A 222989-nucleotide genomic window follows, 5' to 3' on the forward strand; every position below is an offset into this window, starting at 1 on the left:
AGGGCGTCTACGCCATGGTCAAGGACTTCAAGTCCCGTGGCGTGCCGATCGACTGCGTCGGCTTCCAGAGCCACTTCGGCGCCGGCGGACCCCCGACCAGCTTCCAGACCACCCTGTCCAACTTCGCCGCGCTCGGCGTCGACGTCCAGATCACCGAACTCGACATCGCCCAGGCGTCCCCCACCGCCTACACCAGCGCCGTCCAGGCCTGCCTCAACGTCGCCCGCTGCACCGGCCTCACGGTGTGGGGCATCCGCGACAGCGACTCCTGGCGCACCGGCGAGAACCCGCTGCTGTTCGACAACAGCGGCAACAAGAAGGCCGCCTACAACGCCGTCCTCACCACCCTCGGAGGCGCCGGCGGCGGCACGCCGGGCGGCGGCATCGACTCCGGCACCGTCTACACGCTCTCCGCGATGGGCGCCTCCGGACGCGTCCTGGACGAGCCCGCCGGGCAGAACGGCAACGGCACTCCGCTCCAGGTCTGGGACGCCAGCGGCGCTGCCAACCAGCAGTGGAAGGCCGCCAAGAACGGCGACGGCTCCTACACCCTGACCAACGTCGCCAGCGGCCGGGTCCTGGACGAGCCGGGCGGCCAGACCGCCAACGGCACGAAGCTCCTGGTCTGGGACGCCAACGGCGGTGCCAACCAGCACTGGAAGGCCGCCAGGAACAGCGACGGCTCGTACACCCTGACCAACGTCGCCAGCGGCAAGGCCCTGGAGACCCCCGGCAACCAGACCGCCAACGGCACCCCCGTCCAGATCTGGGACTCCTGGGGAGCCGCCAACCAGCACTGGACGCTCCGGCCGACCGGATCGACCACTCCGGCGCCGACCCCGACGACGCCCGCCCCGGGCGGCACGTGCGCGCTGCCCTCGACGTACCGCTGGTCGTCCACCGACGCGCTCGCGCAGCCGGCGAACGGCTGGGCGTCGGTGAAGGACTTCACCGACGTGGTCTACAACGGCAAGCACCTGGTGTACGGGTCGAACGTGTCCGGGTCGTCGTACGGGTCGATGATGTTCAGCCCGTTCACCAACTGGTCCGACATGGCCTCGGCCGGGCAGAGCGGCATGAGCCAGGCCGCGGTCGCACCCACCCTGTTCTACTTCGCGCCGAAGAAGATCTGGGTGCTGGCGTACCAGTGGGGCCAGTGGCCGTTCATCTACCGCACCTCCAGCGACCCCACCAACCCCAACGGCTGGTCGGCGCCGCAGCCGCTGTTCACCGGCAGCATCCCCAAGTCCAGCACCGGGCCGATCGACCAGACCCTGATCGCTGACGACCAGAACATGTACCTGTTCTTCGCCGGCGACAACGGCAGCATTTACCGCGCCAGCATGCCCATCGGCAACTTCCCCAGCAGCTTCGGCTCCAGCTACACCACCGTCATGACCGACACGACCGCGAACCTCTTCGAGGCTCCGCAGGTCTACAAGGTCAAGGACCAGAACCAGTACCTCATGATCGTCGAGGCGATGGGCGCCAACGGCCGCTACTTCCGCTCCTTCACCGCCACCAGCCTGAGCGGCACCTGGACCCCGCAGGCCGCCAGCGAGAACAACCCCTTCGCGGGCAAGGCCAACAGCGGCGCGACCTGGACCAACGACATCAGCCACGGCGACCTCGTCCGCAACAACCCCGACCAGACCATGACCATCGACCCCTGCAACCTGCAGTTCCTCTACCAGGGCAAGTCCCCCACCGCGGGCGGACCCTACGACCAACTTCCGTACCGGCCGGGCGTCCTGACGCTCCAGCACTGACCACTCGTCACCCCCCGGGAGCCCCGGCCGCACAGCGGCCGGGGCTCCGCTCCGTTGTCGACCGACCGTCACCTGTCGCGCGTTCCGGTAACTCGATCGTTACCCACGCCGGTCGACGCGGGGGCTTGGCGGGCCCCATCGCAGGCCGTATGTTGTCGCGGGCAACAAACAGGGGCCGGCTGCTTTCCGCTTCGTGCTCGTGCCCATCCCCCGCCTTCATCAGCCACCGCACGTCCGGCGCTGGTCGGACACGCCTCGAAAGGACCCTGCCCATGCGCAAGGGGCTCCTGTTCGCCACCGCTGCCGTGTCAGCGGCTCTGCTCTCCACGGTCACCGCCTGCGGTTCCTCGGGCTCCGGTGCCGACTCGGCGGGCGCCAAGAAGCCGAAGATCGGCGTGATCCTGCCGGACAGCAAGTCGTCCGTCCGCTGGGAGACCGCGGACCGGCCGTACCTCGCCGCGGCCTTCAAGGCCGCCGGCGTGGACTACGACATCCAGAACGCCGAGGGCGACAAGCAGGCGTTCCAGACGATCGCCGACCAGATGATCACCAGCGGCGTGAACGTGCTGATCATCGTCAACCTCGACAGCGGCACCGGCAAGGCCGTCCTCGACAAGGCCAAGAGCCAGGGCGTGGCCACCATCGACTACGACCGGCTCACCCTCGGCGGCTCCGCCCAGTACTACGTCAGCTTCGACAACACCCAGGTCGGCAAGCTGCAGGGGCAGGGCCTGACGAAGTGTCTGACCGACATGGGCGCCAAGAACCCCGTGGTCGCCGAGCTCAACGGCTCCCCGACCGACAACAACGCCACCCTGTTCGCCAACGGCTACAACAGCGTGCTGGACCCGCTGTACGCGTCCGGCGAGTACACCAAGGGCCCCAACCAGTCGGTGCCCGACTGGGACAACGCCCAGGCGCAGACCATCTTCGAGCAGATGTACACCAGCCAGCCGGCCATCGGCGGGGTGCTCGCGGCCAACGACGGTCTGGCCAACTCGGCGATCGCCGTGCTGCGCAAGAACCACCGCAACGGGCAGGTGCCGATCACCGGTCAGGACGCCACGGTGCAGGGCCTGCAGAGCATCCTGGCGGGCGACCAGTGCATGACCGTCTACAAGGCCGTGAAGAAGGAGGCCGACGCGGCGTCGGCGCTCGCGGTCTCCCTGGCCAACGGCAAGAAGGGCGAGACCAACGCCACCGTGCACGACCCGACGGGCAACCGTGACGTCCCGTCGGCGCTGCTGACCCCCGAGGCCGTCTTCAAGAACAACATCCAGGACGTCATCACCGACGGCTACGTCACCAAGGCGCAGCTGTGCACCGGCGACTACGACGCGCTGTGCACGAAGGCCGGCATCAAGTAGCCCGCGAGCACTCGGCCGTACCCGTGGGCCCCGGCCGCCGCCGGCCCGGGGCCCACCCCGCCCATTCCCAGGAGCCTCACCCATGACAGAAACTCCGACTCTCGAACTGCGCGGGATCGACAAGAGCTTCGGCCCCGTCCAGGTCCTGCACGACGTCGCACTCAGCGCCTACGCGGGAGAGGTCACGGCACTCGTCGGCGACAACGGCGCGGGCAAGTCGACGCTCGTCAAGTGCATCGGCGGGATCCACCCCATCGATGCGGGGGACTACCTCTTCGAAGGCCGGCCGGTCCAGGTGCACAGCCCGCGCGAGGCCGCCGCGCTCGGTGTGGAGATCGTTTACCAGGACCTCGCGCTGTGCGACAACCTCGACATCGTCCAGAACATGTTCCTGGGCCGGGAGAAGCGCCGCGGCCTGGTGCTGGACGACTCGACCATGGAGGAGATGGCCGCCGCGACGCTCCGCGGGCTCTCGGTGCGCACGGTCAAGTCCCTTCGCCAGAAGGTCTCCAGCCTCTCCGGCGGCCAGCGCCAGACCGTGGCCATCGCCAAGGCGGTGCTCTGGAACAGCAAGCTCGTGGTCCTCGACGAGCCCACCGCGGCGCTGGGCGTCGCCCAGACCGCGCAGGTCCTGGAACTCGTCCGCCGGCTGGCCGACAACGGCCTCGCCGTCGTGCTCATCTCGCACAACATGAACGACGTCTTCGCGGTCTCCGACCGGATCGCCGCGCTCTACCTCGGCCGGATGGCCGCGCAGGTCAAGGCCTCCGACGTGACCCACGCTCAGGTCGTCGAACTGATCACCTCGGGCCGCAGCGGCGACCTGGGCCCGCAGACCACCCCCAACGGAGCCGCCGCATGACCGCCGCCCTCGCCCCGCAGAAGCCCGAGCGGCCACACCGCCCCACCGGCTCCGAGGACGGCCGGCCCCCGGCCGCCGGCCTGGCGGACCTCGGCCGCGGCTACCTCGACCAGGTGCGCGCGGGCGAGCTCGGCGCCCTTCCCGCCGTCGCCGGCCTGATCGTCCTGTGCGTGTTCTTCTCCCTGCTGCGCCCGGTCTTCCTGTCCAACCTGAACTTCGCCAACCTGCTCACCCAGAGCGCGGGCAGCATAGCCATCGCCATGGGGCTGGTCTTCGTCCTGCTCCTCGGCGAGATCGACCTGTCGGCCGGGTACGCCAGCGGCGTATGCGCCGCGGTGCTGGCCATCCTGCTGACCGACCACGGCTGGCCCTGGTACGCCGCCGTGGCCGCCGCGATGCTGACCGGCGCGGCGATCGGCCTGCTCATCGGCACGCTCGTCGCCAAGGTCGGCATCCCCTCCTTCGTGGTGACGCTGGCCGCGTTCCTCGGTTTCCAGGGCGTCGTCCTGATGCTGCTGAAGGAGGGCACGAACGTCTCGGTCAAGGACCCGACCATCCTGGCCGTCGCGAACGACAACCTCAGCCCCGTCCTCGGCTGGCTCCTGCTGGCCGGCTGCGTCGCCGGGTACGCCGTGCTGCAGCTGCGCCGCAGCCGCGACCGGCGCGGTCGGGGCCTGGCCGGCACCCCGGTGACGCTCCTCGCCATCCGGACCGGCGCCGTCGTCGTGCTCGGCGGCGCGGCCGTGTACCTGCTCAACCAGGAACGCAGCCGCAACGTCATCATCGGCTCGCTCAAGGGCGTGCCCATCGTCGTGCCGGTGATCGGGGCCCTGCTGCTGCTCGGCACGTTCACCCTGCAGCGGACCGGCTTCGGTCTGCACGTCTACGCGGTGGGCGGCAGCGCCGAGGCCGCCCGGCGGGCCGGGATCAACGTCGCCTTCATCCGCACCGCCGCCTTCGTCATCTGCTCCTGCCTGGCCGCCGTCGGCGGCATCATCGCCGCCTCCCGGGGCAACTCGGTGGACCCCAACACCGGTGGCAGCAACGTCCTGTTGCTCGCGGTCGGCAGCGCCGTCATCGGCGGCACCAGCCTGTTCGGCGGCCGCGGCCGCGTCGTGGACGCCGTGCTGGGCGGCCTGGTCGTCGCGGTGATCCAGAACGGCATGGGACTCATGGGGTACACCTCGGGCGTCAAGTACGCTGTCACGGGATCGGTTCTGCTGGTGGCCGCAGGTGTGGACGCCATGTCCCGCCGCCGCTCAGCCCGACGATGAGGGTCGCCTCCCATGAAAGCCGGTCCTTCCCAGGAAGAGGTCCGCCAGCACAACCTGAGTGCGCTGCTGCGCCACGTCCACTTCGACGGGCCCACCTCGCGGGCCGTCCTGGCGACCCGGCTCGGCCTCAACCGCAGCACCATCCTGGGCCTGGTGGGCGATCTGACGGCCGCGGGCCTGGTCCGCGAGGAGTTGCCGCAGGAGACCGGCCGGGCCGGGCGGCCCTCACTGGTCGTCAAACCGGAGTCCGCCCGGGTGCACGTCCTGGCGGTGGACCTGGGCGTGGAGCGCCTGTCGGTGGCCCGCATCGGACTCGGCGGCGTGTTCCTGGACCGGCGCGACGGCCCGTGGCCCGACGGTCCCCCGCAGGACCCCGCCCGCGTGGCCGACGTCCTCGCGGGGTTCGCCCACGAGATGCTGGCCCGCGCGCCGGCCGACAGTTCGTGCGTCGGTGTCGCCGTGGCGGTGCGCGGCATCGTCCGCCACCCCGACGGGCTGGTCAGCCTGACCCCCAACATGGGCTGGAAGGGCATCGACTTCGCCGGTGCGTTCGCCGACCGGCTCCGCCTCGACGTTCCGGTCCTGGTCGCGAACGAGGCCAACCTCGGTGCGCTCGCCGAGCACCGGCGCGGCATCGGCCGCGGAAGCCAGAACCTCGTCTACCTCCACGGCGAGATCGGGATCGGCGCCGGAGTGATCAACGACGGTGAACTCCTGCGCGGGGAGCGCGGATACGCCGGCGAGATCGGCCACATGACCGTCAACCCGTACCGGGGACGGCCGTGCGGCTGCGGAGCCCACGGCTGCCTGGAGGCCGAGGCGGGTGAGCGCGCCCTGCTGGAGGCCGCCGGTCGGGACGGCCGCGTCACCGGGGCCGACGCCGTACGGTCGGTGGTCATCGCCGCCGACCACGGGGACGTCACCGCGCGGGCGGCGCTGCACCGCGTCGGGGACTGGCTCGGCATCGGCATCGCCAACCTCGTCAACCTGTTCGATCCGGACCTGGTCATCCTCGGTGGCACCCTGCGGGACGTCTTCCTCGGGTCCGCCGCACAGGTGCGCAGCCGGATCAACACCAACGCCCTCGCCGCGGTGCGCGAGCACCTGCGCCTGCGGGTCAGCGAACTCGGCGGCGACACCGTCCTGATCGGCGCCGCCGAACTGGCCTTCTCCGAGGTCCTCACCCGCCCCCTGGAAACCCTCGCCCGCCTCTCGGCCCACCACCAACCGCCCTCCCCGGCGACCACCGGCCCTGCCCCGCACTCCCCCTGACGGACGGCCACAAACCGTCGGCGCCGGTCACGTCCGGTGCAGACGAAGTCGGTTGACGGAGTCGGCAGAATGCCTGGCATGGGGACAGACATCAGCGGCTTCCTCGAATACCGGGCGCCGCAAGACCACCAGGAGCCGACCTGGCACACCGCACACGACCTCGGCTCCCTCTACCTGGGCCGTGACTACGACGCGTCCGGTTGCCTCTTCGGCGTCCGCAACTACGCGGACTTTCCCGCCCCGTCGCCGCACACCGGGGTCTGCCCGCCGACGCCTCGGCCACCGAGACCGCACGGTTCGCCCAACTGACCGAGAGATACAGCGAGGACGGCTTGCACGACAATGGGCGAGGTGCGGGAGTGGCCCGAAGGCAGTGAGTGGCTCGTCGGGGGCACGCTCTACCGATCGGTCACCATCCGCCGCAGGGACGCCGTCACCGCAACCGGCGAGTGGCAGCCCGTCTGGAAGGCCATGGAGGAACTCGCAGCCCGGCACGGGGACGCCAACGTGCGCCTCGTCGTGTGGTTCGACGACTGAGCGGGCCACCGCGACCGCCCATCGCCGCTGGGCAGGTGGCCGGCGGCGGTCAGGTCGTGGCGAGTGGCCGGCCTAGCGGTCGCGGGTGACCGACCAGGCCGGTAGGTGTTCGAAGAACGCCACCGCTTCCGGGCGCCACCGCCCGTGCCATGCCGCGGCCCGGGCACCCGCCTCGCGGGCGAAACCGGCGGCCGCGTCGCGCAGTTCACGCTCGACGCCCCGGGACCGGGTGATCCGGCGGAGCCGGTCGAGCGCGGCGTCGTCGCCGTCCCGGTCCCCCAGCAGCGCCTCCAGGAAATCCCGTTCGGACTCGTCGGCGACCGCCCGCAGTGCCCGGACGACGTAGCTGCGGCGGCCGGAGCGGATGTCCGACCCGAGGGGCTTGCCGAGCACGGCCGGATCGCCGAACAGGTCCAGCCAGTCGTCGTGGATCTGGTTCGCGATGCCGAGCGCCGTGGCGTAGCCGCGCAACTCGGCGTCGTACGGGGCCGGATCGGCTCCCGCGGCCAGCAGGCCGAGGCGCAGCGGGGCGAGCACCGAGTACCGCGTCGACTTGAACTCGGTGACCGCGTGCAGGAAGTCCAGGCCCACATCGGGCTCGAAGTCCCGTTCCAGATCGATGAATTGGCCGAGCACCGCGGCAGCGCCCGCATCGACCGCCACCGCCGCCATCGCCACCGCGCGGTCCGGCGGCAGACCGCCCGACAGCAGCACCCGCGTGGACAGGAACGCCGCCAGGTCGCCGGCCAGCACCGCGAGGGCGAGCGCGGTGTCGGGCCGCTCCGGGAACTCGCTCCGGTACGCGTAGTACGTCGACGGTCCGCCCCGGCGCAGCGGCGCGTCGTCGATGAGGTCGTCGTGGATCAGCCCGTGCGTGTGAAGCAACTCGAGGCAGACCGCCGCGTCGTCCAGTCCCGCGACCGGCTCCTCCGCGGCCAGCCCCGCCGCCTCGTGCAGCAGCGCCACCCGCAGCCGTTTGCCCCCGCGCAGCGACAACTCCCGCACCAGACCGAGCGCACGGGCCGGGAACGCGCCGTGCCCCGGCAACTCCACTCCCCCACTCGCCGGGTCGGTCACCGCGTCGAAGTACGCCGCGAAGCGCGCCTCGAACCCGCGCTGATGATCCGCCGCACGCCGCAGAGCCGCGGCCAGTACCGCCCCACTCGAATCCTCATCCACCCCGACAGGCTTCCACACCCCCACCACCTCGCGGGCACGGTGGCCCGCCCGCCCGAAACTTTCACCTACTCATCGCTGTACGTTGCGAGCATTCTCGGCCGAAACCAACGCGCGATTCACGGCAGCCCTGGGCGCACATTCTCGAGGCACGCTGACAAATGCGCCTTCCACCAGCTACTTCACATCCATCAGGCAAACCCGAGAGCCCGCGAATCTATCGCCTGGCACATCGAAACTGTTGACAGCTTGTCGAGCCCAGGCCAACACTGTCGCCGTCGCCGCCTCCGGACCACCCGCACCCGCACACGACGAGGAGCCGCACCCTCATGCGCATCACGAATCCGTCGCTCCGCACGCTCACCGCAGGACTGGCCGTCGCCGCGATGGCCGCGGCGGGCACGGCCACCGCCACCGTCGATGCCGTACCGGCACAGGCCGCCACCTGCAGCGGCTACGTCGGGCTCACCTTCGACGACGGGCCGTCCAACGACCACACCCCGGCGTTGCTCAACGCGCTCAAGCAGAACGGCCTGCGCGCCACGATGTTCAACGAGGGCCAGTTCGCCGCCGCCTACCCGGCGCAGGTCAAGGCCGAGGTCGCCGCCGGAATGTGGATCGGCAACCACAGCTACACCCACCCGCACCTGATCCAGGAGAGCCAGGCGCAGATCGACTCGGAGGTCGGCACCACCCAGTCGGCCATCGCCGCCGCAGGCGGCGGCACGCCGAAGCTGTTCCGCCCGCCGTACGGCGAGACCAACGCGACGCTGAAGGCGGTCGAGGCCAAGTACGGCCTGACCGAGGTCATTTGGGACGTCGACTCGCAGGACTGGAACGGCGCGAGCACCGCCGCGATCGTGCAGGCGGTCGGCCGGCTCGGCAACGGCCAGGTCATCCTGATGCACGAGTGGCCCGCGAACACGCTCGCGGCGATTCCGCAGATCGCCCAGAGCCTGGCCGCCCGCGGCCTGTGCGCCGGCATGATCTCTCCGCAGACCGGCCGCGCCGTGGCCCCCACCGACGGCGGCTCGACCGGCGGTGGGAGTTGCGCCGCCACCCTCTCGGCCGGCGCCTCCTGGAGCGACCGCTACAACCTCAACGTCACGGTGACCGGCTCCAGCACCTGGAAGGTCACCGTGAAGGTCCCAACCCCTGAGAAGGTCAGCACCACCTGGAACGTCAACGCCACCTACCCCGACACCCAGACCCTCGTCGCGACCCCCAACGGCGCGGGCAACAACTGGGGCATGACCATCATGAAGAACGGCAGCACCACCTGGCCCACCGCCACCTGCACCACCAGCTGACCGCAAACCGAGGCCCGACCGAGGGCGCGGACGTCCGAACGGGCGCCCGCGCCGAGGCCGCCACCCGGCGGCGCGTCAGCTTCCAACTCCCCATCGCCGCAGACCTGTCACAGCACCGTCACAACGACCGTTCCGACCTCACCGCCATGCCAACGTGGCCGCATGCGCACACGAGCCCTTGCCGCCTGCCTCGCCGCGGCCGCCCTCCTGACCCTCACCGCCTGCAACAACGACGGAAGCGCCGACAGCGCGCCGAGCACGAAGGCCGCACCCGCCTCCAGCACGCCCGCAGCGACCTCCAGCACGCCCGCCCCCATCGCGACGCCCAGCACCGGAGCCTCCACCACCGCCGCCTCAAGCGGCGCGCCGACCGCCGGCGTCCCGACGCCGAACGCCGCGCAGGCCGCCGGCCTGATGGCCGCCCTGCGGGCGGCCGACCCCAACATCGCCACCGACCAGACCAAGGCGATCACCCTGGCCCGCAGCGTCTGCCAGGAGATCAAGGCGGGCAAGGACGACGCGGCCCTCGCCACCTTCGCCGCCCAGCGGTTCAGCGCGGGCACCGTCACCCTCACCCCGGAACAGGGCGCCGTCATCGTCGCCAGCGTCAAGGCCGCCTTCTGCTCCTGAACCACCGTCAACCGAAGCCCCCGAGGCCCCACCTCGGGGGCTCACCCACATTTCCTCTCCCCGGACCGATGAGTTTGCGCGGTCACGGCCGTCAGACCTGAGAAAGCAACGACAGCCGACCGGGGAGACCTGAATGTCCACCACCGCCACCACCCCCACCACCACCACGAAGTCCGGCAAGGCCGCCGTCCGGACGGTCTGGACGCTGCGGATCGTGCTCGCACTCTTCTTCGCCCTGGCCAGCGCGCTGCCCAAGCTCCTCGCCCTCCCCGCCGCCACCACCGTCTTCGACGCCATCGGCGTGGGCCATTGGTTCATGTACCTCACGGGACTGGTGGAACTCGCCGGAGCCGTCGGCCTGTTGCTCCCCCGCCTGGCCGGGCCGGCGGCGACGGCGCTCATCGTCTTCCTGGTGTTCGCGTTCGTCACCCAGCTCACCGCGATGCACGGCGAGAACGCCGGCACCCCGTTCCTGTTCATGGTGCCGCTGGCCGTCATCGCCTGGCACCGGCGCGCCGAGACCGCCGAGCTGCTCCGTCTCCCCCGCTGACCAGGTGCTCGGCCCCGTCCACCGCGCCGGGAAGCACGCGGCGAACTCGTGCCGGCGCGCGGAATAGCCGGTCCTCGCCCCCGGTTGATCGAGCATCAAGCTAATCGATCAAGGGGGATCTCCATGACTGTCCACGGTTGGGTCGCCGAGGGGTTCGAGGGCGTCCGGGACGAGTTCGAGGCGGTCGTCGCGGCGGAGCCCGCCGAGCCGGGGGCGCAGCTCGCGGCGTATCTGGACGGCAGGCGGGTGGTCGACCTGTGGTCCGACGAGCGGTCCGGCGGCGATGCGCTGACCGGTGTGTTCTCGGTGACCAAGGGCGCCGCGCACCTGGTGGTGGCGCTGCTGGTGCAGCGGGGCGTGCTCGACCTCGACCGTGAAGTCGCGTCCTACTGGCCGGAGTTCGCTGCCGAGGGCAAGGGCTCGGTGACGCTCCGGCAGCTGCTGTCGCACCAGGCCGGTGCCATCGGCGTCGACGGCGGGTTCACCCTGGCGGAGCTGGCCGACGACCGCGTGGTGGCCGCGCGGCTCGCCCCGCACCGCCCGTACTGGGAGCCCGGCACCGCCTACGGGTACCACGGTCTGGTGATCGGGGCGCTGACCGGGGAGGTGGTGCGCCGCGTCACCGGACGCTCGCTGCAGCAGGAGTACGAGGAGCTGGTCCGCGCGCCGTACGGGCTCGACCTGTACCTGGGTCTGCCGGACGAGCTGGAGGAGCGCTTCTGGCCGGTGCAGCCGGCCGCGGCGGGCCCGGAGACCGGGGCGGACCCGGAGCCCCCGGTGCCGAAGGACAGCCTGCTGGCGGTGGCGTTCAACACGCACGCCGACGAGCCGACCGACCTGGTCGCGTACGCCAACCACCGCCCGCTGCGGGCGCTCGGCCCGGCCTCCGCCGGCGGCGTGGCCAACGCGCGCGCCGTGGCGGGCCTGTACGCGGCCGCGGCCACCGGCCTCGACGGCCGGGAACCGCTGCTGACCGCGGCGACCGTGGCCGAGTTCTCCCGGCTGCACACCCCCGGGGTCGACCTGCTCTTCGGCCAGTCGGACATGTTCGGGCTGGGCTTCGAGCGGATGCGGACCTCCTACCCGTTCCTCGGCGACACGGCCTTCGGCCACAGCGGCGCGGCGGGCTCCCAGGCCTTCGCCGACCCGGTGACCGGGGTGGCGTACGGCTACGTCCGGCGCCGCTTCTGGGCCGGCGGCGGAGCGGCCCCCGAGAACGCCCGCCTCGCCGCCGCGGTGATATCCGCCGCGACGGGCACCCGCTGAGACCTGGCGCACAGTCAGCTCGCCGGACCTGAGGGAGGGCTCGAACGTCGGCCGCTCAGGTCCGGCGGCCCTGCACGCCGAAGTTGAGTCCTCCCCACTGGGTGAGGCCGGAGAACACGTCCTTCTCCCAGGTGTGGGCGAGGAGTTGGAACGGCTGGATGTTGTCGGCCGCGAACGGGACGGTGATGTTCAGGACGTGCGGCAGGGCGCCGTCCGGGCCGCCGGCGACGGGGAGCGTCCGGCCGTCGAAGGCGGTGTAGGCGGCGGCGAAGGGCGCGGCCGAGGTGATCTCCAGGGTGCCGTTCCAGCCGTCGTGGTTCATCGCCCAGCGGCCGATCCAGTCGTCGGCGACGAAGCCCTGCGTCGGTGTGCCGGGAAGGGGCGAGCGGGACAGGCTGACCCCGAAGGGCATGCCGTTCCAGGTGGTCGAGCCCGCCGCGTCGGTCCGGTCCCAGGAGAACACGTACGCCTGGAACTCCTGGCCCTCCTGGGCCCCGGGCTGAACCTTAGCGGTGGTGTCGGCGATCCAGAAGTGCAGGCCCTGACCGCCTTGGGTGGTGGTCCCGTTGACGTCCCAGCGCCGGCCGTCCCGGTAGTAGTTGCCGAGCTTGGTCCCGGTGGCGGTCGGTGGCGTCGACTACACCGAACTCGGCGTCGAGGAAGCCAACCCGCGCACCCGCGCCCTCTACGAACGCCTGGGCTACCGCGCCTTCGGCCGCGAACGCGACTCCTGGGACTTGGAGGCCGAGGACGGCTCGCTGCAACGCCACGAGACGATGTGCACCCTGATGCGCAGCCACCTGGCCTGACACCGGAGTCGGCGGCGGGAGCAGGTTGAAAGGACGGCCGACAGGCAGCGCCCTGCAACACGCACGGAAGCACCGGACCGGACCGTTCCACTCCCGTGCGCCGGGCAGCCGGCAGTCGGAGCGCCGTTCTTCCGGGCATATCAGGGTGACAGTCCCTGCGACCCCGGGGAGCGATTCCATGACCGGGACCATTCCTTCGCACGAAAGCGCGCACGCGTCGAACGAACCCGTGGTGGTGTTCGACGCTCCGTTCTCCGACCGCTCGCAGTGGGCGGCCGGCACCACCTCCGCGTATCCGCCCAGCGGGCGCAACCCCGCGGACAACAAGCTCGACCACCTGGTGCCCGGTTTCGGGCCGGCGGGCGACACGTTCACCGCCGTCCGGGAGAGCGGCACCAGTTGGCGCTCCCCGCTGGTGACCACCGAGAACACCGCGGGCGGCTTCGAACTGCTCCCGGGCGACCGGCTGGAGGCCCGCTGCCTGCTGACGGCGAGTCAGGGGGCGTGGCCGGCGATCTGGACCTGGGGCCGCGACCGGGCCGGCGGCCGGCCGCAGCCCGGGCACGGCGAGGTGGACGTCCTGGAGTACCACGGCGATCATCTCCGCATGCTGGAGTTCAGCAACCACGCGGCCCCCGGCGCCGCGGCGTACCTCGACGACCTGATCACCCCCGGCCAGTGGTTCACCGTCGCCTGCCGGTTCGGCACCGACGCGGTCCGCTGGTCGGTCGACGGACGGGAGGTGTTCGCCGACCGGGTCGGCGTCGCCGCCACCTGGCGCGCCTGGATCATCGTCAACCTGTCCGTCTCGGCCGGCCGCCTGGGCCACCCCCGCCCCCGACCGGACGCCACCCGCCTCTCCTGGCGCTGCGCCGGCCTGCGCGTGCTCCGCCCGCCCGCGGCCTCGAAGCCCGGAGCGAGCTGACCCACCGTCAGGCTCCGCTCGGCACGGTCCCCCGTTCCCCGCCTACCGCCGGCGCGCTCCCGGCTTGTCCGACAGCCGCGCGACGGCGACACCGGCCTGGGACTCGCCGAACCCCCAGCCGGCGACCAGGGAGCAGTCGACCGCTTCCAGGACGTCGGTCCACGGCCAGTGGTCGGCGCCGTAGTAGCAGCCGCCCTCGCTGCGCGCGTCGGCCTCGGTGAGGCAGAGCACGCGCAGGTGGTCGCGGAGCGCGGGATGGGCGACCGCGCTCAGGCGCTCCTCCCAGGGCTCGGCGGCGGAGCGGGCGCGGCCCAGGTCCTCGGGCGCCACCAGGTGCTCGGGGCCGCGCTCGGTGAAGGTGGCGGCGCGCATCGCATCGGTGAGGGTGCCGTCGGTGGCGACGCGCAGCAGCGCCGTCAGCCAGTAGTTCAGCTGCTCGGACCCCGGACCGGTCAGGTCGACGCCGTGGCGTGCCAGGAGCGCCCCCAACTCCGCGCCGTGCACCAGCACTCCCCCGGCTTCGTCCTCGGCGGAGACGGTCCGCAGGTCGGCGACGAAGGCCTCGTCGAACGGCCGGGGTCCCTTGTGCCCGTCGTCGCCCCACGGCCCCGTTCGCGCCAGCAGGTCGGGCTCGAAGCGGAACACGGACTCGCTCAGGTCGAACCGCCAGGTCCAGGGCGAGAACGGGTACGCGCCGTCCGGGTCCGGCAGGTGCCGCGGCGTCCGGTCCGACAGGGCGTCAGGCGTGGCCCAGGAGTTCGGGAACAGGAACTCGTCGAGCGTGTCCGAGGCGTAGTACACCCCGTACCGCGCGGCGGGCACCGCGGCCGGGTCCGCGCCGAGCAGGATCGCGAAGGCGTCGGCCAACGCGACGTCCCACCCGCCGAGTTCGCTCGCCGGGTCCGTCTCGGGCATCACGATGAGCGCTCCTTCACGTCCTGTCGCCGAGGCTTTCGCGCACGCTATCGACCGGGCCTGACACAGCGCCAACCGGCGTCCCACCCGAACCGGTCGACTCCCCGGTCTTCATCCCCTCTCCCTACCGGTCCCCCACCGTCCGGGAGACTGCCGAACTCTGACCACCCCTCAGTCACCGTCCCCCCGTCACCGACCGTCGGGAGCGCAGGCCGATCCGGCGAGGGCCCGGTCGACCAGGGCCCGCAGCTCCTGGTCGTCGAGGACCCGCTCGTAGCTGCTCCGCGCGGACAGGCGGCGGTCGGACGCGCGGACAGCCGTGAGCGCGCCGCGGATCGCCGGACTGGTCTCACCCCTGCGGATCAGGGCATGGAGCGCCTCCCGGAACAGGCCGAAGCTGTCGTCCCCGTCGGCGATCGGCAGCACGAACTCCTCCAGGACCTCCAGGCTCGACTCGGCGGGACCGGCGATCGACCAGCGCGTGACGTCCGCCGCCACCCGGCCGTACCCGCCGATCGCCAGGGGTCGCCCCCGGTCCGCGGCGGGCACCGCGTCGAGCCCGACCTCGGCGAGGTCGCCGACCGGACCGTACCCGGGCTGCTCGGCCGCCGTGACCGCGCCGCCGGCGAAGTCGAAGACGTCGAAGAAGCCGAAGGACCTGAGCGTCGCCGCCCGGTCGGCGTCGAGGTACGCCCCGCTCGCGTCGATCGCGGCCCGGATGCCGGCGGTGTCCAGCTCCCCGCAGGCGTGCAGCGCGGGTCCGGCGGCGGCCGGTCCCATCGCGCGCAGCACGTCGATCACCCGGATCGTGGTCCAGGTGTCGGCCAGCAGCGGCAACAGGTCGGGCAGGGCGGGTGCCGCGTCCGCACCCCAGGCCCCCAGGACCGCGAGCAGCGTGTGCGTCGCCGACCCGCGCGGCCCACCCTGCCGGATCGCCTCGCGGATCTCCGGCAGCAGGACCGGCGCGTGCGCGCGCAGCGGGACCAGCACCTCCTTGACCTCGGGGCGTCGCGGATCGCCGGCCACGTAGCTGCGGCCCTGTTCCTCCTCCTGCGCGCGCAGCTGCCCGACCAGGCCGGGCAGTGCCCGCGGGTCACCGATCCGGGCGAGCGCCCAGCGGGCGTACGCGCCGACCGTCCCGTCGAGGACCGGGTCGCCCGCCTCGTCGTCGAGCAGCTCGGCGAGCCGGTCGGCGTACGGCGCCGCCACCCGGCCCAGCGCCGCGAGGAGGTTCGCCGCCCGCAGCCGGACGGCGGCGTCCGGATCGGCCAGCAGCCTGCCCGCCCAGGGCAGCAGGGCCGCTTCCGCCGAGCGTCGCTCGGTCAGCAGCCGCCACGCCACGTCGAGGGCCTCCCGGGCGAGGGGCGCGTCCCCGGTGCGGTGCGCCGTCTCGATCAGCCGGACGGCGAAGGCGAGTTCGGCGTCCTGGTCGTGCGTGAGCGACCACGAGGTCGACCGGACCAGGTCCTCGCGGGCCCAGGGCTCCTCGACGCCCGGCGTGTACCAGACCTCCTCGAACCCCGCCCGCAGCGTGCGGTCCCCCAACACCTCGACCAGCCGGTCCAGCTGACGGACCGGAACGTCCCGGTCGAACTCCGCCGAGGCGTGCACGGCCGCGACCCACAGCACCGGATCGTCCCCCGCCAGCACGTCCGCCAGCACCGCCCGCGCCTCGTCCACGACGCCGCCACTCCCCCCGGCCGCCACCGCTCCGGCCACCGTCCCCCCGGCCGCCGTGCCCCCAGCCGCCGTCCCCCCGGCCGCCGTCGCTCCCGCCACGGCCTCGCCGAGCGCGAGCAGCAGCGCGACCCGCACCGTCGGGTCGGTCTCCACCCGCCATCGCTCCAGCACCTGCCCCGGTACCTCGGCCAGCCGGATCGCCGCCCGCCGCACCGCCGGCTCGGGGTCCCGCAGCAGCGCCCGGGCTCCCGACCAGTCCGCGCCCGCCAGGGCCGGTGCCTGGAGGTCCGCGAGCAGGTCGACCAGCGGGACCCGTGCGCCCATCGCGGGGTCCGCGGCGAGCGCGATGACGAACGGCAGGGCGGCGGCGGCCGCGGACGGCGTCTCCGTCCCTTCCGCCGTGACCAGGGAGTACAGCGGGTAGCAGTCCTCCTCGGTGGCCTGCGCACCCGCCCGGGCGAGCTGGCGGAGCGTCTGCGGCACGGTCTCGACCGGGTCCGTCGGGTGCCCGGTCTCCAAGCCGTCCCACACCACGGCGTCCAGCGCTTCCAGCAGCGGTCCGGTCATCGCCGTGCCCTCCGCCACCACCCCGTCCTGCTCGTCCCCCGCTCCCTCGTCCAAGAAGCCTGCCGACCAGTCGTCCACAACTCCCCCGCTCCCCCGCCGTGTCTCCGAGACGCCTACTGAAGTCTGTGCCCTGACGACGCATCAGCCCCCGCCGCCGTTCCACTCTCCGTCCTGACCGCCGACTCCGACTCCTCCCGCGCGCCGCCGCTCTGACGGCCCGTCGTCACTTTCAGGTGCCGCGAGAAGTACCCGCCCGCACGCCGTCGACCTCGACCCACGCGCGCCCGGATCTGCGCGCCGGGTCCTCTCCCTGCTGCACGAACGTCCCGGCGAAGCGGACGGGCCCGCCGAGATACGCGGTTCGGTCGCCTCCGACCGCATGCCGACGCCGTTCCGTCCTCGTAACCGGCCCGCGGAGCTACGCGCGGGTCCGCTCGTCAGCGACCGGCCGGGGCCGGTCACCACACCTGGGAGCGTCGATGGCCGCCACCGCGAAGCCGTACTCGGCCGCGCGGTGCCGCGCCCTGGCGACCCGTCGGGAAAGCCGCTCGTGCCTGCCGGTGGGGATCATCGGGGCCGCTCCGGATCCAGGCATCCACGGGATGCAGGGGATCTCTCCGAGGGTTGACTCGCATCCGAGGACGCTGTCGTCGAGGCGCTGTTCGGCGGTGGATCGCAGGTGCTCGCCCGGCTTTCGGCAGGCTAGCAGACTGGCGTCGCGCGGCCGGTCAGGCACCGATGTCCCACACCGAGTCGCGCTCCAGGCAACACTGCTGATGCGTCGTCACCTTCGCATCGCCCGCCGGCCCGAGCCCGGAAGCCTGCGGGCCGCTCCGGTGCGAGGCGGTCCTGGCGGTGCGTGCTGCACGCATGGGTGTTCTCCCGAGGGTGACGGAGATGCGGACGACCCATGGACCGGGCCGCCGTCAAGGCGCGATACGCTACGTCTCGTCTTGACTTGATCATCCTGGTCCACTCCGACTGGGCCGTCAAGACGAGACGGATCGTCTCCTGAAGGAATCTGCAATGATGACCCCCGCCCCCAATCCCGATCTGCGGAACCAGCGCTCACACCGCGCGATCCTGGACGCCGCCCTCGAACTGTCCATCCGCGACGGCTACGCCAAGGTGACCGTGGAAGCCATCGCCGCGGCCGCCGGCGTCGGAAAGCAGACCATCTACCGCTGGTGGCCGAGCAAGGCGTCGGTCGTCCTGGAGGCCCTGAACGACTGCACCGGACCGGCCGGCCGGGTGCCCGACACGGGCGACGTCGCCGCCGACATCGCGACCGCGGCGCAGGCCGTCATGCGGATGCTCGAGACCGGCCTCGGGACGGTCTGGCGCGGCCTGATCGCCGACGCGCAGTGCGACGAGCGCCTGGCCGAGGACCTCCGCACCACCTTCTTCGAACCCCGCATCGCCCGCTGGCAGGAGCGCCTCGAGCGGGCCGTCGCGGCCGGCGAACTCCGCCCCGACGCGCCGACCCGCACCATGGTCGAACTCCTCTTCGGCCCGATCTACTACCGCCTCCTGCTCAACACCGACCGGCTCGACCCGGAGAACATCGACATCCGCGTCGACTTCCTCCTCAACGGCCTCAGGAAGTCCTGACCACCGCGTCCGGTGGGTCGGGCGGGCCACGCGCAGGGGCAACCGCGGTGCCGGCCGGGCGGGCCGACGGACCGACAGGTGTGCCCCGGGGCCTCTGACGAGGCCCCGGGGGAGGTGGTGCGGACGGGCGGTCAGGCCCAGGGCTGCGCGGTCAGCCAGGAGGTGTCCTCGGCCCACGCGTTGGCGTTGTCCCAGGTGTTGCCGCCGACGCCGTCGCCGGCCACGTAGCCGGTGTAGCTGTAGTGGCGAAGGAACCGGTTCGGGTAGTTGGCGGACTGGAACGAGAAGCCCTGGCCGCTGTGTCCGGCCTGGAGGCAGAACGTCGCGTCCTGGTTGAACAGGGCGGTGCCGTTGCTCGCGGCGGTGTGCAGCTGGAAGCCGTAGTGCCGCAGGTACTGGCCCGGGGCAGCGGCGGACTCGAACGACAGGCAGGAGCTGTCCGCCAGCCCGGCGTGCACGATCCAGGTCGCGTCGCTCCGGTCGGCGGCGGAACTGCCGGAGGTGATCGGGGAGATGGCCACCGTGGCGTCGGAGTTGTGGCGCAGGTAGTCGCCGGTGCAGCAGGCGGTGGTCGCCTTCAGGGAGACCCGCGCACCGGGGGTGAGGGCGCTCGAAGTGACCGCGCCCACCTGGTAGTTCGCGGCGGCGATGTTGGCCTGGACGGCGTTCTCGGTGGCGTCCGAGGGGTAGCCGGAGGTCATCACGCCCTCATAGAAGGTGCCGCTGGAGGACTTGCTGTTGTCGCCGCCGATGCCGAGGATGATCGCTCCTTCCTTGTGCATCGGGTTGTAGCCCGAGACGTTGGGGCGGGCGCCGCTGTAGTACGTCGACAGGGCGCCGGACTGGGCGTTGCCGGCCCGGATCGCCCACAGGTTCGGGGCGCCCTTGACGACGGCGGTCAGGAAGCGGTGGCTGACGCTCGGGTCGTTGGCGTTGTAGCCGGCGTTGACGCCGGAGAACAGGCCGTTCTCGAGGTCGGCCATCACCCAGGGGCCGCTGCCGGTGCCCGATCCCCAGATGGTGCTGTCGCCGAAGTAGATGGCCTCCATGTGGCCGTTACCGGTGTCGAGGCTGTTGGTCTCGGCGTTGCCGTAGTCGAAGCAGCAGCCGCCACCGAAGTGCGTGCCGTCCAGGACGGCGTACATGCCCTCGGGCTGGTCGCCGGTGGCGATCCCGTTGGTGTGGTTGTTGCGGTACCCGGTTCCCGCCGCCACGTAGACGCCGTACGCCCGGTGTCCGGCGACGGTGACCGGCGCGGCGGTGGCCGGGGCCAGGTTGTCGGGACCGCCCGCGGCGCCGCCGGCGGGGGCCTGGGTGAGGCTGTTGCCCCGCCCGGACTGGTCGTAGATGACGGTGATCACACAGGTGGTACCGGCGCAGAAGGCGTCCTGCGCGGCGGCGTTGGCGTAGCCGCCGACGCTCAGCACACCGATGTCCTTGGTCGCGCCGTCCGAGGCCCGGCGGACCTGGTACAGCGCGCCGCCGTACCCGCCGTACAGGGCGCGGGTGGTGGAGTGCGCCGCGACGCAGGGGGCGCCGCCGGAGGCGTAGAGGTCGCACGGCCCCTGCGTCGCGGCCTGCGAGGTCGAGGACGTTCCGGTGACCAGGGCGGCGGTCAGGACCGCGGTGGTCCCGGTGGCGAGGAGGGCGCGCCGGGCGCGGCGCAGCCACGTCTGAACAGCCAAGGGTGGGCTCCTTGCTGGGGGTTCGCTCGGGTGGGGATCGAGGGGTGCCGCGATCAGCCGAACTGTTAGCGCTAACAATCGTCCCTGACGTCGGCTCAGGACAGCTGGAGTGGAAGGGAGTTCGGCTGATGGACGGCCGGGCATCACTATGGGAGCCGCCGGAGACGCCGTCAAGGCTCCCGCCGGGATTCGATTTCGCCCGAACCGCCCGCTGCAGCACCCTTGCCTTGGCGCTTTGTTATCGCTAACAATCAGCTGATGGCGCGGTCCGCTGTACACCGTCAAAGCCGTGCTCCCCGCCACCAGCCCGGCTGGGTCGCCACGCGTTCGTCACCGAGGTGCTCCATGCGTCCGTCAACGTCGTCCGCCATCGTTGTCCGTCGTCGTCGCCCGCCAACGTCGTCCGCCATCGTCATGCGGCCGCTCGAACACGCTGCGGGCTTGAGTACGCTGCGGGGATACCGGCGCGTCATCGGGGCCGCACCGGATTCGGAGCCTGGAGGGCACGTGGGCGAGGTCGGCGACAGGCACGCGCCAACGATGGAGGACGTGGCCCGGGAGGCGGGTGTGTCGCACCAGACCGTCTCCCGCGTGCTCAGCGGTCACCCCAACGTGCGCGAGTCCACCCGGGAGCGGGTGCGCGAGGCGATCGCCCTGCTCGGGTACCGCCCGAACTCCGCGGCCCGGGCCCTGGTGACCCGGCGCTCCCGCACCCTGGGCGTCGTCGCGGCCAACACCACGCTGTACGGCCCGGCGAGCACGCTGGCCGGGCTGGAGCACGCGGCGCGGCGGTCGGGGTACCTGGTCGCCGCGGTCAGTCTGGACCAGCTCAGCGAGACGGCGCTGAAGCAGGCGCTGGACCACCTCGCGGCCTGGGGCGTGGAGGGGGTCGTGGTGATGACCCCGCACCAGGGCGCGGTGGCCGCGCTCGCCCGGATGACGCACCCCTTCCCCGTGGTGACGGTGGAGGGGGGCCACGACCTCGACCTGCCGGGGGTCGCGCTGGACCAGTACACGGGCGCGCGGATGGTGACGGAGCATCTGCTGTCGCTCGGGCACGCCTCGGTGTGGCACGTCGCCGGTCCCCGCCAGTGGATCGAGGCGGAGGGACGCTTCCAGGGCTGGCGGTCCGCATTGGAGGACGCGGGCGTCCACGCCCCTGAGCACCTGAACGGGGACTGGAGCGCCGCCTCGGGCTACCGCGCGGGCAAGCTCCTGGCCGCGGCCCACCGGGGCCTGGAACAGGGGTCCCGCCCGACCGCCGTGTTCGTCGCCAACGACCACATGGCCCTCGGCGTACTCCGCGCACTGGGCGAGGCCGACCTCCGGGTACCCGAGGACATCGCGGTCGCCGGCTTCGACGACCTCCCGGAGGCGGAGTACTTCAGTCCCCCACTGAGCACCGTCCGCCAGGACTTCACCGCCATCGGCCAGGCCGGCATCGACCTGCTCCTCCAACGCATCGAGGACCCGGCGGCGCCGACGCGACACGTCACGATCACCCCCGAACTGATCGTCCGTCACAGCACGGGCGGCCCCCGGGCCTCCTGAGCTGGTGCTGTGACCAGGAACGTTCACCGACTTGGCGGTTGAGGCAGGGCCCAGTCCGATTCCTTCGGACGCCAGCCGAATATGATCGCGCTCTGATCTTCTCGTGAGGGGTGCACGGGGCCTTGAAGAGACCTGGACGCCTGACGATCTTGGTGAGCGCCGCCATACTGCTGGGCTTGCTCGGCTGGGGGGCGAAGTCGGTGCTCGACTCGGCATTCGGACCACCGGACAACCATGTCGCGGCAACCGATTCGCGAGTCTGTTCCCAGACCAGCGGCAACAACATCTCCCTCGCCGATGCGACCGGCCACTTCAACCTCGTTGTTCCCCTCGCCGCCACGAACCTCGTCTTCACCGCTGATACAGGTGGTTTGCGGGGCGAGACGGACCTGTCGATGCGCTTCACCACTACGCCGGCAGACCTCGCCGCGTTCCTCGAGGCCAGCCATTTCAACCCACCGAGCGCCACCGCCGAGGTGTCCGTGGGCGACTGGGCCGTCCGCGGCCCCGTAGCGACCGTCCAGGCTGCTCAGGGCCCGTGCGGCTTGACCCCGCCGGTCAACCCCGCCATGGAATACAGCCAGGACGGTCCCGGCAGTGGCATGGAGAAGAACCCACGAGCCCTGGCGGTGGACAGCTCGAGCGATCCGGCGCACCCCGTCGTGTGGATCACCGCCATGGCCCTCTGACCATTCCCCCCAGTGCATCGTCCCGAGCCGTGCGATCAGGCAGGCGCTGTCCGGCCGCTCATGCACTCCTCGGGCGGGACCCGGCCCAACGCGACCGCCTCGAGGAGATCCTCGAGAACCTCATCGCCCGCATCGCCGAAGCCGAGCGTGAAGGCTGGCTCGGCGAGGTTGACGGGCTCTGTGTGGCCAGCGCGGAAAGCTCACACATGTCACCGCGTAGCCAGTACATTGGTCGCCCTCCCGATGCCGACGCTCCGAACGGAGCCGCGAGCATGGCCGGGATGGCGGCGTCTGCGCCAACGGGACGAAGCGTTGGCGCTTCGCTGCGCGCCGGCGGCCAGTCGGCTTGCGGCCTGGTCCCACGGCCGAGGCTCGGCCACGTCGTCCCTGTCGGCCAGTGGCCGCCGGGGTGCCGTTCCGTTGGGTGACCGGTGACGAGGTATACGGGCAGGATCCCGGTCCTGCGTGCCTGGCTGACCGAGCACGAGATCAGCTACGTGCTGACCATCGCCTGCAAGCACCGGCTGGGGCCGCCAGGACAGAACGCCCACACGCTCGCGGTGATCCTGCCGGAACACGCCTGGGACATCCGTTCCGCCGGCAGCGGTGCCCAGGGCCAGCGCGAGTGGCCGACATCGTCCCAGCGGCCGGAGCCCGCTGGGCAAGAGAGGAGGTCTTGCAGACTGCGAAGAACGAGGCAGGGCAGGACCACTACCAAGTCCGCCACGCCCCTGCCCACCGCCCCCGAAAGGAGGGAACCGACCGCGACCTGATCCGACTGAGGTTGAACGAGATCCGCCGTCTGCTCGGCAGGCACTGCCGCCGCCGCAGCCACCGGCCCCCGTCAGTGCGGCCGCAGTATCAGGCCGGCGGGATGGTGTTGGTGCGGAGGTCGATGATCACCGAATTGTTCTCGGTCCATGAGACGTTGCATTTGACGTCAGCGCTGGTGGCGCAGCTCGCGCTGCCGCGGTTGACGGCGCTCGTCTTCATGTCGATGTCGAGAATGTTGACGAAGTGTCCGCTCGCGTCGTCCAGTTCATACGTCACCACGGACTCGGCGGCGCCGAAGTCGAAGTTCAGGTTCCAGGTGTGGAACGCGCCCATGGCGAGCGTGGTGCCCACCGCGGTCGAGGGCGGAACCCAGAGCGGGTCGATGTTGTCCGGGTTGGTCCAGGTGGCAACCTTGGCCGTGTACTTGTACGTGTCATTGACGACGTAGAAGGTTTTGGTCGGTGTGTCCGACAGGCCGGGCCCGGTGATGAGGTCGATGAGAGGGATGTGGGCCAGGGGCTGAAGGATCTGGTCGGGCAGCCACGATGTGCCTTCCTGCGGCAGGCCGGCGCGCGCCTGGGCGGCGTAGCTCGGCTGCACCCCTGTTCCAAAGGTGGCCAGTGACAGGGTCAGGGCGGCCAGGGCGACTCTGCGGCCGAATGCGCTCCTGCGGAGAGCGGTCATTCACAACCTCCAGTGGACAACGAGAAGTGGGCCAGCTCGATCCTCACCGTGACACACGGTGGGCTCGGCGCCCCGCCGTCACGCCGGGATTAGGCCGAAGGGGACGGCCCGACGTACTTCCCGTGGTCGTTCCGTGTTTCGGGCACGGGTCACCTTGTGCTCGCGGTCCTTGACGATGCGTCAGGCACCTTCGAGGTTGTCCGTCAAGCCGCTGTCCTCGACGACGCGTAGCCGCCCGGCTCTACGAGTGGCTCGCGAACCAGTCACAGGAACTGCGGCTGCAGTCCTGAGCCGGCCGTGATGCGCAGAGGGGCTTCCGAGGGTGCTTCGGATCGGTCACCATGGAGGTCCGTCAGCGATCCGGGGGTGGGGATGGGCGCGGGTGGAGACGACGTTCGAGAACCGCAGCCGGAGGAGGTCGGACCCGCGCCGTGGCTGGCGGTGGCGTGCCTGGTCGGGCTGATTCTGGCCTACGTCCTGCTGACGAACTTCACCGAGGAACTACGGGCGGCCCTGTGGGGCACGCCCGGGACCGTGACCGTCACCGAATGCCACACGTACGACAACACCGTGGCCAACGCGGGAACGTCGACGTCCTGCGTGGGCACCTTCACCCCGGATGACGGCGGCTCGTCGTTCAACGTCCCCATCGCCGGCAACGTCGACTCGCAACCGGTCCGTGCGTGGCTGGTGGACGGCACGTCCGGCACGGCGTACGTGTCACCGGCGGTGTGGACAGGGGTGTTCCCGGTGGGGCTCTCCCTCCTCGTGGCCGGTCTCCCGGTGGTGGTGACAGTGGCGTACGTGCGCCACGTCCGCGCGCAGCGCCCCAGGGTCGGTCGTCAAGGATCAGATCCGGCGCAGGATTGAGGCGACGGTGCCGGCGATGGTGACGGCGACTTCACACCCGTTCTCCAGCGGCTCGACGAACCAGGTCTCGGGCAGCGGCGCCGACCGAGGCCTGCACCGCGTTGTAGGCGGCACCGAGACGTGACATCAGCTCGACCTCCTCCTCGGTGCGAAGGCACTGGCCCAACCAGGGCGAGGGATTGTTCGCATCGCAGAAGTCACCGACGAGCACGTGCACGGTGTAGCCGTGGTCCTCGAACTGATCCGGATCGAGCCAGACCTCTCGCTGCCATGTCGGGCTGGCCAGCGCCTCGGCCGGGCAGCTCCCTAGGAGTCGGGGCCGCTCCAGTCGAACGCGAAGTGCTTGCTGGACTTCCCGCTGCGGTTCCAGCTGAAGCCGAAGGCGTCGGCGTGGTCGGTGGTGGCGCGGCCCCAGGTGGCGATCTGGCCTGGTCCGACTTCGGCGCCGGGGGCGTTGTGGAGCTGTACGCGTCCGCCCTCGGGGGAGGTGGGGCCGGTGAGGGCTTCGACGCGGGCGGTGACCCGGCCGGGGATCTCGACGCTCCAGGTCCGGAGGTCGTCGTCGATCTCGACGGTGATGGGGGCGACGTCCATGCCGCGCACCTCGGTCGTGGCGAGTTCGCCGAACTGTTTCGGCCAGCCTCCCACCTGGCCGCTGAAGATCGTGCCGAGTGCGGCGCGCTGCTGCTCGTCGGCGCGCTCGTCGATGAAGAAGGCGGCCCGCCGCCCGCGGCCGGGACACCGGCGATGCCGGACGCCGCCGATCTCGGAGTAGTCGTCCCTCCGAGTAGTCGCCGCCCAGGTGCGCCGCCGCGACCGGGACCCGACCGGGTGTTGTCGTCGGCGGGTGTGTGCTGTCCTGGAGGGACCAGGCAGGAGAGCAGCATGCGTACCGTGACCGTGGAGAAGCAGCCGCTGCGGACCGGGGTGCTGATGCCCGCCCGGGAGTTGGCCGTGGCGTGGGGCCTGATCGTGGTGATCGCGGGGCTGGCCTGGGTGTTCACGGTCGGGCAGGCCCGGGACATGGGCATCGAGCCCGGCACGATGGGGATGGCGCTGCCGCTGTTCCTGGTGCTGTGGCTGGCGATGATGGCGGCGATGATGCTGCCGTCCGTCGCGCCGGTGGCGGTGACCTGGGCCCGCGCCATCGGCCGGCAGTCGAGCGGCGCGGAGCGGGCAGCGCGGACCACCGAGTTCCTGGGCGGCTACCTGTTGGCGTGGACGGCTTTCGGGCTGCTGGCGTACGGCGGCCTCGCGCTCACCGGTGACCTGGTGGACCGTGAACCGGACGCCGGGAAGTGGATCGGCGCTGCCGCCTTCGCCCTCGCCGGGCTGTACCAGCTGGGTCCGCTGAAGTACGTGTGCCTGCGGCACTGCCGCAGCCCGATCACCCAGCTGATGCGCTACGCGTCCTTCCGCCCGCCGGGGCGGGACCTACGCGTCGGGCTGCACCACGGCGGGTACTGCCTGGGCTGCTGCTGGGCGCTGATGCTGGCGCTGGTCCCGCTCGGAGTGATGAACGTGGCCGCGATGGCGGCCATCGCGGTGGTGATCTTCCTGGAGAAGCTGTGGCGCCGCGGGCCACAACTGGCCCGGGTCGCGGGGGTGGCGTTCCTGGTCCTGGCAGTACTGGCACCGTTCCAGAGCTGGCTGCTGCCGGGGCTCACCCCGAGCGACATGATGTAGCGCGCCGACCTGCACCCCGTCGGGTTCGACGACGCGGCCGCCGCTCCGCGCCGGGTCTCACGGGCGGCGGACGTAGGAGAGGGTGAAGGCGCCGTCGGTGGGGACGCCGGCCGGGTTGAGGCAGTCGACGTCGATGCGTACTACCGGCAGGGTCTGGTAGTCGCCGATCCAGCCGAGCATGCAGTAGCCGCTGCCGCCGTTCGCGCTGACTTGGACGTTGCCGCCGTACGTACCGCCGGTCGTCCAGGTCAGCCGGTAGTTGCCGGGGCCGAGGCGGGTGATGGTGGGTCGGGTGCCGTCCGCGCTGTAGGAGTGGGCGGTGTCGAGCGTCTGGTTGGACGGGTCCGCGGACGTGCTGGCGGCGTTCGCGGCCGGGACGGACGGGTCGCCGTGCAGTCCCTCCCCGTCGACGTACGACAGCAGCCACTGGGAGTCGGCCGGCTGCGCCACCGGGGACGAGCCGATGGCCCAGCAGGTGACGGGGACGACCAGCGCGCCGCCCTGCGTCGCGGTCTGATCCGGCTGGCAGTGCACGGGAGTGCCGGTGCCGTACGGGGTGATCTGCACGTGGCCGGTGTTCGGGGCGAACGCCGCGCCGGCGAGGAGCACCCGGTAGCGGCCGGTGCCGTCGTGCAGGACGCGGACCGTCCCGCCCGCCGAGTTGACGGTGCCGCTGTTGGCCACCGGGTTGAGAGCAGTGGCGCCACCCGGGGCGTCGTAGCGCACCGTCGCGTACGGCCGCCCGCCGCCGGTGGAGGCGGTGAAGAACACCGTGTGCCACCAGTCGATCGGCGCGCCGTTCTCGTCGAAGCAGCGGACCCGGACCAGTTCGTCGCGCCCGGACGGGCCGTACTCGGCGACCGTGCAGGTCCGGCCGCGGGTGTTGATCCGGTAGGCGGTGGCGTGGGCGATCCCGGTCGTGGAGGCCAGCCCGGGCAACCGGACCTGGTAGTCGCCGGTGGCGGTACGGGTGACGGTGGCCTCGGCCCCGGCCGCGTCGGTGGACCACTGCCAGCTGGGCGCCAACTCGGTGGGCACACCCAGTGGCGCCTCACTGGCCGAGGCGAGGTTGACGTACGCGTAGCCCCAGTGCGCCCGCCCGTCCGACGGCCCGCCCGTACCGCCGCCGCCCGTCGTACCGCCGCCGCTCGTGCCGCCGTTCCCGCCGGACGGCTGGGACGGAACGCCGCCGCCGGAGGAACCGCCACCGCCCGGCCCACCGCCGTCGGGGGGTCCGTCGCCGGGCGGCAGGCTGGTGGGCGGACCGCTCGGCACGGGGTCGCCGGTCGGTGAGCCGGTCGGCGGCGCACCCGACGGACTCGCGGTCGAGGACGGGTCGCTGCCTGCGGTGCCGCCGGGCGTGGGACTCAGCGTCCGGGTGGCCCGGGGCGGCGGAGCGGTGCCCGGATGCCCGTTGTGCGGGGCGTCCCCGCCGAGCGACGCCCCCAGCGCCACCACCAGCGCCGTCAGCGCGGCCGCCGCCCCTTTGACCATCGGCGCGAACTGCTCCGACGTCGGTCCCGGTGACACCGCCAACTGGCGGGCCACAGCCGGCGCCCCGCGGACCAGCCGCACCGGAGCACCCCACCACGACCCGCCGCCCGGCACGTGCCCGACCGTCGCTGATGGACCGTCAGATCCTGGGCTCTCAGCTGAAGTTGTCGATCCGTCAGGGACCGGACGAGAGCTGCGCGGAGCCGGGCGGTCGGTGTCCGGCCGGTCGTCGCGGCCGCGGGTGGTGCCGGGGTGTCGGTCGAACTCCTCGGAGAACCACCAGGCGCCCAGCAACAGCGCCGGTACCGCCACGAGTTCCGCCCGGGTACCCAGGTGCAGGGCGAAGGGCAGTGCCGGGCGATCAGGGTCGGCGGGCAGCTCGGGGAGCAGGCCGGCCGGTACGAGGTGGGCCAGCCGGCGCCGCAGGAAGGCTTCGTCCTCGGCCACCGCCGCCGCCTTGTCGTCCTGGCCCAAGGTGACGTGGTGGAAGCGGAGATGGCCGAGCAGGGTGAGCAGCAGCGGCCCGTTCGTCCGGAGGTCCTGCTCGCTCAGGCGTTGCTGCACGTCCACGGCTTCCCGCGTGTGCCGGATCGCCTGCGCGTCGCGGTCGGTTCCGGCGTGCCGGGCGGCCATCGCGATGATCGCGCCACAGTTGCCCAGGGCCCGCGCCAGGTCGGGCTCGTAGCGGAAGGGCTGCGCCGCGGCCGGGGCCCGTCCGATGCGCACCGCCTCCTCTGCCGCGGCCTCCGCCTCGGCCCACCGCTCCGGTTCCCCCCGGTCCGCGGTACGGCCGAGCAGCGCGGCGAGGTTGCCGAGCGCGAGTGCGAGGTCGGCGGAAATCTCGGTGACGGTCTCGGCGGCAATCTCGTTCCCGGCCCCGGCGAGGGTCTCGGACGCGGCCCTGGTGCGGACCTCGGTGCCGGCCTCGGCGGGTGATTCGCGGTCGGGCGTACCGGCCGCCGTGGCCCGGGCGAGCAGGCGCCGCCGGACGGCGACCGCCTCCTCGGTGGCGGCCAGCGCCTCGGGCCAGCGGCCGGCACGCTCGTACTCGTCGCCCAGGTTGGTCAGCGACACCGCCAACCCGCCCTCGTAGCGGGCCGGATCGGTGGCGACCAGCTCGCGCCTCATCGCCACCGCCTCCTCGGTGTGCGCCACCGCCTCGGGCCAGTTCCCCACCTGCGCGTACCGGTGGCCGAGGCTGCTGAGTGCAGCCGCCAGCGCGGGCGCCTCGGCCGCCGGGTCCAGGGCCGCGCGGGTGCGACGGGCGGCGAGCGCCTTCTCGGCCGCCTCCACGGCCTCCTCGTGGCGGCCGGCGTCCGAGAGGCGTCGGCTGAGTCGGGCGTACACCTCGGCGTGGATGGCGAGGTCGGTGGTAGCGGCGACCCGTCCCGGTGCCAGGTGGGCGGCGAGCGCGGCGGCTCCGGCGTCGAGGTCGGTGTGGCGGGTGTCGGGCAGCACGCGGTCGACGGCGTCGAGCAGGTCGCGGTCGAGCAGGCGGAGCACGTGGAGTTCGGTCAGGCCGATCAGGGCGGCGCTGCTGCCTCGGAGCAACAGCTGGGGTTCGGCAGTCAGCAACGGTGACAGCACGTCAGTCGCGAGGTGCGGCCAGCGGCCGGCCGATTCGACCAGCACGGTCAGCGCACTGCGGCTCCAGGGCGCCGGCTGGTCGTCGTCGGCCACGAGCAGCAACCGGACCGCGTGCGAGGCCCACGATCCCGCCAGTTCCGACAAGTGGGATCCCGCGGGTCCCACCAGGCCGCCGCTCCCGTCCTCCTCGACGAACCCGTCCTCGACGAACCCCTCCTCGACGAACCCGTCCTCCCCGTACCGCTCCGCGAACAGCCCGACCGCGGTGCCGACGGGCGCGACGGTGCGGCCGATCAGGTCCTCGCGCAGGTGGTCGGGGCTCAGCGGTTCCAGGACGAGGTTGCGGCGTGACGGGTAGCACAGCTCGTAGTGGTCGAGCAGGACGGTCGCGGCCGCCAGGGTGTCGGCGAGTCCGACCCGTTGCAGGGCCAGGACGGCGTCCGGTCGGGCGAGCGGGCCGGTCAGGGCGGCCGTGAAGGCGACTCGGGCCATCGTGCTCGCGGGCGTCGCCGTCGGGCCCAGGCGCTTGAACAGGGTTGCCCAGTAGTCGAATTCGCGGTCGAGCAGGTAGGCGGAGGCAGCCCTGGGGCCGGCGGGTGCGTCCGCTCCGCGCCGGGCGGCGTCGACGGCCACCAGCGCGGCCAGGTGCACGGTCAGCACCTGCGCGTAGTCGGGATCGCTGGTCAGGGTGGCGGGCGGGTCGATCCGCCCGGCCTGCTCGACCGGCAGGCCGAGCACGGTGGCGAAGCTCTCGCACGCCTGCCGGAACAGGGCGGCGCGGTCGGCGGGGTCGGCGGCCAGGGGCGGCAGCTCGAACCGCGCGGCGGACGCGTGCAGGTACCTTCCGACCCAGGAGGCGACCTCCGTCCACCACGGCCCCGCCGGACGGGACACCAGCAGCACCCGGAGCCGGGGCGAGCCGTGCAGCGCCCGGTCGGCCAGCAGTCGCTGGAGGTCCTTCGCGGGCAGCCGCTCCGCGTTGTCCACCACCAGCAGGACGCCGATCGGGCCGGCCGGTGGCAGGTCGGGCGCGGCGGTGGGCAGCACGTCCTCGACGGCCCGCCACACCGTCCAGCCGAGCTCGCTGCTCGCCTCGGCGAACTCGGCCGCCAACCGCGACTTTCCTCGCCCGCCCGGCCCGTGCAGCAGCAACACCCGGGTCCGGCCGTCCAGCCCGTCGCTGTGCGGCTTCGGCTCGCCGGTGAGCCACTTCTTCAGCCGGTCGAACTGCTTGCGCCGGCCGGTGAACGGGACGACGGCGTGCCGGGCCTCCAGCAGCGTGGACGGGTTGGCCAAGGGCCGCCTGGCGGTGAGGGCAGTGTGCTCCGGGTCCGGGGCCTGGCCGGGTGCCTCCCAGCGTTCCGCGCGCGGGTCGAACTCCTCGATCCGGTACGCGGCCGCGCTCTCCTGGACGATCGTGGTGACGTTGTTGTGGTGGCCCCCCACGACCGTCAGGTTCCGCTCGACCCGGTTCCCGGAGACGTTGACCCCGGTCCACTGCCCGCCCGGATCGGATGTGCTCATCTGCTGTCGCCGGGGCCGATCCGGTTGTGGTTGCCGGTCACGACCGTCAGCGATCCACCGACCTCGTTGTCGCGGACCGTGACGGTGGTGGTGGTCGGGGCGGCAGTGAAGTCCTTTAGCAGGTGGCGCAGTTGCGCCGCGGCCTGCTCGATCCGCTCCGCGGCCAGACTCTCCAGCTCGTCCTCGAAACGCACCTGCCACCGCGCCCGCTGGTCCGCGATCAGGCGCTCGTCGTCCGCGGCTCCGGGAGCGGTCAGGACGCGCGCGGTGTCGTCCAGCCGCGCCAAGGTGGTCCGCCGGCGCTCGGCGTCGTCGCCGCCGAACCATCCGCCGATCCGGCTCCGCAACCCCGTCCAGGCATCCGTCCCGGCCGCCTGCACCACCGCGGTGCCCCCTGCCGCGGCCAGCGCCGCCAACGCCTCGGGCAACATCGCCGTACCCCCTCAAGCCAGCGTGTCGTCTCGACGACGGTACCGCTGCCCCGCCCGCCTGCGCACCGACTTCGGATAGTCCATCTCCCGTGCGAGACAAGACAGTTATGAAATCAGCCGCCCTGTCGGCCGGGCCTCCTCATCTCGCCGGGTCGGACCGCTCCGTGCGGAGCATCGAGAAGATCACCTGGTCGTGCCAGCGGCCACCGCGCCACTGGGCGGAGCGCAGCACCCCCTCCTGCACGAACCCCGCCTTCTCCAGGGCGCGTTGCTCGGCGAGGTTGGCGCAGTCCGTCCAGGCCTGGAGCCGTTCGGCCCTGGTGTGGTCGAAGAGGTACTCGGCCAGCAGCCGCTGCGCCCGCGTGCCTATGCCGCGCCCCTGCGCGGCGGGCACCAGTCCGATCGCCAGCGTCCAGCACGCGGAGGTGTCGGGCCGCCCCCAGCTGCCGGGGAACCACTTCACCCGGCCCACCGTCCGGCCCGCGTCCGCGACGGACAGCACGCCGCCGTCCGGGCCGAGCAGCCCGTTCTCCGCGAATCCGCGACGCAGGCCGCTCGGTGCGCGGTAGCCGAACCACTGGTACGGGCCGACGCCTTCGGGTCGGCTGAACTCACGCTCGAACAGGTCGAGGTCGTCGGCGGTGACGGGGCGCAGGGTGATCTCGTCCGGCATGCGGCGGCTCCTGGTCTTCTCGGCCGGCCCCCGCATCTCGGCAGGGTTCGGCGGGCACGGCAACGGGTGTCCACCCGACCCTGCCATACCGGCCGGTAGGGCACGCAGGGCCGGGCCGGATTCGCCCGAACCGAGCCGACATTCCGTCAGGACCCCGACCACCGCACGTGGCTGACGCGGCGCAGCAGCCCCGGAACGCAGCACGGACGCGGTTCAGCTGTCCAAGCGGCGCTTGCTCAGCCAGGCGACCATCTCGGGGTCGTGGTGGTCGAAGAACAGGGTGCTGCCGGTGTCGAGGGCGGCGATGGCGGCCAGCTGGTCGTCGGTGAGGCGGAAGTCGAAGACGTCGATGTTCTGCGCCATCCGGTCGGGGTTGACGGACTTGGGGATGGTGACGATGTCGCGCTGGATCAGCCACCGGAGCACGACCTGGGCCACGGACTTGCCGTGCGCGTCGCCGATGCCGGCGAGCACGGGGTGGGTGAACAGGTCGTTCCGGCCTTCGGCGAAGCCGCCCCACGCCTGGTGCTGGACGCCGTGCGCGCGCATCAACGCGTGGTCGGCGTCGCGCTGGTGGAAGGGGTGGGTCTCGATCTGGTCGACCTGCGGGGTGATCTCGTTGTTGAGGATCAGGTCCAGCAGCCGGTCGGGGTGGAAGTTGGCGACGCCGATCGCCTGCGCCAGGCCCTCGCGGTTCGCGGCCTCCATGGCGCGCCACTGGCCGTACACGTCGCCGTAGGGCTGGTGCATCAGGTACAGGTCGACGTGGTCCAGGCCGAGCTTGGCGAGGGACGTCTCCAGGGCGCGGCGGGCGTTGTCCTGGGCGGGGGCGTCCTGGACCCACAGCTTGGTGGTGACGAACAGCTCCTCGCGCGGGATTCCGCTGTTCTTGACGGCGCGGCCGACGGCCTCCTCGTTGCCGTAGGCGGCGGCGGTGTCCAGCAGCCGGTACCCGGCGGCCAAGGCGTCGGTGACGGCCTGCTCGGTCCGGTCGGCGGGGATCTGGTAGACGCCGAAGCCGAGGACCGGCATCCGGAGGCCGTTGTTGAGGGTGACGTGCTGCATTGGTGGTGTTCCTTGCTTCTCAGGTGCGTTGCGGGTGCCGGGGCAGGCACCCCCCGGTCACCTGACCAGCCAACCGCGTTCCGGCCCCCGGTGGGGCGGTCAAGCAGACCCTGACGGGGTCCCCCACGCCCGCGCCCGTACGCGGCGACCGGTCGTAGGGTCGGGTTATGGACCGACGCAGCGAGATCCGCGACTTCCTCACCACCCGCCGGGCCCGCGTCACCCCTGAGCAGGCCGGCCTCGTCCTCTCCCCGCTCTCCGGAGCGCGCCGCGTCCCAGGCCTGCGCCGCGAGGAGGTCGCCCAGCTCGCCGGCGTCAGCGTCCCGTACTACACCCGCCTGGAACGCGGTGACGCCCGCGGCGCCACCGACGCCGTCCTGGACGCCATCGCCCGTACGCTCCGCCTCGACGACGCCGAACGAACCCATCTCTTCGACCTCGTCCGGGCCGCCAACGCCGCCAACGCCTCGGGCACCGCAACGCCGTCCCGGCCAGCCCGGCAGCCCGTCCGTCCCGGCCTGCGCCACCTCGTCGAGGCGATCAGCGGCGTCCCCGCCTACGTCCGCAACGCCCGCCTCGACCTCCTCGCGGGCAACACCCTCGCCCGCGCGCTGTTCGCCCCCGTCTTCGACAGCCCCGCCCGACCCGCGAACGCCGCCCGCTTCACCTTCCTCGACCCCGCCGCCCCCGCGTTCTACCCCGACTGGGACGCCGTCGCCGACCAGAACGTCGCCACCCTGCGCGCCGAAGCCGGCCGCAACCCCTACGACAAGGCACTGTCCGACCTGATCGGCGAACTCTCCACCCGCGGCGGCGACCCCTTCCGCGGGCGCTGGGCCCGGCACGACGTCCGCCATCACCGCGCCGGCGCGAAACGCATCCACCACCCCCTCGTCGGCGACCTCACCTTCACCTACGAGACCACTCGGCTCACCGCCGACGACGGCCTCTACCTCATCCTCTGCGCCGTCCCACCCGGCAGCCGCGACGCCGAAACCCTCGACCTCCTCGCCAGCTGGAACGCCTCCGCACCGACAGCCTCACCCTCCAGCACCTGACACGACCACCGGTGGGGCGGCGCCGGTCTGCTGACCGAGCATCACCCGGCCGCGATCCGGTGGACGACCCGAACGGTCGGAGTCAGCTCTCCCCCTGGCGTCGTGGGTGGCTGGTCTCGCTGTCCGGGTCCGGTGGTATCCATGGCCCCATGGATACCACCGGACCCGGCGACGTCGCCGCGCTGCGCGCGGCCTTCGGTGTCGACGACGGCGGCGAGTCGACGCTCGGATGGGACGCGGTGCACGCGTTCGATCGTGTTGGGAACCGACGGCTGCGGCATGTACTGGCACCTCATCGTCACCGACCCGCACCGCGGACACGTCTGGAACATCAGCCCTGGTTCGACGCTGCCGAGCACGACTGCTGATGCGTCAGGACGTTCAGCAACTCGCGGCTACCGCTTCCGCACCGCGTAGGTCAGGTGCGTCACCCGCGTCGTCGGGTCCGAACGGACCGGTTCCAGGGCGATGCTGGACGCGTCCACGCCGTCGAACAGGCGGGTGCCGCCGCCGAAGAGTACGGGTGACAGCGTGATCGAGAACTCGTCGACCAGACCGGCGTTCAGGTACTGCAGGATCGTCTCGCCGCCGCCGGCGATGCGGACGTCCCGGTCGCCGGCTGCGTCGCGGGCCTGGTCGAGGGCGCGCTCGATACCGTCGTTGACGAAATGGAACGTGGTGCCGCCGGGCCGCTCCCACGGGTCGCGTGGGGTGTGGGTGACGACGAAGACCGGGGTGTGGAACGGCGCTTCCTCCGGCCACGCGAGTTCGCCGAAGTCGAACATCCGCTTGCCCATGACGCTCGCTCCGGTGCGCTCGAACGTCTCCCGCGCGATGTCGTTGTCGCGGCCCTCCTCCCCGCCCTCGCCCAGCTTCACGTTCTCCCGGAAGAACCGCAGCGGGAAGATCCACTGCTGCAGCTCGGTCCACTGCGCCATCCAGCGCCGGACGTGCGGGTCGTCCTGCTTCTCGGGCGTGAAGAAGTCCTCCACGGGTACGGGTTCGGGCGCGATGAACCCGTCCAGCGACATCGACACGCTGAAGAACACCTTGCCGGCCATCAGTCCTCGTCTCCATTCCGCATGGTCTCGGTGACGTAGGCGGCCAGGTTGCCCAGGGTCTGCCGGCCACCCTCGATCGCGTGGTACTTCTCGACCGCCTCGGCGCGCAGTTCCTTCGTCGGGAACACCGTGCGCATCTCCAGCCGGGTCGCCGCGCCCTCCGGCGCGAAGGTCAGCACCGACTCGAAGGCGTTCGGGTCGTCGCGGAACTCGCCGTGCAGCAGCTCGATCCGCTCCGGCGGTGCGATCCGCATCCACCGGATCCACTCGGCGTAGTCGGTCCCGTCCGGCCCGTGCATGACGAAGTGCCACTCGCCGCCCTCGCGGAACTCGAAGGACCGCGTGGTGGTGGTGAACCCGTTCGGACCCCACCACCCCGACAGGTGCCGGACCTCGGTGAACGCCTCGAACACCAGCTCCCGCGGGGCGTCGATCACCCGGGACACCACGATCTCCCGATCCGCCGCCGCCACCATCGCCGACTCCGACCCAGACCCCGGCTCCGACCCCATCTCTGCCCCCGCGCGCGTTCCCTGCACTGCCCCTGCCATCGCTCAGTCCTCCCGCCGTGCCTGCTTGAGGTCCTGCACGTACGTGTCGAGCCGGTCGAAACTCTCGTTCCAGAACCGCTCGAACCCGCCGACCCACTCGTGGACCGGCCGCAGCCCGGCCGCGTCCAGGCCGTAGAGCCGCTGCTTGCCCGCCTCCCGGACCCGCACCAGCCCCACCTCGCGCAGCACCCGCAGGTGCTTGGAGGCTCGCGGCTGGCTCATCCCCAACTCCTCGGCCAGCTCGGTCACCGGCCACTCACCCGCCCGCAGCAGCGCCAGGATGTCCCGGCGCTGCGGCTCGGCTATCGCGTTGAACGCGTCCGAGGTCGTCGCTGCTCGTGCCATGCCAGCCATCATATGCCGATATCGGCATACATCAAGTGGACTCAGCCACGCGCGCCGACCGGCGTCGCCGCCAGGGCCGTCACGGAGCCCAGTACCGGGCCAGCGCGCCCTGCTGGTACGCGGTCGGCCTGACGTCGAGGTCACCGGAGAAGGGCCGGTCCAGGACGAGCACCAGCAGCAGGCTGAAGCCGATGAGCGCGGCGACGGAGGAGACGAAGACCAGCTGGATCCGCAGGCGGCGCATGCCGTAGAGCGCGGTGAACGGGATCAGGACGAACGCCCCGCCGAAGACCAGGATCTGCAGCAGCGGCGGGAGTTCCTGCTCGGCCATGGTCAGCCGGGCGCGCCGCTGGGCGGCGACGTCGTTGAGCCGGTCCGCGGCCTCCTGGTAGAAGACCTGCTCGCGCGCGGTCGCGGGCTCGTACGCCTGGAGCGCGTCGAAGGCGCCCTGCAGGCGGTCGGCGGTGGCCCCGTAGCTGGGCTGTCCGACGCGCATCCGGGGCCACTGGTCCTCCACCACCGCGTGGACGTAGGCGCTCAGCGCGGCGTCGACCCGGGCGCCGGCCGCGGGCGGGAAGGCGGCGGCGTCGCGGGAGATCAGCGACACGTCGGTGGCCTCGGTCGCGACGATGGTGTTCGTGGTGTCCAGCTGCGTCCAGAGCGTGACGATGACGAACGCGAGGATGATCCCGTAGATCGCGCCGAACATCCCCAGCGTCACGCCGACCATGTCGTTGTGCTCCCCGTGGGCCAGTTGCGGGTATCTGCGGCGCAGCAGCACGCTCCCGACGACGGCGAGGACGACGGTCCCGCCGACGGTGAGGACGGCCAGGGTGAAGGTGCCGAAGTGGTTGAGCAGCCAGAGTGACATGGGCGGGAAGCCTAGGGACCGGACGATCACCCGGAGCGCCCGCCGACCGGGCACGGGGCGCTGATCTGGGCTCACGTGCCCGCGCCATCACCCCATCGGGTGACGGTCCGTCAGGCCGGGTCACCCGGCATTCCGGGATGCCGCCGAACGGGGCGGGTGCCCGTGTGTCGGTCCCGGCATCGGCGCGGCCGGTGTCAGGGTGGGAAACCCGTTCCAGTGTGGAGGTGCCGAGTGCCTGGCGTCCCGCTGTTGTCCCTGCGCGGGATCACCAAGAGCTTCGGGACCGTGCAGGTCCTCGACTCGGTGGATCTGCGGGTGGAGCACGGCGAGGTGCTGGGCCTGGTCGGTGACAGCGGGTCGGGCAAGAGCACGCTGGTCAACGTCGTCTCGGGGGCGGGTCCGGCGGATGCGGGGACGGCGGAGTGGGACGGCCTGCCGGTCGAGCTGCGGCGGCCCGTCGACGCCCGGCGCCTCGGCATCGCCACGGTGTACCAGGACCTGGCGCTGGTCGACCGGTTGGACGTGGTCGCCAACCTGTACATCGGCCGTGAATTACGGCGGTTCGGGGTGCTGCGGGAGATCGAGATGGAGAAACGTTCCATCGCCCTGCTCGAGCAGCTGTCCATCCGCCTTCCCAGCGTCCGGATCCCCGTGCGGGCCCTGACCGCCGAGCAGCGCCAGTCCGTCGCCATCGCGCGGGCGCTGATCGGCCGGCCGCGGCTCGTGGTCCTGGACGAGCCGACCTCCTCGCTCCCCCTGGAGCAGACCGCGCTCGTGCTCGACCTGATCGGCCGGCTGCGGGAGCGCGGCCACGCCGTGGTCATGATCAGCCACAACCTGGACGACATCCAGGCCGTCGCCGATCGCATCGCGGTGCTCCGACTGGGCCGCAACAACGGCGTGTTCGAGACCAGGTACGCCAGCCAGGAGCAGATCACGGCGGCCATCAGCGGCGGCCAGCGGCTCGCGGCGACCCTCCAGCAGAGCCTGCTGCCCCGGGGTCTGCCGGACCAGGACGCCGTCGAGGCCGCGCACCGCTACCTCCCCGCGCACGGCGGCGTGGGCGGGGACTGGTTCGACGTGATCCCGCTCTCCAGCGCCCGGGTCGCGCTGGTGGTCGGCGACGTGGTCGGCCACGGCGTCCACGCCGCGGCCACCATGGGACGGCTGCGCACCGCCGTGCACAACCTCGCCATGCTCGACCTGCCGCCGGACGAGCTCCTCACCCACCTCGACGAGGTGGTCAGCCGGATCGACGAGGAGGAGACGAGGGGCGGCCGCGAGGGCGCCGTCATCGGTGCCACCTGTCTCTACGCCGTCTACGACCCCGTCTCGCGCCGCTGCCAACTCGCACGCGCCGGGCACCTGCCCGCCGTCCTGGTCCACCCCGACGGCACCGTCGACATCCCGGACACGCCCGCCGGCCCGCCGCTCGGACTGCGCGGCCTGCCGTTCACCACGGTCGGGCTCGACATCCCCGAGGGCAGTCAACTGGTCTTCTACACCGACGGGTTGGTGGAGTCGCGGACCAGCGACATCGATGTCGGCCTGGACCGGCTGTGCGCCGCGCTCGCCCACCACCCCGAACGCACTCCGGAACAGGCCTGCCAGGCGGTCCTGGACGCCATGGTCCCGCCCAACCCGGCCGACGACATCGCCCTGCTGATCGCGCGCACCCGGGCCCTGCCCGCCGACCGGATCGCCGCCTGGAGCGTCCCGCCCGACCCCGCGGCGGTCGCCGACGCCCGGGCCGCCGCCATGGCCCAGCTGCGCCGGTGGGGCCTGGAAGACCTGGAACTGGGCACCGAACTGATCCTCAGTGAGCTGGTCACCAACGCCATCCGGTACGGCGCCGCCCCGATCGAGGTGCGCCTGCTGTACGGGCGGACGCTGATCTGCCAGGTCTCCGACGCCAGCAGCACCTCGCCGCGGATCCGGCTGGCCTCCGCCACCGACGAGGGCGGCCGCGGCCTCTTCCTGGTCGGGCAGCTCGCCACGCGCTGGGGCACGCGGTACACGGAGACCGGGAAGGTCATCTGGGCCGAGCTGAAGCTCCCCTGACCTCCGCGCTCCCCAAGTGGGAGAGCGCTCTCCCTACAAGATCAGGATGAATGCCCCGCCGGACGAGCCAACCTCGCATCACTTCATAAACGCAAACTCCCCTGAATCTAGGACGATTTGACCGGCTTTGCCCTGTCCTGACGCAAGGTCATTCGCAGCCGTGTGCGCACAAGCCTTGACGCCGGATTCCGCCTCCCGGAAGACTCACGCAGAGAGCGCTCTCCACTGCGTTCCACCCCCACCCACCCCACCGCTCACAGCAGGAGGAGCCATGCGGCTCGCCGCTCCCCCTTCCGGTGTCCCCATCCGCCGGACGTCCGCCGTCCTCGCCGCCGCGGCTCTGGTCGCCGGCGCCGCCCTGACCCTCCCGAACACCGCGCACGCCGCGGACACGCTGCTCTCCCAGGGCAAGACGGTCACCGCGTCCTCGACCGAGAACGCCGGCACCCCGGCGGCCGACGCCGTCGACGGCAACCTCGGCACCCGCTGGTCCTCGGCCGCCTCGGACCAGCAGTGGCTGCAGGTCGACCTGGGCGCCGTGGCCACCATCAGCAAGGTGCAGCTCAACTGGGAGACCGCGTACGGCAAGGCGTACCAGATCCAGACGTCCAACGACGGCACCACCTGGACCACGATCTACTCCACCACCACCGGCGCCGGCGGCAACGAGTCGCTGACCGTCTCCGGCTCCGGCCGCTACGTCCGGATGAACGGCGTCACCCGCGGCACCGGATACGGCTACTCCCTCTGGGAGTTCCAGGTCTACGGCACCATGGGCGGCACGCCCACCACCTGCGCCACCACCAACGCCGCGCAGGGCAAGCCCGCCACCGCCTCCTCGACGGAGAACGCGGGCACCCCGGCCTCGTCCGCGGTCGACGGCAACAACGGCACCCGCTGGTCCTCGGCCGCCGCGGACCCGCAGTGGCTGCAGGTCGACCTCGGCTCGGTCCAGCAGGTGTGCCAGGTGGACCTGCGCTGGGAGGCCGCGTACGGCAAGGCGTACCAGATCCAGACGTCCAACGACGGCACCACCTGGACCACGGTCTACTCCACCACCACGGGCGCCGGCGGCAACGAGTCGCTGACCGTCTCCGGCTCCGGCCGCTACGTCCGGATGTACGGCACCCAGCGCGGCACCGGGTACGGCTACTCGCTGTGGGAGCTGGGCGTGCACACCGGCGGCGGCTCGACCGTCCCGCCGGTGCAGGGCGGCGGCGACCTCGGCCCGAACGTGCTGGTCTTCGACCCGTCCACGCCGAACATCCAGGCCACGGTCGACGACGTCTTCAAGAAGCAGGAGTCCGCGCAGTTCGGCGACGGCCGCTACGCGCTGCTGTTCAAGCCCGGCACGTACAGCAACATCAACGCCCAGATCGGCTTCTACACCTCGATCGCGGGCCTGGGCCTGAGCCCGGACGACACCACCTTCAACGGCGACGTGACCGTCGACGCGGGCTGGTTCAACGGCAACGCCACGCAGAACTTCTGGCGCTCGACCGAGAACCTGCACCTGAAGCCGGTCAACGGCACCGACCGCTGGGCCGTCGCGCAGGCCGCGCCGTTCCGCCGGATGCACGTCGAGGGCGGCCTCAACCTCGCCCCGTCCGGCTACGGTTGGGCGTCCGGCGGCTACATCGCCGACTCGAAGATCGACGGCCAGATCGGCAACTACTCGCAGCAGCAGTGGTACACCCGCGACAGCTCCATCGGCGGGTTCTCCAACGGCGTGTGGAACCAGGTCTTCTCCGGCGTGCAGGGCGCCCCCGCCCAGGGCTTCCCGAACCCGCCGTACACCACGCTCGACAGCACCCCGGTCTCCCGCGAGAAGCCGTTCCTGTACCTCGACGGCAACGACTACAAGGTGTTCGTGCCCGCCAAGCGCACCAACGCCACCGGCGCCTCCTGGGGCAACGGCGCGCCGCAGGGCTCCTCGCTGCCGCTGAACCAGTTCTACGTGGTCAAGCCCGGCGCGACCGCCGCCACCATCAACCAGGCGCTCGCCCAGGGCCTCAACCTGCTCTTCACCCCGGGCGTCTACCACGTCGACCAGACCATCAACGTCACCCGCCCCGACACCGTGGTGCTCGGCCTGGGCCTGGCCACCATCGTCCCGGACAACGGCGTCACCGCGATGAAGGTCGCCGACGTCGACGGCGTCAAGCTGGCCGGCTTCCTGATCGACGCCGGCGCGGTCAACTCGCCCAGCCTGCTGGAGATCGGCACCGCCGGCTCCTCGGCCGACCACTCCGCCGACCCGACCAGCATGCAGGACGTCTTCGTCCGGATCGGCGGCGCGGGCCCCGGCTCCGCCACCGCCGCGGTCGTCGTGAACAGCAACAACGCGATCATCGACCACACCTGGATCTGGCGCGCCGACCACGGCGCGGGCGTCGGCTGGAACGTCAACCCGTCCGACTACGGCCTGCTGGTCAAGGGCAACAACGTGCTGGCCACCGGCCTGTTCGTCGAGCACTTCAAGAAGTACGACGTCGAGTGGTCCGGCAACGGCGGCAAGACGATCTTCTTCCAGAACGAGAAGTCGTACGACGCCCCGAACCAGGCCGCCGTCCAGAACGGCAACACCAAGGGCTTCGCCGCCTACAAGGTCGACGACAACGTCACCACCCACGAGGGCTGGGGCCTCGGCTCGTACTGCTACTACAACGTCGACCCGACCATCGTGATGGACCACGGCTTCGAGGTCCCGAACACCCCGGGCGTCAAGCTCCACGACGCCCTGGTGGTCTCCCTCGGCGGCAACGGCCAGTTCCTGCACGTCGTCAACAACACCGGCGCCCCCACCTCCGGCACCGGCACCACCCCCTCGAACGTCATCTCCTACCCGTAACGCCCCTCGCAGGCCCGGCGGCCACCGCCCCCACCCGGGGCGGTGGCCGCCCCGCGTCATCCGTCACCGATCGCCGCCCGCAGGCGCCGGAGCCCGTCCCTGGTCCGGGTCTTGACGGTTCCCAGCGGAACCCCGAGGGCCGCCGCGATCTCGCGCTGGGAGTACCCGCCGTAGTAGGCGAGCACCAGCGATTCGCGCTGCACCGCGCTCAGCCCGGCCAGCGCCCGCCGCACCCGCGCCGCGTCGAGCGTCCGCAGCACGCACTCGGCCGCCGACTCCGCCACCGGGCGCTCCGCCCTGACGACCCGTCGCTCGCGCTCCGCCGCGGCCCGCACGGACCTGACCCGGTCGACGGCCCGCCGGTGCGCGATCGTGCCCACCCACCCGGTCACCGACCCGCGCCCGCACCGGTACGACGGCGCCGACCGCCACACCTCGAGCAGCACCTCCTGCGCCACTTCCTCGGCCTGCGCGGGATCCCGCACCACCCGCAACGCGATGCCGTGGACCAGCGGCGCGACCGCTTCGTAGAGCTCGGCGAAGGCACTCCGGTCCCCGCGCGCGACGCGCGCCATCACAGCGCGGAGCTCGTCGACAGCGCGGAGCTCGTCGACCGGCACCGGCGCCGGAGGCGACTGGAGTGTGGCTGCCATGCTCCACACCGTCCCGCCGGGCCACCCTCGTCCGCGACTTGCCTCGTTCCTGCATCGTTTCCACGAGGCCACCGCCCCCGCTCCGCCGAGAGCACCCAATCCGCATCCGCCGCGGCTCCGAACAGGGGGCGTCACGTTCGTCCGTCGCGGCCGGGTCCGTCCCCGCCGATCCCGGGAGGCCCCCTGATGCTGTCCGTGCCACCGTCGGTCCGGTTCGCCGGTCCGTGGACCGAGGGGGTGCCGCGGTGAGCGCCGTGGTGCACCTGTCGGGCCCGGGCCGGCCGGGGCCCGATCTGAAGGAACTGCTGGGGCGGGTCGCGCTGGGCGACCAGAACGCCTTCGGCAAGCTGTACGACGCGGTGGCGGGGCCGGTGCTCGGGCTGGTGCGGCGCGTGCTCCGTGATCCGGCGCAGTCGGAGGAGGTGGCGCAGGAGGTGCTGTTGGAGGTGTGGCGCAAGGCGGCGCACTACCGCCCGGAGCGGGGCGAGGTGATGGCGTGGGTGCTGACCATCGCCCATCGCCGCGCGGTCGACCGGGTGCGCGCCGCGCAGGCGGCCGCCGACCGGGAGCAGCGCATCGCCGCCGCCTCCCACGCGCCGGCCTACGACGAGGTCGCCGAGCAGGTGGAGGGGCGGCTGGAGCGCGAGCAGGTGCGGCGCTGTCTGACGGGGCTCACCGAGGTGCAGCGCGAGTCGCTGACGCTGGCGTACTTCCGGGGCTTCACCTACCCGGAGGTGGCGCAGCTGCTCGGGATCCCGCTGGGGACCGTGAAGACTCGGATGCGCGACGGGCTGATCCGGCTGCGCGACTGCCTGGGGGTGGGGGTATGAGCGCCGCCGACGTGCACACGCTGACCGGCGCGTACGCCGCACACGCCCTCGATCCCGCCGAGTGCGCGGAGTTCGAGCATCATCTGGAGCACTGCCCGGCCTGCGCCCAGGAGGTCGCCGAGTTCACGGCGACGCTGGCGCGGCTCGGGTCGGCGTCGGCCGTGCCGGTGCCGGCCGAGTTCAAGCAGCGGGTGATGTCCGCGCTGGACACGGTGCGTCAGGAGGCCCCCCGCACTGCGCAGTTGCCCGCCGGGACGCGCCGGGGCCGGCTGCGTCGGACGTGGCCGAGGTTCGCCCTGGCGGCCTGCCTGGCGCTGGCCGTGGGCGCGGGCGGCCTGGCGGTGCAGCAGCACCGGGAGGCGGACCGGGCGCGGGCCCGGGCGACGGCGATGCAGCGGCAGCAGGACCGGATCGCCGATCTGCTCACCGCCCCGGACGCCCGCACCACCTCGGGCGCGGTCGCCGGCGGAACCGGCGTGGCGACCGTCGTGTGGTCGCCGAGCGAGGGCGTCGCCGGGTTCCTGGCCTCCGGCATGCCGCCGCTGGCACCGGGCACCACCTACCAGCTGTGGTTCGACGACCGCGGAACCATGCGACCCGCGGGGCTGATGCCCACCGCGAGCGGGGCGCTGCTGCTGAGCGGCCCGTTGGACGGGGCGTCCGGCGTCGGGGTGACCGTGGAGCCGGCCGGCGGCTCGCCGCATCCGACGGGCGCCCCGGTCGTCCTGCTGTCCTTCGCCTGACGGCCCGCTGACGGCTCGTGAGTAGCGCACTGTCCTTCGCCTGACGCCCCGCTGACGGCTCGTGAGAAGCGCGTCATGAGCCGTCAGCGCGGTGGCGTCCGGCGGGGCGGCAGCGGCAGGAAGCCGCTGGTGCGCGCGGCGTACTCGGCCCAGCCGGGTCGCTGCTGTGCCGTCATCTGCTTCTCCAGCAGCGCCTTTCCGCTGCCGAACGCCAGCAGCCAGGTCATCAGCAGCGGGCAGGGCAGGAGCAGCAGCGCGGCCGGGTGGTGGGCGCCGATCAGGTACAGGCCCCACCAGACGCAGGCGTCGCCGAAGTAGTTGGGGTGTCGGGTGTAGCGCCACAGGCCGCGGTCCATGATCCGGCCGCGGTGGGCCGGGTCGGCCTTGAACCGGGCCAACTGGCGGTCGCCGACGCTCTCGAAGAACAGGCCGACGCACCACAGCGCCGTCCCGGTCAGGTCGAGCGGTCCGAGGCCGTCCGGGAGGTACGCGGCGAGTTGGACGGGCAGCGAGACGAACCAGACGATGGCGGCCTGCAGCAGGTAGACCTTCCGCAGGGCGTAGCGGGTGCGGGCGGGCCCTTCGGGGGCGCGGGCGAGCATCCGGGCGTAGCGGGGGTCCTCGCCGGCGCCGCGGGCGCGCCACCCGATGTGCGCGGACAGGCGCAGGCCCCAGACGGCGACCAGGACGGTGACGAGCAGTCGGCGTCCCGGGTCGCCGTCGCCTGCGGACAGCGCGTACCCGGTGCCGGCGACGGCGGTGAAGGCGATTCCCCAGGCGACGTCGACGCCGCGGTGCCGGCCGCTGCGGACGCCCGCCGCGAAGGCGGCGAGGAACACGGCCAGGGTGGCGCCGGCGGTGGCGGCGAGGTTGACGGCGAACGCCCCGGTGTCCACGGCCGCGCTCATCGCACGCTCCCCTCCCGGGTCAGGAGCAGCTGCTGGACGTCGAGGTAGCCGGTGCGGAAACCCGCCTCCGAGTAGGCGAGGTACAGCTCCCACATCCGCCGGAAGACCTCGTCGAAGCCGAGTGCGGCGACCTGCTCGTGCTGCGCGGTGAAGCGCTCGCGCCACAGTCGCAGGGTCTCGGCGTAGTGCGGGCCGTAGGCCTGGGTGGCGGCGAGCCGCAGGCGGGTGTGGCGGTGGGCGGTCTGCTCGATCGCCCGGACGGAGGGGATCTGGCCGCCGGGGAAGACGTACTTGAGGATCCAGGTGTAGGTGTGGCTGCTGGCGAGCATCCGGTCGTGCGGCATGGTGATCGCCTGCAGCGCGGCCCGTCCGCCGGGGGCCAGCACCCGGTCGAGGGTCTGGAAGTACGCCGCCCAGAACGGTCGGCCGACCGCCTCGATCATCTCGACGCTGACCACGGCGTCGTAGCTGCCCTCGGCCGCGCGGTAGTCGCACAGCCGGACCTCGGCGCGGTCGGCGAGGCCGGCGGCGGCGATCCGGCGGCGGGCGAGGGCGAGTTGCTCCGCGGAGAGGGTGAGGCTGACCACCCGGGCGCCGCGCGCGGCGGCGCGCAGGGCGAGTTCGCCCCAGCCGGTGCCGATCTCCAGCAGCCGGGTGCCGGGGCCGACCCGGGCGAGGTCCAGCAGCAGGTCGATCTTGCGGTGCTGCGCCGCGGCGAGCCCGTCCCGGCTCACCACGGGCTGTCCGGCGCCATCGGTCGGGAAGACGGCCGAGGAGTACGTCATGGTCGGGTCGAGGAACAGCGCGAACAGCTCGTTCGACAGGTCGTAGTGCCGGCGGATGTTGCTGCGGGCGTTGGCGGCGGTGGACAGCTCCGCCTCCGGCGGGCGCTGCACGTAGAGCCGCCGCAGCCACTGCGTGCCGGTGGGCACCAGGGTGTCGGGGGCGGTGGCGAGGGCGGTGAGCAGGGCGACCGGGTCGGGGCTGTCCCAGTCGCCGGCCTGGTAGGCCTCGCCGAAGCCGATCAGGCCGCTCTCGCCGACGCGGTGCAGGAACGCCCGCGGGTGGTGCAGCCGCAGCACGGGCGCGCCGGGCGGGGCGGCGCGCAGGACGCGGCCGCCGGGGAGCTCGACGCGCACGCCCCGTCGGGCGGCGACGCGGCGCAGCAGCCGTTCGGCGACGGCGGCCCGCAGGGGGACGTTCGGCACCCGGGCGACGTCCGGCCAGCGCTCGGGGTCGACGACGGGTGTCGGCTGGGCGGACCGGGTGGTCCGGGCGGCCTCGGTGGTCATGCGGAGGGCACCTCTTCCGTGCGGGCGGGCCGGTCGGGACGGGGGTGGACGGGGAGGCCGCGCAGCCACAGGCGGATCCCCTGGTAGCGGATGTGCAGGGCGACGGCCGCGGTGGAGAACGGGTGGCGGACGGCCGCGGCGAGCAGCGCGGTGGCGTTCGCGGGTGTTCCCTCGCCGTGGACGGTGGCGGTGAAGGCCCGCCCGCCGGGGCGTTCCAGGTGGATGGTCAGGTCGAGCCGGTGGCCCGGTTCGGGCAGCGCCATCCGGTAGCGGCCGTCGACGGGGAAGAACGGCGAGACGTGGAACGTCTTGGCGGTCTCGGCCCGGCCCGTGGGTGTCGCGGGGAGCAGGTAGCGGTGCCGGCCGCCGTAGGTGTTGTGCACCTCGGCGACGGTGCACAGCGGCCGGCCGTCCTCGTCGTGGCACCAGTAGACGGTGAGCGGGTTGAACACGTAGCCGAGCGAGCGGGCCTGAGTGAGCATCAGCACCCGGCCCTCGCCGAGCCGCACGCCGTGCCCGGCCAGCCACCGGGCCAGCCCCTGACGGATCGTCAGCTGCGCGTCGACGGCGTCGGTGGCGTGGTCGCGGGCGCGGAACGCGGCCAGCGGGCGCAGCGGCCGGGGCACCGGGGGCATCCGGTCGAGATCGACCAGCCACAGGTAGCCGCGGTGGTGGAAGGCGTGCCGCAGCGGGCGGGTGCGGACGTGCGTGGTGCGGGTGTCGTACAGCACCGCGCCCCACGCGCCCGGCAGGGCGCGGGCACCGGCGGGTCCGGTGCTCACGGCGGGTTCGGTGCTCACGGCGCGCCCACCGCGAGCAGCGAGTGCGCGGCCTGGACGCCGGAGCGGCAGCCGTCCTCGTGGAACCCCCAGCCGTGGTAGGCGCCGGCGAACGCGGTGCGGCCGGTGGCGAGTTCGGGCAGCCGCCGTTGCGCGGCCACCGTCTCGGCGGTGTAGACGGGGTGCTCGTAGACGGTGCGGGAGATCACCGCGTCGGCGGGCACCGGGTCGCGCCGGTCCTCGTTGAGGCTGACCAGGTAGTCCGTCGCGGTATCCAGCCGCAGCAGCCGGTTGAGGTGGTAGCTGACCCGGACCCGGTCGGCGGGGCCGTCGCAGGCGGGCATCCGGTAGTTCCACGACGCGCGCGCCCACGGTGCGGCCGGCAGGACGGTGGCGTCGCGGTGCAGGACGGTCGGGTTCCGCGAGTACCGGAAGGCCCCGAGCACCTGGCGCTCCGCCGTCGTGGCGTCGGCCAGCAGCCGCAGCGCCTGGTCGGCGTGGGTGGCGATCACCACCGCGTCGGCCCGGGTGTCCCGTCCGTCGGCGGTGGCGACGGTGACCCCGTCGGCGTGCCGCCGGACGGCTCGCACGGGGGCGCCGCGGTGGACGGTGGCCAGGCGTTCGGCGATCCGCTCCACGTAGCTGCGCGACCCGCCGACGACCGTCTTCCAGGTCGGCGAACCGGTGACGGAGAGCATGCCGTGGTTGTCCAGGAACGTGAACAGGTAGCGGGCGGGGTAGTCGCCCGCCAGGTCGGGCGCGCACGACCACACCGCGGAGACCACCGGCGTCATGAAGTGGCCGACGAAGTACCGCGTGAACCCCTCCGCCGCCAGGAACTCCCGCAGGCTCGGGTCGCCCACCTCGGGGTCGGCGAGCAGCGCCCTGGCCCGCCGGTGGAACCGCGGCACCTCGGCCAGCATCGCCAGGTACCGGCGGCGCAGCAGCGCCGACGGCCGCGCCAGCAGTCCGGCCGGCCCCCGTGCCCCGGCGTACTCGAGCCCGCAGCCCTCGCAGTGCACCGACATGCTCATCTCGCTGTCCTGCGTCCGCACCCCCAACTCCCGGAACAGGCCCACCAGATGGGGGTACGTCCGCTCGTTGTGCACCAGGAACCCGGTGTCGAGCGCGAGCTCCCGCCCGTCCTCCCCCGGCACCGCCTGCGTGTGCGCGTGCCCGCCCAACCGCCCCTGCGCCTCGAACAGCACCACCTCCACCCCGGCCCGCTGCAACTCGAACGCGGCCGTCAACCCGGCCACCCCGGCCCCCACCACCGCCACCCGCCGCCGTGGCGGCCCGTCCCTCCGCCCCGCCACCGACCCCACGACGACCGGAACCCCAACGGAACTGGACACACCCACGAGCAACCCTCTCCCACCACGACCGCGAGCGGCCGACCACGCCTGACACACCCCATTCGGAGCCACTCCCGCACCGGATTGGCCACGTGTGGGGACCTGGCGGCTCGGTCGAGCCCCAGGCGCTCGGCGACGTGCGGGATCGTGCGGCGATCGGTCCGGAGGTCGTCAACGGCCTACCGGGCGCGGCGGCTTGCACGTGGCGAGCGGCGCGCCCGGTTCGTGCTCTGCTGCCGGTCCGGGTTGCGGCCCGGTCGGGTCAGGGTGCTGCGGGGGCGGTGTCGAGGTCCCGCAGGCGGCGGATCGGACCGGCCAGCAGGACGGCGGGGCAGGCGAATGCGAGGGCGGCGACCAGCCAGAACGCGCCGCGGGTGCCCCAGGCCGATGCCGCGAAGCCGGCGGCGACGGAGCCGAACGGGATCGCGCCCCAGGAGACGAAGCGGACGGTGGCCATGACCCGGGGAAGCAGCTCGGGCGGGGTGACGGCCTGGCGGTGGGTGCGGGTGATGACGCTGGTGACGATGGTGCCCGCGGAGAAGCCGGCGTTGCCGAGGGCGAACAGGATCAGGCCCCAGCCGTGCCACGCCATCGGCATGAGCAGCCCGGCGACCGCGGTGACGGTCGCCGCGAGTCGCAGGGCCGGCCCGTTGCCGAGCCGGTTCACCAGCTTGGTGGCGAGCGCGGCGCCGACGAGGCTGCCCGCGCCCTCGGCGGCGTACAGCACGCCGACCAGTCCGGGCGGGGCTCCGAGCGTGGTGACCAGGAAGACCGGCATCAGGGTGAGGAGGCCGCCGCAGACGAAGTTGATGGCGGTGACCGCGGCCAGCGACGGCCCCATCACCGGGTGGCGTGTGACGTACCGCCAGCCTTCGCGGATCCGGGCCAGCATCGGGCCGTCGGCGCCGCCGCCGGCTTCGTGCTCGCCGCGCGGCAGGGTGCGGAGCAGGACGGCGGACGCCAGGTAGCTGACCGCGTCGACCACCAACGTGGCGGCGGCTCCCAGCAGTTGGACCAGGACACCGCCGAGCGCCGGTCCGCCCGTCTGGTTGGCCGAGTAGGTGCCGGACATCAGGCTGTTGCGGGCCGTCAGCTCACGCTTGTCGACGACGGACGTCAGGAACGAGGAGTTGCCCACGTCGAAGACCACGGTCGCCAGGCCGACCACCAGGGCGACGGCGATCAGGTGCACCAGGTGCAGTGCGCCGAGCCAGGCGGCCACGGGGATGGAGGCGATCGCCAGTGCGCGGACCACGTCCATGGCGACCTGTACCCGGCGCAGCGGCATGCGGTGCACCAGGACGCCGGCCGGTAGGCCGATCAGCAGCCACGCGGCGAACCCGGCGGCGGTGATCCAGCCGACGTCGGTGGCGGTCGCGTGCAGCATCTCGACCGCCACCAGGGGCAGTGCGACGGCGGTGACGGCGTCGCCCGCGCCACTGATCGTGGAGGCGGTCCAGTACCGCCAGAACACCGCGGCGCGGTGTCGTGCGGCGGCGTCGTCGGTCGCCTCGTCGGTGCCCGTCATGGTCGCGTCCACGCGCGTTCCCCCGTGTGTGTCGTCGTGTCATGCGTCGTCGTGTCATGCGTCGTCGTGTCATGCGTCGTCGTGTCATGCGTCGTCGTGCCGTGCGTCGTCGTGCCGTGCAGGGTGGCCCGATGCGCTGCGGTGGGCCCGGTCAGGCCTGCAGGGCGATCAGCCGGTAGAGCGGGTCCGGCCGGGCCTGGTCCTGGCCGGGCAGGTCCTCGAGGCGGCGGCAGAGTTCGGCGACCCGGCCGGGCTCCGCCTGGTTGCACCAGGGAATCCGGCCGGCCCTGATCGTCTTGAGCCAGGCCCGGGGGCTCCGGCCCTGCCCGCGACCGGGGAAGGAGGTCTCGGCGACCTGCTGCAGGCCGTGTCCGGCGGCCCAGGTGGTGATCCGGTCGGTGCTGTCCGACGCCCGGTCCGCGTGTTCGCGGCGCAGCGGTGCCGTGAGGGCGGCCAGGTCGCTGTCGGGGACGAAGTATGCGTCGTCCTTGTCGACCGTGGTCACCAGGCGGCCGCCCGGCGCCAGGCAGCGCCGGGCCTCGGCGAGGACCGCGAGCGGTTCGGCGAGCAGGTGGAGCAGCCAGACCGAGACGACGGCGTCGATGCTGCCGGTGCGGAACGGCAGTCGGGCTCCGTCGCCGAGGACGACCGCTCCCGGCAGGCGCTGTGCTGCGAGGGCGAGCATGCCGCCGGAGCGGTCCACGCCGAGCAGTCGGCGGCCGGGGTGCTGGAGGTGGCGGGTGACGATCCCGGTGCCGCAGCCGAGGTCGAGCACGGTGCCCGGGGTGTCGGGCAGCAGCCGCTGCACCGCCTCGGCGGCCGCCCTGGCCCGCTGTTCTCCGCCGCGGGACTCGTCGTAGGTCCGGGCCTCGTCGTCGTAGTCGATCACGTGCTCCCCGTTCGGGTTCGCGCCGGTGCTGCCGGGCGGCGTCGCTGTTCGCGGTCGCCGCCGATCCTGCCGGGCGGCCTCATCGCCGTCCTGCCACGGTGCCCTGGTAGCTGTCGAGGTGTTCGAGCAGCGCCATGCCGGAGCCGCCGAGTTCGTAGAGCACCCGCACGCCGGCCCGGCGCCGCTGGACGAGGCCGGCGGCCACCAGGGAGGTGAGGTGCTCTGAGACGGTGCTGGTGGCCAGTCCGAGCACGGCGGCGAGCGTGGAGGTGGTGGTGGGGGCGACCAGTCCGCGGACGACTCCGGCGCGGCTGCGGCCGAGCAGGATCTCCAGCCGGTCGCCGTAGGCGGGTTCGCCGGTGCGTCGGGCGGGGGCGCCGTCGCCGATCAGGACGGTCGCTCCCTTGGCCTGGTAGGAGAAGCCGACCTCGCCGTCGGCGCCGGTCGCCACGAGCGAGGCGCCGCGGCCGAAGACCATGGGGACGATGACGACGTGCACGGCGGACGGCATGGCGACCCGGCGGGAGCCGACGTCGATGCGGAGGGCCTCGTTCGTCCAGGTGACCCGTCCGTGGAGTGCGTCGAAGAGCCGCGCGGGGCCTTCGGTGGCCAGGACCCGGGAGCGCAGGAGGATCTCCTCCTCGATCGCGGCGCGCAGCGGGACCGCGTAGGGCGCGAGTGCCAGCTGCCAGTAGCGGGGCACGAGGCGGCTGAACTCCTCGATCCGCGCCTCGGGTTCGTCGTAGAGCGGTTTCAGGCGTTCCGGGATGCCGTTCGGGCACCAGCGGTCGAGCTCGCCGCGGACCCGGGTGCCGGGCGTGGTGCGCAGGGCGGCGAGTCCTTCCTCCAGGTCTTCCTTCGAGGAGCCGGGGACGTTGGCGAGGAAGGACGGCAGGGTGCCGGCGCAGGTCCGGTAGAGCTCGGTGAGCCAGCCGGGGATCTCGATGTCCGAGCCGCCGATCGCGCGGGCGACCGTCCGGCCCCAGCCGGTGTAGGGCCATGGTGCGCCGGCCCGGGCGCCGGCCAGGACCCCGATGCTCCCGTAGGTCTCCCAGAGCCAGCTGCTCGCGATTCGGACGGAGCCGTGGACGGCTTCCGCCATCGGAATCTCAATCAAGTCCATTCCCCCAAAAGGACTCCGCGGGTGTGCTACCCGCTCGCGGCATGGTGGGCATGCCAACCACTCATCCGCAACCACTGTTCACGTCCTGAGACGGTGTGACGCGTGTGGTCCAGTGAGGTTTGGGTGACTTTGGCCGGTGCGGCTCACGAACCTGACGTCTCGTCAGTTCCGTGAGGTGTCAGTGGTGTTCGGAGTTCGATGCAGCGGCGGGCGGCGTCCCGGACGGCCTGCGCCATCGCCTCGCCGGTTCCGGCCGCGACGAGCCGGGCCAGGCCGGCCTCGGTGATCCCGCCGGGGGTGGCCAACCGGGTCCACGGGGCGGGTCCGCCGGGGTCGGCCGCGCGCAGCAGCGCGGCGGCGCTCTCCAGGGCGTCGGCCGCGAAGGCGTGCGCTTCGGGTCCACCGACGCCGTGGCCGCGGGCCGCGCCGGCGATGCCCTCGGCGGCGAGCGCGAGGAAGGCGGCGCCACTGCCCAGGGCGGCGGCGGCGGTGTCCTGGTGGGCTTCGGCGACGGTGACCGTGGCGCCGAGGGTGGCGAGGACGGCCGCCGCCCGGGCCGCGGTGTCCGCGGGCGTGCCGGGCTCGACGGTCACCGCGAGCAGGCCGCCGCGTTCGACGGAGGCCGTGTTGGTGGCGGCGCGGACGCAGTGCATCCGGCGGCCGTCCGGCAGGGCCGGATCGTGCCGGGCGATCTCGGCGCAGCCGAGTCCGGCGACGAAGGAGAGCACCGCGGCACCGGGCGCGAGCCGCGGGACGGTCGCGGCCAGGGCCTCGGCGGCCCGGTCCGGTCGGACCGTCAGGATCAGCACCTCGGCGCCGTCCGCCGCGGCGCCGTTGTCGCTGTCGACCTGGACGGCGTGACGCTCGGTCAGCAGCCTGGCCCCGGCGGGCGTGCCGGTGGTCGCGCGCAGCCGGTCGGCGGGGTGGCCCTGCGCGAGCAGCCGGGCGAGCACCGCCTCGCCCAGGTGGCCGGCGCCGATGACCGCGGTCAGCGGCGCCGGGGCTGCGGTGGCCGCGGTCACCGGGCCGCCTCGCGGACGAGGGGCGAGGACCCGGCGAGCGGCCCGCGGCGCAGGTGGTCCATGGCCGCGTCGAACACCTGGTCCGCGCTCCCGGTCGCGTCGAGCAGGGTGAACGTGGAGTCCCGGTACTCGGGCAGGCCCCGGTAGGCGGCGGCGAACCGTTCGAGGAACTCCGGCGAGTTGGCGTCGGTGTTGCGCGCGAGCACCCGTTCCAGGGCGGCGGCCGGGGGGAGTTCGAGGAGCAGCACCAGGTCGGGGGCGGGCAGGCTCGCGTAGAGCCGGCGCAGCCGGTCGGCGTTGCGGGTCCCGGACACGGCCGCCAGTGCCAGGTGGGTGTAGTAGTACCGGTCGAGCACCATGACGTGGTCGGGCCTGGCCATGTCCTCCGCGAGGTCGGCCATGTCGCGCCACTTCAGCACGGAGGCGAGGAACTGCGCCTCGTCGCGGCCGATCAGCTCGAACCGGTCGCGGTGGCCCCACTCGCGTGCGATGGCGTCGAGGGTGTCGCGGACCGGCGCGAGGTTCTGGTTGGGGTACCAGCGGGCCGACCGGCCTTCCGCCCGCAGGGCTTCGACCATCCTGGCGCCCAGCGTGCTCTTGCCCGAGCCGTCGATGCCCTCGACGACCACGACGACGGCGCGCCTCCCGGTTCCGGGGCCGGTCATCCGGCGGTCCGCAGCAGGCCGAGTTCCATGGCCGACACCAGCTCCTCGCGGACGGCCGGGAGTTCCGTCCCGATCGCGGCGAGCAGTTCCCCGAGTGGCCGGCTGCCGTCGACGGCGCGCAGGAAGGACAGCCAGGGCTCCTCGTCGACCACGTACTCGAGGCTGCCGTCGACGGCGAGGTACCACGTCTCGGTGGCGCCCGGCCGGCAGAGCAGTACGGCCTCGGGGGCGAGTTCGAGCACCAGCCCGGGGTCGAGCGGGACGGCGACGCCGAGGCGCTCCTCGATCCCGGTCCGCTCGGCGTCCCAGTCGGCGACCGGGAGGGAGCGCGGCGCGGGGCCGGCCGGGGTGGCGACCAGCGGCTTGGGCAGGTCGGCCACCATGGCGGCGAGCAGGCCCAGGTTGACCAGCGGGAGGACCAGTTGGACGTCGACGCCGGGCCGGGCGGCCAGGGCGGCGACCGCGGAGCGCAGGCCGTCGGCGTGCAGGTGGTGCCTGGCCTCGTCGGTGGAGAGCGCCCGTTCCACGAGCGCCCCGCCGTCCTGGGCCAGCATCCGGCCGAACATCCGGAAGGTGTGCACGGCGCCGGTTCCGTAGAAGAACGGGCCCTTCTCGCGCTTGACCACCTCGGGGGGCAGGATCCCGTCCATGGCGGTGCGCAGGATCTGCTTGTCCCACAGCAGCGCCGCCCGGCGCTCGGGCGGGATGGCCGCCGACAGTTCGACCAGCCGGTGGTCGAGGAACGGCACCCGGGCCTCGATGCCGCTGCCCGCCGCGGTCCGGTCCTCGTGCCAGCAGTTGTACTGCTGGACCTTGCGGTGCTCGTGCTGCAGGTAGCGGGCGTAGACGTCGGAGAGGTCGGTGGTCAGCGAGGAGTGCAGCGCCGCGTCGCTGAGCAGCTGCTGGGGGATGCGGTCCCACCAGCCGGCCCGGCCGGGTGTCTTGAGCAGGGCGCCGCGGCGCGCCATCTCGCGCAGGCGTTCCTCGTAGACCGCCCAGCCCGCGCCGCCGGCCATCGCGTCGGAGTAGCCGCCGTTGAACTCGTCGCTGGCCGCGCCGAGCAGCATGCCGCGCAGTTCGGGCCTGGCCAGCTTCGCGTAGCGGTGCAGTTCGTGCTTGTAGAACTGCTCGGGCCCGCACTCGGGCGTCTCGGTGAGCCACACCAGGCGCTGCCACTCCTCCGGGTCGGGGACCCGGTCGGCGTCGAACAGCACCTGGTGGTTGGGCAGCCCGAGGTGGGCGGCGACCTGGGCGCCGTGTTCGGCGTCGCCGTTGCGGTAGGTCGCGCCGCTGAGCACCGTGAAGGTGTGCAGGGTCCCGGTGTGCCGGGCGGCCAGCGCCGCCACCGAGGAGGAGTCGATTCCGCCGGAGAGGAAGAGGCCGAGTTCGGTGTCCGCGGTGGCGCACTCGGCGACCGACTCGGCGAAGAGCTCGCCGTACCGGGCGGCGATCTCCCGGTCGCTGCCGGACACGTCCGCCCCGGTGCCCGGGAACTCCCAGTAGCGGTGGGCGGTGGTGCGGCCGTCCCGGAGGTCGATGCGCAGCACCGTCCCGGCGGGCACCACCTCGATGCCCTCGAACCAGCTGGTCGTCCCCTCGTCGAGCAGGTGCGGCGCGGCCGGCATCGAGGGGTGGCTCAGCGCGGCGTCCCAGTCGATCCGGCGCGGTGTCGCCGGGTCGTTGAACAGCGCCTTGATCTCGGATCCGAAGACGATCCGTTCGGCGTTGCGGTGGTAGTAGAGGGGTTTGATGCCGAACCGGTCCCTGGCCAGGATCAGCTGGCCCGCCGCGCGGTCCCAGAGCACCACGGCGAACATGCCGCGGACCTGGTCGAGGAAGTCCAGGCCGTGGCGGCGGTAGAGCGGCAGGAGGACCTCGCAGTCCGAGCTGGTGCGGATGCTGCCGGCCGGGAACCCCGCGGCGAGCTGCCGGTGGTTGTACACCTCGCCGTTGGCGATGAGCACCAGCGTGCCGTCGGGGTCGCTCAGGGGCTGGGCCCCGTCGGCCGGGCCGACCAGCGAGAGGCGGGTGAAGGCGAGTCCCACCGGTCCGCGCCGCAGGAGTTCGCGGTCGTCGGGTCCGCGGTGGGCGATGGTGTCCGCCATCCCGGCGAGCAGGGCATCCGCCGCGGCGGTCAGCTCCGCGCCGTCGATCCGGGCCAGTCCGGCCAGACCACACATCCGCAACCTCGTTTCGTGTCCTTCGGGCGAGCATTCGTGCACTTCGGGTGTGCGCGCGGCGAGCGGGTGACCGTCCTGACGGACGGTCACCCGCCGCACTAGCGCACGTCGTCTCAGACGCGGTTCACCAGAACCGAGCTGGAGTCGACCGGCTTCACGGCCGGCTTGGTGTACTTCTTCATGGGTGATCACCACCTTCCTTTTCGACCCGGATATTTCTCGGGCCTTGGAATGGACCGGCTCTGACGCCAGGTCACGTCGGTGACCATAGACGCCACCTGCCCGCGGCGGCCAAGCCTTTCGGGCTGTTCCGAATGCCCCCGCTTTCCGCCGATCCGCTGCCGGAGCCGCGGTGCGGAGGAATCGAGCGATTCGGCGGCAGCCGAATTCATGGCGAGCACGGGACCGGGCTGGTTAGCCTCGGCGGGTATCCGGACGAAGGTGGTGGACCCATGGCGTCGGACCTGCGGACCTGCCTTCCCGAACTGCGCAGCCGGGGGCTGCTCCCGGAGTGCTGCGTGGCCGTCTACGTCTCCGGCTCGGTCGCCCGCGGGTGGGGCAACGAGGACAGCGACCTGGACATCTACGTGGTCACCGCGGATCCGTGGACCGGCGGCGCCGAGTCGACGGCACCGGTGGTCCTGGAGCCGAACGCGGTGCCCGTCGCTGCCACCCGGGTCGGCCGGATGCGCTGGGAGATCGAGTACTGGACGGAGAGTCAGGCCGACCAGCTGGTCCGGAAGGTGTCCTGGGCCTCCTTCGACCGGCAGCTCGGGGCGGCGGAGCCGGCGGCGGCCCTGCTGCCGTGCGAGCTGAACTTCCTGGAGCGGTTGCCGTACGCGGTGCCGCTCACCGGCGAGGACTGGCTCGCGGCCCGCCGCGCGGACGTCGCCTCCTCGGCGCTGGCCTCGTTCGCCGCCTCGCACCAACTCCAGCAGGCCGAGGCGTTCCTGGAGGACGCCATCGGCCAGCTGAACGCCGCCGACCTCCACAGCTCGGTGCTGTCGGCCAAGATGGCGTTCGGCCACTCCGTCGACGCCCTCCTCGCCTCGCACGGCGAGGTCGGTCGCAGTTGGAAGTGGCGCGCGCGCCGATTCCAGGAGGTCCGCCAGGACGTGCTGGCGTTCGACGAGTACTGGGGTCTGGAGACGATGCGCTCCTACGATCCGGACAATCCGTCGCGATGGGTCGAGGAAGTCGTCCGGACCTGTCGGAAAATCTTCTTCGAGGTGGTCTTCTAGCATGAGCGCGCACGGCAACAGTTTGTTCACGAAGGACGACGTCTTCCGTCTCCCGTGGGAACTCCAGATCCGCCGGCGGGACGACGTCCTGCTGCTGATGCTCCGGGACTCGCTGGTGGAGCTGTCGGAGTCGGCGGCCCTGGTCGTCCGGTCGGTCGACGGCCGGGCGACCCTGGAGCAGATCGCGGCCCGGCTGGCGGCCGAGTACGGCCTGGAGCCGGCCGAGGCGCTGGGTGACGTCGTCGAGCTGGTGGGCGCGCTGCTGCCGTACGAGATGCTGGTCCGGGCGTGAGGAGCCGCCGCGAGGAGGGCTCGCACCGCGGCCGGGCACAGGCCGAGTTCCTGCGCGAGCGCGCCGGGCACCGCGCCGCGGCCGAGTACGACAGCCGGTTCCGCAACTGGGACCTGCGGGCGGCGGTCCGGCGCAAGCCCAACCGTGCCGACGGGCTGGAGGACGCCGAGGCGTTCCTGCCCTTCCCCCCGGAACTCGCGCCGGCCGCGGACCACCCGCTGGTGCGCTCGCGCGGCCCGGAGGCCGTCCGCCGGGTCCTGCAGCACTCGCTCTACCAGTACCTGCACTTCACCACCGAGTTGGAGCTGCTGGCGGTCATCCCGGTGGTCGCCCAGATCAGCCGCAACCGTTCGGGGCTGGCGCTGCCGGCCGCGATGCGATCGGACGCGTTCAAGATCCTCACCGACGAGGCGTGGCACGCCCAGTTCTCCGAGAACATGCTCGAACGCCTGGAGCAAACCTCCGGGGTACCGCGCCGGCTGCCCGGAGTACCGGGGTTCGTGGCCGGGTTGGACGAGCTCCGCGAGCGGCTGCAGCCGGAACTGCGGGGGGTCGAGGCGCTGCTGTTCAGCATCGTCAGCGAGACCCTGATCTCCTCCGTCCTCGGCGGGCTCCCGCACGACGTCCGGCTGCCACCCGCGGTGCGGGAGCTGGTCCGGGACCACGCCGAGGACGAGGGCCGCCACCACTCGTACTTCCACCAGGTGCTGCGGGCGTTGTGGCCGGCGCTCACCCCGCGCGAGCGGCGCGCCGTCGGTCCGCTGCTGCCGGGTGCGGTGCTGGCCTTCCTGGCGCCCGACCTCCGGGCGATCGGCCTCGCGCTGCGCGACGTCGGGCTGACCGGCGAGGAGATCGCGCAGGTACTGGTCGAGGCGGTGCCGCACGACCGGGTGGTGGCGGACGCGGCCGAGGCCGCGCGCTCCGCGATCCGCTACTTCGCCGAGGCCGGCGCGCTGGACGACCCCGCCACCCGCGAGGCGTTCGAGGCGTCGGGGCTGCTCGGCCCGGCCGCCGGGCCCACCGCGACCCTCGTGTAGACCAGCGCGGAGGCGTCGACGACCGCGCCCCGGTCCGTCACCAGTTCGGTCGGGCAGGCCCGGCCGAGGAAGGCCAGCAGGCTGGCGGTGAGACCGTAGGCCCCGACCTGCGGGACGGTCACCAGGTCGCCCGCCTCGACGGCCAGCCGCTGCCCGCGCGCCCAGGAGTCCAGCGGCGTGCAGAGCGGCCCCACCACGTCGACCGGCACCGCGCCCTCGAGCGGGCGGGCGGCCGCGTCGCCGGCGACGGCAGCCTGCATCCGCGGGAGCCGGCCCAGTGCCGTCATCCCGCCCAGGTGGTTGATCCCGGAGTCCAGTACGGCGAACCGCCGTCCCTTCGACTCCTTGACGTCGACGACCCGGGCGACCAGGACGCCCGACCGCCCCACCAGCCGCCGCCCGGACTCGAACAGCAGCCGGGGCCGGGCGTCCCGGGCCGGGAAGCAGGCGTGCAGCGCCCGTTCCACGGCCGGCCCGACGGCCGCGAGGCCGACCGCCGGCTCGGCCCGGGCGTAGCCGCTGGGGAAGCCGCCGCCCAGGTTGAGGATCCGCGGCCGGATGCCGAGCGCGGCGCAGATCCGCGCGGCCGACGCCAGCGAGTCGGTGAACTGCCGGGCCAGTCCGTCCGGGTCGGGGACGTTGCTGCCCAGGTAGAAGTGCAGCCCGACGATCTCGCAGCCCGGCGCCGACCGGTACCGCTCCGGACGGGACGTCAGCAGGTGTTCGTCGATGCCGAACTGGCTGGCCACGCCGGTCATGGCGAGGCCGGGGGCCTGCGGCGCCCGGTCGGGGTTGACCCGCAGGACCGCTTCGACGGCCGCACCGCACCGCGCGGCGGCCCGGGCCAGGGTGGCGTACTGGTCGGCCGAGTCCACCGAGAACAGACGGGCCCCGGCCTCGACCGCGGCGACGGTCTCGGCCTCCGACCGGCCCGGCCCGGTGTAGGAGACCAGGCCGGGGTCGATGCCCGCCGCGAGGGCCGTGACCAGTTCGGAGTGCGAGGACACCTCCGCGCCGCAGCCCAGCCGGCCCAGCTCCGCGACCAGGGCCGGGTGCGGGTTCGCTTTGAGCGAGTACAGCAGCCCGGCCCCGTCCGGCAGGCTCGCCGCCAGCTCGGCGTGGGCCGCGCGCACCTCCTCCAACTCGTAGACGTAGAGCGGGCTGCCGTACTCGGCGACCAGCGACTCCCACCGGTCGGCGGGTAGGGGACTGCTCACCGGGTGCCCTCCAGGCTCTCCTGCAACGCGCGCTTGTCGATCTTGCCGTTCGCGGTCAGCGGCAGTGCGGGCACCACCACGACCCGCGCCGGCAGCTTGTACGCGTCGAGCCGCTCGCGCAGGTGCGCCGCGATCTCGCCGGGTTCCAGCGCCCCGGTGGCGAACAGCACCGGGCCGGCCTGCTCGGTCACCGTGAGCGCGGCCGCGGGCACCCCGGGGAGGTCGGTCGCCGCTGCCTCCACTTCCAGCGAACTCACCCGGAATCCCCGGCTCTTGTAGATGTCGTCGGCCCGTCCGTGGAAGTAGAGGTAGCCGTCCTCGTCGAGCGAGCAACGGTCGCCGGTGAACAGCGCCCGCTCGCCGTCGAAGCTGCGGAAGCGGCGTGCGGACAGCTCCGGCGCACGCCAGTACCCGGTCATCACGTTCGGGCCCTGCACCACCAGTTCGCCGACCGTGCCGGGCGGTACGGGCCGCCCGTCCTCGTCCACCACCGTGCACCGGGTGCCGTCCAGCGGACGGCCGACCGATCCGGGGCGCCGGTCGATCTCCTCCGGCAGCAGGATCGAGACGCGCTTGCACTCGGTCAGTCCGAACATCGGGTGCAGCCGCACGCCGGGGAAGAGCCGGCGGACCGCGTCGACGTGATCCGCCGTCAGGTGCGCCCCGGTGTTGGTCACCACGCGCAGCGGGGGCAGCCGGTCGGGGGTGCGCTCCGCGAGCCGGACCAGCGCCGCGGCGAGTGAGGGGACGGCCGGAAGCACCGTCACCCGCCGCTCGCGCAGCAGCCGCAGCAGGGCGGGTCCGACCTCGGACATCGCGCCCAACGCGAGCGCGGCCCCGGCCGAGCAGGCCAGCAGCACCTGGTACAGCCCGTAGTCGAACGCGAGCGGCAGGAAGCAGCCGATCACGTCGGAGCGCCGCAGCTCCAGCCGGTCCTGGATCGCCCCGGCGGCGAACAGCATCTGACGGTGCGTCGACACCACTGCCTTGGGCATGGCGGTACTGCCGGAGGTGTAGATCAGCGCGGCGGTGCGGTCGCCCTGGGCCGGGACCCGGGGCGGCGCGCCCGCGCCGTCGGCCGGCCCGGCGGTGGCCTCGTCCGGGTGCAGCACCGGCACCGCGTTCCCGGTCTCGGCCAGTACCTGGCGGCACTCGTCGCCGGCCACGACGAGCGCGGGCTCGCAGTCCGCGAGGATGTGCCGCAGGTGGTACGAGCGGACCGTCGGGGAGAGCACCACGAAGGCGGCTCCGAGCCGTGCCGCCGCGAACAGGACGGCCACGGTCGCCGCGCGGTTGTGTCCCAGCACGACCACTCGGTCGCCGGGCGCCACCCCGCGGGCGGCCAGCGCCCCGGCCGCGCGCAGCGCCGCGGCCCGCAGTTCGGCGTAGCTGTGGGAGCCGTCCGGTCCGGTCACCGCGAGGGCGTCCGGATGCTGCTCGGCGGCGGCGTCGAGCAGGCCGTCCAGCGTCGTGGGGGCGCTCATGCCACGGCCCCCCAGTACACGGAGACCAGCCGCAGGTCGGTCCCGCCGGTGTTGCGCAGGCGGTGCTCCACCTCCGGTTCGAAGACCACCACGTCGCCCTCGGCGATGTCGAAGACCTCCGGTCCGCGCTCCAGCCGTCCGCGCCCGGCGGCGACCACCCAGATCTCGGTCTGCGGGTGCGAGTGCCGGGGCAGTTCCGCCCCGGCCGCGACCACCGCGGTGTTGAGCGTGCACGGCATGGCCCGGCCGACGGCGGGCGGCAGCAGCAGGTCGTGCAGGACCACCCCGGGGGCGAGCGGGCGGCCGAACTTCCGGACGGGTCCCGCGCCTTGGCGCGCCGTCCGTTCGGGGGCGCTCACCGGGCCGCCTCGGGTCCGGCGGGGCGCGCGGCCGCGGCGAGGGCGTACGACAGTGCCGCCGACAGCGCGCAGGCGTCCACGAAGTGGTCCGGCACGAGCAGTTCCGGGGGGAACTCGATCCGGTACGCCTCCTCCAGTGCGCCGACCGCGGCGACGATGCCGAGCGAGTCCAGCAGGCCGGAGGAGAGCAGCTCCGTGTCGGGTGCGAGGTCCGGTGCGCCGGGGACGGTCGCGCGCAGGACGGCGAGGACGGCGTCGAGCTGCTCGGGCGGGCGGGTCATCGGGCCGCCTCCTCGGGTGTCGCGGCCAGCTCCCGCAGGGCCATCCGGTCGGCCTTCCCGGTGCCCGTCCGGGGCAGGTCCGCCAGCAGGCGCAGCTCCCGGGGCACCATGTACGGTGCCAGGAACTCCCGGCACCACGCGGTCAGTTCGGGGGCGGTCAGGGTCGCGCCGCGGCGCGGCACGACGAAGGCCACCAGCTCGTTGGTGCGCTCCGGGTGGGGCCGGGCGGTCACCACCGCATCCGCGGTGTCGGGGTGGGCGCGCAGCCGGGCCTCCACCTCGCCGAGTTCGACCCGGAAGCCGCGGGTCTTGATCCGGCCGTCGCGCCGGCCGCGGAAGTGCAGCAGGCCCTCGGCGTCCCAGCAGCCGAAGTCGCCGGTGCGGTAGGTCTCCAGGGCCTGCCCGTCCGAGTGGACGGTCAGCCGGGAGGCGGCGGTGCGGTCGGGGTCGCCGAGGTAGCCCTCGCACATGGTCGCGGTGTGGACGGTGATCTCGCCCTCCACGCCCGGCTCGGTGATCGGCGCTCCCCGGTCGTCGACGACGAACACCCGGGACCGCCCGAACGGCAGGCCGATCGGGATCCGGTCGAGTCGCAGGTGCTCCGCCGTGACGTCGAGTGCGGTGACCGCGTTGGTCTCCACCGGTCCGTAGATGTTGACGATGCGCGCCCCGGGCAGCGCCCGGGACAGTTCGCGCAGCGGCCGGACCGGGAACTCCTCCCCCGAGTACATGACGGTGTGCAGGTCCGGCAGGCCGCCGTCGGTGAGCACGGTGCTGCGCAGCAGGCCGGTCCAGGCGGACGGCACCGCGTACATGACGGTGGCCCGGTGCGTGCGCAGGGCGGTGCCGACGGCCTGCGGGAACAGGATCGTCCGGTCGTCGAGGAGCAGGATCGCGGCGCCGGCGGAGAGCGTGCCGAACAGGTCGAAGACGTGCATGTCGAAGTGGAGCGGCGCGTAGCAGGCCACCACGTCCCGCTCGGTGACGCCGATCAGCTCCTGCGCCCAGCGCAGGAAGGTGACGGCGTTGTGATGGGTCGTCAGGACGCCCTTGGGCGTGCCGGTCGAGCCCGAGGTGTAGAGCACGTTGGCGAGGTGCGACGGCGTGGTCCGGCCGTGCCCGCCGGGGGCGGGCAGCGGCCGGGCGCCGCTGTCGCGCAGGATGAGCTCCCGGCGGGCGGGCGGTGCGGCCGGGTCGATCGGGATGTAGGGCACCCCGGCGAGCAGGCAGCCGAGCATCGCGATGACGGTCTCGGGCGTCTTGGTCGCGGTCAGTGCGACGGGCGCCGCGGAGCCGGAGGCGGCCACCGCGGCGGCGGTCTCCCGGGCCCGGTCGCGCAGTTCGCCGTAGCTGAGCGTCCCGGAGGCGTGGATGAGGGCGGTGGCCGCGGGGTCGCGGAGCGCCGCGGCCAGGAACAGGTCGGTCAGTCGCTGCACGGACGGCCCCCGGTGCGGTCGAGGTGGGCGAGCAGGGTCTCGGCGAAGTCGGTCTCCGCGGCGGCCAGGTGGCCGTCCAGCAGGTCGACGCTGGCGGTGGACGGGCGGGCGCCCTTGGCGACGCGCTGCGCGTTGACGAACGCGAACTGGGAGGCGCGCCGCCAGCCGAGGTCGATCTCCTCGTGGAAGCGGCGGGCGATGTCGTCGGGCACCAGGTCGGGCCGCCGGTCGGACAGCCGGCGCAGCCACACCGCGTGGCAGGAGCGGGCCCGGGTGACCTCCCAGCAGCCGAGGTCGTAGCGGGCCGTCGCCACCGGATCGCCGGCCTCGGCGCGGGCCCACGCGGTGTAGGCGGCCAGGTCGCCGCGGTCGCCGACGGTGGCCAGGATCCCTTCGGCGTTGGCGCGCAGCGCGGCTGCCGGGTCGGTGGGCTCGGCCTCCCGCCGGGCGGCCAGGGCGATGGTCTCGCCGCGCTGCTCGGGGCCGAGCGCCTCGACGAGCTTCTCGTACTCGGCGCGGGTGACGGTGGCCGGTCCGGGCACCACCCGGCCCCACGGGGTGGAGTTCTGGTACGCCTCGACGATGCGGCACTGCGTGTCGTCGAGGCCGACCAGGATGGTGGGGTGCGCCGAGCTGTCGTTGCCGAAGTAGGGCAGCCAGGGCATGTGGAAGGCGTCGCCGTAGACGATCACCGGGGTGCCGCCGGCCAGCGTGTCGGCCAGCTGGTCGTAGTACCCGGGCAGCGGGATCCGCCGGCGTTCGAAGACCAGGCCGCTCTCGCGGGCGATCGACTCGAGGACGGGGACCCGCAGGGTCACCGGGACCTCGTCGACGCTCCGCAGTTCGAAGGCCCACTGGAGGCCGACGGCGGCGGACGGGTCGGCTACCCCGTAGAACTGCTGGAGCGCCGCGAGATGGGCGTTGTCGCAGTTCAGCCAGGGCGCGTCGGTTACGGTTGCGGCCACCTCGAGGGTGGCGGTGGGTTCTGCTGTCACCTGGATCGACCTCGTACCTGCTCGTCTATTCGCTCTTCGTGGTCTGGCGCAGTCGCCGGAGCTCGCGGGTGAGCCCGGCGGCCGAACCGAATCGCCCGTAGCCGTCGGCGCGGGCGGTGTCGTGCACCCGGGTCCGGGCGAGTGGGAGGAGGTCGGTGCTCTGCGGGCCGCCGTGCACGATCCACTCGGCGAGATGCTCGCCGACGACCGGCGCGGTCTTGAACGCCCCGCCGGAGTCGCCGACCGCGCAGTACAGGCCCGCCGCCTCCGCCAGTCGGTCCACCACCGGGCGGCCTCCCGGCCCCATGGCGATCAGTCCGGCCCAGCCCCCGCGCATCGGGGCGTCGGCGAGGGCGGGGAACCGTCCGGCCAGCCGGGCCCGGCAGAGCTCCACGTAGGACTGGTCGACCCCCTCGTCGCCCTCGTCCGGACCGGCCACCGGCAGTCCCAGTTCCAGTCCCGCCAGCACCGATGTCTCGGCGTCCGGCCGGACCCAGGCCCCGGTGACCTGGTCCAGCACGACGGGCCGCCGGGCGCGGCCGGCCTGCCGGGTGCGGAAGCCGACCACCTGGACCCTGCGGGTGGACAGGCCCAGGTCGATCCCCAGGCCGGCCAGCAGCCCCGCCGACCACGCGCCGGCGGCCAGCACCACGGTCGGCGCGGCGACCGTGCCCTGCTCGGTCTCGACCCCGAGCACCCGCCCGCCGCGGTGCCGGATCCGCAGGGCCCGGCACGCCTCGATCCGCGCGCCGGCCCGCACCGCCGCGTCCCGGTAGGCCCAGACGGTGCGCAGCGGGTCCGCGTAGCCGCTCTCCGGTTCCAGCACCGCCGCGCCGACGTCGGAGAAGTCTCCGTCGGCGAGCATCGCGGCGAGGTCCGCGAGCGGGAGTTCCGCCACCGGTAGGCCCGCCGCCTGCTGCTCGGCGAGGTTGCGCCGCATCTGCTCGGCGTGGCGCGCGGGCAGCAGCTGGACGATCCCGGTCCGGACGAACCCGACGTCCGAGCCGGTCAGTTCGGCGAACGCGTGGAGGCTCGTCAGGCCCTTGTACGCCAACACGGACTGTTCGAGCGAGGGGTGATGGAGTGTCAGCATCGCTCCGGACTTGGCCGTCGCGGCGCGCGGGGACGGCACGTCCAGCAGCAGCACCCGCCCCGCTCCGCGCACCGCGAGGTGGTAGGCGGCGCTGGCGCCGTTGACTCCCCCGCCGATGACGACCGCGTCCGCCGTGCCGGTCATGCGGCGGCGTTCGCGTCGTGGCCGGCGAGCAGCGGCGCCACCGCGTCCAGGGCCTGCCGGGCGACCTGGTCCGGGGGCCGGGCCGCGTCGATCACGTGGAAGGACGGGAACTCCGGCAGCGCGTGGAAGGCGGTCCGGAATTCCCGCAGGAACTCCACCGCGTTGCGGTCCCGGCCGCGGCGCAGCACCCGCTCGGCGGCGACCGCCGGATCGAGGTCGAGGTAGACCACCGCGTCCGGGGCCGGGAAGGCCGCGAACAGCCGGCGCAGCAGCGGTTCGTTGCCGGTGTCGAAGGCCCGGGCGAGCGCGAACTGCGCGTGCAGGTAGCGGTCGACGACCACGACGTGGTCCGGGCGGGCGAGGGCCGGCTCCAGGTCCAGCAGTTCGCGCCACTTGCTGACGCCGGACAGCAGTTGCGCGAAGTCCCGGCCGAAGAGGGCGAACCGGTCGTCGAGGCCCTCCTCGCGGGCGAGCCGGTTGAGCGCCTCGCGGACCGGGCGCAGGGTGCGGTTCGGGAACCAGGTGACCGAACGGCCCCGGGCGCGCAGTTCCTCGACCAGGCTGAGCGCCGCGGTGGTCTTGCCGGCGCCGTCGGTGCCCTCGACGGCGATCAGCAGGGCGTGCTTGGTGATGCTCCCCGGGCCGCGCTCGGCGCTGGGGGTGCTTGCCGGACCGGTCATGGTCAGTGGGCCGCGAGCCAGTAGCGGGACATGTGCCGGGTGGGGTCGCGGAACTCGCCGCGGCGGTGCACCATCCGCACGTTGTCCCAGAGCAGGATGCTGTCCTCCGGGACCAGGATCGGGAGCATGTGCGCGGCGAACCAGGCCAGCGAGAGCTCGTTGAGGCGGCCGCCGAACTCGCCCAGCGGTCGCCGCTCCGCGTCCTCGCCCAGCAGGCGCGCGTCCGAGTTCCCGGCGAGCAGGCTCTGCCGCCAGCGGATGATCTGCAGGCCGCCCTCGGTGACGATGATGGGCGTGGTCACGCCCTCCCGGGTGTTGCGGTCGATCCACGGGACGGGGAGTTCGTGCAGCCGCTGCCGGTCGGCGTCGTCCAGGGACGCGACGAAGGGCAGCATGTCGACCAGCTCGGTGTGGCCGGCCCCGCACTTCGCCTGCACCCGGCAGTGCAGCGCCATCCGGATCGGCGGCGGGCTCCAGCTCGGCGCGTCGATGTGCCACGGGATCCCGTTCACGCTCTTGGAGAACGCCCGCTTCTCGAACTCGTCGGAGGCCTTGACGTCGTAGCGGATCTGGCCGTTGTACTGCGGGATCAGCAGGCCGAACTCCTTGAGCGCGACCTCCGCCTCGGCATCGGAGGTGATGCCGTCGATCAGCGTGTACCCCTGGTCGACGAGTTCCTGCTCGTGCACGCGGACATCGAATGTCATCGCTGAAGTCACTCCCCTTGTCTGTCGGTAGTCGTCCGGCCGCGGGTGGCGGTCACCAGCCGCGGCGCGGCCCTCGCATCGCCCGGCGGACCAGGTCCGCGGGCTGGGCGGCGAACTCCTGTGCGCACCACGCGAGCACCTGCTCCACCCAGGCGCCGCCGTGCGCGGGATCCAGGTCCCGCATCGTCTCGACGGCCCAGTACTCGGCGAAGCCGAGGCGCGGCGGAGCGGCCTCGACGAAGCGCCGGGCCCGCAGCTCCGGTGCGTACGTTCCGTAACACCCCTGCTCTTCCAGCATGTTGTCGACCAGGTGCCCGAAGGCCTTGCGGGCCGAGAGCACCGCGCTGTGCACGTCGCCGGAGCGCAACTGGCCGGCCGCGTCCTCCAGCGCGCCCTCGGCGTCGCCCAACGAGCGGGTGCGCACGAAACTCTGGAAGGCGCTGCGCTCCGCCTCCCGGCGCAGCTCGCCGAGCAGCTCCCCGCCGAGCTCCGCCGACCCGGTCAGCAGGTCCTCCACCACGAGTTCCTCGGCCTCGCCGAGCAGCGGCGCGACGGTGGCCCCCCTCAACCGCTCCCAGCTCACCCGCCCGATCACGGACCGGAGTTGGGCGCCGGTCCACCAGCTCACCCGGGCCTCCCGGTCGTCGATCACGACCCGGTGGCCCGCCGCCGACGCGGGCTCCGGCTCCGGCACGCCGGCGGGACCCTCGTGGGGCGACGCCGTGACGATCCGGATCCGCCCGACGGCCACCGGGTCGGCCCAGCCGCGGGCTTCCGCGCCGCCGTACAGCACGGCCACGGCGTCGGTCGGCAGCAGGTCCTGGGCCTCCAGGCGCTGGAGGAGAGCGGATGGTTGAGTCACGTCTTTCACTCCTGGCAGACGGAAGCCCGTATCGGCGACGAGCGGAAGGTGCGGGACCGGAGCGCGGGACCGGAGCGCGAAAAGAGCGCGGTCGAATGCGAAGCCGATGCGGCGAGAACGCGTGACGGCAGCATGCCGTCGGTGCACGGATACCAGACCGTACCACCGGCGGCCGTGGCGGTCGAGACCATTTCTCCGGCCCCGCCCCGCCGCACAATCGCGAGCCCCGTCGTACGTGTTCGTATCTTGGACAGCATCTCGCCTCCGTCGCGAAAGCGCCGTTATAGTGCGACCTCCGACGGGGGTCGGAGCGCCGATTTCGGCGGCCGCACGGGGGACGGGGCGACCAGATTTGCTCAGCGATTCGATTCAGCCTTTCGAGCAGGTGCTGCGATGTCGGGAGGAACGTGCCGACTACCGGCGAATCGGGCATTCGGTATTCATCCGCGCGCTCTTCGACATGCATTTCGTGCGGTTCTTCGAGACCGCGATGCTCGAGCGGGCCGCCCGCGGCGAGGTGACCGGGCCCGTGCACACGGCGATCGGCCAGGAGGTGGTGGCCGCCGCCGTGCTGCGCCACCTGCGGCCCGATGACCTCGTGGTCGGCAACCACCGCTCCCACCATCACCTGCTGGTCCAGAGCCTGACCCGACTCCTGCCGGCCGACTGGGATCCGCTGGCCGACGCCTTCCCCGACCCGGTGGCCAAGCACCTCGCCGCCTCGTTCGCCGAAGTCACGGCGCAGACCAGCGGGGTCAACCACGGAGCGGGCGGCTCGATGCACCTGCGCGACGCCGAGGTGGGCTTCGCCGGGAGCAGCGCCATCGTCGGCGGCGGGATCCCGCTGGCCGCCGGTCTCGCCCTGGCCCACCGCCGGCGCGCGAGCGGGGGCGTCGCGGTCTGCTTCATCGGCGACGGCGCGGTCAACCAGGGCGTCTTCCACGAGAGCGCGAACCTGGCGCGGCTGCTCGCGCTCCCGCTGCTGATCGTGGTGGAGAACAACGGCTACGCCGAGTCCACCCGGCCCGACGAGGCCTCGTCCGTCCTGCCGCTGGCCGGCCAGGGCGCCGCGCACGGCCTGCGCGCCGTCCAGGTCGCCGGCGACGAGCCGGCCGCACTCACCGAGGCCGCCGGGCAGCTCCTGGAAACCGTACGGGCCGGCCGGCCCGCCCTGCTGGAGGTGGAGACCTACCGGCACCTCGACCACGTCGGCCCCCGGCGCGGCAGCGCCGCGGGCTACCGGGACGAGGCGGAGGAGCAGCGCTGGCTGGAGCGCGACCCGCTCGTCTCGCTGCCCCGCACCCTGCGGCGCGAGGGACTGCTCCCGGACGGCGCCGACCTGCTGGTCGCGGCCGCCGCGGAGCGGGCGGTCGGCGCCGTGTGGGAGCGCGTGGCCGCGGCGGCGCCCCCCGGCGTCGAGCGGCTCGACCCGTACCGCCTGCTGCGCGGCGCCCCGCCCGCGGCGACCGCGGCGGCCGCGGCACCCGCCCCTTCCGGCCCGACCGTCCCGCTCACCTTCCAGGAGGCGATCGCCGAAGGACTCGGGCGGGCGCTGCACCGCGACCCGGACGTGCTCTTCCTGGGCGAGGAGGTCGGGAAGCCGGGCGGGCTGCTGGCGCAGTGCGGCCGGCTCGACCGCACGCTGGTCGGGACCCGGATCATCGACACCCCGATCTCGGAGGCCGGCTTCGTCGGGCTGGCCGGCGGCGCGGCCCTGGCGGGGCTGCGCCCGGTCGTCGAGCTGATGTACGGCAGTTTCGCGCTGGTCGCGGCCGACCAGCTGTTCAACCACATCGGGGTGGTCCGCGCCCTGTACGGCAACACCGCCAAGGCACCCGTGGTGGTCCGCACCAAGGTTCCCACCGGCCTGGGCTACGGGCCCCAGCACGGGCTCAACCCGGTCGGCCTGTTCGGGGCCTTCCCCGGCTGGCGGGTCCACGCCCCGGCGGACGCCCGCGAGTACCTGGGCGTCCTGAACTCCGCGTTGGAGTGCGACGACCCGGTGCTGATCGTGGAGTTCTCGCCGCTCTACGGCGAGCGCGCCGCGCTCACCGAGGCGGACTTCACGGCCCGGCTGCCGCTGGAGGGCGCCCGGACCGTCCGCGCCGGCAGTGACGTGACCCTCGTCGGGTACGGCCTGGCCCTGCACTGGGCGCTGGAGGCCGCCGAGGTGCTCGCCGCCGAGGGCGTCGACGCCGAGGTCGTCGACCTGCGGGCGCTGGACTTCGCCGCGATCGACTGGAGCACCTTGGAGGCGTCGCTGCGCCGGACCGGCCGCGGCCTGTTCGTCGACCCCGCCGCGCGGGGTCAGGCGATCGGCCCGCGGCTGGTCGCGGAGCTCGGTGCCCGCTCGCCCGGGCCGGTCCTGGCCACGCTCGCCTGCGCGGACGTGCAGCCGGTCGCCCGGGAGCTGGAACGGCAGGCGGTCCTCACCGCCGCCGACGTAGTACGGGCCGCTCGGCGGCTGATCGACAACCACACGGGAGAGGCACACCAGTGACCGAAGCGACGACGGCGGCAGCGCAGACCCGGCCCTCGGCGGACTTCCTCGACGTGCTCCGGCGTTACCTGCCGGGGCTGGCGCCGCAGCAGGAGCCCGCGCCGGACACCGAGCTGGCCGCGTACGGCCTGGACTCGATGGGCTCGATCTCCCTGATGCTCGAACTCGAGGAGACCCTCGACGTGACCTTCCCCGAGGAGCAGCTGAGCGCCGACACCTTCCGCACCGCCGGCACCCTGTGGGCGTCGGTCTGCCTGCTGCGGCCGGCCGGATGACCGGCACCGGCCCCGCTGCGCCGGGCACCTCGGCCGAGGACGCGCTCGCGCTGGCCCGGCGCCTCGGCGAGGAGTTCGCCGCGGACGCCGCGAAGACCGACGAGTCCGCCGAGTTCCCGTCGGCGCAGGTCGGCCGCCTGCGCGAGACCGGACTGCTCGGTCTGCTGGTCCCGGCGGAGTTCGGCGGCATGGGACTGGGGCTGCCGGAGCTGGTCGGCGTCGGCCGGTTGCTCGGCCACGGCTGCACGTCGACCGCGATGATCTGGGCGATGCACTGCCAGCAGGTGGCGACCGTGGTCCGGCACGGGAGCGCGGCGCTCCGCCAGGAGGTGCTGCCGCAGGTCGCGGCGGGTTCCTTCCTGCTGGCGTCCATCACCACCGAAGCGGGCAAGGGCGGCCACCTGTTCTCCGCCGAGGCGGCCCTCGGCACCGACCGGGACGGCCTGCTGCTGGAACGGGACGCGCCGGTGGTGACCGCCGGCATGGAGGCGGACGGGTACCTCGTCACGATGCGGACGGGTGCCGACCGCCAGGCGAACGACGTGTCCCTGGCGTTCGTGCCGCGTTCCGGCGCCGAACTGGACTTCCGTTCCGGCTGGGACACGCTGGGCATGCGCGGCACCGCCAGCGTCGGCCTGCACCTGCGGACCCGGCTGACCGCGGACCAGCTGGTCGGCGGGCCCGGCGGGTTCCCCGAGCTGGCCGTGGCCACGCTGGTGCCGGTCGGGCACCTCGCCTGGTGCTCGGTCTGGCTGGGGGTGGCCCAGGGGGCGCTGGCGCACGTCGTCGGCCTGCTGCGCGACCCGAAGGTGCGCGCGGGCCGGCAGCGGTCGGACCTGGCCGCGCACGACCTGGCCCGGGTGCGGCTGCGGCTGGACACGGCCGCGGCGCTGCTCCAGGCGTGCCTGAGCGAGTACCAGGAGCTGGACGCCCGTACCCAGGACGGCCCCGGACGGTACTCCGACGTCGCGTTCCAGCTGCACATCAACGGGCTGAAGGTGCACGTCTCGGAGTCGGCGTTCGCCGCGGTGGACGAGCTGGTCACCATCGCCGGCCTGCGGTACGGCTACACCCGCTCGCCGGCCACCCCGCTGGAGCGCGCCTTCCGCGACCTGCGGGCCGCCGCGCTGATGTACTCCAACGACCGGCTGCTCGTCGCCAACGGGCAGCTCGCCCTGCTCGACCGGCAGGTCCGGTTGGCCGGTCTGGCCGCGGACCCGGCGACGCCGCCGGCCGGCGCGCCGTTCCGCCACGCCGCCGGGCCGGGGCGATGACGGCGGCCGACCTGACCGCGGTGGGCCCGCTGGAGGGGGAGCTGGTCCGCCTGCTCCCCCTCACCGCCGAGCACGCCCCGGCACTGCTGGAGGCCGCCCGGGAGCACCGCGAGCGCTACCGGTTCACCGACGTCCCGGGGAGCCCGGAGGCGATGCGCGCCTACGTCGAGCGGGCCCTGGCCCAGCGGAGCGCGCAGGCGGCGGTGCCGTTCGCCGTCACCGCCCGGCACGACGGGCAGGTGCTCGGCACCACCCGGTTCTGCTACTTCGAGTACTGGCGCCGCCCGGCCGACCGGCCCCACCGACCGGCGGGCCGGCCCGACGCCGCCGAGATCGGCTACACCTGGCTCGCCCACCGGGCCCAGGGCACGGGTGTCAACCGGGAGTCGAAGCGACTCCTGCTGGAGGTCGCCTTCGAGCGGTGGGCGCTGAGCCGGATCACGTTCCGCACGGACGCCCGCAACGCGTACTCCCGCCGGGCCCTCGAGTCGCTCGGCGCCCACCTGGACGGCGTGCTCCGCAGCGCCCAGGCCGGCTACGACGGCACGGTGCGGGACAACGCCGTCTACTCGATCCTCGACCGGGAGTGGCCGACCGTGCGTGCGCGCCTCGCGGCACCGGGCCCGTCCCGGTGAGCGCGCCGGCCGGATTCGGCGCGGCGACCGCCGGGCTGCACGTGGTCGAGGCCGCCGCCGGGCTGCCCCGACACGTCCGCAAGGTGCTCTCGCCCGCCGCCGGGAACGTGCTCGGGATCGGCCCCGGCATCGGCCTCGACCAGGGCGACTGCCACTACTGGGCCCGCGAGCGGGACTTCTACCGGGCCGTGGCCGCGGGCGGCGACCCGCTGGGCGCGGCCGGGACGGCGCTCCGGCCGCCGCGGGTCCTCGACCTGCGGGACCGGCCCGACGGCAGTGCCGTGCTGGCGCTCGAGTACGTCCCCGATGCCGGCGGCGACGGACCGGACCACTACCGTCGGCTGGCACTCCACCTCGGCGCCTTCAACGGCGCCGCGCTGCGGCGGCCCGCCGCGGACCCGCAGGCCTGGCTGAGCCGCGGCTGGCTGCGCTGGTGGTTCGGCGCGACCGTGCCCGCGACGGTGGCGGGCCTGCGCCGGCTCCCGGCGGACGCCCGCGCCGAACTGGCCCGGGTGGTCGACCCCGACCGCGCCGTCGCGCGGGCGACCGCCGTCTGGCGGGCCCGCGCGGCGCTCCTGGACGCGCTCGACCGGGCTCCCCTGACCCTCAGCCACCTGGACGCCCACCGGCGGAACCTGCTCACCGCGCCGTCCGGCCAGGTCGTGGCCATCGACTGGTCCTACGTCGGGTTCGAGGCGCTGGGGGCGGACGCCGCGCAGCTCTTCGCGTCGAGCGCGGCCCGGACGCTGATCCCGGGCGGCGCGCTCGACGAGTACCGCGCCGCCGTCCTCGACGGCTACCTGGCGGGGCTGCGCGGCGCCGGGGTGCCGCCGGACCTGTGCGACCGGGTGCCGCACTGCTTCGACCTGGCCGTCTGCGCGCGGTGGGGGGCCACCCAGCTCTTCTGGGCCCGCCACCTCACCGATCCCGCGGCCCGGCGGGCCCTGGAGCTGCGCTGGTGGGCCCGCCCCTACCGGGACGCCGCGCCCGACCTCGCCCACCTGGACCGTTTCCTGGCCCGCCTGGACCTGACCGCCCTGACCGGCGGACTCCCGTGAGCGCCGTCTTCGTCCTGGTGCACGGAGCGTGGACCGGCTCCTACGTCTGGCGCCCGGTCCGGACCCTGCTGCGCCGGGCCGGCCACGAGGTGTTCACCCCCACCCTGACCGGCCTGGGCGAGCGGGTCCACCTCGCTCATCCCGGCCTCGACCTGGACACCCACGTCCTGGACGTCGTCAACCTGCTGCGCTACGAGGACCTCCGGGAGGTCGTCCTGGTCGGCCACAGCTACGGCGGGGCGGTCGCCACGGTGGCGGCGGACCGGGTGCCGGAGCGGATCGCGCAGCTCGTCCTGCTCGATGCGCTGCTCGTCCGCGACGGCCGCTCCGTCCAGGACCTGCGCCGCCGGGCGATCCCGGAGTCCGAGGACTGGGTCGCGCCGCCGCACCTGCCGCACGTCCCCGCACAGCGGCTCGCCCGGATGCTGCCCGCCGCCCGGCTCTCGCTGCAGCCGGCCCGGACCTTCCGGCAGCCGGTCTCCCTCGCCGAACCGCCGGAGGAGCGGCCGTTCGGCCGTTGGTACGTCCGCGCCGCCCGCCGCGGCGCCTCCGCGTCCTACGACACCGCGGCCGAGCGGGCGCGGACCCACCAGGGCTGGCACTACCGCGAGGTGGACGCCGGTCACGACCTGATGCTCTCCGCGGCCGAGGAGACCGCCCGGCTGCTGGCCGAGACCGCCCGCGGCTGACCCGGCCGGCCGGGTCGGCCGGGCCCGGCCGGCGGCTCCGGTCCTGCACCGAACGGGCTCAGCCCCGCGCCGCGGCGGCGACCAGGCCGGCCGGGAGCGCGAAGTCGACGGTCGGGACGAAGCTGTCGCCGATCGCCCGGATCAGCGTGCCGCCCCCGGTCTCCTCGCGCACCATCTCCTCCGACAGCGCCGACGCCTCGCCCCGGCCCGCGGACGCCGCCGCGGCGCCCGGCTCGACCAGCGCGGCCGCCAGTTCCACGGGGACGAGCCGCACGCAGGTCCAGTTGTTCAGCCCGGCCCAGTCGACCGGCTGCGCCTCGGCGTCCGGGACGACCTGCAGCGGGTGGTCCTTGCCGTACGCCTCGCGGGCCGACGCCGCGACGGCGTCGGCCCGCTCGGGCGGGAGGCCGAGGACCCGCAGGGCGGTCTCGCGCGCATGGGCGACCGTGATCTCGCAGCGCTCGGCCGGGTCGGCCCGGTCCACCGGCGGGACGGGCTCGGCGGCGACGTCCGGCAGCAGCGCCGCGAGCGCCTGCGCCTGGTCCGCGGTCAGTTCGCACCAGGCCGTCACCCGCCCCAGGCAGGTGGCGAGGAACGGCAGCAGGCCGGCCGCGTCCAGCGTCTCGTGCAGGTACCGGGCGTCGGGGGCGCGGTCCAGGCTGAGCAGCAGGTCGTTGACCGCCTTGGCGGTGATGAAGCGGTCGCCCGCGGCGTTGGCGACCACCGCCGCGATGTCGTCCTCGAAGGCCACCGGCCCGCCCGGGGTGCCCCCTCCCCCGGCCGTGCGGCCGAGCGGCATCAGCCCGCAGTGCCGGACCGAGTACGGGCCCGCGTGGATGTCGATGGAGAGCCGGTTGCGCTCTGCGGTGGTCAGCCGGATCTGCCCGTAGAGCTCGCCGGTGCGCAGGTCCCGCTTGAACCACGGGAGCTCGATGTCCAGGTAGATGTAGCCGTCCGCGCGCAGGCGGCGGGCCAGCCGCCAGGCGTCGTCCACGGTGCCGACCAGGACGTCGAGGTCGCCGACGTCGCGGACCGTGCCCGCCGGGTAGAGCGGGCGGAAGGAGAAGCCCTTCATGGTCCACCAGGTGATGCCCTCCTCCTCGGCGAACCGGGTGACCGCCGCGCCGACCGCGGCGGAGCTGGCCCAGCGGTCGGCCATCACGGCGGCGCGGGCGGTGATCCGGTCGGCCAGCTCGACCAGCAGCTCCCGGTGCTCCCCGCCCTGGTCCGCCAGCCGCAGCGCGGTGGCCCTGGCCATCGTGCTGATCTTGTGCCGGAACAGCAGGTCGGCGGCCGCGGCCGGGCCGACCTCGGCGAGCGCGGCGAGCATCTCCGTCCGCTGTCGGGCGGGCTGCAGCAGGCCGAACGCGAGCAGGGCCTCGTACGGGTCGGCGCTCGTGGTGCTCATGGTCTCCTCTTTCTCGGATGGGTTCAGGACCGGGCGAGCCCGGCGAGGGAGCGGTCCAGCGCCGGCAGGCAGCGCCGGGCGTCGGCGTCGGACGCCCCGGTGAAGGACAGCCGCAGGGCCGGGCGGTCCCAGCCGAACGCCTCGCCCGGGCCGGTCAGCAGCCCCTCGGCGGCGAGGGCGGCGTGCGCCCGCTCCTCGCTGGTCCCGGCGGCGAGCAGCAGGGACAGGGACGGCCCGCTCCCGTGGCGGAGCTCCACACCGGCGGGCGGGCGCACCCGCTCGGCGACCCGGCGGCAGCGCTCGGCCGGCTCGAGCAGGCAGGTGCGCACCGGCTCGGCCAGCCCGGTCGCGGTGATCAGGTCGGCCCACGCGTACTGCCAGGCGGTCGGCGGGCCGCCGCCGCCGGGCCGGTCGAGCCCCCGTCCGCCGGGGGTGACCTGCCAGCCGACGGCGCAGCCGCCGCCCGCGACCTTGTGCAGGCTGCCGACCAGATGCGCCCGGACCGGCCGCGGGGCGTCGGGCGCGCACCAGTGGTAGGCCTGGTTCACCACGACGCGATGACGGTCCGCGAGCTCGTCGAGGCGGGCGGCCTCGGCTGCGGTCAGCGTCCGCCCGTCGGGGTTGCGCGCCGGGCTGGTGATCCACACGACGCTGCCGTCCGGGTACCTCCCGTCGTCGGCGAGGATCTCCTCCCAGGTCAGCGCGAGCACCGGGACGTGCCGGGCGGCGAGCCGCGGCACGCTCAGGAACGTGGGCCGCTCCACCACCAGCGCCGCGGCGCCCGCCACCAGCGGGGCGACCTGCCCGCGAATTCCCGAGGTGACGGCCAGGTCGGCCACCGGAAGGTCGAGGTGATCGGCCAGCGCCTCTCGTAGTTCGGGTACGCCGGTCCGCGGCGCGGTGTCCCGTGCGCGCGGCGCGTCGATCGCCCGGGAAAGGCACTCACGCCATTCCTCCCGCATTCCATGGCCCCATTCATGAATGGGACCGGTGAGGTCAATCGGTGCAATTCTCGCGGCCACTGGAAAATACCCGCCCCTACTTGACCGAAAGCCGATCCGGTGATGAGATGCGAATGCCCTGACGGACGCCGGAATGAATATGTGGAGGAATCGCAGCGGTGATCGAAGCGGACGCCTGTATGGCGCACCTGAAAGACCTCGACCTGCTTCCGGACGGCCTGGTGGCCGTGCTCGGCGTCGGGTCGACGGCCCGCGGCTGGGGAAACGAGTCGAGCGACCTCAATTTCTACGTGATCTCGGCCGAGCCGTGGACGCGGGCGGGCGTGCCCGCCAAGTCCGCACCGCTGGTGCCCTCCGCGGTGCCGGTCACCACGGCCCGGGTGGACGGGACGCGCTGGAAGCTGAAGCACTGGTCCGAGGGCCAGGTGGCGCAGATGCTGGCGAAGGTGACCTGGGAGCGGTTCACCGCACGGACGGGCGACGCCTCCCCGCTCACGGAGATCGAGGAGCTGTTCCTCGAGCGCCTGGAGAGCGCGGTCCCGGTGGTCGGCGGGGACTGGCTGGCGGCCCGCCGCGACCAGGCCGCGGCGAGCGCCTTCCGCGCCTTCAGCTCGCTCGGCTCGACCCGGGCCGCGGAGCGCAGCTCCCGCGACGCCCTCGACCGGCTCCGGGCCGACGACCCGCACGGCGCGGTCCTGACGGCCCGTCAGGCTTTCGGGCACGCGGTGGACGCCTACCTCGACAGCCGCGGCAACCACGGCACCTTCACCCCCAAGTGGCGCGCCCGCCGGGTGGCCGAGACGCCCCCCGCGTGCCTGCCCTTCGACCGGTACTGGGCGCTGGAGACCGCCGCCCGCCTCGACCCCGACCGCCCGGCGGCCTGGGTGCACGAGGTGGTGGACGCCTGCGCCGCGCTGCTCGCCGAGACCGGCACGCCGAGCGCCCCGGCCCGCTGATCCGTCCCGACTCGCTGCTCCGCCGCGGCCGGCCGACCGGCCGGCCGCGGTCAGAGCACGACCTCGAAGGAGATCTCCCGGCACAGCGCCAGCACGCTCTGCAGCCAGGGCAGCGGATCCTCGGGGTCGAGGTCCTGCATGGTCTCCAGCCGCCAGTAGGCGTCGAAGGGGAGGATCTTGGAGTCGACGATCCGGACCCGGCGGGACCGCCACTTGCCGTCCCGCGCCACTTCGCCGTGGAAGGCCATCAGCGCGTCGACGGCGAACTGGAAGGCCAGGTGCGCCGAGAGGACCGCCGCCTCGAAGTCCCCGGACTCGATCAGCCCGGCGACGTCCTCGGTGTAGGTGTCGACCACGTCCAGCTGGGCGGAGGCCGCCAGCGACCTGATCGCCGACTCCCCGATCTGCCGACGGCGCTCCTCGATCCACTCCTCGCCGGCGAGCACGATGGCGTGGTTCATCCGCTCCAGGATGTTGAGTTCCTTCTGGATCGGCGAGGTGACCAGCTCCGCGCTCTTGGGGTCGTGCTCGAAGACCGCCCAGGACACCTTGTCCAGCAGCTGGTCGATCTGCGCGTCCTGCCAGTACTCCACGGTCCAGCGCATCTTGTCCACGTGCGCCACCGCGAAGGGCACGGTGTCCGGTGTCAGCGCGACCGGGACCCGGGTCGTGACCTCGCCGGTCCACGGCTCGTCGCAGATGATGTAGACGTCCAGGTCGCTCGCGGCGTGGCCCCAGCCGCGGGCGATCGAGCCCGCGATGTAGGCCGCCCGGAAGCGCTCCGGCAGCAGGCCGCGTCGGCGCAACTCCGGCAGACACTCGGCGAAGTCGGGTAGTTTCAAGGTCAGTTCCTCCTGTGCAGGCCCTGCGGACAGGGTGGTGCCGGAGGCAAAGCTAGGCAGCACGCCCACGTCGGGGCCACCTATTCGGCACCGACCGAATCACCCGGGATTGCGGTCGGCCGGCCGCGACCCGCCGCATGACGGACGCTCAGCCGCCCGCCGGGCCGCGTCGGCCGGCCGACAGCCGCTCCACGAGGCGCGTCCTCGCCGCCGGCCAGTCGGCCCGGTCCATGGTGTAGACGAGAACGTCCCGCCGGGTCCCGTCGGCGCGCAGCAGGCCACCCGGGGTACACCCCTCCAGCCGGGCGCCGATCCGGCCGATCGCCTGCTGCGAACGGACGTTGCCCACATCGATGCGCCACACCACGGTGCCGAAGCCGAGCGCGTCGAAGGCATGGCCCAGGACCAGCAGCTTGGTCTCGGTGTTCGCCGCGGTCCGCCACCAGCTCCGCCCGAACCACGTCCCGCCGAGCTCGATCCGCCCGTCCGGCGATCCCCAGCTGTGCAGGCCCGTCATCCCGATCGCCCCACCCGACACCGCCTCCACCACCGCGAAGGCCACCCGCCGCCCCTCCGCCACGTCCCTGACCCGCCCACCCACGAACGCCCGCATCTCGGCCTCCGTCCCCGGAGCCGCCGTGCTCAGCCACCTCCACACCTCACGGTCACCCCCACCGGCCCGGAACAGCTTCGGGACGTGACGAAGGGCCAGCGGCTCGAGCCGCACATGACGACCCGCCAGAACCACGGGCACCGGAGTGGAGGACACCTCCCGACGCTACCGGCTCGTACCCCGTGGACGACACCCGAGGCCGACGCGTGGACTGCGGTCGGACGATCCTCGTGGCTCAGTCGAACCGGATGTGCCTGGCCCCGGTCCAGGCGCGGCGAAGTCGCCCGCGCAGCGCGCCGTCGGTGTTCGGGGCGATCGTCAACCCGGAGGAGGCGGCGATGTGGTCGGCGACCTGCGGGATCGTCAGGCGGTCGGTCCACAGGTGCTCGGCGAAGTCCGGCTCGCGCAGGCGCTCCAGGCACAGGTCGAGCTTCGAGAGGGCGAAGCTCTCCCGGCGCAGCGGGGCGTCCTTCCCGGCGACGAACCGCAGGGCGTGCCCGAAGCCGCGCTCGCGCAGCCGTCGCAGCACCGTCTCACGCTCGGCCAGCAACGCGAAGTGCCGCACATCGTGGCCGCGCTCCCGCAGCCGCCCGACGGTCTCGCGGAAGTACTCCGGCTCCACGACCGTCATCGGCACGATCACCACACCGTCGTGCCCGGTGAGAACCCGGTCCAACACCTCGTAGACCCCCTGCCGCCAGGCGGGCAGGTCCTGGAAGTCCCCCTGCAACGCCGGGGGCGTCATCCGGTGCAGACCGAACCCGACGTGCTCCGGGTCGCAGACGACGCTGCCGGCCAGCCGCCGCCGGATCTCGTGCGCGGTCTGCGTCTTCCCGCCGCCGAAGGGCCCGTTGATCCACAGGAGCATGCCCCGAGCCTACTGCGCCGCGGTCTCTCCACATGACGGGCCGTCGGTCCGCCGCGTCACGTGCCGGCTCCGGCAGCCGCGCTCACCAGCGCAGCCACCGGAGCCGGCGACGGACGCGTCAGGTCAGCGACTTCCACCCGCCGACGCTGCGGTCCTCCTCCACGATCCGGTCCTCGTGGTCGCCGCCGTCCGCGATGCTGACGGTCCGGCACTGGTCGCGGTGGAAGACCCAGTAGGTGGAGACGCCGTTGAGGCGTTGCATGTCGGGGACGGGGAGGATCGTGGTGATGCGGGTGATGTTGGCGAAGCAGTCCCAGTCGGAGATCAGGCGGTCGGGGACGACGAGCGCGTCCTCGTGGTGGTCCCCGTCGGCGATCGAGATCACCCGGAAGAGCTGCCGGCCGTCGCGGGTGTGGAAGAGCCAGTAGAGGCTCTTGCCGCCGACCTGCTGACGGTCCGGCACGGGCAGCAGGAAGTCGACCCTGACCACGCCGTCCAGGGACTTCCAGGCGGTGAGCGGGGCGTCGGGCCGCTCCTGCACGTCGGTGTGCTCGCGGCCGTCCTCCATCGAGATCACCCGGTACACCTGCGCCGTGAGGGCCGGCGTGTGGAACAGCCAGTACCAGGTCTTGCCGCCGACGCGCTGCCGGTCGGGGAACGGCAGCAGGAAGTCGGCGCGGCGGACGCCGTCGAAGGAGTCCCATTCGGCGACCGGCCGGTCGGGGGCTTCCTTGACGTCGGTGTGCGCGCTGCCGTCGGCGATCGAGACCAGCCGGTAGACCTGCTTGCCGCCGACGGTGCGGAAGGCCCAGTACCAGCTCTTGCCCTTCTCGCGCTGCATGTCCGGGACGGGCCAGAACGCGTCGACGGGCTGGCCGAGTTCGGGCTGGTCCCTGCCGGGGAGCCGCCCGTCGCCGAGCGCCTTGAGGACGGTGATCGACGGGGCGAAGGCGTACACCGTGCCCTCGGTCTTCACGAAGCGCTGGAAGCCCAGCTTGACCGGCTCGCCGTCGTCGTGTTCCCAGTAGACGGTGCCGTCGACGCCGACCATGGCGTCGGGGCCGGGCTTCGGGGGCTCGCCCTTCGGGACCGTCCGGTTGGGCGGGAAGCCGGGGGCGTCCATCCACATGTTCTGGATGAACTCGAACTGGCTGACCAGGTCGGCCTGGTAGGAGACGAACAGCAGGCCGCGCGGGTCGTCCGGCCCGCCCGGGCCCTCGGCGGCCGGGTCGAAGGGGTGCCCGTACGGGGTGCCGCGCCGCATGATCCGGCGGCGGTCGATCACCGGGTTCTCGGGCAGCGGCTGCTCGCCGGGCATCTCCTGGAGGGCGTCGCGCGGGTTGGTCTTGCGCAGGTGCGAGAAGAGCGGGGTGGTGTGGCCCTCCAGGTCGTCCAGGTAGCTGATGTCGTTGTCGTTCGCGGCGACGGTGTTGAACGGCGTGTCGGCGTGCGGGCACTTCGCGACGGGCGTGCCGGAGCGCCAGCGGCCGACCACCCGGGCGGCCAGCCACTCGACGGTGGCCTCCTGCGGGACGGCCTTCTTCTCGATCAGGACCGGCAGCAGCCGGGCCAGTTGGGCCCACCAGCCGGGCACGTCCTGGGCGAGGCGCCGGACCACCTGGAAGGAGCCGTTGAACGCCCACGGCGCGTCGGTGACGGGCAGCACCCCGGGTTCGACCCGCGGCAGGCCGACGACGAACTCGCCGGGCGGGATCAGCCGGGTGCCCGGGTGGTCCTTGACCCACTCCGGACGCAGCGGGTCGGGCTCGTCGAAGCCCACCACGCCCGGCTCGCTGACGCCGTCCTTGAAGCCGAAGTGCTCCTTGCCGCGGCGGGTGCCCGGCAGGGTCGCGCCGTTCTGCTGGAAGACGATCGCCACCTTGGCCTGCGCGGCGGCCTCGCGCTGCGCGGTCACCTCGGCCTGGAGGTCGGCGACGGTGTCGGCGGCGATGGTGAGCACCGCGTGGACGGACTCCTCGGTGCGGTTGTTGCCGAAGATCCACTTGCTGGGGTGGCTGTCGCCCTCGTCCTTGAGGATCTTGTACCGGTCCACCGGGCCCTGCTGGAAGGCGCGCAGCGTGTTGTCGTCCTCCTTGGGGATCGGCGGGTAGGGCTCCTTGCCGGTCAGCTTCTCCAGCCCGTGGTAGGTGAAGCTGACGCCCAGCCAGGTCGCCTTGAGTCCGGTCGGTTCGCCGCCCGAGCGCTTGCGGGCGTCGCTGTAGGCCTTGTTGAAGACGGCGACCTGCTTGGTGGTGGCGATGCGCGGGGTCAGCCGGCGCAGCCAGCCGCGCGCCTTGAGCGGGTCCTCGAAGGTCAGGAGGAGCAGGACCGTGTGGTCCTTCTTGAATCCGGCCAGGATGTCGCCCTGGATGTCCTCGTTGTCGCGCAGCGGCAGATCAGTCGGCATGCACCCTCCCACGGTGGTAACTGACGGCGACGGTCAACCGAATGCTACGTATTCGAACTTCATGATCCCTCCAGGCGCGCCCGAGTCGCCAACTCTCGCGCGCCGGACGTGACAACGGCTCTGACCTGCCGTCAGACTAGCGGTCGTCCGCTGACGAACGTTCGACGTCACGTCGGCCTCGCGCTGCCTTCGGGCTCCCGGCACCGCCTCCCGGGGGCCGTCGCCCGCCGACGTCGGTCACTCTCCGTTCCAGAAGGAAGTCCATGTCCCGTACCGCACCACCCTCCCGCTCCCGGCTGGCCGCCGCGGCGGCGGCCTGCGTCCTCGCCTCCGCGCTGACCGCCTCGCTGCTCGCCGTCTCCCCCGCGGCCGCCGGCGCCCCGGACCCGAACGGCGCCGCCGCGTTCACCGCCGAGCAGGTGGACGCCGCCGTCGACCCGACGGAACTCGCCGAACTCGGCCACGACGAGGCCGCCTACCGCGCCTGGATCCGGCTGGAGAGCCGCGCCGCCCAGGGCGCCCGACGCGCCGAGGGCGGCCCGGACAACGGGTATCCGAACCCGATGCGGATCAACCGGCTGAAGGCGCTGACGGACAGCCAGAAGGCCACCAACAGCGCCTTCGACCCAATGGTCTTCGGGAAGTTCACCGACTACTTCCCCTCACCCGACTACGGCGACCACATCGCGCTGCTGCCCACCGGCAAGGTGCTGATCTTCTCCTTCGAGGCGGTCGAGACCGACCCGACCAAGGAGCCCGCGCCCACCAACGTCATCGGCATGGCCAACGCCGGCCGGGCCTTCCTGTGGGACCCGGCGAAGGGCACCGGCGCCGCCGCGTTCAAGAACGTCGCGCCGCCGACCGTGGAGCTGGACGACGGCACCGGCGCCAAGCGCCCGGCGCCGTTCTTCTGCGCGGGCCACGCGTACCTGCCCAACGGCATGGTCGGCGTGTTCGGCGGCAACCTGGGCGGCAACGGCGGTGCGGGCGCCAAGCTGTCGCTGGTCTTCGACCCGTGGAAGGAGCAGTGGACCCAGAACCCGGACATGCAGGTCGGCCGCTGGTACCCGTCAGTGGTGACCGGCGCGGACGGCCGACAGCTGATCATGTCCGGCCAGTCCGAGCTGGGTTGGGGCACCCCGACGCCGATCGTCGAGCGCTTCCCGGCCAAGTCGGTCACCCCGGAGAAGGACCCCGGCAAGGTGCCGATGGCCCCGGTGGACCGCTTCGGCGCCGACGCGCCGTTCACCCAGGACTACCCGCAGCTGTTCTCGCTGAACGACGGCAAGGTCTACGGGCTCGGCCGCGTCCCGAGCGAGCAGTGGGTGTTCGACCCCAAGGCGGAGACCCGCGCCGACCTCCCGGCCCGGCCCGACCTGAAGCCCGACATGCAGCCCGGCGACCCGGCCTGGCGCAACTACGGCTCCGCGGTCGCCCTGCCCGGCGGCGTCAACGGACCGGACTCGGTGCTGGTGCTCGGCGGCGACCGCAAGGACCCGAACACCTACCAGCTCTCCGGCGGCCAGTGGAGCCTGGCCAAGCCGCGCGCCTTCGGCCGCACCCAGGACGACACGCTGATCTTCCCGGACGGCAAGCTGTTCACCGTCAACGGCGCCTTCGACATCCGCGACTACGGCAACGGGCCGTACAACCCCAACGCCGACCTGAAGTACCGTCAGACCGAGTTCCGCGACAACGAGGGCAACTGGAAGCTCGGACCGGTCCAGCGGCTGCCGCGCGGCTACCACTCCAACGCGGTGATCCTGCCGGACGGCCGCGTCATGATCACCGGCGACGAGCTGCAGCAGATCGCCAACAACCCCGACATCAAGTCCGGGATGAACGGCACCATCGAGATCTACGAGCCGCCGTACCTGCAGAGCGGCAGCCGCCCGGCGCTCGACTCCGCGCCCGGCACGCCGGTCCGCTTCAACGCCGAGTTCCCGGTCACCACCTCAACCCCGGAGAAGGTCAGCCGGGCCGTGCTGCTGGCGCCGATCACCTCCACCCACGCGGTCGACACCAGCCAGCGCCACCTGGAGCTCCGGATCAACGCCCGCAGCGGCGGCCAACTCACCCTCCAGGCCCCGCCGTTGGCCGCGGCCGCGCCGCCCGGGTACTACATGCTCTTCCTGCTCGACGCCGCGGGCGTCCCCAGCGCCGCCAAGTGGATCAAGCTGGAGGCCAAGCCCTCCGGCGGCCAGATTCCCTGATGTCCCCCACCGCCCGGGAGTACGCGCTCCCGGGCGGCTCCCCCTCCGAGGAGTCCGCCGCGATGCCCCGTCCCCGCACCCTCATCACGATCCTGGCCGCCGGCGCGCTCGGCGCGGTGGCCCTGGTCGCCCCGGCCGCCTGGTCCGAACCCCGCGCCGTCCCGGCCGCCCCGGTCTCCGGCGTCGGCACGCCGGCCGTCCGGACCACCTGGAACGCCGACCGCTTCCAGACCGGCTCGCAGGCCTGGATCGACCTCCCCGGCGCGACCGTCCCCGACTCCACCGGCCGCGGCCCCGGCTTCGACGGCGTCTTCGTCGTCCACTTCGACGCCGACGCGATCTGCGAGTCCCCGGTCAACAACGCGGTCTGCTCCGTCCGCGTCCTGGTCGGCGGCAAGGTCGCCGCCCCCGGCGACACCAACGCCCGCTTCGTCACCGCCCGCGGCAACCCCGAGTGGAGCGCCCACGGCTACACCCGCACCGCCTGCTTCGCCCCGCTCTTCGACGACCGCGACGCCACCACCCAGGTCCAGGTCCAGGTCAGCACCAACGCCACCTTCGGCCTGCAGAACTGGCACCTCACCGTCGAACGCTTCCCCCTCCGCGCCGGCACCACCTGCCCGGCCGGCTGACCACGCCTCACGCGGTCAGCCGCTCCCCGCCCGCCAGGAAGCGTCCGCGCAACCGGGTGAAGGCGGTCGGGCCGGCCCGGTGCGGGAGGAACTCCTTGATCCGCTGCGCACATTCCAGCGGACTCGCCACACCGGTGTCGCACTCCAGGTCGTAGTCGCCGTGCGCGTGCACGAGGCCGTACTGGTGCGCCGCGAGTCCCGGCGGGCGATCCCCGCGGGCCAGCTCGCGGCGGACCAGCTCGTCCAGCGGGCAGTGGACGCCGACGAACACGACGTCCTCGGGCCGGAGCACCGTCAGGCAGTCGAGCAGCCGCCACGGTTCGCTCAGCACGTGGTCGACCACGATGTCGTTGCCCACCTCGGCCATCGCCGCGACGGAACGGTGGAAGCCCATCCTGGTCCGCCGCAGCGCGACGTCGAGCTCCTCGGCCCCGAACTCCCGCTTGGTGCGCATCGCGTTGAAGCCGTCGACCGCCATGTGGAAGAACACGCCGTCGTCCAGGATGTCCAGCAGCTCCCGGGCGATGCTCGACTTCCCGGAGCTGGACGTGCCGTTGAGGAAGATGATCCGACCAGACGTCATCTCACCATGATCACATGATGGTCCGGGACGCTGCTCCGAGCCCGGCATCGAAACAGCCCACGACGGCCGGCGCCGACCCCGACCGTCCTCGGTCGCGGGTTCCGCCTGCCGTGTGGGCTGTTCGGGGGACGGCTCAGCCGCCCAGGATCCGGGCCTTCTGCGCGGCGAACTCCTCGTCGGTGAGGACGCCCTGTTCCTTGAGCGCCGCCAACTGCTGGAGCTGCTGCAGTTGCTGGTCGACGGCCGGCGCTGCGGCGGCGGGCGCCGGCGGCGGCGCGGCGGGTTGCTGAGGGGCCGCGTACTGGGCGTTCTGGTCGGCCCAGCGACCCGCCTGCCGGCGGGAGACGCGGTTGGAGACCGCGGTGGCGGTCCCGGCGACGACGGCGGTGCGGGCTACCCCGCGGAGCAGTCCGGGCATGGGGTTTCTCCAATCGGTGGTGGCGGGGCGGCTCCGGCGGTCAGGCTCCGGACCCGAGCGTCTCGATCGAGTCGAGGACCTCCACGAGGTCCTGCAGCGGCACCCGGCCGCTGGCGATCATGTGGGCGTCGGCCCGGCGCAGGGCCGCGGCCAGCGGCGCCGCCCACCGGTTCTCGTACAGCAGGACGACGGCGGTGTCGCCGGGCTCCAGGAGCGCGCCGGCCTCGGCGAGGTCGGACTCGCCGAGCAGCCCGGACGAGGCGCCGTGGAACACCGCGAGGTCGAGCTTGCCGTCGCCGTCGAGGTCGGCGATCTTGACGACGCCGATGTCGCCGTCCGTGCCCTTGCGGACGAAGGTCAGGTCGAGCACGCGGATGATTCCGCGGTCGACCAGGTCGATGAGCAGCGGCAGGCCTTCGCCGGTCATCCGGCTGCCCGGGAAGGAGATCACCAGGTAGTCGATCGGGCCGAGTTCGTCCGTTGCTCGGATGTGGTCGCTCACGTCAGCTCCTGAAAGGACGCCGTCCGGCCGCCGATGCCGACCGGGGGCCGGCGGTTTCCCGGCCACGGCCCGCTGCCACGCTAACGCGCGGTGCCGGACCCCGCGCGCCGCGCAGTACCGCACCTCGCGGAGCGACCGCCGTCCACCGGCACCGGCCTCAGGTGGCCGCGCCGCCCCGGTCGTCCGACGTCCGGGTGGCCACCAGGCTGGCCACGGTGGTGACGGCGAGCACCACGACGATGAAGGCCAGCGAGAAGGCGATGCTGATCTCGGGGACGTGCACGCCGCTCTCGTGCAGGGCGTGCAGGATCAGTTTCACGCCGATGAAGGCGAGGATCACCGACAGCCCGTAGGAGAGGTAGACGAGCCTGGTCAGCAGGCCGCCGAGCAGGAAGTACAGCTGGCGCAGGCCCATCAGCGCGAAGGCGTTGGCGGTGAAGACGATGTACGGGTCCTGGGTGAGGCCGAAGATCGCGGGGATCGAGTCCAGGGCGAACAGCATGTCGGTGGTGCCGATGGCCACCATCACGGTCAGCATCGGGGTGATCACCCGGCGGCCGTTCTCCCGGACGACCAGTTTGGTGCCGTGGTAGGTGTCGGTGGACGGGACGCGCTTCTTGATGGCCCTGAGCAGCCGCCCCTCCTCGAACTCCTCGGCCTCCTTGTCCTCCTTGTCGGCGCCGGCCTCCTTCAGCAGCTTGACGGCCGTCCAGACCAGGAACGCGCCGAAGATGTAGAACACCCAGGAGAAGGTGGAGACCAGCGCGGCGCCGCCAGCGATGAAGATCGCCCGCAGCACCAGGGCGATGATCACGCCGAACATCAGCACCCACTGCTGGTAGATCTTCGGCACCGCGAACTTGCCCATGATCAGGATGAACACGAACAGGTTGTCGACGCTGAGCGACTTCTCCGTGACGTACCCGGCGAAGAACTCGCCGGCCGGCTTCGACCCGCCGTACCACCACAGGAACCCGCCGAACAGCACGGCCAGCGCGACCCAGACCGCGGTCCAGACCCCGGCCTCCTTGATGGAGACCTCGTGCGGCTTGCGACCGCCGATGAAGAAGTCGGCCACGATCAGCACGACCAGCACCGCGATGGTGCCGGCCCACAGGCCCACGGAAACGTCCACGACCGGTCCTCCCGGCAGGTAGGCGACACCACATCCTCACCGCCGGAGATCGTTTCCCCGCGTGCGGCGCGCCCGTCGGCGGGGTCGGGCGCGGTGGGCGGGCGGTCTACGACGATGGGCGGATATCGGCGCGCAGCGGCGTCCGGCTGCGGGGCGATCCGCGTACCGTCACCGGCAGGACGGGGGCCGGAACCAGCTGGGGGGCAGTGATGGGGACGCACAGGGCCATGGCGGCGGGGACACGCCGCGGGTTCGAGGAGTTGTTCGGCGCGGGGTTCGCCGAAGTCCGGCTGCACGAGGGGTACTTGGGGGCGGACGGGCCGGTCGCCTGCGCGCACGGCACCGACCTGGCCTTCGCGCCCGGCTGGTACGACCCGGGCACAGCGCTCGGGCGGGAGGTCATCGGGCACGAGCTCGCGCACGTGCTGCAGCAGCGCTACGGCCGGGTCCGGCCGGCCGGGCAGGACCCGGCGGCCGACGCCGCGCTGGAGGCGGAGGCGACGGCCGCCGGTCGGCGGATCGCGCGGGGGCTGCCGGTGCGCATCCCGGGCGTGCCGCGCCGCGCGGGTGGGCGGGTGCACGCGACGGCCGTCACGCAGCACTACACCGTGCACCCGGCCGGCGGCGCCGCGCCGTTCGTCGTGGTCGGCGGCGGGGCGCACCACGCGCCCGTGCAGCCGCAGGACTCGTTCATCGGCCAGGTCAAGGCCGGCGGTGGCAGCTCGTTCATGACCGCGGGGCCGGCTCCCGTGGTCCGGCTGGCCTCGACCAACCCGGCGGCGGTGACGCTCCGAGTGTCGGCGAACAGTCAGATCGCCATCGAGGACTGCGATCTGGGCCTCCGTCAGCCGAAGTGCTTCTACGCCACCCAGGCCGTGGTCACCGCGAGCAACGACCGGCTGGCCCTGATCGGGTCCGACTACCGGCTCGTCGCCGACCCGGTCGGGCCGAACCAGCGCCGGATCACCATCGGCGGCAACACCCTGCTCCGGGTCCTGCCGCAGAACGTCGCCGTGCCGGCCGTCGGGCTCGCCGTCACCGGGCCGCAGCAGTGCAACCTGATGATCGAGCACGTGATCGGCCAGACCGCGCCGGTCCCCCGGTTCGAGAACGACCCGCACGTTCCCCCGGCCCACCTGATCGAGTACAACGTCGCCCGCGCGCTGCTCACCGCGCCGCTGCCGCCGCCGATCGACGTGAGCACGCCGCTGAACGCGGCCAACACCGGCCGCACCATCGCGGCGGCCTACGGCGCGGCGGCCCACGCCCCCACCGCCGCGTTCACCGGCCTGCTGCAGACCTTCGGGCTGAACCAGTTCGCGGCGCCCGGCGTCGGAGAGGGCTTCCTGACCAGCGGCCTGACCGACGTCGCCCCGGGTGTCGCCCTGGTCCAGGGCGGCTACCCGACCCACACCGACCACTACCGGCCGGTCGGCGGCGCCAACCCCGTCCTGCTGGCGAGCCGGAGCTGGGGCGACCACTGGGCGGGTGTGGTCGCCGCCGACGGCAGCGACGTCGTCACGCTGGAGAACTACGCCCGCAACGCCGAGGACGGCGTGGGCGGCCACGACTCCCGGTACTACTTCCAGCTGTACCAGACCGACCCGGCCGCGGCCGGTACGACCTGGCACGCCGCCTGGACGACCGTTCCGATGGCTGCCATCCCGCCGCCCGTCCCGGTCGTCGCCCCGCCGCACCCCGCGCCCACCCACCAGCCGGTGACGCCGGGCGTCCGCAGCTTCGCCAACCCGATCACGCTGCGCGTCGCCCGTCCCGAGGCCCGCTGGGACGCCATCGCCGACACCCTCTACGCGGCCGTTGCGCTCAACACCATCAAGGACGACCACAACCTCGTCGGCCCGGCCCCGGACGCCCACACCGAGATCCTCAACGTCCTCAAGGGCCTGCGCTACGCCAACGTCCGGCTCGCCGCCGCCCAGAACGGCGACCCCGGCCGGACCGCCGCGTGGCTCCTCGCCCTCCACAACGCCGTCGCCGCGCACCGCTGGGAGGGCAACATCCAGGCCCTGCTGTACACGTACGGCCGGATGTTGGCGCTGCACCACCTCTGACACCAGGTCAGGACAGCTCCCTCAACCGCCGTTCCAGGAACTCGCGTTCGGCGTCGTTCCCGGTGCGGGCGAGCGCCGCCCGGTAGGCCGGCGCCGCCTCGCCGGGGCGGCCGAGGCGGCGCAGCAGGTCGGCGCGGACGGCGTGGAACAGGTGGTGGTCGGCGAGGTCGAGGGCGTCGACCAGGGCCAGCGCCGCGCCCGGTCCGTCGACCTCGGCCACGGCGACGGCGCGGTGCAGCGCCACGACCGGGGTCGGGGCCAGGGCCATCTGCTGGTCGTAGAGCCGGACGATCTGGCGCCAGTCGGTGGCATCGGCGGTGGCGGCGTCGCAGTGCACGGCGTTGATCGCGGCCTGCAGTTGGTACGGGCCGGGGCGGTCGAGGCGCAGGCAGCGGCGGACCAGCGCGTGGCCCTCGGCGATGAGCGCGCGGTCCCACCGCGTGCGGTCCTGGTCGGCGAGCAGCACCAGGGCGCCGTCGGCGGTGGTGCGGGCGCGCCGACGGGCGTGGGTGAGGAGCATCAGCGCGAGCAGGCCCAGCACCTCCGGTTCGTCGGGCATCAGCTCGGCGAGCAGGCGGCCCAGCCGGATCGCCTCGGCGCAGAGCTCCTCGCGCAGCGGCTCGGGGCCCGAACCGGTGGTCAGGTAGCCCTCGTTGAAGACCAGGTACACCACGGCGAGCACCGGGCGCAGCCGGCCCGGCAGCTCGGCGTCGCCGGGGACGCGGTACGGGATCCGCGCGTCGCGGATCTTCGCCTTGGCCCGGACGATCCGCTGGGCCGTGGTCGACTCGCCGACCAGGAAGGCCCGGGCGATCTCCGCCGTGGTCAGGCCGCCGAGCAGGCGCAGGGTCAGGGCGACCTGCGCGGTGTCGGCCAGGGCGGGGTGGCAGCAGGTGAAGATCAGGCGCAGCCGGTCGTCCTGCACGGGTCCCTCCTCCGTCGTCCCGCCCGGGGTGTGCAGCAGCACCGCCTCGGCGTGGTGGGCGCCGCGCGCCGCCTCCCGGCGCTGCCGGTCGATCGCCTTGCGGCGGGCCGTGGTGATGATCCAGCCGGCGGGGCTCGGCGGCAGCCCGGCGGCCGGCCAGCGCTCGGCGGCCACGGCGAACGCCTCCTGGACCGCCTCCTCGGCGAGGTCGATGTCGCCGGTGAGGCGGATCAGGACGGCCACCGCGCGTCCGTACTCCGCGCGGAAGACCCGTTCGACCTCGGCTGCCGACGCCACGTCAGTTCTCGGCCTCGCCCCGGAACGGCCTGACCTCGATGGGCAGCGTGGTGGCCAGCGCGTACCGCCGGCCCCATTCCAGTGCGGCGTCCAGGTCGGGGGCCTTGATGACGGTGAACCCGCCGAGGTGCTCCTTCCCCTCGACGAACGGGCCGTCGGTGACCAGCACCTCGCCGCCGCTGGGGCGCAGCACGGTCGCGGTGTCCGGATCGTGCAGGCCCTGCCCGAACACCCACGACCCGGTGGACTCCAACTCCTCTCGCAGCACCGCCAGTTCGGCCATCACCTGGCGGAGGAACTCCGGTGGCGGGACGGTGCCCTGCGGCTGGTACATCGCGAGCAGGTAGAGCTTCATCCTGATGCGCCTTCTCTCCGTGCGTGTCGTGCGGTAGGTCTCGATCGGTGCGTTCGCTCAGCACGTCTCGTAGGTGGCGATGATCACGCCGGTTCCGGTCGGCACGCTGTCCACCAGCCGCATCCGGCTGAGCGGACCGCGGTCGGGGAAGAGCCGCCGGCCCGACCCGAGGACCAGCGGGTGGACGGAGAGCACGAACCGGTCCACCAGTCCGGCCGCGGCCAGCGAGCGGACCAGTTCGCCGCTGCCGAGCACCACGAGGTCCTGTTCCAGTTCCTTCTTCAGGTCCGCGACGGCGGCCGCGGCGTCGCCGGTCAGCAGGACGGAATTCTGCCAGGGCAGCGGTTCCTCGAGGGTCCCGGACACGACGTACTTCGGCGTCCCGTTCAGCTTCTCCGTGTACGGGTTGCCGTCGGTGCGCTCGGCCCACGCGCGTGGAACTCCAGCTAGGTCCGCCGCCCGAAGAGCATCGCCCCGGTGGCGGCCATGCCCCGTCCCATCACCTCCATCATCACCGGGTCCGCGTACGGCGCTCCCCACCCGCCGTGCTCGAACCCGCCCCGGGTGTCCTCGTCGGGACGGCCCAGCCCCTGCATCACGCCGTCCAGCGTCACGCTCTCGGTGACCACGATCGCCGCCATCGCGCACGCTCCTCTCCACCGGCGAACGGCCCGTGCCGCTCGCTCTCACCCCCTACACGAACGGGACCCGACGAAATCGACACCGCCGACGGAATCCGTTCGGCCGGAGCGGAACGGCAGGGCGGAACGGCCCGGCCGCGGCGGTCGTTGGACCGCCGGACGGTGCGGACGGGGTGGGAGTGGCGGCATGCTCTGGTGGGCGCTGGACGACATCCGGCTGCAGGTGACGGGGCGCAGCGCGCGGTTCTCGCAGGTGGTGGTGGAGCTGGCGTGGAATCCGGGCGCGGGCCCGGCGGCGGCGGGTGCGGTGGAGGAGGTCGCGCGCGGCATGGCGAACGCGCCGTGGTTGGGGGCGCCGATCGGGTCGGTGGTGCTGGTGGCCGCCGGCGGCGAGGCGCATCCGGGGGTGGGCCCGGCCGTGGGCACGGTACGGGAGTTGTGGCCGGCGGCCGTGGTGCGGGTGGTGGACGAGGCGCTGGCCGCCGTGCTCGGGGCGGGTCTGGCGGCGGAGCCCGCCGCGTGCGTGGTGGTGCACCAGGACGCCGAGCGCACCTCGGTCGCCGTGGTCGCCGGGCGCGAGGTGGTCGCCGGCGGCCTGGCGGTCGGTGGGGCTCGGGGTCTGGCCACGGCGCTGATCGGGCATCTGCGGGCCGCGCACCGCCTGGACGTCGGCCCGCAGATGGCGTGGGCGTCCGTCGTCCACGGCGGCGCGTTCGCGCCCTCGCCGTGGGTGTCCGAGCCCGGGCCGGTGTACGGCAGTGTGGTGCCCTGGGACGGCAGCGGCCCCCGGGAGCCGGGCCGGGCCACGCTGCAACCGGCCGAGACCCGCGCCGTCCTGACGCCCGCTTACCTGCGGGTGGCGGAGCTCGTGACGCGGGTGCTGCGCGACGCGCCGCCGGAGGTGGTGCGACAGGCCGCGGTCGGCGGACTGCTGCTGACCGGTCCGCACCCGCCGGGCGCGGACCTCCACCTGGCCGGCCTCACCGGGCTCCCCGCGCAGGCCGTGGCCGAGCCGGGACGCGGCGCGCACCGGCCCCTGGTGCTCCTCGACGGGGTGGCCCGCCTGCTCGCCGAGTCGCCGCCCGAGCCCGCCCTGGGCGATCCCGCGGAGGCCGAGCAGCGCCTCCGGGACGCCCTCGCCCGCCTCACCGCCCTGCTGGGCGGGGCACCCCGATGAGCACCTTCGCGTTCCGCGCCTGAGCACCTTCGCGTTCCGCGCCGCGGACTGACTCCACGGCCTGAATACACGGCCCGTTTCGGCGCGGTCCCGGCCCCGCGCACCCAAAAAATGGGAGAGCGCTCTCCCGCTTGACATGCATTCTGCCAGGTCATCACACTGCTGGTGCGAGAGAGCGCTCTCAGCGCTCACCCTCTCTCTCGTTGCGCGTCCGCACCTTCCCCCACCCGCATTGCACGCGCGCCCGAGGAGCCGCCGCATGCCCGTTTCCCGGATCCACTTCCGCTGGAGGGCACCCCTGTGTGCCTTCGTCACCGTCGCCGCCCTGCTGGCCGGCCTGGTGCTCGCGCTGAGTCCGGCGCCGCGCGCCCACGCCGCGGCGAGCCTGCTGTCGCAGGGCAGGCCCACCACCGCTTCCTCCGTCGAGAACGCGGGGACGCCGGCGTCCGCCGCCGTCGACGGCAACACCGGCACCCGCTGGTCCAGTGCGTTCGGCGACCCGCAGTGGCTGCAGGTCGACCTCGGCTCCAGCCAGAGCGTCAGCCAGGTCGTCCTGCAGTGGGAGACCGCGTACGCGACCGGGTACCGGATCCAGGTCTCGAACGACGCGGCCACCTGGACCACCGTCTACTCCACCACCACCGGCGCGGGCGGCACGGAGACGCTCAACGTCGCAGGCACCGGCCGGTACGTCCGGATGTACGGCACCGCCCGGGCCACCCAGTTCGGTTACTCGCTCTGGGAGTTCCAGGTCTACGGCGGGTCCGCGCCGACCGCCTGCGGCACCGCGAACGCCGCGCAGAACCGTCCCGCCACCGCCTCGTCCGCGGAGAACGCCGGGACGCCCGCGTCCGCCGCCGTGGACGGCGACGCCGGCACCCGCTGGTCGAGCGCGTTCGGCGACCCGCAGTGGCTGCAGGTCGACCTCGGCACCGTCCAGAGCGTCTGCCAGGTCCAGCTCCAGTGGGAGACCGCGGCCGCGAAGGCGTACCAGATCCAGGTCTCGAACGACGGCGCCACCTGGACGGCGATCTACTCGACGACCACCGGCGCGGGCGGCACCGAGAGCCTGAACGTCACCGGCACCGGCCGCTACGTCCGGATGTACGGCACCGCGCGCACCACCGCCTACGGCTACTCGCTGTGGGAGTTCCGGGTCTTCACCACCTCCACCGGCTCGCCGACCCCCACCCCGAGCCCGACCCCGACGCCCACCGGCACCGCCGACCCGTTCTGGGGCGACACCGGCAGCATCCCGGCCGCGAAGAACGTGCTGATGGTCAAGGTGCTGAACCGCACCAACGGCGCCTACCCGGACAGCCAGGTGTACTGGAGCTTCAACGGGCAGACGCACTCCATCGCGGAGCAGCCCTACCTGGACATGCCCGCCAACTCCTCCGGCCGGATGTACTTCTACCTCGGCTCGCCGACCAGCAGGTACGCCGACTTCATCGAGTTCACCGTCGGCCCGACCGTGTTCAACGGCAACACGACCCGCGTCGACGCCTGGGCGCTGCCGCTGGCGATGCGGCTGCACTCCGCCGACGGGTACGACGTCCAGGTCGGCGACGCGCAGCAGGTCTTCACCGAGAGCCGCACCCAGCTGTTCCAGGACTTCGCGAACGCCGTCCCGCAGGAGTTCAAGGTGCTGGCGCAGACCGAGGCGCCGTACCGGATCATCGCGCCGGGCAGCGACCCGAGCTTCCGGACCGGCGGGGTCAACGCGAACTACTTCACCGCGTACGCGAATTCGGTCGGCATCAACGAGACCACCTCGAACATCTTCGGCTGCGCGGGGACGCTGGCGAACGACGCGGGCGGGTGCGCGGCGCTCAACCGGCACGTCGCCACGCTGCCGCAGTCGCAGTGGTCCGACCCGAGCAAGTACTACTCGGCCGGTCCGGCCAACTACTACGCCAAGTTCTGGCACGACCACGCGATCGACGGGCTGGCCTACGGCTTCCCGTACGACGACTACGCGGGCCAGTCCTCGTACATCTCGCACGCGAACCCGCAGTGGCTCGAGGTCGCCGTCGGCTACTGAGCCCCTGCCGCATCCCCCACCCACTCGTCTGCGAGGCGACATCGTGAACCTACGTGCACTTCGCCCGGCCCACGCTCCGGGCTCGACCCCGACCTCCCGGTCCCGACACACCGTCAGCACGCTGTGGACGGCGGCGTTCGCCGTCCTGGGCCTGCTCGCCGCGCTCCTGGTCTCCGGCGCGCCCAGCGCGCACGCGGCCGCGACCCTGTTGTCGCAGGGCAGGCCCGCCACCGCATCGTCTGTCGAGAACGCCGGCACCCCCGCCACGAGCGCGGTGGACGGCAACGCGAACACCCGCTGGTCCAGCGCGGCCGCCGACCCGCAGTGGCTGCAGGTCGACCTCGGCTCGACCGCGACGATCACTCAGGTCGTGCTCCAGTGGGAGACGGCCTCCGCGAAGGCGTACCAGATCCAGGTCTCGGCCGACGGCGCGAACTGGACGTCGATCTACTCGACGACCACCGGCCCGGGCGGCACCGAGACGCTCAACGTCACCGGCACCGGCCGCTACGTCCGGATGTACGGCACCGCCCGGAACACCGGCTACGGCTACTCGCTGTGGGAGTTCCAGGTCTTCGGCACCACGGGGACCGGCGGGGGCGGCGCGACCTGCGGCACGCAGAACGCGGCGCTGAACCGGCCGGTGACCGTGTCGTCGCAGGAGAACGCCGCCTTCCCGGCGGCCGCCGCCGTCGACGGTGACGGTGGCACCCGCTGGTCCAGCGCGGCCGCCGACCCGCAGTGGCTGCAGGTCGACCTGGGCTCCATTGTGACGATCTGTCAGGTCGCCCTCAGCTGGGAGGCCGCGTACGCCACGGCGTTCCAGCTCCAGACCTCGACCGACGGCGCGAACTGGACGTCGATCTACTCCACCACCACCGGGACGGGCGGCACCCAGACCCTGAACGTCACCGGCACCGGCCGCTACGTCCGGATGTACGGGACCGCCCGGGCCACCCAGTTCGGGTACTCCCTCTGGGAGGTCCAGGTCTTCACCGGCGGCAGCGGCAGCACGCCCTCGCCGTCCCCGTCGCCCACCGGCGGCGGCAGCTGCGGCACCGTCAACGCGGCGCTCGGCCACCCGGCCACCGGCTCGTCGACCCAGGACGCCAACCCCGCGTACGACCCGTTCTACGCGACCGACGGCAGCACCCTGACCCGCTGGTCGAGTGCGATCGGCGACCCGCAGTGGATCGACGTCGACCTGGGCGGGAGCCTGCCGATCTGCCAGGTGGTGCTCCAGTGGGAGAACGCCTACGCCTCCGCGTTCCAGATCCAGACCTCCACGGACCGCACCAACTGGACCACCGTCTACTCCACCACCACCGGGACTGGCGGCACCCAGACCCTGAACGTCACCGGCACCGGCCGGTACGTCCGGATGTACGGCACCGCGCGCGGCACGGGGTACGGGGACTCGCTCTGGGAGATCGTCGTCCACACGATCGGCAACCAGACCGTCACCATCCCGCCGCCCCCGCCGCAGCCCGCGCCGGGCAACTGCCCCTGGATCAACGAGCCGAACGTGGCCGTCGCGACCCGGGTCGCCCAGCTGATGGGCGCGATGACGCAGGATCAGAAGGACCGGATGCTCTACGGCACCGATTCCAAGGTCTACATCGGTCAGATCGCCGGCCAGCCCGCGCTGTGCATCCCGGACGTCAACTTCGAGGACGGGCCGACCGGTGTCGGCGACGGACTCGGCGGCGTCACCCAGTTCCCCGACGGCGAGGTGTCCGCGGCCACCTTCGACCCGGGCTACGTGCACGACTTCGGCGTGGCGATCGGTCAGGAGTTCGCCGGCAAGGGCGTGAACGTCTCGCTCGGCCCGACCATCAACATGGTGCGCGACCCGCGTTGGGGCCGCGCCTACGAGACCTTCGGCGAGGACCCGTACCTGACCGGCGAGATCGTCAGCGCGGACGTCCAGGGCATGCAGAGCCAGTGCGTCATGGCGGAGGTCAAGCACGCCGCCGCGTACAACATCGAGCAGCCCGCCGCGCCCGGCAACGAGATCGTCGACAGCCGCACCCTGCAGGAGATCTACCTGCCGGCCTTCCAGACCGCCATCGAGAAGGGCGGCGCGGCGGCGCTGATGTGCGGCTACAGCATGGTGAACGGCGAGTACTCCTGCCAGAACCCGACGGTGGAGAACATCCCGATGTACCAGCAGGCCGGGTTCCAGGGGTTCATCACCTCCGACTGGGGCGGCATCCACTCCACCGTGCCGTCGGCGAACGCCGGCGAGACGGTCGAGATGCCCTTCGGCGGCTTCTTCGCCGCGTCGCTGGTGCAGGCCGTCGCGGCGGGCCAGGTCACCCAGGCCACCTTCGACACCATGGTGTCCCGGGTGCTGACCCAGATGTTCCGCTTCGGCATGTTCGACAAGGCGCCGAGCGGCTCCACCACCGCCATCGTCGCCACCCCCGCGCACCGCGAGGTCGCCCTCCGGGGTGCCGAGGAGGGCACGGTGCTGCTGAAGAACAACGGCGTCCTGCCGCTCGACCCGAACGGCGGCCGGTCCGTCGCGGTGATCGGCACCCAGGCCGGCCCGGGCGTGATCACCGCCGGCGGCGGCAGCGGCACCGCCACCAGCACCGGCACGTACACCCCGCTGTACGGCATCCAGCAGCGCACCGCCGGGACGAACACCACGGTCGCCTACGACGACGGCACGAACCAGGCGAGCGCGGTGGCGCTGGCGCGGTCCTCGAACGTGGCGGTCGTCTTCGCGTCCGACAACTACGGCCACGAGGAGGCCGACAATCCCACGCTCAACCTGCCCGGCGACCGGGACGCGCTGATCGCGGCGGTGGCCGCGGCCAACCCGAACACCATCGTCGTGCTCAGCGACAACTCGGCGATCCTGATGCCGTGGCTGAACCAGGTCGCGGGCGTGTTCGAGGGCTTCTACCAGGGACAGGAGTTCGGCCAGGCCATCGCGGCGCTGCTGTTCGGCGACGTGAACCCGTCCGGGCACCTGCCGATCACCTTCCCCGCCTCGCTGTCCCAGCTGCCGGCGAGCACCACCGCGCAGTGGCCGGGCGTCAACGGGACCGTGCAGTACTCCGAGGGCCTGCGCATCGGGTACCGGCACTACGACGCCGACAACCTCACCCCGCTGTTCCCGTTCGGGTTCGGCCTGTCGTACACCGGCTTCGCGTTCGGCAACCTGCAGGTCGGGCCGCTGACCAACGGTCAGGCGACGGTGACCGCCACCGTCACCAACACCGGCAGCCGGGCCGGGACCGAGGTGGCCCAGCTGTACGTCGGCGACCCTGCCTCGGCCGGCGAGCCGCCGCACCAGTTGAAGGGCTTCCAGCGGATCACCCTGAACCCCGGTGCCTCCGCCCCGGTCACCTTCACGGTGACCGCGCACGACCTCGCGCACTGGGACACCGCGTCCGGCAACTGGGTCGCGACGGCGGGGAGTTACCAGATCCTGGTCGGTGACAGCTCCCGCAACCTGCCGCTGACCGCCAACCTCACCAACCCGACCACCGTCACCGCCAACGCCATGGACTGACCCCGCGGCGTGCTCCGTGTGGCGGCTGCCCCCCGGCAGCCGCCACACGCTGTTGTGCGCCCTTGGTCAGGCGCCGATGGCGGCGATGACGGCCTGGGCGACCTTGCGGCTGGAGTACTGCTGCTGACCGGTGATCAGGCGGCCGTCGCGGACGGCGAAGGGCTTGAACAGCCCGGCGCTGATGTAGTGGGCACCCCGCGCGCGCAGGGCGTCCTCCGCGCGCCACGGCATGATCCGCACGCCCGCGGCCCGGTCGCTGTACTCCTCCTCGGTGTTGGAGAAACCGGTGACGGTGCGTCCGGCGACCAGCGCGGTGCCGTCGGCGAGCTCGCAGTCGACCAGCGCGGCGACGCCGTGGCAGTACGCGGCGACGATCTTCTCCGCCTCCCAGAACGTCCGGATGGCCCGGTGCAGGGCCTCGTTGTCGCGGAAGGTGAACATCGGCGACTGGCCGCCCGCGATCAGCAGCGCCTCGTACCGGTCCAGGTCCAGGTCGTCGAGGGCGGGCGTGGCCTCCAACAGGCCCGCGAGGTCGGGGGTGTTCACGAATCCCATCGTGATCAGGTCCTCGGCGGACCACCTCGAGGCGTCCCGGGGATCGGACAGCGCGTCCATCTCCACCGTGCCGCCGGCCGGCGACGCGATGGTGACCCGGAAGCCGGCCTCGGTCAGCTCGTAGTAGGGGTGGGTGAGTTCGGCCCCCCAGAAGCCGACGGGCCAGTGGTTGTTGCTGCTCACGGTCGGGTTGGCGACGACTGGGTCGAATCACTTTGCTTGAGTCCAAGCATTCGATCCAACGGATGTATTCCTCTATCCTTGAGCCATGGAGGACAACAGCGGCGTCCGCGACAGCGTGGACGCGATCCTTGAGCAGTGGCACCACGAGCGCCCCGACCTCGCGGTGGCGCCGGTCGGGGTGGTCACCCGTCTCGCGCGCGTCCGCGGCCACCTCGACCTGGCACTCGCCGAGGTCTTCGCCGGATTCGACCTCACCCCGGCGGACTTCCAGGTCCTGGTCCACCTGCGCCGCGCCGGCTCCCCGTACCAGCTCGGCCAGGCCCGCCTCATGGACTCGCTCGGCCTGACCTCCGGAACGGTCAGCGTGCGCCTGACCCGCCTCGAACAGCGCGGTGTCGTGGTGCGCGAGCCCGACCCGGACGACAAGCGCAGCTACACCGTCCGGCTGACCGACAGCGGCCTGCAGCTGTTCGACCGGATCGCACCGGAACACCTGGCCAGCGAGGACCGCCTGCTGTCCGCCCTCGGCCCGGACGAGCAGGCCCAACTCGCCGCGCTGCTGCGCAAACTCCTCGTCTCGTTCGAGCGCGTCGGGCCGCACGCCGCCCGGATCTGGGGCGCCACCCTCGAACCCGCCCGCATCGCCCGCCAGACCCGCGCCCTGGTCGGCCTGACCGACCGCACCGGCCTCCTCGTCACCCGCGTCGACCCCGACAGCCCCGCGGACCGGGCCGACATCCGGGCGGGCGACCTGATCACCCACCGCGGCGCCGCGCAGGTCCGCACCACCGCGGACCTCGCCGCGCCCGACGACCGCCCCGTCCCACTGCGGCTGCTGCGCGCCGACGAACCGTTCGAGACCACCGTCGACCCGACCACCCCCCTGGACTCCGCGTGAACGACGACACCTCCCCGATCGACGCGAGCGCACGAGCGGCGGACTTCAGCACCAGCCGCCTCGAAGCCTTCAGCGACGGCGTCTTCGCCATCGCGATCACGCTGCTCGTCCTCGACCTCAACGTCCCCGAGCCCGACGGGCTCGACGGTCAGTCCCTCGCCTCGGCGCTGGCGCACCAGTGGCCCGCCTACTTCGCGTATCTGACCAGCTTCCTGGTCATCGGCATCATCTGGATCAACCACCACGCCATGTGCGCCCTCGCGCGCCGGGTGGACCGCCGAACCCTGTTCGCCAACCTGGTCCTGCTGCTGACCGTCTCCGTGATCCCCTTCCCCACCCGCCTGCTCGCCACCTACCTCACCGCCCGCGACGCCGACGCCCACACCGCCGCCGCGATCTACGCCGCCACCATGGTCGCCATGAGCGCCGCCTTCTCCCTCCTCTTCCTCTCCTTCACCCGCGACGCCCGCACCCTGCACACCCCCGTCCCCCCGGAAGCCCTGCGCGCCGCGCGCCGCCGCTTCGGCATCGGCGGCATCTGCTACCTCGCCGCCCTAGGCATCGCCTACGTCAGCCCCGTCGCCATGCTCGCCACCCATGCGCTCATGGCCCTCTACTACTGCTTCGACCAACTCGCTCCCGCGCGCTCCTCGCGCTGACGGGTCTGATGCCATGACGCACTGTCAGGTCCCGCTCGGCGGGGGCGGCCTGGGCCGGGGCAGGTCGTGGCATGTCCGCGGCCGGAAAATCCGCAGGTCACACCCCTGTTCACCGCCCCGTCACCGGGTCTAGCATTCCCGCCACGGCGGCCTCACCACAGCCCCCTCCGGGCCGTCGCGCAGAGCAGCCGCGCCCATGACCCCACCTCGCGGCTGGCCTCCCACGGCCGGGCCCCAGGGACCACCCCCGTGTCCCGGGCCCGGCCGCTGCGCCGCCCACGCCCGCTGCTGTGCCGCCCACGCCCGCCCGCGTGATCCATCACCGCACCGGCGGGTCTCCCCCGAGTCCGGTCTGTCACCCCGTCAGACAACCGCCACGATCGCGTACGCCGTCACCGCGACCATTCCGGCCAGGATCACCGCGACCAGCACCCGTCCCAGCGGTCGCCGCTCCTCCCCCTTGTCGATCCAGAACCGCCCCGGCACGGCCGGCCGTCGGGCCGACTCCCCCGCCAGCCGGCGCAGCCGGACGGCGACCCCCTCGGTCCGCTGCGGATCCTGCGCCCCCGACTCCTCCCCCAACTCCGCTATCAGCACGCCCAGTTCGCCCGCCCCATCGGGCGCCGCCGGGCCTCCGAGCAGTTCGTGCATCGTCTCGCCGAGCGCCACCAGGTCGGACCTCAGCGGCGGCGCGACCGTCCCGAACCCGAGGATCTTCACGACCCCGTCCGACGTGAGCACCAGCCGCTCAAGCCCGATCCCACCGTGCGTCACCCCGGCCCGATGCGCGACCACCAGCGCCTCCGCCACCTGGGCCCCGAACTCGGCCACCTGGTCCGCCCGGTACCACCCGTCCAGCAGATGGTCCTCGAACGTGTACCCGTCGACCCACTCCCTCACCAGCACCGGCCGCCCCTCACACTCCCCCACCTCCAGCGCCCCGACGATCCCCACATGCCGCAACCACACCCCCGCCCCCGGCACCCCGCCCAACACCTTCACCACGACCGCCCGCCCCGCCACGACATCCCTCGCGCACCAGACCTCCCCCACCAGCCGCCCCTCGATCCGGTACCGCCCACCGACCACGTCACCGATCTCCACGCTGCCGCCCCCTCTCCCCGCGTCGCCTGGAAATCCGCGCGACGGCCATGGCGGCCAGTGTGCCGCAACAGGCTGTCGCCGCCGGCTTCGCGTACGGCCGACGAAACCCCGGCGATGCTGCCTAGGAGCCTTCGATCGAACGAGAGCCGCAATGGGGTGGTCGCGGGCCGGTCGGCGCCACGCGGTCCACACCTCGGTCATTCCGGCATGAGGTCGTCGCTGGCGCACACCGCCTGCTGGAGGAGCTCGAGGGCATGGGGCGCCTGTTCCCGACCGATCACGGCGATGTCCACCACGTACTGGCCGTAACGCAGTTCGCCGTACCAGCGCTCGCACCCGTCCGCCGAGTCGCTGTGGACGAGGCAGGAGTAGGACTGCGCGTCCGCCTTCGAGCTGCCGGCCAGCTCGACCGGCGGCGTGGTCCACGGCTTCCCGTTGTCCGTACGCCGGTGGGGGTGAGCGGCTGGACGAGGGCTACCTCCCTCGTAGCCACCCCCTGCCCCGGGACTGCTCCTGCCAGTACGTGAGTGCCTGCTGGGTGGTCGCGAGGTCGGGATGGTCTGGGCGGAGGACACGCAGTTGCTCGTTCAGCAGGTCGGAGAGGAGGGCCACTGCGCCGCGAGGGTCGCCGGACTGGCCGCGCCAGCGGGCGAGGGCGGCCCGGGTGCGGAAGATCGCGGACCGGTCGGTTGCCACCGCGTACGGGTTGGACCACGTGCCCCGAGCACCCTGGGCGATCTCGCGCTGCTCCATGCGGAGTTGGTCGTTGAGCAGGTCGGTCAGGACGGTCACGGCCCCCCGCGCGTCCCCCGATTCGCCCAGCCAGTGGCCGAAGCGGAAACGGGCGTCGAAGGTGCCCCAGCTCGCCGGCCCGAACGTGCGGGACTGCTCGTTGACGACCTGGCGGTACATGACTACCGCCCCGGCCGCGTCTCCCGCCTTGCCCTGCCACTCGGCGGCGTCGCGGCGCAGGGTGAAGTCGGGCGGGCCCGTCCATCCGTCGACGGCCGCGATGTAGCCGTCATCGGCGAGCAGGTCGCGATAGACGCGTGCGACGCCCGGCAGGTCACCGGCCTGTTCGAGCCAGTAGGCCAGGCGGTAGCGCAGCTCGGTGACCTCCTTGACCAGGCGGATCCGCTGGGCGGGGTACAGCTCGTACTCCGGTGCCAGCAGGGCGAGTTGGTCGTCGATCACCCGACGGTACTCGGTGATCGCGGCGGTGAGGTCGCCGGATTCCGCCCGCAGCCGCGCGATCCGGCCGCGCAGCTTCGTCACGGACTGGTGCCGGGCTCCCAGCCGGTCGGCCGTCGTCGCCAGGAGCGCTTCGAAATAGTCCAGTGCGGCCTGTGGCCGGCCGTCGTCCGCCAGCGTGTCGCCCACCCGGAGCACGAGGTCGTGCAGCTCCTGACCGGTACTCCACCCGTACCGGAGTCCGGGCTCGCCGGAGCCCAGCATCACGGCCGGGGCATTGCGGGTCAGCGCCTCGACGTTGGAGCGCAGCACGTCCGGGGGGAAGTCGAGGGCGCGTGAACGCAGGTGCGGCGCCTGATCCCTCGGGGGAACCAGGAAGAACGTCATCGAGTTCGCCTCGTCCGCCGACTTCCGGGACGCGACGAACAGCAGGTTGGCGGCCACGTCGGCCAGCTCTGCGGCCCGGCTCGCGGGCACGCCCTCGCGGACGGCTCGCTGGACCATCGGGTGGACCCGCACCGACCGGTCCTGGTTCGCCGGGTCGTAGTCGAGCAGGCTCCACCGGTGCAGCAGCGCGAGCGTCTTGTCGGTGCGCTCGTCCGGCTCCGCGTCCTCTGCCGGGCGGTCGGTCCGCTGCCGGTCGAGGTACCTGACCGCCTCGGTCAGCACCGCAGCCGGGATGCCGTCGGAAGCCAGCGGCGCCGCCAGTTCCAGCAGCATCCGCGCCGTTCCGACCGGCTCCATGGCGTCGGCGCGCTCCAGCGCGAGGTCCCAGGCCTCGGGCAGCGGCACGCTCTGCTCGTCCGGCAACCCGCCCGGGTCCGGCACGAGGTCGGCCAGCCGCCGACCGTCGTCGCCGAGCAGGCGGAGGTAGTCGGCGCAGCTCAGACCGGTGCTGCCCAGGTAGGCGGCCGCCTGCGCGAGCGCGAGCGGCAGGTGTCCCAGCTCGCGGGCGAGCGCCTCCAGTTGCTCGGGCGGCTCGACTCGGCCGGAGGCGGCGAGCGCCGCTGTGAGGTAGCCGAAAGCCTCGGCGGAGCTGAACGACGGCACGGTGACCACCTGTCGGCTGGGCCCCTCGCGGGCCACGTCCCGGCGCCAGGTGGTGACCAGGGTCCGCCCCACGGGCTGGTCCGGCGGCCAGAGTCCGCGCAGGTCGTCGGGGTCGACCACACCGTCCAGGACGATCAGCCGGCGAACCGTCTCCCCGTCCCCGCCCGGCCGGAGCCAGGCCAGGAATTCCCGCGCGCCCTGCTCCGGATCGGCCGGGGCACGACCGGTGATCTCGGCGATGGCCTGGGCGTAGGCGGCCAGGATCGCCGCGCGGCTGCCGGCGGTGACCCAGACCAGCAGGTCGAGTTGCCCGGCCTGCCAAGCGGTGCGGGCCTCGTTCGCGGCCAGCTGAGTCTTGCCGGCCCCGGCGGCGCCGACCAGTATCCGGCAGCGCGCAGGGATGTCGGGAGTATCGACAACGGCCCGGCGCTGGAAGCAGTGCGCGGTGTTCGGGACCGCCCCGACCCGGTGCGGCCAGACGGCCGGGGCATGCCGGCCGGCGTAGTAGGCCACCTGGTCGGCGTGGCCGACGGCGAAGCTGTGGTTGCTCGCCTGCACCCCTGCGAGCGGCGGCGGTGGCGAGGTCGGTGACGGGCTTGGCGTGGCCGGTCCGTTCAGCCCTGGGACGGATCCGGCATCTGAGGGTGGCCGATCTGCACGCCCCCGTGGATCACACCGGCGGCGACCGAACCCTCCTGGGCACTGATGTGCACGTCTCCGCCGACCGCCATCCCGCCGTCCCCGGCCGACACCTGGGCCTGGGTCGCGCTCTCGGCCAGCAGCTCGCGCAGCGCCTCGCCGGCGCGCACGCGCTCGTCCTCCGGCAGGTCCTCCAGGAACGCCTCGAACCGGGCCTGCCAGGAGGCCTCCTGGCGGATCCGGAGCCGCTCCAGCTGCCCGCCCTCAGCCGCCGCGAGCTCGGCGGCGGTCCGGCCCAGCCGCTCCAGCTCGGCACTCTCACGCTGGGCGTTCCCCCGCCCGAACCAGGCGGCCACCCGGCCTCGGAACCCCTCCCAGGCCTGGGTACCGGCCGCGGTCATCACCGCCGTCCCGCCGGACATGGCCAGTGCGGTCAGCGTCTCGGACAGCATGCACAATCCCCCTGTCGACAACCGTGACCTCGACCGTACCGCGAGCCGGGCACCGCGCCCAGCCGGATATTCACGCGGCTACGCAGGCGAGCAAGGATAAGTGACTGATCGTCAGTAGTGTCGACCAAATCGTCACCCTGAAGCGCCGAAGGCGGTAATCGAGCTGAGTCCACGTCAGTTCCGCAGTTGACAAGGTCGCGGGCCGATGACGAGTGTGCCCGGGTGTGCACTGGGGGGTGAGGACGGCGCCCGGCCGCACGAGGAGGGGGTGCGGCCGGACGGCGGGCGGGTCAGTGCTTGCTGATCTGGACGTTGCGGATGTTCACGGGGAGCGTGGGGAAGCCGTCGCCGGGGTTGTTCTGGTCGTCCTCGCCGCCGGCTGCGATCTTCTGCAGGACGTCGAGCCCGGAGGTGACCTGGCCGAAGGGGGTGTAGGCGGGCGAGAGCTTGGTGTCCTTCCAGACGAAGAAGAACTGGCTGCCGTTGGTGTTCGGGCCGGCGTTGGCCATGGCGACGGTGCCGGCGGGGTAGGTGGCGCCGTCCAGGTTCTCGTCCGGGAACGAGTAGCCCGGACCGCCACTGCCGGTGCCGGTCGGGTCGCCGCACTGCAGGACGAAGATCCGCTGGGTGGTGAGCCGGTGGCAGTGGCTGCGGTCGAAGAAGTCGCGTTCGGCCAGGAACCGGAAGGAGAAGGTGGTGCACGGTGCCTTGTCCGTCAACGCCTTGAAGGTGATGGCGCCCTGACTGGTCTTCAGCGTCGCGTTGTAGGGCTGAGCGGCCTTCTTCGCGTCGAACACCGGGATGCCCTTGAAGTTGTCCGCCGGGACGGCCGGCGTGTAGGTGCAGCCGGCCGCGAGAGGGGCGGCGGGCTCCGCGGCTCCGGCGGCCGGGACGGACAGAGCGAGCGGCACGAGGGTCGCGGCAGCGGTGAGCAGTGCCCAGGACTTGCGCTTCATATGGCAACCTTCCCAAACGGTTTGGCGAGGACCTGCCATACATGCCCACTCCCCCGACGGCCACACCCCGCCATTCGCCCGCCTGGCCCTTGCACCCACCCTCGCCCACGCGATCCGGCAGCGGCGGACGTTCTCAGCGCCTGCTCAGCCGCGGCTCATCGCCGACCAAGGTGCGCGTCCGAGCATCGTCGCCATGATGGCACCATCGAGGTCACGGGCAGCCGCGCGCAGGCGGCGGCGGACGAGGCGACTCTGGCGGGCGGTGGCAGTGGTGGTGGCGTTCTCGGCACTCGGGTCGTGGCTGGTCTTCAACCACCCCGCGACCGGCACCCCGGTCAGCACCGCCGCCGCGGCCGTGTCCCCACCCTCACCCTCACCGAGCAGTGCAGCCACGGCCGCGGCCGAAACAGCCCCGCCCACCACCACGGCCGCTGGCACCGCCGAGGCGCTCGCGGACGCGGTCGACGCCCCCGGCGGCCACTTCGCCGTCACCGTCGCCGACCCCGCGTCCGGCGCGGAGGCGACCTACGGGACGGACAGCTTCGTCACCGCGTCGATCGTCAAGGTCGACATCCTGGCCGCGCTGCTCCTGCAGACCGGCGGCGAGCTGACGGACGATCAGAGGTCCGCCGCCGCGCTGATGATCGAGCAGAGCGACAACGACGCCGCGACGGCCCTGTTCCAGGCGGCGGGCGGCGCGACCGGGCTGGACCAGGCGAACGCCACGTTCGGTCTGACCGCGACGGTCGCCGGCACGGACGGCTACTGGGGCCTGACGTCGACCACCGCCGCCGACCAGGTGCGGCTGCTGCGGGCGGTGTTCACCGACGACTCGCCGCTGGACGCGGCCTCCCGCGGTTACCTCGGGCAGTTGATGGGCCGGGTCGTGGACGGCCAGGGCTGGGGCGTCTCGGCGGCGGACCAGGGCGGCGCGGTCGAACTGAAGAACGGCTGGCTGCCCCGGACCAGCACCGGCCTCTGGGTGGTCAACAGCATCGGCCGCGTCCAGTACGACGGCCGGGACCTGCTGGTGTCGGTGCTCAGCGACGGCTCGACCACCCAGGACGAGGGCGTCGCCCTGGTCGAGTCGGTCGCCTCGGCCGCAGTCCGGGTGTTCACCGCCTCGGGGAGCACCTCCCCGCAGCCGTGACCCGGCTCAGCGCGAGCCCCACCGGGCGACCTCCGCTTCGACCTGCGCGGCCTCCATGGCTCGGCCCCGGGCGGCACAGCAACTCGGCCTGGCCGCTCAGGGTGGCGAGGAAAGCGGGCAGGCAGAGCTCCGACGAGGCCGCGCTGGGCACGAACTATCTTATCCCGAACGCCAGTTGAGGACATTCCGGCGGCTGGCCGACTGCACCGTCCGGTGCGTCCGGGTCCACCGGCCCGGCTTGACCGGGAATCTGATTAGGTGCCATATTAGTTCTCGTGACCCAGCCTCCCGAGATCGGATCCGGCGCGCCCACGCTCGACCAGGCCCGCCGCCAGATCGCCCGCTACGGCCTCACGGCCGATCCGCAGGCGGTGCTGGTCGCGGCGCGGCTGATGGCGGCCGGCGCCCGGATCGGTCAGGCCGGCGAGGTGCACTTCGGTCGCTTCGGCCTCTCGACCGGCCGTTACCGACTGCTGTCCGACCTGGAGGACCACGGCGGCGAGAAGTCACCCTCGCAGCTCGCGCAGAGCCTCGGCGTCTCCCGCGCGACCGTGACCGGCCTGGTCGACGGCTTGGAACGCGAGGGCCTGGTGGCCCGGCGGCCGTCCACCGAGGACGGGCGCGGCAACGTGGTGATCCTCACCGCACGCGGCGCCGACAAGCTGCGCGACCTGGCGCCGGAGCACTTCGACCGGATGCAGGGCCTGGTCAGCGGACTCACCCAGGAGGAACGCGCCACCTTCCTCGACCTCCTGGCCCGCGTGGTGGCGGGCATCGACGCACTCACCCGGGACTGACCCAGCCAGGCGGGCCGCTGCACGGCCCGCCTTCCTTACGCCCACATAGTTAGCTACCTAAGCATATTCACATTGCCAGAGAGGAAGACCCATGGCCAAGAAAGCCCCCGGCGCTCCCCCGCCCTTCGTCCTGTGGCGCGAGGTACTGGTCGCCTACGCCATGCCCGCCGTGTCGGCTGGTGTCGGCGGATTCATCACCCGGCAGCCGGAGTTGGTGATCGCGGCGTTCACCACCATCGGCGGCACCTCCGCCCTGGTGGCCGCCGCACTCGGCGCCACGCTGCAGCGCCGCCCCGTCCGCGCCCGGGCCCCCCGCACTCCGCGCGCGCTCGCCGCCGCCGTGCTCGGCCTGCTCGCCGCAGCACTCGCCCTCGCCGTCGGACTCGCCGCCGCCCGCTGGCTACCGCACCTCCCGCACCTCGCCCACAGCCCGTGGCCACGCCGACTCCCGATCGACCTGCCGATCTCCTCGACCCTCGCAGCCACCATCACCACCTGGCGCTGGCGCGGCAGCCGCAAGCCGGACCACCGGCACCCCACCGCACCCGCATCCCACCCCGCATCCCACCCCGGGTTCCGACCCGAGCCCGCACCCGAGTTCCGGCCCGAGTTCCGCCGCGAGTTCAGCCCCGACTCCCGCCCCTGATCCCACGTCGAACCCCGTCGCCGATCCCATCCCGCCCCCGCCCCGAACCCCTCCCCACATCGCGCCCCCAACTCGTTCCCGAACCCCGTTCCGAAAGGCATACATCGTGATCGTCATCATGGGCGCCGGCGGCGCCACCGGCGGTGCCACCCTGCGCAGCCTCGCCGCCCTGGGCGTGCCGACCCGCGCCCTGAGCCGCGAGCCGGCCCGGCTGGCGGCCGCGCTCGACTCGCAGACGCTCCGTCAGACCGCGACCGTCCCGGCCGATGCCGCCGATCCGGAGTCCCTGCGGGCGGCCTTCCACGGGGCGCAGCAGGTGTTCCTCACCATGGCCAACGGGCCGCACCAGGTCCGGTACGAGCTGAACGCGATCGAGGCGGCGGTCGACTGCGGCGTGCAGCACATCGTCAAGGTCTCGGCGCCCGCCGCCGAGCCGGACTCGCCCGTCGCGGTCTCCCGCGGGCACCACCTGATCGAGGAACGGCTGCGCTCGACCGGCATCACCGCCACCGTGCTGCGACCGTACGCGTTCATGCAGAAGCTGCTGCTCCTGGCACCCGGCATCGCGGCCGCCGGGCTGGTGCACGGCGCGATGGGCGGGGCGCGGTGCAACTACGTGGACGTCCGCGACATCGGGGATGCGGGGGCCGCGGTCCTCACCCTGCCGGAGCTGGCCGGCGGTACGTACGCGCTCACCGGCGGACGGGCCTTCAGCTACCCGGAACTCACCGCGCTGCTGGGCGAGTTGATCGGCCGACCGATCCGCTACCTGGACCTCGGACCGGCCGAGCTGCACGCCCACCTGGTGGGCCAGGCCGGGATGCCGGACTGGCTGGCGGGCCACGTGGTGGAGATCCAGCAGTTGGCGGTGGCCCGCCCGGAGACGCCGGACGACGCCTTCCTCCGCCTCACCGGGCGCGCCCCTCGCACCTTGGAGGCCTTCCTCGGCGAGAACCTGCACCACTTCCACTGACCCTCGATCAGCACGGCGGGCCGGACCTCCCGGGACACCGGACGTCCGGCCCGTCAGCCGCGGTCAGCCAGATCGGCCGGATCGGCCGGCTCCGCCAGCACCCCGCGCGCCAGCTCGTGCAGCTCGGCCACCAGCTCCGCGTACCGCGCGTCCGAGACGTACTGCCGCTCCTCCGCGTGGTGCACGAACGCGCCGATCGGCCACAGCGGGGAGCCCGGGTCGTAGGCGATCAGCAGGCAGTGGATCCGCCACGCCGCGCCCTCGGGGCTCAGCCGACCCGCCAGCAGGTCCTCCAACGCGTACCGGGCCTGCGCCCACTCGCACTCCTGCGAACTGACGGGCAGTCGCAGGGCCGGGCCCAACTCCTCGGCCACCGCGGCGAGCAGGCGCCGCGCCTCCAGGTGGTCCCACTCGGGCAGCACCGCGAGCTCCCACAGGGTCGGCGCGTCCGCCCCGCCGACCAGCGCGGCCCGGGCCGCCGACACCGCCACCGCGGCATCCCGCACGCCGTCCGCGCCGTCCTCGATCAGCAGGCGGCGCACCGGCTTCAGCGCTTCGTCCAGGTCCATGCGCGGGAGCGTAGCCACCGACTCCCACCTGCGGCGACGGGTTTTCCGACCCGAAACGCCGTCAGCCCGACGACTGGCCCCGAGCCGGCGGCCAAGGCCGACCGACCACCCGAAGCCTGACCCGCCGTCACACTCCCCGGGCCCCGTACGCGCCGACCGGCCGCAGGGCCCGTGACCAGGGCACTTGACCGGGCGATCACGCAGTGCCTGAATGAGGCCCGCCCACGGCATCACACAGCCGTACGAGGGCGTGTGTCGCCATGGTTCGGAGTCGTCATGTCGTCGTTGTCGTACCGGGAGTGGTACCGCCCGAGCCCGCACCTTCCCGGGGCGATCGTCGGTACCGTGGCCTGCCTGACCCCGGCCTTCGCGCCGCTGCCGTTCTGGGTGCAGGCGGTCTTCGACGTGCCGGCCGCGGCTTTCGCCACCTGGACGCTCCACCTGGCGCTGCGGATCCATCCCGCGCTGCGGGCCGACGCCACCGGGCCGGGTCTGGTGCTGATCGCCCCGGGGTCCCTGCTGCGGCCGCGGCGCCTGACCGTCCAGTGGAGCCGGATCGAGGAGATCCGGGTGGTCGAGCAGTTCGAGGACGCCGTCCCGGTGCCCTGCCTGGAGATCGTCCGGAACGACGCCGTGGCGGCGCCGGAGCCGTTCGCCCGCGGCGCGGCTGCCGGGTACGTCCGGCACGCCGTCCGCGGCTGGCTCCCGGACCGGGCCGAGCTGGAGCGGATCGCGGGTCTCGCCGAGCCGGGCATCCGGTTCGCGGAGGCGGTGCCGCCGGCGATCGCCCGGGCGGAGCAGAACCGGCAGACCGACCGCGACGACGCGTCGCCCACCGCCGCCGACCCGCGTTTCCTGCTGGGCCTTTGGCGGTACGGATTCGGCCTGTTCGGCTGGCTCCTGCTGTCCGCGACGCTGCTGGGCTCCACGGTGCCGGACCTCGAGGCCCACCTCGGTGCGGGCCGTCCGGGCGTCTGGACCGCGGAGCCTGAGTACTGCGCCAAGGGCGCCTGCCACGTCCACGGGGACTTCGTCTCGGACGACGGCCGCGTGGTACGCACCGACCTGGCCCTGCGCGGCGACGACTCGCTGTACCCGGCCGGCTTCCAGGTCCGCGCGCGGGACGCGGGCTCGCACGACTACGTGTACCCGCCAGGCGGCCTCGGCAACGACTGGCCGGCGAACGCCCTGCTCACCCTCCTCGCCGCGCTGCCGCTCGCCTTCTGGACCTGGCGGGTCCCGGTCCGCGCGGCCCGCCGCTCCGCGGAACTCGAAGCGGCGCCGTACCTGTAGCCGCGCTGCACCCGTAGCCGTGCCGTACCTGTTGCGGCCGCACGGCCGAGGCCGCCACCCGCACACTGCGGGTGGCGGCCTCTCAGCGTGTGCCGGATCGTCAGCCCTTGAACGCGGTGGTGCCGTTCGGGGTGCCGAGGCCGGTGGGGCCGTCGTAGCCGGCGCCGGCCTTGCACAGGTAGGCCGGGGAGCAGGAGCCGTTGGAGCCGGTGGTCACGTCGAACAGCGACGTGGTGTGGGCGTAGGGGAACGAGGCCGGGCTGGAGCCGCTGCTCGGGGTGCCGGCCAGGGCGTAGACGCCCGCGATGATCGGGGCGGAGGCGCTGGTGCCGCCGTAGACGGCCCAGCCGCTGCCGCCGTAGGTCTGGTAGACGGCGACGCCGGTGGCCGGGTCGGCGACCGCGGAGACGTCGGCGATGGTGCGCTTGCTGCAGCCGGTGTCCTTCTGCCAGCTCGGCTTGGCGTCGTACTTGGAGCAGCCGGAGCCGGTGCCCTCGGTGGAGTTGGTGAGCCAGACGCTCTCCGACCAGCCGCGGGTGCTGGAGTCCTTCTTCAGCGCGGTGCCGCCGACCGCGGTCACGTACCGGGAGGCCGCCGGGTACTGGGCGCCGTAGGCGGAGTCGCCGGAGGAGACGGTGATGGCGACGCCCGGGTGGTTGAAGTAGGAGCTGTCGTAGGAGGTGTCGGCGGAGGACTCGGAGCCGCCGTAGCTGTTGGAGACGAACTTGGCCCCGAGGTTGACCGCGGTGTTCACGGAGGTGCCGAGGTTGGCCATGGTGGCGCTGCTGGCCTCCACCAGGATGATCTTCGCGTTGGGGGCGATCGCGGAGACCATGTCGAGGTCGAGCGAGATCTCGCCCGCCCAGCCGGTGTTGTTCGCCGGGAGCGAGCTGCCGCCGGTCTGGTTGACCTGCTTGAAGCAGCCGCTGGCCTTGGTGCAGGCGGGCAGGCCGTACTGGGCGCGGTAGGTGGCCATGTCCGACTCGGCGTTCGGGTCGTTGTAGGCGTCCACGATCGCGATGGTCATCCCCGCGCCGCCGTTCGCGGCCAGCTTGTACGCGCTGCGCAGGTCGGCCGGACCGTAGCCGGACGGGGTCGCGTTCGGGGTGACTCCGAGCGGCTGGACGGTCTCCACCGTGCTGGTCACACGCAGCGCGTGACAGGCCATGGTGTCGCCCTTGGCGAGCGTGTCGCACGCCTTGACCCAGGACGTGCCGTCCTTGGAGTGGACCTCCGGCCCGGCGGCCGCGCCCGCCGGTCCTGCGGTGGCGAAGGCGGACAGAGCGAGGGCGGCGGCCCCCGCGACGGCGAGGGCCGTGCGGCGGGTTGCGGCGACGGAAGTGCGCATGGGGGATTGCCTCCTGTGGCTGGGGTGACCGGAAGCGGTGCACGCCGAGCCGCGCGGGCGGATGGGTGTCCGGGCGCGCGGCGGGGCAGGCTCGACGGCGGGGATCTGGGGCCGCCGCCGGGCCGGGCGGGTCCGTGGAACCTCGGGACTGGCGTTCGACGCTATCCGGGCATGCTCATGCCCAACAAGAAGTCCGCAGGAATCCGAACCAGCCTTTTACCCCGCCCCGCTGACCCTTTGTCAGTCGACGCCGCTTCGCTCGAGGAGTCTTTGCCTCCGTTTCCCCGGTCCCCTCCCCCGCCCTCCTACCGGGTGTCGCCGGTCCAGTCCCACCGCAGCGGGTTCCCGGGCCGGGGCCGGTAGCGGGAGCGCCCGCCGGCGCCGAAGCGGCCGAGTTCGGTGGAGAGCGCGGTGCCGCCGACGAGCAGCTCGGTGGTCCAGCCGGTGACGTCCAGCAGCAGCCCGTCCAACGGTCCACCGCACAGCTCGCGGTAGGTCCGGCCCGGCCGCGGCCCCGGATCGTCGTGGTCCGCGCCGTAGACCCGGCCCCTCAGCAGCTCCTCGTCGTCCATACCGGCCACCCTCGCAGCCGCCACCGACATCCCCCGGCCGGGCCGCCGCCCTCACCCCGCTAGTCGGCCGGCGTCCAGAGCCGCAGCTTCTCGGGGTTGCGGACCACCCAGATCCGGGTCGCCCGGCCGCCCGCGGTGGCGAAGGCGGCCACCGTGGCGGTCACGCCGCCGAGTTGGGCCACCAGTCCGGGCGCACCGGCCACCGTGCACTCCAGCAGGCGCAGCCCGGGTGCCTTGTCGGCGATCGCGATCATGTACTGCGCGATCCGGGCGCCGCCCTCGACCGGCCGCAGCACGGTGCCGACCAGGCCGCCGCCGTCCGCCGTCATCACCGCGTCCGGGTCCAGCACGCCGACCAGCGCCGCGATGTTCCTGGCCTCCCACGCCTCCTTGACGTGCCGCACCACCTCGGCCTGCCCGACCGTCGAAGTCCCTTGCCCGGCCGCCGAAGTCCCTTGCCCCGCAGCCGACTTCGCGGCCCGCACCCGGCGGCGGCCGGAGCTGGCCAGCTCCCGGCAGGCGCCCGGCGTCCGGCCCACGATGGTGGAGATCTCGGGGAACGAGTACCGGAACACGTCGTGCAGCACGAACGCCACCCGCTCGGCGGGCGTCATCGTCTCCAGCACCACCAGGAACGCCATCGTCACCGACTCGTCCAGGGTGATCTGGTCGGCCGGGTCAGCCGCGGGGAGCCGTCCGGCCCACTCCCCGCGGTCGGGCACCGGCTCCGGCAGCCACTCCCCCACGTACCGCTCGCGCCGGACCCGCGCCGAGCCGAGCACGTCCAGGCAGATCCGCCCGGTCACGGTCGTCAGCCACGCGCCGGGCGACGCGACGGCCTCCCGCTTGCCCGCCGGCTGCGCGAACCACCGGGTGTAGGCCTCCTGCACGGCATCCTCCGCCTCGGTCACCGACCCCAGCAACCGGTAGGCCACGTTGACCAGTTGACGCCGTTCCCCCGGCCCCGCGCCGACCGTCCCGCTCCCCGACACCGCTCCCCCTCCGGCCCCGCCTTGCACTTCGCGGGGCTACGTCGTCGAACGGGTGAGACCTTATCGATCACCTGCCTCCGGGCGGACAAGGGGACTGCACCGTGACCACCCAGACCACCACCTCGTACCGCACCTCGGACCGCGCCGCGACCTTCCTGCGCACGTCGGTCGCGCTGCAGACCCTCGCCATCTTCTTCCAGGCCGTCACCGCCGGCGTGCTGCTCGCCTCCTCCCACGGCGAACTCCTGCACGGCATCGGCGCCCGCGTGATGTACGGCGCCTCCATGCTCTACGTCCTCGCCGCCGTCCTCGCCTGGCGTCCGGGCGGCGGCTCCCCCCGCCCGATCGCCCACGCCGTCGGCTTCCTCACCCTCGCGTCCGTCCAGGTCGTCCTGGGCATCGCCCACGTCCCGTCGGTCCACGTCCCGCTCGGCGTCACCATGTTCGGCCTCAGCATCCTGGACCTGGCCCGGCAGAGCGCCCGCACGCCCCGCCGCTAACAACCCGTCACCGGGTGGGGACGCTCGCGCGCGCCAGGACGGACAGCTCGAACGGCCGCAGCGCGTCGCCGCGTTCCCACTCCGCGGGCGCGATCGCCTCCCGCTGGCCGACGTACTCGACGGGCTGCAGCCGGTGTGCACGCAGCAGCCCGTCCATCTCCTCGACCCCGAGGAAGGTCCGCCACGGCTCGCCCTGCTCCGCGGCCGCCGCCATCACCTGCTCCGCGTAGGCCTGCCCGGCCTCGTCGCGCTGCCCCTCCGGGAGCAGGTGCTCCACGACGATCTCGGTACCGGGCGCGAAGCCGCCGACGGCCGCCAGCGTCCGCCCGACCGCCTCCCGGCTCAGGTACATCGTCACGCCGAGCCAACTCACCAGCGCGGGCCGCTCCGGATCGAAGCCCGCCCCCACCAGGCGCTCCCCCAGGACCGCGGCGCCTTCCCGCTCGAAGTCGACGGGGACGAAGCCCACCGACGACGGCACCTGAACCCCCGCGTCGGCCAGCGCCGCCCGCTTCCACTCCTGCATCCCGGGCCGGTCGACCTCGAACACCCGGACCCGATCCCCCCACGGTGACCGGAACCCGAAGGAGTCCAGCCCCGCCCCGAGCACCACGTACTGCTCGACGCCCCGCCCCACCGCCTCCGCCAGCCGGTCCTCGGTGTACCGGCTCCGGGTGACGGCCGTCGCCCGCGCCCCCGCCAGCACGGGATGCGCACCGTACGCCCGGTGGTACCCGAGCAGTTCCTCGGCCCGCTCCCCCAGCAGCGGCTGGGCCAGCGGGTCGACCAGGATCGAAGGGGTGCCGTCCACGAGGAGGTGCGCCGCACGCGCGGCGGCCGCCATGAGAGCCGTCCGGCTCGGCTGTCCGTTGTTCGCCATGACGCCGAACATTAACGGCAATTTCTGACACTATATCACAAAATGGTCAATTCCTGAAGCACCCTCAGATCCCGATCCGGCCACGAGCCGTTCGACCGCGCCCGCGGGGCTCACGCGGGGGGCTGGTCCAGCAGGGCGCAGACGAAGTCCTCCTCGACGGCGCGCAGGTGGGCCAGCAGGTCGGGGTTGCTCCGCTCGTTGACCTGCGCGGTGAGGGAGACGGTGACACTGCGGCGGCCGTCCGGGGTGCCGGCGCCGAACTGGGTGTAGCCGGCGGTGTTGCCCGTGTGGCCGTACACCACACCGCAGCGGGTGGTGTACTCGAAGATCGCCAGCCCGGCGCGGTTGGCCCCGGGACCCGCGGGCTCGGAGCTGCCCGCGACGAAGGCGCGCTGCTGCTCACGGGTGGCGTCGCTGATCAGCGGCCCGCCCGCGTACCCGGCCGCGAAGGCGCTGAAGTCCTTCGGCGTGGACACGATGCCGCCGGACGCCCAGGCGCCGGAGGCGCCGAACTGGGTGCTGACGTCCTCGGGCGCGGTGTTCGGACGGACGGCGTAGCCGTGCAGGTAGGGCGTGGGCAGCAGGTAGCCGGACGGCAGGCTGGTCCGGGTCAGGCCCAGTTGCCGGTAGACCTCCGAGTCCAGCAGGTCCTCGTAGCGCTGACCGGTCGCGGCCTCGGCCATCAGGGCGACGGCGATGTTGTCGGAGTTGGAGTAGTGGTACCGCGAACCGGGGTCGAACTCCAGCGGCTTCTCCGCGACGAAATCGAGCAGGTGCCGGGAGTCGAACACCCGGTGCGGGTCGGCGAGGAGCAGCTCGACGAAGTCGGGCGAGTTGCTGTAGTCCGGCAGCCCGCTGGTGTGGTTGAGCAGCTGACGCAGCGTCACCGCGCCCCAGGCGGCGGGCAGCGAGGGCAGCCGGTCGGCGAGGGTGTCGTCCAGGCCGAGCAGGCCGCAGTCGACCAGGCGCAGTGCGACCGCGCCGCTGAACGCCTTCGCGGCGCTCGCCAGCCGCATGTGGTCGCCCGGCTGCGGCGGCCGCCCGGTACCCACCTCCGCCACCCCGGCGCGGTACACCCGCAGGTGCTCACCGTCGCGGAGCACCGCGATCGCCCCGGGCGGCCCGTCCGGCCGGTCCACCAGTTCCTGCAGGCGGGCCCGCAGCGCGCGGTCGCCGTCCCCGTGCGACCGCGCGGCGGCGGGCCCGGCGGGCACCAGCGCCAGCGCGGCAGCGGCGGCGAGCAGCGCGGTGACCGCGTGCCCACCGCGACGGGTCAGCGGAGAACGGCGCGAGCGCAGCGACACAGAAACCCTCCGAACGACGAGTCGGCGGCGCGACCGATCGCCGCCCCGGCTGCAAGGCATCACCCACCGACAACGCCCGGAAACAGCACCGGCCCACCCGTGACCCACCTGGCCGAGCGCACACCTGAAACTCCTTCAGATACCTGTCCGGCCACGGCTGTACGGGTAGGCCTCTTCACGGTCACCTCGAACCTGGCCTGCGGGCGCTCGGGAGAGACGTTCTCCGCTGACGTCGTGGCCGCCGCGATGATCGACCGCCTGGTTCGCCACGCCCACGTCCTTACTCTCGCCAGCGACACCTACCGCAACCGCCGGTGCCGCGAACTCCTCGCACATGACAAGCGCGCACACCACGACTGAACGGGCCGATGCCTGCGCCTACGTTCTGACAGCGTTCAGCCGCCACCACGAGCTGTCCCGCTCCAGCTCCTCCAGATCTCGAGCCCTCTGTTCGACGTGGTCGACGAACTCGGCCGGCAGCCTGACGCCGTGGTCGAGGACGTAGTGAGCGAGCCCTTCCGGCCAGAGGTAGTAGCCATCGGTGAGATCACGGGACCCGTTGGAGCGCGAACACAGCCGGCACCTCGACGCTCCCATCCAGGACGCGGCCACCTGCCCGTGGTCCAGATAGTCCGCGATCCACAACCGTTCCTGCCGCTTCAGGACGGTGGCTGCAGCCAGCGCCGTGCCGCAGCGAGATTCACCTCGATGTCATCGCTCCAGGAGCAGACCTCCAGCCATGAGAGGTAGCCGCCTTGCGCGAAGACCAGGACCTCACCAGGGCACTCGCCGGTCTCGGTGAACAGCTGCATGTCGGCAGCCACGACAGTGCCGAGCCCCGTCGGCGCGGGCTCCACCGCGTCGGCGTCGAGCTCGAAGTAGGCACTGCCGCACCCGCACGTACAACGCGATTGCACCCTCAGTCGGGGCACCTGCCGTCGGAGGGCGACGTGAGCGGGCTCGTCCGGGTTCAGGACGAGGTCAAGCACGTCGGCTACATCCTCGGGCAGGCTGTCAGTCATACCGCCACCGTAGCTGACCAGCGGCTTTAAGCTTCGACCAATTCCGGGTCCGTCGACCCGGACCTCACAGGTCCAGGGCAGGCCGAGGTCGGCCGCGGCGAGGTTTGCCGATGTCACGCTTGACCAGCAACCAGACGCCATCGGTCGGGTTGGGTCCGGAGCATAAGTGGGCAGCTGGAACACCGTGAGCCACTCCGCGTTCGCTACCTGCTCACGTTCGACGCGGACCTGCCCGTTGACCCCTTGCTTGCGTGTGGCCACGCCTTCATAAGCCGTCCTCGCGGGGAAATGCCGCCCGGCGGCTACGGCCGGCCGCGCTGGCATCGGCTCAGAGGTTCTGCAGGTAGGCGCGGTGGACGGTGTATGCGGCGTCGCGTGGGGTCGGGTGGAGGAGGACGTCGTCGGTGGCGGCGTCGGCGATGAAGTAGCCCTCGTAGACGGCGACCCAGCCTTCGCCGAGGCCGGCCAGGCCGCGTTCGACCCAGCCGGGTTCGCGGGTGTCGCCGGTGACCAGGTAGACGTCCGGGTGGCCGGACCAGCCTTCGAGGGCCCAGCCGTCGCCGAAGACGCGCGGGTCGAGCGGGATGCGGAGCTCGACCGAGCCGGGGACTCCGCGCAGTTGCGGGTGCTGAGGCACCGTCACCGCCGCGTGCTCGTCCTCCGCGGACGGGAGGGCGTCGGCCTGCTGCGCCCGGTGCTGGTCGACCAGGTCGCGCAGCCGGCCGGCGCCCTCGTCGGAGGGGTTCGGCGCTCCTCCCCGGGACGAAACGGCCTCGGTCACCGGGGCCTGGGTTTCCACCCGCGGTCGAACGGCACCGGACAACGAACGGTCGGCCAGGCCCTGCGTTTCCACCCGCGGCTGAACATGGTCGGCCAGGCCCTGGGTTTCCGCCCGGGACGGAACGGCTTCCGCCTCGGGGCCGGCGGCAACAGTGCCGGAATCCCCGCGCGGCTCGACCCGGCCGTCCACACCGTCCCCCTGGTGCGGGAGCGGGCGAGCCACCGGGGTCTGAGCTTCGCCTCGCGGGGGAACGGCACGCGAGGCGGCAGGATCGACCGCGCGGCGCAGCACGGTCGTGACGGCGGACACCGCCGGGGCCGTTTCGTCCCGGGGAGGAATCTCGGGCTCGGCCGGGTGCCGGTCGCTCTCGTGGTGGGCCGTCAGGATGCGTTCGGCGAGTTCGTGGTGGCGGGCGAAGTAGCGCTCGGCGGCTTGGCGGAGGTCGTCCAGGGCCTGTTCGGCGAGGGCGTGGTCGTCGTTGCGGACCGCGCGTTCGAGCTGGAGCAGGTAGACCAGGTCGTGCTGGCGCAGCTTTCCGCCGAGGGCGAGCAGTTCCTCGGTGTCGGCGCTCACGGGGAAGTCGCCGGGCAGCGGGGGTTCCCGGCGGGAGGCGTCGGCGGCGCGGGTGAGGGCCTTGGAGCGGCGGTCGCGCTCGCCCTGCCGCTCGCGCTCGCGTTGCCGGTCGGCCTTGGACGAGCACGCCTTCGAGCAGTACTTCGGCCGGCGTCCGCGGCCGCCCCAGACCAGTTCGATGCCGCACACCTGGCACGCCGACGCGTCGGCCACGCTCGGCTCCGGCACGGCGGAGGCGTTCACGGTGTTCCTGCCCGGGGAGAAAGTCACGGCGTGGATGCTAACGGGGGGCTGCACCGCGTTCTCCCCCGGGGGGAATCCCGGGCCCCGCCCCCCACCATCCGCCTCGCGCACCGGCGTCGCGGGGCGACATGACGACGGCCGGCCAGGAAGGAGGCGCACCAGCGGGTGCGCGGGATCCTGCCGGGCCGGCCGTCGTCGAGGGGTCAGTCCCCGAGGGAGGCGTAGAACTCCTCGAAGGAGAGCTTGCCGTCGCCGTTGGCGTCCCGCCGGGCGATGATGGCCTGCGCGACGGTCTCGGTGACGTTGAAGTCGCCGAGCTGCGCCATGACCGCCTTGTGCTCGGCCGCGGTGATCCGGCCGTCGCCGTCGAGGTCGAGTCGCGCGAACGCCTGCCGGGCCTCGTCGATGTCCGCCATGTGGGTCCACCCCTTTCTGGTGCTTTTCTGGGCGCGGCCACAATAGCCGCCACCGCGTGCTACTTGTAACGGCGGCCGCCTCCTCCGCCGCCGCGCCCGGGTCATCGGGGCAGGTCACTCGCCCGGTCGTCGCCGCTGGCTGCGGGTACCGCCGACGATTTGACTGGTCGCCAGTTGCCGGCCGGTCCCGGTCGGCCCGAGGAAGTCACGAGGAGTCAAGGTGTTGCGAAGCTCTGCGGTGGCGGCCGCCGTCGCCCTGCTGTTCTCGGTCGCGCCGACCACGGCCCATGCGCAGGCTTCCGCGCCCCCGGACCGGACGGGCCTGTCCGTGTCGCCGATCCCGATCGGGGTTCCGATCGTGCTGCTCTTCGTCCCCGCCGCGTTGATCTTCATCCCCGCCCTCGTCGGCGAACTGCCGCGCCCCACCGGCCCCGCCCCCGCCTGACACCTGACACCTGACACCTACACTCGCCCGTATGGCATGCCGCATCAGTGAGTTGGTCCTGGACTGCGCCGACCCCGAGCGCCTCGCCGCCTTCTGGAGCGAGGTGCTCGGCTACGTGGAGATCGGACGTGAGCCGGACGGAAGCATCGAGATCGGTCCGCCGGACGTCGGGTTCGGCGGGCCGTTGCCGACCCTGGTGCTGAGTCCGAGCAGTGACCCGCGCCGCGGGAAGCTCCCCCTGCACCTGGACGTGAGCCCCACCGACCGTGACCAGCACGCCGAGCTGGAACGCCTCCTCGCCCTCGGCGCCCGCCCCGCAGACGTGGGCCAGACCGGCGAAGAACCCTGGCACGTCCTCGCCGACCCGGAGGGCAACGAGTTCTGCCTGCTCCGGTCCCGCATCGCCGCGGTCTGACGACCGCCGCGTGGCGGTACGCCCGGTGTGTGTTCACCGGTCGTACCGCCACGGGGAGGTGAGGGAGTGTCAGGCGACGTTGACCGCGCTCCAGGCGGCGGCGATGGCCTTGTACTCGGTGCTGGTGCTGCCGTAGAGGTCGCGGGCCGCGTTCAGGGAGGCGAGTCGGGCGCCCTTGTAGTCGGTGGTGGAGGTCATGTAGACGGTGAGGGCGCGGTACCAGATGGCGGCGACCTTCTGGTTGCCGATGCCGGCGACGGTGGAGCCGTTGCAGGTCGGCGAGTTGTAGCTGACGCCGTTGAGGGTCTTGGCGCCGCTGCCCTCGCTGGCGAGGTAGAACCAGTGGTTGCCGACGCCGGAGGAGTTGTGGACGTCCAGCCGGCCGACCGACTTGCTCCAGCAGTCCGCGGAGCTGCCGTCGAGCGAGGGCTTGTCGAAGCGGCGCAGCCACGGCGGGGTGGACTGGTCGGAGAACAGGTAGTCGCCCTTGTCGACGGCGTTGTTGGCGTAGAACTCGACCATGGTGCCGAAGATGTCGCTGGTGGACTCGTTGAGGCCGCCGGACTCGCCGCTGTAGCGGAGGTTGGCGGTGGCGCTGGTGACGCCGTGGGTCATCTCGTGGCCCATGGTGTCGAGGTCGACCTGCTCGGGGTCGGTGGTGCCGTTGCCGTCACCGGTCATCATGCAGAAGCAGGTGTCGGACCACTGGGCGTTGTCCCAGTTGGTGCCGACGTGCACGAAGACGGTGGCGCCCTTGCCGTCGTTCTTGATGCCGCTGCGGCCGAAGGTGTTCTTGTAGTAGTCGTACGTCCAGGCGGTGTTGGCGTGGGCGTCGACGGCGGCGGTGGCGCGGTCGGTGGAGAACTTCTTCCCGTCGCCCCAGACGTTGTCGGCGTCGGTGTAGAGGGTGCCCGAGGTCGCCTTGATGCTGCTGGCCGACAGGTTGTGGGCGTCCTTGGTGGTGTGGCCGCGGACCGGGTCGATCAGCGCGTAGGTGCCGTTCGCCTGCAGGGTGGTGGCGATGCTGATGTCGCCGGTGTACTCGGAGTGGCCGGTGCCGGTGGCCTGGTGCTCGGAGTCGTAGGCGTCGATGGCCTCGCCGGTGGTGGCGTCGGTGACGACGACCCGGCCGCTGGGCTGGCCCTGCTTGCCGGTGCCGCTGACAGTGGTCTGCCAGGCCAGGCGGGCGGTGCCGTCGGCCGCCCAGATGACGAGCTCGGGGGTGGAGGTGGCGTCGGCTATGCCGGGGGCCTCGCTCAGCGCGCGGGCGGCGCTGGTCTGGGCCGGCACGGCGGGGCTGGTGGTCTTGACGGCCGGGTTGTGGCCCTTGGCGCGGGAGCTGTCCTTGAGCTTGCCGCGGGCGTCCTGATGGACCACCAGGTCGCCGCCGATGACGGCCAGCCCCTGGTAGGTGCGGTCGAAGCGGACGTGCTGGGTGCCGTCCGCGTCGATGACGACGTCCTTGACCTTGAGGTCCTGGCCGGCGCCGTAGCCGAACTGGTCGGCGTTGTGGGAGACGTTGGCCTTGGCCTTGGCGATCGCCGCGTCCCGGCCGACGGCGGCGGTGGCGGTGCCGCACTGGACGGCGGTGGCGACGAGGGCGGCAGTGGCAGCCAGCGCGCCGGCCGTGAGGGTGCGGCGGCGCGAGGAGGAGGTGGGGCTCACTCGGTACTCCAGTCGGGTAGCTGCTGGGTAGCTGAGTGAGAGCTTGACGATGAACAGGCAAACAGTTCTATTAACAGAACGGAACGTGACCAGTTCGTAGCCACACCCCGCCTGACGCAGCGTCGGACGCGGCGTCGGACCGGGCGCGGCCTGCCGGGGTGACGGAGGGTCAGGACGTGGTGACCCGGTAGTTGTAGAGATAGGTGGCGAGCCGCCCGGAGACCGCGTCCAGCGCGTGCATCACGGCGCCGTCGGAGGTGGGCAGGAAGGCCAGCCCCTCGGTCTCGGAGCCGCTCGGCAGCGAGGAGGCCCGGTCGAAGACGTCGGTGACCTGGCCGCTGTCGGGATCGATCCTGTAGATCGACTTGGCGGCGTTGTTGGAGGAGGCGTACAGGCTGCCCTGGTAGATCTTCGCGCCCTGGATGCTGCCGATGACGGTGCTCAGCGGCACGGTCCTGACCAGGTGCAGGTCGGTCAGGCTGTAGACGTTCAGCGCGGGGGTCGGGTTGTACGCCGAGGAGTGGACGTACCCGCGGGCCGCGTCGACGGCGACCCAGGGCGCGCCGTCGGGCTGCACGCTGAGCGGCAGCGGGTAGGCGGTGCCGGTGTAGCCGAGCGTGGCGGCGTCGTAGAGCGCGATGTAGGGGTGCTGGTAGGCGCTGCCGTCCTCGATCGGGACGTACAGCTTGCCGTTGTAGTAGTCGATGTCGCCGATGTGGTTGTCGCCCTGGGCGGCCAGCGCGGCGGGAACGGCGGCCGCGTTGTTCGCCTGGACGCTCTGCTGGTCGAGGCTCACCCGGCTGAGGCCGTACTGCCAGGAGAAGTACCAGGAGGTGCCGTCGGTGGCGATGCCCTGGGAGCGCTGGAAGGCGGTGGTGAGGTAGTACGTCTGCCGGGACGCCTGCGTCCAGGTCTCCGTCGCGGAGGCGTCGGGGACGGTCGCGGTGAGCGCCAGGCCGGCCAGCGCCAGGGCGCCGAGGAGGTGCCGTCGCATGGGTAACTCCACTTTGCCGTGGGTGAGTTGACGCCATGTTCGGGCCGAGGGGTGACCGGCCGGTGGGTTCGCCCTGAACGCGGGCCGTCCAGGACCGACCCGGCCGGTGCGGGGCGGGCGGAGTGCGGCGTTCGGGTGGGTTTCGCTCGGCGGCGGGGTGTGGTGCGCGGTCGGCGGCGCGCGGCGTCCCTAGCGTGGGTGGCTCCGGTTTGTGCGCCCCCTGGAGCGGTGATGGCTTCGTCTTCGTCCGGCGGGTCCGCCCGCGTCGTCGATGGCGGCGGCGCGGACACGCGCAAGCGCGGCAGACTGTGGCGGATCGGCCGGTGGTGCGCGCGGCGCCCGGTGCTGGTGATCGTCCTCTGGCTGGTGGCGCTGGCGGGCGTGCAGATCGCCGACCGGGCCGTGGGCGGCACCTACTCGGACGACTTCTCGTTGCCGGGCACCCAGGCCCAGGAGGGCCGGGACGTGCTGCAGGCGCACGAGCCGGCGGCGGGCGGGACCAACGCCCAGATCGTGCTGCACGACGGCCAGTCGCTCACGGCCTTCCAGTCCCAGGTCGACCAGGCGGTCAGCTCGCTGCAGCACCTCCCGCACGTGCTCTCCGCGCAGAACCCGCTGCCCCCGCCGGGCCAGCCCGTGCCGCCAAGCGGCCCGCTCACCGCCGACGGCACGACCGGGTACATCACCGTGCGCTTCGACTCCGATCCCGGCTCCTTCGGGGCCGCCTACCTGGACCAGGTGGACGCCGCGGTCGCGCCGATGCGGCAGGCCGGGGTGCAGGTGGAGTACGGCGGTCCGCTGGGCGAGTTGGCGCGGCCGCCGGCCGACGACCGCAGCAGCGAGGCGATCGGCTTCGCGGTCGCGATCCTGGTGCTGCTGGCGGGCTTCGGCAGTGTGATCGCGGCGGGGCTGCCGCTGGTCAGCGCGCTGGTGTCGGTGGTCGTCGGCCTCGGCCTGCTGGGGTTGTTGTCGGCACTCACCACCTTCGCGACGGTGGCGCCGACGCTGGCCACGATGATCGGCCTCGGCGTCGGCATCGACTACGCCCTCTTCCTGTTGACCCGTCATCGACAGAACCTGATGGACGGCGCCGATCCGGTCGCCGCGGCCGCGCACGCGGTGGCCACCAGCGGACGGGCGGTGCTGATCTCCGGCTGCACGGTGGTGGTCGCACTGGCCGGCCTGTCGGTCTCGGGCATCTCGTTCATGGCGAAACTGGGCCTGGCCGCCGCGGTCACGGTGATCAGCGCGGTCTGCGGCGCGCTGACCCTGCTGCCCGCGATGATGGGCCTGATCGGCCGCAACATGGACCGCTTCACGGTCCGCACGCCGGTCGCCGAGGGCGACTCGCCGTCGGCCGACTCCGAGCAGGAGGGCGCCGACGACGACGCGGGCGGGATGTGGCACCGCTACGCCCGCCGGGTGGAGCGGCGGCCGTGGTGGTTCCTGATCTCCGGCCTGGTGGTGGTGGGCGTGCTGGCCATCCCGCTGGCGTCGATCCAGCTCGGTCACATCGACGACGGCGCGGACCCGACCTCGTTCACCGACCGGCGCGCGTTCGACCTGATGTCGGAGGCCTTCGGCCCCGGCTCCAACGGCCCGCTCACGGTGGTGGTCGACCAGACCTCGGTCCCCCAGGCGAACCGGGCCGCACTCGCCACCTCGGTCCAGCAGGCGCTGACCGGGGTGCCGAACACCGCCGGCACCCTGCCCCTGCAGACCAGCAGCGACGGCGACGTCCTGTTCACCACCGTCACCCCCGCGCAGGCGCCGCAGGACCAGAAGACCACCGACCTGGTCGGCCACCTCTCCGACACGGTGCTGCCGGCCGCGGTCGCGGGCACCGGCGCGACCACCTACGTGACCGGCACCACCGCGGCCCAGGTCGACTTCCTGGACATCGTGGCGAGCCGGCTGGTGCCGATCATCGCGGTGGTCGTCGGCCTGGCGTTCCTGATCATCCTGGCGGTCTTCCGGGCGCCGCTGGTCGCGCTGAAGGCCGCGGTCCTGAACCTGGTGTCGATCGCCGCCTCGTACGGCGTGCTGGTCGCGGTCTTCCAGTGGGGCTGGGGCGGGCCGGCGCTCGGGGTGGCGGGGAAGGTCCCGATCGAGAGCTACGTGCCGATGATGATGTTCGCGATCGTCTTCGGCCTGAGCATGGACTACGAGGTCTTCCTGCTCTCCCGGGTGCACGAGAACTGGATCCGCACCGGCGACAGCCGCGGCGCGGTCGCCCACGCGCTGGAGACCACGGCGCGGGTGATCGGCTGTGCGGCGCTCATCATGGTCAGCGTCTTCGCGGCGTTCATCGTCAGCGACAACGTGGTGATCAAGATGATGGGCCTGGGCCTCGCGGTCAGCGTGCTGATCGACGCCACCGTGGTGCGCCTGCTGATGGTGCCCGCCGCGATGACCCTGCTCGGCCCGGCCGCCTGGTGGACGCCGCGCTGGCTGGACCGGATCCTCCCCCACATCGACCCCGAGGGCGGCTCCGCCCCGCCGGCCGCCGCGAGCTGACGGACCGTCGGAGGCGACCCGCGGTACTGACTGACCCTCAGGCGGCGGACTGTGCGGCGCGGGCGGCCCGCACCCGGCGGTAGCTCCAGCCGATCAGGGCGAGCAGGATGACGCCGGAGACCGCGAGGCCGAGGCCGGTACCCCAGCCGGCCAGCGGCAGCGCGGGCACCAGCGCCCACGCGGCGCCCGCGCCGATCAGGGCGAGGCCGGCCAGCACGGTGCCGGCGATCCGCCAGGGCGAGGAGACGCCGGCCTCGGCGCCGCGCATCGCCCGCACCCGCAGCGGTTCGACGTAGCGCGCGACGGCGGGGACGGCGCGCGAGAAGAGGATCATCCCGGCGAGCAGGAGCAGCATGCCCGGCCCGGGGAGCACCAGCAGCGCCACCCCGGCGACGATCAGGACGGCCCCGCCGACGCCGAACGCGACCCGGACCAACGGGTGGCTCGTCGCGGCCCCCTCACGGGTCTGCGTCCACTGCTGCTCGCTCATCACCCCACCCTAACCGGAACGACCACCGGGAACGGCGGCCGCCCGCCTGCCGGAACGGATCCGGCGGGCGGGCGGCGGCAGGTCACGGGCGACCGGTGACGGGGCGTCAGGCGGCGAGGGCGGCGCGGCCGGCGCGCAGCACCTTGGCCTGGCCGGTGATCCGGCGGCCGAGGTGCTCGGCGGTGGCCAGGTCGGCCTTGTGCACGTCCTCGGGGCCCTGGTCGTTGTTGCTCTGGGCGCCGGCGCCGAGGAAGATGCCGAGCCTGTTGAGGTCGAACTCCGAGGCGGTGGAGGAGTTCCAGCCCGGGTGCAGGCCGAGGTTGACCCAGGTCATGCCGTGCTGGGCGGCCAGGATGCTGAAGAACTGCAGGGTGTGCAGCTTGTCGCCGCTCTTGCTGGCGGAGTTGGTGAACCCGGCGGCCAGCTTGTCCTTCCAGGCCTGGGTGAACCAGCGCTTGGAGGAGTCCTCCGCGAAGACGTGGAACGCGCCGGAGGCGGTGCCCATGTAGGTCGGCGAGCCGAAGACGATGCCGTCGGCGGCGTCCAGCTGCTCCCACTGCTCGTCGGTGATGGCGTCCACCGGGATCAGGTGGACGGTGGCGCCTTCGGCCTCCGCGCCGTTGCGGACGGCTTCGGCGAGGACGGCGGTGTGGCCGTAGCCGGAGTGGTAGGCGATCGCGATGACGGGGCTGTGGCTGGTCACGTGGGCTCCTGTGCTTTCGTTCGGTGAGCGCTGATGAAAGGAAAGCACTAACTATTCGAAAGCGCAAACCTCTGGATAGCGCTGTGGGATTCGGGGGCGCCGCCGTACACTGCGTGGTATGGCCACTGCACCGACCCGGACGACCGACTGCGAGACGGACCTCGCGTACGACGTCTTCGCGCGCGCCTGTCCCTCGCGCCACGTCCTCAAGGACGTCACCCACGCCTGGGGCACCCTCACCCTGGCCGCTCTGCGGGACGGAACCTTCCGCTTCAACGAGCTCCGCCGCCGGGTCGACGGCGTGAGCGAGAAGATGCTCTCCCAGACCCTCCAGGCCCTGGAGCGCGACGGCCTGGTCCACCGCCGCGCCGAGCCCACCAACCCCCCCCGCGTCGAGTACTGCCTCACCGACCTCGGCCGCGAGATCGCCGACCGCCTGCACGCCCTGGTCGAAGCCGTCGAGGGCCTGATGCCCCGCGTGGAGACCGCCCAACGGGAGTACGACGCCCGCGCCCAGGTCTGACCCCGGGTCAACTCGGCGGCAGGGTACGGTGTCGGCTCCAGGGGAGGGAGTGGCCGATGGCGGGGTTCGAGGCGGCGGCGGAGTACCTGTTCGCCCGGGAGACACGCAGCGCGCGGGGGGTGACCGGGGAGCCTGAGGGCTGGCCCGAGGCGCTGGAGCGGCTGCACGAGGTGGTGACCGGTCGACTCGGGGACGATCCGGCGCTGGCCCGGCTACGCGAGGAGGCCGTGGCGCGTGCGCCCTGGCCCCGCGAGCGGACCGTGCACCGTCTGGCGTTGGCGCTGGAGGACGCGGCCGAACAGGATCCGGAGTTCGCCGCCGAGCTGCGTGCCGCCCTCGACCGGGCGCACTCCGTCGCCCCCACCGCCCCACGCCCGATCGTCGTCCACAACACGATCAACGGCGGCGTCTTCCACGGGCAGATCATCCAGCACGACGTCCATCTCGACGCCCAGCCCGCGTCGGGTGCGCCGCCCGGGCCGCCGTTCGGGGACGACGAGGAGGACGCCTGACCGATGGGCGACATCGCCAAGGGCGCGTTCAGCGGGGCGTGGGCCCTGCTCGTCGGCTGGATCCTGCCGACCGCGGTCAACCTCGGGGTGTTCCTGATCGCCGTCTGGCCGACCCTGAGCACCACCAGGCTGGCGGCCGGCACCACGCCGTCGCCGCTGCCGAGCACCTCGCTGATGCTGCTCACCGGCTCGGTCGTGGCGGGGCTGGTGCTCTTCGCACTGCGCACCCCGCTGTACCGCTTCCTGGAGGGCTACCTGCTGTGGCCGGACCGGCTCGCGACCCGACGCGCCGCCCACCACGTGCACACCAAGCAGCTGCTCAAGAAGCGTCGCAACCTGATCCTGCTCGCGACCCGGGAACGCGACGGCGGGCCGCTCACCACCGGGCAGACCGACCGGCTCGCGGCCCTGCGCGCCGACCCGGAACTGCGCCGGCACCGGGCGGCGGACGAGCGCCGCAGCGCGGTCCAACGGGCCCTGCTGGGCGAGCGGTTGGGGCGCTACCCGGTCGACGACGGGCAGGTCACGCCGACCCGGCTGGGCAACGCGATCCGCCGCTTCGAGGAGTACGGCCACGACCGCTTCCGGCTGGACAGCCAGGTGCTGTGGGAGGAGCTGAGCGCGGTCGCCCCCGAGCCGGTCCGCCGCCAGCTGGAGACCGTCCGCACCAACGTCGACTTCTTCGTCGCCCTGCTCTACGGCCACCTGCTGGTCGCGGCGACCGCCCTCGGCTCGCTGACGGCCGCCGCGGCCCGCACCGCTCCTCTGCTCGCCACCACCGTCCTGCTGTCGGGACTCGCCCCGGTCTGGTACCGCTGCGCGATCGCCGCCACCGACGGCTGGGCGGCGGCCGTCCGCGCCCTGGTGAACGTCGGCCGCAAGCCGCTCGCCGAGGCGCTCGGCCTCACCCTGCCCGACAAGCTGGCCGACGAGCGCGCCATGTGGACGGCCGTCACCCGCCAGGCGCTGCGCCCGTACGGCACCGGGTCCGACGCGCTGGACGCCTACCGCGGCAAGCCGCCGTCCGCCCCCGCCGGGCCCTGATCCGCGGGTTGTCGTGCCCGGGCCATCGCCAACCGGGTCGCGGACCTGCACACTTGGGGGTACCGACCGGTAACAGGAGGAGTGGCCCATGGCGGCGGAGCCCGGGATCGAGCAGCTGGACGTCCTGATCGTGGGAGCCGGGATCTCCGGGCTGGGGGCGGCGCGGTACCTGAAGCACGGCCATCCGGGCCGGAGCTTCGCCGTGCTGGAGGCCCGGGAGGGCATCGGCGGGACCTGGGACCTGTTCAAGTACCCGGGGATCCGCTCGGACTCGGACCTCTACACCTTCGGGTACGACTTCAAGCCGTGGCGGGACCGGGAGTCGATCGCGACGGCGCCGCGGATCCTCGCCTACCTGCGCGAGACCGCGCAGGAGAACGACCTGGAGCGGCACATCCGGTTCCGGCAGCGGGTGATCGGCGCGGACTGGTCGAGTGCCGAGGCCCGCTGGCTGGTGGAGGTCGAGGAGACCGGCGGGGCGCGGCACCGGATCAGCGCCCGGTGGATCTTCTGCGCGAGCGGCTACTACCGCTACGACGCGGGCCACACCCCGGAGTTCGCGGGCCGTGAGCGCTTCGGCGGGACGCTCGTGCACCCGCAGCACTGGCCGGAGGACCTGGACTGCACGGGCAAGCGGGTGGTGGTGATCGGCAGCGGGGCGACCGCGGTGACGCTGGTGCCCGCGCTGGCGCAGAGCGCGGCGAAGGTGACGCTGCTTCAGCGGACGCCCACGTACATCCTGCCGGTGCCGCGGCGGGACGCGGTGGCGAACCTGCTGAAGCGGGTGCTGGGCGCGGAGCGGGCGCACGGGGTGATCCGGGCGAAGAACATCGGTCAGCAGCGGCTGCTGCTGCGGTTCTGCCAGCGCTTCCCGGGAGCCGCCCGCCGGGTGATCCGCTGGGTCAACCGCCGTGCGCTGCCGAAGGGTTATCCGGTCGACACGCACTTCAACCCGCCGTACGCGCCGTGGGACCAGCGGCTGTGCGCCGTCCCCGACGGCGACCTGTTCGAGGTGCTGTCGGACGGGCGGGCCGAGATGGCGACCGACCGGATCGTGGAGTTCACCGAGACGGGGCTCCTGCTGGCCTCCGGCCGGGAGCTACCGGCCGACGTGGTCGTGACGGCGACCGGCCTGGCCGTGCAGATCGCCGGCGGCATCCGGCTGAGCGTGGACGGCAAGGCGGTGGCCTACCCGGACACGGTGGTCTACCGCGGGATGATGCTCAGCGGCGTCCCGAACTTCGCGGTCGCGATCGGCTACACCACGGCGTCCTGGACGCTCAAGATCGGCCTGCTCTGCGAGTACTTCGTCAACCTGCTGCGGCACCTGGACGAGCACGGCCACGACGCGGCCTGGCCGGTCGCCGACCCCGCGATGCCGACCCGTCCGCTGCTGGACTTCGGCGCGGGCTACATCCAGCGCGCCCTGGCCGACCTCCCGCGGCAGGGCCCGGCCGCGCCGTGGGTGATGTCCAGCGACTACCTGGACGACCGCAAGGTGCTGCGCTCGGGTCCCCTGGTCGACGAGCACCTGCACTTCGCGAAGGCCGCGGCGAAGGAGTCCTGAGGCCGCGTCGCGCAGTACCGAGCCGGCGCCGAAGCAGTCGTGACGGTCCGTCGGTTCAGTGGCGGGCGATGTAGTACACGTTGAGGATGTCGCCCTCGACCCGCTGGGTGTCGACCTGGCCGAAGCCGGCCTCGGCGAGCATCCTGCGGGCGGTCTGCTCACCCCAGACGGTGCCGAGCGCCTCGCCGCCCTCGCTGAGCGAGACGCTCATGCAGTAGAAGGTGGAGAAGGTGTACAGCGCCGGGCCCAGAGGGTGTTCGACGTTCTCCTCCAGGTGGCTGGAGGCGGCGATGTCTGCCATCAGGAAGACGCCGTCGGGGCGCAGCGCGCGGGCGACGGCGGCGAGGGTGCGGGTCGGGCGGGCCAGGTCGTGGATCACGTCGAAGGCGGTGATCAGGTCGTAGGAGCCGGTGAGTTCGGCGCTGTCGCCGACGTCGAAGGCGGCGTTGTCGAGGCCGAGCGCGGCGGCTTCGGCGCGGGCGGCGGCGATGCCCTCCTCTGAGCGGTCGAGCCCGCGGCAGCGGCTGGCGGGGAACGCCCGGGCGAGGACGTTGACGGCGTGGCCCTGTCCGGTACCGATGTCGAGGGTGTCGATGCCGGCGCGCAGGCGTTCGGTGAGGCCGGGCACCAGCGGGACGATGCCGCTGACCAGGGCGAGGTCGAACACCTCGCCGGACTCCTCGGCCTGGATCTCCTGGAACCGGGGGTAGGAGGAGTAGGGGACGCCGCCACCGGTGCGGAAGGCGCCGAGCACCTCCTGTTCGACCTCGGCGAGCATGCCGAGGTCCTGGGCGATCCGGGCCAGGTTGTCGGGTCCGGCGGCGCGGGTCAGCGAGGCGGCGTGTTCGGCGGGCAGCCGGTAGGTGCCGGCCGCGGCGTCGTACTCGACGATCCCGCCGGTGACCATGGCACCGAGCCACTCGCGGACGTAACGCTCGTTCAGTCCCGCGGCCTGGGCCACCTGTTCGCTGGTGGCGGCGTCCAGGCCGGCCATCACGTCGAACAGGCCCGCCTGGTGTCCCAGGCCCGCCATCAGCCCTAGGCAGGAATCGTTGAGCACCTGGACCATCCGCCCGGCGAACGCCTCCTGGCGTGACTGGTCCAGTTCTGCGGTCGTCATCGCTCCTCCTTCGCCGCTCCCCCTTCTTGTCAACGTAGCCGCGACCGCCGCCGCCGTCCTTCCGGCACGGTCGGCGCGGCCGACGCGGTCGCCGCAGCCCCCGCCGTCCGCCGTCCGCCGTCAGTCGCGCAGCTCGGCCGGGAGCAGCCACTGCGGGGTGCTCTGGTAGCTGACGGGTCGCAGCCAGCGTTCGATGGCGGTGGCGCCGACGGAGGTGCCGGTGCCGGTGCTGGCGGGGTAGGGGCCGCCGTGGTGCATGGCGGGGGCGACGGCGACGCCGGTGGGCCAGCCGTTGACGATGATCCGGCCGGCCAGCGGGCGCAGCCGGTCGAGCAGGGCGCGGGCCTGGTCGGCGTCCTCGTCCTGCTCGTCGGCGAGGTGGAGGGTGGCGGTGAGGTTGCCGGTGAGGCGGTCGAGGGCGGCCGCGAGGTCGGTGTGGTCGCGGTAGCGGGCGAGCACGGTGAGCGGGCCGAAGCACTCGTCGAGCAGGTCGTCGTGCAGCCGGTCGGCGGGGACGGCGAGCAGGCCGGGGCGGACCGCGAGCGGGGCGTCGTCGGTGGGGTGGGCGCCGGGGGCGAGCAGCACCTCGACGTCGGGGAGTTCGGCGCGGCGGGCGGCGCCGGTGAGGTAGGCGTCGCGGATCCGCGGGTCGAGCAGCGGGGCGGCCGCGGCCCGGGTGGCGGCGGCGAGGGCGGCCTTCTCCAGGGCGGGCTGGTCGGCGGGGATCAGGACCAGGCCGGGCTTGGTGCAGAACTGGCCCTGGCCGAGGGTGTAGGAGGCGGCGAGGCCGGCGCCGATCTCCTCGCCGCGGGTGGCGGCGGCGCGGGCGGTGACGACGACGGGGTTGAGGCTGCCGAGTTCGCCGTGGAACGGGATGGGGTGCGGGCGGGCGGCGGCGAGGTCGTGCAGGGCGCGGCCGCCGCGCAGCGAGCCGGTGAACCCGGCCGCGGCGATCAGCGGGTGGCGGAGCAGGTCCGCGCCGGCGTCGAAGCCGTGCAGCAGCTGGACGGTGTCGGCGGGCAGGCCGCAGTCGACGGCGGCCCGGCGCAGCAGTCGGGCGGCGATCTCGCTGGTCGCGGGGTGGCCGGGGTGGGCCTTGACGACGACGGGGCAGCCGGCGGCGAGGGCGCTGGCGGTGTCGCCGCCGGGGACGCTGAAGGCGAGCGGGAAGTTGCTCGCGGCGAAGACGGCGACCACGCCGAGCGGGGTCTTGATCCGGCGCAGGTCGGGGCGGCCGATCGCGGGGTCGGCGCGGTCGATCCGCACGTCGAGGTAGCCGCCGTCCTCGACGATGGCCGCGAAGGCGCGCAACTGGCCAGTGGTGCGGGCGAGTTCGCCGGTGAGTCGGATCTCGCCGAGGGCGGTCTCGGCGTCGGCGGCGGCGAGGAGTTCGGGCTGTGCGGCGTCGAGCAGGTCGGCGGCGGTGCGCAGCAGCGCGGCCCGGCGGGGGCGGTCGGCGAGGGCGGGGAGGGTGGCGGCGGCCGCGGTGACGGCGTGGTGCACGTCCTGCGGGCCGGCTTCGCGGGCGACCTCGGCGCGGGTGCGGCCGGTGCGCGGGTCGCGGCTGGGGACGGCGGCGGACGGCAGGGGGGCGGTGGTCATCGTCGCGGGCTCCTCGTGGGGCGGCGGGGTCGGGTAGCGTCCGCTGCGGGGCGGCGTGCGGACCGGCCGGGGGTCACGGTCCGCCACCTTCCCTCGTTCAGTATGCTGAACGCCAGTCAACTGATTGAACCTCGCGGGACGATACGCCGCGTGACAGAAGGGGTCAAGGATGCCTTCGCCGACCAACGCCGGGCGGGCCGCCGCCGACCGGGGCGGCCTCGCACCGGGCGGCGCCGCCCAGGTCAAGTCCGCCGTCCGGACCGTGGAACTCCTGGAGTACTTCGCCGGCCGGCCCGGCATGCACAGCCTGGCGGAGGTGCAGGAGCAGACCGGCTACCCGAAGTCCAGCCTGTACATGCTGCTGCGCACGCTGACCGAGCTGGGCTGGGTGGAGACGGACGCGACCGGCACCCGGTACGGCATCGGGGTGCGGGCGCTGCTGGTCGGCAGCTCGTACATCGACGGCGACGCGGTGGTCGCCGCGGCCCGCCCGGCGCTGGACGTGCTGGCCGAGGACACCGGGGAGACCATCCACCTGGCCCGACTGGACGGTCCGAACGTGGTGTACCTGGCGACCCGTCAGTCGCAGCACAGCCTGCGGCCGTTCACCCGGATCGGGCGCCGGCTGCCCGCGTACGCGACCTCGCACGGCAAGGCGCTGCTGGCGAGCCTGGACGACGAGGCGATCCGCCGCCTGCTGCCCGAGCGCCTGGACCCGCTGACCGACCACACCCACACCGACCGCGAGGAGCTGATCCGGGAACTCGCGCAGGTCCGCGAGCGCGGCTACGCGGTGGACCGCGAGGAGAACACCCTCGGGGTGCGCTGCTTCGGCGTGGCGATCCCGTACCGCACCCCGGCCCGGGACGCGGTGTCGGTGTCGGTCCCGGTCGCGCGGCTGACGCCGGGCCGGGAGGAGACGATCCGCGACGCCCTGTTCGACGCCCGCGACCGCCTTACCCTGGCGACCCGTCACCTCTGACGGACCGTCGGCACCGCGACGCGCGCACGGCAGGCGTCGTACGGTCCGGCCACGGATGCGACCCCGGTTCAGGGTGGTGAACCGGGGCGGATCCCTCGTGCTTCGTGTGCGCCACAGGCGTCAACTCCCGCCGCGCAGCAGCTCCCTGACGGCCCGCAGGTCCGCGTCGGAGGCCAGTCCCGCGTGGTAGAGCCGTAGTTCGTCGGCGCCGGGCACCGCCTGCGGGGCGCGGCCGCCCAGGCCCGCGACGACGGGCTGGTTGGCGGCCAGCACGGTGCCGGGGCGGCGGTGCGCGAGGACCTGCGGCAGCAGGGCGTGCGGCAGCACCAGGCCGTCGACCAGGCCGAGCACCCAGTCGGCGTCGACGCCCGCGTTGGGGCCGCAGTGGTGCGGCACGGGGTCGGCGTGCAGCAGGATCCGGAAGCCCGGCCCGGCGGCGGCGCGCACCGCGGCGACGGCGGCGGACTGCAGGCGGCGGGCGGCGGCGAGGCGGTGGGTGCGGGCGGCGGTGGCGAGTTCGGTGCCGAGCAGCCGCTCGATCCGCTGCCACTCGCCGTCCGCCGCGGGTTCGGGGACGCCGCGCCACAGCGGGTCGAGCGCCGCCCGGACGGCCACGCTCAGCGGTTCGGCGGCCGCGCCGTAGCCGCGGCGGCAGGCCGGGCAGAAGCACAGCGACATCAGGAACTGCCCGGCCGGGCCGAGCGGGACGCCGCCGATCTTGTCGTGGGCGTGCAGGTGGGACAGGCCGTACCAGCCGCAGGACTCCAGCTCGACGCCGCGCGCACCGGGCCGGGCGGCGGCCTCGGCGGCGAGCGCGGCGCAGTACTCGACCACCTCGTCCTGGGCGATGCACGGCGCCCACGGATACGTCTCGCCGTACGCGTTGCGCACGGTGCAGCGCGGATTCTCCTCGCCGAGGCGGGAGTTGTGGGCGAGCACCACCCAGGAGTGCACCTCCAGACCGGCCGCGGCCAGCGCATCGGCGGCCTCGCCGAACGGGTCGGCGCCGGGCAACCAGCGCTGCGCGAAGGGCCGCAGGGCGCGCCCGCGCCAGGTCGCCTCCTCGGGCGGGTAGTAGACGGCGGAGTGCCGGGCGGTGATGATCCGCCGCCCGGGGTGACGGGGCGTCAGGGCGCGGGTGGAGTGGTACGCCGCGGCGAGCGTGACCTGCCGCAGGCCGAGCCCGGCCAGCAGCTCGGGGGCGGCGGGGTCGCCGGTGACGTCCCACGGATAGAGGAAGGCGGAGGCGCGCACGGGGTCTCCAGGTGGCGGGGGTGACGAGGGCGGTCGCACCAGCGTTATACATCACCGTGACTGCGGTACACATCCATGAACGCCGATTCAGCATTCCCGGTTGCCAATACCGTTGACTGGCCGTCAGACCCTCCCTAGGGTGTCCACACCTGTGAACCACGTCCACTACTGTGGGGATGTCATGACACTGGTCCTGCTCACCGGTGCGGCCGGCGGCGTCGGCACCATGCTGCGCGAGCTGCTGCCCCCGCTCGGCTACCGGCTCCGCCTCGCCGACCTGAAGCCGATCCCGGACGCCCCGGACTCCCTCGCCTTCGACCTGCGCGACGCGGACGCGGTCCGCGCGGCGGTACGGGGCGTCGACGCGGTGGTCCACCTCGGCGGCATCTCGCTGGAGGACACCTTCGACAACATCCTCGGCAGCAACATCGAGGGCACCTTCCACCTGTACGAGGCGGTCCGCGCCGAGGGCGTGCGCCGGGTGGTCTTCGCCTCCTCCAACCACGCCGTCGGCTTCACCCCGCTCGACGGCGAGCTGCCGATCGGCACCGCGATCCCGCCCCGCCCGGACACCTACTACGGTCTGTCCAAGGTGTTCGGCGAGGGCCTGGCCTCGCTCTACGCCGACAAGTACGGGGTGGAGACGGTCTCCGTCCGGATCGGTTCCTGCTTCCCGGAGCCCCGCACCCCCCGGATGCTCGCCACCTGGCTCAGCCCCGGCGACTGCGCCCGCCTGGTGCACGCCGCACTCACCGCACCCGACGTCGGCCACACCGTGGTCAACGGCATCAGCGCCAACACCCGCGCCTGGTGGGACCTCTCCCCCGCCCGCGCCCTCGGCTACGCCCCCCAGGACGACGCCGAGGCCCACGCCCCCCGCATCCTCGCCGCCCACGGCGAACTGCCGCCCGACAGCGTCGACGCCCGCCTGCTCGGCGGCCACTTCACCACTCTCTAGCCCCGGGCGCGGAAACGGCGGCGGCCCGCCCGGTGCTCTCCGACCGGGCGGGCCGCTCCTGCTGACGCCGGGTCAGCCGGCCGGGGACCAGACCCGCTCGACCTGCTGGGTGCCGGTGCGGGTGCGGTAGGAGCGCGCCCACTTGGTGGTGGCGTCCGGGCGGGTGCGGTCGGACAGCACGTAGTAGTCCATCTGCGCCCGCTCGGGGGTGATGTCCAGGACGCCGTAGCCGTGCGAGTCCAGGTCGGTCCACTTGACGTGCCGGTTGGCGGCCTGGATCGCCGCGACGGCGACCAGCGACAGCGTCTGCGGGGCGACCTTCAGGAAGTCGTCGATGTTGTCCGAGGAGACCGAGGTGACCACGAACTCGGTCGCGGCGCTGCCCGAGGCCGGGTAGGTGGCGGCCTCGAACGGCACGTCGCAGGCCCACGCGGAGTGGATGTCGCCGGTCAGGAAGACGGTGTTGCCGATGCCGTTCGCCTTCAGGTGGCCGAGCAGCTCGCGCCGGTCGTGGGTGTAGCCGTCCCACTGGTCGACGTTGACGGCCAGGCCCTCGCCGGGCAGGCCGAGCAGCTGGGCGAGCGGTCGCAGCAGGTAGTCCGGGAGCGACAGGAAGGCGACCGGGGAGATCATCACCTCGTTGCCGATCAGCCGCCAGGTGGTGTCGGAGGCGGACAGCCCGGCCTTCAGCCAGTCCAGCTGGGCGCGGCCGGTCATGGTGCGGTCGGCGGAGTCGACGTCGCCGCTGCCGATCGAGGCCTGCTTGGACCGGTAGGAGCGCAGGTCGAGCAGGTGCAGGTCGGCCAACTTGCCGTAGCGCAGCCGCCGGTAGGTGGTGCCGGCGATGGACGGGCGGACCGGCATCCACTCGAAGTACGCCTGCTTCGCGGCGGCGACCCGGGCCGCCCAGTCGCCCTCGGTGCCGGGGGTGTGGTTCTCCGCGCCTCCGGACCAGGCGTCGTTGGCGAACTCGTGGTCGTCCCAGATCGCGATGGTCGGGACCGCGGCGTGCAGCGCCTGCAGGTCCGCGTCGGTCTTGTACTTGCCGTGCCGGGTGCGGTAGTCGGCCAGCGTGATGATCTCGTGGGCGGGCGCGTGCGGACGCACCACCGTGCCGCGGGCGGCGAACGCGCCGCTGGCGTACTCGTAGATGTAGTCGCCGAGGAAGAGGAAGGCGTCCAGGTCGCCGCGGGCCGCGAGGTGGCGGTAGGCGGAGAAGTAGCCGGCCTCCCAGTTGGCGCAGGAGGCCACACCCAGGCGCAGGTGGGCGACGGCGGCGTCGGCGGCGGGCGCGGTACGGGTCCGGCCGGTGGCGGAGGTCGCGCCGCCCGCCTGGAAGCGGTACCAGTAGGCGGTGTCGGCGCGCAGGCCGCGGACGTCGGCCTTGACGGTGTGGTCGGCGGCGGCGCTCGCGGTGACGCTGCCGGAGGCCACCAGGGTGGTGAAGTTCCGGTCGGCGGCGATCTGCCACACCACCTCGGTGTCCGGGCCGACGCCGGAGCCGGGCACCGCCTCGGGGACCGGGGTGACCCGGGTCCACAGCAGCACACCGTCGGAGAGCGGGTCACCGGACGCCACACCGTGCAGGAACTGCGGCACGGTGGCCGCCTCGGCGGTGGCACTCGCCCCCGCCAACGGCAGGGCCAGCGCACCGGCGGTCAGCGCCGCGGCCTTGATCACCCGGCGGCGCGCCGGACGGACGGGGGACACGGGTTCGAAGATCTCAGTCACACCACCCGACACTTACCCATGGGTAATGCCCGTGTCCAGAGCGACTCCTGACTGTTCGTCGGCTCTTCACCTCGGTGGCCGACGCCCCAACCGGACGCCCCGACCCGATGCTCCGGCCCGACGCTCCGGCGAGGCTCGCGGCGCGCGAACGCGTGCACTGGTGGCCGGTGACCGTGGCCTGCGGGCGGTCACCGGCCGGTCCGGGTGGTCAGCCGATGCCGGTGACGCTGAGCGCGGTGGTCCAGTTGTTCTTGATCGCACTGCGCGCGGCGGACAAGGTGATCCGCCCGTCGCAGACCGCGTTCTTGAGCTTGGTCTCGACGCCGTCCTTGGTGGTGGCGGTCTTGGTGCCCGAGTACGGCTCCGGCCACAGGTTCTTCGGGTCGCGCGGGGCGCCGCCGAGCTCGAGCGGGATGAAGTGGTCCTCCTCGTAGGCGGACAGCGAGGTGTTGGCGTAGCCGTAGTCCGCGATGCCCTGCACCTTGAGCGCGTTGGTGTAGGAGGTCGACGGACGGATGGTGGCCGTCCAGCCGGACACGCAGATCGTCGAGTGGATCGTCGACTGGGTGACGTCCGGGTTGTACACGCCGGGCGTGCACACCGGGTCGGGAAGCGGCAGGTACGACTGCGAGCAACCGGCGGCGTGGGCGCTGCCGGCGCCGAGGGTGAGTGCGCCGGCCACGAGTATCGGGCTGGCGGCGACGGCGGCGAGACGGCGGAGGGAACGATTCTGCACGGGGGCGCTCCTGGGCTCGGCGAAGGGGCGGGTGGCGGTGCCGAGTCAGCGTGGCAGCCCTCGATCTATGCGGGTAGACACTGGGCCGTGAAGACTGCATGGCCGTCACATGACAGCCGGTGCAGGCACGGTGAAGGCCCGTCAGCCGCCACACCCGGTCCCGCGCGGGGGCCGGGCACGACGGGCTGGGCGTGGGGGTGTCAGCAGCCGTTGAGCACGTTGGTCAGTGCGGTCTTCTCGGCGGAGTCGACGGACAGGTTGTAGTAGTACTTCACCTGGACCCAGGCCCGGACGTAGGTGCAGCGGTAGCCGATCACCGAGGGCAGCCACTCGGCCGGGTCCTTGTCGCCCTTGGCCTGGTTCACGTTGTCGGTGACCGCGATCAGCTGCGGGCGGACCAGGTCGTTGGCGAACGCCTGGCGCTGCGCGGTGGTCCAGGCGGAGGCCCCGGAGTCCCAGGCCTCGGCGAGCGGCACCAGGTGGTCGATGTCCAGGTCGGAGGCGGCGTGCCAGGTGGCGCCGTCGTACGGCGAGAACCAGGTGCCGGAGGTGGCGGCGCAGGAGGCGTCGGTCACCACGTTGGAGCCGTCGCGCTTGAGCACGGTCCCCCGGGTGTTGCAGCTGCCGGAGATGGTGATCCACAGCGGGAACAGCGAGCGGCTGTAGCCGGTGCGGTTCTCCGCCTTCACGGTCAGCGAGGCGAGGTAGGTCCGAGCCGTGGCGGCCGAGACCGGAGTGGGCAACGCGGCCTGGGCGGTGCCGGTGCCGGCGGTGACGGCGCCGGCCGCGAGTATCGAGGTGACGGCGACGGCGGCGAGACGACGGAAGAATCGGTTCTGCACGAGGGCGCTCCTGGGCTCGGCGAAGGGGCGGGCAGCGGTGCCGAGCCAGCGTGGCAGCCAGGGGTCTATGCGAGTAGATACCATCCCGTGAAGAACTCATGACCTTCACATGACCCTCGGTGCAAGCGATGTGAAGGCCCGTCAGGTGCTATCGACCTCGGCGGATTCCTCGCCACCGCCTACCCGCGCGTGCGCCACGGCGTTCGGCTCCGCCGGGAATGCAGGTCTCGACAGAGGCCCCCGCCCCGGTCAGCCCAGCGCGGATCGGCCGGCCGTCGCTACCGACTCGCCCCCCGCCATCGCCTCCCCGTGCTCGCACCACCGCCGACCCCACGGCGTCCGGCTTCCCGGCTCTCGACGTGGGACATCGCTCCGGTCGGCCCAGCACACGTCTGCGCGTTGACCGGCCGTCGCCGGGACTCGGCCTCCGCCTCCTCACCCCCGGGCCGTCCCGGAACCTCCTGGCGTCACATGCCGTCGGCGCGCGCGGAGAGCCAGTCGGCGTGGGCGGCGCGGAGGGCGTCCCTGATCTCGGTGCTGGGGGCGAAGACGTCGCCGCCGCCGTCGTAGGGGTGGTAGAGCCAGCGGAGGTCGGCCGGGGCCAGGGTGACGCCGGAGATCACGTCGTCCGCGACGAGGCGCAGCAGCGGGTCGAGCGCTTGGCGGGTGCGCGGGAGGCGGCTGACGTACTGGTGCTCGTAGCAGACGTCGGCGGGGTCGTAGTCGTCGTACACCCGGCTCGTCCAGTGGCGGGCACCCGGGTCGGCCCGACGGAGTTCGGCCGGCCGGTCGACCGGCGCGGGGTGGCCGTCCCAGTGCCGGGTCACCACGTACAACTCCGTTTCGTGCGGACCCAGTTGGTCGAGGATCGTGTGGTGCCGGCCGAGCAGCACGGCGTACTCAGCGTCGTTGTCGGCGTACCGCTTCGAGCCGGGGAGGCTGTGGAAGCGCACCCACCGGTCGCGGAGCGCGTACCGGCCCGGGAGGTGCTCGTCGTCGTCGGGCCACTGCCGCTCCCACCGCTCGGCGAGGGCGTCGAGGTCGCTGCTGAACGCGTCGTTGTCCACCGGGCCATGATCGGCCGTCAGCCGCCGCTGCGGTAGCCGATATTCGGGGCCCCCGCGGCGGCCGCCGTTGATCGACGGACACCTGCTGCTCGAGGGCCCGCGTCTGCGTGGCAGCATGCCGCGCATGACGAAAAGCGAGTACCCGGGGACGGCGGACGACGCGGCGCGGGCCTTGCGGGAGATCGCCCACAGTTGGGCGGACGGGCATCGGTACGACCCGCGCCTGTTGATACGGGCCGCCGTCGAGGCCGTCGTGGCCGGGGTGGACGCTCCCTCGCTGCCGCTGCTCGCCGGGCTGTTCCGCGGGGAGGAGGCGCAGGCCTCGGAGTTGTTCGGTCGGGTGGCCGACGAGCTGGGCTTCGGGTTCCATCCGCCCGAGGACTTCTGGGACGGGCGGCTGGCCCTCGCCCGGTGGTGGGCCGGCGAGATCGCCGACGGCTGGCTCGACCCCGTGGAGGGGGCCTGCCTCATCGTCGAACAGGTCGCCGAACAGTTCGGCGAGACCGCGGAGTTGGCCCCCATGGTCGCGCAGGTGGTCGCCCTTCAGGACCCGCTGGCCCCCCACGCCGAGATCACGGCCGCCATCGTGCGGGCCGCCCACGAGCTGCTGCTCCGGATTCCCGCGCCACCCGGCCGCCGCTGAGTGCACGCGGGCACCGAGAAGGGTTGCCCCGCCGGCCGCTGGGTGGGGGTGGCCGACGGGGCTGGGGAAGGGTGGTCAGGCGGTGGTGCAGGCGGTGCCGTTCAGGGTGAAGGTGTTCGGGGCGGTGTTGTTGGCGCTGAAGGTGCCCTGGACGCCGAAGTTGGTGGACGCGCCGGGGGCGAGCGGACCGTTGTAGCCGAGGTCGGCGGCGGTCACGGCGGCGCCGTTCTGGGTGACCTTGGCGTTCCAGCCGCTGGTGATCTTCTGGTCGCCGGGGTACGTCCAGCCGACCGTCCAGCCGGAGATCGCGGCGCTACCGGTGTTCTTCACCGTGACGTCGGCGGTGAAGCCTCCCGTCCAGGAGTTGGCGCGGTACGCGATCGAGCACGCGGCGTTCCCGGTCGGGGGCTGCGACGTCGGCGGCTTGGAGGTGGGCGGCTGCGAGGTGGGCGGCTGGGACGTCGGCGGCTGCGAGGACGGCGGGGCGCTCGGGTCGGCCGCGTTCACGGCCAACTGGTAGGCGATGTCGGGCAGGAAGGTGCCCGCCGCGCCCGCGCAGCCGTCGGCCTCGCCCGGCGGCTTGATCCACAGGAAGGCGTCGATCGCGGTGTCGCCGGTGGCGGCCGTCGGGTAGTTGCCGATCGCCCGGCCGGACGGGTCGCACCAGGCGCCGCCGCCTGGTGCACCGTTGCCGTTGCGACTGGTGTCGACGACGGCGTGCAGGTTGCCGGGGTTGCCCAGAGAGGAGAGGACGGCGTGGGCGTAGGAGGTCTCGTTGCCGGTGGCGTTGAAGTTCGAGACGTTGGTGAAGAAGCCGTCCGCTCCGAGGACGCCGGCGCTGCGCAGCCGGTTGGCCTGCTCGCCTGCGGCGTTCCACGCGGAGTGGCCGCCGTCGAGGTACACCTTGGCGTTGGGCGCGGCGGCCCGGATGGTGCCGACGGCGCGGGACAGCGAGGCGAAGCGGTCGTTCTGCTGCTGGGCGCTGAGGCAGGTGGTGAGCGAGATCGAGTCGGGTTCGAGGACCACGAGGGAACGCGAACTGCCCAGCCCGGCGGCGAACTTGCCCACCCAGGCGTCGTAGGAGGCGAGGTCCGGCGCGCCGCCGGCGGAGGCGCCGCCGCAGTCCCGGTTCGGGATCTCGTAGACCACCAGCACCGGCACCTGGCCGGCCGTGGCGGCGGCGCCGGTGACCGTGCGGACGTCGGAAGTGATGGTGTCAGGGCGGTAGTTGGCGAACCAGATGCCCTGCGGCTGGCTGGCGACCCGCTTGGAGATCACCGGCGTGCGGGAGTCGTTCGGGTTGGCGGCCACCCACTTGACCACCTGGGAGGCGGGGTCCTTGTAGAACTGGGTGCCCGCGGGCAGGCTGCCCTGGACGGCCGCACCGGCACCGCTCTGCGCGACGGTGACCAGGGCGACGGCGGCGGCCGCGGCCAGCAGCGGGACGGCGGCCGAACGGCTCCGGGCGGGCGGCACGGCGGCGCGGCGCCGGGTGGTGGGGGTGTGCACGGGGTCCTCCGTGGGGGCTCTCGGGTGGGAGAGGGTCGGTGGCCGGGGCGTCGTGGGAGCGCTCCCGCACCGGCCGCGGCCGATGCTAGCGGCCGCTTCGCCGGATCGGCAGGGGCCCTGCGGGAACGGAACACGCCACGGGTGGCCTGACATGGCGTCAACTACCGCGCCGAGGTGGGCACACGTCCGCGCACCGCCGCGTGAGGCGGGCTTGAACGTTTCATCGGCTGAGCCCGCGCGGGCCGCAGCCACGGCTTCGCTGCCGGTCCGCCGTCCACGACCTCGGCGGTGGGCGCCCACGCCCCGTCACTCGCGCGGCCTCCGTTCCCACCAACCCCCCTTGTGACCACGGGCTTTGGCCGGTTCGGGCGCTCCACGGACCCGGCGGCGGGGTATCTGTCGGGTATGGGAGCACATTTCGTGACGGGTGCCGGGTCCGGAATCGGGGCGGCGGTGGCCGGCCTGCTGGCCGGACGGGGGGAACGCCTCTGGCTGCTGGCGCGCAGTGATGCCGCGGCGACGCGGCTGCGCGAGCGCTTCCCGGGCAGCCGCACGGTGGTCGCCGACCTCGCGGTGCCCGGCCGCCTGTCCGAGGTGCTGGACGGCCAGGGGCTCCCGGCCCGGATCGACTCGCTGGTGCACGTCGCAGGAGTCGCCGAGTACGGGATGGTCGGGGAGACCGCGGCCGCGGTGTGGGCGGAGACCGTCGCGGTGAACCTGCTCGCCCCGGCGGAACTGACCCGCCTGCTCCTGCCCGCCCTCCGCGCGGCGCAGGGCCACGTCGTCTTCCTCAACTCCGGCGCGGGCCTGCACGCGCCCCCGGGACTGTCCGCGTACGCCGCCTCGAAGTTCGCGCTGAAGGCACTGGCGGAGGCGCTGCGCGCCGAGGAGCACGCGAACCGGGTCCGGGTCACCACGGTCTTCCCCGGCGAGGTCGACACGCCGATGCAACGCCGCCTGCACGAACGCTTCGGGCTCGCCTACGACCCGTCGGTGTGCCTGTCCGCGGAGTCGGTGGCGGCGGTCGTCGCGACGGCGCTGGACCACGGCGAGGCGGGAACGCTCAGCGACCTGATGCTCCGCCCCGGGGTCTGACCCCCGGGACGGAGCCGTCAGCGGCGGGTCGGGGCCGGTCGACCCTGCCGGGTCTACGAACGGTCAGCTGTCGCCGTGGCTCTGCCAGGCTGCGCGCTGGCGCAGCGCGATGCGGTTGCCGTCCGGGTCGACGGCTTCGATGCGGATGCCGAACGGGTAGTCCTCGCGGTGGCCGCCGGCGCGGCCACCCCGGCCCGGGCAGCGCTCGTGGGCGGCCGTCCCGGAGTCGTCTCCTGGCGCGAGGACGGCACTCCGCTCTCGGTCCTCGCGTTCACCGTCACCGACGGCCGGATCACCGCCATCACGGGAGTGGTCGACCCGGCCAAGCTCGCGCAGTTGAACCTGCCGGACCCGGCGTGAGCAGCCCCGTCACGGTGACTGCCGTGGCACGACGGGCGGCTCGCGGGCCGTGCCAACGCCCCCCGACGGACCGTCAGCGGCGGTTTCGCGTCGACCCGGTGCGGTTCGGTGCGGTCTCGGGGTGGACGCCCAGCAGTCTGCGGTAGTCGGGGCGCTCGGCGAGCAGGTCGCGGTGGGTGGCCACGTGCCAGCTCGTGCCGTCGAGGTAGACCACCCGGTCGGCGTGTTCGGCGGGGCCGGCGCGGTGGGTGACGGTGAGGAGGGAGCCGGGGCGGTGCCGGAACGCGTGGTCGACCCGGCGTTCGGCGACGGCGTCCAGGTGACTGGTCGCCTCGTCGAGGATCACCAGCCGGGCCGGGCTGAGGTAGGCGCGGACCAGGGCGACAAGTTGGCGCTCGCCGGGTGAGAGCGTCGCGGCCGAGATCTCGCCGTCGAGCCCGCCCCGACGGTCCGTCAGGTGCTCCGCGCCGAGTCGGTGGAGGGCGTCGGTGACGGCGGCGGGCGAGTGGTGCGGGGCGAGCCAGCGGAGGTTGTCCGCCAGCGGTCCGGTGAAGACGTACGGCTCCTGCGGCAGCAGCACCCGGAGCCGGGCCAGCTCGGCGGCGGGCAGGCGGTCGGCGCGGACTCCCGCGAGCAGGACCCGGCCCTGGTCTGGCGGCAACACGCCCGCCGCCAGGTCCGCCAGGGTGGACTTCCCGATGCCGGACGGGCCCACCACGGCGACGCTCTCGCCGTCGCCGAGGTCCAGGTCGAAGTCCCGCAGGACGGGCTCGGCCGCCGGTCCGTACGAGAAGCGCACGCCGAGCAGTCGCAGGTCGACCTGCGGGACGGCGGCAGCGGGCTGCCACTTCTCGCGGGACTCCCCCGGTCGCGCCTCCCCCGGGTGCGGCTCGCGGGGCGGTGGCGGCTTGGCCGAGCGGTTTCCTGACGGACCTTCAGGCATGGATGCGGTGGCGGCGAGTCGGGTGGCGGCCTCGGTCAGCCGGATCCAGGACGGGCCGAGGCCCTGGACGAGGAGGCGGAGCGCGGGTTCGAGGGTGCCCAGGAGGTAGGCGAGGACGCCGAGGAGGGCTCCGGTGGTCATTCCGTGGGCGATCAGGGTCGGGGCGGCCAGCACCACGGCGACGAGCGGACCGTGGACGCCGAGGGCGACCAGCAGGTGCCGGGTGGCGGCCAGGCGTGCGAGGGCCCGGCCGGCCGCCTCGTTGGCGGCGACGTCGGCGAGGACGCGGGCGAGGGCCGTCCGCTCGGCTCCGCAGGCGACCAGGTCGCGCAGGGCTGTGACGGTGTGCAGGGCGGACCGCGCGATGTCCTCCTCGGTAGCGAAGAGTTCGCGTTGCCGTCGGGCCGTGCGCGGGGTGAGCGTCGCGAAGGCGGCCAGCGCGAGCAGCAGCGGCCCCGCCACCGGCAGGACGGCAGCGGGCGCGAGGACGGCGGTGCCGGTGACCACGGCCGCGACGGTCAGCACCAGGTGGGCGACGAGCAGGAGTTGGCCCGCGAGGGTGTCGCGGACCGCCTCCACCTGGCGGGTCACCTGAGCGACCGCGAGGGCCGTCGCCCCGGTGGCGCGGCCGCGGGAGGCGGTGGCCCGGTGCAGCAGACCCGCAGCGGAGGCGACGAGCAGGCGGTCGCGGGCCGGTTCGACGATCCGCGCCAGCGGGCCGTACGAGCGGCGGGTCGCCCAGGCGGACAGCACCGCCGCCGCGGCGAACAGGACGAGCCAGCGCCAAGCGGCGTCCGGGCGGTGGGCCAGGAAGCCGTGGTCGACGGCCAGGGCCAGCGCCTTGCCGGACGCGACGGCGGGCGCGGCCGCGAGCACGGTCCAGCCGCCGAGCGCGAGCAACGCGGGGCCGCTGTCGGCGAGCGCGGAGCGCACCAGGCGCAGTCCGGACCGGCGCCCGCTCACCCGAGGCGCCCAACAGTCGCAGCCACTCCCCTGCTCCCGTCCACCGTCCAGCCTGCGCATCCGAGTCCTTGCCCCGTCGCGTCCGTCCGCCCGCCCCCCGGCAGCATCCGACGGTTCGGGGTGACTGGCCGTCATTCCTTGCTCTCCGTACAGCCGTTACCGGATTCGGCACCGCCGGTGAACAGCGCCCGGTAGGCCGGGTCACGCCAGAGGCGGTGGTGCGGGGCCGCGGCGCGCAGGCGTCCGCCGTCGAGCCAGGCGACCAGGTCGGCGTGGGCGGCGACGGCGGCGCTGCGGGTGGTGCTGAGGCGGGTCCGGCCGGCGGTGTGGGCGGCGAGGGTGTCCAGGACGGCGGTCTCGGTGGCCCGGTCGAGGGCGGCGGTGGCGTCGTCGAGCACCAGGAGGCGGAAGTCGCGGCACAACGCGCGGGCCAAGCCGACGCGTTGGCGCTCTCCCCCGGACATCGGCGCGTCGTCCAGCGGTGTGCGGTACCCGGCGGGCAGCCGTCGCAGGTGGGTATCGGCGCCCGCGGCGCGGGCCGCGTCGGCGATCCGCGCGTCGGGGATGCCGTCCTGACCGGCCGTCAGCGCCTCGGCGACGGTGGCGCCGAACAGCACGGGATCGCCGAAGGCGGTGGCGACGGCGGCTCGCAGGGCTTCCGGGTGGAGCGTGGCGAGGTCGGCGCCGTCCAGGGCCACCTCCCCGGTGTCGGGGCGGTCCAGTCCGGCGGCGAGGGATGCCACCGCGGCGGTCGCGGCATCGTCCGCGCCGACCACCGCCGTCCAGCGGCCCGCCGGGATCGTCAGGTCGAGCCCGTCGAGCAGCGGGCGGTCGCCGGTCCGCTTGCCGACACCGTGGAACCGCAGGCCGCCGTGGCCGTCCGGCAGCGGCAGCGTGCCCGGCGCGGCAACAGCCAGATCGAGCAGCGCGGCGGTCCGCGCCGCGCCGGACCGTGCCCGGGCCAGGTCGAGCAGGCTCTGGGCCGCACCGAAGCCGCCCAGGCCGAGGGTGGCGTACGCGGCGGCAGCGGCGAGTCCGCCGGGGCTGAGCCGGCCCGCGGCGAGTTCGGCGCCCGCGGCGGTCAGGACCGCCAGCTGGGTGGCGGGGGCGAGCAGGCCGACGGACCAGGCCGCATCGCGCTGACTGCGCCACAGTCCGTGGCCGTGGCGGGCCAGTTCGGGCAGCGGGTGCAGGATCCGGGCGAGTTCGGCGCGTTCGGTCCCGGCGGCGGCGATGCTGCGGCCGCCGGTCATCGCCTCCACCAGCCGGGTGGTGATCGCCGCCTGCGCGACCTGGTAGGCCTCGCCGTGGCCGGCGGTCCGGGCGCTCTGACGGCGGATCAGCAGCCATCCGGCGGGCGCGGCGAGGACGAAGGCCAGCGCGGGCAGCGGTGACAGCAGGGCCAGCCCGGTCACCGCGGCGGCGGCCGTGACGAGTTGGGCGGCGGTGTAGACGAGTGCGGGGCCGGCCAGCGCGGCCTGCGGGGCGCTGGCGGTCAGCCGGGCGGCGAGGTCTCCGGCCGGGCGGGCGGGTGCGCCCGGGCCCGCGGCGACGACCCGGCGGACCAGGTCGGAGCGCAGCCGGGCCGTCGTGTCGGCCGCGCCGCGCGGCCCGGCGTACTGCGCCCCGGCTTCGGCGACGGCGAGCAGGCCGACCAGTGCCAGCAGGGGCGTCACGCCGGCCGCCCCGCCGCCGGTCAGCATCCGGTCGACCGCCCGGGCGAGCACGGCGGGCAGCAGCAGGGTGGCCGTGGTGCTCGCCGCGACGGCGAGGGCCAGCGCGACGGTCCAGCGCCGCCCCCGGACGAGGACGGCGCGCAGCGGGCGGCGGCCGGGGACGGGACGGTCGGCGGGCACGGGCGCTCCCAGGTGTGGTGCGGCACGGTCGCCGATGCGCGGCGGCGCGGACGGCGGGCGGGCATGAGGGTGCCGGCCGTGCGGCGGACCGCACGGCCGGCGGGGTGCTCAGAGGCAGAGCAGGGTGCTGACGGTGCTGTTGGTGCAGTTGACCGCGCTCAGGGAGCTGAGGACCGAGCGGAACTCGGTGGTCTCCTCGGGGGTCTCCAGCGCCTGCAGGCTGAGGATCGCCATGGCTTTCTCCTTCTCTTCCCGGGTGGTGCGGTGGGTTTCCCGGCGGTCGCCGGAACTCGGGGGCGGCGGGTGGTCCCGGCCGCGGTGGGCGCCCTGGGGGTCGGGGAGCGGCGAGGCTCCTCGGTGCCGGGGCGGGGTGGTGGGCTCAGGCCGGGCCTGCGGGCCAGAACGGCAGTGGCGAGGTGCCGTCGAAGACCGCGGCGAGTGCGGTGAGCACTCCGGCGGTGCCGGTCGCCAGGTCCATGGAGAGCCGGAGCAGTTGTTCGCCGGGGAAGGCCGGCCGCCCGTGGTGGGGCAGCACGTGCCAGGCCAGTCGCCGGATGTGACGGCGGATCAGCTGCGCATCGTGCTCGGCGGGGCGGGAGTCCCTGGCGAGCAGGGCGATCAGTCCGGCGCGGCCGTTGAACAGGCCCGGCTGGACGATGAACTCCGGTGCGGCGGCGGCGCGGATCAGGGCCAGCTGTTCGGCGAGTTCGGGGTCGGGCCGGTGGCGCAGGTAGGCGGCCAGGACGACGGCGATGCCCGCGCTGCCGGACTCCAGGTAGGGCAGCACCCGGGTGCCGTCGTCGACCTGCAGGGTGCCGTCCTCGGCGACCACGCAGCGGGCCAGGTCACGTTCGAGGGCGGTGCGGGCGAGGTCGAGCAGCGCGGGCTCGGCGGTCTGCTCGAACAGGTCGAGCAGCAGCAGGGCGGTTCCGCTGGCGCCGTGCAGGAGTCCGGTGCGGGCGCCCGCCGGGCCGGTCCCGTACAGGTCGAGCCGGGTGACGGCGCGGTCGGCGCTCTCGGCGGCCGCGGCGAGCAGGGTGCGGTCGCCGGTGGCCCGGGCGAAGTGCAGCTGGGCCAGGCCGATGCCCGCCAGTCCCGCGGACAGGTCGGCCCCGTACCCGTCCTGCTCGTCCTTGCCCAGCCGTTCCAGCAGGTCGAGGGCGGCCGGGCGGTGTCCGAGGCGGTCCAGGACGACGGCGGTGCCGTGCGCTCCCACGAACAGTCCGGGCCGGCAGGGTTGGCGTTCGACGGCGTCCAGCAGCCAGCGCACGTGCGCCGGGTCGGGCGTCGCGCCGACGGTGTGCAGGGCCCAGAGGACGCCGGCCGCGCCGTAGGACAGGCCGAGGCCGTCGTGGGTGAACTGCGCGGGGTCGCCGGGGAACAGCCGGTCGGCGCGTTCGGGGGTGGCGGTCGAGGTGATCGCGCCGACCAACCCGTCGCGCAGCCGCGGCCAGCTGTCGGGGTCGCCGTCGAACAGCGCCTCGACGGCCGACGGCGCGGTCTCGCCGCTCCCCTCGGCACCTGCCGTGCCGTTGGTGGCGGCGAGTGGCGCGGTCCGGCCGGGCAGGCGGGTCGCGGGCAGGTAGGTCGCGGGCAGGGCGAAGCGGGCGCGGGCCGCACGGACCAGGCTCCGGCCCTTGCCGGGGTGCAGCGAGGTCAGTGGCAGCAGCGGCATGAAGGCCCACAGGCGCAGGGCGTCGAGCGCGTGCTCGTCGACCGCGAACCCGGTCAGTCCGGCGGGTGCCGCGAAGCCCGCGGCGCCCAGCGCCGGGCGGACGAAGTCCGTGACGGGAGAGGAGAGTTCGAAGTCGACGAAGGCGACGGTGCCGTCCGGCCGGACGATCAGGTTGCGCGGGTGGAGGTCGCCGAAGACGATCCCGCGCTCGTGGATGGCGCGCAGTCCGCGTTCGACGGCGTCCAGCACCGCGAGGGCCTCCTCGCGGTACGCCGCGACGGCGTCGTCGTCGACGTCGGGGTGGATCAGCGGGTAGCGGCGGCCGAACCAGTGGTGCAGGCCCTCGCCCTCGACGTACTCCTGCACCAGGAACCGGTGTTCCCACGCCGTCAGGTCGCCGAGCACCGCGGGCACCGCGTCGACTCCGGCCAGCGCCTCCAGCACCTGCCGCTCGCGGCCGAGCCGCTGCACGGCGTCCTCGCCGCGCTGGTCGAGGCCGGCGTACGGGCGGGCTTCCTTGAGCACCACCTGCGCACCGCCGCCGGACGGCCGGGCCAGGTAGATCCCGCCGCCGTTGGAGAAGTGCAGGGCGCGCTCCACCGTGTACGGGAACGCGTCGACGCTGTTCCCGCCCGCCCCGGCCAGGGCCTCGGCGAGCACGGCGGGCCGCGGTGCCCAGTCCGGCACCTCGAACACGGCGCGGCGCACGTCGGGGCGCAGCCGTCCGGTGGGTTCGCGGAAGGCGAGGACCAGTTCGCCCTCCTCGTTGCGGCAGAACTGCTCGGTGAACGCGCCGTACCGCAGGTGGAGCGGGCCGTTGCGCCAGCGCAGGTCGCTGAGGATGTACGGGCCCGGCGCGCCGTCGAGGGCGGTGTCGAGGTCGGTGAGACATCGTTCCAGCTGCGTGTCGTCGAGGGGGTAGAGCGTCATGAACTTGCCGCTGGAGCCGCGCGAGGCGTACTTGGCGTTCTGCGTCTGCACCAGGGCCGGGCTGCGCAGGAACTTGAACGGCACGCCGTGTTCGAAGCAGTAGGCGCGCACTGTGTCGAGGATCTGCGACGCGTTGTGCAGCCCGGCGCTGACGTGGATCTTCCAGCCCTGGTCGGGCAGCGGGGCGGTCGGCTGGTATCCGGCCCACACCTCGCGCAGGCTGCGGGTCCAGCCGTCCGGTACGGGTTCGGCGACCGCGGGGTACTCGTCGCGGGCCGCCCACTGGACCGGGGAGTCGTAGAAGACCGGATCGGCGTAGGAGTACGCCTCGTAGCGCATGTCCATCGGATCGCTCCATGGCGTGTCGCGGAAGGGAGGACGGTGCCCCTGGCCTGCGGCCGGGAGTGCCGGCCGGGCCTGGTTGGCTGCCCACCGAGAGTCTGCGGTGGGCGGCGCGCGGGGTGCCAGGGCATTCGGAGCGGTTGTCCGGAATCGGCGGGCGCACAGCGGTCGCATGCCCGATCAGGCCGTTCACCTGGGAAGATCACTCCTGGTGATCGCTGCGGGCGGTACCGGCACACCACAGGGGCCGCTCGGCTCCGTCGCTCACCCGGTCGGCCTCGCACTCTTGGCGGAGCGCACAGGGTGCGGGCCGAGCTTCCGGCCGGGAGCCCGGTGTCCGGTATCCGACCGGCGCACCGGCAGCGCGTACCGGACACCGCACAGCCGGACAGCCGGGTGTCGCGCACCGTGCGCCCCGCGGATTGGTCAACTGGCCTGAATGGGAAGAGATTTGATGGTCCATCAGGACCGGCGGGCGGCTCGCGAAGCGGGGGGGGCGGCCACCCCCGCCCCGTCGGCGTCCCGGGGCGGGCCGCAGGCGCCGCCGGATCGGATCGCAGGCGAAGTTATGCTGGGCGTCGTCACAGCTCAGCCGCTTCCGGGGGGACCCTTGCCACGCCGCTCGTTCCGCCTGCCCTGGCCGGGCCGGCGCCGTTGGTGGGTGGCTGTCGTGGCGGTGGTGCTGTTGCTCGCCCTGCTGCCGGTCTTCCGCGCGGGCGGGCGGGACGCGGCGGACGGCCCGCGGTTGACGGTGGCGACCTGGAACATGTGCGGGGTGCTCGACTGGGGCTGCGCGGAGTTCGGCGACGGCGCGGCGAAGACGTCCGCCCTGGTGGGGCTGGTGCACGGGCGCGGCGCACGGGTGGTGCTTCTGCAGGAGGCCTGCGCGGGCGACGTGGAGGCGGCCCGGCAGGCGCTCGGCGCGACCGCGTGGCAGCTGGCCTTCCAGCCGTACGAGCAGGTGGGCGCGGACGGTCGGCGCTCGCCGGTGGCGTGCGGCGGCGGGGCGGAGCGCGGGGACGCCGGGTTCGGGATCCTGGCGAACGCGGAGCTGTCCGGTCAGGTCGTGGTGCCGGCCGCGCAGCCGACGTCCGGTCTTCAGCGCGGCGTCCTGTGCGCGACGGCGGGCGCGGACCTGCGGGTGTGTGCGGCGCACCTGTCGCTGCCGCCGTCCGACCGCTCGCGCCGCGACCTGGAGTTCCGGGACGACCAGTTGGCGGCCCTGCTGACCGCGGCGGGCGACGGTCCGGCGGTCTTCGGCGGGGACTTCAACGCCTCACCGCCGAAGCCGGGCAACAAGGACGCCTGGATCTGGCCCGCCGCCTACTTCGACCGCGTCCAGGAGTGCGACCAGCAGCACCCGGCGCAGCCGGGCGGGCGGGCCACCCACGACAACGGACTGAAGCTCGACTACCTCTTCACGGCCCTCCCCCGGCACGGCTGCCGGCTCGCCGACACCGGGGTGTCGGACCACCGGGCGCTGGTGCTCGAGGTATCCGCCGCGCTCTGACGGGCCGTCCTCCCGACGGGCCGTCAGGTGCCGTACCGGGCGCGGAGGCGCTCGTCGCGGGCGAGGACACCGGCGACGGTGAAGGTGACCCGGGCGGGTTCGGAGGCGCGGTCGTCGGCGGTGACGGCGTAGGCCTCGACGGTGTGTTCGCCGCCGCGCCACTCCCAGGCGGGCTGCCAGGTCCAGTGGCCTTCGGGGGTGACGGGGGTGGCGCCGAGGGAGCGGCCCTGGACGGCGAACTCGACCCGGGCGGCGCCGGGCGCGGCGCCGGTGAGGGCGACCGCGGGTCCGGCGACCAGGCTCTGGTCGGCGGGTTCGGCGATGGCGGGGGCGGGCAGCGGCGGCCGGGGCGGGGTGACGGTGAGGGTGACCTGGGTGCGCGGGCTCTGGTTGCCGTCGGCGTCGACGCCGAAGATCTTGAAGGTGTACTCGCCGGCCTCCCAGGGCTGGCTGAACCGCCGGGTCCAGCTGCCGTCGGCGGCGACCGGCGGGGAGCCCATGTACTTGCCGTTCAGCCACATGCTGACCCGGACCGCGCCGGGGGCCCGGCCAGCGAGCGCGACGGCGTCGCCGGGGACGGTCCGGCCGGGGGCGGGGTGGACGACCTGCGGGCGGGGGAAGCGCTCGGTGGCGGCGAGGAAGGCGTCGATGCCGGCGGTGTCGCGGTCGGGCTGCTCGCCGCCGGCCCGGGCCAGGCCGAACTGCGGGGTGAGGCCGGCCACCAGCAGGTTGAGCAGGCCGAGGACGGCGGGCAGGGTGTGGGCGGTGACCTTGTCGTGGCCGGTGATCTGCGGGGAGTCGTTGTAGAGGACGTTGAAGTGCGGGTAGTCGCGGAACCCGGCGAGGTATGGGGCGACCTGGGTGGTGTAGTGCTCGTCCTGCGGGGAGGTGACCAGGTAGATCCGGGTCTGCCGGTGCGGGCTGGTGGCGACCAGCTGCGGCATCAGCGCGTCGAGCACGGCGACCTTCTCGGGCGTGGGCTGACCCATCATCAGCTGGGCGGCCTCGGGGCGGCGTTCGTGCAGCGCGGTACCGATCCGGAACTGCGGGACGATCGACAGCACGTTGCCGTAGCCGTGGCGCAGGCCGAAGTGGAGCGCCGCGGTGCCGCCCTTGGAGCCGCCGAACATGGTGCACTGCTCGGGGCCGAGGCCGAGCGCCCCGGCGACCTTGGCGATCAGCGCGGCGACGGCCTGCTCGACGGCGAAGTCCATGTCCTTGCACAGGTAGTAGGCGTTGCCGCCGTCGAACAGGTCGCGGATCCACAGGATGTTGGCGCGGACCCGGTCGAGCACGCCGTTGGAGAAGCCGTACTCCTCCGGGGCGGAGAAGTTCGCGAACACCACGACCAGGTGGCGGGTGCCGTGCCTGGCGTGGCTGAACCGGTACTCGACGGGGACCGGGCCGCTGGTGTCGACGCCTTCCAGCACGGTCCGGGCGGGACGGGCGGGGCGGGCGGGGCGGGCCGCTTCGGCCATGGTGTCAGTCCGTTCCTCGGCGCATCAGTTGCAGGTCGCGCAGCCGGGCGGCGGCTGCGTCGGACTCGCGGGGGGTGGTCAGTTCGGCGGGCAGCGGCCACGGGATGCCCTCGAAGGTGTCGAGGGGTTCCGGGGCGGCGGGCGCGGCCGGGGCGGGGACGGGTCCGACGGGATCGAGGTCGCCGCCGGCGGTGAGCGTGGTGTCGACCAGCCGGGCGGAGGCGTAGCCGTCGTCGAGGTCGCAGAAGGCGTCCTGGAAGCGGCGGTAGCGCTCGGCGTAGCTGCGCCGGACCAGGTCGACCTCGCGGATCGCGGTGACCAGGTCGGCGGAGTCGTGCAGCAGCGGGCCGGGGGCGCTGCGTTCGAAGTCGAAGTAGAAGCCGCGCAGGGTGTCCCGGTAGTGCGCCAGGTCGTAGGTGAAGAACAGGATCGGGCGGCCGGTGTTGACGTAGTCGAACATCAGGGACGAGTAGTCGGTGACCATCACGTCGGTGATCAGCGACAGGTCGGCCATGTCGGGGTAGTCGGAGACGTCGTGGACGAAGCCGTCGCCGGCCCGCGGGACGGGGTCGACCACGTTGGGGTGGCGGCGGACCAGCAGGACGTGGTCCTCGCCGAGCCGGGCGCGGGCGTCGTCGAGGTCGATCCGGAAGTCGAACTTGTACCGGCCGGGGGCGTAGTACTGGTCGTCGCGCCAGGTGGGGGCGTACAGCACGACGCGCTTGCCGTCGGGAACGCCGATCCGGCGGCGGATCTCGGCGGCGCGGCGGGCGGTGTCGGGGCGGCGCAGCACGTCGTTACGGGGGTAGCCGCACTCGACGAGTTCGCCGGGGAAGCGGAAGGCGCGCTTGAGGATGGGCGTGGAGAAGCTGTTCGGGGAGACCAGCAGGTCCCAGTTCTCGACCTCGGTCTCCAGCCGTTCCAGGTAGCGCTGGTCGGCGAAGTGGACGGCCTCGATGTCGTGGCCGATCTTCTTCAGCGGAGTGCCGTGCCAGGTCTGCACGACGACCTGGCCGGGGCGCTTGCGGAACCAGTCGGGCAGGTGGTTGTTGGCGACGACGTAGCGGGAGGTGGCGAGCGCCTCGTACCACTCGGGCGACCACATCCGCACGGCGCGCGCGGTGGGCGGCACGTCGACCTGGTCGTCCTTGACCACCCACAGGTGTTCCAGCGGGAGTTGACGCCGGATCAGTTCCTCGTGGACGGCGCGCGGGCTGTCCGAGTACTGGGTGCCCTTGAAGGCGTCGAACAGCACGGTGGGGCGGACCGGGCGCTGCCGGGCGGCGGGGTACGCCTTGGTGCGCAGCAGCTTCTGCCGGTAGGGGCCGCGGGCGTGATCGGGCATCGCGGAGTGCACCTGGAGGGAGAGCCGGTCGTAGCTCTCGGCCTGGAGTTCATAGCGCCGTTGGTCGGCTTCGTGGTCCTGCGGCAGGGTCGGGACGGCGGCCTGGTCGAGTTTGAGCATCAGGTCGGGGAGCCGGTCGGCGGGGGCGACCGGGGCGGGGTCCTGGCGGCGCAGGTAGAGGTCCCAGCGTCCGGCGGCGAGCGGGACGGTGCCGGCCAGGGTGCGGATCCGGGCGGGGGCGAACGCGGCACGGAAGTACTCGCCGCGCCACTCCAGCGGGACGGCGCGCTCGGCGCCCTGGGCACGGGAGCGCAGCATCAGGTGGGCTTCGCGGCGCTGGGCGGGCGGCATCAGGCGGACGGCGGGGTGGCGGCCGACGATCTCCAGGGTGCCGTCCTCGTCCCAGCCGGAGCGGGTGACCAGCGGGAGCGCGGCGCGTTCGAACAGCACCAGGTAGCCGGAGCCGTTGCGGTGGACCACGAGTTCGCGGTCGCCGTCGGCGGTCTGCAGCGCGTCGGGCATCCGGTGGTGGCCGTCGGGGGTGTCCTCGGCCATCACCGGGTACATCGTCATGCTGCGTCCGGCGACGTGGAAGGTGGTCTTCCAGCCGTTGGCGCCGAGTTCCCAGGAGCTGGGCACCGCGCCGTCGGGGTCGTCGGCTGGCGCGGCCCGGTGGGCGGGGACGAGGGCGCGCAGCGGCACCCGGCTGGTGAAGGTGCACCAGCCCTCGCCGCCCGCGGTGAACTGGACGGGGGCCTGCTGTCGGCCGCCGCCGCCGAGGCTGACCAGTTGCAGCCGGCCGGATTCGGGGACGGTGGGCCCGAGGTAGACGCCGCGCAGTTCGAGGTGGCCGCCGGTGACGCGGTGTCCGGTGATCCGGCAGCGGACCACCTCGACCCGCAGCTTGAGCCGGTTCTGCACGAACAGCGGCAGCACCCGGGTGTTCTTGGCGACGTACCGGTAGGGCGGGTTGGCGGCGGTGCCGACGCTGCCGCGGTCGAGGCCGCGGTAGCGGAACAGGCCGCGGCTGAGCACGCCGGCCGCGACGTCCCAGGTGCCCTCGACCCATTCGCCCTTCTGCTTGAGGCGGTTGGTGTCGATGGCGGCGGTGAAGCCGGCCCAGTCGTAGCAGTACCGGTTCTGGTTGGAGTGCTCGGTGGCGTGCGGGGCGTAGACGGTCCGGGCGGGGACCAGCAGCATCCGGTCCTGCTTCTTGTTGCGCAGGGCCAGCGCCTTGACCGACATGTGCCGCTTGTGGACGTTGATGAACCGGATGTAGGCGTTCCCGCTGATCGTCAACTGCTCGCCGTCCCAGTGCACTTCGCCGACCGAGCCGTGCAGGGACAGCTCCTTGCCGAGCCGGTACGCCTTGCGGCCGATGCCGACGGCGCGGTCGCCGAGGTGCGGGTACTTGAGGTACCGGCGCAGTCGGCGCTGGACCGGGATCGGGCCGCCGCGGCGTTCGAACTCGAGCACTTCGAGGAGTTCCTTGAGCCGCCGGCCCCGCACCAGCAGCCACTTGACCCGGGCTTCGGCGGGCAGTTCGCCGATCAGGTCGTCGCCGGCCTCGTCGAGGAAGTCGTTGGCCCACTCCAGGAAGGCGTGGTGGTACTCCTCCTCGGCGTCGGGCAGCACCTTCAGGTGGAGCATCAGGTCGGACTTGAGGCAGGCCAGGTCGTACTGGCGCTTGGAGTCGGCGAAGCGCTTGGAGCGGTGCGAGCCGAGGAAGCGGCTGACCGACTGCACGGCGGCGACCCGGTCGCGCAGGTTTTCGAGTTCGTGGTGGCGCTGGGTGATGGAGGGCGCGGCGCCGGCCTCGCGGCGCCGCCAGTAGTAGACGACGTCGGTGAGGACATCGACCTTGGCGGCCCGGAAGTGCGCGAACATGTTGACCCAGGAGTCCTCGTAGAGGACGCCTTCCGGGAACTCGATGTAGTGGTGGTCCCAGAAGGTGCGCCGGAACAGCTTGTTCCACACCGTGCGGTCGTAGATGAGTTCCGCGAAGTCGGTGATGTGGGTGCCGCGCCGGTTGGCCCGCATCGGCCCCCGGTGCAGCGGGGACTGCCACTTCTTGGTGGAGTTCATCATCTGCACGTTGCCGGAGACGAAGTCCGAGCCGGACTCCTCCAGGCTCTGCAGCAGGATCTCGTAGGCGTGCTCCGGGAGGACGTCGTCGCCGTCGACGAACGCCAGGAACTCGCCCCGCGGGTGCATGGCGCGCAGCCCGGTGTTGCGGGCGTGGCCGGGGCCGTGGGGCTGCTGGCGGATCAGCCGGAACCGCGGGTCGCGTTCGCACCGGGCGCGGGCGATCTCGGTGGACCGGTCGGTCGAGCCGTCGTCGACCAGGATCACCTCGAAGTCGCGGAAGGACTGCCGGGCGATGGACTCCAGGCATTCCTCGAGATAGGTCTCGACGTCCTGGAACGGCACGACGACGCTGAGCCGCGGACGGTGCGCCTGCAACGGATCCTCCCTGCTTGGTCCGGCCTACTTGGTCCGGCCTGCTTGGTTCGGCCTGGTGTGAACGCGGCGTGAAGGTGCGTCAGCCGCGCTTCGCCGCCGCCGGGATCGGCCCGTTCTCCCGCAGCGCCTGCCACAGCCGTCTGGCGGCGGGCTCGTCGGCCACCACCCGGTTCGGGTCGATCCGGTCGGCGACCACGGGCAGCATCAGGGTCTGCATGCGGTCCGCGCGAAGGCCCTTCATGCTCTGTGCGAAGGTCGCCAGGCTCGGCAGCGAGCCCAGGTCGGAGTCGGTGGTCAGCGCCTTGGTGGCGGCGTCCACCACCCCGTAGAGCTTGGTCGGGCTGGACAGGGTGCCCTGCCGCTGGAGTTGGGAGAGCACCGCGAGCAGGAACTTCTGCTGCAGCCCGATCCGGCCCAGGTCGCTGCCGTCGCCTATGCCGTGGCGGGTGCGCACGAACGCGAGCGCCTGGGTGCCGTCCAGGGTGTGGGTGCCGGCCGCCAGGTGCAGCCCGCTGTACTTGTCGTCGATCGGCTTGTCGACGGTGACGTCCACCCCACCCATCGCGTCGACGAGTTCCTTGAACCCGGCGAAGTCGATCTCCACGTAGTGGTTCATCCGCAGCCCGGTCATCGACTCGACGGTCTTCACCACGCAGGCGGGGCCGCCGCCGGTGTAGATCGAGTTGAACATCACCCGGGGCGCGGCCGGCAGTTGCCTGCCGGTGCCGGAGGTGCAGGCCGGGCGGGCGACCATGGTGTCGCGCGGGATGCTCACCACGGTGGCCTCGGCCCGGCCCTGGGGTATGTGCACCACCATCGCGGTGTCCGAGCGCGCGGTGCCGCCGACGTCGCCGCCGGCCAGGTCGCCGTTGTCGCCGGAGCGGGAGTCCGAGCCGAGCACCAGGATGTCCTGCGCCCCGGCCGGCAGCGGCGCCGGCCGGTCCTCGCCCAGCGCCTGGTGCAGGTCGACGGTGTCGAGGTTGCCCTCCAGGTGCCGGTACGTCCACAGCGCGGCGCCGCCGCCGGCCAGCCCGAGCGCCGCCACCACGGCCACACCGGTCAGCAGGATCTTCCTGCCCCGGCGGCGGCGCGGCCGGACGTCGGCCGCCATGTCGTCACTGAGCGCCATGCTGTGCGAGTCCTCCCTGGATCCGGCACTGGTGCGTGCCCGGACCGACACATGCTCTCATGCGGAATTTCCCCTTCCTTCACCTGTTCGATCACGGACCTATACCAGTTCTTTGCGTTTCCATTCCCTAACGCTCCGTCACCGACCGGCTCCGTTCGGATCCCGCCGGCAGCCCGTGCCCGCTGCCGGGGCGAAGGTCCACCGCGCCCGGCTCGAGCCGCTCCCCGTACGGCAGACTGACCGTCATGCCCGCCGATCCCGAGGCCGTCGCCGCAAGCTCGCTCGCCGCCGAACTCGCCGCCACCGCCGCCGCTTCGGGCCTGCGCCTGCCCGAACCGTCCTCGGCGGCGGCGGACCGGATCGTCACCTTCGGCGACGACCCCGCCGACACCTTCGGCGACGCCCCCGCCGAACACGACACCGACCGCTCCCGGGCCGTGGTGATCGGCCGTCACCGCACCGGCAGTTACCACGTCCGGCTCTCCCGGCACGGCGCGATGCTCGCCCACGGCACCACCCCCGATCTGGCCGCGATCACCGCCGCGGTGGCCGCCTGGACCTCGGGCGCCGACCTCGACCGGACCGGCCGGGCCGCCCCGTTCCTGCGCATCCCCGACTGGGCCCGGGCCCACGAGCGCGAACGGCTCGACCCGGTCGAACTGGCCTGGCGCCAGGACCTCACCCGCTGCGAGGTGGTCGGCAGCGGCTGGGACCGCTTCCCGGCCGCCCGCGCCCTGCTGGAGGCCGCCTTCGCCGAGCCGACGCTGCGTCAACTGAGACCCGTGCACAGCCACTTCTCGCTCTGGTTCTCCAACACCGCCGACCACCCCTACCGGCACGTCGGCCTCACCGCCGAGCCGCTGCCCGACGGCCGCTACCGGCTCCACTCGCGCTCCACCGAGGACGAGGCCGAGGAGGTCGCCGACGCCGCCACGGCGGTGGCCCGCCTCCTCGCCGCCCTCCCCCCGGACCTCGGCCCGACTCGCTGAAACGCCGACTCTCCGGCCACCGCACCACGAGGGTCCGGCGCCGCCGCGCCGGGCGATCCCCGCGGTGGTGCCGCGGCGGCAGCCGGTCCGGCGGTACGTTGGGCGACGAGCCTGCACGGCCCTCCGTGCAGCAGGCCGGAGCCCCGGAGCACGGAAGGTGTCGAGCGCGCGTGGACGAGGTCGGCGTGGACGAGGTCGGCGTGACGAAGGTCAGCGGCACGGTCAGCACCGAGGAGGTCCTGGCGGCCATCGCCGACGGCGGGTTGGCCGACTGGCGCAAGCTCGCCCAGCCCCTTGCCGCCCGGTACCGGGTGCCCGGCGCGGTGGCCGGGGCGGCGTTCGTCGCCGCCGTCGCGGCGGCGGCCGAGGCCGCCGGACTCCAGCCCGAGCTGCGGCTCGGCGCCGGCTACGCGGAGGTGGCGCTGTCCACCGTGGACGCGGCCACCGGCGTCCGGGCCGTCACCGCCGCCGACCTGGCGCTGGCCCGCGAGGTCAGCCGGATCGCCGCCGACCACCGACTCACCGCCGTACCGGGCGAGTTGGCGCAGGTGGAGTTCGCCCTGGACACCGCCGACCAGACGACCGTCGGCCCGTTCTGGGCCGCCCTGCTCACCGGCGACGCCGCACACCACCACCCCGCGGACGACGCCGTGCTCGACCCCGGCAATCGCGTCCCCCCGGTCTGGTTCCAGGCCACCGAACCGCACCACCCACCGCGCCAGCGCTGGCACATCGACCTGTGGCTGGCCCCCGAAGTCGCCGACGCCCGCATCGCCGCGGCGATCGCCGCCGGCGGAACCGTGGTGGACGCCTCCCACGCGCCCTCCTTCACCGTCCTGGCCGACCCCGACGGCAACCGGGCCTGCGTCTGCACGGCACTGCGCCCCGGCTGAGGCGGCCGCTCCCCCGCCGTCCCCTCACTCACGCGACGGCGCGACGGTCCGGCTCCACGGTGTCCCCGGACGCCTCCCGATGCGCGGGGTTCTCCGGTCACTTCCATCTGACGACGCACCGGGCCCGGACGCGTTCGCCGTGGTGCCCGAGCACGTCCCGGTCCACACCTGGAACCTGTCCGGCTGCGCCACCGGCCACGCCCCGTCCGGGCGGCACCGCCACACCTTCGGCGGGGTCTCGGACGCGGCGTTCCGGCTGATCCCGCTACTGGAGGCAAAGCACTGGCCACGCCGACTGACGGCCCGTCAGGATGCGTCTCGCGCAGGTCAGACGACCGTACCCGCGTCAGTTCTCCTCGCGGCGCGGCCCGGCGCGGTGGCGGCCGCGGCGGGGGCTGGGCCGGGCAGTGGCCACGGCGGCGGCCAGCACCAAGGGCGTGAGCAGCAGAACCATGGTGAGGTGCATCGCGTTCCTCCTGATCGGGCAGATCGTCCGGTTCCCACCGATGCCGTTCCCGGGCGCACGGCGTCCATGTCGCGCGTCTCGCCGGATCACCCTCCAGGACCGCGAATCCCCCGCTCGGCGGGCCGCCGAACGAAGCTGACACTGCGCCCCCTGACCGGCGGGCGGGGCGGTAAAACCGTTCGTGTCACCCGGTCCTGACGTGCTTTCATGCGGGTCATGGGACACACCTTCGACGAACTGCTGGACGAGGCCGCGGCGGTCTCGGTGGACGGCTGGGACTTCTCCTGGCTCGACGGCCGGGCCACCGAGCAGCGCCCGTCCTGGGGGTACCAGCGGTTGCTGCGTCAGCGCCTCGCCGGCGCCACGGCCGCGCTGGACGTGCAGACCGGCGGGGGCGAGGTGCTGGCGGGCGCTCGCCCGGAGCGCTTCCCGCAGGTGATGGTCGCCACCGAGGGCTGGCCGCCGAACATCGCGAAGGCCACCGCACTGCTCCACCCGCTCGGCGCGGTCGTGGTCGCCAACGCGGAGGACGCGCCGCTCCCCTTCGCGGACGGCGCCTTCGACCTGGTCACCAGCCGTCATCCCGCGATCGTCGACTGGCCGGAGCTCGCCCGCGTCCTCGCCCCGGGCGGCACCTACTTCGCCCAGCACGTCGGCGACCGCACCAACGTCGAGACCAGTGAGTTCTTCCTCGGCCCGTTCGACGTCCCCGACGTCCGCGACCACGAGGTGGAGGCGGCCGCCGCCCGCGCCGCGGGGCTGGAGGTGGTGCAGTGCCGCAACGAGCGGCTGCGCCTGGAGTTCTTCGACGTCGGCGCGATGGTCTACTTCCTGCGCAAGGTGATCTGGTCGGTACCGGGCTTCACCGTCGACGCCTACCGCGACCGCCTGCGCGACCTGCACGAACTCATCGAGCGCGACGGCGCCTTCGTCTCCACCATGTCCCGCACCCTGTTCGAGGTCCGCAAGCCGAGCGTCTGAGCCGACGTCCGGTAGCCGTGCGGTCGCCGTGCGGTCGCCGTCCGGGCTCGGGTCGGACGACGGACGACGGACGGCGGGCGCGCGGCGAGCGTCAGAGCGTGGTGACCGCGAACACCCAGAGGTGGCGGGCCGGTTGGACCACCGCGTAGTGCGCGATCACCGTCTCCGTGGTGACCACCCGCACCGTGTCGTCCAGGTCGTACCGGTCCGCCTGCGGCCACGCCGCCGGGTTGTCCTGGGCCCGCAGCAGGGCGGCCCGCAGTTCCTCGCGCGCCGCGACCGGCAGTTCGGCGATCACCTCGGCCACCTGTTTGGCGATCCGCACCTCGTACCGGACGCTCACCGGCCGAAGACCTCGTCCAGGCCCAGCCCGCCGTCCATCGGCCGCCCCTCGGCCACCCACTGCTGGTACACGGGCGCAGCCAGCCGCCCGGCCCGCTCCGCCGCGCTGCTCCGCCGGTCCGCCTCGGCCAGCGCGGCCAGGTACTCGGCCGTGCTCATGCCCGCCTTCGCGGCGGTGGCCTCGACCCAGGCCGCAAGGCCGGCCTCCATCACCACCGGCTCCAGCTGACGCACAGTCATGGCACGGAGTCTATCCACCCACCCCCCACCCGAAACCGCCCCGCCCGCTCCCGCATCGGCAACCCCCTTCCCACCGGAGCCCGTCGAGCCGGGTCCGGCGATTTGCGGAGGCCCAGTAGGGGTGAACCCGATGGCGTCCCGGAGGCGGCAACGCCGCCCGCTCCGGCGAAGCCCCTACACCCCTGAGGCGACGTCAACTCCCGTTCTCCCGACCTACCGTCGTGGGCATGACCGGTATGCGTCGCACTGCCGCCGCCGCAGCCCTGCTGCTGGCCCTGCCCCTGTCCGTCGTCGCCACCACTCCGGCGCTGGCCGCGCCTTCGCCCGGCGCCGTCGCCACCGCGCCGAGCACGGCCACCGCATCGAGCACGGCCACCGCGCCGGAGGTCGACCACGCCGACCTGCCGCGCCCGACCGGCCGCTACGCCGTCGGCCGGGAGATCCTCCACCTCGTCGACCAGGACCGGCCCGACCCGTGGGTCCCGTCGGCGGGCCCGCGCCAGCTGATGGTGTCGATGTACTACCCCGCGAAGGCCGGGACGGGCGGGCCGGCCCCGTACATGACCCCCGAGGCCGCCCGCCTCATGCTGGACGGAAAGCTGCCGGGCAACACCATCCCCACCGAGGCGGTCACCGCGACCCGGACCTGGTCGGAGTCCGGCGCGCGCCCGGAGCACGGCCGGTTCCCGCTCGTGCTGCTCTCCCCCGGCTTCACCATGCCGCGCACCGAACTGACCAGCCTCGCCGAGGACCTGGCCAGCCGGGGGTACGTCGTCGCGCTCGTCGACCACACCTACGAGAACACCGGGACCACCTTCCCCGACGGGACGACGCTCCCCTGCGTCATCTGCGGCCGGTTCCCCGAGGGCGGTCCCGCGGCCGTGTCCGCGAGCCGCGCGAAGGACATGTCCTTCGTCCTCGACCGGCTGACCGCCCACCCCCACCCCGCCTGGCGCTATTCCCGGATGATCGACGACGACCGGATCGGCATGGCCGGGCACTCGCTCGGCGGCGCGGCGGCCGTCCCGGCCATGCTCACCGACGACCGGATCCTGGCCGGTGTGGACCTGGACGGCACCATGGACTACGAGGTGCCCGCCTCCGGGCTCGACGGCAAGCCGTTCATGATGATCGGCCACCCGCTGGGCGGCGACGAGGACCCCACCTGGACGGACAGCTGGGCCCACCTCGACGGCTGGAAGCGCTGGTTGACGGTCGCCGGCTCCAACCACGGGACCTTCACCGACATCCCGGTGTTCGCGGAGAAGTTCGACCTCCCCGTCCCTCCCGGCAGCACGCTCACCGCCCAGCGCTCGGTGCAGCTCACCCGCACGTACGTCGCGGCCTTCTTCGACCTGCACCTGAAGGGCATTCCGCAACCGATCCTCGACGGCCCGACCGCGAGCAACCCGGAGATCAGCTTCCACCCCTGACGACCCGTGCGGACTGGACTCTAGGCGTAGTCCGCGACGGGCTGGGCGAGTCCCGGGCCACCGGCGTGCGGTGACGGGACGTAGCCCTCGGGCGGCCGGGGCAGGGCCTGCAGGCAGGCCGCCGAGCAGGCGTTGACCAGGAGCGGCAGGACGTCGGTGGCGACGCGCAGCGAGATCCACGCCTGGTTCCTGCGCCATGGCGCCCACGATACGAGGACGCGAGCGGGCCGGATCACTCCGGGTCCCCTCGGCCGCGGCCCACGCCCCTTATCCCCGGGCGAGTTCAGCAGGCGCAGGAGATGCCCGAGCGCGGCGCGGTCAGGTCGTCGATCGGACGCTGCTGGGTGCCGGCGGCCGAGTCGTACGCGAAGCCCTCGCGGACCCAGTACTCGAAGCCGCCGAGCATCTCCTTGACCTGGTAGCCGAGCCGGGCGAAGACCAGCGCCGCACGGGTGGCACCGTTGCAGCCGGGGCCCCAGCAGTAGGTGACCACCGTCTGGCTCGGCTCGATCAACTCCGGTGCCAGCTCGGCGATCCGCGCAGTCGGGATGTGCAGCGCTCCGGGGATGCGACCCTGCTCCCAGGCGACCTCACTGCGGGTGTCGACCACCACGATGCCGGGCACGCCGGACGCGAGGTCGGTGTGCACGTCCGAGACGTCAGCCTCGAAGGCGAGCCGGGCGGCGTAGTGCGCAGCGGCCTCGGCCGGGGCGGCGGCGGGCACGCTCAGGACGGCGCTGGTGATCTCGGTGGAAGCGGCAACAGACATGCGGAGGCCTCGCGTTCGTACTGGGCGGAACGGAATCCGGCGAACGGCCCCGGGTTCCCCCGGCCGCCGCCGATGACCTCATCCTCTGATCACCGACCCCACCCCGGCGAGTGGCGTAACCGCCTGAGACCGCCAAGATCCCGCCAAGCACGACCCCGTCCCCGCCCGCTCGGCCGTGCGGCTGATCGTTCAGCGGGCGAATTTCTCGATGGCCTCCGGCGTGACGGGGGTGAAGAAGTTGACGAGGTTGCCGTCGGGGTCGCGGAGCAGGAGCGAGCGGTTGCCCCAGGGCATGGTGGTGGGCTCGGTGACGAAGTCGGCGACGAGACCGGTCAGGTTCCGGTGGACGTCGTCCACGTCGGCGACGAGGAACTCGATGATCACGGAGTGGTTGTCGGCCGGGCGGGCGGAGCCGGGTGCGAACAGGGCCACGGTGCGGGTGCTGCCGATCGCGAGGGTCGCGCCGGCGGTCCGCAGTTCGGCGAAGTCCTCGGTGGACCAGTCCGCCCGCACTCCGGTGGCTCGCTCGTAGAAGTCGACGAGGCGCGCGATGTCGCCGGTGATGATCCGCGTCGAAACGAAGTCCATGGTGCTCTCCTCGGGTTGGTGGAGTCGTTGCACCTCGGACGTTAGAGCAGATAGTGGACAGAATCGGTCCGGTATCGACGCTAGGCTCGTGGACATGGCTCGACCCACCAGCCGCGTGCTCACCCTCCTGGAACTCCTGCAGTCCGGCGGCACCAGGACGGCGGCCGAACTCGCCGACCGGCTCGGCGTCGACGGGCGCACCGTGCGGCGGTACGTGGACCACCTGGTCGACCTCGACATCCCCGTCGAGGCGGTCCGTGGCCGCTACGGCGGGTACCGGCTCGCCCCGGGGTACCGGATGCCTCCGCTGATGCTCAACGACGACGAGGCGCTCGCCGTGCTGCTCGGCCTGGTCGCCGGCCGCAGGACGGGGTTGCTGACAGCTCCCGAGACGGCACCCGGGACCGCGGGCGAGACGGCAGCGGCCAAGATCCGCCGGGCGCTGCCCGAGCGCCTGGCCCGTCGGCTCGACGCCGTCATGGAATCGCTCGCCTTCACGGCTCCGCCGGGTGAGTCGGCCACCCCGGAGACCGGGGTCCTGCTCGCCGTCGCCGATGCGGTGCGACATCGCCGCCCGGTCTCGATCAGGTACACCGGCCGGGACGGCCGGCGAAGCGAACGCACGCTGCACCCGTACGGGATCGTCACCCATGCCGGCCGGTGGTACGTCACGGGCACCGATCCCGGGATCGGCCAGGACCGGACGTTCCGGCTCGACCGCATCGCGGACGCGCGGACGCTGCCGGGCTCGTTCGAGCCGCCCGCCGGACTCGACCCGGCTCAGCGCGTCCTGTCGGGGCTCGCCGAGGCCGCGTACCGGCACGAGGTGACCCTGCGGATCCACGGGACGGTCGATCAGGTCCGCACCCGGCTCCCCGCCAGTGTCGCGAGCGTGGCGGAGCCCGCGCCCGAGGAGGGAGCGGATCCGCACGCCGAGCGGTGGCTCCACGTCGAACTGCGCGCGGAGCGGCTCGACTGGCTGCCTCCCGTCCTCGCCTCGCTCGACCGGCCGTTCGTCATCGAGCGGCCGGACGAGCTCCGCGACCTCGTCATCGCGCTCGCCGACCGGCTCACCGCCTCCGCCCGCCGAGCCTGACGCCGCCGTCTCCCGCGGCCCCGAGCGCGGCACCGGACCCGACGCGGTGTCACTTCGCCGCTTCGCCGCGCACCTTCGCGAGGAACGCCGCCACGTTGCCCACCATGCGGTCGATCCGCTGCTCGGTGGTGAGGGACTCGTGGATCTTGGTGCCGGTCTCGCGGAGGCCGCGGACGTAGAGCGGGCAGGCGAGGTCGGCGCACATGTAGGCGCCGACGGAGTTGCCCTGGCGGCCGGCGGGCCCGGCCAGCGGGGCGACCAGGAGCGAGACGCCGCCGGTGTGGGTGGTGACGCAGAGGGAGCAGATGCTGCGGCGGGGCTGCCAGGAGGACGGGCTGGAGGTGCGCAGGACGATGGCCTGCGGGCGGCCGTCGAGCTCGGCGACCAGGTAGGCGCGGTCGGGGGCCTGGGGGTCGCGCCAGCCGAGGAAGTCGAGGTCGTCCCACGGCTGTTCGGCCAGCTCCCGGGGCAGGTTCAGGCGCTTCGCCTCGCCCTTGGAACAGTTCAGGAAGGCGGCGCGGATCTCGGTGTCGTTCAGTTCTCTCACGAAAGGCCACGCTAATTTGCCTAAGCCCTTTAGGCAAACGCATAATCGACGCAGGACGACGATCGAGGAACAGGAGGCGGCCGTGGCACGTGCCGGCCTGACACCCGAACTGCTGACCCGCGCAGGGGCGGAACTCGCCGACGAGGTGGGCTTCGAGCAGGTCACCGTCTCGGAGCTGGCCCGCCGCTTCGACGTGAAGGTCGCCAGCCTGTACTCGCACGTGCGGAACTCGCAGGACCTGAAGACCCGGATCGCCCTGCTCGCCCTCGCCGAACTCGCCGACCGCGCCGCCGAAGCGGTGGCCGGCCGCGCCGGACGCGACGCCCTCGCCGCCTTCGCCGAGGCCTACCGCGGCTACGCCCGCGAACACCCCGGCCGCTACGACGCCGCCCGGCTGCGCCTGGACCCGGAGACCGCGGCGGCGAGCGCCGGCGTCCGGCACGCCCAGCTGACCAGGGCGATCCTGCGCGGCTACCACCTCACCGAGCCGGCCGAGACGCACGCGGTACGCCTGCTCGGCAGCGTCTTCCACGGCTACATCAGCCTGGAGTCCGGCGGCGGCTTCGCCCACACCCCGGTCGACCCTCAGCAGTCCTGGGACTGGATCGTCGACTCCCTGGACGCCCTGCTCACCGCCCGCGCGAGCCACTGACCCGCCGTCAGCACCCGCGCCACCAGCACGACACCCGTCAGCACAGTTCCTCGACCGGCGGTTCCAGCGGACGGTCCCCCGGCGCGGGAGCGAGCCCGCGCAGCACGTGTTCCAGCACGTCGTCCAGCACCTGGTCCAGCGCCGGCCCGGCGATCTGCCCGCCGGCCGCCCGGGCGGCGACGCCGTGGACGGCGGTGAACAGGACGCCGAAGACGCGTTCGATGCTGCCGTCCCGGACCAGCCCCTCGGCCTGGCCCTGGGCGATCACCCGGTGCACCTCGGTCTCCAGGGGCAGCCAGGCCTGGTGGAGTTCGTCGGCGACCGCCGGGTCGTGCTTGCGGCTGAAGGTGAGTTCCAGCAGCGCGGGCCGCTCGGCGGCGAAGTCGACGTACGCGCGGGCGAAGGCGCGCACCCGGGCGTCGAACTCCTCGCCGGCCTCGGCGAGTCCGGCGTGCGAGGCGGCGGTGATCCGTTCGATGCCGGTCAGCGCGAGGGCGTCCAGCAGGGCCTGCTTGTCGCGGAAGTGCCGGCTGGGCGCGGCGTGGCTGACGTCGAGCGCGCGGGCGAGCTCGCGCAGCGAGAGTGCGTCGGCGCCGCGCTCCTGGAGTGCCCGCTCGGCCTGGTCCAGGAGGGCGGCGCGGAGGTCTCCGTGGTGGTAGCGGCCCGTTCGCATGAGCTCATGATAGGCGAGTGTTGCCGTTGACCACATTGTTGACACCGACTACATTCGGGTGTTGTCACCGCCAACATCTCCGACGAGCCCGAGGTAACCCCGATGGACTTCACCCGCAGCACCGTCCTGATCACCGGTGCCTCCACCGGCATCGGCGCCGCCTTCGCCCGCGAACTCGCCGCCCGCGGCGCCGACCTGGTGCTGGTCGCCCGCACCGAGGAGCGGCTGACGGCGCTCGCCGCGGAGCTGTCCGCGGCGCACGGCGTCGCGGCCCGCCCGCTCGCACTCGACCTGGCCCGCCCGGGCGCGGCTGCCGAACTCCAGCAGCGTCTGGCCGAACTGGACATCGTCCCGGACGTGTTGGTGAACAACGCGGGCTTCGGCATGCACGGCCCGCTGGCCGCGGCCGACCCGTCCCGGATCGCCGCCCAGGTGCAGCTGAACTGCCTGACCCTCACCGAGCTCACCACCCGTCTGCTGCCCGGCATGGTGGCCCGCGGCCGCGGCGCGGTGCTGAACGTGGCGAGCACCGCCTCCTTCCAGCCGATCCCGGGCATGGCGGTGTACGGGGCGACCAAGGCCTACGTGCTCTCGTTCACCGAGGCACTGGCCTACGAGCTGAAGGGCACTGGGGTGCGGGCGCTGGCGATCTGCCCGGGCGCGACGGACACCCCGTTCTTCGAGGTGATGGGCAACGAGGTGACCGGCCCGGGCGGCAAGCGGCGCCCGGAGCAGGTGGTCGCGACGGCGCTGGCCGCCCTGGCGAAGGGCCGGTCGAGCGCGGTGGACGGCCTGCTCAACCGCCTCACCGCGGCCGGCCCGCGCCTGCTGCCCCGCCGGGTGATCCCGGCCGTCGCCGCCCGCTTCACCCGCACCAGCGCTCTCGTCTGACGCCCCGTCGACCGCCGGACGCACGACGGCGGGCCCCCGGGGACACATAGATCCCCGAGGGCCCGCCGTCACCGACCGACCGTCACTGACTCACCGTCACCGACTGGCCGTCAGCAGCGCCGTCAGGCGGTGTCGCGCACCGGCAGCTTCCAGTTCGGCCGCGGGAAGTGGCAGGTGTAGCCGTCCGGGTAGCGCTCCAGGTAGTCCTGGTGCTCCGGCTCGGCCTCCCAGAAGTCGCCGAGCGGGGTCACCTCGGTGACCGCGTCGCCCGGCCACAGGCCGCTCGCGTTGACGTCGGCGATGGTGTCGATCGCGGTGGCCTTCTGCGCGTCGTCGGCGAAGAAGATCGCCGAGCGGTAGCTGCTGCCGATGTCGTTGCCCTGGCGGTTGAGCGTGCTCGGGTCGTGGATCTGGAAGAAGTACTCCAGCAGCGTGCGGTAGCTGATCCGCTCCGGGTCGTAGACGATCTCCAGCGCCTCGGCGTGGCCGGGGTGGTGGCGGTAGGTCGCGTTCGGCACCTCGCCACCGGTGTAGCCGGTGCGGGTCGACTCGACGCCGGGGAGCTTGCGGATCAGGTCCTGCATCCCCCAGAAGCAGCCGCCGGCCAGGACAGCCCGGTCCGTGGTCATCTCGTTCTCACTCCTCGCGTTGGACTCGACTCGGTCCGCCCGGCTGCCACCCCGGGAGGACCATCTGCTCCAACCTCCGCAAGCCCCCCGGTGTTCCCGGGCGACACCGTCCCACCTCCGGGTCAGCCCGCCAGCCCGTCCAGCACCTGCGCCCCGGGGAGCGCGGCGACGGCGCTGCCGGGCAGGATCAGCTTCCCGCGGCGCCGTCCGCTGCCGACCAGCACCCACCCGGCGGCGGCCACCGACGCGTCGACCAGCAGCGGCCAGTGCGCGGGCAGGCCGACCGGGGTGATCCCGCCGTACTCCATGCCGCTCTCGCCGACCGCGGTGTCGATCGGCGCGAACGACGCCTTCCGCGCGCCGAGGTGGCCGCGCACCGCCTTGTTGACGTCCAGGCGGGTGGTGGCCAGCACCAGGCCGGCGGCCAACGTGGTCTCCCCGCCGCGCTTGGCCGCGACCACCACGCAGTTCGCCGACGCCTCGGCCGGCACCCCGTACGCGGCGCAGAACACCGCGGTGTCGGCCAGTTCCGGGTCGGTGTCCACGTAGAGCACCGACCGCGCGGTCTCCGCGTCCCAGTTCTTCAGCGCCTCGGCCACCGGCGCGGCCAGCTCCGCCACGGCGTCCACCGCCCGGCGCACGTCGGGGAAGTTCCCGAACGGCGCCCTCACCTGCTCGTCCATGCGCCGACTCTAGCGAACGGGCCGTGGCCCGCCGTGCCACCTGCGCGGCATCGCGGCCCAGCCCGCGCACCGCCTGCGGCTGCGGCGTTCGGGTGAGCGCCGCCGGTGTCGCGCCGGTGCGGCCCCCGGGCGCGCCTATGGTCGTGGATGCGCCCCGCCCGGGGCCCCGGCCCCGGCCCAGCGGCGGTGGGGGCCGACGGTGACGAGCGGCTGGAGCGCCATGGCGACCGGGAACCCTCCGCATCAGCAGGCCCCCGCGGCGCGCGCCGGACGGGTGCTGGGCCGCTGGCAGCTGTGGCTGGTGCCGGGTGTGCTGTCCGCACTGGTCGCACTGTTCCTCTCGCTCCTCTACATGGGCGGCATCCTGACGCCCTCGGACGACCTGCACCGGATGCCGATCGCCCTGGTCGACTCCGACGCGGGCCCGCCGCTGCCCGGCCAGTCCGCCCCGATCGGCGCCCAGCTGGCCACCACGGTGGTGGCCGGCACCCCGCCGGGCCAGGTCCAGTGGCGGCAGCTCACCGCGGCCCAGGCCCAGGACCAGCTCGCCTCCGGCAAGGTCTACGGCGCGCTGGTCGTCCCGCCCGACTTCACCCGCTCCGTCGCCGCCCTGACGACCGGTCAGGCCACCGCCCGCCCGGTGCTGGAGGTGCTCACCAACCCGGGCGTGGGCTCGCTCGGCTCCTCGCTGGCGAGCCAGATCACCCAGCAGGCGGCGCACGCCTCGTCCGCGGCGATCGGCAAGCAGCTGGCGGCGGCCGCCACCGACGCGACCTCGACCACCCGGGTGCTGCTCGCCGACCCGGTGGACGTGCGGGTCCGGCCCGGCCATCCGATCGGCCGGCACACCGGGCTCGGGCTGTCCGCCTTCTACTACACGCTGCTGCTGGTGCTGGCCGGGTTCCTCAGCGCCAACCTGGTGCACAACGGCGTGGACACCTCGCTCGGCTACGCGGACAGTGAGATCGGCCCCTGGCACACCCGCCGTCCGACCGTGCCGATCGACCGCACCCAGACCCTGGTGGTGAAGATGGGCATGACCGCGGGGCTCTCGGTGGTCACCACCACGATGATCATGCTGGCCACGGTCGGCGTCCTCGGCATGGACGCCCCGCACCTGCCGCTGCTGTGGCTCTTCTCGTGCTGCGCCTGCCTCGCGGTCGGCCTCGGCGTGCAGGCGATCAACGCCGCGTTCGGCAGCATCGGCCAGCTGGTCTCGATGTTCGTCTTCATCGCACTGGCCCTGCCGTCCTCCGGCGCGACCATCCCGCTGGAGGCCACCCCGTCCTTCTACCGCTTCCTCGGCACCTTCGAACCGATGCGCCAACTGGTCGGCGGCGTCCGCGCGATCCTGTACTTCGACGCCCGCGCCGACGCCGGTCTGACCCGCGCCTGGGTGATGATCGCCGTCGGCCTCGCGGGGGCGCTGCTGTTCGGCTTCGCGATGGCTCGGTACTACGACCGCAAGGGCCTGCACCGCATGGTCCCCACCCCGTCCTGACGGGCCGTCACCTCCGCCGGACCCGGACTCACTCGTCCAGCGCGGCCCGCCAGATCCACGACTCCCGCCGCGGCCGTCCGCGCAGCTCGCCGCGCCCGGTGCACCAGAGCAGGACGGGCAGCGGCTCGCCCGCCGGGGCGTCGGGGAACAGCCGGGCCAGGACCGCGGCGCACAGCGCGGCGGGCGGCGTCCAGTCGACGCCGAGGCCGAGGGTGATGTCGTGGGTGTGCAGCAGGACTTCGGCGACGCCCATGGCGGCGAACCCGCCGGGGTCGCACGGCCCCCAGTGCCAGGCCCGCAGCCCGGGGTCGGCGCCGGCCAGCACGGCGCCCAGCATCCGTCCGCAGGCCATCGCGACCCGCAGCACCTCGTCCGGGGTGGCGCTCGCCCGGACGGTCAGGTCGAACGGCAGGTAGCCCTCGGTGGGACGGCCCGCGACCTGCCCGGCGTACCCCAGCAGGTCGTGGCCGATGTGCACCAGGGTCTCCCGGCAGGTCCACTCCAGCGGACCCGCCGGGACGCCCCAGTCGGCGGCGGTGTGCGGGGCGAGGACGGCCTGTGTCTCCGCCAGGGCGGCAGCCAGTTGCTGATGGTCCATCAGGCCATCCTCGCACCCGCCGCCACCGCCTACAGGTAGGGCCGGGTGAGCAGCTCGATCGCGTGGCCGGACGGGTCCTTGAAGTACACGCCGCGGCCGCCGTGCTCGGTGTTGGTCTCGCCCGGGCGGCGCATGTGCGGATCGGCCCAGTGCTCGATCCCGCGGTCGCGGATCAGGCCGTAGGCGCGGTCGAACAGCTCGTCGTCGACCAGGAAGGCGTAGTGCTGCATCTGGATCTCCACCGGCGGCTCGGCGAACTGCAGCAGCACCCCGTCGGCGAGCGTGAGGTTGGTGAACGGCCCCCAGGAGGGGGCCTGTTCGGCCTCCAGCAGGTCGCGGAAGAACCGCGCGGAGACCTCGCGGTCGGTGGAGGCGATGATGGTGTGGTTGAACGTGGCGGGCATGGACCCCTTCTTCGGCTCGGCGTACTGACGGACTCTCGTACTGCCCGAGCAGTCGGAGGTCCGCGCGCCGCGCGCGCCGGGCTCAGCCGCCCACCGGGTCACCCGTCCGTGCGTGGCTCGTCGCCGTTCCGGTGTTCACACCCGTCACCGTACGTCCTGGCCCGCCCGCGCCACAACGCCTTTCGGGAGCGGCCGCCGACGCCGCGTCAGTGCAGGCCGAGGACGCAGAACTCGTGGCCCTCCGGGTCGAGCAGGCAGGTCCACGGGACGACGCCCTGGCCGACGTCGAGGTCGGTGGCGCCGAGCGCGCGCAGCCTGGCCACCTCCGCCGCCTGGTCGTCACCGGGGTAGGGCAGCAGGTCGACGTGGACGCGGTCCGGCACGGTCCGCTCGTCCGGCGTGCGGAGGAACTCGAGGTACGGGCCGCCGCCCTTCGCGGACCGCAGGGTGGCGTGGTCGTCGGCCACCTCGTGCACGGTCCAGTCGATCGCCTCGCCCCAGAACCGGGCCATCACCCGCGGGTCCGCGCAGTCGATGACCACCGCGGCGATCGGCCCGGTGTCCCGGTACACCTCCCGCGGCTCCAGCACGCAGAACTCGTTGCCCTCCGGATCGGCGAGCACCGTCCACGGCACCTCGCCCTGCCCGACGTCCACGGGCACCGCCCCGAGTCCGCGCAGCCGCGCGACCAGCTCCGCCTGGTGGGCGGCCGAGGTGGTGGCGAGGTCGAGGTGCACCCGGTTCTTCGTCCGGGTCTTGGCCTCCGGGACGGGCACCACGTCGATCCCGACCATGACCGGGTGCGGCCACTCGGGACCACCGACGGGCCCCACGTACGTGGTCACCCCGGGGCTGTACGCGGTCCAGCCGAGCGCCTCCGCCCAGAACCCGCCGACCGCCACCGGGTCGACGGCCTTGATGATCACATGAACGGGTCGCAGCGCCATGGCAGGCATCCTACGCACCCACCGCGGGAGGAGTGCTGATGCCCCGTCACCCTGACGGACTTGAGAGGATCGTGGAACGGGAGTCCAGGACGAGGGGGTCCGGTGGAGATCATCGAGCGCGTGATCGGCGCGCCCGGCGAGGGTGTGCTGGTGGAGCCGGTCGGCGGCAGCGCCGTGGGCGTGCTGGTGCTGGCCGGACATCGTGGCCGTCCTCGCCGGACCCGTCGTCCTGCCGAGCTGACGCCCGAGAGGTCCTCGGCCCGGCTCAGACCGTGAAGAGCGGCTCGTACGGGGTGCCCTCCGGGGTGAAGACCAGCACGAACTCCTCCCCGAGCCGGGTGGCCACCTCCCGCAGGCGGGCCAGCACGTCCTGGTGGTCCGGGAGGTGGAGCTGGAGGGCTGCGGCGGCGCGGTCCCGCTGGGCCGCGAGGTCGGGCATGTCCTCGAGGTACTCGGCCTCCAGCTCGCGGCTCTCCTCGGCCGTGAACCCCTGGCAGTCCCGCCACCACGGCACGACCAGCAGCAGCCGCACCAACTCGGGCAGCCCGACGGCGATCAGGGCCGCCCCGCCCTCGGAGTCCGCGTAGAGCACGGGACGTTCCTCGCCGCCCTCCCCGCAGAAGAAGTACGTCCCACCGGCCCCGTCACCGGCGAACCCCTCGAGCGCGGCGCCCGAAGCCAGGTGCACCTCCTCGACGTGCTCCCCCCGCCCCAGGTCGAAGTCCCCCGGCCAGGCGAGAAACCGCGCGGCCTCCTCGTGCTCCCGAATGGCAGCGATCAACGATTCCATGGCCCGCAGCGTAGGGTCCGCTCCCGACAGCCGTGCGGGTTTGGCTCCCACCCGGCGCGGAAGAACGTACCCGTGCCGGAAGCAGGTGCAGGTGAACACGGAGGTGCGACGGTGCGGACCCCCGGGTCACCGCCGCGACCGAGCGGTGGGCGACTGCTGCTCGGCGTCGTCCGGGACGTCGTGGTCCCGATCGCGCTCTACTACGGCCTGCGGGCCGCCGGGGTCAGCGTCTTCGTCGCGCTGCTCGCCGGCGCTGTCGTGCCGGCGCTCGCCACGGCGGTGCAGTGGTTGCGCACCCGCAGCCTGGAGGGCATGGCGGGCTTCGTCGCCGGGACCATGCTGCTCGGCGTCGCGGCCGCACTGGTCAGCGGCAGCCCCCGGTTCCTGCTGGCCAAGGACGGTTGGCTGACCGGCGTGGCCGGGCTCTGGTTCCTGCTCTCGATCAGGGCCAGGCGCCCGCTGCTCTTCCACGGCGGCCGCCCCCTGCTGGAGGGACGGTTCCGCTCCGACGGCACCTCCTGGGACGTGTTGTGGGACCGCGAGCCGGCGTTCCGGCGGATCTGGCGGGTCTCGACCGCGATCTGGGGTGTGGCGATGCTGATCGACGCCGCCGCGCGCATCGTGATGGCCTACTCCCTACCGGTCGACGTGGTGCCCGGCCTCGGCGCACTGCTCTGGCCGGTCACGCTGGTGCTGCTGCAACTGGTGAACGGCGTCTACTACGAGGTGGCCGGCCTCTGGCGGCTGACCTCCGGCGCAACCACCCGCCCGGCCGATCGCTGAACGCCGACCCACGGTGCTCCGATCACGTCACGCGTGGGTCAATGTGCCGTGCTCTCGCGTCGTCGGCGCGGTCAGACCTCGAGGTCGAGCCAGGCGAGGTCGTTGATCTCGGTGGTGAGGCCCTCGGCACGGCGGCCGCGGGCCTTGAAGTAGTGGTCCTGGAGGGCGGTCGCGAGGATGCGGCGTTGGGCGTCCTCGGTGGCGCCGGCGTCGCGGGCGGCGTAGAGGTCGCGGGCGACGTCGCCGGGGAGGTGCTGGGTGATCAGGCGTTCGCGCGGGTCGTCGGTGGAGCCGGCGGCGGAGGTGTAGCCGAAGCGGGCCTGGACGTGCAGCATGAAGCCCTGCTGCTCGGCCTGGCGGCGCACCCGGCGCTGGACACCGGGCTGCCAGGTGGCGCGGACGCGCTGTTCGATCCGCTGGGCGGCGTCGGGCTTGGGCGTGCTGACGCCCTTGAGCCAGCGCTGCACGGTGCGCTGGGAGACGCCGAGTTCACCGGCCAGCAGCCGGGTGGAGCCCTTGGCGCGCTTCAGCAGGTACCGCATCCGGGCCGGGACGGACTGCGGGATCGGCCGGGTGCGGCCGACCCGTTCCAGGCCCTCGTCGATCTCCCCCACGGGGTGTCACTTCCTCTGCGGTACGGGGTGGTTGGACGGGAGCGGCCGGTCACTCGTCGGCGGAGACCAAGCCGCCGGTCTTGATGTGCCGCGCCGGGTTGGCCCCGTCGGCGAGCAGGTCGCGGATCTCGCCCATCGGCCGGCTGCCCTCGAACTTCACGTGCCCGGGCGAGACGCCGAGCCGCAGGGTGCCCGTCAACGTACCGTCACTGCGCCCCAACACGTGCAGGGCTGACGGTCCGTCGGCGGCGAAGACCGCGCAGTCGGAGAGCACGGCGAGCGGCGGGCTGCCGAGTTCGGCGCGCAGCTTGGCGAGTTTGCGGTGCAGGTTGACGGTGGCGGTGTCGATCACCAGGGCGCGCATCAGCGGGTCCCAGGTGGGGCGTTCGAGGGCGGCCCAGCGCTGGCCGGGACGGTAGCCGGTGCCGCGGGGCCGTTCCCGGAACTTGCCGATGGTGCCCTTGGCGGTCTGCTTGATCGCGCCGAGCACGGCGAGTTCGGCGGGGTCGCCCTGGTCGAGCCGGGCCATCGCGTCCAGGAAGGCCCGCGGGTCGCGGTCGGCGAGGTCGAGCGGCACGCCGAGCGCGTCCATGGTGTCGACGTACGCCTGCCGCAGCCGCTTGTGCCACGGGTCGAGGTAGGGCCCGGCCTCGTGGCGCAGCCAGCCCTCGGTGGGGCGGACGGGGTGGCCGAGTTCGGCGGCGTAGGCGAGTTTGGCGGTGGTGTACCAGGCGGGTCCGGTGGGGGCGCTGCCGTCGGCGGTGAACGGGCTCGGCAGCAGCGGGTCGAGGGCGAGCCCGCTGAGGTCGGCCCGCCAGCTGCCGGGGATCCGCTTGTCGAACACCGGGTTGAGCTCGTGGACGGGCTCGGACAGCGGCAGGGTGAGCCGGCCGGCGGCCGCCAGGAAGGCCATGTTGACGTCGAGTCCGACCGCGTACGGGGCGGCGAGCTCCGCTTCGGTGAGCGGCCGGTGCCAGTCCCAGGCCTCGGTGACCAGCACCTCGTCCGGCGCGCGTCCCTCGGCCAGCGGGTGCTCGTCCGGGACTTCGGGCGGCGCCGCGTCGAACACCCGCGCCCGCGAGCCCTCGACCACGCCGGACGTCCAACCGCCGTCGGTGCGCACCGGCCTGGTGGGCGGGCGCAGCGCGGTGACCAGTTCCAGTCCGGAGACCGCGGTGGAGCCGCGCGGGGTGATCACGCGCTGCGCGTACGTGCCGAGCAGCCGGGCGAGTTCGGGCGCGGCGAGGTCCTCCGGGACCTTCCACCCGCCGCCGCCGAGCGCGCCCCAGGGCAGCACGCACACCTGCACGCACTGCCGCCGCCCGCCCTCCGGCTCGCGGAACACCCGTGCCCACGGCCCGAGTCCGCGCCGGGTCAGCTGCCAGCCGGCCTTCGTCAGCGCCTTCACCTGCCGGTGCGACTCGGGCAGGCTGCCGAGCCGCGCCACGTACTCCTTCTTCTCGTCCCGCCCGGCCGGCGGCAGCCCGAGTTCCTCCGCCGCCGCCTCGGTGAGCACCACCAGCGGGTCGCCGTCCTTCCCGAACCGGTGCAGCCGCGCCGACCCGAGCCCCGCCTCCAGTGCCCACTCCAGCACGTCGAGCAGCGTCCGCCCGACCGCCCCGGCCTCGGCGAGCAGGCCGCCGTCGGCGTCGTACGCGACCAGTCCGCGACCGCTCTGCGCCACCTCCACCACGGCCAGCGGCCCGGCGGGGAACCGCGCGGCAGCGGCCTCCTGCCAGTCCTCGACGGCGGGGGTCTTCTTCGCCGGCGCCTTCCGCGCGGCGGGCTTCCGAGCCGCGGACCGCGGCGCGCTGCGCGGCACGCTGCGCTGTGCGGCGACCGCGGACTGCAGGGCACCCGGGGGCTGTGCAGTGACCGGGGACTGTGCGATGCCCGCGACGACGCCCGCCTCGCCGTGCGGCGCGGCAGCGCCGGACGCGCCCGCGGGCGCCGGCCGGCAGAACCCGCCGAGGTGCATCGGCACCCCCTGCGCCCGGTACACCGACGGCTGCCCGCACTGCACGCACGGCGCGGCGGCGGCCATCACCAGCGAGCCGTCGGGGCGCTGATCGAGCATCACCGGCTGCGCGGCCGCCGGCACGCCGTCAGCCGCCCCGACCGGCTCCGCCGACGAACCGTCAGGCCGCCCGGCCTGGGCCGACGCGGCATCAGGCTCCCCGCCCGCCCGCGGCGCAGCCGCCGCAGCCCCGCCCGCGCCCGCCCCCGCGACGGCCTCGTCCTCCGCGAGCTGTCCGGCCATTCCCTCCAGCAGGCGCGCGTACGCGGCCCGGGCCTCGCCCTGCGGTTCGCGGCGGCCCTGTTCCCACGCCGTGAAGGTGCTCGCGCTGACGCCCAGCGCCTGGGCGGTCTCGGCCTTGCTCAGCCCGTACTCGGCCCGCAGCCGCTCCCGCTCGGCGGGTGCGGGCAGCGGGACGGCTCGCCGTGGTCCGCCGCCCAGCAGCGCGCCGATCGCGTCGGGCGCCTCGGACGTCCCGGGTGCGCCAGGAACCCCGCTCACCGCACGCCTCCCTCATCCTGAACCGTCGAGCTCCCGCCCAACATAGACACCTTCGGCCGCACGTCACAAGCAGCGCCCCGCCCGGGCTTCCCGCAGGTCATCGCGGGGCCGCGCCCTGACGGCGGGTCAGCCGCGAGCGCCCGCCGACGCAGCCGCGCGGACGCGTCATCCGGCGGCCCGGCCGAGTTCCCCCAGTCCGGACGCGAGGAGGTCGAAGGCGTGCTCGGCGTCGGCCACGGCTCCCGGGTGGCGGGCGTCGGCGCTCTCGCCGTGGGCCATCCGGCGGGCGTTGTCCTGGGCCAACTCCCACTGCACCGCCACGATCTGAACGGCCGCCAGGCGTGCGGTCAGCTCGCCGGCCCCGGCGGTCTCGTGCAGGGCCGCGGCCAGGGCGGCTTCCGCGTCGGCCTTGAAGCCGTTCATCCGGGCCACCAGCGAGGGGGCGTCGAGGATCATCCGGGTGAGCCGGAGCACGTGCGGGTGGTCGTTGAGGCCGCTGATCGGGTCGCGCGCCTCCAGGCCGTGCAGGAAGTGCGCGCGCAGCGCGGGCAGCGGGGCGAGTCCGTCCGCCCGGTCGCGGACGACCCGGGCGGCTTCCGTCTGGTGGTCGGCGAGGCGGTGCAGGACCAGGTCTTCCTTGCTGGGGAAGTAGGCGAACAGGGTGCGCTTGGAGACTTCGGCGGCCTCCGCGACCTGGGCCACGGAGACCTGGTTGAAGCCGTGTTCGAGGAAGAGCGCGATCGCGGCGTCGGAGATCGCGGCGTGCGTGCGCTGCTTCTTCCGTTCCCGCAGGCCTGGTGTGCCGTCCATGGCCGCCACGGTAGCAAGTGGCTCTCCCCGGGAGATATCTGCACCTGGTATACATTTGCTCCAGGGCGAGAAATTCGACGAGGAGCTGACTGCCGATGACCGAGTCCCCCGACCCGGGCGCGTACGCCGTCGACACCGAGGTGGTGATCGTCGGTGCCGGCCCGACCGGTCTGCTGCTGGCCTGCGAACTCGCGCTGGCGGGCGTGCGGACGGTGGTGCTGGAGCGCCTGCCGAAGCGGATCGAGCAGGTGAAGGGCGGCGGGATCCAGCCCCGCTCCGCCGAGTTGTTGGAGTCGCGGGGGCTGCTGGCGCCGCTGCTGGCCCGCGCCGCGGTCCGCGAGCCGTTCGGCGGACACTTCGCGATGCTGTCCGTCCCGCTGGACTGCACCTCGTTCGACACCCGGCACCCGCACCCCGTCGGGCTGCCGCAGTGGGAGATCGAGGAGGTACTGGAGGAGCGCGCGACCGCCTCCGGGGTCCGCGTCCTGCGCGACCGCCTCGTCACCGCCGCCGCGCAGGACGACCACGGCGTCACCGTCACGACCGCGGACGGGCAGCGCCTCCGGGCCCGCTACCTGGCCGCCTGCGACGGCGCGCACAGCACCGTGCGCCGGCTGCTCGACGTGCCGTTCCCCGGACGTCCCGCCACCCAGCAGGCCGTGCTGGCGGACGTCCGGCTGGCCGCACTGTCACCGCTGGTGCCCCGCCGGGCCGGGCACATCAGCACCCTGACGCGGGCCGCCGACGGCTACTGGGCGATGCTCGTCCCGCTCGGCGACGACCGCTACCGGCTCACCTTCGGGCGCACCGACGGCTCGGCGGGGCCGGCGCGCGACAGCCCGGTGACGCCCGAGGAGATCACCGCCGCCCTGCACGCGGTGTACGGGCCGCAGACCGTGCTCGGCGCGGTCGACAACTCCTCCCGCTTCGGCGACGCGACGCGACAGGTCGAGCACTACCGCGTCGGCCGGGTGCTGTTCGCCGGGGACGCCGCGCACGTGCACCCGCCGATCGGCGGGCAGGGCATCAACCTCGGCCTCCAGGACGCGTTCAACCTGGGCTGGAAGCTGGCCGCGACCGTGCAGGACCGGGCTCCTGACGGCCTGTTGGACAGCTACCACGCGGAGCGGCACCCGGTGGGCGCGCAGGTGCTGCACCACACCTCGGCGCAACGCGTCCTGGCCGCCCCGAACCCGCCCGCGGACGTCGCGGCGCTGCGCGACATCGTCACGGACCTGCTACGCCTGCCCGACGCCAACCGGCACCTCGCGGGCCTGATGTCCGGCCTGGCCCTGCACTACCCGCTGCCGGGCGACCACCCGCTCACCGGCCACCGCGCCCCGGACGCCGACCTGTCGCTGGACGGCGCCCCCACCCGCCTCTCGACGCTGCTCAAGTCGGGCCACGCCGTCCTGCTCGACCTGGCGGACGCCGTCCCGCCGGGCCTCGACCTGCCGCCGCACGTGAACCTGGTGCGAGCCACCGCCACGACCCCCCTCGGCGCCACCGCCCTGCTGATCCGCCCGGACGGCTACGTCGCCTGGGCGACAGCCGGGACCACCGCGACGGAAACGCTCCTCGCCGCCGTCGCCACGCTCGCCACGCACCCCGACCGACGGATCGTCACCACCCCCGAATGACCAGACCTTTACCCCTGGGCCCATTCCCCCCTCCGCCGCCCAGGTGGATCATGAAGGACCCGCTCTGCGCGGGAGCCGGTAACGGGGAAACGGGGGCGGTTCGTTGGCGAAGGTCGCCGAGACGGCGGGGATCGAGACGCTGCAGCTGGCCTACGAGCCGTGGCGGCGCTATGGCTCCGGCGTGGTGTTGGCGGTGCTGGCCCTGGCGGTGACGGTGTCGACGGGGCTGTGGCCGGTGGTCGTGCTGGGTGTGCTCGCGGGCGGGTGGCTGGGGGTGCGGGCGGTGCGGCAGGCGGTACTGTGCGGGCCGGACGGGGTGCTGGTGCGCGGGCTGCTGTGGAGCCGCCGGATCGCCCTCGCGGACCTGGCCGGTCACGGCTTCGGCACCGTCCTGCGGTTCGACCGCGGCGGGCGGCTGCGCTCCACGCCGCTCTGGGCGTTCCGGCTGCCGCCGCGCACCGCCCGCGGCCAGCGGGTCGCCTTCGACTGCCTGCACGCCCTGGCCCGTTGGACGGACCACGCCCTGGCCCGCGAGGTCCCGCTGCGCGGCCGCCGCCTGCGCGAGCTCGACGACGCGGCCCTGCGCCGCGAACTGCGCCTGGCCGGCAGCGGCCCGGGCCCGCTGTGGGAGCGCCACCGCCGCCAGGTCGACCGCGAGGTCGCGCGGCGCGAGCTCGCCGGCTCCACCCCGGCGAACGGCTCCACCCCGGCAGTCGGCCCCGACCCGGCCAACGGCCCCGACCCGCGCTGACGTTCCGTCAGCAGGAAAACTCAACCGCCCGGACACCTGCGCCGGGCATACTGGCGCAATGTCTGATGATCGCGCGCCGGACGCGTCCGAGCACCCGGACCCGTTCGAGGGTCTGGTCCTGGACGAGGACTTCGTCCGCTCCGCCACGGTGACGGAGCCGTCCGCGCGCACCCGGATGCTCACCGCCCGCTGGCGCCGGGAGGCCCCGGTCGACCCGGGCGGGCGGCGTTGGGCGTCGGACGGTCCGGCGAAGCGCCGCTCCGGCGGACGGTTCACCAGGCTGCGGCAGCTGAGCCGGGGCGAGCGCTGGACGATGCTGCTGGCGCTGCTGATCGTCGGCGCGGTGGTCGGCGGTCTGATATTCGGACCGTCGCGGGCCGGCGCTCCGGTGATCGGCACCCACTCGACCGCGCTGCCGGGCAAGCCCGGCAAGGCCTCGGACGCGGCCCTGCCCGACGGTGGGACCTTCGTCGGCAGCAAGTGCGGGGAGCACGGCTACCACCACTTCGCGGACGCCGCGGCCTCGGTCACCGTGCAAGGGGCGCCCGGGCCCGGCCTGGTCTTCTCCTCGTACGGCTACCGGGCGAGCAGCGGCGCCCCGGCGGAGTTCACCTTCGACCTGGTCATCACCGCGGGCGGCGCGCAGCCGCTGGACCTGGCCGCGCCGCTCGGCAAGGAGGGCGTGGCGGTGGAGATCGAGGGCCCGGACGGGCTGGTCGCGGCCGCGTACGGCCTGCCGGTGACGCTCGGTCAGGACACCGTCCGCACCCCGCAGGGCCAGGTGCGGGTGACGGACGCGGGCACCGCGGCGCGCCTCGTCCTCCCGGCCGCGGCGCTCTGCCCCGGCATCGACGCGGAGGCGCTCAGCAACGGGCTGGCGTTCCCGGTCGACGCGCACAACACCGTCAGCGGCCCGGCGCCGTACACCCTCACGGTGTCGCTGGCCGATCCGGCGGTGGGCGAGCTGCGCCGCTCGACGGGGGCGAAGACGCAGGGCCAGGTCCTGAGCACCACCAACCAGTTGGCTCCGCAGGGCGCCCGGCCGGTGTGAGCCGGCCGCCCGGGCGGACGGCCCGTCAGAACGCGAGGGAGCGGTAGCGCAGCAGTTCCTCGACGATCCGCTCGGGCGAGGCGTGGCGCAGCCGCAGCGGCGGGTGGAAGAGCAGGTCGGCGACCCGGGGGTGCGACACGTTCGCCTGCAGCGCCCGCAGGTACCACGCGCTCTCCGGCCCGGCGGCCTGCACCAGGCGGACCAGTTCGACCAGTTCCGGCCTGGTCACCCCCGCGACCCGCGGCCGGGCCGGGCGGGCGGCCTCCAGCGCGAACGCCGCGAGGCTTCGGCTCCCCTCGTACGCGGCGAAGTCGACGGCCAGGTAGGTGTGTCCGGTCCGCGCGTTGAACGCGGCGATCTCGGCGGGCGCCGACGCGTCGTCCTTGCGCACCAGCTCCTCGATCCGGCCGATCTCCCGCTCCGTCTCGTCCAGCCGCCGCCGGTCCACCGCGGGCGGCAACAGCTCGGCCCTCAGCACCACCGCGTTCCTCCCGCCGCCACGACCCACCGGCCTGCCGTCACACCGATCCACGATGCCCCGCCCGAACCACCGGCCGACGCCCCGCTCCACCTTCCTATCACCACCCGGCAGCGCCCCCGCGGCCGCCACACGCGCTGCCGTACACTCGCCCCCGCGCCCCACCGATCCACGGTCGGCCGCCGCGCCGCCTCACATCCGGGATCTCAGCACGTCGACCTCACAGCCCGGCGCGAAGGCGTCGAAGCCGTGCTCGATCAGCCAGCGAACGGCCAGCAGGCTCCGCAACGACCACCACGCATGGATCACGTCGAGGTCGATGTCGGCGCCGTAGCCGGCGATGACGTCCTCGAGGTGCTCCTCGTGTCCGAGCGTGAAGGTGGCGAGGTCGTACAGGGCGTCACCCTGGCCCGCCTCGGACCAGTCGATGATGCCGGTGACCTCCTCGCCGCCGAGGAAGACGTGCGCGATCTGCAGGTCGCCGTGTGTGAACGCCGGGGTCCACGGCCGGAGCGCGGCCTCGGCGACCTGGCGGTTGCGGGCGACCAGGTCGGCGGGCAGGACGCCGTTCGCCACGAGTGCCTCGCACTCGTCGTCGAGTTCCGCCGCCAGCGCGGCGATGCTCCGCCCGGCCCTGCCCGGCCAGGGCGGCAGCGGTGCGTCGTGCAGCTTCCGGATGGCGACGCCCGCCGCGGCCCACGCCGCCGGCGACCCGGTCGACGGGCCGCCGAGACGCCCGAGCGGCGCCCCCGGGAGCGCGGAGATCGCGAGCACGGGCGGCTTGCGCCACAGGACCCTCGGGGTCGGGACCGGCACGAGGGCCATCGCCTCGACCTCGACGTCGATCCGCGCCTGATCGGCGTCCACCTTCAGGAACACGTCGCCGACGCGCAGGGTCGCGCGCTCGGAATGGGCGACGACGACTTCGACCTCATCCATGGGCGACCAGTATCCGGGCAATGACCGCCGACGTCGCCGGATTTGTCGCGTACACCCACGCGGCCGCCCGCATCCCGCTGCCCGTCACAGGTGCCGGAACAGGCCCCGCAGCGGCGCCGGGACCTGGTCGGGTTCGAGGGCCTCAGTCAGCAGGCTGCCGTAGCGGATCTTGCGGCCCGCCTTGGTGCCGAGGAAGCGCCGCATCCGCCGCTCCGGCGGCCGGTCCTGCTGGGCGGGCTGACGTCCGAAGGTCTGCCAGGCCGCGAGGTCGCCCTCGGCGCGGACGATGTCCTCCACCCGCGGTACGCCCAGCGCGCGGACCAGCTCGTCCTCCAGGTCCGCCGCGCAGACGAAGAACCCGTCGCCGGGCGCCCCGGCCCGCTCCAGGCCGCGCTGGTAGAAGCCCTGTTCGTTCTCGTCGCACAGCCCGACCAGCCGCAGGCCCAGCCCGGGCGGCCCGAGCAGGGCGGCGAACCGGCCGACGGTCATCGCCCCGCCCATCGGGACGATGCACACCCCCTCGGCCGCGAGGTCCCGGCCGTGGCGCGCGGCCAGCGTCTCGACGGCCGCGCGGTCGCTCGGCCCTTCCAGCAGCACCGCCGTGCGGACCCGCAGCCGCCGGGCCAACTCCTCGGCCGCTCCGCCGGGTTCACCCGCCGCCCAGCCGACGACCGCGTCCCGGAACGTCCCCATGTCCGCCATACGCCGATTCTGCCCCGGCCCGCTCCACCCCGGCACCGCCTTTTCGCCGCCCCGGCACACGCGGTTCAGCCCGCCCCGGAGAGCGCGGCTGAGCCCACCACGGCGACCGCGGTTCAGCCCGCCCCCGAGGGCTCGGCTCGGCCCGCCCCGGTGGGCTCGGCTCTGCCCGCCGCGGCGACCGCGCGCCGGCGTCCGACCAGTTCGCGGGCCGCCGCGCCGAAGTGCGGGTGGTCGAAGGCGAACCCGGCGTCCAGCAGGCGCCCCGGCACCACCCGGCGGCTCTTCAGCAGCAGTTCGGTGTCCGTCCGCAGGGCGAACGCGCCGACCTCCGCCATCCACCGGGTCGCCGGGAGGCCCACCGGCACCCCGTGCGTGCGGCGCAGCTCCCGCATCAACTCGCGCTGCGGGAGCGGGTTCGGTGCGGCGAGGTTGACCGGCCCGTCGAGGTCCTCGCGGGCGACCAGGAAGTCCACGGCCCGGACGAAGTCCCGTTCGTGGATCCAGGACACGTACTGGCGGCCGCCCGCGACGGGGCCGCCCAGGCCGAGCCTGGCCAGCCGGGACAGCACGTCGAACACGCCGCCGCGGTCGGGGCTGAGCACCATCGCCGCCCGCAGCGCGACCTTCCGGGTCGCCGGGGTGGGCGCTTCGGCCTGCGCGGCCTCCCAGTTCCGGGCGATCCGGACGCTGTACTCCCAGTAGTCGGGCACGCCCGCCTCGGCGCCGCCGATGATCCCGGTCGCCTCGTCGTTCGCGGCGTCGAAGCGGTGCGCGTAGACGGTGGCGGTGCTCATCTGCAGCCACACCCGCGGCGGCCGGGCGGCGGCCCCGATCGCCTCGCCCACCACCCGCGCCGACTCCACCCGGGAGTCCATCATCTGCCGCAGGTTCTCCGGGGTGTAGCGGCAACTCACCGTCCGCCCGGCCAGGTTGACGACCACGTCGGCGCCGTCCAGCTGGTCGACCCAGCGCCCGGGCGTCCGGCCGTCCCACGCCACGTGGTGCGGCGCGGTCGGCGTCCGGGTGAGGATCACCACCTGGTGGCCGTCCGCCCGCAGCGCCCGCTCCAGCATCGTTCCGACCTGCCCGGTCCCCCCGAGAATCACGAACTTCACGGTTCGAACGTACACCCCCGTACTGAACGCGTTCAATTCCACCGCGCGGGACGTGCCGACGGACCGTCAGCAGTGGCAGAGCACCTGCACCAGCAGCACGTCCTCGGGCAGGCCGCGCAGGTACGCGTCGGCCAGCCGCCAGTAGGCGGCCGCCTCGGACTCGCCGGGCAGGACGGGGCCGAGTGGTGCGGGGTTGGCGGGGTCGGCCCACTGGCCGTCGAGGGTGAGCAGGGCGTAGGTGGGGACGGCGACGGCGGCCTGCCGGTCCACGAACTCCCGTTCCTCGCCGGCGAAGAGCGCGACCGGGTCCTGGGTCACCAGGCTGTTCGGGTAGTGCGGGTCCCCGCCGGTGACGGCGTACTGGGCCAGTGCCTGCACCAGGGGCTGCGCGAGGTGTTCGCGGCGGGCCGCCTCCCGCTCCGGCGAGGCGCCCCAGCTGGTCACGCCGTGGCGGGCCAGGATCGCCGACAGCGGCTCCGCGGGCGGGTGTTCGGCGGCGAACCGTGCCCACACCGCCCAGGTGGCGGCGGCCGACGCGGCGTGCAGCGCGCGCATCGCGTCCAGGTCGAGCAGGCCGCGCGGCCCGCCGTCGCACCGCGGCCCCGACTCGCCCCCGGACGGCGCGTCCTGACGGATCAGCCGCGGGTCGGCGGCGCACTCGGGCCGGGCGACCAGGTTGGGTTCACCGGAGATCGCCCACCAGTCCCACTCGCCGTCCGGGTTGTAGCCGTCCGGCCCGTCGTTGATGTCGAACGGCCGCAGCGCCGCCCCGATGGCCGCCACCACGTCCTCCTGCGCGGCGGCCGGAAGCGTCACCGTCAGCCGGAACTTCGTCATCGTTCTCCCGTCAACCGGGCGCCCTCGAGCGGACGCCATTCGTCAGTCGGCGCACAGTCTCCCGGCCGGCCGACGGGTGATCAACGGGATTACCCGGTGGACGGCACTTCCGCAACGGCCTTCAGGTCGAACAGCCACGCCTCCAAGCCCTGCCGGAGAACGGCGGTCGCCATCGGGCTGCCGGGCTCAGCGCAGCAGCCGGTCGAGCAGGTCGTCGAGGTCGAGGTGCTCGTGCTCGCGGCCGGCCGGGACGAGGGCGAAGGAGTCGCGCAGGAACGCGGTCACCACGTCCGCGGGCAGCCTGATCACGGCCCGGGAACCGATGCCGCGCAGGGTCAGCAGGATGTCGTCGTGGGCGCCCGGGGCGACCGTGACGTCCCCCTCGCCGGCGGGCCGGTGACGGCCCTCGTCCAGCAGGTCGCGGCCGAACACCCACTCCTGTTCGGGGCGGTCTGCCATCGGCGGGAAGGCCAGCCGCACCGCGTGGGGCAGGGCCGAGTCGTAGCGCAGCGCGGCTTCGATCGCGACGCTCGGGTGGGGGCTCTCGGGGAGGGTGACGGAGGTGGACCAGCTGGTGGCAACGCGCATCCGGCAGAAGCCTTTCGGGCTCGACGATGGAGCATGACAGCGCTCGGCTACCCGCCGGACGCCCCGCACCACGCGTGGACCCGAAATCTTCACGGATACCTCGCACTGTGCGCCCCGGAATCCCCGGACGGCGCGAGCGGGGCTGCCGCACCTGCGCTCACGGGCGGCCGAGGAGCTGGGTGCCGGAGACGGTGTCGGTGCGGGCGGTGAAGAACTCGGTGAAGCCGCGGACGAACTCCTCCTCGGTGATGCCGCCGTCGCCGTCGGCGTCCAGCTGCCGGAAGCCGTGCGTGAGTTCGGCGGGGTGGACGCGGGAGCCGCCGAACAGCGTGCGGTACTCCTCGGCGTCCAGGATGCCGCTGTGGTCGACGTCGGCGGCGTGGAACATGGCCCGGACGGCGACGTGCAGGCCGTCGCGGAGGTGGTCGGGGTCGTGGTCGATGCCGCGGAGCATGGCGGCGGTGAACTCCTCGCAGGAGATCTCGCCGTCGCCGTTCTCGTCGGTGGTGGCGAGCAGGTGGTGCCACCAGGTCTCGAAGGCGGTGTGGACGGCGGCCTCGGCGGTGTCGTCGAGTTCCAGCGGCCAGCACACGTTGTGGGCCATCGCCTGGAAGTCGGCGGCGGTGAGCCGGCCGTCGCCGGTCTGGTCCATCACCTGGTGGAAGAAGGCGGCGATCCGGGCCTGCCGGGTGTCGTACCGCGGCGCCCGGGCGGGTCGGGGCACCCGGGCGCCGGCGGACTCCCGGGTGCGGACGCCGTCGGGGGTGGTGCGGTAGCGCAGCCGGTCGGGCAGCCGGGCGGCGAGGAGGCGGGCACCGTGGTGCACCGTCCAGGACAGCGCGGCCGCGGAACGCGTGCGCGGCAGGCCGAACTTCGCCCGGAAGGCGGGCGGCAGGTCGGCGAGGGTGAGCGCGGTGAGGAGGCGCGCCACCACGATTCGCAGCACCGGCCAGGCGGCCCGCAGCCGGCCGAGGCGGCGCGGGGCGGGCGCCCGGGTGAGCACGGTGTACAGCATGTCCCGCGCCACCCCGGTGAACTCCAACTGCTCGCGGATGGTGCGCTCGATGTACCGGGGGACGTCGGCCGCGGTCGGCGGGAACAGCTCGTCGGGCAGCTCGAAGGCCGCACACACGGTGCGGAACTCCCGGTACAGCACGTCGAGTTCGGCCGGTCGCAGCGGCGAGCCCGCGAGCTCGTGCAGCGCGGTCATCGCCTCGTACAGGGTGACCAGCACCCAGACCCGGACGGCCGGGTCGAGCGCGGTGTAGTCGCGGCCCTGCTCGTCGGTGCCGACGATCCGGCGATGGCTGCGTTCGAGGCGCTGGATCTCCCGGTGCAGGGCCTCCTGGTCGGAGAAGAACAGGCGACGGCCGCTGTCCATGGTGTGCTCGATCCGCCGCCACGGGTGGCTGCGGTACGTGGACTGCTGCCCGACGCCGCCGGCGACGGCGGGGTGCGCGTTCTGGAGCACCAGCAGCCGCCAGGCCACCAGTGCGATCCGCTGCTCGCCGAGGGTCCGGCGCAGCAGGGAGCCGGCTCCCGGCGACGTCGTGGTGTCGGTCATCTGTGGTGTTCCCCTCGGCTTGGCGTTTCCGCCCGTCACCGTAGGGGGCCGCCGGGACGTGATCGCGGCCCGGCGGCGGCCAAACCACCCGGCGTGGTGAATCCGGCCGCCGATCTCCACCCGCACGGGTGTTCTGGCCTACCTGGTCATTGACGGCCCGTCAGGCCCTTGGGAAGTGCCGGGCTCAGTCCCACCAGAAGGTCCAGTGGTCGCCGTCGATCAGCTCGGGGGCGTACTCCTCCAGCGACCCGGCGCCCTGGTGGATGTTGTCGGGGCAGAACGCCAGGTGCTCGGCGGCGACGTGCAGCGCGTGGTCCGGGTCGGCGGGCGGCGCGGCGACGCTCAACTCCAGGTCGGCGAAACCGACCTGGACCAGCCGGGTGCCGAAGCGGCGCTCCCAGTCCAGCAGCACCGCGGAGATCTTGGCGACGTCGCTCTCGTGGTTGATCGGCCCCGTCCAGCCGAGGGCGGTGAGCGCCTCCGCTCCGGTGGCGGCCGGGACCAGGCCGATCCGCAGCCACGGAGCGCCGGCCAGCAGCCGGGCGGCGAGCGCACGGGCCGTCAGGTCGGGGTCCGCGACCCGGGCGGGAGCGGCGGCCGGGCCGGGCCAGCCGTCGGTGAACGGGCTGATGGTCTCGGCCAGTTCGGCGCTCTCCTCCGGGTCGGGCTGCTCGTCGGGGTCGCCGCCGAGGGTGCTGACGCCCTCCCAGCCGCTGCGCAGCAGCGCGGCCGGGTCGTACAGGTCCACCTCGCTGGCCCACTTGGGGTTCAACTCGCCGGAGTCCCAGGGCCGGAACTCGTCCTCCCGGCGCTGCAACGGGCAGAGCAGCAGCGGCCACAGTCCGCTGTCCGGGTGCGCCTCGTGGAGCCGCTCCCAGAGACCGGCGGGGGCGGGGCCGTCGCTCATCCACAGCACGGGGGCCGCGTCGCGCTCGTCCTCCGGGTGGACCAGCCGCCCGGGCGGCAACAGGGCGGCCACCGCGGCGAGTTCACCGTAGGGCAGCAGCCGGCGCAGGTCGTTGAGGGCTTCACTCATGCGGCCAACGTAGCGACGGCCGCCGACACTGCCGGCCGCGGGCTTCGCGGCGCGGGCTTCGCCGCCCGGCCCGCGTACGGTGCCGCGCCGTTCGGCGGTGCACGGCCGTCAGCGGCGGCGGAGCGCCGGCCCGCTCAGCGCTGCCGGGCCGCCGCGAGCTCGCGCCACTCGAGGCCGAGCCGGCGGTAGAGCCGGATCGCCGGGTCGTTCCCCGCCTCCACCATCAGCGCGGCCCGCCCGGTCCGTTCCAACAGCTCGCCGACGACCAGTCCGCAGGCGGCGGCGCCGTGGCCGCGTCCCCGACCGTGCTCCGGGTCGGTGACCACCCCGGCCAGCAGCCCGACCGTGGGCGCGCCCCAGGCGTCCGCCGCGAGCGCGGTGAGCCGTCCGGCCCCGTCGCGCACCCCGGCCCAGGCACGTGCGCCGGGGCGGTGCGGGTGGGCGTACGAGGACGGGAAGTGCCGGTCGATCAACTCGGCCGCCTCGTCGAGCTCCTCGGCCCGCAGCCAGGAGGCCCCCGATTCCGCCTCCGCGGCCGGCGCGCCACCGGCTGCCGCCGCCTGCCCGAGAGCGCCCTGGACGGGGCCGCCCGCCGCGTCCATCCACCCGAAGGTGCCGAGCCACTCCAACTCGCGCATCTCGGCGCACAGTTCGCCGATCAGGGCGGCGTCGCCGAGCGGTCGGTAGTCGGGACCGGTCTGCGGCAGTACCTCACGCAGCAGCGGTGCCAGCTCCTCGACCGGTCCCCGGACCGCGATCCGGTCCCGCCCGGAGACGGCGGGCGAGGCCACGGCCACCGCGCGGCCGTGGCCCCAGGCCCGGGCGCCGGTGGTGAAGCCCTGGGCGGCCCACATCAGCAGGGTGTCGTCGCCGGAGGCGGCACGGAGTTCGTCGTCGCAGGTCAGTTCGAGCACGTCCCGCATTCTGCCTGCCGACCCGTCGCGGCCGGTCACCGGGCTCCGGAGGCCGGTGCCACCCGGCCTCCCGCACGCCGACCTCACCGGGGAACTGCCGTCTCCCCCACCGGAGTCGGTGCCTCGACCGGCACCGGCACCGCTTCCGCCCGCGCCGTCCGTGCCCGTTCCGGCAGCTGTCCGGCGACGATCGATGCGAGCGCCAGCGCGAAGCCGAGCAGTTGCACCGGGCCGAGGGTCTGGTCGAGCACCGCCGCGCCGAGGACGGCGGCGACCAGCGGGGAGAGCAGGCCGAGGACGGCGACCGAGGTGACCGGCAGGGCGGCGATGCCCTGGAACCAGAGCGCGTAGGTGAGCAGGCCGCCGATCAGGCCGAGCCAGAGGTAGCCGAGGGCTGCGCGACCGTCGATCGCGGGCGGCGCGCCCTCGACCAGGAAGGCGAGCGGGGCGAGGAACAGGCCGCCGGCGGTGAGCTGCCAGCCGGTGAAGGCGAGTGGACTGACGCCCTCGGGGCGGCCCCAGCGCTTGGTGAGGGTGGTGCCCAGTGCCATGGTGGCCGCGCCACCGAGGCCGGCGGCGACGCCGACCGCGTCGAGGCCGGCGCTCGGGCCGATCACCACCAGTCCGACGCCGACCACGCCGACCAGTCCCCAGAGCAGCCGGCGTCCGGACAGGCGCTGGCGCAGGACGGCGACGGCGAGCAGCGCGACGACCATCGGCTGCACGGCACCGAGCGTGGCGGCGACGCCACCGGGGAGGCGTTCGGCGGCGGTGAACAGCAGCGGCAGGAACAGGCCGATGTTCAGGATGCCGAGCAGTGCCGCCTTGCCCCACCAACTGCCGCGCGGGAGGACGCGGGTGACGGCGAGTGCGATCAGTCCGGCGGGCAGGGCGCGCAGCAGGCCGGCGAACATCGGGTGCCCGGGCGGCAGCAGCTGGGTGGTGACCAGGTAGGTGGTGCCCCACACGGCGGGGGCGAGCGCGGTGATCGCGGTGCGCGGCAGGGTGCCGAGGCGGCCGGACGGGGCGGCCGGGGCGGGGAGTCGGCTTGTCATGTCGAGAAGTCTGGTCCCGACCGGATCGATGAGTCCAACACATGTTTTTCACCGCATCGATCGTGGTTCATGATGGATCCATGGAACTCCAGCAGCTGCGCTACGTCCTCGCCGTCGCCGACACCCGGAACTTCACCCGGGCCGCCGAGCGCTGCCTGGTGGTCCAGTCCGCGCTCAGCCACCAGATCGCCCGCCTCGAACAGGAGCTGGGCGCCCGGCTGTTCGAGCGCACCAGCCGCAAGGTCCGGCTGACGCCGGCCGGCGAGGCCTTCCTGCCGCACGCCCGGCAGTGCCTGGACGCGGCCGAACGGGCGGCCGCCGAGGTCGCCGCGGCGGTCGGCGAGGTCCGCGGGCGGCTCGCCGTCGGCCTGATCCCGACCGTGACCGCGGTGGACATCCCACTGGGTCTGCGCGAGTTCCGCTCCCGGTACCCGCAGGTGCGGATCAGTCTGAGGGTCGGCGCCAGCGACGAACTCGCCGAGCTGGTCCGCCAGGGCGCGCTGGACGTCGCCTTCCTCGGCCTGCCCCCGACCGCCCGTCCGCCGGGCGTCGCCGTCCACGAACTCGCCCGCGGCCACCTGGTCGCCGTCGTCGCCCCCGACCACCCGCTGGCCGGCCGTCCGACCGTCGACCTGCGCACCCTCGCCACCGAGACCTTCGTCGACCTCCCCGCCGGCTCCGCCGGCCGCGCCCAGTCCGACCAGGCCTTCGCCGCGGCCGGCCTCACCCGCGACGTGGCCTTCGAGGTCACCGACGCCGCCTACCTCTCCCGCCTGGTCGCCCCCGGGCTGGCCGTCGCCATGCTCCCCGCCGCTTACGCCCCCCAGCTCCCCGGCGTCACCACCATCACCGTCACCGACGCCCCCGCCCGCGTCGAAACCGCGGTCTGGAACCTCACCGGCCCCACCCCCGCCGCCAACGCCTTCCTCGACCTCCTCCACATCCCGACCAACACCGATGCCTGACGATCCGTCAACCCGCACCTGCCCTTGGACCACACCTGGGCGATCTCGGCCGGACCCGGCAGCGGGTCACCGGTCGCTCTCGCCATCCGGTTTGGGCCCCGGTTGAACCGCCGCGAAGTAGGTGCCGTTTCCCTTGGTACGCGTGCCTGTTGGTAGCGCCGACGGCGCGGTGAGCGCCGTCCGGTCAGTGGTTGTGAGGAGGAAGTCATGCGTCTCTTCCAGCGTCTCTTCGGTGGTTCGGAGCGGTCTCGCGCGGTGTTCGGCGTGACCCGCAAGACCCGCGGCAAGAGCGACGTGGCCATCAAGCACGACGTGCGGCCGCTCTCGAAGTAACCCCACTCTCCCCAGCCGCCGTTCGGCCACCGCGTCGGCGGTCCGGCGGCTGGGGAGCCCGACCCGTTGGAGTGGCCGACATGACAACAGCACCTCGGATGGACGACTGGGTTCGCACCGACGGATCGCGGCCGGAGGCGGTCCGCACCAGCGTGCTGCGCCATTCCTGGTCGGTGTTCCGGTCCCGGCTGGCCCGGCGGCGTGGCAACAGCAGACTCGTGGAGCCCCCGCAGAGCACGGCGGAGGTGCTGGCCCGGCTGGCCGAACTGCCGTTGAGCGTCTGGACGTACGGCTTCGACCACGACTCGGTGCGGCACATGGGGCCGATGGCGCAGGATTTCGCTCGCGCGTTCGGACTCGGGCACTCGGATCGTGAGATCGACATGGTCGACGCCAACGGCGTCCTGATGGCCTGCGTGCAGGCCCTGCTCGGTCGAGTGGAGGCGATGGAGCAGCAGTTGGAGGCGATGCGACCGGCCCCGGCACCCGACGCTTCCGACGTGCCCGACGCGTCCGGGGTGCCCAATGCGTCCGCGGTGTCCGCGGCGCCCGCGGTGTCCGGGGGATGACGGCTCCGCCGCCCACCGTCCGGCTGGCCGACGGTGTCGAACGGCGTGACCGGGACGGCATCGTGGTGCTGGCCGCGCCGGCGGGCCGTTCCTACAGCGAGCTGCCCGTCCGGCTGCTCCCGTTGCTGGACGCCCTCGACGGCACTCGCACCGCTGACGAACTCTCCGGCCGGTTCGGCCCGGAGGCGGTGGAGGTCATCACCGGCCTTCGCGGCCACGGATTCCTCGCCGACTCACCCCCTGTTCGGGTCCGGCGAGTCGCCCTGACCTCCGACGGCCTCGAGGTGATGGGCGCCCACCGCATCGTCCGCCGGCTGACCGACCTGCTCCCGAGGCGGGTACGGGTCGCTGTCGGGTGGAGCGCGCTGGCCTTGACCGGCCCGTCCCTGGTGCTCGCGGCCGTGCACACCGCCGGCCCGGCGCCGGTGTCCGCGCTCGATCCGCTACCGGCCGGACTCGTGCTCCTGGCAGTCGCGTTCGGCCTGATCGTGATCCACGAGATCGCGCACGCCCTCGTGCTGGCACACCACGGACGGGACATCGGCGTGGTCGGTGTCGGTCTCTACTGGGGGGCGCCCTGCTTCTACGTGGACGCCTCGGCCGTCCTGCTGCTTCCCCGCCGAGCACGAATCGCGCAGGCCGCCGCGGGGTCGGTCGCGGATGCGGTACTGGGCGGGCTGCTCGTGCTCTCCACCCACTGGTTCCCGGAGCCCGTGTGGGTGGCCGTCGGCACCTGGGGAAGCGCCCTGTGCCTGAGTACCGTGGCGGTCAATCTTGCGCCGGTCCTCGAACTGGACGGCTACTGGCTGCTGTGCGACCTCCTCGGCGTCCGTGACCTCTTCGGTCGCTCGATGGCCGCGCTGCGCGATGTGCTGCGCAGGCAGGGCGTCCGGCAGGACCGGGGGCTCGCGCTCTACGCGGTGGCGAGCCTGGTCGTGGGCGTCGGGTTCGGCGCGGCCGCCGCCTGGGCCTGGTGGTCCTCGGCCGGCACCGTCGTCGGAGCGCTGTGGTGGCACGGCGTCGGCGCGACCACGATCGCCCTGGTGCTGTCCGTGCCCGTGGCTGCCCCGTTGCTCCAGCCGGCGGTGGCACTGCTCGGCAGGGTCCGGTCGGGGCCGCGTGCCGCCCGGTAGGGCCGTTCCCGTTCGCCCCGTTCCGGACCCCGTCGCACCGGGTACCGGACGGGCCGCCGAAGGCCGAGGTGGTCCGTAGCGGATCCGAGGGCGCCGGTCACCGCCCGGCCGATCCCGGCTATTCTCCCGGCATGTTCGAATACCACGGGTGGATCACGCTGCGGATGAGCGCAGGCGGTTCGGACGAGGACGACGAGTGGGACGACCTGATCCTGCCGGAGACCGCCGCGCGGGTGGAGGAGCGCATCCGCGCACTCGACAGCCCGGATCTGCTGCAGCTGCGGCGGATGAACGGTGAACTCTTCCTTCATCTCGGGGGCTTCCGCAACCACGCCGATCCGGAGATCCCCGCCCTCTTCCGCGAGGTCGGCCGCCTCGCCCCCGGCTCGTTCGGTGTGCTGTACATCCACGACGACGAACACCCGGTGCACAGCAACGAGTTCCGCGTGCTCCGCCTCGTCCGAGGCGAGGTGACCGAACACCGGGACGCCCTGCTCTCCCCCTGCATCCCGGTCCTGGAGGATCCCTGGATCAGCTGACACCCCTGACCGGGCGTCCCTGCTCCCCCAACCCTTCAGCTCCTTGACGAAGATCTCCTTCAAGTCGTGGTCCAGGTCCCGCCCGAGCAGGGGGATCAGATAGCCCTCCTGCTCGTACGGGATGCAATCGGATCCTCCGCCCTGGTTCTGGTAGATCACGCCGGTCGGCGCGGCCACGATGACGAACATCCAGCCTCGACCGGACCAACTGCCGTCAGGGTCGAGCTCGATGTACCTCCTGTCGCCGTCTGCGTCAGCCACGACCAGGAGCCGAGCACAGGCCAGCCGACTACCACGTCATGATCCGTAAGAGGGGTCCTGGACGTGCGGGGTGCGGGCCGGACGGGCCGGGGTGAGGCGGGCGAGGGAGGCCAGGCGGGCCTGGCGGGTCTGCCGCTCGACGGTGCCGCGGCAGCGGGAGCGGGCGGGCGGCTCGTCGGTGACGGTGAAGTGCGCTTCGGCGTAGAGGCGGAAGCGTTCGCGGCGGGTCATCGGGACCTCCGTGGCGGTTCGGGGGGCCTAATCGGAACACCGCCAAGCAAACCGGCTGCGGCCGGGCCCGATCAATGCGTAGCCGCTACCCATCGTCCGCGCCGAACACTGGGTACCGGCACGCCGGGGCCCCGCCTACCCACCCTTCCTGCCCCGGGTTGGGTACCGCTACGCATTGATCACGCCGGGCCCCCGCGCTTTGCTTGGCAGCATTCCCCCGCGCCTCCTCCCCCAGGGAGCCTCCGATGACCCTCGCCGTCGCCGTACCCCGCCCGCTGCCGTCACCCGAACTCCCGCTCTGGCTGGTCACCATGCCCACCAGCGGGCCGGACGGCGGCCGCGGCGAGCAGACCTTCGCGGTGCGCGCCGCCTCCCACCCCGCGGCCCTCGCCGAGGCCGCGGCCACCGCGCAGGCCCACCCGGCCCTGCGCCACCGCCGCGGCGCGGGCATCGACCTCACCGCCGCCACGGCCGTCCGCCTGCGCTGACACACCGTCAGGCCCGCACCCGAAACCCCCGCCACCTCGTCAGCACCGCCACCCGAACCCCCCGACGGCCCCTCAGCACCGCCACCCGAAACCCCCGACGCCTCGTCAGCACCGCCACCCGAGAGCCCGACGGCCCCTCAGCACCGCCACCCGAAACCCCCGACGCCTCGTCAGCACCGCCACCCGAAACCCCCGACGCCTCGTCAGCACCGCCACCCGAGAGCCCGACGGCCCTCAGCTCTCGGTCTCCGCCAGGGCCTCCGCCACCTCCTTGCGACCGACGCCGAGTTTGCGCAGCACGTTGGCCACGTGGTGCTCGACGGTCCGCGGCGACAGGAACAGCGCCTGGGCCACGTCCTGGTTGCTGGCGCCCTGCCCGACCAGTTCGGCGACCTGCCGCTCGCGCGGCGACAGCGCCTCGCCGTAACCGCGGCGGCCGGGCGACGCGGTGCGGCCGAGGCCGAGGTCGCGCCGGATGTGCTGGCAGCGCGCGGCGTCGGAGGCGGCGCCGAGGGTGGTGTAGGCGGCTTCCGCGGCGGCCAGGCGTTCGGCGGCGGTCTGCGGGTCGCGTTCGGCGAGGGCGCGGGCGAGGCGTTCCTCGGCGCGGGCGGCCTCGTAGGGGCGGCCGACGGCCCGCCAGGCGTCCCGGGCCCGCCGGAAGGCCTCGATGGCGCCTCCGGGGTCGGTGCCGTCGAGCAGGACGCCGCGGGCCAGGTCGAGGGCGGCCAGCGCGGCGGGGGCGTCGATGCCGTGCAGGGCCTCGGCGGCCTCCTCGGTGAGGTGCCGGGCCGCGCCCTCGTCGCCGACCGCCAGGGACGCCTCGACGGCGACCGGCAGCAGTTCGGCGCAGCGCGCCCAGGCGCCGGCCTGCCGCAGGGTGGCGACGGCGGGGGCGAGCACCTTGGCGGCGGCCGCGGTGTCGCCTTCGGCGAGGTCGAGGGCGCCGAGTCCGGCGGCGGACCGCAGCCCCGCGGTGACCTGCGACTCGCGTTCGCCGTAGCGGGCGGCGGCGGTGAACTCGGCGCGGGCGACCGAGAGCATGCCGCGGGCGGCGGCCATCCGGCCGAGCAGCATGGCGCGTTCGGCGCCGGCCATGGCGACGTCCGGGAACTCGGTGCCGAGTGCGGCGAACCGCTCCTCCAGGCCCTGCCACCGCCCGGCGTGCCCGTCCAGGCGCAGCAGGGCGATCCGGCTGTAGCACTCCAGGTAGGAGATGGCGGCCTGCCGGGCGAGCGCCCGGGATTCGGCGAGCAGGCGGCCGGCGCGCTGGTCGTGGCCGGTGTCCAGGGAGATGTCGCCGACGTTGTACAGCGCCCGGGTGGTCTGCCGGACGACCTCGGGGTTGGTGGAGTCGCGGGGCAGCCGGTCGAGCTCCGGCCACAGCGCGGGGTCGCCCTCGCGGGCCTGGAAGGTCAGCCGGGTGGCCCGGTAGGCGGCGGCGACCTCCTCGTCGGGTTCGGCTTCGAGTGCGGCGGCGGCCTTCGCCATCCGCTCCCATGCGGCGGTGCTGCCTCCGCCGCCGCGTTCGTCCATGGCGAGTGCGACCAGCGCGCGGGCGGCCCTGGCCGGGCGTTCGGCCAGTTCGTCGGCGGCCTGCTCGATCTGCGCGAACCCGGCCCGGTCGCCGCCCTGGACGGCGAGCCGCAGGCCGAGGGTGAGCCGGATCTCGCCGCGGTCGGCGACCGGCAGCCGGGGGTCGGCGATGATCCCGGCCAGCGCCTGGGTGCTGGCGGTGTCGTCGGCCGCGTTGGCGGCGATCGCGGACAGCGCGCGGGCGGCCCGGCCGCGCCGCTCGGGTCCCAGTTCGGCGTCGGCGAGCAGCTCGCGCAGCAGCGGACCGGCCAGCGTGGTGTCGCCGCGCTGGGCGGCCTGTCCGGCGGCGGCCTCGGCCGCCTGCCACCAGGCCTCCCGGTCGCCGAGCGCCCTGGTGTGCGCGGCGATCCGGCCGAGCGGACGCGGCTGCGCCCCGTTCAGCGCCCCGATCGCCCGCCGGTGCAGCGCGGCCCGCACCGGCCCGGGCACCGCCCGGTACGCGACCTGCCGGGCGGGCTCCCAGCGGAACGCGTACCGGGCGGCGGACGGTTCGGCCAGCACGCCCGCCCGCAGCGCCTCCACCAGTCCCGCCGACGCCGCCTGCGCCGGCAGGTCGGCCACCTCGGCGACCAGTTCCTCCGTCGCGGGCTCGCCGAGCACCGCCACCGCCTCGACCGCCCGCCGCGCGGACTCCCCCAGACCGGCGAGCCGCTCAGCGACCGACTCCCGTACTGCGAGCGGCAGTTGACGTTCCGTCAGCTCAGCGACGGGGTCGGGGTGCGGGCCACCCTCGCGCAGCGCCGCCAGGTCCTCCTCGACGGCCGTCGGCAGGCCGCCGCCGCGCTCGTACAGCGCCCGCGCCAGCGCCGGTCCGGCCGCCGCGCCGAGCGCCGCCCGGGCCAGCTCCAGCACCGCCGCCTCGTCCAGCGGCTCCACCCGCAGCACCCCGCCGGCCACCCCGGGCGGACGCCGGTACGCCGCCCCGAGCACGGACGCGCCCTCGGGCAGCTCCTCGCCCCGGTAGCTCACCACCAGCGTCAGCTGCGGCAGCGGGTCGCGGGCCAGCACCAGCAGCAGCTCGCGGGTCGCCCGGTCGGCCCAGTGCGCGTCCTCCACCACCAGCACCACCGGGCCGAGCGCGCCGAGCAGCGCCCGCACGCCCTGCACCAGCCGGTACGCCTCGTCCCCGCCGTCGACCGGCTCGGGCAGCCGCCCGGCGAGGTCCGGCAGCCATCCGGCCAGCGCCCCGGCGCTCGGCGGCAGCTGCGCCACCGGCGGCAGCAGCGGACCGCACTGCCGCAACGCGTCCAGCACCGGCCCGTACGCGGTCGGCTGCGCCACCGGGTGGCAGTACCCGGTCAGCGCCCGCTCGCCCGCCAGCGCCTCCGCCAGCAGCCGCGACTTCCCCACCCCGGCCGGGCCCTCCACCAGCACCACCGCGGGCGCCGCGCCGAACTCCGCGCGCAGCCGCTCCAGCTCGCGCTCCCGACCGACGAACCCCCACCGACCGGCCCGCGTCACGTCCACCCACCCCACCCGCCGGTCCGGGCGGACGGCACCCCGCAGCAAGCCTGGCTGACTCCCATCCCCCCATCATCGCGCCACCGCCGCCGAAGCCCGCGCCCGGCCCACCCCCCACGCCGTCCGACACTCCGTCAGCCCTGCGGGGAACACCGCACCGCGACAACCCGTTGACCCCCCGTCACCCACCCCGGCCCGAGGAGCGGCATGCCCTTCACCCCCACCTTTCCCTCCCTCCCCGCCCAGGCCGACCGCCTGATCTCCCTCGGCCTGGCCACCGCGGAGCTCCACACCGCCGTCGCCGTCCTCCCCGACCGCCCCGGCCTGCTCGCCCTCCCCCCGGCCGCCGCCCCGGCCTCCCGCCTCGCGCCGCTGGTCGCCCACCCCGGCCTGCCGGGCTTCGTGGTCGAGGACATGACCGATGTCGACGAGTTCGCCCCGCGCGCCGACCTCGACGTCCCGGCCGCCCCCGCGTACCTGCTGGAGGACGTCCGGCGCGGCGACGACCTCGCCAACTGGAGCCCCGACGAGGCCCTCCCCGCCCTCCACGCGGCCGACCGCACCCCGCTGCTGCTCACCGAGGGCCTGCTCTGGCTGCTCCAGCAGCCCGAGGCGCTCGAACGGGGCCGCTGCTTCATGACCATCGGCTCCCGCCGCCCCAAGCCCGACGGCCGCTCCCTGGACGCCCGCACCCCGGCGATCTGGATCAGCAACGGCACCGGCCGCGACGGCCGCTCCCGCCGCGACGCCCCCAAGGTCGGCTGGTGCTGGGCCGGCAACCGCCACACCTGGCTCGGCTTCGCCTCCGCCGCCCACCGCACCACCTGACCCGCCGCCGCTACGCCCCACCACCGCCGGATGCGCCGGGCCCGGCGCCCTGCTCCCCGCCTCCGAACAGCCCTTCCAGCACCTCCGCCACCCCGTCCGCGTCGTTCCCCCCGACCACCTCGTCCGCCGCCGCCAGCACCTCCGGGTGCGCTCCCGCCACCGCGTAGGACCGCCCGGCCCAGGCCAGCATCGGAAGGTCGTTGGGCATGTCGCCGAAGGCGACGGTCTCCGCGGGGCCGATGCCGTGCTCGGCGGCCAGTTCGGCCAGGGCCTCGGCCTTGCTGACCTTCAAGCCGATCGCCTCGACCAGCCGCTCGCCGTTGGAGTGGTACGCGGTGACCAGGCCGTCCAGGGCCGGGCGGGCCCGCGCGAGCAGTTCGTCGGCGCCGAGCGTCGCGTGCCGCCCGAGCAGTTTCGGCGCGGCCCGCCCGAACAGCTCTCCGTCGCCGACCCGGTCGACGACGGTGTCGGCGTCCCACTCGCCCGCCTCGTACCAGGGGTCGGCGGCCAGCCCGTGCGCGTACTCCACCGCCAGTCCGATCCCGGGCACGGCCGCGCGCAGGCGGGTCGCCGCCTCGGCGAGGACGTCCGCGGGGATGGCCCGTTCGGCGGTGACCGCGCCGGTGCGCAGGTCGTACCGGAAGGCGCCGTTGGAGCAGATCGCGGTGCCGCGGTGACCGAACGCGGCGGCGATCGGGGCCATCAGCCGCGGTGGCCGTCCGGTGACCAGGACGACCCGCGCCCCGGCCCGCTCCGCCCGGTTGAGCGCCGCGACGGTCCGCGCCGAGACGGTGCCGTCACTGCGGACGATCGTCCCGTCGAGGTCGGTGGCGACCAGCCGCACCGTCCCGCCACCGCCGCGCCCGAAGCCGTCCGCTCGCACCGCAACCCCAATTAGTAAACTTTCCTAACACACCTCGCGGCGATCCTCGCCCCACCCGCCCCCGGCGTCAAGACGCGCTCCCTCCCACCGCCCCGTGTTGCGGGGCGGGTCGCTCCCTGGCGAGCATGAAAGCGGGCTGGACCTCACCCCGAGTGACGAGGACAGGTGCTGACATGACCGACTGGGACGCCCAGGACCCGGAACCCGCCGAGGACGACGGCGTTCTCGAACCGGCCGATTCGCTGCTGACGGACCGGCTCGAGGACGACCCGCTGGACACCGGCCTGATCCCCGCGGACGGCTACCACGGGGCGACCGCGTACGGCACCACCCCGTCCGAGGCCGAGCGCGGCGAGTCCCTGGAGCAGCTGCTCGCCGAGGAGGAGCCGGACGAGCTCCCGGAGACGGTCGACGACCGCTGGGCCGAGGGCCCGTCCCCGCGGGCCGGCCGCCTTATGGAGGACGGCATCGACACCGAGGGCACCGACGTCGGCCGCGACGGATACGCCGCGAGCGCCGAGGAGGCCGCCGTCCACGTGGTCTACCCGGACGACGACGCGGAGGCCGAGTTCGACGACGCCGTCCCCGAGGAGACCCTGCGCGAGGCGGTCCGCTTCACCGTCCTGGACGATCTCGCCGACCGCGTCCCGGACGACGACTACCGCTGACCGCCCCCTCAGCCCGCCGGCGGCAGGTCCAGCTCCGCCACCAGCAGTCGCGGCCCGCTCTCGTCCGCCTCCGCCAGCACGGCCCCGTCCGGTGCCCACACGGCGCTGCCCCCGCAGCCCGTCCACGGCCCGGCGGGGCCGACGTGGTTCGCCAGCACCACGTACATCCCGGTCGCCTTCGCGATCGCCGGGTGCACGGTGCGCCGCTCCTCCCGCCCGCCCCCGGTGCCGTACAGCGAACTCGCCAGGTGCACCCGGCACCCCGCGGCGGCGTTCCGCGCGCTGACCTCCGGGAAGTGGTTGTCGTAGCAGGTCGCCAGCGAGTACCCCACCCCGTCCAGCGAGAACCGTCCGCCGCCCTCGCCCGGCGCGAACACCCCCTGCTCCTGCTCGTACAGGTGCTCCTTGGCGTACGTCGTCAGCACCGCGCCGTCCGGCCCGTACACCGTGCTCACGATCTGCGGCCGCCCGTCCGGCCCCGGCGCGGCCCCGTTGACCACCACCGCCACCCCCGATACCCGCACCGGGTCCAGGCGCGGATCCTCCGGCCCCGCCCACAACCCCCGGTCCGCGGCGATCTCCTCGAGCGCGTACCCCGTCAGCGCCAGCTCGGCCGTGACCAGCACCGCCGCGCCCGCGTCACGCGCCTGCCCGGCCAAGGCGGCGATCTGCCGGACGTTCGCCGCCACCTCCCCCGGCACACAGCTGAACTGCCCCGCCGCCACCCGCACCACCACGACCACATCCTCCCGAGAACCGACCCACCGAAGGGTATCCCCGGCGCGCACGTCAGTTCGGAGGTGGCGTCGGCCCCGTTCCCGCCGGGTGGAGCCGGAGGGAACGGAGCCGGTCGCCGACGAGCTGTCAGCGGGCGTGGACGGTCATCCGCAGGCCCCTGGGCGCGAGGGTGGCGCCCTTGGTCCAGGCGTCGCGCCGGCCGAGGACCGGGCGCAGCCGCCAGCGGGCGGCGATGGAGGCGAGGGCGAGCACGGCCTCGGTCATCGCGAAGCCGTCGCCGATGCACTTGCGGGCGCCTTCGCCGAACGGCAGGAACTCGCCGGTGGGCGGGCGGGATTCGCGTTGTCCGGCCCACCGGTCCGGGTCGTACCGGTCGGGGTCGGGGTAGAGCTCGGCGCGGCCGTGCACCTGGTAGGGGCTGTAGAACAGGTTGGTGCCGGCCGGGACGGGGTGCCCGCCGAGTTCGGCGTCGGCGGGCGGGCGCCGGCTGAGCAACCAGGCCGGGGAGTAGCGCCGCAGGGTCTCCTCGACGACCTGGCGGGTGTACGGGAGCTGGGGCAGGTCGTCGAAGGTCGCGGGTCGGCCGGCCAGGACCCGGTCGCATTCGGCATGCAGGCGCTGTTCGACCTCGGGGTGGCGGGCGAGCGTGCGCAGGGTGGTGGCGAGCAGCGAGCCCATGGTCTCCACGGAGGCGACCAGCATGTTGACCACCTGGTCGTAGATCTCGTCCTGATCGAGCGGCCGCTCGCCGTCCTCGGCGTGCAGCAGCAGGGACAGCAGGTCGCCGTGGTCGACGCCGGCCTGCCGGTAGTCGCGAATGTAGCGGTGGGCGTAGTCGCGCAGTCGGGCGTTGGCCCGGTCGTAGCGGGTCTTGGCGGGGGTGGGCAGCCGGTCGAACGGGGCGGGGGTGAGCATCCGCCGGTACATGCCGCCGAGCACTTCCCGCATGGTGTCGACGAGTTCGCGGTGCTCGGCGCGTTCCGCGGTGACCGCGAACATGGTGGCGCCGGCGATCCGGGAGGTGAGTTCGTGGGTGGCGGCGCCGACGTCGAGCGTCTCGCCGTCCCGCCAGGCGGCGGTGGTCCGGTCGATCTGATCGGTCATCAGGGCGGCGTAGCCGGGCAACCGGGAGCGGTGGAAGGCGGGTTGGAGGAGTCGGCGCTGGCGTCGGTGGTCGCGGTAGGGGCAGGTGACCAGGCCGTTGCCCGCGAACTCGCGGCCGCGGTCGAAGAACGCCCCGCCCTTGTCGAAGGTGCGGTCGTCGACCAGCATCCGGTGGACCAGGTCGGGGTGGCAGACCACCAGCGCGCGGACCGGGCCGAGCCGGATGGCGACCAGATCGCCGTGGGCGGGCAGGCCGCGCAGGAAGGCGTGCGGGTCGCGCAGCCAGGGCAGCAGGTGGCCGGCCAGCGGCAGGGCTCCGGGGGCGGTGGCCCAGGTGTAGCGGGTGGTGCGGGCAGCCGGGGCGGTGCGGCGGACGGCGGTCACGGCCGGGCTCCGATCGCGGTCAACTCCGGTGCGGAGGTGGCCTGGTAGCGGGCGGAGCGGGCTGCCCAGGCCTCGTTGGCGGCTATCCAGTCGCGCAGGCTCTGGACGAAGCGGTCGGCGGCGTCCTGCTCCGCCGGGTCGAGGGCGAGCCGGCGGTGGACTGCGGGCAGGTCGGCGGCGAGGGCCGCGAACCGGGCGGCCTTCCGGTGGGCGAGGCCGGCGGCCGCGGCGAGGGCGTCGGGCCGGGGCAGGCCGTCGGCACGTTCCAGGACGAGCACCAGGTTGTGCGGGTCGCCGAGGGCGGCCTCCTTGCCAACCGAGAAGACGTCGTTGGCGATCCCGACGAGCTCCGTGGCGAGCCCCAGCAACGCGCTGAACTCGGCGGCGCGGTAGGCGCGTTCGGGCATCCGGTAGTGCTGGATCCGCTCGCCGAGGTCGACGCACGGCAGGATGCCGACGGTGTCGCGGCGCAGTTCCAGGTAGCGGTCGACGGTGAGCGGGCCGCCGGTGCGGCGGTTGTCCGCCTCGACGACGTGCGAGAGGAAGTAGCTCCGCCAGTGGTCGGCGGCGCGGCGCTGCCAGTCGGCGGTCATGCCGCGGCGGCTGCGCTGCCAGAGGTCGGCGAAGGCGTGCACCATCGGCGCCGCGTCGGCGGCGGCCCGGTCGGCGTCGAGGACCCCGGTCAGGGTGCGGCAGATCCGTGCCGTGGCGCCCGGGTCGGCACCGAGCGGGCTGTCGAACTGATCGTCGAACAGGAAGAACAGGCTGAGCACGTCGAGGCCGAGGGTGAGGTCGTCGCCGCGCGCGTCCGGATAGCTGCGTGCGGCGAGTTCGGCGAGGTTCCAGCCCAGGTAGCGGTCCATCGCCGCGTCGTCGGGGATCAGCCGCTGCCTGCTCAGCCAGGCGGTGTTGGCACGGCGGGCCGCGTCCTCGTCCGGGCTGCGGCGTCTCTCGAAGGGCAGCGCCGGCTCGGTGGTGTGGGCCACGGACGCACCTCCAGTGGTTCGGTCCGCAAAGGGGAGCGGGCTGCTCCGATTGTCGGCTCGAACAGTTCCACGGACGGCTGCGCGGGCCGGTTCGAAAAGTTGGCCCGCGCAACCGTCCGGGTTTCCTGCTTCCCGTCAGCCGCGGAGGTGAGCGGGCGTGTCGGTGGGACAGACCTTGTGGACGAAGGCCCGCCGCAGCCCGTGGTAGGGCTCGTCGGGGTCGGTGAAGTTCCGCCGCATCCGGGCGAGTTCCTCAGCCCGGTAGGCGGCCAGCGGCTTGACCGCCTCGTCGGCCGCCCGCGTGCGCTTCTTCTCCAGCAGCCGTTCGGTGAGGTCGGGCGCCCCGGCAAGTTCGGCGGCCCGGCGGCGCACCCAGGTGCGGAACTCCTCGGCGGTGCCGGGCTGTACCCGGTCGACCAGGCCGAGCGCGGCGGCCTCGGCGGCGCCGACCGGCAGGGCCGCGGTGGTGAGCCGCTCGGCTTCCTCGGCGCCGACCCGGCGGGGCAGGCTGTAGGTCCAGTACTCGGAGCCGTACAGGCCCATCAGCCGGTAGTGCGGGTTGAGCACGGCGGCGTCGCGGCACCAGACCTCGTCGGCGGCGATGGCGAGCATGACGCCGCCGGCTGCGGCGTTTCCGGGCAGCGCGGAGACGGTGAGCTTGTCGGTGGTGGTGAGGATCGCCTCGACCAGGTCGTCCATCGCGTTGATGTTGCGCCAGGACTCCTCGGCGGGGTCCGCGGCGGCCTCGATGACGTTCAGGTGGATGCCGTTGGAGTAGAAGTCGCGCACCGGGCCGAGCACCAGCACGCTGGTCGGCCGGGCCTTGGCCGCGCGGTAGGCGGCGAGCAGCCGACGGCACTGATCGGTGCTCATCGCGCCGCTGGGGAAGGCGAATTCGAGGTATCCGACGGCTCCCTCCTCGCGGTAGCGCAGCTCCGCCCAGGTCTCTTCGACGCCGGCCCTGGCCGGCGTGGCGGACCATTCGGGCACCGCCTTCACCAGGTCGCCGAGGGCGAGCTGGGCGGGCAGCTTGAAGGTGACCGGGCCGCCGGGGGTGCGGCGTGGGCGCAGCTGCGGGATCCACACCGCACCGTCGACGGTGGCCCGGCAGATCGCGCCGTCCCGGGTGGCGATCACCGCGCCGGGCTCGCCGCGCAGCCGCTCCTCGGGGTGGCCGCCGTGCAGGAAGTACTCGCGGCCGTACAGCTCGTCGAGCACGCCCGGCTGGGAGTCGGCGGCGCGCAGCTTGCGCACCACGGTGGCGGTGTCGTCGGCGGCCCAGTCGATCCGGCGGTCCTGCTGGGTGTGCCAGGGCCGCAGCCGCCCGGTGACGTCGGGACGGGTGTAGTCGAGCGCCTCCGGGGTGAAGGTGCCGGAGGCGAACCGCTCGACCGCGAGCAGCGCGGCCTGCACGGCGGCGTCGGCGGCCTCGGTGCGGTACAACTCGCTCTTGCCGCACGGCTGGACGGTGAACGGCACGGACGCCCAGATCGGTCCGGCGTCCATCTCGGCGATCGCCTGCAGCACGGTGACGCCCCACTCGGCGGCGCCTTCGGTGATCGCCCAGTCCAGCGAGGACGGCCCGCGGTCGCCCATCGGCCCGGGATGGACGATCAGCACCGGATGCGCCTTCCAGACGTCCTCCGGGATCGCCCGCGTGAGCATCGGACAGAGGATCAGGTCGGGTCCGAACCGGGCCACGGCGGCCCGGACCGGCTCGTCGCCCAACGCGAGTTCCACGCTCACGGTGTGCCCGAGGGCGCGGAGTTCGGTGTGGATGCGCTGGGTGAGACTGTTGAACGCACTGGCTACGAGCAGGACGCGCACGGTGCCCTCCGGACGGGGTGTCGGGATGTCCGCAGGACGATGCGAAAGGTGCGGACGGCCAGGACAACGGGCCGTCCGGGCCGCCGGGTTCACCCCCTGGCCCGTACCGGGCCAGGCGTCAGGCTTCGGCGGTGCGGGCCCTGGCCAGGAGGTCTTCGACCGCCTTGACCGGTCCGGTGCTGCGACCCTGTTCGCGGGCGAGGCGCAGGGCCCGCTCCCACTGCTCGTGGGCCTCGACGGTGCGGCCCGCGTCGTAGTGGACCTGGCCCATGAAGTGGGCGTAGTCGAACTCGGCGTGGGCGTCGCTGCCCTGGGCCCGGCCGAGTTCCCGCATGCGCTCGATCTGGACCAGCGCCTCCGGGGTGCGGCCGAGTGCGTGCAGGACCTGGGCGTAGGTCTTGGTGGTGACGACCGTGAACGGGTCGAACTCCCGTCCGGCCAGCAGGTGCAGCGCCTCCTCGACCGGCTCCAGGGCGTCCTCGGGCCGACCGAGCACCACCAGGGAGTCGGCCAGGTTGTTCAGCGCCTGGGACAGCAGCCGACCGTCGCCCAGCTGCCGGCAGCCCTCGATGGCCGCCTTGATGTGTTCGACCGCGTCGGCCTCAGCGTCGGCGTCCGGCAGGAAGCTGGCCTTCATGGCCAGGAACCGGTGCCGCAACAGCGGCCGGTCGTCGCCCTCGGCGAGCTCCGCGGCCCGCTCGGAGCGCTGCAGCGCCTCCTCGTGGCGTCCCAGCCAGCCCAGCGACAGGCTGTGGTTGGAATACAGGTGCGGCCAGTTGTGGTCCTCGGCCTCGGCGGTGAGCGCGGCGAGCGCCCGGGACGCGACCTGCTCCCATTCGCGGAACAGTCCGGCGTCGTTGTAGAGGTATCCGGCGTTCTCCACCAGTCGGCCCGCGAACGCGGGGCGCCGCCAGTCGCAGGTCAGGGTGACCAGGTCGCGGATCGCGGGTTCCTCGGTGCGGAACCAGGTGAGTGCCCCGGCGGCGCCGCCGAAGGCCGGGGGCTGGTCGCCGGGCCGCGGCGCGGGGACGTGGCGGCGGGCGTCGGGCCGGGACGGTGCGACGGCTGCCGCGGCGGTGGCCAGGTAGTGGTCGACCAACCGGGCCAGCGCGGCGTCGCGCTCGCTCGCGGGGAGCTGCTCGGCGAGTTGCCGGGCGTAGATCCGGACCAGGTCGTGCCGGGCGAACCGCCCGGGCGCGGTCTCCTGGACCAGGTGGGCCAGGTGCAGCACGTCGAGTGCCTGGCGCGCGGCGCGCCGGTCGGTGTCGGCGAGCGCGGCGGCCGCCTGGATGCCGACCTGCTGCGCGGGGTGGACCCCGAGCAGCCGGAAGAGCTCGGCGGCCCCGGCGGGCAGCGTACGGACCGTCAGTTCCAGGGCCGCCTCGATGCTCAGGGTGCCCGTGGTGGCGAGGGTGGCCAGCCGGGAGCGCTCGTCGGCGAGTTCGCCGACCAGGGCGCTGAGCGGCCAGTCCGGGCGGACCGCGAGCCGGGCGCCGGCGATCCGGATCGCCAGCGGCAGCCCGTCGCACAACTCCACCACCCGCTGCGCCGCCGCCGGTTCGGCCGCCATCCGGGCCGGGCCGACCAGTCCCGCGAGCACATCGCGCGCGGCGGCGTGCTCCAGCGCCTCCAGCGCCACGATCGGCACCCCGTGCCCGGCTTCCAGGTCCATCAGCCGGTGGCGGCTGGTGACCACCGCGACACAGCCCGATTCGTCGGGCAGCAGCGGCAGCACCTGGGCCCCGCTGCGGGCGTTGTCGAGTACCAACAGGACGCGCCGGCCAGCGAGTTCGGCCCGGTAGCGGGCGGCGGCCTCGTCCAGGCCGGTCGGCACCTCCCGGCTGTCCACGCCGAGCGCCCGCAGCACGATCGCCAGGGCCTCCTCGGCGCGCAGCGGTTCGGTCTCGTCGAAGCCGCGCAGGTTGACCAGGATTCGTCCGTCCGGGAACCGTTCGGCGTTGCGCCGTGCCCAGTGCACGACCAGGGCGCTCTTGCCGACACCGGGCGGCCCGGCGACCAGGACCGCCCCGTCGCCGCCCGGTCGGGCGAGTTCGCCGAGCCGGGCGAGTTCCCGATCGCGGCCGGTGAAACCGCGCGGCTCGCGCGGGAGCAGGTCGACCACGGTCGGGGCGAGGAGTGTCCGCAGTGGCTCGCCGGTGGGGGCGGCAGGGCGATCCGATGCGGCAGCGGGGGCGGCCGCGGTCGTGGTGGGCGGGGCCGCCGACACCTGGACGAGCGCCTCCTGCAGTGCGCTGCCGGGCGTCAGGCCGAGTTCGTCCAGCAGTCGGGCCCGGGCCTCCTCGTACACGGCGATCGCCTCGGCCGGCCGGCCTTCCTGCGCCAGGCAGAGCATCACCAGCCGTACCAGCGACTCGCGCAGCGGGTTCTCCGCCAGCCGGTCCGTCAACTCGTCGGTCACGGACGGCCCCTGACCGTCCGCCAGCACGTGCTCGGCGAGCGCCTCGGTGGCCCGCAGTCGGACGTCCTCGAGCCTGGCTCCTTCGGTCTCCCGCAGCTTCGGCGAGTCGCAGTCCGTGAGGACCCGCCCGCGCCACAGACCGAGCGCCTCCCGCAGCAGCGGTACCGCGGCCGGCCCACCGGCGGTGCCCGCGTCGGCGAGCAGCCGCTCCATCCGCTGGACGTCGGTGTGACCGGGCTCGGTGCGCAACTGGTAGCCGGAGGCGGTGGTCTCCAGGCGCAGGCTGTCGTCGAGCAGGGCGCGGAGCTGGGACACGTGGCCCTGCAGGGCGGCCTTCGCGGTCGGGGGATGGTCCTCTCCCCACACCAGTTCGAGCAGCCGGTCGACCGTCACCTCCCGATTGGCGTTCAGCGCGAGCACGGCCAGCACCGCCCGTCGGCGGGCACCGCCGATGCGCACCACCGAGCCGTCCACGTCCCGGAGTTCCACCGGCCCCAGCAGCAGAACCTGCACGACACCTCGCTTCTCGCCGACCGGCCGAGGCGCTCCGACGCCCCACGGCGCCGGATGCCCTGCCCGGAGTCTAGACCCGCCCTTCGCAGGTCTTTGATCCCGTTCTGCGGCGACCGGGTTCGGGTGATCTCGACATCGAGGGGACCGATGGGACCGAGGCCCCGGCCCCCCCCGGGCCGGCCGTCAGCGGCAGGCGGCGCTGACGGTGTGGGCGAGGCGCTGGTACGGGTTGAACCCGGAGAGCTCGAGGGAACTGGAGACCACCCCGAAGAACGCCCGGCGCAGCCGGTGCCCGTCGGCGGGGGCGAGGCGGTAGGTGGCGCGGACGGCGAGGTCGGTGTCGATGAAGAGGGCGGCGTCCCGGTCGGCGGCCGCCGCGAGCGCGATGTGGCCCCAGATCGCACCGATCGCCTCCCGCAGCGCGGCTGCGGGAGCAATCCCGTACAGCCCGTTGGCGGCCAGCGCCGTGTCGAACGACTGCTGCCATCCGCCCGCGAGTTGACGGTAGGCGTCGAGGTCGTCGGCCTGGTCGCAGCGGGCCAGCACGCTCGCCGCGGCAGCGATGCAGCCGGCGGGTGCGGCGGTGCCGGCGAGCATGCGGCGGGTCACCAGGTGGGCGGTCTCCTCGACGGTACGCCGGTGGGGCTGCCAGGCAGCGGCCCAGTCGGGCGTGTGCAGGGCGGTGCCGGGCGCGGGCCGGACGGTGCGCAGCCTGGTGCCGGGCGCGGGCGGGGCGGCGGCGCGGGCGGTGTCACCGCCGGTGCGCTGGTAGGCGAGGAGTTGGCGGCGCACGTTGTAGCGCGGGATCAGCGGGTAGAACACGCTGAATCCCATGGCGTGTTCGGCCGCCTCGTCGTGTCCGGGCACGCCGCAGTCGCAGGCCAGGGCGGCGTCGGTGGACGCGGCGAGGGCGTGCCCGTAGTCGGCGGTGGCCTCGGGTCCGTGGTGGGCGAGGGCACTGAGGAACTCGTTGCCGGTCTCGTGGTTCAGGGCGTCCGGCACCGCGTCGATGACGTCGTCGTAGCGCAGCACGCTGGTCAGCACGCGGGCGGTGGAAGGGCAGGAGACGGCGGGGCGGAAGGTCCCGTCGAGGCCGGCCAGGTGGCGGTAGCCGGCCGATCCGGCGACCACCCGGACCAGCGGCGGGTAGAAGCCCTCCCACCAGCGGGAGACCACACAGTCCTCCGGGGTCGCGGCCGGTTCGTCGCGGTCGAGGGAGAGCGTGCCCTTCGCGGCGTCTTCCTGGAGTTCGTCCTTGAGGTAGGTGAGGGCCGCGCCCAGGGCCATCTCACGGGCCATCAGGTCCGGTGCGCTGCCGGTCAGGCGGGCGTACCCCTCGCCGGCGGCGCGCAGGTACGGTTCGGCGGAGTCGACGCCGGAGCCGTCAGCGGCACCGACGAAGTCGGCGGCCAGGGTGAAGCACAGCATGGAGGCGAACAGGTCGAGCTGGTCGAGGCCGGCCCGCGGGAAGGTCCACGAGTAGACCGCACCGAGGTAGTCCCGCATGGTCATCACCTGGTCGACCGAACCGGGGTTGCGCCGCCGGTACTCCGTCCACAGCCGGTTCGCCTCGCCGCCCTTGCTGGGTGAGACGGCGGCCAGCCCGGCCAGGCCCCGGGCGGTCCGGCCGCCGCCCTGGTCCCAGAGGGTCGCGGCGTGCCGCCCGGCGACCCTGCGCAACGTGTCGCCGACCGGCCCGGCGAGCAGGGCGTCCCGCAGGCCCGGCGACCGGGCCGCGACCAGGGCCTCCCGGGCGGCCGCGAGCCCCTCCGGGTCGCACGGGATCCGCGTCGACCGGTACGGCCGGTAGTCGGGCGGGCGGACCATGGCGGTCACCACCGCACCGGCCTCGGCCCGCCGGGGCGCGGCAGTACCCAGCCCGGCCACGCCCCCCGTCGCCAGTCCCGCGCTCTCGGCGCTCCACAGGGCCTCGGCCAGTCCCATCGCACTCTCCGTCCTCGGTCTCGGACCTCGCACGCGCGACTCGCCGCGACGGCGAAGGCGGCACGCACCCCCCTCGACGTGCGGCCCCCCTTCGCGGTTCACACCCCGCCCGCCCGCGGCCCGACCGCCGCCACCCGCACCACCGCGGGCGCTCGACCGCCCGACGGCCCCAGCACAGAAGCCGTCCGGATCACCGTCACCACGACGGCGTTCCGAACGGCTTCCCTTGCCCAGCGGGCGTCAGTGCAATGTCCGACGCCCGAGTCAGCCGGCCTGGTTGGTGTCGGTCAACTCGGGCTGCTGCGGGGCCTGCGGCTGCGGCTGCGCGGGCACGGAGGCGGTGGCCCGGGTGCGGTTCGCCAGCGACCGGACGAAGTTGACGACCATCACGACCGGCAGAATGAACGCCTTGAAGAAAATCATGTACGTGCCGCCCTCGAAGAGGAATCCGAGGTAAAAGCCGTAACCGACGAAGCCGACACCGGCAACCGCATTGAAGATGCGCCAGCCGTTGCTCAGGCCGGAGTTGTTGAGCAGGCCGATCCCGACCATCGCCACGCCGCTGATGAGCAGCAGCACGACATACCAGGAGAAGAGCGGTTCGGCACCGAAATCGATGTTCACAGGATTCCGCACCCGATTTCCCGCGGCAGGCACGGACACCCGGGCGGGGTTCCGGAATGGGGGCGGAATTCACGGATAAATCCGGACCGAGTCGGACGATTCGCGGACATCAGCCGCCACCGCACCGCCAGGCTCCGCACCCGCCGCGACCGTCGTCGCGGACCGGCGACCTGCGCGTGGCGACAGTGCGGCCAGTCCCGCGACGCGATCGAACGCCGCACCCATCGACCGCCGACCCGCCGTTGCGCCGCCCCGGATTTCGCGGGCCGACGAGAAACTTTCACTCGCCCCGCAGCACGGACGGCAGCCGCCGCACCCGACGAAGCGTCACCACCGCACCGCCGGTCGAACCGGCGCCCCCGGCCCTGAGCTGGCACGTCGCGCGCGACGGCGGCCGGCACCCGCAATCGTCGCGCCACCGACCTCGAAGCCGGCCCGCCCGCGCCGGAGTTGACTGCGTGCGCCGAGCGATGCACGCTGCCGCCGTCGCCCTCACAACACTCTGCACGTGCCTTCGAGGAGCAGACCTTCACCCGAATGTGAGCGCTCACATTCGGCGAGCCCCGCACCACAGTGCGCCTCAGGCGGTGCCCCACCCGCGCGCAGCACCGCGGGTCCGACCGCGCGTCATCGGACCGTTTCAGCTGGACGACGGAAGATCCGCCTGCCAGCGCCCTGAGCTCCTGTCCACCCACAGCGAAGGAAGAGCCATGAAACGCAGATCCCTGTTCACACCCGTGCTGGCCTCGCTGGTCGTGATGCTGGCCGCGATCAGCATGACGCTGGGCTCCGGCGCCAGTGCGACCGCCGCTCCGGTCAGGGCCGCCGCCGTCACCGCTGCGGGTAGCGCCGGCTGTGGCAAGGCGCCCGCGCTGGCGAGCGGCACCCACACGATCTCCAGCAGCGGCCAGAACCGCACGTACATCCTGCGGGTCCCGGCCAACTACGACCAGAACCGTTCCTACCGGCTGGTCTTCGGCTTCCACTGGGTGGGCGGCACCGCCAACGACGTCGACTCCGGCGGCACCGACGGGTACAACTGGTCCTACTACGGGCTGCGGCGCCTGGCGGACAACGACAACAACGGCACCGTCTTCGTCGCGCCGCAGGGCATCAACAACGGCTGGGGCAACTCCAACGGCCAGGACCTCACCTTCGTCGACGACATGACCAGGCAGCTCGAAGCCGGCCTGTGCATCGACACCACCCAGCTGTACTCGACCGGTTTCAGCTACGGCGGCTCGATGACCTACGCGCTCGCGTGCGCCCGGCCGACGGTCTTCCGCGCGGTCGCGGTCTACTCCGGGGCGAACCTCAGCGGCTGCAGCGGCGGCACCCAGCCGATCGCGTACATGGGGCTCCACGGCCTCCGGGACAACGTCCTGCCCATCTCCGGGGGACGGGCGCTGCGTGACCAGTTCGTCCGGAACAACGGCTGTACCCCGCAGAACCCGCCGGAGCCCGCGTCCGGCAGCCTGACGCACGTCGTCACCGCGTACTCCGGGTGCAAGTCCGGGTATCCGGTCGTCTGGGCCGCGTTCGACGGCGCGGGCCACGACCCCGGCCCCATCGACGGGTGCACCTGCGACGGCTGGCACACCTGGACGTCCGGCGAGGTGTGGAAGTTCTTCAGCCAGTTCGGCTCCGGCACCACTCCTCCCCCGCCGCCCGGCAGCAACCAGGAGATCGTGGGCCAGGCGTCGGGCCGTTGCGTGGACGTCGGCGGCGCCTCGACGACCAACGGCACGCAGACCCAGCTGTGGGACTGCCACGGCGGGACCAACCAGCGCTGGACCTACACGGCGGGCAAGCAGCTCATGGTCTACGGCAACAAGTGCCTGGACGCCTCGGCCAAGGGGACCAGCAACGGCACCGCCGTGGTGATCTGGGACTGCAACGGGCAGACCAACCAGCAGTGGAACGTCAACTCCGACGGCTCGATCACCGGAGTGCAGTCCGGCCTCTGTCTGGACGCGACCGGCACGGGCACCGCGAACGGGACGAAGATCCAGCTGTGGGCCTGCTCCGGCGCGGGCAACCAGCAGTGGAGTCTGCGCAGCTGAACCAGTACGTCGGGGCCGGTCCCACCCCGCGGTGGGACCGGCCCCGACGCCGTCTGCCGTCGCCCGCGCCTGAGTTCAGCCGACGGCGCTCACCTGACGCATCGTCAGGAGAGGGTCCACTGCTGGTTGGACTGGCCGCTGCAGGCCCACAGTTGCACCAGTGCGCCGTTGCTGGTGGAGACGCCGGTCACGTCCAGGCAGAGTCCGGACTGGACTCCGGTGACGGTGCCGTTGGCGTTGAAGGTCCACTGCTGGTTGGTCTGCCCGTTGCAGGTCCAGATCGCGACCTTGGTGCCGTTGGTGGTGCCCTTGCCGTAGGCGTCCAGGCAGAGCTGGCCGGAGCCGCTGTAGACCGTCAACTCGCCGTTCGCGGTGCGGGTGAAGGTCTGGTTGGCCTGGCCGTTGCAGTCCCAGATCTCGGTCTGGGTGCCCAGGGTGGTCGACCCGTTCGGGATGTCCAGGCACTTGCCCGCGCCCACGGCGTGCAGCGCTCCGGTGGTGCTGCCGCTGCCGCCGCTCGTCACGCCCGCCTGGGCGATCACCTGCTGCGCCCCGGACGGCCAGTTGGTGCCGCTGACCTGGACGTTGCCGGTGAGGACGTTGTTGTGCGGGGCGCCGGTGGCGACCTGGGTGGCGCCGCCGTTGTACCAGTTGCCGGAGAAGGTGTTGTCGTTGGTGTTGTTGCTGCCGCTCGCGTTGGTGAAGGCCCACACGCCGGAGTCCTGGACCACGTTGCTGCTCAGGGTCTCGGAGCGGGAGCCCTCGTCGAGGTAGAGGCCGACGGTGTTCTTGTTGTCGTAGACGTAGTTGTGGTCGATGCTCGTGCCGGGGTTCGCGGACAGGCTGTAGATGCTGCCGCCGTCGTGGAACACCTTCTTGGTGCCGTGCACCTTGTTGTAGCTGACCACGGTGTTCTTCAGGGTCGTCGCCGTGGTGTAGACGGGCTGGTAGTTGTAGAGGCCGCGGTTGCGGTAGTCCTGGCTGCCGCCGATGTCGTTGGCGCCCCAGCCCCAGCCGACGTCGATGCCGTCGTAGGCGAGGTTCGAGACCTCGTTGTGGGTGATGACGGCGTGCGTGACGTAGGTCGAGAGGATCCCGGCCATGTCCTTGTAGTCCTTGGCGACGTCGCTGATCTGGTTGTCCTGGATGGTGATGTTCTGGTTCGTCATCGCCGCGTTGGACGGGTGGTGGGCGTCGGGCTGCACGCCGCCGACCACGATGCCCGCCCCGGAGTCGTCGGTGAAGGTGTTGCCCGAGACCGTGATGCCCGAGGCTCCCAGGCCGACGCCGGAGGCGTGGGCGTTGGCGTCGTTGCCGATGCCGAGACCCACCTGGCCCAGGTGGGCGAACGTGTTCCCGGAGAAGGTGACGGAGGAGGCCGCCGAGACCTGCACGGCCGCGGGCACCTGGCTCCAGCTGTTGCGCGCGGCCTCGAACAGCTGGCATCCCGACTGGCAGGAGGTCATGAAGTCCGCGGGCTGGGTGACGGCGCTCCCCAGGAACGCCCCGCTCTGCTGGTCCGCGTAACCGACGGAGGTGCTGGGCTGCAGCCAGGTGGTGTGCGCGAAGCCGATGCCCTGGAAGGTGAGGTCGTGCGCGGGGTTGGTGTAGCTGCCGCCGATCTGCAACAGGGAGGTCAGCCGCGGCAGTTCGATGTCGTGCGCGGTGGCGGACCAGCCCGCGGGGGCCTTGTAGTACAGCTGGCCCGCCTGCGGGTCCAGGAACCACTGCCCGGCGGTCTTCAGGAACGCGTAGGAGTTCTCCAACTGCAGCGACCCGCCGGCGAAGGGCTTGGCCAGGGTGTCGTAGCCCCAGTTGTTGTTGTTCCACGCCGGCTGCTGCATGGTCACGGTGGTCCCGCTGATGGACTGCACCGGGGCGAAGCGGTCGGTGAAGGAGTTCTGGCTCTCCAGCTCGATCCGGCTCTGCTGCGGCAGCGAAGCCAGGTAGTTCAGCGCCGGGTTGGTGATGGTCATCCCGCTCGCGGTGATGTTCACGTCGCTGCGCGAGATCGGGATCGCCGCCCGCGGCGCCAGCATCCCGTCGACGTACAGCTGCCGGGAGTCGGCTCCGGTCGGGACCGACGCCGCGTAGATGTTGTTCGCGGAGTCCTTCAGGGTCCAGCCGGTCACCTGCTGCCCGCCCGACAACACCGGACTCGCGCCGGGGGCGGCCTGCCAGATCACCCGGTGGCCGTTGCTGCCCGAGTCGGCGCTGCCGAGCGTGAGCGGCGCGGACAGCCGGTAGGTGCCGCCCGCGAGCTGCACCACGATGTCGCCGGACATGTTCCCGTTGACGGCCTCCACGGAGGTCTTCGCCTGGGTCAGGGAGCAGGGCGCCGCGGCGGAGCAGGCGGTACCGCTTCCGGTCGGCGACACGTACAGGGTGGTCGCCGTCGCCGCCTGCGAGACCGCGGCGGGCGCGATCACGGCGGCGGCGACCGTCAGGGCCGCGGCGACGGACCCTCTCGTGCGGCGAGACGCCGGAATCCTGCGTTGGGTGGGCTTCATGGGGTCGCTCTCTCCTCGCATGGGTGGTGTGGCGGGGCAGGGCGGGGCGGCTGGAGCGCCGCCCTCATGGAGCGTCCCCGGCCGGTGCCGGCCGGGGACGGGTTCGTGCGCGCGGGTGGGCGCCTCAGCTCAACTGCGGGCCCATTTCTGGTTGCTGGCACCGGTGCACTGCCACAACTGGATCAGGGTGCCGTTCGCGGTGCCGTAGGCGCTGACGTCCAGGCACAGGCCGGACTGGACGCCGGTGACGGTGCCGTCGGCGTTGAGGTTCCACTGCTGGTTGGTCTGGCCGTTGCAGTCCCAGATGATCGCCTTGGTGCCGTTCGCGGTGCCCTTGGCCTCGGCATCCAGGCACTTGCCGCCGAAGACCCGCAGTTCCTTCGCGGCGGTCGGCGTCCACTGCTGGTTCGTGCCGCCGTGGCAGTCCCACAACTGGGTCTGCGTGCCGTTGGTCTGACTGCTGTTCGGGACGTCCAGGCAGCGGTTGGCGCTGGTGCTGCGCAGCGGGGCGGCCGCGCCACCGCCGCTGGTCCCGTAGCCCGCGGCGTTGACGCTCGTCTGCACCGAGTTCTCGGTGGCGTCGGTCGGGAAGCCCGCGGTGATGGCGCCCTCGAAGAACTCGCCCTGGCCGGAGACGCTGTTGTCGCCGCCGGTCCCGAGCAGCAGGGAGCTGTCGGTCTTCATCGGCGAGTAGCCGCCCGGCAGCGCACCGGAGTAGGTGGTGGTGAGCCCGCCGCTCGCCGCGTTCCCGTACTTCAGGGTGAAGTTGCTGGTCCCGTTGTTCTTCTCCAGGGCGGTGACGAAGGGGTAGTGCACGCCCTGGTTGTTGGGGTCCTTGTTGGAGCCGGTGTTGGTGTGGAACATCCCGTTCTCCAGGTCGGCCTCGACCCAGGGGCCGGTGCCGGTGCAGCCGCCGAACCAGCAAGCGTTGCCCCAGTAGATGGCGTTCATGGTGGCGTTGCCGGTGTCGGTGTGGCTGTTCTCGCCGCTTCCGTAGTCGAAGCAGCACCATTGGTTGGTGAAGTCGGACGAGGTCACCATGTAGATGCCCTCGGGCTGGGAGCCGGTGGGAGCCCCGTTGGCGTGGTCGACGCGGTAGCCCACGCCCTGGGTGACCTTGACGCCGAAGACCTGGTGACCGCCCGCCATGACGGGCAGCGCCGCGGCGTCGGCGCCGATGTCGGCGCCGTTCGGTCCCGGGCCCTTCCAGTAGCCGCCCGACGAGATGGGCAGGTCGTTGTGGCGGCTGGTCTGGTCGTAGATCTTGGTGATGATGCACGACGTTCCGGCGCAGAACGACGTCTGCGCCGACGCGTCGGCGTACCCGCCGACGGAGAGCAGGCCGACGTCGCGGGTGGTGTGGTCGGACGCGCGCTGGACCTGGTAGAGCGGCCCGTTGTACGCCGCGAACAGCGCCCGGGTCGTCGCGTGGGCCGCGATGCAGGGTGCGCTCCCTGCCGCGTACAGGTCGCAGGGCAGCGCCGCTGCCGCTGCGGGGAGAGCAGCGGCAGCGCGCTCCGCGCCCGGGGCGGGACCGCTCGCGGCGGCCCGGCCACCGAGGACGGCCATCGCCATCGCGAGGACCAGGAACAGGACGGCGGCCGGCCTGAGCGGGCGTAAGCCGGTGGAAACGGAGGACGTGCGGTGGTGCATCGGAGCCTCCCTCGAGTAAGGACATGAGTGCGGAACAATTGGTACGACACTCTCGGCCCGATGGATAGGACTCATCTGCACGGCGACAACCGCTCGAATACCGCCGGGTGCAGCGCGGAAGGACGTACGGACTTCCCGGTCCCGGCAGGGTGGAGCGGGTCATTCAGCCAGTTCGGAGCCGCCCATCGGAGCACAAGACACTCTCGCGAGGAGAGTTGCGGCGTCTCATTCATTGTGAGCGCTCACAATGAATGGAGGCGGAAAGCGGTACGCACTGCCCGCTACCGGGGGGCCCGGCGGGGCGAAATGAGACTGACACATATGTCGGCTGCAACTCAAGAGGTATGCAACACAAGCCTTCGTCGATGACGGAGGCTCCGCGGATCGCGCTCCAGACGGACGGCGATCACGCGTCCGGGCCGGGGCCATCGGACCGGTTCATCCGTTCTTCTCCGGGTATGCGTCGAAACATCAACGCCCACGCCCTCGGACGGTGAGCACCGTGACCATCCCGATCCCCTCCGACCCCGACGTCCGCCCGCCGGACCCCCCGGACAGCCCGCCGCGCCCCACCGATCCGCCGATCAGCCCACCGGTCCCGCCACCCGCCCCGCCGGACCCCGGGCCACCGACGCCCGCACCGCCCGCGCCGGAGCCGCCGGCACCCGAGCCGGACCCCTCCCCGGGACCGGTCGGCGCCTGACGGCTCAGCCCTGCTGCGGGTAGCCGATCTCGGCGATGTCCGCGGCCAACTCCGCCGGCGTCACCTCGGAGTTCAGCGCGGCGACGAGGTCCGGACCCAGCGGCCGCAGGGCGTAGACCTCGCGCACCGCCGCCAGGTCCACGGGAACCTCGTAGTACTCCTCGGCGAACCGCTGGAACGCCTCCGGCGACGCGTCGACCAGCAGCGCGAACAGCCCCGACGCACCGTCAGGATCATCACCACCCGCCGGGAACTCGATCGTCCCGTGCCGCCACCGGTCGTCCCCCGTCTCCCGCCACAGGCAGGCCGTCACGACCGGCACACCGTCCTCGTCGGAGAACGCCGGCTCCTCGACGAAGGGCCGGAACACCTCCGGAACGTCATCGAGCACGCCCGGCCACGGCTCGCCGTCCTCGTCGCGGCCCCGCCCGTACGGGCTCATCGGCGACTCGTGGTCGAAGCCCCTGACGTACGCCCCGGCCGCCGAGAACACGATGGAGTACTCGTCCCCCGAGCCGTTGCGCATCGAAGCGACCTCCTCCCCCTCGCCCCACCCGGCGTCGAAGGAGTGGTACCGCCCCTCCCAGTCCGGGCTGAGGATCGCGTCGAGCATCGCCACCGCGCGACACAGATCGCGCAGGTCGGCAACGGCGGGAAGTCGGCGGGCCACGTCGTACACAGTCACCGGATCATTCAACCGGACGTCCCTGACACCCCCGCCGCCACCTGGTCGAGGGCCAGGGTGATGGCGCCGTGCAGGGAGGCGTCCGCGGTGAAGCGGGCGGGGAGGACGGTGGGTGGGAAGGGGACGGCGCGGGCGAGGTGGGCGGTGAGGGCGGGGAGCAGGGTGGTGCGGGCGGCCATCATGCCGCCGCCGATGACGAGGCGTTCGGGGTCGAGGAGGACGGCGATGTTGGCGATCGCGGTGGCCAGGACGCCGAGGACCTGGCGGGCGAGGCGGTCGGCGGCGGGGTCGGTGCGGGTGAACAGCTGCTCGGCGGTCAGGGCTTCGCCGAGTTCGGCGGCGGTGCGGGCGGCGATGGCGTTGCCGCCGACGAGGTCCTCCAGCGGGGCGCGGCCGTCGATGTACAGGCCGTCGCCGTGGCCGGGGTCGAGGTAGCCGATCTCCCCGGCGGCGTGGTGCGCCCCGGTCAGGACCCGGCCGCCGAGGGTGACGGCGGCGGCGATGCCGGTGCCCAGGCTGAGGTAGACGCCGGGCTCGGCGCCGCGCAGCGCGCCGCGTCGCAGTTCGACCAGGGCGCCGGCCCGGACGTCGTTGGCGATCGCGACGGCGGGTACGTCCAGTTCGCGGCGCAGCCGGTCGGCGAGGGCGAGGCGTTCCCAGCCGGGCAGGTTGGGGGTGAGCAGGATCCGGTCGCTCTGGATCACCCCGGGGCTGACGGCCGCGTACCCGGCGACCTCCGCGGAGTACACCGTCCGTGCGTGCTCGGCGAGTTCGCGGACCGCGTCGGCGGTCCGGGCGAGGATCTGGTCCGGTCCCTCGGCGGCGCGGGTGGCCAGCCGGATCCGCCGCAGCGGCGTGCCGGCGGCGTCGGCGAGCGCGATCTCGGTCTTGGTGCCACCGAAGTCGATGCCGATCACGGCGTGGTCGGTGTGGGAACGCGGACGGTTCTCCGCGGTCTCGTCCGTCCCTGCGGCGTCGGTGAGTTCGGCGGTTCCGGCCGGTACGGCGGTCGCGGCGCCGTTCGCCATCGCGGCGCCGTTGGCGGTCGCGGCGGAAGAAACGATCGCGGCGGTCGAAGCGATCGTGGCGGTCTCGGTGGTCAAGACAGGTTCCTCACGTGGTGACCGGCCGGCGGACAGCACGGCGGTGCGGCGCCGCGCCGTCCACCGACCGGTGGTTGGGGGGTGAGCCGGCCCTACGCGGCCGGCTCAGCGGGGACGGCATCGATGTCGGTGCCGTCCTGTTGGGCGGTCAGGTACTCCTCGCGGATCTCCTTCGGGCCGAACGGCCAGGCACCCTCGAGCCGCGACCAGACCAGGTACGCCCCCACCCCGAGCGCCACCCACACCAGCGACCACTCGATCGGATGCACCCCCGGATTCGCCTTGTC

205 protein-coding genes and 7 pseudogenes are annotated in these 222989 nt (G+C 73.4%); 85 read left to right on the plus strand and 127 right to left on the minus strand.

Translation table 11 applies throughout. The features are described from left to right. The 7 genes from AB0K51_RS04135 to AB0K51_RS04165 all read left to right on the plus strand — a co-directional run. Positions 1-1769: non-reducing end alpha-L-arabinofuranosidase family hydrolase (locus AB0K51_RS04135; RefSeq protein WP_363450289.1), on the plus strand; the 1769-nt coding region annotated here is incomplete at its 5' end. Positions 1770-2041: 272 nt separating this feature from the next. After that, positions 2042-3136 (plus strand): substrate-binding domain-containing protein, encoded by a 1095-nt coding sequence (locus tag AB0K51_RS04140; RefSeq protein ID WP_363450291.1) that lies wholly within the window; start codon positions 2042-2044, stop codon positions 3134-3136. An 82-nt stretch (positions 3137-3218) separates the two neighbouring features. Further along, a complete protein-coding gene (locus tag AB0K51_RS04145; protein WP_363450293.1) occupies positions 3219-3998 on the plus strand; it encodes an ATP-binding cassette domain-containing protein in 780 nt (259 codons plus the stop codon). After that, the gene (locus AB0K51_RS04150) at positions 3995-5272 is read left to right on the plus strand and encodes an ABC transporter permease (protein WP_363450295.1); all 1278 of its coding nucleotides are present in this window, start codon (positions 3995-3997) and stop codon (positions 5270-5272) included. The genes AB0K51_RS04145 and AB0K51_RS04150 overlap by 4 nt, the downstream gene beginning before the upstream one ends. A 12-nt stretch (positions 5273-5284) precedes the next feature. After that, on the plus strand, positions 5285-6544 hold the full coding sequence (locus AB0K51_RS04155) for an ROK family transcriptional regulator (RefSeq protein ID WP_363450297.1): 1260 nt from the start codon (positions 5285-5287) through the stop codon (positions 6542-6544). A 78-nt stretch (positions 6545-6622) separates the two neighbouring features. Beyond that, entirely contained in the window at positions 6623-6853 is a 231-nt protein-coding gene (locus AB0K51_RS04160; RefSeq protein WP_363450299.1) for a hypothetical protein, read from the plus strand. A gap of 42 nt (positions 6854-6895) precedes the next feature. Then, positions 6896-7081, plus strand: a complete 186-nt coding sequence (locus AB0K51_RS04165) for a hypothetical protein (RefSeq protein WP_363450301.1) — start codon at positions 6896-6898, stop codon at positions 7079-7081. A 72-nt stretch (positions 7082-7153) separates the two neighbouring features. On the opposite strand, the gene AB0K51_RS04170 is transcribed toward AB0K51_RS04165, so the two are convergent. Then, the gene (locus AB0K51_RS04170; protein ID WP_363450303.1) at positions 7154-8260 is read right to left on the minus strand and encodes a polyprenyl synthetase family protein; all 1107 of its coding nucleotides are present in this window, start codon (positions 8258-8260) and stop codon (positions 7154-7156) included. Positions 8261-8586: 326 nt separating this feature from the next. On the opposite strand from AB0K51_RS04170, the gene AB0K51_RS04175 reads away from it, so the two are divergent. From AB0K51_RS04175 to AB0K51_RS04190, 4 genes are all read left to right on the plus strand, one after another. Continuing rightward, positions 8587-9567, plus strand: coding sequence for a polysaccharide deacetylase family protein (locus AB0K51_RS04175; RefSeq protein WP_363450305.1), 981 nt, complete (start codon positions 8587-8589; stop codon positions 9565-9567). A gap of 162 nt (positions 9568-9729) precedes the next feature. Next, a complete protein-coding gene (locus tag AB0K51_RS04180; protein ID WP_363450307.1) occupies positions 9730-10197 on the plus strand; it encodes a DUF732 domain-containing protein in 468 nt (155 codons plus the stop codon). Positions 10198-10330: 133 nt separating this feature from the next. After that, positions 10331-10747 (plus strand): DoxX family protein, encoded by a 417-nt coding sequence (locus tag AB0K51_RS04185; RefSeq protein WP_363450309.1) that lies wholly within the window; start codon positions 10331-10333, stop codon positions 10745-10747. Between the two features lie 123 nt (positions 10748-10870). Beyond that, positions 10871-12013, plus strand: a complete 1143-nt coding sequence (locus AB0K51_RS04190; RefSeq protein WP_363450311.1) for a serine hydrolase domain-containing protein — start codon at positions 10871-10873, stop codon at positions 12011-12013. A gap of 55 nt (positions 12014-12068) precedes the next feature. Here the strand turns inward: AB0K51_RS04190 and AB0K51_RS04195 are convergent, their stop codons facing one another. Further along, on the minus strand, positions 12069-12476 hold the full coding sequence (locus AB0K51_RS04195; RefSeq protein ID WP_363450313.1) for a hypothetical protein: 408 nt from the start codon (positions 12474-12476) through the stop codon (positions 12069-12071). 181 nt (positions 12477-12657) lie between these two features. On the opposite strand from AB0K51_RS04195, the pseudogene AB0K51_RS04200 reads away from it, so the two are divergent. Both AB0K51_RS04200 and AB0K51_RS04205 read left to right on the plus strand, forming a co-directional pair. Further along, positions 12658-12822, plus strand: a pseudogene (locus tag AB0K51_RS04200) (GNAT family N-acetyltransferase); the annotation flags it as partial. 178 nt (positions 12823-13000) lie between these two features. Continuing rightward, positions 13001-13747 (plus strand): beta-glucanase, encoded by a 747-nt coding sequence (locus tag AB0K51_RS04205; protein ID WP_363450315.1) that lies wholly within the window; start codon positions 13001-13003, stop codon positions 13745-13747. Between the two features lie 42 nt (positions 13748-13789). On the opposite strand, the gene AB0K51_RS04210 is transcribed toward AB0K51_RS04205, so the two are convergent. After that, entirely contained in the window at positions 13790-14662 is an 873-nt protein-coding gene (locus AB0K51_RS04210) for a hypothetical protein (protein WP_363450317.1), read from the minus strand. Between the two features lie 189 nt (positions 14663-14851). Beyond that, complete coding sequence (locus AB0K51_RS04215; RefSeq protein ID WP_363450319.1) at positions 14852-16987, minus strand: hypothetical protein; 2136 nt, start codon at positions 16985-16987, stop codon at positions 14852-14854. Between the two features lie 948 nt (positions 16988-17935). Here AB0K51_RS04215 and AB0K51_RS04220 point away from each other — a divergent pair. Beyond that, positions 17936-18520, plus strand: coding sequence for a TetR/AcrR family transcriptional regulator (locus tag AB0K51_RS04220; RefSeq protein WP_363450321.1), 585 nt, complete (start codon positions 17936-17938; stop codon positions 18518-18520). A 131-nt stretch (positions 18521-18651) separates the two neighbouring features. Here the strand turns inward: AB0K51_RS04220 and AB0K51_RS04225 are convergent, their stop codons facing one another. Next, positions 18652-20205, minus strand: coding sequence for an alpha-L-arabinofuranosidase B (locus AB0K51_RS04225; protein ID WP_363450323.1), 1554 nt, complete (start codon positions 20203-20205; stop codon positions 18652-18654). 540 nt (positions 20206-20745) lie between these two features. Between AB0K51_RS04225 and AB0K51_RS04230 the strand changes: the two genes are divergently transcribed. Then, positions 20746-21756, plus strand: coding sequence for a LacI family DNA-binding transcriptional regulator (locus AB0K51_RS04230; RefSeq protein WP_363450325.1), 1011 nt, complete (start codon positions 20746-20748; stop codon positions 21754-21756). Positions 21757-21908: 152 nt separating this feature from the next. Beyond that, positions 21909-22445 carry a hypothetical protein gene (locus AB0K51_RS04235; protein ID WP_363450327.1) on the plus strand — a complete coding sequence of 179 codons (537 nt, stop codon included), beginning with the start codon at positions 21909-21911 and terminating at the stop codon, positions 22443-22445. 861 nt (positions 22446-23306) lie between these two features. Here AB0K51_RS04235 and AB0K51_RS04240 read toward each other — a convergent pair. After that, positions 23307-23903: a hypothetical protein gene (locus tag AB0K51_RS04240; RefSeq protein WP_363450329.1), complete on the minus strand. Its 597-nt coding sequence runs from the start codon at positions 23901-23903 to the stop codon at positions 23307-23309. A gap of 366 nt (positions 23904-24269) precedes the next feature. Between AB0K51_RS04240 and AB0K51_RS04245 the strand changes: the two genes are divergently transcribed. Then, positions 24270-24773, plus strand: a complete 504-nt coding sequence (locus tag AB0K51_RS04245) for a hypothetical protein (RefSeq protein ID WP_363450331.1) — start codon at positions 24270-24272, stop codon at positions 24771-24773. 31 nt (positions 24774-24804) lie between these two features. Here the strand turns inward: AB0K51_RS04245 and AB0K51_RS04250 are convergent, their stop codons facing one another. Together AB0K51_RS04250 and AB0K51_RS04255 are read right to left on the minus strand one after the other, a co-directional pair. Further along, positions 24805-24990, minus strand: a complete 186-nt coding sequence (locus AB0K51_RS04250; RefSeq protein WP_363450333.1) for a hypothetical protein — start codon at positions 24988-24990, stop codon at positions 24805-24807. Positions 24991-25079: 89 nt separating this feature from the next. Continuing rightward, a pseudogene (locus AB0K51_RS04255) lies at positions 25080-25493 on the minus strand (DUF1326 domain-containing protein); the annotation flags it as partial. 165 nt (positions 25494-25658) lie between these two features. Here AB0K51_RS04255 and AB0K51_RS04260 point away from each other — a divergent pair. Further along, positions 25659-26459, plus strand: a complete 801-nt coding sequence (locus AB0K51_RS04260) for a DUF2182 domain-containing protein (protein WP_363450335.1) — start codon at positions 25659-25661, stop codon at positions 26457-26459. 57 nt (positions 26460-26516) lie between these two features. Here AB0K51_RS04260 and AB0K51_RS04265 read toward each other — a convergent pair whose 3' ends face one another. The 4 genes from AB0K51_RS04265 to AB0K51_RS04280 form a co-directional block, all read right to left on the minus strand. Continuing rightward, positions 26517-31064: a tetratricopeptide repeat protein gene (locus AB0K51_RS04265; RefSeq protein ID WP_363450337.1), complete on the minus strand. Its 4548-nt coding sequence runs from the start codon at positions 31062-31064 to the stop codon at positions 26517-26519. After that, positions 31061-31495 (minus strand): hypothetical protein, encoded by a 435-nt coding sequence (locus AB0K51_RS04270; protein ID WP_363450339.1) that lies wholly within the window; start codon positions 31493-31495, stop codon positions 31061-31063. Before AB0K51_RS04270 ends, AB0K51_RS04265 begins: the two co-directional genes overlap by 4 nt. A gap of 139 nt (positions 31496-31634) precedes the next feature. Then, complete coding sequence (locus tag AB0K51_RS04275) at positions 31635-32168, minus strand: GNAT family protein (RefSeq protein ID WP_363450341.1); 534 nt, start codon at positions 32166-32168, stop codon at positions 31635-31637. Positions 32169-32381: 213 nt separating this feature from the next. Further along, positions 32382-33233 (minus strand): aldo/keto reductase, encoded by an 852-nt coding sequence (locus AB0K51_RS04280; protein WP_363450343.1) that lies wholly within the window; start codon positions 33231-33233, stop codon positions 32382-32384. A 167-nt stretch (positions 33234-33400) separates the two neighbouring features. On the opposite strand from AB0K51_RS04280, the gene AB0K51_RS04285 reads away from it, so the two are divergent. Both AB0K51_RS04285 and AB0K51_RS04290 read left to right on the plus strand, forming a co-directional pair. Further along, entirely contained in the window at positions 33401-34291 is an 891-nt protein-coding gene (locus AB0K51_RS04285; RefSeq protein WP_363450345.1) for a helix-turn-helix transcriptional regulator, read from the plus strand. Between the two features lie 149 nt (positions 34292-34440). Beyond that, positions 34441-34659 (plus strand): hypothetical protein, encoded by a 219-nt coding sequence (locus AB0K51_RS04290; RefSeq protein WP_363450347.1) that lies wholly within the window; start codon positions 34441-34443, stop codon positions 34657-34659. A gap of 27 nt (positions 34660-34686) precedes the next feature. On the opposite strand, the gene AB0K51_RS04295 is transcribed toward AB0K51_RS04290, so the two are convergent. From AB0K51_RS04295 to AB0K51_RS04310, 4 genes are all read right to left on the minus strand, one after another. Next, positions 34687-35352: a dihydrofolate reductase family protein gene (locus tag AB0K51_RS04295; RefSeq protein WP_363450349.1), complete on the minus strand. Its 666-nt coding sequence runs from the start codon at positions 35350-35352 to the stop codon at positions 34687-34689. Beyond that, positions 35352-35828 carry an SRPBCC family protein gene (locus tag AB0K51_RS04300; protein WP_363450351.1) on the minus strand — a complete coding sequence of 159 codons (477 nt, stop codon included), beginning with the start codon at positions 35826-35828 and terminating at the stop codon, positions 35352-35354. The genes AB0K51_RS04295 and AB0K51_RS04300 overlap by 1 nt, the downstream gene beginning before the upstream one ends. Positions 35829-35906: 78 nt before the next feature. Next, entirely contained in the window at positions 35907-36248 is a 342-nt protein-coding gene (locus AB0K51_RS04305; protein WP_363450353.1) for a metalloregulator ArsR/SmtB family transcription factor, read from the minus strand. A 79-nt stretch (positions 36249-36327) separates the two neighbouring features. Continuing rightward, positions 36328-37119 carry a DUF4239 domain-containing protein gene (locus tag AB0K51_RS04310; protein ID WP_363450355.1) on the minus strand — a complete coding sequence of 264 codons (792 nt, stop codon included), beginning with the start codon at positions 37117-37119 and terminating at the stop codon, positions 36328-36330. Positions 37120-37422: 303 nt separating this feature from the next. On the opposite strand from AB0K51_RS04310, the pseudogene AB0K51_RS04315 reads away from it, so the two are divergent. From AB0K51_RS04315 to AB0K51_RS04325, 3 genes and pseudogenes are all read left to right on the plus strand, one after another. Next, positions 37423-37854 (plus strand): annotated as a pseudogene (locus tag AB0K51_RS04315) (ATP-binding cassette domain-containing protein); the annotation flags it as partial. A 228-nt stretch (positions 37855-38082) separates the two neighbouring features. Continuing rightward, a pseudogene (locus tag AB0K51_RS04320) lies at positions 38083-39180 on the plus strand (ATP-binding SpoIIE family protein phosphatase); the annotation flags it as partial. A 271-nt stretch (positions 39181-39451) separates the two neighbouring features. Then, a complete protein-coding gene (locus tag AB0K51_RS04325) occupies positions 39452-42031 on the plus strand; it encodes a discoidin domain-containing protein (protein ID WP_363450357.1) in 2580 nt (859 codons plus the stop codon). Between the two features lie 56 nt (positions 42032-42087). On the opposite strand, the gene AB0K51_RS04330 is transcribed toward AB0K51_RS04325, so the two are convergent. Further along, positions 42088-42606 (minus strand): sigma-70 family RNA polymerase sigma factor, encoded by a 519-nt coding sequence (locus AB0K51_RS04330; protein ID WP_363450696.1) that lies wholly within the window; start codon positions 42604-42606, stop codon positions 42088-42090. A gap of 323 nt (positions 42607-42929) precedes the next feature. Between AB0K51_RS04330 and AB0K51_RS04335 the strand changes: the two genes are divergently transcribed. Both AB0K51_RS04335 and AB0K51_RS04340 read left to right on the plus strand, forming a co-directional pair. Next, positions 42930-43514, plus strand: a complete 585-nt coding sequence (locus tag AB0K51_RS04335; protein WP_363450359.1) for a sigma-70 family RNA polymerase sigma factor — start codon at positions 42930-42932, stop codon at positions 43512-43514. After that, positions 43511-44257: an anti-sigma factor gene (locus AB0K51_RS04340; RefSeq protein ID WP_363450361.1), complete on the plus strand. Its 747-nt coding sequence runs from the start codon at positions 43511-43513 to the stop codon at positions 44255-44257. Before AB0K51_RS04335 ends, AB0K51_RS04340 begins: the two co-directional genes overlap by 4 nt. 83 nt (positions 44258-44340) lie before the next feature. Here AB0K51_RS04340 and AB0K51_RS04345 read toward each other — a convergent pair whose 3' ends face one another. The 10 genes from AB0K51_RS04345 to asnB form a co-directional block, all read right to left on the minus strand. Then, on the minus strand, positions 44341-45165 hold the full coding sequence (locus tag AB0K51_RS04345) for a DUF1295 domain-containing protein (RefSeq protein ID WP_363450363.1): 825 nt from the start codon (positions 45163-45165) through the stop codon (positions 44341-44343). Continuing rightward, entirely contained in the window at positions 45162-46457 is a 1296-nt protein-coding gene (locus AB0K51_RS04350) for a class I SAM-dependent methyltransferase (RefSeq protein WP_363450366.1), read from the minus strand. Before AB0K51_RS04350 ends, AB0K51_RS04345 begins: the two co-directional genes overlap by 4 nt. Then, a complete protein-coding gene (locus AB0K51_RS04355; protein ID WP_363450698.1) occupies positions 46454-47188 on the minus strand; it encodes a DUF1365 domain-containing protein in 735 nt (244 codons plus the stop codon). The genes AB0K51_RS04350 and AB0K51_RS04355 overlap by 4 nt, the downstream gene beginning before the upstream one ends. Before the next feature lie 65 nt (positions 47189-47253). Beyond that, complete coding sequence (locus AB0K51_RS04360) at positions 47254-48516, minus strand: FAD-dependent oxidoreductase (protein ID WP_363450368.1); 1263 nt, start codon at positions 48514-48516, stop codon at positions 47254-47256. Between the two features lie 337 nt (positions 48517-48853). After that, on the minus strand, positions 48854-50119 hold the full coding sequence (locus AB0K51_RS04365) for an MFS transporter (RefSeq protein WP_363450370.1): 1266 nt from the start codon (positions 50117-50119) through the stop codon (positions 48854-48856). Between the two features lie 151 nt (positions 50120-50270). Continuing rightward, a complete protein-coding gene (locus AB0K51_RS04370) occupies positions 50271-51008 on the minus strand; it encodes a class I SAM-dependent methyltransferase (protein ID WP_363450372.1) in 738 nt (245 codons plus the stop codon). 79 nt (positions 51009-51087) lie between these two features. After that, positions 51088-52110, minus strand: coding sequence for a winged helix-turn-helix domain-containing protein (locus AB0K51_RS04375; RefSeq protein WP_363450374.1), 1023 nt, complete (start codon positions 52108-52110; stop codon positions 51088-51090). A 164-nt stretch (positions 52111-52274) separates the two neighbouring features. After that, positions 52275-53153: a pyrroline-5-carboxylate reductase dimerization domain-containing protein gene (locus AB0K51_RS04380; protein ID WP_363450376.1), complete on the minus strand. Its 879-nt coding sequence runs from the start codon at positions 53151-53153 to the stop codon at positions 52275-52277. Continuing rightward, positions 53150-53818 (minus strand): hypothetical protein, encoded by a 669-nt coding sequence (locus AB0K51_RS04385; protein WP_363450378.1) that lies wholly within the window; start codon positions 53816-53818, stop codon positions 53150-53152. Before AB0K51_RS04385 ends, AB0K51_RS04380 begins: the two co-directional genes overlap by 4 nt. Continuing rightward, complete coding sequence (gene asnB, locus AB0K51_RS04390; protein ID WP_363450380.1) at positions 53815-55998, minus strand: asparagine synthase (glutamine-hydrolyzing); 2184 nt, start codon at positions 55996-55998, stop codon at positions 53815-53817. Before asnB ends, AB0K51_RS04385 begins: the two co-directional genes overlap by 4 nt. 452 nt (positions 55999-56450) lie before the next feature. Between asnB and AB0K51_RS04395 the strand changes: the two genes are divergently transcribed. From AB0K51_RS04395 to AB0K51_RS04405, 3 genes are read left to right on the plus strand one after another with little or no spacing between them, the layout of a single operon-like run. Continuing rightward, on the plus strand, positions 56451-57239 hold the full coding sequence (locus AB0K51_RS04395; protein WP_363450382.1) for a nucleotidyltransferase domain-containing protein: 789 nt from the start codon (positions 56451-56453) through the stop codon (positions 57237-57239). Between the two features lies 1 nt (position 57240). Beyond that, positions 57241-57531 (plus strand): PqqD family protein, encoded by a 291-nt coding sequence (locus tag AB0K51_RS04400; protein WP_363450384.1) that lies wholly within the window; start codon positions 57241-57243, stop codon positions 57529-57531. Then, positions 57528-58568 (plus strand): diiron oxygenase, encoded by a 1041-nt coding sequence (locus AB0K51_RS04405; protein WP_363450386.1) that lies wholly within the window; start codon positions 57528-57530, stop codon positions 58566-58568. The genes AB0K51_RS04400 and AB0K51_RS04405 overlap by 4 nt, the downstream gene beginning before the upstream one ends. Here AB0K51_RS04405 and AB0K51_RS04410 read toward each other — a convergent pair. Genes AB0K51_RS04410 through AB0K51_RS04455 form a run of 10 tightly spaced genes read right to left on the minus strand, consistent with a single transcriptional unit; the run spans position 58463 to position 67826 of the window. Then, positions 58463-59785: a type III PLP-dependent enzyme gene (locus AB0K51_RS04410; RefSeq protein ID WP_363450388.1), complete on the minus strand. Its 1323-nt coding sequence runs from the start codon at positions 59783-59785 to the stop codon at positions 58463-58465. The two genes, AB0K51_RS04405 and AB0K51_RS04410, sit on opposite strands and share 106 nt — an antisense overlap. Continuing rightward, positions 59782-61269: an AMP-binding protein gene (locus AB0K51_RS04415; protein ID WP_363450390.1), complete on the minus strand. Its 1488-nt coding sequence runs from the start codon at positions 61267-61269 to the stop codon at positions 59782-59784. Before AB0K51_RS04415 ends, AB0K51_RS04410 begins: the two co-directional genes overlap by 4 nt. Then, a complete protein-coding gene (locus AB0K51_RS04420) occupies positions 61266-61628 on the minus strand; it encodes a cupin domain-containing protein (protein ID WP_363450392.1) in 363 nt (120 codons plus the stop codon). The genes AB0K51_RS04415 and AB0K51_RS04420 overlap by 4 nt, the downstream gene beginning before the upstream one ends. Then, positions 61625-61909 (minus strand): phosphopantetheine-binding protein, encoded by a 285-nt coding sequence (locus AB0K51_RS04425; RefSeq protein WP_363450394.1) that lies wholly within the window; start codon positions 61907-61909, stop codon positions 61625-61627. The genes AB0K51_RS04420 and AB0K51_RS04425 overlap by 4 nt, the downstream gene beginning before the upstream one ends. Continuing rightward, the gene (locus tag AB0K51_RS04430) at positions 61906-63345 is read right to left on the minus strand and encodes an amino acid adenylation domain-containing protein (RefSeq protein WP_363450396.1); all 1440 of its coding nucleotides are present in this window, start codon (positions 63343-63345) and stop codon (positions 61906-61908) included. The genes AB0K51_RS04425 and AB0K51_RS04430 overlap by 4 nt, the downstream gene beginning before the upstream one ends. Continuing rightward, a complete protein-coding gene (locus AB0K51_RS04435) occupies positions 63333-64310 on the minus strand; it encodes a hypothetical protein (RefSeq protein WP_363450398.1) in 978 nt (325 codons plus the stop codon). The genes AB0K51_RS04430 and AB0K51_RS04435 overlap by 13 nt, the downstream gene beginning before the upstream one ends. Positions 64311-64365: 55 nt before the next feature. Then, the gene (locus tag AB0K51_RS04440; protein ID WP_363450400.1) at positions 64366-65577 is read right to left on the minus strand and encodes an FAD-binding oxidoreductase; all 1212 of its coding nucleotides are present in this window, start codon (positions 65575-65577) and stop codon (positions 64366-64368) included. Further along, a complete protein-coding gene (locus tag AB0K51_RS04445) occupies positions 65574-66257 on the minus strand; it encodes an AAA family ATPase (protein ID WP_363450402.1) in 684 nt (227 codons plus the stop codon). Before AB0K51_RS04445 ends, AB0K51_RS04440 begins: the two co-directional genes overlap by 4 nt. 2 nt (positions 66258-66259) lie before the next feature. Beyond that, the gene (locus tag AB0K51_RS04450) at positions 66260-66964 is read right to left on the minus strand and encodes a TauD/TfdA family dioxygenase (RefSeq protein ID WP_363450404.1); all 705 of its coding nucleotides are present in this window, start codon (positions 66962-66964) and stop codon (positions 66260-66262) included. Positions 66965-67016: 52 nt separating this feature from the next. Beyond that, positions 67017-67826, minus strand: a complete 810-nt coding sequence (locus AB0K51_RS04455; protein WP_363450406.1) for a hypothetical protein — start codon at positions 67824-67826, stop codon at positions 67017-67019. Positions 67827-68286: 460 nt separating this feature from the next. Here AB0K51_RS04455 and AB0K51_RS04460 point away from each other — a divergent pair, with 460 nt between their 5' ends. The 6 genes from AB0K51_RS04460 to AB0K51_RS04485 are packed head-to-tail and all read left to right on the plus strand — an operon-like array spanning position 68287 to position 74257. Further along, positions 68287-70326, plus strand: a complete 2040-nt coding sequence (locus AB0K51_RS04460; RefSeq protein WP_363450408.1) for a thiamine pyrophosphate-dependent enzyme — start codon at positions 68287-68289, stop codon at positions 70324-70326. Continuing rightward, a complete protein-coding gene (locus AB0K51_RS04465; RefSeq protein WP_363450410.1) occupies positions 70323-70601 on the plus strand; it encodes a phosphopantetheine-binding protein in 279 nt (92 codons plus the stop codon). Before AB0K51_RS04460 ends, AB0K51_RS04465 begins: the two co-directional genes overlap by 4 nt. Continuing rightward, entirely contained in the window at positions 70598-71875 is a 1278-nt protein-coding gene (locus tag AB0K51_RS04470; RefSeq protein ID WP_363450412.1) for an acyl-CoA dehydrogenase family protein, read from the plus strand. The genes AB0K51_RS04465 and AB0K51_RS04470 overlap by 4 nt, the downstream gene beginning before the upstream one ends. Next, positions 71872-72510, plus strand: a complete 639-nt coding sequence (locus AB0K51_RS04475) for a GNAT family N-acetyltransferase (protein ID WP_363450414.1) — start codon at positions 71872-71874, stop codon at positions 72508-72510. Before AB0K51_RS04470 ends, AB0K51_RS04475 begins: the two co-directional genes overlap by 4 nt. Further along, on the plus strand, positions 72507-73568 hold the full coding sequence (locus tag AB0K51_RS04480) for a hypothetical protein (protein WP_363450415.1): 1062 nt from the start codon (positions 72507-72509) through the stop codon (positions 73566-73568). The genes AB0K51_RS04475 and AB0K51_RS04480 overlap by 4 nt, the downstream gene beginning before the upstream one ends. Next, the gene (locus AB0K51_RS04485) at positions 73565-74257 is read left to right on the plus strand and encodes an alpha/beta hydrolase family protein (protein WP_363450417.1); all 693 of its coding nucleotides are present in this window, start codon (positions 73565-73567) and stop codon (positions 74255-74257) included. The genes AB0K51_RS04480 and AB0K51_RS04485 overlap by 4 nt, the downstream gene beginning before the upstream one ends. 58 nt (positions 74258-74315) lie before the next feature. Here AB0K51_RS04485 and AB0K51_RS04490 read toward each other — a convergent pair whose 3' ends face one another. Continuing rightward, a complete protein-coding gene (locus tag AB0K51_RS04490) occupies positions 74316-75665 on the minus strand; it encodes a nucleotidyltransferase family protein (RefSeq protein WP_363450419.1) in 1350 nt (449 codons plus the stop codon). A gap of 23 nt (positions 75666-75688) precedes the next feature. Next, on the minus strand, positions 75689-76627 hold the full coding sequence (locus tag AB0K51_RS04495; RefSeq protein WP_363450421.1) for a hypothetical protein: 939 nt from the start codon (positions 76625-76627) through the stop codon (positions 75689-75691). Between the two features lie 179 nt (positions 76628-76806). On the opposite strand from AB0K51_RS04495, the gene AB0K51_RS04500 reads away from it, so the two are divergent. Next, positions 76807-77583 carry a hypothetical protein gene (locus AB0K51_RS04500; RefSeq protein ID WP_363450423.1) on the plus strand — a complete coding sequence of 259 codons (777 nt, stop codon included), beginning with the start codon at positions 76807-76809 and terminating at the stop codon, positions 77581-77583. Positions 77584-77633: 50 nt separating this feature from the next. Here AB0K51_RS04500 and AB0K51_RS04505 read toward each other — a convergent pair whose 3' ends face one another. The 4 genes from AB0K51_RS04505 to AB0K51_RS04520 form a co-directional block, all read right to left on the minus strand. Next, on the minus strand, positions 77634-78425 hold the full coding sequence (locus AB0K51_RS04505) for a hypothetical protein (RefSeq protein ID WP_363450425.1): 792 nt from the start codon (positions 78423-78425) through the stop codon (positions 77634-77636). 148 nt (positions 78426-78573) lie between these two features. Further along, entirely contained in the window at positions 78574-79194 is a 621-nt protein-coding gene (locus AB0K51_RS04510; protein ID WP_363450427.1) for a GNAT family protein, read from the minus strand. Positions 79195-79273: 79 nt separating this feature from the next. Further along, on the minus strand, positions 79274-79906 hold the full coding sequence (locus tag AB0K51_RS04515; RefSeq protein WP_363450429.1) for an AAA family ATPase: 633 nt from the start codon (positions 79904-79906) through the stop codon (positions 79274-79276). A 118-nt stretch (positions 79907-80024) separates the two neighbouring features. Next, complete coding sequence (locus AB0K51_RS04520; protein WP_363450432.1) at positions 80025-82313, minus strand: Dyp-type peroxidase; 2289 nt, start codon at positions 82311-82313, stop codon at positions 80025-80027. Positions 82314-82576: 263 nt separating this feature from the next. Here AB0K51_RS04520 and AB0K51_RS04525 point away from each other — a divergent pair, with 263 nt between their 5' ends. Beyond that, a complete protein-coding gene (locus tag AB0K51_RS04525) occupies positions 82577-84526 on the plus strand; it encodes a galactose oxidase early set domain-containing protein (protein ID WP_363450434.1) in 1950 nt (649 codons plus the stop codon). Next, positions 84526-85158: a hypothetical protein gene (locus tag AB0K51_RS04530; RefSeq protein WP_363450436.1), complete on the plus strand. Its 633-nt coding sequence runs from the start codon at positions 84526-84528 to the stop codon at positions 85156-85158. Before AB0K51_RS04525 ends, AB0K51_RS04530 begins: the two co-directional genes overlap by 1 nt. Positions 85159-85165: 7 nt before the next feature. On the opposite strand, the gene AB0K51_RS04535 is transcribed toward AB0K51_RS04530, so the two are convergent. From AB0K51_RS04535 to AB0K51_RS04550, 4 genes are all read right to left on the minus strand, one after another. Further along, positions 85166-85741: a chloramphenicol phosphotransferase gene (locus AB0K51_RS04535; protein WP_363450438.1), complete on the minus strand. Its 576-nt coding sequence runs from the start codon at positions 85739-85741 to the stop codon at positions 85166-85168. Positions 85742-85874: 133 nt separating this feature from the next. After that, the gene (locus AB0K51_RS04540) at positions 85875-86159 is read right to left on the minus strand and encodes an SHOCT domain-containing protein (protein WP_363450440.1); all 285 of its coding nucleotides are present in this window, start codon (positions 86157-86159) and stop codon (positions 85875-85877) included. Between the two features lie 40 nt (positions 86160-86199). Then, positions 86200-86661: a DUF6325 family protein gene (locus tag AB0K51_RS04545; RefSeq protein ID WP_363450442.1), complete on the minus strand. Its 462-nt coding sequence runs from the start codon at positions 86659-86661 to the stop codon at positions 86200-86202. Positions 86662-86818: 157 nt separating this feature from the next. Next, positions 86819-87796: a TerC family protein gene (locus AB0K51_RS04550; RefSeq protein ID WP_363450444.1), complete on the minus strand. Its 978-nt coding sequence runs from the start codon at positions 87794-87796 to the stop codon at positions 86819-86821. A 227-nt stretch (positions 87797-88023) separates the two neighbouring features. Here AB0K51_RS04550 and AB0K51_RS04555 point away from each other — a divergent pair, with 227 nt between their 5' ends. Continuing rightward, positions 88024-89868, plus strand: coding sequence for a DUF4157 domain-containing protein (locus tag AB0K51_RS04555; protein ID WP_363450446.1), 1845 nt, complete (start codon positions 88024-88026; stop codon positions 89866-89868). Between the two features lie 7 nt (positions 89869-89875). Here AB0K51_RS04555 and AB0K51_RS04560 read toward each other — a convergent pair whose 3' ends face one another. Genes AB0K51_RS04560 through AB0K51_RS04575 form a run of 4 tightly spaced genes read right to left on the minus strand, consistent with a single transcriptional unit; the run spans position 89876 to position 92086 of the window. After that, on the minus strand, positions 89876-91090 hold the full coding sequence (locus AB0K51_RS04560) for a DUF6596 domain-containing protein (RefSeq protein ID WP_363450448.1): 1215 nt from the start codon (positions 91088-91090) through the stop codon (positions 89876-89878). Between the two features lies 1 nt (position 91091). Continuing rightward, complete coding sequence (locus AB0K51_RS04565; protein WP_363450450.1) at positions 91092-91445, minus strand: YciI family protein; 354 nt, start codon at positions 91443-91445, stop codon at positions 91092-91094. 57 nt (positions 91446-91502) lie between these two features. Continuing rightward, positions 91503-91985: a dihydrofolate reductase family protein gene (locus tag AB0K51_RS04570; protein ID WP_363450452.1), complete on the minus strand. Its 483-nt coding sequence runs from the start codon at positions 91983-91985 to the stop codon at positions 91503-91505. Continuing rightward, complete coding sequence (locus AB0K51_RS04575; RefSeq protein ID WP_363450454.1) at positions 91892-92086, minus strand: hypothetical protein; 195 nt, start codon at positions 92084-92086, stop codon at positions 91892-91894. Before AB0K51_RS04575 ends, AB0K51_RS04570 begins: the two co-directional genes overlap by 94 nt. 187 nt (positions 92087-92273) lie before the next feature. Here AB0K51_RS04575 and AB0K51_RS04580 point away from each other — a divergent pair, with 187 nt between their 5' ends. The 3 genes from AB0K51_RS04580 (at position 92274) to AB0K51_RS04590 (ending at position 98833) form a co-directional block, all read left to right on the plus strand. Continuing rightward, a complete protein-coding gene (locus tag AB0K51_RS04580; RefSeq protein ID WP_363450456.1) occupies positions 92274-93263 on the plus strand; it encodes a rod shape-determining protein in 990 nt (329 codons plus the stop codon). Positions 93264-93522: 259 nt separating this feature from the next. Next, positions 93523-95307: a discoidin domain-containing protein gene (locus tag AB0K51_RS04585; RefSeq protein WP_363450458.1), complete on the plus strand. Its 1785-nt coding sequence runs from the start codon at positions 93523-93525 to the stop codon at positions 95305-95307. Between the two features lie 145 nt (positions 95308-95452). Further along, entirely contained in the window at positions 95453-98833 is a 3381-nt protein-coding gene (locus AB0K51_RS04590) for a discoidin domain-containing protein (RefSeq protein WP_363450700.1), read from the plus strand. Between the two features lie 66 nt (positions 98834-98899). On the opposite strand, the gene AB0K51_RS04595 is transcribed toward AB0K51_RS04590, so the two are convergent. Beyond that, the gene (locus tag AB0K51_RS04595) at positions 98900-99571 is read right to left on the minus strand and encodes a type 1 glutamine amidotransferase domain-containing protein (RefSeq protein WP_363450460.1); all 672 of its coding nucleotides are present in this window, start codon (positions 99569-99571) and stop codon (positions 98900-98902) included. An 85-nt stretch (positions 99572-99656) separates the two neighbouring features. On the opposite strand from AB0K51_RS04595, the gene AB0K51_RS04600 reads away from it, so the two are divergent. After that, on the plus strand, positions 99657-100469 hold the full coding sequence (locus AB0K51_RS04600) for a MarR family transcriptional regulator (RefSeq protein ID WP_363450462.1): 813 nt from the start codon (positions 99657-99659) through the stop codon (positions 100467-100469). Continuing rightward, positions 100466-101128, plus strand: coding sequence for a TMEM175 family protein (locus AB0K51_RS04605; protein ID WP_363450464.1), 663 nt, complete (start codon positions 100466-100468; stop codon positions 101126-101128). Before AB0K51_RS04600 ends, AB0K51_RS04605 begins: the two co-directional genes overlap by 4 nt. Positions 101129-101491: 363 nt before the next feature. Here AB0K51_RS04605 and AB0K51_RS04610 read toward each other — a convergent pair whose 3' ends face one another. The 4 genes from AB0K51_RS04610 to AB0K51_RS04625 form a co-directional block, all read right to left on the minus strand. Continuing rightward, positions 101492-102232 carry a hypothetical protein gene (locus AB0K51_RS04610; protein WP_363450466.1) on the minus strand — a complete coding sequence of 247 codons (741 nt, stop codon included), beginning with the start codon at positions 102230-102232 and terminating at the stop codon, positions 101492-101494. Between the two features lie 474 nt (positions 102233-102706). Beyond that, complete coding sequence (locus AB0K51_RS04615; protein ID WP_363450468.1) at positions 102707-105031, minus strand: NB-ARC domain-containing protein; 2325 nt, start codon at positions 105029-105031, stop codon at positions 102707-102709. A gap of 56 nt (positions 105032-105087) precedes the next feature. After that, positions 105088-105564: a hypothetical protein gene (locus AB0K51_RS04620; protein ID WP_363450470.1), complete on the minus strand. Its 477-nt coding sequence runs from the start codon at positions 105562-105564 to the stop codon at positions 105088-105090. Positions 105565-105854: 290 nt separating this feature from the next. Continuing rightward, a complete protein-coding gene (locus AB0K51_RS04625) occupies positions 105855-106520 on the minus strand; it encodes a peptidylprolyl isomerase (RefSeq protein ID WP_363450472.1) in 666 nt (221 codons plus the stop codon). A 262-nt stretch (positions 106521-106782) separates the two neighbouring features. On the opposite strand from AB0K51_RS04625, the gene AB0K51_RS04630 reads away from it, so the two are divergent. From AB0K51_RS04630 to AB0K51_RS04645, 4 genes are all read left to right on the plus strand, one after another. Then, positions 106783-107670 (plus strand): serine hydrolase, encoded by an 888-nt coding sequence (locus AB0K51_RS04630; RefSeq protein ID WP_363450474.1) that lies wholly within the window; start codon positions 106783-106785, stop codon positions 107668-107670. Positions 107671-107945: 275 nt separating this feature from the next. Then, positions 107946-108467: a MarR family transcriptional regulator gene (locus AB0K51_RS04635; RefSeq protein ID WP_363450476.1), complete on the plus strand. Its 522-nt coding sequence runs from the start codon at positions 107946-107948 to the stop codon at positions 108465-108467. A 91-nt stretch (positions 108468-108558) separates the two neighbouring features. Continuing rightward, positions 108559-109113: a hypothetical protein gene (locus AB0K51_RS04640; protein WP_363450478.1), complete on the plus strand. Its 555-nt coding sequence runs from the start codon at positions 108559-108561 to the stop codon at positions 109111-109113. 106 nt (positions 109114-109219) lie between these two features. Then, positions 109220-110086 carry an NmrA family NAD(P)-binding protein gene (locus tag AB0K51_RS04645; RefSeq protein WP_363450480.1) on the plus strand — a complete coding sequence of 289 codons (867 nt, stop codon included), beginning with the start codon at positions 109220-109222 and terminating at the stop codon, positions 110084-110086. Between the two features lie 53 nt (positions 110087-110139). On the opposite strand, the gene AB0K51_RS04650 is transcribed toward AB0K51_RS04645, so the two are convergent. Next, entirely contained in the window at positions 110140-110655 is a 516-nt protein-coding gene (locus AB0K51_RS04650) for a hypothetical protein (protein WP_363450482.1), read from the minus strand. A gap of 276 nt (positions 110656-110931) precedes the next feature. Here AB0K51_RS04650 and AB0K51_RS04655 point away from each other — a divergent pair, with 276 nt between their 5' ends. After that, the gene (locus AB0K51_RS04655; RefSeq protein WP_363450484.1) at positions 110932-111948 is read left to right on the plus strand and encodes a hypothetical protein; all 1017 of its coding nucleotides are present in this window, start codon (positions 110932-110934) and stop codon (positions 111946-111948) included. 100 nt (positions 111949-112048) lie between these two features. Here the strand turns inward: AB0K51_RS04655 and AB0K51_RS04660 are convergent, their stop codons facing one another. The 3 genes from AB0K51_RS04660 to AB0K51_RS04670 form a co-directional block, all read right to left on the minus strand. Continuing rightward, the gene (locus AB0K51_RS04660; RefSeq protein ID WP_363450486.1) at positions 112049-113296 is read right to left on the minus strand and encodes a S53 family peptidase; all 1248 of its coding nucleotides are present in this window, start codon (positions 113294-113296) and stop codon (positions 112049-112051) included. A gap of 305 nt (positions 113297-113601) precedes the next feature. After that, positions 113602-113868 carry a hypothetical protein gene (locus AB0K51_RS04665; protein ID WP_363450488.1) on the minus strand — a complete coding sequence of 89 codons (267 nt, stop codon included), beginning with the start codon at positions 113866-113868 and terminating at the stop codon, positions 113602-113604. A 59-nt stretch (positions 113869-113927) separates the two neighbouring features. After that, positions 113928-114860 carry a sigma-70 family RNA polymerase sigma factor gene (locus AB0K51_RS04670; protein ID WP_363450490.1) on the minus strand — a complete coding sequence of 311 codons (933 nt, stop codon included), beginning with the start codon at positions 114858-114860 and terminating at the stop codon, positions 113928-113930. 101 nt (positions 114861-114961) lie between these two features. On the opposite strand from AB0K51_RS04670, the gene AB0K51_RS04675 reads away from it, so the two are divergent. Continuing rightward, on the plus strand, positions 114962-115360 hold the full coding sequence (locus tag AB0K51_RS04675) for a hypothetical protein (RefSeq protein WP_363450492.1): 399 nt from the start codon (positions 114962-114964) through the stop codon (positions 115358-115360). Between the two features lie 7 nt (positions 115361-115367). On the opposite strand, the gene AB0K51_RS04680 is transcribed toward AB0K51_RS04675, so the two are convergent. Together AB0K51_RS04680 and AB0K51_RS04685 are read right to left on the minus strand one after the other, a co-directional pair. Then, positions 115368-116240, minus strand: a complete 873-nt coding sequence (locus tag AB0K51_RS04680) for a class I SAM-dependent methyltransferase (RefSeq protein WP_363450494.1) — start codon at positions 116238-116240, stop codon at positions 115368-115370. 110 nt (positions 116241-116350) lie between these two features. After that, positions 116351-117544, minus strand: coding sequence for a serine hydrolase domain-containing protein (locus AB0K51_RS04685; protein WP_363450496.1), 1194 nt, complete (start codon positions 117542-117544; stop codon positions 116351-116353). 99 nt (positions 117545-117643) lie between these two features. Between AB0K51_RS04685 and AB0K51_RS04690 the strand changes: the two genes are divergently transcribed. Then, positions 117644-117904, plus strand: a complete 261-nt coding sequence (locus tag AB0K51_RS04690) for an ATP-binding protein (RefSeq protein ID WP_363450498.1) — start codon at positions 117644-117646, stop codon at positions 117902-117904. A gap of 18 nt (positions 117905-117922) precedes the next feature. Here AB0K51_RS04690 and AB0K51_RS04695 read toward each other — a convergent pair whose 3' ends face one another. The 4 genes from AB0K51_RS04695 to AB0K51_RS04710 form a co-directional block, all read right to left on the minus strand. Then, the gene (locus AB0K51_RS04695; protein WP_363450501.1) at positions 117923-118189 is read right to left on the minus strand and encodes a hypothetical protein; all 267 of its coding nucleotides are present in this window, start codon (positions 118187-118189) and stop codon (positions 117923-117925) included. A gap of 14 nt (positions 118190-118203) precedes the next feature. Then, positions 118204-118827: a hypothetical protein gene (locus AB0K51_RS04700; RefSeq protein WP_363450503.1), complete on the minus strand. Its 624-nt coding sequence runs from the start codon at positions 118825-118827 to the stop codon at positions 118204-118206. 67 nt (positions 118828-118894) lie between these two features. After that, complete coding sequence (locus tag AB0K51_RS04705; RefSeq protein WP_363450505.1) at positions 118895-120190, minus strand: hypothetical protein; 1296 nt, start codon at positions 120188-120190, stop codon at positions 118895-118897. A 176-nt stretch (positions 120191-120366) separates the two neighbouring features. Further along, on the minus strand, positions 120367-120579 hold the full coding sequence (locus AB0K51_RS04710; RefSeq protein ID WP_363450507.1) for an EF-hand domain-containing protein: 213 nt from the start codon (positions 120577-120579) through the stop codon (positions 120367-120369). Positions 120580-120799: 220 nt separating this feature from the next. Here AB0K51_RS04710 and AB0K51_RS04715 point away from each other — a divergent pair, with 220 nt between their 5' ends. After that, positions 120800-121024, plus strand: a complete 225-nt coding sequence (locus AB0K51_RS04715) for a hypothetical protein (RefSeq protein ID WP_363450509.1) — start codon at positions 120800-120802, stop codon at positions 121022-121024. Positions 121025-121055: 31 nt separating this feature from the next. After that, a complete protein-coding gene (locus AB0K51_RS04720) occupies positions 121056-121439 on the plus strand; it encodes a VOC family protein (RefSeq protein WP_363450511.1) in 384 nt (127 codons plus the stop codon). Between the two features lie 69 nt (positions 121440-121508). Here AB0K51_RS04720 and AB0K51_RS04725 read toward each other — a convergent pair whose 3' ends face one another. Then, on the minus strand, positions 121509-123104 hold the full coding sequence (locus AB0K51_RS04725; RefSeq protein WP_363450513.1) for a M4 family metallopeptidase: 1596 nt from the start codon (positions 123102-123104) through the stop codon (positions 121509-121511). Positions 123105-123273: 169 nt separating this feature from the next. Continuing rightward, the gene (locus AB0K51_RS04730; protein ID WP_363450515.1) at positions 123274-124098 is read right to left on the minus strand and encodes a hypothetical protein; all 825 of its coding nucleotides are present in this window, start codon (positions 124096-124098) and stop codon (positions 123274-123276) included. Between the two features lie 231 nt (positions 124099-124329). On the opposite strand from AB0K51_RS04730, the gene AB0K51_RS04735 reads away from it, so the two are divergent. Next, positions 124330-126615: an MMPL family transporter gene (locus AB0K51_RS04735; RefSeq protein ID WP_363450517.1), complete on the plus strand. Its 2286-nt coding sequence runs from the start codon at positions 124330-124332 to the stop codon at positions 126613-126615. Positions 126616-126652: 37 nt separating this feature from the next. Here the strand turns inward: AB0K51_RS04735 and AB0K51_RS04740 are convergent, their stop codons facing one another. Both AB0K51_RS04740 and AB0K51_RS04745 read right to left on the minus strand, forming a co-directional pair. After that, complete coding sequence (locus AB0K51_RS04740) at positions 126653-127105, minus strand: PGPGW domain-containing protein (RefSeq protein ID WP_363450519.1); 453 nt, start codon at positions 127103-127105, stop codon at positions 126653-126655. Positions 127106-127211: 106 nt separating this feature from the next. Next, the gene (locus tag AB0K51_RS04745) at positions 127212-127808 is read right to left on the minus strand and encodes a flavodoxin family protein (protein ID WP_363450521.1); all 597 of its coding nucleotides are present in this window, start codon (positions 127806-127808) and stop codon (positions 127212-127214) included. A gap of 118 nt (positions 127809-127926) precedes the next feature. Here AB0K51_RS04745 and AB0K51_RS04750 point away from each other — a divergent pair, with 118 nt between their 5' ends. The 4 genes from AB0K51_RS04750 (at position 127927) to AB0K51_RS04765 (ending at position 131454) form a co-directional block, all read left to right on the plus strand. After that, on the plus strand, positions 127927-128331 hold the full coding sequence (locus AB0K51_RS04750) for a helix-turn-helix domain-containing protein (protein WP_363450523.1): 405 nt from the start codon (positions 127927-127929) through the stop codon (positions 128329-128331). Between the two features lie 56 nt (positions 128332-128387). Next, positions 128388-128843 carry a hypothetical protein gene (locus tag AB0K51_RS04755; RefSeq protein ID WP_363450525.1) on the plus strand — a complete coding sequence of 152 codons (456 nt, stop codon included), beginning with the start codon at positions 128388-128390 and terminating at the stop codon, positions 128841-128843. A gap of 3 nt (positions 128844-128846) precedes the next feature. After that, entirely contained in the window at positions 128847-129887 is a 1041-nt protein-coding gene (locus tag AB0K51_RS04760) for a hypothetical protein (protein WP_363450527.1), read from the plus strand. 88 nt (positions 129888-129975) lie between these two features. Next, the gene (locus AB0K51_RS04765; RefSeq protein ID WP_363450529.1) at positions 129976-131454 is read left to right on the plus strand and encodes an NAD(P)/FAD-dependent oxidoreductase; all 1479 of its coding nucleotides are present in this window, start codon (positions 129976-129978) and stop codon (positions 131452-131454) included. A gap of 55 nt (positions 131455-131509) precedes the next feature. Here the strand turns inward: AB0K51_RS04765 and AB0K51_RS04770 are convergent, their stop codons facing one another. Both AB0K51_RS04770 and AB0K51_RS04775 read right to left on the minus strand, forming a co-directional pair. Next, positions 131510-132574, minus strand: coding sequence for a methyltransferase domain-containing protein (locus AB0K51_RS04770; RefSeq protein WP_363450531.1), 1065 nt, complete (start codon positions 132572-132574; stop codon positions 131510-131512). Between the two features lie 120 nt (positions 132575-132694). Further along, on the minus strand, positions 132695-134176 hold the full coding sequence (locus tag AB0K51_RS04775; RefSeq protein ID WP_363450534.1) for an aldehyde dehydrogenase (NADP(+)): 1482 nt from the start codon (positions 134174-134176) through the stop codon (positions 132695-132697). 169 nt (positions 134177-134345) lie between these two features. Between AB0K51_RS04775 and AB0K51_RS04780 the strand changes: the two genes are divergently transcribed. Beyond that, positions 134346-135158 carry an IclR family transcriptional regulator gene (locus tag AB0K51_RS04780; protein ID WP_363450537.1) on the plus strand — a complete coding sequence of 271 codons (813 nt, stop codon included), beginning with the start codon at positions 134346-134348 and terminating at the stop codon, positions 135156-135158. 120 nt (positions 135159-135278) lie between these two features. Here the strand turns inward: AB0K51_RS04780 and AB0K51_RS04785 are convergent, their stop codons facing one another. After that, positions 135279-136412, minus strand: coding sequence for a hypothetical protein (locus AB0K51_RS04785; protein ID WP_363450539.1), 1134 nt, complete (start codon positions 136410-136412; stop codon positions 135279-135281). Between the two features lie 181 nt (positions 136413-136593). On the opposite strand from AB0K51_RS04785, the gene AB0K51_RS04790 reads away from it, so the two are divergent. Continuing rightward, the gene (locus AB0K51_RS04790) at positions 136594-137370 is read left to right on the plus strand and encodes an NAD(P)-dependent oxidoreductase (RefSeq protein ID WP_363450541.1); all 777 of its coding nucleotides are present in this window, start codon (positions 136594-136596) and stop codon (positions 137368-137370) included. A 72-nt stretch (positions 137371-137442) separates the two neighbouring features. On the opposite strand, the gene AB0K51_RS04795 is transcribed toward AB0K51_RS04790, so the two are convergent. The 4 genes from AB0K51_RS04795 to AB0K51_RS04810 form a co-directional block, all read right to left on the minus strand. Then, positions 137443-139080: an alkaline phosphatase D family protein gene (locus AB0K51_RS04795; protein WP_363450543.1), complete on the minus strand. Its 1638-nt coding sequence runs from the start codon at positions 139078-139080 to the stop codon at positions 137443-137445. A 229-nt stretch (positions 139081-139309) separates the two neighbouring features. Then, complete coding sequence (locus AB0K51_RS04800) at positions 139310-139837, minus strand: hypothetical protein (RefSeq protein WP_363450545.1); 528 nt, start codon at positions 139835-139837, stop codon at positions 139310-139312. A gap of 200 nt (positions 139838-140037) precedes the next feature. After that, positions 140038-140631, minus strand: coding sequence for an HNH endonuclease family protein (locus tag AB0K51_RS04805; protein WP_363450702.1), 594 nt, complete (start codon positions 140629-140631; stop codon positions 140038-140040). A 515-nt stretch (positions 140632-141146) separates the two neighbouring features. Further along, positions 141147-141746 carry a hypothetical protein gene (locus AB0K51_RS04810; protein ID WP_363450547.1) on the minus strand — a complete coding sequence of 200 codons (600 nt, stop codon included), beginning with the start codon at positions 141744-141746 and terminating at the stop codon, positions 141147-141149. Between the two features lie 124 nt (positions 141747-141870). Here AB0K51_RS04810 and AB0K51_RS04815 point away from each other — a divergent pair, with 124 nt between their 5' ends. Next, entirely contained in the window at positions 141871-142389 is a 519-nt protein-coding gene (locus tag AB0K51_RS04815; protein WP_363450549.1) for a hypothetical protein, read from the plus strand. 75 nt (positions 142390-142464) lie between these two features. Here AB0K51_RS04815 and AB0K51_RS04820 read toward each other — a convergent pair whose 3' ends face one another. Further along, positions 142465-143898: a glycoside hydrolase family 6 protein gene (locus tag AB0K51_RS04820; protein ID WP_363450551.1), complete on the minus strand. Its 1434-nt coding sequence runs from the start codon at positions 143896-143898 to the stop codon at positions 142465-142467. Positions 143899-144303: 405 nt separating this feature from the next. Here AB0K51_RS04820 and AB0K51_RS04825 point away from each other — a divergent pair, with 405 nt between their 5' ends. Continuing rightward, positions 144304-144993: an SDR family oxidoreductase gene (locus AB0K51_RS04825; RefSeq protein ID WP_363450553.1), complete on the plus strand. Its 690-nt coding sequence runs from the start codon at positions 144304-144306 to the stop codon at positions 144991-144993. Positions 144994-145191: 198 nt separating this feature from the next. After that, positions 145192-145353: pseudogene (locus tag AB0K51_RS04830) on the plus strand (RNA polymerase subunit sigma-70); the annotation flags it as partial. A 73-nt stretch (positions 145354-145426) separates the two neighbouring features. Here AB0K51_RS04830 and AB0K51_RS04835 read toward each other — a convergent pair. The 4 genes from AB0K51_RS04835 to lanKC all read right to left on the minus strand — a co-directional run bounded on the left by AB0K51_RS04835 (position 145427) and on the right by lanKC (position 152065). Beyond that, complete coding sequence (locus tag AB0K51_RS04835; RefSeq protein WP_363450555.1) at positions 145427-147259, minus strand: ABC transporter ATP-binding protein; 1833 nt, start codon at positions 147257-147259, stop codon at positions 145427-145429. 131 nt (positions 147260-147390) lie between these two features. Further along, positions 147391-149115, minus strand: coding sequence for an ABC transporter ATP-binding protein (locus tag AB0K51_RS04840; protein WP_363450557.1), 1725 nt, complete (start codon positions 149113-149115; stop codon positions 147391-147393). A gap of 108 nt (positions 149116-149223) precedes the next feature. Beyond that, positions 149224-149349, minus strand: coding sequence for a SapB/AmfS family lanthipeptide (locus tag AB0K51_RS04845; protein ID WP_363450559.1), 126 nt, complete (start codon positions 149347-149349; stop codon positions 149224-149226). A gap of 145 nt (positions 149350-149494) precedes the next feature. Then, positions 149495-152065, minus strand: coding sequence for a class III lanthionine synthetase LanKC (gene lanKC / locus AB0K51_RS04850; protein WP_363450561.1), 2571 nt, complete (start codon positions 152063-152065; stop codon positions 149495-149497). Between the two features lie 658 nt (positions 152066-152723). On the opposite strand from lanKC, the gene AB0K51_RS04855 reads away from it, so the two are divergent. Further along, complete coding sequence (locus tag AB0K51_RS04855; protein ID WP_363450563.1) at positions 152724-153572, plus strand: endonuclease/exonuclease/phosphatase family protein; 849 nt, start codon at positions 152724-152726, stop codon at positions 153570-153572. 23 nt (positions 153573-153595) lie between these two features. Here AB0K51_RS04855 and AB0K51_RS04860 read toward each other — a convergent pair whose 3' ends face one another. From AB0K51_RS04860 to AB0K51_RS04870, 3 genes are all read right to left on the minus strand, one after another. Next, the gene (locus AB0K51_RS04860) at positions 153596-155050 is read right to left on the minus strand and encodes a hypothetical protein (protein WP_363450565.1); all 1455 of its coding nucleotides are present in this window, start codon (positions 155048-155050) and stop codon (positions 153596-153598) included. A gap of 4 nt (positions 155051-155054) precedes the next feature. Next, complete coding sequence (locus tag AB0K51_RS04865; protein ID WP_363450567.1) at positions 155055-158858, minus strand: bifunctional glycosyltransferase family 2 protein/CDP-glycerol:glycerophosphate glycerophosphotransferase; 3804 nt, start codon at positions 158856-158858, stop codon at positions 155055-155057. A 79-nt stretch (positions 158859-158937) separates the two neighbouring features. Beyond that, positions 158938-159987, minus strand: a complete 1050-nt coding sequence (locus tag AB0K51_RS04870) for an LCP family protein (RefSeq protein WP_363450569.1) — start codon at positions 159985-159987, stop codon at positions 158938-158940. Between the two features lie 245 nt (positions 159988-160232). On the opposite strand from AB0K51_RS04870, the gene AB0K51_RS04875 reads away from it, so the two are divergent. The 3 genes from AB0K51_RS04875 (at position 160233) to AB0K51_RS04885 (ending at position 163316) form a co-directional block, all read left to right on the plus strand. Continuing rightward, positions 160233-160976 (plus strand): DUF6193 family natural product biosynthesis protein, encoded by a 744-nt coding sequence (locus AB0K51_RS04875; protein WP_363450571.1) that lies wholly within the window; start codon positions 160233-160235, stop codon positions 160974-160976. 170 nt (positions 160977-161146) lie between these two features. Further along, positions 161147-161869, plus strand: a complete 723-nt coding sequence (locus AB0K51_RS04880; protein ID WP_363450573.1) for a VOC family protein — start codon at positions 161147-161149, stop codon at positions 161867-161869. A 682-nt stretch (positions 161870-162551) separates the two neighbouring features. Further along, entirely contained in the window at positions 162552-163316 is a 765-nt protein-coding gene (locus tag AB0K51_RS04885; protein WP_363450575.1) for a class I SAM-dependent methyltransferase, read from the plus strand. A gap of 91 nt (positions 163317-163407) precedes the next feature. On the opposite strand, the gene AB0K51_RS04890 is transcribed toward AB0K51_RS04885, so the two are convergent. Beyond that, complete coding sequence (locus AB0K51_RS04890; RefSeq protein ID WP_363450577.1) at positions 163408-163659, minus strand: hypothetical protein; 252 nt, start codon at positions 163657-163659, stop codon at positions 163408-163410. Further along, positions 163656-163898 (minus strand): hypothetical protein, encoded by a 243-nt coding sequence (locus tag AB0K51_RS04895; RefSeq protein ID WP_363450579.1) that lies wholly within the window; start codon positions 163896-163898, stop codon positions 163656-163658. Before AB0K51_RS04895 ends, AB0K51_RS04890 begins: the two co-directional genes overlap by 4 nt. Positions 163899-164125: 227 nt before the next feature. Here AB0K51_RS04895 and AB0K51_RS04900 point away from each other — a divergent pair, with 227 nt between their 5' ends. Continuing rightward, positions 164126-165331, plus strand: a complete 1206-nt coding sequence (locus AB0K51_RS04900) for an alpha/beta hydrolase (protein ID WP_363450581.1) — start codon at positions 164126-164128, stop codon at positions 165329-165331. A 20-nt stretch (positions 165332-165351) separates the two neighbouring features. Here AB0K51_RS04900 and AB0K51_RS04905 read toward each other — a convergent pair whose 3' ends face one another. The 3 genes from AB0K51_RS04905 to AB0K51_RS04915 all read right to left on the minus strand — a co-directional run bounded on the left by AB0K51_RS04905 (position 165352) and on the right by AB0K51_RS04915 (position 166688). Next, positions 165352-165567 carry a hypothetical protein gene (locus AB0K51_RS04905; protein ID WP_363450583.1) on the minus strand — a complete coding sequence of 72 codons (216 nt, stop codon included), beginning with the start codon at positions 165565-165567 and terminating at the stop codon, positions 165352-165354. Positions 165568-165614: 47 nt separating this feature from the next. After that, a complete protein-coding gene (locus tag AB0K51_RS04910) occupies positions 165615-166100 on the minus strand; it encodes a rhodanese-like domain-containing protein (protein ID WP_363450585.1) in 486 nt (161 codons plus the stop codon). 189 nt (positions 166101-166289) lie between these two features. Beyond that, complete coding sequence (locus AB0K51_RS04915) at positions 166290-166688, minus strand: VOC family protein (RefSeq protein ID WP_363450587.1); 399 nt, start codon at positions 166686-166688, stop codon at positions 166290-166292. Positions 166689-166782: 94 nt separating this feature from the next. On the opposite strand from AB0K51_RS04915, the gene AB0K51_RS04920 reads away from it, so the two are divergent. Then, positions 166783-167784, plus strand: a complete 1002-nt coding sequence (locus tag AB0K51_RS04920) for a YafY family protein (protein WP_363450589.1) — start codon at positions 166783-166785, stop codon at positions 167782-167784. A gap of 49 nt (positions 167785-167833) precedes the next feature. Here the strand turns inward: AB0K51_RS04920 and AB0K51_RS04925 are convergent, their stop codons facing one another. Further along, on the minus strand, positions 167834-168331 hold the full coding sequence (locus tag AB0K51_RS04925) for an FBP domain-containing protein (protein ID WP_363450591.1): 498 nt from the start codon (positions 168329-168331) through the stop codon (positions 167834-167836). Between the two features lie 82 nt (positions 168332-168413). Between AB0K51_RS04925 and AB0K51_RS04930 the strand changes: the two genes are divergently transcribed. After that, entirely contained in the window at positions 168414-168983 is a 570-nt protein-coding gene (locus AB0K51_RS04930) for a TetR/AcrR family transcriptional regulator (protein ID WP_363450593.1), read from the plus strand. A gap of 37 nt (positions 168984-169020) precedes the next feature. Here the strand turns inward: AB0K51_RS04930 and AB0K51_RS04935 are convergent, their stop codons facing one another. Beyond that, on the minus strand, positions 169021-169656 hold the full coding sequence (locus tag AB0K51_RS04935; RefSeq protein ID WP_363450595.1) for a TetR/AcrR family transcriptional regulator: 636 nt from the start codon (positions 169654-169656) through the stop codon (positions 169021-169023). Positions 169657-169758: 102 nt separating this feature from the next. Between AB0K51_RS04935 and AB0K51_RS04940 the strand changes: the two genes are divergently transcribed. After that, entirely contained in the window at positions 169759-170547 is a 789-nt protein-coding gene (locus AB0K51_RS04940; RefSeq protein WP_363450597.1) for an SDR family oxidoreductase, read from the plus strand. Between the two features lie 122 nt (positions 170548-170669). On the opposite strand, the gene msrA is transcribed toward AB0K51_RS04940, so the two are convergent. Both msrA and AB0K51_RS04950 read right to left on the minus strand, forming a co-directional pair. After that, positions 170670-171176, minus strand: coding sequence for a peptide-methionine (S)-S-oxide reductase MsrA (gene msrA, locus AB0K51_RS04945; RefSeq protein WP_363450599.1), 507 nt, complete (start codon positions 171174-171176; stop codon positions 170670-170672). Positions 171177-171298: 122 nt separating this feature from the next. Then, positions 171299-171859, minus strand: coding sequence for a YbaK/EbsC family protein (locus AB0K51_RS04950; protein WP_363450601.1), 561 nt, complete (start codon positions 171857-171859; stop codon positions 171299-171301). A 220-nt stretch (positions 171860-172079) separates the two neighbouring features. On the opposite strand from AB0K51_RS04950, the gene AB0K51_RS04955 reads away from it, so the two are divergent. Beyond that, positions 172080-173360 (plus strand): DUF3533 domain-containing protein, encoded by a 1281-nt coding sequence (locus AB0K51_RS04955; RefSeq protein WP_363450603.1) that lies wholly within the window; start codon positions 172080-172082, stop codon positions 173358-173360. 28 nt (positions 173361-173388) lie between these two features. On the opposite strand, the gene AB0K51_RS04960 is transcribed toward AB0K51_RS04955, so the two are convergent. The 3 genes from AB0K51_RS04960 to AB0K51_RS04970 all read right to left on the minus strand — a co-directional run bounded on the left by AB0K51_RS04960 (position 173389) and on the right by AB0K51_RS04970 (position 175309). Further along, a complete protein-coding gene (locus tag AB0K51_RS04960; protein ID WP_363450605.1) occupies positions 173389-173958 on the minus strand; it encodes a DinB family protein in 570 nt (189 codons plus the stop codon). Positions 173959-173987: 29 nt separating this feature from the next. Then, a complete protein-coding gene (locus AB0K51_RS04965) occupies positions 173988-174362 on the minus strand; it encodes a VOC family protein (RefSeq protein WP_363450607.1) in 375 nt (124 codons plus the stop codon). 206 nt (positions 174363-174568) lie between these two features. Beyond that, the gene (locus AB0K51_RS04970; protein ID WP_363450609.1) at positions 174569-175309 is read right to left on the minus strand and encodes a VOC family protein; all 741 of its coding nucleotides are present in this window, start codon (positions 175307-175309) and stop codon (positions 174569-174571) included. Between the two features lie 102 nt (positions 175310-175411). Here AB0K51_RS04970 and AB0K51_RS04975 point away from each other — a divergent pair, with 102 nt between their 5' ends. Further along, positions 175412-175585 (plus strand): hypothetical protein, encoded by a 174-nt coding sequence (locus AB0K51_RS04975; protein ID WP_363450611.1) that lies wholly within the window; start codon positions 175412-175414, stop codon positions 175583-175585. On the opposite strand, the gene AB0K51_RS04980 is transcribed toward AB0K51_RS04975, so the two are convergent. Beyond that, the gene (locus tag AB0K51_RS04980) at positions 175575-176099 is read right to left on the minus strand and encodes a hypothetical protein (RefSeq protein ID WP_363450613.1); all 525 of its coding nucleotides are present in this window, start codon (positions 176097-176099) and stop codon (positions 175575-175577) included. The genes AB0K51_RS04975 and AB0K51_RS04980 overlap by 11 nt on opposite strands. A 111-nt stretch (positions 176100-176210) precedes the next feature. Between AB0K51_RS04980 and AB0K51_RS04985 the strand changes: the two genes are divergently transcribed. After that, positions 176211-176882: a VC0807 family protein gene (locus AB0K51_RS04985; RefSeq protein WP_363450615.1), complete on the plus strand. Its 672-nt coding sequence runs from the start codon at positions 176211-176213 to the stop codon at positions 176880-176882. Positions 176883-176953: 71 nt separating this feature from the next. Here the strand turns inward: AB0K51_RS04985 and AB0K51_RS04990 are convergent, their stop codons facing one another. The 3 genes from AB0K51_RS04990 to AB0K51_RS05000 form a co-directional block, all read right to left on the minus strand. Beyond that, a complete protein-coding gene (locus AB0K51_RS04990; RefSeq protein WP_363450617.1) occupies positions 176954-177496 on the minus strand; it encodes a helix-turn-helix transcriptional regulator in 543 nt (180 codons plus the stop codon). Between the two features lie 49 nt (positions 177497-177545). Next, positions 177546-180014 (minus strand): helix-turn-helix domain-containing protein, encoded by a 2469-nt coding sequence (locus AB0K51_RS04995; RefSeq protein WP_363450619.1) that lies wholly within the window; start codon positions 180012-180014, stop codon positions 177546-177548. A gap of 165 nt (positions 180015-180179) precedes the next feature. Next, entirely contained in the window at positions 180180-180824 is a 645-nt protein-coding gene (locus tag AB0K51_RS05000; protein ID WP_363450622.1) for a helix-turn-helix domain-containing protein, read from the minus strand. Positions 180825-180919: 95 nt separating this feature from the next. On the opposite strand from AB0K51_RS05000, the gene AB0K51_RS05005 reads away from it, so the two are divergent. The 3 genes from AB0K51_RS05005 (at position 180920) to AB0K51_RS05015 (ending at position 184266) form a co-directional block, all read left to right on the plus strand. Beyond that, positions 180920-182464, plus strand: a complete 1545-nt coding sequence (locus AB0K51_RS05005; RefSeq protein ID WP_363450625.1) for an FAD-dependent monooxygenase — start codon at positions 180920-180922, stop codon at positions 182462-182464. Positions 182465-182567: 103 nt separating this feature from the next. Next, positions 182568-183215: a hypothetical protein gene (locus AB0K51_RS05010; protein ID WP_363450627.1), complete on the plus strand. Its 648-nt coding sequence runs from the start codon at positions 182568-182570 to the stop codon at positions 183213-183215. Positions 183216-183273: 58 nt separating this feature from the next. Continuing rightward, positions 183274-184266: a hypothetical protein gene (locus tag AB0K51_RS05015; protein WP_363450629.1), complete on the plus strand. Its 993-nt coding sequence runs from the start codon at positions 183274-183276 to the stop codon at positions 184264-184266. A 25-nt stretch (positions 184267-184291) separates the two neighbouring features. Here AB0K51_RS05015 and AB0K51_RS05020 read toward each other — a convergent pair whose 3' ends face one another. The 10 genes from AB0K51_RS05020 to AB0K51_RS05065 form a co-directional block, all read right to left on the minus strand. Then, positions 184292-184747, minus strand: coding sequence for a hypothetical protein (locus AB0K51_RS05020; protein ID WP_363450631.1), 456 nt, complete (start codon positions 184745-184747; stop codon positions 184292-184294). 189 nt (positions 184748-184936) lie between these two features. Then, the gene (locus AB0K51_RS05025) at positions 184937-185683 is read right to left on the minus strand and encodes a phosphotransferase (protein ID WP_363450633.1); all 747 of its coding nucleotides are present in this window, start codon (positions 185681-185683) and stop codon (positions 184937-184939) included. A gap of 84 nt (positions 185684-185767) precedes the next feature. Next, positions 185768-186385 carry a TOPRIM nucleotidyl transferase/hydrolase domain-containing protein gene (locus tag AB0K51_RS05030; RefSeq protein ID WP_363450635.1) on the minus strand — a complete coding sequence of 206 codons (618 nt, stop codon included), beginning with the start codon at positions 186383-186385 and terminating at the stop codon, positions 185768-185770. 113 nt (positions 186386-186498) lie between these two features. After that, positions 186499-187500, minus strand: coding sequence for a TIGR01777 family oxidoreductase (locus AB0K51_RS05035; RefSeq protein ID WP_363450637.1), 1002 nt, complete (start codon positions 187498-187500; stop codon positions 186499-186501). 66 nt (positions 187501-187566) lie between these two features. After that, a complete protein-coding gene (locus tag AB0K51_RS05040; protein WP_363450639.1) occupies positions 187567-188337 on the minus strand; it encodes a hypothetical protein in 771 nt (256 codons plus the stop codon). Positions 188338-188523: 186 nt separating this feature from the next. Beyond that, positions 188524-188925, minus strand: a complete 402-nt coding sequence (locus AB0K51_RS05045; RefSeq protein ID WP_363450641.1) for an SsgA family sporulation/cell division regulator — start codon at positions 188923-188925, stop codon at positions 188524-188526. 157 nt (positions 188926-189082) lie between these two features. Then, entirely contained in the window at positions 189083-190489 is a 1407-nt protein-coding gene (locus tag AB0K51_RS05050) for an EF-hand domain-containing protein (RefSeq protein ID WP_363450643.1), read from the minus strand. Between the two features lie 184 nt (positions 190490-190673). Next, positions 190674-191525 (minus strand): DUF4253 domain-containing protein, encoded by an 852-nt coding sequence (locus tag AB0K51_RS05055; protein ID WP_363450645.1) that lies wholly within the window; start codon positions 191523-191525, stop codon positions 190674-190676. A 134-nt stretch (positions 191526-191659) separates the two neighbouring features. Next, complete coding sequence (locus AB0K51_RS05060; RefSeq protein ID WP_363450647.1) at positions 191660-192439, minus strand: GNAT family N-acetyltransferase; 780 nt, start codon at positions 192437-192439, stop codon at positions 191660-191662. 83 nt (positions 192440-192522) lie between these two features. Beyond that, positions 192523-193494 (minus strand): EamA family transporter, encoded by a 972-nt coding sequence (locus AB0K51_RS05065; RefSeq protein ID WP_363450649.1) that lies wholly within the window; start codon positions 193492-193494, stop codon positions 192523-192525. An 80-nt stretch (positions 193495-193574) separates the two neighbouring features. Between AB0K51_RS05065 and AB0K51_RS05070 the strand changes: the two genes are divergently transcribed. The 5 genes from AB0K51_RS05070 to AB0K51_RS05090 all read left to right on the plus strand — a co-directional run bounded on the left by AB0K51_RS05070 (position 193575) and on the right by AB0K51_RS05090 (position 197033). After that, complete coding sequence (locus AB0K51_RS05070; RefSeq protein ID WP_363450651.1) at positions 193575-194459, plus strand: LysR family transcriptional regulator; 885 nt, start codon at positions 193575-193577, stop codon at positions 194457-194459. A gap of 207 nt (positions 194460-194666) precedes the next feature. Then, positions 194667-194792, plus strand: coding sequence for a hypothetical protein (locus AB0K51_RS05075; RefSeq protein ID WP_363450653.1), 126 nt, complete (start codon positions 194667-194669; stop codon positions 194790-194792). Between the two features lie 80 nt (positions 194793-194872). Beyond that, positions 194873-195361, plus strand: a complete 489-nt coding sequence (locus tag AB0K51_RS05080; protein ID WP_363450655.1) for a hypothetical protein — start codon at positions 194873-194875, stop codon at positions 195359-195361. Then, positions 195358-196494 (plus strand): hypothetical protein, encoded by a 1137-nt coding sequence (locus AB0K51_RS05085; protein WP_363450657.1) that lies wholly within the window; start codon positions 195358-195360, stop codon positions 196492-196494. Before AB0K51_RS05080 ends, AB0K51_RS05085 begins: the two co-directional genes overlap by 4 nt. Before the next feature lie 131 nt (positions 196495-196625). After that, the gene (locus AB0K51_RS05090) at positions 196626-197033 is read left to right on the plus strand and encodes an Imm7 family immunity protein (protein WP_363450659.1); all 408 of its coding nucleotides are present in this window, start codon (positions 196626-196628) and stop codon (positions 197031-197033) included. A gap of 27 nt (positions 197034-197060) precedes the next feature. On the opposite strand, the pseudogene AB0K51_RS05095 reads toward AB0K51_RS05090, so the two are convergent. Both AB0K51_RS05095 and AB0K51_RS05100 read right to left on the minus strand, forming a co-directional pair. After that, positions 197061-197222: pseudogene (locus AB0K51_RS05095) on the minus strand (DUF6210 family protein); the annotation flags it as partial. 108 nt (positions 197223-197330) lie between these two features. Next, on the minus strand, positions 197331-197525 hold the full coding sequence (locus AB0K51_RS05100) for a hypothetical protein (protein WP_363450661.1): 195 nt from the start codon (positions 197523-197525) through the stop codon (positions 197331-197333). 245 nt (positions 197526-197770) lie between these two features. On the opposite strand from AB0K51_RS05100, the gene AB0K51_RS05105 reads away from it, so the two are divergent. Beyond that, the gene (locus AB0K51_RS05105; protein WP_363450663.1) at positions 197771-198013 is read left to right on the plus strand and encodes a hypothetical protein; all 243 of its coding nucleotides are present in this window, start codon (positions 197771-197773) and stop codon (positions 198011-198013) included. 234 nt (positions 198014-198247) lie between these two features. Here the strand turns inward: AB0K51_RS05105 and AB0K51_RS05110 are convergent, their stop codons facing one another. After that, positions 198248-201073, minus strand: coding sequence for an AAA family ATPase (locus AB0K51_RS05110; RefSeq protein WP_363450665.1), 2826 nt, complete (start codon positions 201071-201073; stop codon positions 198248-198250). Between the two features lie 201 nt (positions 201074-201274). Here AB0K51_RS05110 and AB0K51_RS05115 point away from each other — a divergent pair, with 201 nt between their 5' ends. Further along, a complete protein-coding gene (locus tag AB0K51_RS05115; protein ID WP_363450667.1) occupies positions 201275-201895 on the plus strand; it encodes a DUF5701 family protein in 621 nt (206 codons plus the stop codon). 10 nt (positions 201896-201905) lie between these two features. Here AB0K51_RS05115 and AB0K51_RS05120 read toward each other — a convergent pair whose 3' ends face one another. Beyond that, the gene (locus tag AB0K51_RS05120; protein WP_363450669.1) at positions 201906-202778 is read right to left on the minus strand and encodes an HAD family hydrolase; all 873 of its coding nucleotides are present in this window, start codon (positions 202776-202778) and stop codon (positions 201906-201908) included. Positions 202779-202951: 173 nt separating this feature from the next. Between AB0K51_RS05120 and AB0K51_RS05125 the strand changes: the two genes are divergently transcribed. After that, a complete protein-coding gene (locus AB0K51_RS05125) occupies positions 202952-203446 on the plus strand; it encodes a DUF5709 domain-containing protein (protein WP_363450671.1) in 495 nt (164 codons plus the stop codon). An 8-nt stretch (positions 203447-203454) separates the two neighbouring features. On the opposite strand, the gene AB0K51_RS05130 is transcribed toward AB0K51_RS05125, so the two are convergent. The 7 genes from AB0K51_RS05130 to AB0K51_RS05160 form a co-directional block, all read right to left on the minus strand. Further along, on the minus strand, positions 203455-204177 hold the full coding sequence (locus AB0K51_RS05130) for a carbon-nitrogen hydrolase family protein (RefSeq protein WP_363450704.1): 723 nt from the start codon (positions 204175-204177) through the stop codon (positions 203455-203457). A gap of 133 nt (positions 204178-204310) precedes the next feature. After that, positions 204311-205672, minus strand: coding sequence for a cytochrome P450 (locus tag AB0K51_RS05135; protein ID WP_363450673.1), 1362 nt, complete (start codon positions 205670-205672; stop codon positions 204311-204313). Beyond that, positions 205669-206658 (minus strand): hypothetical protein, encoded by a 990-nt coding sequence (locus AB0K51_RS05140; protein ID WP_363450675.1) that lies wholly within the window; start codon positions 206656-206658, stop codon positions 205669-205671. The genes AB0K51_RS05135 and AB0K51_RS05140 overlap by 4 nt, the downstream gene beginning before the upstream one ends. 135 nt (positions 206659-206793) lie before the next feature. Beyond that, positions 206794-208485, minus strand: coding sequence for a hydrogenase maturation protein (locus AB0K51_RS05145; RefSeq protein WP_363450677.1), 1692 nt, complete (start codon positions 208483-208485; stop codon positions 206794-206796). Between the two features lie 118 nt (positions 208486-208603). After that, positions 208604-211417 carry a BTAD domain-containing putative transcriptional regulator gene (locus AB0K51_RS05150; protein ID WP_363450680.1) on the minus strand — a complete coding sequence of 938 codons (2814 nt, stop codon included), beginning with the start codon at positions 211415-211417 and terminating at the stop codon, positions 208604-208606. Between the two features lie 183 nt (positions 211418-211600). After that, entirely contained in the window at positions 211601-213361 is a 1761-nt protein-coding gene (locus AB0K51_RS05155) for a hypothetical protein (RefSeq protein ID WP_363450682.1), read from the minus strand. 264 nt (positions 213362-213625) lie between these two features. Then, positions 213626-213985 carry a hypothetical protein gene (locus AB0K51_RS05160; protein WP_363450684.1) on the minus strand — a complete coding sequence of 120 codons (360 nt, stop codon included), beginning with the start codon at positions 213983-213985 and terminating at the stop codon, positions 213626-213628. Between the two features lie 710 nt (positions 213986-214695). Between AB0K51_RS05160 and AB0K51_RS05165 the strand changes: the two genes are divergently transcribed. Further along, on the plus strand, positions 214696-216048 hold the full coding sequence (locus tag AB0K51_RS05165; RefSeq protein ID WP_363450686.1) for a ricin-type beta-trefoil lectin domain protein: 1353 nt from the start codon (positions 214696-214698) through the stop codon (positions 216046-216048). Between the two features lie 104 nt (positions 216049-216152). Here the strand turns inward: AB0K51_RS05165 and AB0K51_RS05170 are convergent, their stop codons facing one another. From AB0K51_RS05170 to AB0K51_RS05190, 5 genes and pseudogenes are all read right to left on the minus strand, one after another. After that, entirely contained in the window at positions 216153-218558 is a 2406-nt protein-coding gene (locus tag AB0K51_RS05170; protein WP_363450688.1) for a ricin-type beta-trefoil lectin domain protein, read from the minus strand. A 129-nt stretch (positions 218559-218687) separates the two neighbouring features. Further along, the gene (locus AB0K51_RS05175) at positions 218688-220211 is read right to left on the minus strand and encodes an arabinofuranosidase catalytic domain-containing protein (RefSeq protein WP_363450690.1); all 1524 of its coding nucleotides are present in this window, start codon (positions 220209-220211) and stop codon (positions 218688-218690) included. A gap of 707 nt (positions 220212-220918) precedes the next feature. Then, entirely contained in the window at positions 220919-221599 is a 681-nt protein-coding gene (locus AB0K51_RS05180; protein WP_363450692.1) for a hypothetical protein, read from the minus strand. Between the two features lie 8 nt (positions 221600-221607). Further along, positions 221608-222702, minus strand: coding sequence for an ROK family protein (locus AB0K51_RS05185; protein WP_363450694.1), 1095 nt, complete (start codon positions 222700-222702; stop codon positions 221608-221610). A gap of 92 nt (positions 222703-222794) precedes the next feature. Beyond that, positions 222795-222989: pseudogene (locus tag AB0K51_RS05190) on the minus strand (amino acid permease); the annotation flags it as partial.

This window comes from Kitasatospora sp. NPDC049285 (assembly GCF_040678815.1).
Taxonomy (GTDB): domain Bacteria; phylum Actinomycetota; class Actinomycetes; order Streptomycetales; family Streptomycetaceae; genus Kitasatospora.

Coding starts and splice junctions, on each gene's coding strand:
- AB0K51_RS04140 (WP_363450291.1), top strand. CDS start 2,042: ATGCGCAAGGGGCTCCTGTTCGCCACCGCTGCCGTGTCAGCGGCTCTG.
- AB0K51_RS04145 (WP_363450293.1), top strand. CDS start 3,219: ATGACAGAAACTCCGACTCTCGAACTGCGCGGGATCGACAAGAGCTTC.
- AB0K51_RS04150 (WP_363450295.1), top strand. CDS start 3,995: ATGACCGCCGCCCTCGCCCCGCAGAAGCCCGAGCGGCCACACCGCCCC.
- AB0K51_RS04155 (WP_363450297.1), top strand. CDS start 5,285: ATGAAAGCCGGTCCTTCCCAGGAAGAGGTCCGCCAGCACAACCTGAGT.
- AB0K51_RS04160 (WP_363450299.1), top strand. CDS start 6,623: ATGGGGACAGACATCAGCGGCTTCCTCGAATACCGGGCGCCGCAAGAC.
- AB0K51_RS04175 (WP_363450305.1), top strand. CDS start 8,587: ATGCGCATCACGAATCCGTCGCTCCGCACGCTCACCGCAGGACTGGCC.
- AB0K51_RS04180 (WP_363450307.1), top strand. CDS start 9,730: ATGCGCACACGAGCCCTTGCCGCCTGCCTCGCCGCGGCCGCCCTCCTG.
- AB0K51_RS04185 (WP_363450309.1), top strand. CDS start 10,331: ATGTCCACCACCGCCACCACCCCCACCACCACCACGAAGTCCGGCAAG.
- AB0K51_RS04190 (WP_363450311.1), top strand. CDS start 10,871: ATGACTGTCCACGGTTGGGTCGCCGAGGGGTTCGAGGGCGTCCGGGAC.
- AB0K51_RS04205 (WP_363450315.1), top strand. CDS start 13,001: ATGACCGGGACCATTCCTTCGCACGAAAGCGCGCACGCGTCGAACGAA.
- AB0K51_RS04210 (WP_363450317.1), bottom strand. CDS start 14,662: ATGCCCGAGACGGACCCGGCGAGCGAACTCGGCGGGTGGGACGTCGCG.
- AB0K51_RS04220 (WP_363450321.1), top strand. CDS start 17,936: ATGATGACCCCCGCCCCCAATCCCGATCTGCGGAACCAGCGCTCACAC.
- AB0K51_RS04230 (WP_363450325.1), top strand. CDS start 20,746: ATGGAGGACGTGGCCCGGGAGGCGGGTGTGTCGCACCAGACCGTCTCC.
- AB0K51_RS04240 (WP_363450329.1), bottom strand. CDS start 23,903: ATGACCGCTCTCCGCAGGAGCGCATTCGGCCGCAGAGTCGCCCTGGCC.
- AB0K51_RS04260 (WP_363450335.1), top strand. CDS start 25,659: ATGCGTACCGTGACCGTGGAGAAGCAGCCGCTGCGGACCGGGGTGCTG.
- AB0K51_RS04265 (WP_363450337.1), bottom strand. CDS start 31,064: ATGAGCACATCCGATCCGGGCGGGCAGTGGACCGGGGTCAACGTCTCC.
- AB0K51_RS04270 (WP_363450339.1), bottom strand. CDS start 31,495: ATGTTGCCCGAGGCGTTGGCGGCGCTGGCCGCGGCAGGGGGCACCGCG.
- AB0K51_RS04275 (WP_363450341.1), bottom strand. CDS start 32,168: ATGCCGGACGAGATCACCCTGCGCCCCGTCACCGCCGACGACCTCGAC.
- AB0K51_RS04280 (WP_363450343.1), bottom strand. CDS start 33,233: ATGCAGCACGTCACCCTCAACAACGGCCTCCGGATGCCGGTCCTCGGC.
- AB0K51_RS04285 (WP_363450345.1), top strand. CDS start 33,401: ATGGACCGACGCAGCGAGATCCGCGACTTCCTCACCACCCGCCGGGCC.
- AB0K51_RS04290 (WP_363450347.1), top strand. CDS start 34,441: ATGGATACCACCGGACCCGGCGACGTCGCCGCGCTGCGCGCGGCCTTC.
- AB0K51_RS04295 (WP_363450349.1), bottom strand. CDS start 35,352: ATGGCCGGCAAGGTGTTCTTCAGCGTGTCGATGTCGCTGGACGGGTTC.
- AB0K51_RS04300 (WP_363450351.1), bottom strand. CDS start 35,828: ATGGTGGCGGCGGCGGATCGGGAGATCGTGGTGTCCCGGGTGATCGAC.
- AB0K51_RS04305 (WP_363450353.1), bottom strand. CDS start 36,248: ATGGCACGAGCAGCGACGACCTCGGACGCGTTCAACGCGATAGCCGAG.
- AB0K51_RS04310 (WP_363450355.1), bottom strand. CDS start 37,119: ATGTCACTCTGGCTGCTCAACCACTTCGGCACCTTCACCCTGGCCGTC.
- AB0K51_RS04325 (WP_363450357.1), top strand. CDS start 39,452: ATGCGGCTCGCCGCTCCCCCTTCCGGTGTCCCCATCCGCCGGACGTCC.
- AB0K51_RS04330 (WP_363450696.1), bottom strand. CDS start 42,606: ATGGCGCGCGTCGCGCGCGGGGACCGGAGTGCCTTCGCCGAGCTCTAC.
- AB0K51_RS04340 (WP_363450361.1), top strand. CDS start 43,511: ATGAGCGCCGCCGACGTGCACACGCTGACCGGCGCGTACGCCGCACAC.
- AB0K51_RS04345 (WP_363450363.1), bottom strand. CDS start 45,165: ATGAGCGCGGCCGTGGACACCGGGGCGTTCGCCGTCAACCTCGCCGCC.
- AB0K51_RS04350 (WP_363450366.1), bottom strand. CDS start 46,457: ATGACCACCGAGGCCGCCCGGACCACCCGGTCCGCCCAGCCGACACCC.
- AB0K51_RS04365 (WP_363450370.1), bottom strand. CDS start 50,119: ATGACGGGCACCGACGAGGCGACCGACGACGCCGCCGCACGACACCGC.
- AB0K51_RS04375 (WP_363450374.1), bottom strand. CDS start 52,110: ATGGCGGAAGCCGTCCACGGCTCCGTCCGAATCGCGAGCAGCTGGCTC.
- AB0K51_RS04385 (WP_363450378.1), bottom strand. CDS start 53,818: ATGACCGGCCCCGGAACCGGGAGGCGCGCCGTCGTCGTGGTCGTCGAG.
- asnB (WP_363450380.1), bottom strand. CDS start 55,998: ATGTGTGGTCTGGCCGGACTGGCCCGGATCGACGGCGCGGAGCTGACC.
- AB0K51_RS04395 (WP_363450382.1), top strand. CDS start 56,451: ATGGCGTCGGACCTGCGGACCTGCCTTCCCGAACTGCGCAGCCGGGGG.
- AB0K51_RS04400 (WP_363450384.1), top strand. CDS start 57,241: ATGAGCGCGCACGGCAACAGTTTGTTCACGAAGGACGACGTCTTCCGT.
- AB0K51_RS04415 (WP_363450390.1), bottom strand. CDS start 61,269: ATGAGCGCCCCCACGACGCTGGACGGCCTGCTCGACGCCGCCGCCGAG.
- AB0K51_RS04425 (WP_363450394.1), bottom strand. CDS start 61,909: ATGACCCGCCCGCCCGAGCAGCTCGACGCCGTCCTCGCCGTCCTGCGC.
- AB0K51_RS04440 (WP_363450400.1), bottom strand. CDS start 65,577: ATGACCGGCACGGCGGACGCGGTCGTCATCGGCGGGGGAGTCAACGGC.
- AB0K51_RS04445 (WP_363450402.1), bottom strand. CDS start 66,257: ATGACCGGTCCGGCAAGCACCCCCAGCGCCGAGCGCGGCCCGGGGAGC.
- AB0K51_RS04450 (WP_363450404.1), bottom strand. CDS start 66,964: ATGACATTCGATGTCCGCGTGCACGAGCAGGAACTCGTCGACCAGGGG.
- AB0K51_RS04460 (WP_363450408.1), top strand. CDS start 68,287: ATGCATTTCGTGCGGTTCTTCGAGACCGCGATGCTCGAGCGGGCCGCC.
- AB0K51_RS04470 (WP_363450412.1), top strand. CDS start 70,598: ATGACCGGCACCGGCCCCGCTGCGCCGGGCACCTCGGCCGAGGACGCG.
- AB0K51_RS04475 (WP_363450414.1), top strand. CDS start 71,872: ATGACGGCGGCCGACCTGACCGCGGTGGGCCCGCTGGAGGGGGAGCTG.
- AB0K51_RS04490 (WP_363450419.1), bottom strand. CDS start 75,665: ATGAGCACCACGAGCGCCGACCCGTACGAGGCCCTGCTCGCGTTCGGC.
- AB0K51_RS04495 (WP_363450421.1), bottom strand. CDS start 76,627: ATGCGGGAGGAATGGCGTGAGTGCCTTTCCCGGGCGATCGACGCGCCG.
- AB0K51_RS04500 (WP_363450423.1), top strand. CDS start 76,807: ATGGCGCACCTGAAAGACCTCGACCTGCTTCCGGACGGCCTGGTGGCC.
- AB0K51_RS04515 (WP_363450429.1), bottom strand. CDS start 79,906: ATGCTCCTGTGGATCAACGGGCCCTTCGGCGGCGGGAAGACGCAGACC.
- AB0K51_RS04520 (WP_363450432.1), bottom strand. CDS start 82,313: ATGCCGACTGATCTGCCGCTGCGCGACAACGAGGACATCCAGGGCGAC.
- AB0K51_RS04525 (WP_363450434.1), top strand. CDS start 82,577: ATGTCCCGTACCGCACCACCCTCCCGCTCCCGGCTGGCCGCCGCGGCG.
- AB0K51_RS04530 (WP_363450436.1), top strand. CDS start 84,526: ATGTCCCCCACCGCCCGGGAGTACGCGCTCCCGGGCGGCTCCCCCTCC.
- AB0K51_RS04535 (WP_363450438.1), bottom strand. CDS start 85,741: ATGACGTCTGGTCGGATCATCTTCCTCAACGGCACGTCCAGCTCCGGG.
- AB0K51_RS04540 (WP_363450440.1), bottom strand. CDS start 86,159: ATGCCCGGACTGCTCCGCGGGGTAGCCCGCACCGCCGTCGTCGCCGGG.
- AB0K51_RS04555 (WP_363450446.1), top strand. CDS start 88,024: ATGGCGGCGGGGACACGCCGCGGGTTCGAGGAGTTGTTCGGCGCGGGG.
- AB0K51_RS04565 (WP_363450450.1), bottom strand. CDS start 91,445: ATGAAGCTCTACCTGCTCGCGATGTACCAGCCGCAGGGCACCGTCCCG.
- AB0K51_RS04575 (WP_363450454.1), bottom strand. CDS start 92,086: ATGGCGGCGATCGTGGTCACCGAGAGCGTGACGCTGGACGGCGTGATG.
- AB0K51_RS04580 (WP_363450456.1), top strand. CDS start 92,274: ATGCTCTGGTGGGCGCTGGACGACATCCGGCTGCAGGTGACGGGGCGC.
- AB0K51_RS04585 (WP_363450458.1), top strand. CDS start 93,523: ATGCCCGTTTCCCGGATCCACTTCCGCTGGAGGGCACCCCTGTGTGCC.
- AB0K51_RS04600 (WP_363450462.1), top strand. CDS start 99,657: ATGGAGGACAACAGCGGCGTCCGCGACAGCGTGGACGCGATCCTTGAG.
- AB0K51_RS04620 (WP_363450470.1), bottom strand. CDS start 105,564: ATGCTGTCCGAGACGCTGACCGCACTGGCCATGTCCGGCGGGACGGCG.
- AB0K51_RS04625 (WP_363450472.1), bottom strand. CDS start 106,520: ATGAAGCGCAAGTCCTGGGCACTGCTCACCGCTGCCGCGACCCTCGTG.
- AB0K51_RS04640 (WP_363450478.1), top strand. CDS start 108,559: ATGGCCAAGAAAGCCCCCGGCGCTCCCCCGCCCTTCGTCCTGTGGCGC.
- AB0K51_RS04650 (WP_363450482.1), bottom strand. CDS start 110,655: ATGGACCTGGACGAAGCGCTGAAGCCGGTGCGCCGCCTGCTGATCGAG.
- AB0K51_RS04655 (WP_363450484.1), top strand. CDS start 110,932: ATGTCGTCGTTGTCGTACCGGGAGTGGTACCGCCCGAGCCCGCACCTT.
- AB0K51_RS04660 (WP_363450486.1), bottom strand. CDS start 113,296: ATGCGCACTTCCGTCGCCGCAACCCGCCGCACGGCCCTCGCCGTCGCG.
- AB0K51_RS04665 (WP_363450488.1), bottom strand. CDS start 113,868: ATGGACGACGAGGAGCTGCTGAGGGGCCGGGTCTACGGCGCGGACCAC.
- AB0K51_RS04680 (WP_363450494.1), bottom strand. CDS start 116,240: ATGGCGAACAACGGACAGCCGAGCCGGACGGCTCTCATGGCGGCCGCC.
- AB0K51_RS04710 (WP_363450507.1), bottom strand. CDS start 120,579: ATGGCGGACATCGACGAGGCCCGGCAGGCGTTCGCGCGACTCGACCTC.
- AB0K51_RS04720 (WP_363450511.1), top strand. CDS start 121,056: ATGGCATGCCGCATCAGTGAGTTGGTCCTGGACTGCGCCGACCCCGAG.
- AB0K51_RS04730 (WP_363450515.1), bottom strand. CDS start 124,098: ATGCGACGGCACCTCCTCGGCGCCCTGGCGCTGGCCGGCCTGGCGCTC.
- AB0K51_RS04735 (WP_363450517.1), top strand. CDS start 124,330: ATGGCTTCGTCTTCGTCCGGCGGGTCCGCCCGCGTCGTCGATGGCGGC.
- AB0K51_RS04740 (WP_363450519.1), bottom strand. CDS start 127,105: ATGAGCGAGCAGCAGTGGACGCAGACCCGTGAGGGGGCCGCGACGAGC.
- AB0K51_RS04750 (WP_363450523.1), top strand. CDS start 127,927: ATGGCCACTGCACCGACCCGGACGACCGACTGCGAGACGGACCTCGCG.
- AB0K51_RS04755 (WP_363450525.1), top strand. CDS start 128,388: ATGGCGGGGTTCGAGGCGGCGGCGGAGTACCTGTTCGCCCGGGAGACA.
- AB0K51_RS04760 (WP_363450527.1), top strand. CDS start 128,847: ATGGGCGACATCGCCAAGGGCGCGTTCAGCGGGGCGTGGGCCCTGCTC.
- AB0K51_RS04765 (WP_363450529.1), top strand. CDS start 129,976: ATGGCGGCGGAGCCCGGGATCGAGCAGCTGGACGTCCTGATCGTGGGA.
- AB0K51_RS04770 (WP_363450531.1), bottom strand. CDS start 132,574: ATGACGACCGCAGAACTGGACCAGTCACGCCAGGAGGCGTTCGCCGGG.
- AB0K51_RS04775 (WP_363450534.1), bottom strand. CDS start 134,176: ATGACCACCGCCCCCCTGCCGTCCGCCGCCGTCCCCAGCCGCGACCCG.
- AB0K51_RS04780 (WP_363450537.1), top strand. CDS start 134,346: ATGCCTTCGCCGACCAACGCCGGGCGGGCCGCCGCCGACCGGGGCGGC.
- AB0K51_RS04790 (WP_363450541.1), top strand. CDS start 136,594: ATGACACTGGTCCTGCTCACCGGTGCGGCCGGCGGCGTCGGCACCATG.
- AB0K51_RS04815 (WP_363450549.1), top strand. CDS start 141,871: ATGACGAAAAGCGAGTACCCGGGGACGGCGGACGACGCGGCGCGGGCC.
- AB0K51_RS04825 (WP_363450553.1), top strand. CDS start 144,304: ATGGGAGCACATTTCGTGACGGGTGCCGGGTCCGGAATCGGGGCGGCG.
- AB0K51_RS04845 (WP_363450559.1), bottom strand. CDS start 149,349: ATGGCGATCCTCAGCCTGCAGGCGCTGGAGACCCCCGAGGAGACCACC.
- lanKC (WP_363450561.1), bottom strand. CDS start 152,065: ATGGACATGCGCTACGAGGCGTACTCCTACGCCGATCCGGTCTTCTAC.
- AB0K51_RS04860 (WP_363450565.1), bottom strand. CDS start 155,050: ATGGCCGAAGCGGCCCGCCCCGCCCGCCCCGCCCGTCCCGCCCGGACC.
- AB0K51_RS04870 (WP_363450569.1), bottom strand. CDS start 159,987: ATGGCGCTCAGTGACGACATGGCGGCCGACGTCCGGCCGCGCCGCCGC.
- AB0K51_RS04875 (WP_363450571.1), top strand. CDS start 160,233: ATGCCCGCCGATCCCGAGGCCGTCGCCGCAAGCTCGCTCGCCGCCGAA.
- AB0K51_RS04885 (WP_363450575.1), top strand. CDS start 162,552: ATGGGACACACCTTCGACGAACTGCTGGACGAGGCCGCGGCGGTCTCG.
- AB0K51_RS04895 (WP_363450579.1), bottom strand. CDS start 163,898: ATGACTGTGCGTCAGCTGGAGCCGGTGGTGATGGAGGCCGGCCTTGCG.
- AB0K51_RS04900 (WP_363450581.1), top strand. CDS start 164,126: ATGACCGGTATGCGTCGCACTGCCGCCGCCGCAGCCCTGCTGCTGGCC.
- AB0K51_RS04910 (WP_363450585.1), bottom strand. CDS start 166,100: ATGTCTGTTGCCGCTTCCACCGAGATCACCAGCGCCGTCCTGAGCGTG.
- AB0K51_RS04915 (WP_363450587.1), bottom strand. CDS start 166,688: ATGGACTTCGTTTCGACGCGGATCATCACCGGCGACATCGCGCGCCTC.
- AB0K51_RS04920 (WP_363450589.1), top strand. CDS start 166,783: ATGGCTCGACCCACCAGCCGCGTGCTCACCCTCCTGGAACTCCTGCAG.
- AB0K51_RS04935 (WP_363450595.1), bottom strand. CDS start 169,656: ATGCGAACGGGCCGCTACCACCACGGAGACCTCCGCGCCGCCCTCCTG.
- AB0K51_RS04940 (WP_363450597.1), top strand. CDS start 169,759: ATGGACTTCACCCGCAGCACCGTCCTGATCACCGGTGCCTCCACCGGC.
- msrA (WP_363450599.1), bottom strand. CDS start 171,176: ATGACCACGGACCGGGCTGTCCTGGCCGGCGGCTGCTTCTGGGGGATG.
- AB0K51_RS04950 (WP_363450601.1), bottom strand. CDS start 171,859: ATGGACGAGCAGGTGAGGGCGCCGTTCGGGAACTTCCCCGACGTGCGC.
- AB0K51_RS04955 (WP_363450603.1), top strand. CDS start 172,080: ATGGCGACCGGGAACCCTCCGCATCAGCAGGCCCCCGCGGCGCGCGCC.
- AB0K51_RS04960 (WP_363450605.1), bottom strand. CDS start 173,958: ATGGACCATCAGCAACTGGCTGCCGCCCTGGCGGAGACACAGGCCGTC.
- AB0K51_RS04965 (WP_363450607.1), bottom strand. CDS start 174,362: ATGCCCGCCACGTTCAACCACACCATCATCGCCTCCACCGACCGCGAG.
- AB0K51_RS04970 (WP_363450609.1), bottom strand. CDS start 175,309: ATGGCGCTGCGACCCGTTCATGTGATCATCAAGGCCGTCGACCCGGTG.
- AB0K51_RS04980 (WP_363450613.1), bottom strand. CDS start 176,099: ATGGAATCGTTGATCGCTGCCATTCGGGAGCACGAGGAGGCCGCGCGG.
- AB0K51_RS05000 (WP_363450622.1), bottom strand. CDS start 180,824: ATGGACGGCACACCAGGCCTGCGGGAACGGAAGAAGCAGCGCACGCAC.
- AB0K51_RS05005 (WP_363450625.1), top strand. CDS start 180,920: ATGACCGAGTCCCCCGACCCGGGCGCGTACGCCGTCGACACCGAGGTG.
- AB0K51_RS05015 (WP_363450629.1), top strand. CDS start 183,274: ATGTCTGATGATCGCGCGCCGGACGCGTCCGAGCACCCGGACCCGTTC.
- AB0K51_RS05025 (WP_363450633.1), bottom strand. CDS start 185,683: ATGGATGAGGTCGAAGTCGTCGTCGCCCATTCCGAGCGCGCGACCCTG.
- AB0K51_RS05030 (WP_363450635.1), bottom strand. CDS start 186,385: ATGGCGGACATGGGGACGTTCCGGGACGCGGTCGTCGGCTGGGCGGCG.
- AB0K51_RS05040 (WP_363450639.1), bottom strand. CDS start 188,337: ATGACGAAGTTCCGGCTGACGGTGACGCTTCCGGCCGCCGCGCAGGAG.
- AB0K51_RS05045 (WP_363450641.1), bottom strand. CDS start 188,925: ATGCGCGTTGCCACCAGCTGGTCCACCTCCGTCACCCTCCCCGAGAGC.
- AB0K51_RS05050 (WP_363450643.1), bottom strand. CDS start 190,489: ATGACCGACACCACGACGTCGCCGGGAGCCGGCTCCCTGCTGCGCCGG.
- AB0K51_RS05055 (WP_363450645.1), bottom strand. CDS start 191,525: ATGAGTGAAGCCCTCAACGACCTGCGCCGGCTGCTGCCCTACGGTGAA.
- AB0K51_RS05065 (WP_363450649.1), bottom strand. CDS start 193,494: ATGACAAGCCGACTCCCCGCCCCGGCCGCCCCGTCCGGCCGCCTCGGC.
- AB0K51_RS05070 (WP_363450651.1), top strand. CDS start 193,575: ATGGAACTCCAGCAGCTGCGCTACGTCCTCGCCGTCGCCGACACCCGG.
- AB0K51_RS05075 (WP_363450653.1), top strand. CDS start 194,667: ATGCGTCTCTTCCAGCGTCTCTTCGGTGGTTCGGAGCGGTCTCGCGCG.
- AB0K51_RS05080 (WP_363450655.1), top strand. CDS start 194,873: ATGACAACAGCACCTCGGATGGACGACTGGGTTCGCACCGACGGATCG.
- AB0K51_RS05085 (WP_363450657.1), top strand. CDS start 195,358: ATGACGGCTCCGCCGCCCACCGTCCGGCTGGCCGACGGTGTCGAACGG.
- AB0K51_RS05090 (WP_363450659.1), top strand. CDS start 196,626: ATGTTCGAATACCACGGGTGGATCACGCTGCGGATGAGCGCAGGCGGT.
- AB0K51_RS05100 (WP_363450661.1), bottom strand. CDS start 197,525: ATGACCCGCCGCGAACGCTTCCGCCTCTACGCCGAAGCGCACTTCACC.
- AB0K51_RS05105 (WP_363450663.1), top strand. CDS start 197,771: ATGACCCTCGCCGTCGCCGTACCCCGCCCGCTGCCGTCACCCGAACTC.
- AB0K51_RS05115 (WP_363450667.1), top strand. CDS start 201,275: ATGCCCTTCACCCCCACCTTTCCCTCCCTCCCCGCCCAGGCCGACCGC.
- AB0K51_RS05125 (WP_363450671.1), top strand. CDS start 202,952: ATGACCGACTGGGACGCCCAGGACCCGGAACCCGCCGAGGACGACGGC.
- AB0K51_RS05155 (WP_363450682.1), bottom strand. CDS start 213,361: ATGGGACTGGCCGAGGCCCTGTGGAGCGCCGAGAGCGCGGGACTGGCG.
- AB0K51_RS05165 (WP_363450686.1), top strand. CDS start 214,696: ATGAAACGCAGATCCCTGTTCACACCCGTGCTGGCCTCGCTGGTCGTG.
- AB0K51_RS05170 (WP_363450688.1), bottom strand. CDS start 218,558: ATGAAGCCCACCCAACGCAGGATTCCGGCGTCTCGCCGCACGAGAGGG.
- AB0K51_RS05175 (WP_363450690.1), bottom strand. CDS start 220,211: ATGCACCACCGCACGTCCTCCGTTTCCACCGGCTTACGCCCGCTCAGG.